Source organism: Brevundimonas sp. AVps31, assembly GCF_058681355.1.
The window spans coordinates 2111457-2337806 of the sequence record NZ_CM178736.1 but is presented as its reverse complement, the minus strand read 5'-3'; the positions used below and the strand labels follow the sequence as shown (position 1 = coordinate 2337806).

At 68.5% G+C, this 226350-nt stretch carries 206 protein-coding genes, 3 tRNA genes and 1 pseudogene (2 of these 210 running past the window's edge); 101 read left to right on the top strand and 109 right to left on the bottom strand.

The window, feature by feature from the left end; all coding sequences use genetic code 11:
* Window positions 1-105, bottom strand: the 5' portion of a protein-coding gene (gene murA / locus ACW174_RS11285; protein WP_492014529.1) for a UDP-N-acetylglucosamine 1-carboxyvinyltransferase. The gene continues 1185 nt to the left of window position 1, outside the view; the window shows 105 of its 1290 coding nt (coding positions 1-105); it begins with the start codon at window positions 103-105; its stop codon lies off the left edge, out of view.
* A gap of 101 nt (window positions 106-206) precedes the next feature.
* Entirely contained in the window at window positions 207-419 is a 213-nt protein-coding gene (locus ACW174_RS11280) for a hypothetical protein (RefSeq protein WP_492014528.1), read from the bottom strand.
* 192 nt (window positions 420-611) lie between these two features.
* Here ACW174_RS11280 and ACW174_RS11275 point away from each other — a divergent pair.
* From ACW174_RS11275 to ACW174_RS11250, 6 genes are all read left to right on the top strand, one after another.
* Window positions 612-686, top strand: a tRNA-Thr gene (locus tag ACW174_RS11275).
* A gap of 150 nt (window positions 687-836) precedes the next feature.
* Window positions 837-1751 (top strand): CPBP family intramembrane glutamic endopeptidase, encoded by a 915-nt coding sequence (locus tag ACW174_RS11270; RefSeq protein WP_492014527.1) that lies wholly within the window; start codon window positions 837-839, stop codon window positions 1749-1751.
* Between the two features lie 53 nt (window positions 1752-1804).
* Entirely contained in the window at window positions 1805-2155 is a 351-nt protein-coding gene (locus tag ACW174_RS11265; RefSeq protein ID WP_492014526.1) for a hypothetical protein, read from the top strand.
* Window positions 2156-2262: 107 nt separating this feature from the next.
* Complete coding sequence (locus ACW174_RS11260; RefSeq protein ID WP_492014525.1) at window positions 2263-3414, top strand: efflux RND transporter periplasmic adaptor subunit; 1152 nt, start codon at window positions 2263-2265, stop codon at window positions 3412-3414.
* 2 nt (window positions 3415-3416) lie between these two features.
* Entirely contained in the window at window positions 3417-6578 is a 3162-nt protein-coding gene (locus ACW174_RS11255; RefSeq protein ID WP_492014524.1) for an efflux RND transporter permease subunit, read from the top strand.
* Between the two features lie 166 nt (window positions 6579-6744).
* The gene (locus ACW174_RS11250; protein WP_492014523.1) at window positions 6745-6945 is read left to right on the top strand and encodes a hypothetical protein; all 201 of its coding nucleotides are present in this window, start codon (window positions 6745-6747) and stop codon (window positions 6943-6945) included.
* 61 nt (window positions 6946-7006) lie between these two features.
* Here the strand turns inward: ACW174_RS11250 and ACW174_RS11245 are convergent, their stop codons facing one another.
* From ACW174_RS11245 to ACW174_RS11235, 3 genes are all read right to left on the bottom strand, one after another.
* Window positions 7007-7594, bottom strand: coding sequence for a hypothetical protein (locus ACW174_RS11245; protein WP_492014522.1), 588 nt, complete (start codon window positions 7592-7594; stop codon window positions 7007-7009).
* Between the two features lie 49 nt (window positions 7595-7643).
* The gene (gene msrB / locus ACW174_RS11240; RefSeq protein ID WP_492014521.1) at window positions 7644-8120 is read right to left on the bottom strand and encodes a peptide-methionine (R)-S-oxide reductase MsrB; all 477 of its coding nucleotides are present in this window, start codon (window positions 8118-8120) and stop codon (window positions 7644-7646) included.
* Between the two features lie 352 nt (window positions 8121-8472).
* Complete coding sequence (locus tag ACW174_RS11235; protein WP_492014520.1) at window positions 8473-9975, bottom strand: hypothetical protein; 1503 nt, start codon at window positions 9973-9975, stop codon at window positions 8473-8475.
* Window positions 9976-10159: 184 nt separating this feature from the next.
* On the opposite strand from ACW174_RS11235, the gene ACW174_RS11230 reads away from it, so the two are divergent.
* Complete coding sequence (locus ACW174_RS11230; RefSeq protein WP_492014519.1) at window positions 10160-12142, top strand: acetyl-CoA carboxylase biotin carboxylase subunit; 1983 nt, start codon at window positions 10160-10162, stop codon at window positions 12140-12142.
* A gap of 3 nt (window positions 12143-12145) precedes the next feature.
* On the opposite strand, the gene ACW174_RS11225 is transcribed toward ACW174_RS11230, so the two are convergent.
* Window positions 12146-12562, bottom strand: a complete 417-nt coding sequence (locus ACW174_RS11225; RefSeq protein ID WP_492014518.1) for a hypothetical protein — start codon at window positions 12560-12562, stop codon at window positions 12146-12148.
* A gap of 5 nt (window positions 12563-12567) precedes the next feature.
* A complete protein-coding gene (locus ACW174_RS11220; protein WP_492014517.1) occupies window positions 12568-12954 on the bottom strand; it encodes a hypothetical protein in 387 nt (128 codons plus the stop codon).
* A 232-nt stretch (window positions 12955-13186) separates the two neighbouring features.
* Here ACW174_RS11220 and ACW174_RS11215 point away from each other — a divergent pair, with 232 nt between their 5' ends.
* Complete coding sequence (locus ACW174_RS11215) at window positions 13187-14167, top strand: sensor histidine kinase (protein ID WP_492014516.1); 981 nt, start codon at window positions 13187-13189, stop codon at window positions 14165-14167.
* Between the two features lie 76 nt (window positions 14168-14243).
* A complete protein-coding gene (locus ACW174_RS11210; RefSeq protein WP_492014515.1) occupies window positions 14244-14414 on the top strand; it encodes a hypothetical protein in 171 nt (56 codons plus the stop codon).
* A gap of 7 nt (window positions 14415-14421) precedes the next feature.
* Here the strand turns inward: ACW174_RS11210 and ACW174_RS11205 are convergent, their stop codons facing one another.
* The gene (locus ACW174_RS11205) at window positions 14422-16434 is read right to left on the bottom strand and encodes a terminase large subunit domain-containing protein (protein WP_492014514.1); all 2013 of its coding nucleotides are present in this window, start codon (window positions 16432-16434) and stop codon (window positions 14422-14424) included.
* 219 nt (window positions 16435-16653) lie between these two features.
* Here ACW174_RS11205 and ACW174_RS11200 point away from each other — a divergent pair, with 219 nt between their 5' ends.
* Window positions 16654-17223, top strand: coding sequence for a hypothetical protein (locus tag ACW174_RS11200; RefSeq protein WP_492014513.1), 570 nt, complete (start codon window positions 16654-16656; stop codon window positions 17221-17223).
* A gap of 84 nt (window positions 17224-17307) precedes the next feature.
* Window positions 17308-18948, top strand: coding sequence for a pectate lyase (locus ACW174_RS11195; RefSeq protein ID WP_492014512.1), 1641 nt, complete (start codon window positions 17308-17310; stop codon window positions 18946-18948).
* A gap of 51 nt (window positions 18949-18999) precedes the next feature.
* Here the strand turns inward: ACW174_RS11195 and ACW174_RS11190 are convergent, their stop codons facing one another.
* The 3 genes from ACW174_RS11190 to ACW174_RS11180 form a co-directional block, all read right to left on the bottom strand.
* The gene (locus ACW174_RS11190) at window positions 19000-19206 is read right to left on the bottom strand and encodes a hypothetical protein (protein WP_492014511.1); all 207 of its coding nucleotides are present in this window, start codon (window positions 19204-19206) and stop codon (window positions 19000-19002) included.
* Between the two features lie 32 nt (window positions 19207-19238).
* Window positions 19239-19421, bottom strand: coding sequence for a hypothetical protein (locus tag ACW174_RS11185; protein ID WP_492014510.1), 183 nt, complete (start codon window positions 19419-19421; stop codon window positions 19239-19241).
* A gap of 61 nt (window positions 19422-19482) precedes the next feature.
* Window positions 19483-19905 (bottom strand): response regulator transcription factor, encoded by a 423-nt coding sequence (locus ACW174_RS11180; protein WP_492014509.1) that lies wholly within the window; start codon window positions 19903-19905, stop codon window positions 19483-19485.
* Between the two features lie 163 nt (window positions 19906-20068).
* Here ACW174_RS11180 and ACW174_RS11175 point away from each other — a divergent pair, with 163 nt between their 5' ends.
* Complete coding sequence (locus ACW174_RS11175) at window positions 20069-20731, top strand: TrmH family RNA methyltransferase (RefSeq protein ID WP_492014508.1); 663 nt, start codon at window positions 20069-20071, stop codon at window positions 20729-20731.
* Between the two features lie 143 nt (window positions 20732-20874).
* Here ACW174_RS11175 and ACW174_RS11170 read toward each other — a convergent pair whose 3' ends face one another.
* Window positions 20875-21858 carry a TerC family protein gene (locus tag ACW174_RS11170; protein WP_492017271.1) on the bottom strand — a complete coding sequence of 328 codons (984 nt, stop codon included), beginning with the start codon at window positions 21856-21858 and terminating at the stop codon, window positions 20875-20877.
* Between the two features lie 247 nt (window positions 21859-22105).
* Window positions 22106-22831, bottom strand: a complete 726-nt coding sequence (gene lipB, locus ACW174_RS11165) for a lipoyl(octanoyl) transferase LipB (protein WP_492014507.1) — start codon at window positions 22829-22831, stop codon at window positions 22106-22108.
* Window positions 22832-22905: 74 nt separating this feature from the next.
* Between lipB and ACW174_RS11160 the strand changes: the two genes are divergently transcribed.
* Complete coding sequence (locus ACW174_RS11160; protein ID WP_291832481.1) at window positions 22906-23157, top strand: FliM/FliN family flagellar motor switch protein; 252 nt, start codon at window positions 22906-22908, stop codon at window positions 23155-23157.
* Window positions 23158-23243: 86 nt separating this feature from the next.
* Window positions 23244-23618 carry a four helix bundle protein gene (locus tag ACW174_RS11155; RefSeq protein WP_492014506.1) on the top strand — a complete coding sequence of 125 codons (375 nt, stop codon included), beginning with the start codon at window positions 23244-23246 and terminating at the stop codon, window positions 23616-23618.
* A 106-nt stretch (window positions 23619-23724) separates the two neighbouring features.
* Here ACW174_RS11155 and ACW174_RS11150 read toward each other — a convergent pair whose 3' ends face one another.
* Both ACW174_RS11150 and ACW174_RS11145 read right to left on the bottom strand, forming a co-directional pair.
* Window positions 23725-24282 carry a fasciclin domain-containing protein gene (locus ACW174_RS11150; protein WP_492014505.1) on the bottom strand — a complete coding sequence of 186 codons (558 nt, stop codon included), beginning with the start codon at window positions 24280-24282 and terminating at the stop codon, window positions 23725-23727.
* 11 nt (window positions 24283-24293) lie between these two features.
* Complete coding sequence (locus ACW174_RS11145; RefSeq protein WP_492014504.1) at window positions 24294-25259, bottom strand: hypothetical protein; 966 nt, start codon at window positions 25257-25259, stop codon at window positions 24294-24296.
* Window positions 25260-25372: 113 nt separating this feature from the next.
* Between ACW174_RS11145 and ACW174_RS11140 the strand changes: the two genes are divergently transcribed.
* The 9 genes from ACW174_RS11140 to ACW174_RS11100 all read left to right on the top strand — a co-directional run bounded on the left by ACW174_RS11140 (window position 25373) and on the right by ACW174_RS11100 (window position 33145).
* Window positions 25373-25457: transfer RNA gene (locus ACW174_RS11140), tRNA-Leu, on the top strand.
* Between the two features lie 129 nt (window positions 25458-25586).
* Complete coding sequence (gene mgtE, locus ACW174_RS11135; RefSeq protein WP_492014503.1) at window positions 25587-27005, top strand: magnesium transporter; 1419 nt, start codon at window positions 25587-25589, stop codon at window positions 27003-27005.
* A 142-nt stretch (window positions 27006-27147) separates the two neighbouring features.
* The gene (locus tag ACW174_RS11130; RefSeq protein ID WP_492014502.1) at window positions 27148-28545 is read left to right on the top strand and encodes a lysozyme; all 1398 of its coding nucleotides are present in this window, start codon (window positions 27148-27150) and stop codon (window positions 28543-28545) included.
* A gap of 37 nt (window positions 28546-28582) precedes the next feature.
* Window positions 28583-29743: an isovaleryl-CoA dehydrogenase gene (locus ACW174_RS11125; protein ID WP_492014501.1), complete on the top strand. Its 1161-nt coding sequence runs from the start codon at window positions 28583-28585 to the stop codon at window positions 29741-29743.
* Between the two features lie 22 nt (window positions 29744-29765).
* Entirely contained in the window at window positions 29766-31133 is a 1368-nt protein-coding gene (locus ACW174_RS11120) for a hypothetical protein (protein WP_492014500.1), read from the top strand.
* 8 nt (window positions 31134-31141) lie between these two features.
* Window positions 31142-31507: a hypothetical protein gene (locus tag ACW174_RS11115; protein WP_492014499.1), complete on the top strand. Its 366-nt coding sequence runs from the start codon at window positions 31142-31144 to the stop codon at window positions 31505-31507.
* Window positions 31508-31542: 35 nt separating this feature from the next.
* On the top strand, window positions 31543-31728 hold the full coding sequence (locus ACW174_RS11110) for a DUF3008 family protein (protein WP_492014498.1): 186 nt from the start codon (window positions 31543-31545) through the stop codon (window positions 31726-31728).
* Between the two features lie 48 nt (window positions 31729-31776).
* A complete protein-coding gene (locus ACW174_RS11105; RefSeq protein ID WP_492014497.1) occupies window positions 31777-32412 on the top strand; it encodes an exopolysaccharide biosynthesis protein in 636 nt (211 codons plus the stop codon).
* 94 nt (window positions 32413-32506) lie between these two features.
* Entirely contained in the window at window positions 32507-33145 is a 639-nt protein-coding gene (locus ACW174_RS11100; RefSeq protein WP_492014496.1) for an exopolysaccharide biosynthesis protein, read from the top strand.
* Between the two features lie 64 nt (window positions 33146-33209).
* On the opposite strand, the gene ACW174_RS11095 is transcribed toward ACW174_RS11100, so the two are convergent.
* The 3 genes from ACW174_RS11095 to flbT all read right to left on the bottom strand — a co-directional run bounded on the left by ACW174_RS11095 (window position 33210) and on the right by flbT (window position 35133).
* On the bottom strand, window positions 33210-34040 hold the full coding sequence (locus tag ACW174_RS11095) for a flagellin (protein ID WP_492014495.1): 831 nt from the start codon (window positions 34038-34040) through the stop codon (window positions 33210-33212).
* Window positions 34041-34385: 345 nt separating this feature from the next.
* On the bottom strand, window positions 34386-34751 hold the full coding sequence (gene flaF, locus ACW174_RS11090; protein WP_492014494.1) for a flagellar biosynthesis regulator FlaF: 366 nt from the start codon (window positions 34749-34751) through the stop codon (window positions 34386-34388).
* Complete coding sequence (flbT, locus tag ACW174_RS11085) at window positions 34711-35133, bottom strand: flagellar biosynthesis repressor FlbT (RefSeq protein ID WP_492014493.1); 423 nt, start codon at window positions 35131-35133, stop codon at window positions 34711-34713. Before flbT ends, flaF begins: the two co-directional genes overlap by 41 nt.
* A 137-nt stretch (window positions 35134-35270) precedes the next feature.
* On the opposite strand from flbT, the gene ACW174_RS11080 reads away from it, so the two are divergent.
* The 3 genes from ACW174_RS11080 to ACW174_RS11070 are packed head-to-tail and all read left to right on the top strand — an operon-like array spanning window position 35271 to window position 37777.
* Window positions 35271-37067 carry a tetratricopeptide repeat protein gene (locus tag ACW174_RS11080; protein ID WP_492014492.1) on the top strand — a complete coding sequence of 599 codons (1797 nt, stop codon included), beginning with the start codon at window positions 35271-35273 and terminating at the stop codon, window positions 37065-37067.
* A gap of 39 nt (window positions 37068-37106) precedes the next feature.
* Window positions 37107-37553 (top strand): hypothetical protein, encoded by a 447-nt coding sequence (locus ACW174_RS11075; RefSeq protein ID WP_492014491.1) that lies wholly within the window; start codon window positions 37107-37109, stop codon window positions 37551-37553.
* Between the two features lie 11 nt (window positions 37554-37564).
* The gene (locus ACW174_RS11070) at window positions 37565-37777 is read left to right on the top strand and encodes a hypothetical protein (RefSeq protein WP_492014490.1); all 213 of its coding nucleotides are present in this window, start codon (window positions 37565-37567) and stop codon (window positions 37775-37777) included.
* A 180-nt stretch (window positions 37778-37957) separates the two neighbouring features.
* Here ACW174_RS11070 and cysS read toward each other — a convergent pair whose 3' ends face one another.
* On the bottom strand, window positions 37958-39367 hold the full coding sequence (gene cysS, locus ACW174_RS11065; RefSeq protein WP_492014489.1) for a cysteine--tRNA ligase: 1410 nt from the start codon (window positions 39365-39367) through the stop codon (window positions 37958-37960).
* A 117-nt stretch (window positions 39368-39484) separates the two neighbouring features.
* On the opposite strand from cysS, the gene folE reads away from it, so the two are divergent.
* Both folE and ACW174_RS11055 read left to right on the top strand, forming a co-directional pair.
* Window positions 39485-40105 (top strand): GTP cyclohydrolase I FolE, encoded by a 621-nt coding sequence (gene folE / locus ACW174_RS11060; protein WP_492014488.1) that lies wholly within the window; start codon window positions 39485-39487, stop codon window positions 40103-40105.
* 172 nt (window positions 40106-40277) lie between these two features.
* Entirely contained in the window at window positions 40278-40718 is a 441-nt protein-coding gene (locus ACW174_RS11055; RefSeq protein WP_492014487.1) for a biopolymer transporter ExbD, read from the top strand.
* An 87-nt stretch (window positions 40719-40805) separates the two neighbouring features.
* Here the strand turns inward: ACW174_RS11055 and ACW174_RS11050 are convergent, their stop codons facing one another.
* The 5 genes from ACW174_RS11050 to ACW174_RS11030 all read right to left on the bottom strand — a co-directional run bounded on the left by ACW174_RS11050 (window position 40806) and on the right by ACW174_RS11030 (window position 44546).
* On the bottom strand, window positions 40806-41183 hold the full coding sequence (locus ACW174_RS11050; RefSeq protein ID WP_492014486.1) for a hypothetical protein: 378 nt from the start codon (window positions 41181-41183) through the stop codon (window positions 40806-40808).
* A gap of 137 nt (window positions 41184-41320) precedes the next feature.
* On the bottom strand, window positions 41321-42235 hold the full coding sequence (locus ACW174_RS11045) for a MotE family protein (RefSeq protein WP_492014485.1): 915 nt from the start codon (window positions 42233-42235) through the stop codon (window positions 41321-41323).
* Window positions 42236-42264: 29 nt separating this feature from the next.
* Entirely contained in the window at window positions 42265-42834 is a 570-nt protein-coding gene (locus tag ACW174_RS11040) for a DUF6468 domain-containing protein (protein WP_492014484.1), read from the bottom strand.
* Window positions 42834-43892 carry a flagellar motor switch protein FliM gene (gene fliM, locus ACW174_RS11035; RefSeq protein ID WP_492014483.1) on the bottom strand — a complete coding sequence of 353 codons (1059 nt, stop codon included), beginning with the start codon at window positions 43890-43892 and terminating at the stop codon, window positions 42834-42836. Before fliM ends, ACW174_RS11040 begins: the two co-directional genes overlap by 1 nt.
* A gap of 3 nt (window positions 43893-43895) precedes the next feature.
* Window positions 43896-44546, bottom strand: a complete 651-nt coding sequence (locus ACW174_RS11030) for a flagellar basal body-associated FliL family protein (RefSeq protein WP_492014482.1) — start codon at window positions 44544-44546, stop codon at window positions 43896-43898.
* A 178-nt stretch (window positions 44547-44724) separates the two neighbouring features.
* Between ACW174_RS11030 and flgF the strand changes: the two genes are divergently transcribed.
* The 8 genes from flgF (at window position 44725) to ACW174_RS10990 (ending at window position 51144) form a co-directional block, all read left to right on the top strand.
* Complete coding sequence (gene flgF / locus ACW174_RS11025; protein ID WP_492014481.1) at window positions 44725-45462, top strand: flagellar basal-body rod protein FlgF; 738 nt, start codon at window positions 44725-44727, stop codon at window positions 45460-45462.
* Between the two features lie 14 nt (window positions 45463-45476).
* Complete coding sequence (gene flgG / locus ACW174_RS11020) at window positions 45477-46265, top strand: flagellar basal-body rod protein FlgG (RefSeq protein ID WP_492014480.1); 789 nt, start codon at window positions 45477-45479, stop codon at window positions 46263-46265.
* Window positions 46262-46876 carry a flagella basal body P-ring formation protein FlgA gene (locus ACW174_RS11015; protein WP_492014479.1) on the top strand — a complete coding sequence of 205 codons (615 nt, stop codon included), beginning with the start codon at window positions 46262-46264 and terminating at the stop codon, window positions 46874-46876. Before flgG ends, ACW174_RS11015 begins: the two co-directional genes overlap by 4 nt.
* Before the next feature lie 11 nt (window positions 46877-46887).
* On the top strand, window positions 46888-47631 hold the full coding sequence (flgH, locus tag ACW174_RS11010; protein WP_492014478.1) for a flagellar basal body L-ring protein FlgH: 744 nt from the start codon (window positions 46888-46890) through the stop codon (window positions 47629-47631).
* A gap of 160 nt (window positions 47632-47791) precedes the next feature.
* Complete coding sequence (locus ACW174_RS11005) at window positions 47792-48262, top strand: hypothetical protein (RefSeq protein WP_492014477.1); 471 nt, start codon at window positions 47792-47794, stop codon at window positions 48260-48262.
* A 41-nt stretch (window positions 48263-48303) separates the two neighbouring features.
* A complete protein-coding gene (locus tag ACW174_RS11000; RefSeq protein ID WP_492014476.1) occupies window positions 48304-48747 on the top strand; it encodes a hypothetical protein in 444 nt (147 codons plus the stop codon).
* A 14-nt stretch (window positions 48748-48761) separates the two neighbouring features.
* Window positions 48762-49271, top strand: coding sequence for a hypothetical protein (locus tag ACW174_RS10995; protein WP_492014475.1), 510 nt, complete (start codon window positions 48762-48764; stop codon window positions 49269-49271).
* 52 nt (window positions 49272-49323) lie between these two features.
* Complete coding sequence (locus ACW174_RS10990; RefSeq protein ID WP_492014474.1) at window positions 49324-51144, top strand: DUF885 domain-containing protein; 1821 nt, start codon at window positions 49324-49326, stop codon at window positions 51142-51144.
* Between the two features lie 6 nt (window positions 51145-51150).
* Here ACW174_RS10990 and ACW174_RS10985 read toward each other — a convergent pair whose 3' ends face one another.
* The 3 genes from ACW174_RS10985 to msrA are packed head-to-tail and all read right to left on the bottom strand — an operon-like array spanning window position 51151 to window position 52739.
* A complete protein-coding gene (locus ACW174_RS10985) occupies window positions 51151-51666 on the bottom strand; it encodes a cytochrome C (protein ID WP_492014473.1) in 516 nt (171 codons plus the stop codon).
* A 60-nt stretch (window positions 51667-51726) separates the two neighbouring features.
* Window positions 51727-52071: an MmcQ/YjbR family DNA-binding protein gene (locus tag ACW174_RS10980; RefSeq protein ID WP_492014472.1), complete on the bottom strand. Its 345-nt coding sequence runs from the start codon at window positions 52069-52071 to the stop codon at window positions 51727-51729.
* A gap of 2 nt (window positions 52072-52073) precedes the next feature.
* The gene (gene msrA / locus ACW174_RS10975; protein WP_492014471.1) at window positions 52074-52739 is read right to left on the bottom strand and encodes a peptide-methionine (S)-S-oxide reductase MsrA; all 666 of its coding nucleotides are present in this window, start codon (window positions 52737-52739) and stop codon (window positions 52074-52076) included.
* A 146-nt stretch (window positions 52740-52885) separates the two neighbouring features.
* Here msrA and ACW174_RS10970 point away from each other — a divergent pair.
* Window positions 52886-52975 (top strand) — tRNA-Ser (locus ACW174_RS10970).
* 734 nt (window positions 52976-53709) lie between these two features.
* Here the strand turns inward: ACW174_RS10970 and ACW174_RS10965 are convergent.
* The 4 genes from ACW174_RS10965 to ACW174_RS10950 form a co-directional block, all read right to left on the bottom strand.
* Window positions 53710-54474 (bottom strand): DNA-processing protein DprA, encoded by a 765-nt coding sequence (locus ACW174_RS10965; protein ID WP_492014470.1) that lies wholly within the window; start codon window positions 54472-54474, stop codon window positions 53710-53712.
* A gap of 1456 nt (window positions 54475-55930) precedes the next feature.
* Window positions 55931-56326, bottom strand: coding sequence for a winged helix domain-containing protein (locus ACW174_RS10960; protein WP_492014469.1), 396 nt, complete (start codon window positions 56324-56326; stop codon window positions 55931-55933).
* Window positions 56323-56520 (bottom strand): helix-turn-helix domain-containing protein, encoded by a 198-nt coding sequence (locus tag ACW174_RS10955; protein WP_492014468.1) that lies wholly within the window; start codon window positions 56518-56520, stop codon window positions 56323-56325. Before ACW174_RS10955 ends, ACW174_RS10960 begins: the two co-directional genes overlap by 4 nt.
* 189 nt (window positions 56521-56709) lie before the next feature.
* Window positions 56710-57927 carry a tyrosine-type recombinase/integrase gene (locus tag ACW174_RS10950; RefSeq protein WP_492014467.1) on the bottom strand — a complete coding sequence of 406 codons (1218 nt, stop codon included), beginning with the start codon at window positions 57925-57927 and terminating at the stop codon, window positions 56710-56712.
* Window positions 57928-58622: 695 nt separating this feature from the next.
* Here ACW174_RS10950 and ACW174_RS10945 point away from each other — a divergent pair.
* A complete protein-coding gene (locus ACW174_RS10945) occupies window positions 58623-59390 on the top strand; it encodes a DUF7847 domain-containing protein (protein ID WP_492014466.1) in 768 nt (255 codons plus the stop codon).
* Window positions 59391-59399: 9 nt separating this feature from the next.
* On the opposite strand, the gene ACW174_RS10940 is transcribed toward ACW174_RS10945, so the two are convergent.
* The 8 genes from ACW174_RS10940 to ACW174_RS10905 all read right to left on the bottom strand — a co-directional run bounded on the left by ACW174_RS10940 (window position 59400) and on the right by ACW174_RS10905 (window position 66982).
* The gene (locus ACW174_RS10940; protein ID WP_492014465.1) at window positions 59400-60266 is read right to left on the bottom strand and encodes an RDD family protein; all 867 of its coding nucleotides are present in this window, start codon (window positions 60264-60266) and stop codon (window positions 59400-59402) included.
* Entirely contained in the window at window positions 60263-61267 is a 1005-nt protein-coding gene (locus tag ACW174_RS10935) for a stage II sporulation protein M (RefSeq protein WP_492014464.1), read from the bottom strand. Before ACW174_RS10935 ends, ACW174_RS10940 begins: the two co-directional genes overlap by 4 nt.
* On the bottom strand, window positions 61264-62580 hold the full coding sequence (locus ACW174_RS10930; RefSeq protein ID WP_492014463.1) for a DUF58 domain-containing protein: 1317 nt from the start codon (window positions 62578-62580) through the stop codon (window positions 61264-61266). The genes ACW174_RS10935 and ACW174_RS10930 overlap by 4 nt, the downstream gene beginning before the upstream one ends.
* Window positions 62577-63533, bottom strand: coding sequence for an AAA family ATPase (locus ACW174_RS10925; protein WP_492014462.1), 957 nt, complete (start codon window positions 63531-63533; stop codon window positions 62577-62579). Before ACW174_RS10925 ends, ACW174_RS10930 begins: the two co-directional genes overlap by 4 nt.
* Window positions 63520-64692, bottom strand: coding sequence for a DUF4350 domain-containing protein (locus tag ACW174_RS10920; protein ID WP_492014461.1), 1173 nt, complete (start codon window positions 64690-64692; stop codon window positions 63520-63522). Before ACW174_RS10920 ends, ACW174_RS10925 begins: the two co-directional genes overlap by 14 nt.
* A gap of 50 nt (window positions 64693-64742) precedes the next feature.
* Window positions 64743-65369, bottom strand: a complete 627-nt coding sequence (locus tag ACW174_RS10915) for a DUF4129 domain-containing protein (protein WP_492014460.1) — start codon at window positions 65367-65369, stop codon at window positions 64743-64745.
* 363 nt (window positions 65370-65732) lie between these two features.
* Complete coding sequence (locus ACW174_RS10910) at window positions 65733-66476, bottom strand: Crp/Fnr family transcriptional regulator (RefSeq protein WP_492014459.1); 744 nt, start codon at window positions 66474-66476, stop codon at window positions 65733-65735.
* A 92-nt stretch (window positions 66477-66568) separates the two neighbouring features.
* Entirely contained in the window at window positions 66569-66982 is a 414-nt protein-coding gene (locus tag ACW174_RS10905) for a hypothetical protein (protein WP_492014458.1), read from the bottom strand.
* A 279-nt stretch (window positions 66983-67261) separates the two neighbouring features.
* Between ACW174_RS10905 and ACW174_RS10900 the strand changes: the two genes are divergently transcribed.
* A complete protein-coding gene (locus ACW174_RS10900) occupies window positions 67262-71359 on the top strand; it encodes a beta strand repeat-containing protein (RefSeq protein ID WP_492014457.1) in 4098 nt (1365 codons plus the stop codon).
* A gap of 203 nt (window positions 71360-71562) precedes the next feature.
* Here the strand turns inward: ACW174_RS10900 and mnhG are convergent, their stop codons facing one another.
* Genes mnhG through ACW174_RS10870 form a run of 6 tightly spaced genes read right to left on the bottom strand, consistent with a single transcriptional unit; the run spans window position 71563 to window position 77524 of the window.
* A complete protein-coding gene (gene mnhG, locus ACW174_RS10895) occupies window positions 71563-71919 on the bottom strand; it encodes a monovalent cation/H(+) antiporter subunit G (protein ID WP_492014456.1) in 357 nt (118 codons plus the stop codon).
* On the bottom strand, window positions 71916-72197 hold the full coding sequence (locus ACW174_RS10890) for a K+/H+ antiporter subunit F (RefSeq protein ID WP_492014455.1): 282 nt from the start codon (window positions 72195-72197) through the stop codon (window positions 71916-71918). The genes mnhG and ACW174_RS10890 overlap by 4 nt, the downstream gene beginning before the upstream one ends.
* Window positions 72194-72679 carry a Na+/H+ antiporter subunit E gene (locus ACW174_RS10885; RefSeq protein ID WP_492014454.1) on the bottom strand — a complete coding sequence of 162 codons (486 nt, stop codon included), beginning with the start codon at window positions 72677-72679 and terminating at the stop codon, window positions 72194-72196. Before ACW174_RS10885 ends, ACW174_RS10890 begins: the two co-directional genes overlap by 4 nt.
* Window positions 72676-74271 carry a monovalent cation/H+ antiporter subunit D gene (locus ACW174_RS10880; protein ID WP_492014453.1) on the bottom strand — a complete coding sequence of 532 codons (1596 nt, stop codon included), beginning with the start codon at window positions 74269-74271 and terminating at the stop codon, window positions 72676-72678. The genes ACW174_RS10885 and ACW174_RS10880 overlap by 4 nt, the downstream gene beginning before the upstream one ends.
* A complete protein-coding gene (locus ACW174_RS10875; protein WP_492014452.1) occupies window positions 74268-74612 on the bottom strand; it encodes a Na+/H+ antiporter subunit C in 345 nt (114 codons plus the stop codon). The genes ACW174_RS10880 and ACW174_RS10875 overlap by 4 nt, the downstream gene beginning before the upstream one ends.
* Window positions 74609-77524, bottom strand: a complete 2916-nt coding sequence (locus tag ACW174_RS10870; RefSeq protein ID WP_492014451.1) for a monovalent cation/H+ antiporter subunit A — start codon at window positions 77522-77524, stop codon at window positions 74609-74611. The genes ACW174_RS10875 and ACW174_RS10870 overlap by 4 nt, the downstream gene beginning before the upstream one ends.
* A 159-nt stretch (window positions 77525-77683) precedes the next feature.
* Here ACW174_RS10870 and ACW174_RS10865 point away from each other — a divergent pair, with 159 nt between their 5' ends.
* On the top strand, window positions 77684-78073 hold the full coding sequence (locus ACW174_RS10865) for a hypothetical protein (RefSeq protein ID WP_492014450.1): 390 nt from the start codon (window positions 77684-77686) through the stop codon (window positions 78071-78073).
* Between the two features lie 93 nt (window positions 78074-78166).
* On the opposite strand, the gene trhA is transcribed toward ACW174_RS10865, so the two are convergent.
* On the bottom strand, window positions 78167-78820 hold the full coding sequence (trhA, locus tag ACW174_RS10860; protein ID WP_492014449.1) for a PAQR family membrane homeostasis protein TrhA: 654 nt from the start codon (window positions 78818-78820) through the stop codon (window positions 78167-78169).
* A 288-nt stretch (window positions 78821-79108) separates the two neighbouring features.
* On the opposite strand from trhA, the gene ACW174_RS10855 reads away from it, so the two are divergent.
* Entirely contained in the window at window positions 79109-85714 is a 6606-nt protein-coding gene (locus ACW174_RS10855; RefSeq protein WP_492014448.1) for a cadherin-like domain-containing protein, read from the top strand.
* A gap of 96 nt (window positions 85715-85810) precedes the next feature.
* Here the strand turns inward: ACW174_RS10855 and ACW174_RS10850 are convergent, their stop codons facing one another.
* The 7 genes from ACW174_RS10850 to ACW174_RS10820 all read right to left on the bottom strand — a co-directional run bounded on the left by ACW174_RS10850 (window position 85811) and on the right by ACW174_RS10820 (window position 94370).
* On the bottom strand, window positions 85811-86614 hold the full coding sequence (locus ACW174_RS10850; RefSeq protein WP_492014447.1) for a GDSL-type esterase/lipase family protein: 804 nt from the start codon (window positions 86612-86614) through the stop codon (window positions 85811-85813).
* A 59-nt stretch (window positions 86615-86673) separates the two neighbouring features.
* The gene (locus ACW174_RS10845) at window positions 86674-87045 is read right to left on the bottom strand and encodes a MerR family transcriptional regulator (RefSeq protein WP_492014446.1); all 372 of its coding nucleotides are present in this window, start codon (window positions 87043-87045) and stop codon (window positions 86674-86676) included.
* Between the two features lie 3 nt (window positions 87046-87048).
* A complete protein-coding gene (locus ACW174_RS10840) occupies window positions 87049-88389 on the bottom strand; it encodes an MFS transporter (protein ID WP_492014445.1) in 1341 nt (446 codons plus the stop codon).
* Between the two features lie 51 nt (window positions 88390-88440).
* The gene (locus tag ACW174_RS10835) at window positions 88441-89694 is read right to left on the bottom strand and encodes a serine hydrolase domain-containing protein (RefSeq protein WP_492014444.1); all 1254 of its coding nucleotides are present in this window, start codon (window positions 89692-89694) and stop codon (window positions 88441-88443) included.
* Window positions 89687-90334: a TetR/AcrR family transcriptional regulator gene (locus ACW174_RS10830; RefSeq protein ID WP_492017270.1), complete on the bottom strand. Its 648-nt coding sequence runs from the start codon at window positions 90332-90334 to the stop codon at window positions 89687-89689. Before ACW174_RS10830 ends, ACW174_RS10835 begins: the two co-directional genes overlap by 8 nt.
* 176 nt (window positions 90335-90510) lie before the next feature.
* The gene (locus tag ACW174_RS10825; RefSeq protein WP_492014443.1) at window positions 90511-92148 is read right to left on the bottom strand and encodes an AMP-binding protein; all 1638 of its coding nucleotides are present in this window, start codon (window positions 92146-92148) and stop codon (window positions 90511-90513) included.
* A gap of 47 nt (window positions 92149-92195) precedes the next feature.
* Window positions 92196-94370, bottom strand: coding sequence for a TonB-dependent receptor (locus ACW174_RS10820; RefSeq protein ID WP_492014442.1), 2175 nt, complete (start codon window positions 94368-94370; stop codon window positions 92196-92198).
* Window positions 94371-94564: 194 nt separating this feature from the next.
* Between ACW174_RS10820 and ACW174_RS10815 the strand changes: the two genes are divergently transcribed.
* Window positions 94565-95377, top strand: coding sequence for an alpha/beta fold hydrolase (locus ACW174_RS10815; protein WP_492014441.1), 813 nt, complete (start codon window positions 94565-94567; stop codon window positions 95375-95377).
* Window positions 95374-97854 carry a glycoside hydrolase family 2 protein gene (locus ACW174_RS10810; RefSeq protein WP_492014440.1) on the top strand — a complete coding sequence of 827 codons (2481 nt, stop codon included), beginning with the start codon at window positions 95374-95376 and terminating at the stop codon, window positions 97852-97854. The genes ACW174_RS10815 and ACW174_RS10810 overlap by 4 nt, the downstream gene beginning before the upstream one ends.
* 33 nt (window positions 97855-97887) lie before the next feature.
* Here the strand turns inward: ACW174_RS10810 and ACW174_RS10805 are convergent, their stop codons facing one another.
* From ACW174_RS10805 to ACW174_RS10795, 3 genes are read right to left on the bottom strand one after another with little or no spacing between them, the layout of a single operon-like run.
* Complete coding sequence (locus ACW174_RS10805) at window positions 97888-98496, bottom strand: class I SAM-dependent methyltransferase (RefSeq protein WP_492014439.1); 609 nt, start codon at window positions 98494-98496, stop codon at window positions 97888-97890.
* Between the two features lie 43 nt (window positions 98497-98539).
* Entirely contained in the window at window positions 98540-99649 is a 1110-nt protein-coding gene (locus ACW174_RS10800) for a glycosyltransferase family 4 protein (RefSeq protein WP_492014438.1), read from the bottom strand.
* Entirely contained in the window at window positions 99649-100563 is a 915-nt protein-coding gene (locus tag ACW174_RS10795; RefSeq protein WP_492014437.1) for a glucosamine inositolphosphorylceramide transferase family protein, read from the bottom strand. The genes ACW174_RS10800 and ACW174_RS10795 overlap by 1 nt, the downstream gene beginning before the upstream one ends.
* A 390-nt stretch (window positions 100564-100953) precedes the next feature.
* On the opposite strand from ACW174_RS10795, the gene ACW174_RS10790 reads away from it, so the two are divergent.
* The 5 genes from ACW174_RS10790 to ACW174_RS10770 all read left to right on the top strand — a co-directional run bounded on the left by ACW174_RS10790 (window position 100954) and on the right by ACW174_RS10770 (window position 107604).
* Entirely contained in the window at window positions 100954-101478 is a 525-nt protein-coding gene (locus ACW174_RS10790) for an RNA polymerase sigma factor (protein ID WP_492014436.1), read from the top strand.
* 110 nt (window positions 101479-101588) lie between these two features.
* On the top strand, window positions 101589-102542 hold the full coding sequence (locus ACW174_RS10785; protein ID WP_492014435.1) for a FecR family protein: 954 nt from the start codon (window positions 101589-101591) through the stop codon (window positions 102540-102542).
* A gap of 115 nt (window positions 102543-102657) precedes the next feature.
* Window positions 102658-105000, top strand: coding sequence for a TonB-dependent receptor (locus ACW174_RS10780; protein ID WP_492014434.1), 2343 nt, complete (start codon window positions 102658-102660; stop codon window positions 104998-105000).
* Window positions 105001-105091: 91 nt separating this feature from the next.
* Entirely contained in the window at window positions 105092-106750 is a 1659-nt protein-coding gene (locus tag ACW174_RS10775) for an MHYT domain-containing protein (protein ID WP_492014433.1), read from the top strand.
* Between the two features lie 155 nt (window positions 106751-106905).
* On the top strand, window positions 106906-107604 hold the full coding sequence (locus ACW174_RS10770; protein WP_492014432.1) for a FadR/GntR family transcriptional regulator: 699 nt from the start codon (window positions 106906-106908) through the stop codon (window positions 107602-107604).
* On the opposite strand, the gene ACW174_RS10765 is transcribed toward ACW174_RS10770, so the two are convergent.
* From ACW174_RS10765 to ACW174_RS10750, 4 genes are all read right to left on the bottom strand, one after another.
* On the bottom strand, window positions 107601-109115 hold the full coding sequence (locus ACW174_RS10765) for a tryptophan halogenase family protein (RefSeq protein WP_492014431.1): 1515 nt from the start codon (window positions 109113-109115) through the stop codon (window positions 107601-107603). The two genes, ACW174_RS10770 and ACW174_RS10765, sit on opposite strands and share 4 nt — an antisense overlap.
* Window positions 109115-110593, bottom strand: coding sequence for a tryptophan 7-halogenase (locus tag ACW174_RS10760; protein ID WP_492014430.1), 1479 nt, complete (start codon window positions 110591-110593; stop codon window positions 109115-109117). Before ACW174_RS10760 ends, ACW174_RS10765 begins: the two co-directional genes overlap by 1 nt.
* On the bottom strand, window positions 110590-112116 hold the full coding sequence (locus ACW174_RS10755; RefSeq protein ID WP_492014429.1) for a tryptophan halogenase family protein: 1527 nt from the start codon (window positions 112114-112116) through the stop codon (window positions 110590-110592). Before ACW174_RS10755 ends, ACW174_RS10760 begins: the two co-directional genes overlap by 4 nt.
* 77 nt (window positions 112117-112193) lie before the next feature.
* Window positions 112194-115454 (bottom strand): TonB-dependent receptor, encoded by a 3261-nt coding sequence (locus ACW174_RS10750; RefSeq protein ID WP_492014428.1) that lies wholly within the window; start codon window positions 115452-115454, stop codon window positions 112194-112196.
* 486 nt (window positions 115455-115940) lie between these two features.
* On the opposite strand from ACW174_RS10750, the gene ACW174_RS10745 reads away from it, so the two are divergent.
* Window positions 115941-116966 (top strand): cupin-like domain-containing protein, encoded by a 1026-nt coding sequence (locus tag ACW174_RS10745; RefSeq protein ID WP_492014427.1) that lies wholly within the window; start codon window positions 115941-115943, stop codon window positions 116964-116966.
* On the top strand, window positions 116963-118639 hold the full coding sequence (locus ACW174_RS10740) for a glycosyl hydrolase family 28-related protein (protein WP_492014426.1): 1677 nt from the start codon (window positions 116963-116965) through the stop codon (window positions 118637-118639). Before ACW174_RS10745 ends, ACW174_RS10740 begins: the two co-directional genes overlap by 4 nt.
* Here the strand turns inward: ACW174_RS10740 and ACW174_RS10735 are convergent.
* On the bottom strand, window positions 118623-120656 hold the full coding sequence (locus ACW174_RS10735) for a glycoside hydrolase family 97 protein (protein ID WP_492014425.1): 2034 nt from the start codon (window positions 120654-120656) through the stop codon (window positions 118623-118625). The genes ACW174_RS10740 and ACW174_RS10735 overlap by 17 nt on opposite strands.
* A gap of 187 nt (window positions 120657-120843) precedes the next feature.
* Here ACW174_RS10735 and ACW174_RS10730 point away from each other — a divergent pair, with 187 nt between their 5' ends.
* Window positions 120844-121806, top strand: a complete 963-nt coding sequence (locus tag ACW174_RS10730) for a glycoside hydrolase family 5 protein (protein ID WP_492014424.1) — start codon at window positions 120844-120846, stop codon at window positions 121804-121806.
* A 24-nt stretch (window positions 121807-121830) separates the two neighbouring features.
* On the opposite strand, the gene ACW174_RS10725 is transcribed toward ACW174_RS10730, so the two are convergent.
* Entirely contained in the window at window positions 121831-124332 is a 2502-nt protein-coding gene (locus ACW174_RS10725) for a glycoside hydrolase family 3 protein (protein WP_492014423.1), read from the bottom strand.
* A 185-nt stretch (window positions 124333-124517) separates the two neighbouring features.
* Between ACW174_RS10725 and ACW174_RS10720 the strand changes: the two genes are divergently transcribed.
* Genes ACW174_RS10720 through ACW174_RS10680 form a run of 9 tightly spaced genes read left to right on the top strand, consistent with a single transcriptional unit; the run spans window position 124518 to window position 132136 of the window.
* Window positions 124518-124802 (top strand): YerC/YecD family TrpR-related protein, encoded by a 285-nt coding sequence (locus ACW174_RS10720; protein WP_492014422.1) that lies wholly within the window; start codon window positions 124518-124520, stop codon window positions 124800-124802.
* A gap of 9 nt (window positions 124803-124811) precedes the next feature.
* Window positions 124812-125693, top strand: a complete 882-nt coding sequence (hisG, locus tag ACW174_RS10715; RefSeq protein WP_492014421.1) for an ATP phosphoribosyltransferase — start codon at window positions 124812-124814, stop codon at window positions 125691-125693.
* Entirely contained in the window at window positions 125693-127015 is a 1323-nt protein-coding gene (gene hisD, locus ACW174_RS10710; RefSeq protein WP_492014420.1) for a histidinol dehydrogenase, read from the top strand. Before hisG ends, hisD begins: the two co-directional genes overlap by 1 nt.
* On the top strand, window positions 127012-128448 hold the full coding sequence (hisB, locus tag ACW174_RS10705) for an imidazoleglycerol-phosphate dehydratase HisB (RefSeq protein WP_492014419.1): 1437 nt from the start codon (window positions 127012-127014) through the stop codon (window positions 128446-128448). Before hisD ends, hisB begins: the two co-directional genes overlap by 4 nt.
* On the top strand, window positions 128445-129047 hold the full coding sequence (gene hisH / locus ACW174_RS10700) for an imidazole glycerol phosphate synthase subunit HisH (RefSeq protein WP_492014418.1): 603 nt from the start codon (window positions 128445-128447) through the stop codon (window positions 129045-129047). Before hisB ends, hisH begins: the two co-directional genes overlap by 4 nt.
* Window positions 129044-129778 (top strand): 1-(5-phosphoribosyl)-5-[(5-phosphoribosylamino)methylideneamino]imidazole-4-carboxamide isomerase, encoded by a 735-nt coding sequence (gene hisA / locus ACW174_RS10695; RefSeq protein ID WP_492014417.1) that lies wholly within the window; start codon window positions 129044-129046, stop codon window positions 129776-129778. Before hisH ends, hisA begins: the two co-directional genes overlap by 4 nt.
* Window positions 129775-130542 carry an imidazole glycerol phosphate synthase subunit HisF gene (gene hisF, locus ACW174_RS10690; RefSeq protein WP_492014416.1) on the top strand — a complete coding sequence of 256 codons (768 nt, stop codon included), beginning with the start codon at window positions 129775-129777 and terminating at the stop codon, window positions 130540-130542. Before hisA ends, hisF begins: the two co-directional genes overlap by 4 nt.
* Entirely contained in the window at window positions 130539-131150 is a 612-nt protein-coding gene (gene hisIE / locus ACW174_RS10685; protein ID WP_492014415.1) for a bifunctional phosphoribosyl-AMP cyclohydrolase/phosphoribosyl-ATP diphosphatase HisIE, read from the top strand. Before hisF ends, hisIE begins: the two co-directional genes overlap by 4 nt.
* Complete coding sequence (locus ACW174_RS10680) at window positions 131147-132136, top strand: NAD-dependent epimerase/dehydratase family protein (protein WP_492014414.1); 990 nt, start codon at window positions 131147-131149, stop codon at window positions 132134-132136. Before hisIE ends, ACW174_RS10680 begins: the two co-directional genes overlap by 4 nt.
* On the opposite strand, the gene ACW174_RS10675 is transcribed toward ACW174_RS10680, so the two are convergent.
* From ACW174_RS10675 to ACW174_RS10665, 3 genes are all read right to left on the bottom strand, one after another.
* Entirely contained in the window at window positions 132133-132753 is a 621-nt protein-coding gene (locus ACW174_RS10675; protein ID WP_492014413.1) for a glutathione S-transferase family protein, read from the bottom strand. The genes ACW174_RS10680 and ACW174_RS10675 overlap by 4 nt on opposite strands.
* Window positions 132754-132766: 13 nt before the next feature.
* A complete protein-coding gene (locus ACW174_RS10670) occupies window positions 132767-134032 on the bottom strand; it encodes a NupC/NupG family nucleoside CNT transporter (RefSeq protein WP_492014412.1) in 1266 nt (421 codons plus the stop codon).
* A 95-nt stretch (window positions 134033-134127) separates the two neighbouring features.
* On the bottom strand, window positions 134128-135006 hold the full coding sequence (locus ACW174_RS10665; RefSeq protein WP_492014411.1) for a branched-chain amino acid aminotransferase: 879 nt from the start codon (window positions 135004-135006) through the stop codon (window positions 134128-134130).
* Window positions 135007-135094: 88 nt separating this feature from the next.
* Between ACW174_RS10665 and ACW174_RS10660 the strand changes: the two genes are divergently transcribed.
* The 3 genes from ACW174_RS10660 (at window position 135095) to ACW174_RS10650 (ending at window position 137870) form a co-directional block, all read left to right on the top strand.
* Window positions 135095-135826 (top strand): response regulator, encoded by a 732-nt coding sequence (locus ACW174_RS10660; RefSeq protein WP_492014410.1) that lies wholly within the window; start codon window positions 135095-135097, stop codon window positions 135824-135826.
* 130 nt (window positions 135827-135956) lie between these two features.
* Entirely contained in the window at window positions 135957-137300 is a 1344-nt protein-coding gene (locus ACW174_RS10655) for an ATP-binding protein (RefSeq protein WP_492014409.1), read from the top strand.
* 78 nt (window positions 137301-137378) lie between these two features.
* Window positions 137379-137870: a hypothetical protein gene (locus ACW174_RS10650; RefSeq protein WP_492014408.1), complete on the top strand. Its 492-nt coding sequence runs from the start codon at window positions 137379-137381 to the stop codon at window positions 137868-137870.
* Here ACW174_RS10650 and ACW174_RS10645 read toward each other — a convergent pair.
* The 3 genes from ACW174_RS10645 to ACW174_RS10635 all read right to left on the bottom strand — a co-directional run bounded on the left by ACW174_RS10645 (window position 137867) and on the right by ACW174_RS10635 (window position 139515).
* Complete coding sequence (locus ACW174_RS10645) at window positions 137867-138667, bottom strand: pyrroline-5-carboxylate reductase family protein (RefSeq protein WP_492014407.1); 801 nt, start codon at window positions 138665-138667, stop codon at window positions 137867-137869. The two genes, ACW174_RS10650 and ACW174_RS10645, sit on opposite strands and share 4 nt — an antisense overlap.
* A gap of 4 nt (window positions 138668-138671) precedes the next feature.
* Window positions 138672-139175: a type III secretion system chaperone family protein gene (locus ACW174_RS10640; protein ID WP_492014406.1), complete on the bottom strand. Its 504-nt coding sequence runs from the start codon at window positions 139173-139175 to the stop codon at window positions 138672-138674.
* 64 nt (window positions 139176-139239) lie between these two features.
* A complete protein-coding gene (locus ACW174_RS10635) occupies window positions 139240-139515 on the bottom strand; it encodes an accessory factor UbiK family protein (protein ID WP_492014405.1) in 276 nt (91 codons plus the stop codon).
* A 180-nt stretch (window positions 139516-139695) separates the two neighbouring features.
* On the opposite strand from ACW174_RS10635, the gene lgt reads away from it, so the two are divergent.
* The 3 genes from lgt to pgeF are packed head-to-tail and all read left to right on the top strand — an operon-like array spanning window position 139696 to window position 142404.
* On the top strand, window positions 139696-140559 hold the full coding sequence (gene lgt, locus ACW174_RS10630; protein ID WP_492014404.1) for a prolipoprotein diacylglyceryl transferase: 864 nt from the start codon (window positions 139696-139698) through the stop codon (window positions 140557-140559).
* Window positions 140560-140563: 4 nt separating this feature from the next.
* Window positions 140564-141637 (top strand): class I SAM-dependent methyltransferase, encoded by a 1074-nt coding sequence (locus tag ACW174_RS10625; RefSeq protein ID WP_492014403.1) that lies wholly within the window; start codon window positions 140564-140566, stop codon window positions 141635-141637.
* On the top strand, window positions 141634-142404 hold the full coding sequence (pgeF, locus tag ACW174_RS10620) for a peptidoglycan editing factor PgeF (RefSeq protein ID WP_492014402.1): 771 nt from the start codon (window positions 141634-141636) through the stop codon (window positions 142402-142404). Before ACW174_RS10625 ends, pgeF begins: the two co-directional genes overlap by 4 nt.
* Before the next feature lie 29 nt (window positions 142405-142433).
* Here the strand turns inward: pgeF and lpxC are convergent, their stop codons facing one another.
* From lpxC to ACW174_RS10555, 13 genes are all read right to left on the bottom strand, one after another.
* Window positions 142434-143333 (bottom strand): UDP-3-O-acyl-N-acetylglucosamine deacetylase, encoded by a 900-nt coding sequence (gene lpxC / locus ACW174_RS10615; RefSeq protein ID WP_492014401.1) that lies wholly within the window; start codon window positions 143331-143333, stop codon window positions 142434-142436.
* A 233-nt stretch (window positions 143334-143566) separates the two neighbouring features.
* Complete coding sequence (ftsZ, locus tag ACW174_RS10610; RefSeq protein ID WP_492014400.1) at window positions 143567-145150, bottom strand: cell division protein FtsZ; 1584 nt, start codon at window positions 145148-145150, stop codon at window positions 143567-143569.
* Between the two features lie 378 nt (window positions 145151-145528).
* On the bottom strand, window positions 145529-148870 hold the full coding sequence (locus ACW174_RS10605; protein WP_492014399.1) for a TonB-dependent receptor domain-containing protein: 3342 nt from the start codon (window positions 148868-148870) through the stop codon (window positions 145529-145531).
* A gap of 260 nt (window positions 148871-149130) precedes the next feature.
* A complete protein-coding gene (ftsA, locus tag ACW174_RS10600; protein WP_492014398.1) occupies window positions 149131-150438 on the bottom strand; it encodes a cell division protein FtsA in 1308 nt (435 codons plus the stop codon).
* 32 nt (window positions 150439-150470) lie between these two features.
* The gene (locus ACW174_RS10595) at window positions 150471-151355 is read right to left on the bottom strand and encodes a cell division protein FtsQ/DivIB (protein ID WP_492014397.1); all 885 of its coding nucleotides are present in this window, start codon (window positions 151353-151355) and stop codon (window positions 150471-150473) included.
* Complete coding sequence (locus ACW174_RS10590) at window positions 151343-152281, bottom strand: D-alanine--D-alanine ligase (RefSeq protein WP_492014396.1); 939 nt, start codon at window positions 152279-152281, stop codon at window positions 151343-151345. The genes ACW174_RS10595 and ACW174_RS10590 overlap by 13 nt, the downstream gene beginning before the upstream one ends.
* Before the next feature lie 107 nt (window positions 152282-152388).
* Window positions 152389-153291: a UDP-N-acetylmuramate dehydrogenase gene (gene murB / locus ACW174_RS10585; RefSeq protein ID WP_492014395.1), complete on the bottom strand. Its 903-nt coding sequence runs from the start codon at window positions 153289-153291 to the stop codon at window positions 152389-152391.
* A complete protein-coding gene (gene murC, locus ACW174_RS10580) occupies window positions 153288-154718 on the bottom strand; it encodes a UDP-N-acetylmuramate--L-alanine ligase (protein WP_492014394.1) in 1431 nt (476 codons plus the stop codon). The genes murB and murC overlap by 4 nt, the downstream gene beginning before the upstream one ends.
* Window positions 154719-154928: 210 nt before the next feature.
* On the bottom strand, window positions 154929-155594 hold the full coding sequence (gene scpB, locus ACW174_RS10575; protein ID WP_492014393.1) for an SMC-Scp complex subunit ScpB: 666 nt from the start codon (window positions 155592-155594) through the stop codon (window positions 154929-154931).
* Window positions 155591-156412 (bottom strand): segregation and condensation protein A, encoded by an 822-nt coding sequence (locus ACW174_RS10570; protein WP_492014392.1) that lies wholly within the window; start codon window positions 156410-156412, stop codon window positions 155591-155593. Before ACW174_RS10570 ends, scpB begins: the two co-directional genes overlap by 4 nt.
* Window positions 156413-156453: 41 nt before the next feature.
* Window positions 156454-157497: a beta-N-acetylhexosaminidase gene (nagZ, locus tag ACW174_RS10565; protein ID WP_492014391.1), complete on the bottom strand. Its 1044-nt coding sequence runs from the start codon at window positions 157495-157497 to the stop codon at window positions 156454-156456.
* A 7-nt stretch (window positions 157498-157504) separates the two neighbouring features.
* Window positions 157505-158248, bottom strand: coding sequence for an SPOR domain-containing protein (locus ACW174_RS10560; RefSeq protein WP_492014390.1), 744 nt, complete (start codon window positions 158246-158248; stop codon window positions 157505-157507).
* 80 nt (window positions 158249-158328) lie between these two features.
* Window positions 158329-159504, bottom strand: a complete 1176-nt coding sequence (locus ACW174_RS10555; protein WP_492014389.1) for a deoxyguanosinetriphosphate triphosphohydrolase — start codon at window positions 159502-159504, stop codon at window positions 158329-158331.
* A 65-nt stretch (window positions 159505-159569) separates the two neighbouring features.
* Between ACW174_RS10555 and erpA the strand changes: the two genes are divergently transcribed.
* On the top strand, window positions 159570-159947 hold the full coding sequence (gene erpA / locus ACW174_RS10550) for an iron-sulfur cluster insertion protein ErpA (protein ID WP_492014388.1): 378 nt from the start codon (window positions 159570-159572) through the stop codon (window positions 159945-159947).
* Window positions 159948-159971: 24 nt separating this feature from the next.
* Here the strand turns inward: erpA and ACW174_RS10545 are convergent, their stop codons facing one another.
* The 3 genes from ACW174_RS10545 to ACW174_RS10535 all read right to left on the bottom strand — a co-directional run bounded on the left by ACW174_RS10545 (window position 159972) and on the right by ACW174_RS10535 (window position 163082).
* Window positions 159972-160730 (bottom strand): 3-oxoacyl-ACP reductase, encoded by a 759-nt coding sequence (locus ACW174_RS10545; protein WP_492014387.1) that lies wholly within the window; start codon window positions 160728-160730, stop codon window positions 159972-159974.
* Window positions 160730-162055: a dihydroorotase gene (locus ACW174_RS10540; RefSeq protein WP_492014386.1), complete on the bottom strand. Its 1326-nt coding sequence runs from the start codon at window positions 162053-162055 to the stop codon at window positions 160730-160732. Before ACW174_RS10540 ends, ACW174_RS10545 begins: the two co-directional genes overlap by 1 nt.
* A gap of 82 nt (window positions 162056-162137) precedes the next feature.
* Window positions 162138-163082, bottom strand: coding sequence for a glycosyltransferase family 9 protein (locus ACW174_RS10535; RefSeq protein WP_492014385.1), 945 nt, complete (start codon window positions 163080-163082; stop codon window positions 162138-162140).
* A 96-nt stretch (window positions 163083-163178) separates the two neighbouring features.
* Here ACW174_RS10535 and ACW174_RS10530 point away from each other — a divergent pair, with 96 nt between their 5' ends.
* The 5 genes from ACW174_RS10530 (at window position 163179) to ACW174_RS10510 (ending at window position 167664) form a co-directional block, all read left to right on the top strand.
* Window positions 163179-163622, top strand: coding sequence for a hypothetical protein (locus tag ACW174_RS10530; RefSeq protein WP_492014384.1), 444 nt, complete (start codon window positions 163179-163181; stop codon window positions 163620-163622).
* A 1-nt stretch (window position 163623) separates the two neighbouring features.
* Window positions 163624-164172 (top strand): CxxCxxCC domain-containing protein, encoded by a 549-nt coding sequence (locus tag ACW174_RS10525; protein ID WP_492014383.1) that lies wholly within the window; start codon window positions 163624-163626, stop codon window positions 164170-164172.
* A gap of 236 nt (window positions 164173-164408) precedes the next feature.
* A complete protein-coding gene (gene ygfZ, locus ACW174_RS10520; RefSeq protein WP_492014382.1) occupies window positions 164409-165215 on the top strand; it encodes a CAF17-like 4Fe-4S cluster assembly/insertion protein YgfZ in 807 nt (268 codons plus the stop codon).
* 74 nt (window positions 165216-165289) lie between these two features.
* Entirely contained in the window at window positions 165290-166480 is a 1191-nt protein-coding gene (locus ACW174_RS10515; RefSeq protein ID WP_492014381.1) for a thiolase family protein, read from the top strand.
* A gap of 206 nt (window positions 166481-166686) precedes the next feature.
* Window positions 166687-167664 carry an alpha/beta hydrolase gene (locus ACW174_RS10510; RefSeq protein ID WP_492014380.1) on the top strand — a complete coding sequence of 326 codons (978 nt, stop codon included), beginning with the start codon at window positions 166687-166689 and terminating at the stop codon, window positions 167662-167664.
* Here ACW174_RS10510 and ACW174_RS10505 read toward each other — a convergent pair.
* Genes ACW174_RS10505 through ACW174_RS10495 form a run of 3 tightly spaced genes read right to left on the bottom strand, consistent with a single transcriptional unit; the run spans window position 167661 to window position 169504 of the window.
* Window positions 167661-168713 (bottom strand): serine hydrolase domain-containing protein, encoded by a 1053-nt coding sequence (locus ACW174_RS10505; RefSeq protein ID WP_492014379.1) that lies wholly within the window; start codon window positions 168711-168713, stop codon window positions 167661-167663. The genes ACW174_RS10510 and ACW174_RS10505 overlap by 4 nt on opposite strands.
* A 54-nt stretch (window positions 168714-168767) precedes the next feature.
* Window positions 168768-169004, bottom strand: a complete 237-nt coding sequence (locus ACW174_RS10500; protein WP_492014378.1) for a helix-turn-helix domain-containing protein — start codon at window positions 169002-169004, stop codon at window positions 168768-168770.
* Entirely contained in the window at window positions 169004-169504 is a 501-nt protein-coding gene (locus tag ACW174_RS10495; protein WP_492014377.1) for a DUF2975 domain-containing protein, read from the bottom strand. Before ACW174_RS10495 ends, ACW174_RS10500 begins: the two co-directional genes overlap by 1 nt.
* 95 nt (window positions 169505-169599) lie before the next feature.
* Between ACW174_RS10495 and ACW174_RS10490 the strand changes: the two genes are divergently transcribed.
* From ACW174_RS10490 to ACW174_RS10480, 3 genes are all read left to right on the top strand, one after another.
* The gene (locus ACW174_RS10490) at window positions 169600-170532 is read left to right on the top strand and encodes an ABC transporter ATP-binding protein (protein WP_492014376.1); all 933 of its coding nucleotides are present in this window, start codon (window positions 169600-169602) and stop codon (window positions 170530-170532) included.
* Window positions 170532-171257, top strand: a complete 726-nt coding sequence (locus ACW174_RS10485) for an ABC transporter permease (RefSeq protein ID WP_492014375.1) — start codon at window positions 170532-170534, stop codon at window positions 171255-171257. The genes ACW174_RS10490 and ACW174_RS10485 overlap by 1 nt, the downstream gene beginning before the upstream one ends.
* Window positions 171258-171477: 220 nt before the next feature.
* On the top strand, window positions 171478-171819 hold the full coding sequence (locus ACW174_RS10480; protein ID WP_492014374.1) for a VOC family protein: 342 nt from the start codon (window positions 171478-171480) through the stop codon (window positions 171817-171819).
* A 4-nt stretch (window positions 171820-171823) separates the two neighbouring features.
* On the opposite strand, the gene ACW174_RS10475 is transcribed toward ACW174_RS10480, so the two are convergent.
* From ACW174_RS10475 to thiE, 3 genes are all read right to left on the bottom strand, one after another.
* Complete coding sequence (locus ACW174_RS10475; RefSeq protein WP_492014373.1) at window positions 171824-172615, bottom strand: hypothetical protein; 792 nt, start codon at window positions 172613-172615, stop codon at window positions 171824-171826.
* A 43-nt stretch (window positions 172616-172658) separates the two neighbouring features.
* Complete coding sequence (locus tag ACW174_RS10470; RefSeq protein ID WP_492014372.1) at window positions 172659-174335, bottom strand: sensor histidine kinase; 1677 nt, start codon at window positions 174333-174335, stop codon at window positions 172659-172661.
* A 72-nt stretch (window positions 174336-174407) separates the two neighbouring features.
* The gene (gene thiE, locus ACW174_RS10465) at window positions 174408-175067 is read right to left on the bottom strand and encodes a thiamine phosphate synthase (protein ID WP_492014371.1); all 660 of its coding nucleotides are present in this window, start codon (window positions 175065-175067) and stop codon (window positions 174408-174410) included.
* Window positions 175068-175184: 117 nt separating this feature from the next.
* Between thiE and ACW174_RS10460 the strand changes: the two genes are divergently transcribed.
* The 5 genes from ACW174_RS10460 to ACW174_RS10440 all read left to right on the top strand — a co-directional run bounded on the left by ACW174_RS10460 (window position 175185) and on the right by ACW174_RS10440 (window position 178523).
* The gene (locus tag ACW174_RS10460) at window positions 175185-175370 is read left to right on the top strand and encodes a (2Fe-2S)-binding protein (RefSeq protein ID WP_492014370.1); all 186 of its coding nucleotides are present in this window, start codon (window positions 175185-175187) and stop codon (window positions 175368-175370) included.
* 156 nt (window positions 175371-175526) lie between these two features.
* Window positions 175527-176027, top strand: a complete 501-nt coding sequence (gene bfr, locus ACW174_RS10455) for a bacterioferritin (protein ID WP_492014369.1) — start codon at window positions 175527-175529, stop codon at window positions 176025-176027.
* A gap of 193 nt (window positions 176028-176220) precedes the next feature.
* Window positions 176221-176775 (top strand): tryptophan-rich sensory protein, encoded by a 555-nt coding sequence (locus ACW174_RS10450; protein WP_492014368.1) that lies wholly within the window; start codon window positions 176221-176223, stop codon window positions 176773-176775.
* 193 nt (window positions 176776-176968) lie between these two features.
* Complete coding sequence (efp, locus tag ACW174_RS10445; RefSeq protein ID WP_492014367.1) at window positions 176969-177538, top strand: elongation factor P; 570 nt, start codon at window positions 176969-176971, stop codon at window positions 177536-177538.
* 181 nt (window positions 177539-177719) lie between these two features.
* A complete protein-coding gene (locus tag ACW174_RS10440) occupies window positions 177720-178523 on the top strand; it encodes an inositol monophosphatase family protein (RefSeq protein WP_492014366.1) in 804 nt (267 codons plus the stop codon).
* Window positions 178524-178566: 43 nt separating this feature from the next.
* Here the strand turns inward: ACW174_RS10440 and chrA are convergent, their stop codons facing one another.
* From chrA to ACW174_RS10425, 3 genes are all read right to left on the bottom strand, one after another.
* Window positions 178567-179766, bottom strand: a complete 1200-nt coding sequence (chrA, locus tag ACW174_RS10435) for a chromate efflux transporter (protein WP_492014365.1) — start codon at window positions 179764-179766, stop codon at window positions 178567-178569.
* Window positions 179767-179909: 143 nt separating this feature from the next.
* Window positions 179910-181610 carry a DNA repair protein RecN gene (recN, locus tag ACW174_RS10430; protein ID WP_492014364.1) on the bottom strand — a complete coding sequence of 567 codons (1701 nt, stop codon included), beginning with the start codon at window positions 181608-181610 and terminating at the stop codon, window positions 179910-179912.
* Window positions 181611-181753: 143 nt separating this feature from the next.
* Window positions 181754-182596, bottom strand: a complete 843-nt coding sequence (locus ACW174_RS10425; protein ID WP_492014363.1) for an outer membrane protein assembly factor BamD — start codon at window positions 182594-182596, stop codon at window positions 181754-181756.
* Window positions 182597-182811: 215 nt separating this feature from the next.
* On the opposite strand from ACW174_RS10425, the gene ACW174_RS10420 reads away from it, so the two are divergent.
* The 5 genes and pseudogenes from ACW174_RS10420 (at window position 182812) to pth (ending at window position 187766) form a co-directional block, all read left to right on the top strand.
* Window positions 182812-183744, top strand: coding sequence for a ribose-phosphate pyrophosphokinase (locus ACW174_RS10420; protein WP_492014362.1), 933 nt, complete (start codon window positions 182812-182814; stop codon window positions 183742-183744).
* Window positions 183745-183822: 78 nt separating this feature from the next.
* Entirely contained in the window at window positions 183823-184998 is a 1176-nt protein-coding gene (locus ACW174_RS10415) for a hypothetical protein (protein ID WP_492014361.1), read from the top strand.
* 134 nt (window positions 184999-185132) lie between these two features.
* A complete protein-coding gene (locus ACW174_RS10410; RefSeq protein ID WP_492014360.1) occupies window positions 185133-186221 on the top strand; it encodes a hypothetical protein in 1089 nt (362 codons plus the stop codon).
* A gap of 142 nt (window positions 186222-186363) precedes the next feature.
* Window positions 186364-186936, top strand: a pseudogene (locus ACW174_RS10405) (50S ribosomal protein L25/general stress protein Ctc); the annotation flags it as partial.
* Window positions 186937-187142: 206 nt separating this feature from the next.
* Window positions 187143-187766, top strand: coding sequence for an aminoacyl-tRNA hydrolase (pth, locus tag ACW174_RS10400; RefSeq protein WP_492014359.1), 624 nt, complete (start codon window positions 187143-187145; stop codon window positions 187764-187766).
* Here pth and ACW174_RS10395 read toward each other — a convergent pair.
* Entirely contained in the window at window positions 187763-189364 is a 1602-nt protein-coding gene (locus tag ACW174_RS10395; protein WP_492014358.1) for a DUF4139 domain-containing protein, read from the bottom strand. The two genes, pth and ACW174_RS10395, sit on opposite strands and share 4 nt — an antisense overlap.
* A 5-nt stretch (window positions 189365-189369) precedes the next feature.
* Entirely contained in the window at window positions 189370-190806 is a 1437-nt protein-coding gene (locus ACW174_RS10390) for a DUF4139 domain-containing protein (protein WP_492014357.1), read from the bottom strand.
* A gap of 116 nt (window positions 190807-190922) precedes the next feature.
* On the opposite strand from ACW174_RS10390, the gene ACW174_RS10385 reads away from it, so the two are divergent.
* From ACW174_RS10385 to ACW174_RS10355, 7 genes are all read left to right on the top strand, one after another.
* Window positions 190923-191309 carry a hypothetical protein gene (locus ACW174_RS10385; RefSeq protein ID WP_492014356.1) on the top strand — a complete coding sequence of 129 codons (387 nt, stop codon included), beginning with the start codon at window positions 190923-190925 and terminating at the stop codon, window positions 191307-191309.
* An 82-nt stretch (window positions 191310-191391) separates the two neighbouring features.
* Window positions 191392-193488: a TonB-dependent receptor family protein gene (locus ACW174_RS10380; protein WP_492014355.1), complete on the top strand. Its 2097-nt coding sequence runs from the start codon at window positions 191392-191394 to the stop codon at window positions 193486-193488.
* An 11-nt stretch (window positions 193489-193499) separates the two neighbouring features.
* Window positions 193500-194879: a PepSY-associated TM helix domain-containing protein gene (locus ACW174_RS10375; RefSeq protein ID WP_492014354.1), complete on the top strand. Its 1380-nt coding sequence runs from the start codon at window positions 193500-193502 to the stop codon at window positions 194877-194879.
* A 14-nt stretch (window positions 194880-194893) separates the two neighbouring features.
* Window positions 194894-195370: a copper chaperone PCu(A)C gene (locus ACW174_RS10370; RefSeq protein WP_492014353.1), complete on the top strand. Its 477-nt coding sequence runs from the start codon at window positions 194894-194896 to the stop codon at window positions 195368-195370.
* Window positions 195371-195431: 61 nt separating this feature from the next.
* A complete protein-coding gene (ychF, locus tag ACW174_RS10365; RefSeq protein WP_492014352.1) occupies window positions 195432-196526 on the top strand; it encodes a redox-regulated ATPase YchF in 1095 nt (364 codons plus the stop codon).
* Between the two features lie 55 nt (window positions 196527-196581).
* Window positions 196582-197430 (top strand): hypothetical protein, encoded by an 849-nt coding sequence (locus ACW174_RS10360; protein WP_492014351.1) that lies wholly within the window; start codon window positions 196582-196584, stop codon window positions 197428-197430.
* Window positions 197430-198416, top strand: coding sequence for a hypothetical protein (locus tag ACW174_RS10355; RefSeq protein ID WP_492014350.1), 987 nt, complete (start codon window positions 197430-197432; stop codon window positions 198414-198416). The genes ACW174_RS10360 and ACW174_RS10355 overlap by 1 nt, the downstream gene beginning before the upstream one ends.
* On the opposite strand, the gene ACW174_RS10350 is transcribed toward ACW174_RS10355, so the two are convergent.
* Window positions 198413-198898 carry a hypothetical protein gene (locus tag ACW174_RS10350; protein ID WP_492014349.1) on the bottom strand — a complete coding sequence of 162 codons (486 nt, stop codon included), beginning with the start codon at window positions 198896-198898 and terminating at the stop codon, window positions 198413-198415. The genes ACW174_RS10355 and ACW174_RS10350 overlap by 4 nt on opposite strands.
* A gap of 128 nt (window positions 198899-199026) precedes the next feature.
* Here ACW174_RS10350 and ACW174_RS10345 point away from each other — a divergent pair, with 128 nt between their 5' ends.
* Entirely contained in the window at window positions 199027-199290 is a 264-nt protein-coding gene (locus ACW174_RS10345; protein WP_492014348.1) for a hypothetical protein, read from the top strand.
* Between the two features lie 73 nt (window positions 199291-199363).
* Here ACW174_RS10345 and ACW174_RS10340 read toward each other — a convergent pair whose 3' ends face one another.
* From ACW174_RS10340 to ACW174_RS10325, 4 genes are all read right to left on the bottom strand, one after another.
* On the bottom strand, window positions 199364-199894 hold the full coding sequence (locus ACW174_RS10340) for an outer membrane beta-barrel protein (protein WP_492014347.1): 531 nt from the start codon (window positions 199892-199894) through the stop codon (window positions 199364-199366).
* Between the two features lie 210 nt (window positions 199895-200104).
* On the bottom strand, window positions 200105-200629 hold the full coding sequence (locus ACW174_RS10335; RefSeq protein ID WP_492014346.1) for a porin family protein: 525 nt from the start codon (window positions 200627-200629) through the stop codon (window positions 200105-200107).
* Window positions 200630-200816: 187 nt separating this feature from the next.
* Window positions 200817-203507 (bottom strand): pyruvate, phosphate dikinase, encoded by a 2691-nt coding sequence (ppdK, locus tag ACW174_RS10330; RefSeq protein WP_492014345.1) that lies wholly within the window; start codon window positions 203505-203507, stop codon window positions 200817-200819.
* Window positions 203508-203679: 172 nt separating this feature from the next.
* On the bottom strand, window positions 203680-205755 hold the full coding sequence (locus ACW174_RS10325; RefSeq protein WP_492014344.1) for a catalase: 2076 nt from the start codon (window positions 205753-205755) through the stop codon (window positions 203680-203682).
* A gap of 218 nt (window positions 205756-205973) precedes the next feature.
* On the opposite strand from ACW174_RS10325, the gene ACW174_RS10320 reads away from it, so the two are divergent.
* The 3 genes from ACW174_RS10320 to ACW174_RS10310 all read left to right on the top strand — a co-directional run bounded on the left by ACW174_RS10320 (window position 205974) and on the right by ACW174_RS10310 (window position 210713).
* The gene (locus tag ACW174_RS10320) at window positions 205974-207053 is read left to right on the top strand and encodes a site-specific DNA-methyltransferase (RefSeq protein ID WP_492014343.1); all 1080 of its coding nucleotides are present in this window, start codon (window positions 205974-205976) and stop codon (window positions 207051-207053) included.
* A 179-nt stretch (window positions 207054-207232) separates the two neighbouring features.
* Entirely contained in the window at window positions 207233-208348 is a 1116-nt protein-coding gene (locus ACW174_RS10315) for a glycosyltransferase family 4 protein (protein ID WP_492014342.1), read from the top strand.
* 217 nt (window positions 208349-208565) lie between these two features.
* Window positions 208566-210713, top strand: coding sequence for an amylo-alpha-1,6-glucosidase (locus ACW174_RS10310; protein ID WP_492014341.1), 2148 nt, complete (start codon window positions 208566-208568; stop codon window positions 210711-210713).
* Between the two features lie 149 nt (window positions 210714-210862).
* On the opposite strand, the gene mutY is transcribed toward ACW174_RS10310, so the two are convergent.
* Window positions 210863-211891 carry an A/G-specific adenine glycosylase gene (mutY, locus tag ACW174_RS10305; protein WP_492014340.1) on the bottom strand — a complete coding sequence of 343 codons (1029 nt, stop codon included), beginning with the start codon at window positions 211889-211891 and terminating at the stop codon, window positions 210863-210865.
* Between the two features lie 21 nt (window positions 211892-211912).
* Here mutY and ACW174_RS10300 point away from each other — a divergent pair, with 21 nt between their 5' ends.
* The 4 genes from ACW174_RS10300 (at window position 211913) to ACW174_RS10285 (ending at window position 217310) form a co-directional block, all read left to right on the top strand.
* A complete protein-coding gene (locus tag ACW174_RS10300; RefSeq protein WP_492014339.1) occupies window positions 211913-212470 on the top strand; it encodes a DUF721 domain-containing protein in 558 nt (185 codons plus the stop codon).
* A gap of 98 nt (window positions 212471-212568) precedes the next feature.
* Window positions 212569-213216 (top strand): thioredoxin domain-containing protein, encoded by a 648-nt coding sequence (locus ACW174_RS10295; RefSeq protein WP_492014338.1) that lies wholly within the window; start codon window positions 212569-212571, stop codon window positions 213214-213216.
* A 9-nt stretch (window positions 213217-213225) separates the two neighbouring features.
* Window positions 213226-213858, top strand: coding sequence for a thioredoxin domain-containing protein (locus ACW174_RS10290; RefSeq protein WP_492014337.1), 633 nt, complete (start codon window positions 213226-213228; stop codon window positions 213856-213858).
* A 14-nt stretch (window positions 213859-213872) separates the two neighbouring features.
* The gene (locus tag ACW174_RS10285; RefSeq protein ID WP_492014336.1) at window positions 213873-217310 is read left to right on the top strand and encodes an AAA family ATPase; all 3438 of its coding nucleotides are present in this window, start codon (window positions 213873-213875) and stop codon (window positions 217308-217310) included.
* A gap of 300 nt (window positions 217311-217610) precedes the next feature.
* On the opposite strand, the gene ACW174_RS10280 is transcribed toward ACW174_RS10285, so the two are convergent.
* Together ACW174_RS10280 and ACW174_RS10275 are read right to left on the bottom strand one after the other, a co-directional pair.
* The gene (locus ACW174_RS10280; protein WP_492014335.1) at window positions 217611-217889 is read right to left on the bottom strand and encodes an endonuclease domain-containing protein; all 279 of its coding nucleotides are present in this window, start codon (window positions 217887-217889) and stop codon (window positions 217611-217613) included.
* A gap of 155 nt (window positions 217890-218044) precedes the next feature.
* On the bottom strand, window positions 218045-218761 hold the full coding sequence (locus tag ACW174_RS10275; protein WP_492014334.1) for a WecB/TagA/CpsF family glycosyltransferase: 717 nt from the start codon (window positions 218759-218761) through the stop codon (window positions 218045-218047).
* A 48-nt stretch (window positions 218762-218809) separates the two neighbouring features.
* Here ACW174_RS10275 and ACW174_RS10270 point away from each other — a divergent pair, with 48 nt between their 5' ends.
* Entirely contained in the window at window positions 218810-219298 is a 489-nt protein-coding gene (locus ACW174_RS10270) for a hypothetical protein (RefSeq protein ID WP_492014333.1), read from the top strand.
* On the opposite strand, the gene ACW174_RS10265 is transcribed toward ACW174_RS10270, so the two are convergent.
* The 6 genes from ACW174_RS10265 to ACW174_RS10240 form a co-directional block, all read right to left on the bottom strand.
* On the bottom strand, window positions 219267-220409 hold the full coding sequence (locus ACW174_RS10265) for a mechanosensitive ion channel family protein (protein WP_492014332.1): 1143 nt from the start codon (window positions 220407-220409) through the stop codon (window positions 219267-219269). The two genes, ACW174_RS10270 and ACW174_RS10265, sit on opposite strands and share 32 nt — an antisense overlap.
* Window positions 220410-220460: 51 nt before the next feature.
* A complete protein-coding gene (murG, locus tag ACW174_RS10260; RefSeq protein WP_492014331.1) occupies window positions 220461-221549 on the bottom strand; it encodes an undecaprenyldiphospho-muramoylpentapeptide beta-N-acetylglucosaminyltransferase in 1089 nt (362 codons plus the stop codon).
* A gap of 106 nt (window positions 221550-221655) precedes the next feature.
* Window positions 221656-222834, bottom strand: a complete 1179-nt coding sequence (locus tag ACW174_RS10255; protein WP_492014330.1) for an FtsW/RodA/SpoVE family cell cycle protein — start codon at window positions 222832-222834, stop codon at window positions 221656-221658.
* Window positions 222831-224198 (bottom strand): UDP-N-acetylmuramoyl-L-alanine--D-glutamate ligase, encoded by a 1368-nt coding sequence (murD, locus tag ACW174_RS10250; RefSeq protein WP_492014329.1) that lies wholly within the window; start codon window positions 224196-224198, stop codon window positions 222831-222833. The genes ACW174_RS10255 and murD overlap by 4 nt, the downstream gene beginning before the upstream one ends.
* A 4-nt stretch (window positions 224199-224202) precedes the next feature.
* The gene (gene mraY / locus ACW174_RS10245) at window positions 224203-225312 is read right to left on the bottom strand and encodes a phospho-N-acetylmuramoyl-pentapeptide-transferase (RefSeq protein WP_492014328.1); all 1110 of its coding nucleotides are present in this window, start codon (window positions 225310-225312) and stop codon (window positions 224203-224205) included.
* Between the two features lie 4 nt (window positions 225313-225316).
* Window positions 225317-226350, bottom strand: partial view of a UDP-N-acetylmuramoyl-tripeptide--D-alanyl-D-alanine ligase gene (locus tag ACW174_RS10240; RefSeq protein WP_492014327.1) — the 3' portion only. It continues 358 nt past the right edge of the window; the window shows 1034 of its 1392 coding nt (coding positions 359-1392); its start codon lies off the right edge, out of view; its stop codon occupies window positions 225317-225319.

The window sequence follows — 226350 nt, the reverse complement described above, 5'->3', positions numbered from 1 at the left end:
CGTCAGGATCGAGGCGGCCATCAGCTTGAGGGCGGAATTCTTGGCGCCGCTGACGGGGATGATCCCGTTCAGCTGGGCGCCGCCGGTGATGGCGATGCTGTCCATGTCGTCTCTTGAGGGCCACGGCGGGGGCCATGGCGGATCGACTATCTAGCGCGGTCCGCCGGTCCTGTGAAAGGCCGCGTGAACCGTACGCCCGATGACATTCAGTTGCTCGGTCTTGCGGCCTTGGTCGCGACCTTGCGCCGGCGCAGGTTGTCGCGCAGCGCCTTGGCCAGCCGCAGCGCCTTTTCCGCCTTCACCCGTGCGACGTCCGGCGCCGGGGCGGGCGTCGCCACCTCGGTCGCGGCGACCTTGGCCGGGGCGGCGGCGGTCGGCGGCGCCTCGGGCGCGGCGGCGGCTTGGGTCGCGGTCGTCACGGGCTTGTCCATGGAATCGATGAGAGCCCGCGCCGCGTCCCGGCGCAAGGCCCCGACACCGTTAACGCGAACCTTGTCCACCGGCCCCCGCCCCCGGACGGGGCGCGCCGCGGACAAACTTTTCACATCGGAACGGAAATAGGACTTGGCCCCCGCCGCGACGTTGGCTATAGGGCCGCTTCCTCAGAACGGGCCGCCGTAGCTCAGTGGTAGAGCGCATCCTTGGTAAGGCTGAGGTCGTGGGTTCGATTCCCCCCGGCGGCACCATCTGAAGACCCCTGCGGGGCCTGACTGCAAAGTCGGGCCCCGTTTGCGTTTCCGCCCCTCCCTCAAGTCCGGACCAATATGGCAAAGCCTGTTGCCGAGATATAACAGCGCTTATACATCGACCTGCGCCCTCGCCGCACCGGAGCCCCCATGGCCATTGTATCCTTACCTGTCGACGTCCGCTCATACGCCGCCGCCAACCCGCTGGCTCTGGGCGAGCGCCGCTTCCTGCATCCGGGGCCTTTGCGCTGGCTGCGGGCGATCGGCTGGGCGGTGGCCCTGGTCTTCCTGGTGTTGATCGCCGGCATGACCACCGCCGAGGGGCTGACCCATCTGCAGCCCGGATCATCCGGCCCGATCCGGCTGGCGGCGCCGCTCGTCGGGGCCGTGGTGGCCCTCGGGGTCTATGCGTTGGCCGTCTGGCTGGCGGAGGGCCGTCTGCCGTCAGAACTGGCCCTGCGTCCGATGGCCCCGGAACTGGTCGGCGGCCTGCTGATCGGCGGACTCATGTTCGCGGCGGTCATGGGGATCATGGCGGCGTTCGGTCTCTACGACCTGCGCATGACAGGACCCGTTCCCGCCTGGATCGCGCTCGGCAACGCGGTCCAGTCCGGCGTGATCGAGGAGCTGATCATCCGCGCCGTCCTGTTGCGGCTGATCTGGCGCGCCTTCGGACCGTGGATCGCCTTCGCCGTCTCGGCCGCCCTGTTCGGCTTCGGCCACATCGCCAATCCCAACGCCACCGTCTTCGCCGCCGTCTGCATCGCGCTGGAAGCCGGGATCATGCTGGGCGCCTTCTACGCCCTCACGGGCCGGATCTGGCTGTCCATCGGCGTCCACGCCGCCTGGAATTTCGTTCAGGGCTATGTCTTCGGCGCGGCGGTCTCGGGCGGCGACTTCGGTCCCTCCCTTGCCGTCAGCACGGCGCGCGACGGCTTCCCCGAATGGCTCACCGGCGGTTCCTTCGGACCGGAAGCGTCCCTGCCCGCCCTGGCGGTCTGTGGCGCGGTCGGCCTGGGCGTCATGATCCTGGCCTGGCGCGCGGGGCGTTTCTCGACGCGCTAGCCCTGCGACATCCCGCCCGCGACTCCTTCGCAAGTCCGTGCTACCCCGGCCCCATGCTCCGGCGCGCGCACCTCCTTCTGAACAAGGTCGGCCTTCTGGCCGCGCTTCTGTTCGCGCTCGTCGCCGTCATGCCCGCCACGGCCGCCGTGGCCTGCGCGGATCAGGCGCCTGCCTCCGCCGCCTCCGCCGCCCCGGCCTCCGCCCCGTGCGAGGATCCGGCCTGCGAGCATTGCGCCATCGTCTGCGGCCATGGCTGCTGCCACGCCCCGCACGCCGCCTCGCCGCACACCGCCGCGCCGACGCTCGGCCTGCCGGGCCAGAGCCATGACGCCGTCCGCTGGGCCTCCTCGCCCGGCGCACCGCGTCAGGCCGCCTTCGGCCTCGAACGCCCTCCACGGGTCTGATCCGGCGCGACGAAACGGTCGCGTCCTCTCCTCATCCTGATCAGACGCCCGGCCCGCGCCGGTTCGCGCCGCCCTGAGCGCGCCCGCGGGTCCATCGAGGACACTTCATGACTTCCCGCAAACACTGGCTGATGACCGGCGCCGCCGTCGTCGCCGCGCTCGGCCTCGGCTTCGGCGCCGCCCGCCTGTTCGACGCCCCCGCCCCCGCCGAGACCCATGCCGAGGGCGAGGAGGGCCACGCCGACGAGGCCGCGCCCGAGGGCTTCGTCGCCCTGACCGACCGGCAGGCGACCGCCGCCGGCGTCTCCGTCACCACGCCCCAACGCGGCGGCGGCTCCGAACTGCGGCTGCCCGGCCACGTCGCCGTCGCCCCGGGGGCCGAAGCCCGCGTCGACAGCCCGCTGGCCGGGACCGTGACCGCCGTCCACGTCGGCCCCGGCGCCCGCGTCCGGCGCGGCGCCGTCCTCGCCACCCTGCGCAGTCCTGAAGGCGCTTCCGCCCGGGCCGACGCGGACGCCGCCGCCGCCGAGGCCGAGGCCGCCGGCGCCGCCCTGACCCGCGACCAGACCCTGTTCGACCGGGGTTACATGCCCCGCGCCCGGCTGGACGCCACCCAGGCCGCCGCCCGCGCCGCCCAGGCCCGGCTGCGCGCCGCCCGCGCCCGCGTCGCCGCCTTCGGCAACCCCGGCAGCGATGGCGTGGTCATCGTGCGCAGCCCGGCCGACGGCGTCGTCACCCGCCTGCTCGCCGCCCCCGGCATGACCCTGCACGAAGAAGCCCTGCAGGTGGCCGAGCTCGCCGACGCGGGCCGCACCGAGCTGGTGTTCGACGCCCCGCCCGCCGCCGCCCGCCTGCTGGCCGTCGGCGGCCGCCTCAGCGCCGAAACCGCCGACGGTCAGGTCCTGCAAGCCACCGTCATCGCCGTCGCCCCCGCCGCCGTGGGCGGCACAGCCACCGTCCGCGCCGCCCCTTCCGGCCCCGCGCCCGCCGCCGGGACCGTGCTGTCCGCCCGCCTGCCCGTGGGCGGCGGAAACGGCCTGACCGTCCCCGCCGACTCCGTCCAGACGGTCGAGGGCGTGACCTCCGTCTTCGTGCGCGAGGGGGCCGGCTTCCGCGCCCGTCCCGTCACCACCGGCGCCACCGCCGGGGGCCGCACCGAGATCCTGACGGGCCTGACCGGGTCCGAGCGCATCGCCGGAACCGGCGCCTTCCTGCTCAAGGCCGAACTGGCCAAGGGCGAGGCGGAGCACGGACACTGACCATGCTGAACCGCATCATCGACGCCGCCGTCCGCCATCGCTGGCTCATCATCGTCCTGGCCGTCCTGTGGGCCGCCGTGGGCGCGCGCGAGCTCCTGCGCCTGCCCATCGACGCCGTGCCGGACATCACCAACCGCCAGGTCCAGATCACCACCGTCGCCCCCGCCCTGGGGCCGGAGGAGGTCGAGCGGCAGGTCACCTTCCCGCTGGAGACCGCGCTCAGCGGCATGCCGGGTCTGGTCGAGACCCGTTCCCTGTCGCGCCACGGCTTCTCCCAGATCACCGCCGTCTTCACCGACCGCACCGACATCTGGTTCGCCCGCACCCTGGTCAACGAACGGATGCAGGACGCCCGCGCGGACCTGCCCGGCGGCCTGACGCCCTCCATGGGTCCGGTCGTCACCGGTCTGGGCGAGGTCTACATCTGGACGCTGGAGCTGACCGGCGCCGCCGCCGCCGAAGGCGCCGTCTATGTCACCCCCGAGGGGGAACGCCTGACCACCGACGCGCAGAAGGCCACCTACCTGCGCACCGTTCAGGACTGGATCGTCGCGCCCCAGCTGCGGGGCGTCAAAGGCGTCGCCGGCATCGATGTGCAGGGCGGCTATGTGAAGGAATACGCCGTCCATCCCGACCCCGCCCGTCTGGCCGCCTACGGCGTCGGTCTGGTGCAACTGGTCGAGGCGCTGGAGCACGCCAACCGCATCGCCGGCGCCGGCTACGTCAACCGCGCGGGCGAGGCCTGGATCGTCCGCGCCGACGCCCGCGTCCGCACCCTGGAGGAGCTGGCCGCCACCCCGATCCTGAACCGCAACGGTCAGGTCGTGCGCGTCTCAGACGTGGCCGTGGTCGAGATGGGCCGCGCCCCCCGCCTCGGCTCCGCCAGTTCGGACGGACACGAAACCGTCCTCGGCGCCGCCCTCATGCTGCAAGGCGAGAACTCGCGCCAAGTCGCTCAACGTGTTGGTGAAAAGCTTGAACAGATCGCCCCCAGCCTGCCGCCCGGCGTCAGGGTCCGCCCGGTGCTGGACCGCACCCAGCTGGTCGAGGCCACCATCGGCACGGTCGAGCACAACCTCGTCCTCGGGGCCGTGCTCGTCATCGCCGTCCTGTTCGTGGCCCTGGGCAATGTGCGGGCCGCGATCATCACGGCCTTGGTCATCCCGCTCAGCTTCCTGTTCGCGGCCACGGCCATGAACCGCTTCGGCATCAGCGCCAATCTGCTCAGTCTCGGGGCCCTCGATTTCGGCCTGATCGTCGACGGCGCCGTGGTGGTGGTCGAGAACACATTGCGCCGCCTTTCACTCAGGAGGCAGGAGGCGAATCAATCATTGACGCTGGCCCAGCGGCTGGACGTCGCCGCCGCCGCCGCGCGCGAAATGGCCCGGCCCGCCGCCTTCGGTCAGGCCATCATCCTGCTGGTCTACGCCCCCCTGCTGATGTTCGAGGGGGTGGAGGGCAAGATGTTCGGCCCCATGGCCGCCACCGTCATGTTGGCGCTGGGCGGCGCCTTCATCCTCAGCTTCACCTTCGTCCCGGCCCTGACCGCCATCTGGGTGCGCGAACCGAAGGCCGGGCATGAGGACGGCGAGACGAAGATCAGCCGCGCCGTCCGCAACCGCTACGAACCCCTGCTGACGAAGGCCATGCGCTACCCCCGCGTGGTCATCGGCGGGGCCGTCGCGGCTCTGGCGGCGGGGGCCATCGCCTTCGCCACCTTGGGCAGCGAGTTCGTCCCCCAGCTGGATGAGGGCGACATCCTCGTCCAGGCCCTGCGCGTCCCCTCCACCTCGCTGGAGCAGTCGCAGGCCATGCAGTTCCGCGTCGAGACGACGCTGAAGGCCCTGCCCGAGGTCGAACGGGTCTTCACCCGCACCGGCACCGCCGAGGTGGCGTCCGACCCCATGCCGCCCTCCATCTCCGACACCTTCGTCATGCTGAAGGACCGCAAGGACTGGCCCGACCCGTCCCTGCCCAAGGCCGAACTGGTGGCGCGGATGGAGGAGGCCCTCTCCCAGCTGCCGGGCAACAGCTACGAGTTCACCCAGCCCATCCAGATGCGCTTCAACGAGCTGATCGCCGGGGTCCGTTCGGATGTGGCGGTCAAGGTCTATGGCGACGATTTCGACGCCATGACGCGCTCGGCCGAACAGGTCGCCGCCGTCCTGCGCCGCATCGACGGCGCCGCCGACGTGCGGGTCGAACAGGTCTCGGGCCAGCCGACCCTGACAGCCCGCGTCGACCGCACCATCGCGGCGGCCCAGGGCATCCACGCCTCCGACGCCGCCGACGCCCTCGCCATCGGTCTGGCCGGTCAGGCGGCGGGTCAGGTGATGGAGGGCGACCGTCGCTTCGACGTGGTCGTCCGCCTCGACGACGCCCTGCGCAACGACCCCGTGGTCATGGCCCAGCTGCCCGTCATGCCCGAGGAGTCCGAGCCCGGCGCGGCGACCGTCCCCCTGTCCTCCGTCGCCCGCTTCGAGATGGGCGAAGGCCCTAACCAGATCAGTCGCGAGAACGGCAAGCGCCGCATCATCGTCCAGGCCAATGTGCGGGGTCGGGATCTGGGCGGCTTCGTCGCCGAGGCCCGTCGCGAGGTGGCGGCCGAGGTCCAGCCCCCGCCCGGCGGCTGGATGGACTGGGGCGGCCAGTTCGAAAACCTCGAACGCGCCTCCGCCCGTCTGGCCCTGATCGTGCCGCTGGTCTTCCTGACCATCGGCGGCCTGCTGTTCCTGGCCCTGCGCTCGGTCCGGGACGCGGCCCTGGTCTTCGCCGGCGTGCCTCTGGCCCTCGTCGGCGGCGCCCTGGCGCTTGCGGCGCGAGGGATGCCGCTGTCGATCTCGGCGGCGGTCGGCTTCATCGCCGTTTCCGGCGTGGCGACCCTCAACGGCCTGGTCCTGATGCAGGCGGTGCTCGAACGCCTGCAGGCCGGGGAGCCCCCGGTTCAGGCCGCGATCAACGGCGCCGTCAGCCGCCTGCGCGCGGTCCTGACCACGGCGCTGGTGGCCGTGCTGGGCTTCATCCCCATGGCCTTCGCCTGGGGCCCCGGCGCGGAGGTCCAGAAGCCGCTGGCCACCGTCGTCATCGGCGGCCTGACCACCGCCACGGTCCTGACCCTCATCGTCCTGCCGGTGCTGGCGGCGCTGGGACGCAGGAAGGCCTGACGCCGCGCGGCCCCGTCATCCCGGAGGCCCGGCGCGGCGTTTCGGGATGACGGGGGCGCCACAGCCGATAGACGACGACCGGTGCGACACACTTTCACGGGCACTAAGTCGGCCACACGGCATTAGACCCGCTCGACGGCCTCTCCAGCGGGCCCGGATGTTGCTTATGGGACACTACACACTCACGGTTTTCCACAAGGGGCGGCCGCTCCCGACCGAGACGATCCACCTGACCCGCGCCGCGCAGGTGCTTCCGGGCATCAGCAGCCTTCTGGCCAAACATGCGGACTGTCACCGCATCCGGGTCGACAGCCCCACCGCCCATCTCTTCACGGTCGACTGCAAGGGCGATGTCGTGGAGGACTAGGGCGACCCCCGCCGCGCCCCGACTCAAAAGGCCCGCTTCATCGAAGCGGGCCTTTCGGGTCTCAGTCGACGGTGGCGTCGTTCTGATAGATCGGTCGCCGGTCGGTCGGCGGACCGCCGGGGCGCGCGGCGCGGTATTCAAATCGGGCGGCGGCGGTCGGGTCGTAGCGACCCGGGAAGACGTAGTTGCTGTCGCTGAAATACCCGGGCCCGCCCAGGGCGCCGTCGCGCGGATAGCCGTAGCCATAGCCCGACGGATAGAAGCCGTTCTCGGTCTGGCGATAGCTCAGGTTGACCCGGCCGTTGTCGCCGACCGGCAGGGACACCGCCATGCCGTAGTCGCGGTAGCCGCCGGTGCCGATGCTGGCCGAGAACTCGCTGTGCATCTTGCGGTCATCGACCGGGCGCTCCCCGCGGCCGCTGGCATAGGGCGTCGCGTCCGGGTCGCGGCTTTCCAGCCAGCGGTCGATCTGCTGGTCGGTGGTCAGGTTGTGCGGTTCCGCCGCCTGAAGGGCCGCGCCCTCGGCCGTCGGTGCGACAGGACGATTCACGGCGGTCAGGTCGACATTGGTCGCGGGCGCGGTCGTCATGACGCCGTCGGGATCGCTCCCGGCCAAAGCCGCCGCCATCAGTAGGGCCGAAATCAGCATGCGCTCACTCCCTGTACTGAACCTACCCTAACCCTGATTGAGGCCAAGGTCAGGCATTTCCGTCGCCGCGATGCAACGGGTCTCGCAACGGCTCGCCTTCCGGCACGAACTCCAGCGCCACCGAGTTGATGCAATACCGCAGCCCCGTCGGCGGCGGCCCGTCGGGGAAGACATGCCCCTGATGCCCGCCACAGCGCGCGCAGACCGTCTCGGTCCGCACCATGCCGTAGCTGCGATCGGTGATGGCGGTGACATGGGCCGCGTCCACCGGCTCTGTGAAGCTGGGCCAGCCGGTGCCGCTCTCGAACTTGGTGCCGGTTTTGAACAGCGGCAGGCCGCATTCACGGCAGCAGAACACTCCGGCCCGCTTCTCGCCCAGCAGCACGCCGCAGAAGGGCGCCTCGGTGCCGTGCGACAGCAGGACCCGGGCCTCCTCGGCCGTCAGGTCCGCCTCCAGCCGCTCGCGCTCGGCCTCGGTCGGCGGCGTCAGGTCATATCCGGAGGGGGAGCGGTGCGTATCGGTCATGACGGGAAAATAGGAACTGGAAGGCGGAGGTTCCAGTCCGGGTGACGAGATGAGGAGCGGTGGGCGTGAAGTGATTAGTGGTTAGTGGCTAGTGGCTGGCCACCCGCGGTGCGGTTGCGCCGCCTGTGCCGCCCTTCCGCTCACGGAGAACCTCACATGGCCGCTCTTGCGTGGGCGGCGGAAGGGCGGCTCAGGGTCGTCCGTCGCACGCCGCTGGCCAGCCACTGGCCACTAACCACTAATCACTTCACGCCCACCGGCCCCCTCGTCCGGCCCGCCGTAAGCCCCCGCCCAAAGAAAAGGGCCGGACGGTTGCCCGTCCGGCCCTCTTTCAATCGACGTTCAGAAGCGATCAGCCGCCGAACAGCGTCCCGACCCAGGCCTGGACGGCGGCTTCATCGGCGGGGTTGCCGGTGTAAACCAGACCGGCGGCCGGGGCGTACGGCGTGTTGTTCGGGCGCGGACGGGCGGTCCAGGCCTTATGGCCGTAGCTGAGGTTGGAGTAGTTCGACGGCGTCCGCTGGGTGGTCTGCTCGATGAAGATCGAGTCGGTCGCGGTGGTCGAACCGGCGATGCGGACGTTGGGCAGCTTGGACACCAGGTCCAGCGTGTCCAGGCACCCGCCCGAGCAGCCGGCGTCGACCAGAACGACGACCGGACCCTGCACCGGGTTCGGCGCGCCCGTGTCGGCGGCGGCGGCGCGGCCTTCCAGCACGAAGGTCGGCTGGCCGGCGGCGATGGCGGCGTCATAGGCGGCCACGATGGCGCGGGTGTTCTCGATCACCGCCGGGGCTTCCGAGACGAAGCGCGGATCGGCTTCCATCCGCGACAGGGTGTCGGCGTACCAGGCGCGGTTGCCGGCGGTGGCGCGGTAGGTGATGGCGCCGGCGGCCGGCTGGCGGCTGACGGTGAACTCCGGCGTCCAGATGCGGTTGGCCAGGCCATAGCCGCGCGTGGTCGAGGTGTAGGCCGAGGCGCCCGAGGCTCCGCGCAGGTCCAGCACGAAGCCTTGCGGGCCGCGCAGCTGGGCGACCTGGCCCTCCACGGCGGCGTTGAAGGCGTCCCAGCCCGCCGAGTCGGCGAACGAGTGGACATTGACCCACGGACGGCCGTTGACGGTCTGGATCGACAGCGGCGTCGCGCCCGGCATGTAGACGGTGGCGCGGTAGGCGGCTTCCAGCTCACCGGCGGCCAGCGGCAGGGCCGGGGCGATGGTCAGGGCGCGCGCCCGGCGGTTGCCGGTCTGGAACTCGCAGGTCGAGGGCACGCCGTTCACGAACGGGTTGTTGCGGTTCCACAGCAGGTAGGGCGCCGAGATGACACGGCCGGCCTCGGTGTTCAGGTCGCCTTCCCAGCGATCCAGCTTGGCGCGGGCGAACTCCTCGATCGGGGTCGCATTGCACGACACCACCGTATCGCCGATGCGCGGGATGTTGGAGCCGCGCAGGCCCGGCTTGACGTAGGTCACGACATATTTGCCGTCGCGCCAGCCGGTCGTGTAGCCCGGCCAGGCGGTGCCGAAATAGGGCCCGAGGCCTTCGAACGACGGGGTCAGCGAGATGTTCGAATCCCGGAACCCGGCGCCGTAGTAGCGCAGCAGATAGGCGTGGCTGTCGCCGCTGTTGACGCGGTTGGCCAGCGCCAGGGATTCCGTCAGGCCGGTGTCCAGCCAGGCGCGGAAATCAGCCGAGGGCTGACCCGGGATGACCGGGGCGGGGTGGTTGGCGGCCAGCTCGTCGTGGGCCATCTGCAGGTCCTGCCGCGCCAGGGCGCGGAAGTCCTGGGCGACGGCGGCCCCGGCGGTCAGGCTCAGGGCGACGGCCGCGACGGCGGCAAGGGAAAGGGTACGGGACATCAACTCGGGCTCCAGCAGTCCGATGGGAAGGCGCGAAGGGTTAAAGCGTATACACAAGGGGTCTGCCAACCCCGTACGCCCGCTCTGTGACGTGGGAGCGACCGGTTTACTCCCCGGCGAGGTCAGCCTAATCGAAACCCGACGCCTCCGCGGGAGGCCCCCTTCGCTTCACAGTCGAGCCTTCATGTTCAAGAAGATCCTGATCGCCAACCGCGGCGAGATCGCCGTCCGCATCATCAAGACCTGCCGCCGTATGGGCATCGCCACGGTGCAGGTCTATTCCGAGGCCGACGCCGGTTCGCTGGCGGTCGAGATGGCGGATGAGGCCGTCCTGATCGGCCCGGCGCCCGCCGCCCAGTCCTATTTGCTGGCGGACAGGATCGTGGACGCCGTGCGTCAAACGGGCGCGGAGGCGGTGCACCCCGGTTTCGGCTTCCTGAGCGAAAACGCCGGCTTCGCCCGACGGCTGAAGGCCGAGGGCATCGCCTTCATCGGTCCGAATCCCGAGGCGATCGACGCCATGGGCGACAAGATCACCTCCAAGAAGTTCGCCGCCGAAGCCGGCGTCTCGACCGTCCCGGGCCATATGGGCCTGATCGAGTCGACGGAGGAAGCGGTCCGGATCGCCAACCAGATCGGCTATCCGGTCATGATCAAGGCCTCGGCCGGCGGCGGCGGCAAGGGCATCCGCGTCGCCCACTCCGATGACGACATGGCCGAGGGCTTCGCCGCCGTGAAGGCCGAGGCCCTGAACGCCTTCGGCGACGACCGGGTCTTCCTCGAGAAATTCATCATCGACCCGCGCCACATCGAGATTCAGGTGATGGGCGACAAGCACGGCAATGTCGTCCACCTGTTCGAGCGCGAATGCTCGATCCAGCGCCGCAACCAGAAGGTCATCGAGGAGGCCCCCTCCCCCCTGCTGGACGAGGCCACCCGCGCCGCCATGGGCGCCCAGGCCGTCGCCCTGGCCAAGGCCGTCAACTATGACAGCGCCGGCACGGTCGAGTTCGTCGCCGGTCAGGACAAGAGCTTCTTCTTCCTGGAGATGAACACCCGCCTTCAGGTCGAACACCCGGTCACCGAACTGATCACCGGCGTCGATCTGGTCGAGCAGATGATCCGTTCGGCCTGGGGAGAGAAGCTGGCCTTCGAGCAGGCCGATCTGAAGATCAACGGCTGGGCGGTCGAGAGCCGCATCTACGCCGAGGATCCCTACCGCGGCTTCCTGCCCTCCATCGGCCGTCTGGTCCGCTACGAGCAGCCGGAAGAGGGTCCGCACGAGGACGGCTATGTCATCCGCAACGACTCGGGCGTCCGCGAGGGCGACGAGATCAGCATGTTCTACGACCCCATGATCGCCAAGCTGTGCGCCTGGGCCCCGACCCGCGCCGAGGCCATCGAGGGCATGGCCCGCGCGCTGGAGGACACCCATCTGGCCGGCGTCGGCCACAATGTGCCCTTCCTGGCCGCCGTCATGGACCAGCCCCGCTTCCGCGGCGGGAACATCTCGACCAGCTACATCAAGGACGAGTTCCCCGAGGGCTTCCACGGCCTGAAGCCTGACCCGCGCCAGACCCACATCCTGATCGCGGCCGCCGTGGCCATGAACGAGATCATCGCCGAACAGGAGGGCGATCCGTCCGACCGCACCGACTGGACCGTGATGATCGACAAGGATCATCACGGCGTCGACCTGTCCTATGACGCCGACGAGGCCCTGCTGCTGGCCTTCACCGGCGGCGGACAGGCCCGGCTGACCGACATCGACTGGCGTCCGGGACAGGCCCAGTTCCGCGCCGAGCTGGACGACGAGCCGTTCACCGCCGAGGTCAGCCGCGTCGCTGACGGCTTCATCATCCGCCACCGCGCCGCCAAGGCCCGCGTCCGCGTCCTGCGCCCCCGCCTGGCCGAGCTCTATGCCCGCCTGCCCGCGAAGGTCGCGGCCGACACCTCCAGGATGGTCCTGAGCCCCATGCCCGGTCTGGTCGTCGCCATCCCGGTGGTCGTCGGTCAGGAGGTCAAGACCGGCGAAACCGTCGCCATCATCGAGGCCATGAAGATGCAGAACATCCTCAAGGCCGAACGCGACGGCGTCGTGAAGGCCGTCGGCGCCAGGGCCGGCGACCCGGTCGCGGCGGATGACGTGCTGGTGGAGTTCGGGTGAGGCTCAGGGGGCTTTCAAACCCCGCCTGATCCTTTCCGCATCGACGGCGTCCCAGGCGGCCTGAAGGGTTCGCAGCCGGATCGTCGCCTCGTGCAGCTCCACCAGATAGGGCCGCAGGAGCTTCGCCCTGGTCCGGTCGGACCACCAGCCGATGCCGTTGGTCATGGCCGGGATCAGGAAGGCGCCCACCAGTCCCAGCGGGCTGAGGGTCAGCGTCAGCACCCCGATCACGAACCCCGTCCCCTCGACCACCTTCAGGGCGGCGCGGTACGGGACCCGGGCCATGTCGGAGACGATCCGGGTCCGCCGCTCGGCGTCTTTCGCCGTGCGCTCAAGCTCCAGAAAGACGGCCGCCGCGTAGTCGGTCAGACCGGCGTCGTCCAGGGCCCGAAGCTGCAGGATCGACAGGCTCGGCCGCATGGCGGTCAGCCGACGCGTCGGCGGGCGATGGCGGCCTGCAGTTCGGGATCGCCCTCGATATCGGCGGCGATCCGGGCTTGCAGCCGGCGCACCGAATCCAGCTCTTCGGACAACAGCGCGACCTCGGCCAACGCCTGATCCTCAAGGGCCTGCGCGCGTCGGCGCTCCGCGAGGCTGAGCAGGTTGGCGACAACCAGCCAGCCGGTCGCCGCCACGATCAGGGCGCCGCTGTGCGACGCAATCGCGGATACCAGGCCCTCCCCGGCGGTCAGGACCTGGACGGCCGCATAGGCCACGACCACGCCCCAGACGAGCCAGGCCGAGATCACCAGCCCACCGACCCGACGGCGGGTTGGTGCAGGCGACAGGTCGGCGTCCAGAGGCGAAGGCATGATCGTCATTCTATCCGCAACGGCCTCCCCGACCAATCCAGATGCGCGATACAACCTTGGATCACAACCTTCACCGCTGCAACGGCCTGATCCTCGCCGCCCGGGGCCCCGGCCGAATAAAGCCGCTCTCGCCCTCCATCCCCTTGCTCTTCTGCGACATTGCGCCTCTGGTCGATGGCCGCGCGTCGGGACGGCCCCTCATCATGAGCGCCGACGGACGCCGCAACCGAGTATGCCCGTGTGGGAAGAGAAGCATCTGCGCCTCGGGGTCGAGGCCGCGGGCATCGCCCTGTGGGCCTGGAACGTCGACAGCGACCGCCTGACGATGGACGACGTCGGCCATGACCTGTGGGCCGTGGCCAAGGGCCGGACCGTGACGTTCGAGGATCTGTCGGCCAACATCCACCCCGCCGACCGCGACCGCGTCCGCGCCGCCTTCAGCGCCACCCGGGGTATCGTCGGCCCCTATGAGATCGATTTCCGCATCCTGATCCAGGACACGGTGCGGTGGATCTCCGCCCGGGGCCGCGGCGACGACGAGGGCATAGTCGGCCGCATGATGTTCGGCGTCTTTCTGGACGTTACGGGACGCAAGCAGGCCGAGGAGGCCAATGAGCTTCTGGCCGGCGAAATGAGCCACCGGGTCAAGAACCTGATCACCATGGCCGGCGCCCTGACCCAGATGACCTCCCGGTCGGCCGAGACCAAGGAGGACATGGCGCGGGAGCTGACCCATCGCCTGACGGCCCTGGGTCGCGCCCACGATCTCGTCCGCCCCGTGCCCGGCCAGATCGAGACCGCGGCGCTTCTGGGCGACCTGCTGTCCGTCCTGCTGACCCCCTACGATGATCTGGGCGCGTTCAGCGGGCGTATCCGGGTCGCCGTCCCCCGCATGGGGATCGCGGAAGCGGCGGCGACCAATCTGGCCCTGGTCCTGCATGAGCTGGCGACCAACTCGGTCAAGCACGGCGCGCTGTCGGTCGACGCCGGGCTGCTGGACGTGGCCTGCCTTGTGGAGGATGGCGCGGCGACGATCGTCTGGACGGAGCGCGGGGGCCCCAGGGTCGAGGCGCCGACGGCGGAGACCGGCTTCGGCAGCCAGCTGCTGAAGCGGATCATGACGCACCATTTTCGAGGCACGGTGGAATACGAATGGGCGCCGGACGGCCTGACCGCGACGTTGTGCATTCCGGTCGAACGTCTCTCCACCTGACGGTCAGCCGACTGAAAAGCCGATAAAATTTGCGGCCTCGCTTGAACCCCGGGTTTTTCGACGTGTTCGCAATGCCATGTCCTTCGCCTCCGATGCCCTGCGTGATGAAGCCGCCCGCTTCCGCCGCATGAAATTCATGATCGACGACGCGCGGACGCTGCGGGTGATCGAGGAATACGCCCTCGAGCTTGAGGCGCGCGCGGCCCTGATCGACCTCCGGAACCGGGAGGATGAAACCGGCGAATGAGCCCTCCTCAAAGTTGCCGGATCCTCGGCCCGCGCTCGCCCTGCCGGTCGATCAGCAGGTCCGTCACCGCCCAGACCAGCGCGTCGGCGCGGTCCAGCGAGCCCTCCCCCAGCTCCGCCCCCAGCATCATCAGCTCCTCCTCCAGGGCGTCGAACAGTCCGGCGTGTTTGACGCGGCCCTGTTCGTAGAGCGCGGCCACGGGTTCGGCGCGCAGCACCTTGCCCCGTGTCGCGCGGACGGTGCGGACCGGCAGAGGGCGGTCGACCGCCTTGAGCACCGCGGTGACCATGTCGCCGCCCTGGTTGACCTCGGCCACGATACAGCCGGCCTTGACCTCGCGCGCGAGGGCGACGGCGCGGCGCGCCCAGTCCTCGGGCGACAGGCCGTGGGCCGAGCGGTCGGCCAGCACCACCGCCTCGCGCACCCCGTCAGCGCGCAGGCGTGAGGCGGCGGCGATGATGCCGCACGCATCCCCGGTCGCCGTGGCGGGCGGGTCGATGGCGACGATGATGCGTTCGTATTTTGGTTCTCCCTCCCCTTCCGGGGAGGGTGGCTGTCGCGTAGCGACAGACGGGTGGGGTACGGCCGCACGGTTTCCCGTCGCGGCGGCGTCACCCTTCCCCACCCTGTCGTCGCTGCGCGCCGCCATCCCTCCCCACAAGGGGGAGGGAGAACGCGCCAAGACCATCATCTCCGCCGTGAACAGGGCGCCGTCGAGGGCGACGATCTTGCCGTCCAGCTCCTGCGCCTCGCGTTTGGTGCCGCCGTACAGCTCCCGCAGGCCCTCGATGAAGCCGGGGGCGAGGTGGGCGGCGTTGTCGGCGCTGGCCGCGTGGGTCAGGGCGCAGGCGGCTTCGTCCTTCAGCCGCACCAGGGCGCGCATCGGGCGCGGCGTGGTGGTGACGAGCAGGCGGGGCGGATGGCGGCGTTCGTTGTTGCCCGCTACCCCGCCCGTGACCCCTCCACCCTCCGTCGCCTGCGGCTCCGGACGGTCCCCCTCCCCACCTTCGGTGGAGAGGTGAGGGTTTGTGCTGATCGGCCCCGGCAGGCGAAGCCCCATCCGCAGCAGGGCCAGCGTTTCGGAGGCCCCGCGGGCGCCCGAGGCGCGCCAGGCGCAGAATTCGTCAGCCCAGGCGGCGCTGAACTGGGGGCCGCGCAGGCTGTCGGGGTCTTCGGCGGAGAAGGCGTAGGCGACGCAGCCGTTGGCGAACTTCAGGCGACGACGCGAGCTTTCGAACACGGGGCGGGTCCGGGCCGTCCAGCGCGGCAGGGACCGCAGGCCGGACGCGCCCTCGATCATCACCTCGCGCACGTCATGCAGGGTCGGGCCGATCAGGGCCAGACGCCCGCCGGCGCCCAGGGCCTCGGCCTGATCGGCCAGCCATTCCGCGCCCGCCTGGGTCTTGCCCGCGCCGCGTCCGCCGAGGAACAGCCAGGTGCGCCAGGGCTCGCCCGACGCCGTCGCCGCCGGGGGCTGCTGCGCCTCGCGCAGGGTGATCGGCGGCGCGGCGGGGTCGCGGTCGGGGTCATCGACCCGGTCCGGCGTTTCCGCCGCGATCCAGCTCTTCATCTCGCGGCAGAGGCGCAACGTGCCCTGCCCCATGCGCAGCAGGCGGGAGTAGTCCGCCTCCCGCCCCGCCGCCGCGGCCTCCGCCATCCGCTCATACAGGGTTCGCACCGTCGCGACCGGATCATCGGCGTGGAAGACGAAGGCCAGCTCTGCGCAGGTCACCTCCACCATCGCGCCGGTCAGCGGCGCCAGCACGACACGCGCCGGCCCCTTGGGCAGACGGACTGCGTCACGATGATCCCCTTTGCGCATCTTCAGCCGTCTCGCGTTGTAGTGCAGCGCCCCGACACTGACGCGGAACTCCGCCGCCAGCGCCTTCGTCGGCTCCCCCGCCAGCCAGCGTCGCAGCAAGCTCCGCCAGCGCGCCGTGCTCATGCCCGACCGGCTCTGGGGATAGGGGCGATCCTCTTCCGCCGCCGCATCCACGATCCGCCTCACCCCGCGCGCCATATCGTCCTGATCCTGTCCGGCCTCTATTATCCCACGCTCCCGACAGGGTGCTGGGAATATGACGCTGGCGAAGGATGAAACCTTTTCAGATCAATCCTGTAGTGGGCGCAGATATGTTAGCTCAGGTCGCGCCCCGTACAGGATGGGGGGTGTTCGGGCGCAAGGCGACGCTTGCCGCCCGATCCGTTCCGCGTAGGGTCGGCCGTCGGAGAATTGAGCATGTCCCACGCCCTTCACCTCTTCGCCGGCGCCTGGCTGGCGGCGGTCGCGCCCCAAGAGGTCCCGGAGATCGACCTGGTCGCGGAGTTCGAAGCCCTCTGCCTGGCCTCGCGCGGAGGCGTGGCCGGTGTCGAGACCACCGCCCGGACGCGCGGTTACGTCCCGCGCGAGGCGACGCAGGAAGAGGAGGCCGGATCGGATCGCGGCGATCCGCCGCCCCGGGTCTGGGCGCGGGGCGAGGATGACGCCGAGGTGCGGGTCGTCGCCGCGCCCGGGCGGATGAAGGGGCCGGGGCCGTGGCTGTCGGTGGACCGCTGCTACATCGCCGGGCCGGGCGACCTGACCGCCGCCCGCGCCGCCGCGGGCCGGCTGACCGGGGTCGACTCCTTCCGCCAGCGCGACACGGCCGTCTTCGCCTGGCGACCGACGCCAGAGGGCCCCCGCGCCATCCGTCAGGCCCAGTTCGAGCGCCACGCCGTGCGGATGCTGCGCGAACAGGGCCTACAGCTGGTGCTGGTCAGCCAGACCACCGATGGCGTGACGATGAGCTATGTGGTCGCGGCGCCCTGAGCCCTCGCGAAGCCAATGACCTTGACACCGGTGTCAGGACCACCCCAACCTGCCTCGCCTTCTGACCGCCGCGAGGATGCCGGCATGACCCGAGACCTGTCCCGTCGCGGCCTGCTGGCGGCTGTGGCCGCCACGCCCCTGCTGACCGCCCTGCCCGCCTTGGCCCAGGTCGCGCCCGCGCCCGACCGCGCCGCCGTGCTGGCCGCGATGAAGCGGGCGACGCGGTTCATGACCGACGAGGCGGCGGTGGACGGCGGCTATGTCTGGTCCGCCCTGCCCGACTTCTCGCGCCGCTGGGGCGAGCTGGAGGCGACGCCGACGATGATCTGGGTCCAGCCGCCCGGCACCGGGACGATGGGCCACCTCTTCCTCGACGCCTGGCACGCCACCGGGGACCAACAGTTCCACGCCGCCGCCGTCAGCGCGGGGCGGGCGCTGGTGCGCGGCCAGCATCCGTCGGGCGGCTGGAACTATGTGATCGACACCGCCGGGCCGGAGAGCCTGCGCCGCTGGTACGACACCTATGGCCGCAACGCCTGGCGGATGGAGGAATTCCACCACGACTACGGCAACGCCACCTTCGACGACGCGGGCACCTCCGAGGCCTCGCAGCTGCTGCTCCGCCTGTACCTCGAGAAGCGCGAGCGCGAGTGGCGGGGGCCGCTGGACAAGGCCATCCGCTTCGTCCTCGACAGCCAGTATCCGAACGGCGGCTGGCCCCAGCGCTGGCCCCGCACCGATGGCGCGGGCCTGCATGGGCGGCCCGACTACACCGGCTACATCACCTTCAATGACGATGTGGCGGGCGAGAACATCAAATTCCTGATCTTCTGCCGCCAGACCCTGAACGCCAGAGAAGGGGGTGCGCGCCTCGACGATCCGATCCGCCGCGCCATGGACTGTTTCCTCGCCTGCCAGCAGCCGGCGCCCCAAGCCGGCTGGGGCCTGCAGCACCACGCCGACACGCTCAAGCCCGCCGCCGCCCGCACCTATGAGCCCGAGGCCTACGCCACCCACACCACGGCGGCCAATATCGAGCAGCTGTTCAGCTTCTACCGCCTGACCGGCGACCGGAAATACCTGGCCCGCGTGCCCGAGGCCCTGGACTGGCTGGACAGCGTCCGCCTGCCCCAGCGGCTGCAGCGCGACGGCCGAACCCATCCGACCTTCATCGAACCGGGCACGAACAGGCCGCTCTACGTCCACCGGCGCGGCTCCAACGTCGTCAACGGGGCCTACTATGTCGATGGCGATCCCAATGACACGGTGATCCACTACAGCTCATTCCGGGCGGTCAACGTCGAGCGGATGCGCGCCGAATACGCGCGCCTCATGACCCTGACGCCCGAACAGGCCTCGGCGGGCTCGCCTCTGCTGGCGCGCCGGGGAACGGTCGCCCTGCCCCGCTACTTCACCCTGCAGGACATCTCGGTCTCGGACATGACCAGCGACGGCCGCCGCCCGCCCGCCGAACCGGCGGTGATCGCGGGGCTGGTCGCCGGGCTCAACGACCGCGGCTACTGGCCGACGCCGCTGAAGGCGGTCAGCAATCCCTACATCGGCGACGGCTCGCCCGAGGTCGCGCCGGGCGAGTTCCGCATCACCCGCGTGGGCGACGCGTCCGACACCTCGCCGTACATCACCGATGATCCGGTGATGGGGATTTCGACCGGCGAATACATCAAGAACATGGGGGTGCTGATCGAGGCGCTGGGTCGGGCCTGAGGGCGCGATCCGCCTGTCGCCCGGCGCATCCGCCTCGGGCGCGCCGTGGTTTCAGGTCCGGCGAACGTCGGAGCCGGTGTCGAACGGCCGACCGCGCGCGCTCATCAGGTTCCAGCCGGCGTTGGTCGGCCAGAAGCCGGCCTTGCCGCGCCGTTCGACCAGTCCCCGGACGGCCAGCTGTTCGCCCGCATCGCCCTGTGGGGTGCGGCTGTCGTCCACGATGTCGAGGAGGGCTTCGATCTGGTCTGCGTCGGTCATGCCATCAGGATAGGGGCAGAAGGGCCGCGTGACTATCCGTAGTGATGGCTATCGCGCACCGGACCCACAGCCTTGCGACGCCGCAGAATGTCGGACCAGTGGTCGGCCAGCACCAGAAGGCCCTGACGCCGCGCGTCGTCCGTCTCGACCACCGCCTCGGCGATAAGCTCGGACAGTTCGGCGCGGACCTGGGTTTGGGATTTCAGCGGCGACATGCAGGGGTAAGACGCGGGCTGTGAGTCGAGTTTCAGCGTCACCGGAAAGAAAAGTCGAAGATTATCCGGCGGTAATGTCGCTGCGGCCCTTGGGGCCGGTCCTTTCCTGCGCCTCGCCGGCGGTCAGCAGCGCGTCCACCGCGGCCCGCAGCCGGTCCTCGGTGAAGGGTTTGAACAGGGTGTCGTCGGCCCCGAACACCCTGGCCGTCTGCAACAGATAGCCGCCGTCCAGCAGGCCGCCCGCCGAGATGGCCAGGACGGGAAACCCGCGCCCGTCGCGCCGCAGCGACAGAAGGGTTTCCAGCCCGTCACGGTGCGGCATCAGGATGTCGAGAATCATCAGATCGGGCGTCCGGGTTTCGATCACCCTCGTGGCGGCCAGGCCGTCGGCGGCGGTCACCACCGAATGCCCGGCCTGACCCAGCACCAGGGCGATGAAGTCGCGAACCTCGGCGTCGTCATCCACCACCGCGATGTGCGCCATGCGCCCCTCTCCTGCGTCTCTCCTGAACCCGGTCTGCACAACGTGGGCATGGCCGTAAGGTTGTCGGAAACCGGAGGTGCGGCGTCAGGGGGTCGCGGGGGACGGTCGTTTCGGCCGTGCGCGGGCTGGCGAGACGTCGCGGGGGCGCGTTAGACTGGCCGTCATGGAAGATCCCGTCACAGACAAGCCCGCCTCGAAAGCCACGGTCCGCGCCCGGGCCGAGGCCATCCGGCCGTTCCGGTGCAAGAACCTGATCGCGGTCATCGAGAATCCGACCGACATCAAGAACATCGGCACGGTGATCCGCAACGCCAACGCGATGGGCGTCGAAAAGGTCTATGTCGTCGATCCGCGCCAGTCCCTGCCCGACGACTGGCAGGACCTGCGCGAGCGCAAGTCGGTCTCCAAGACCTCGGTCTCGGCGGTGAAATGGACCTTCGTGAAGCGCTTCGACAGCACCGACGCCTGCTTCGACGACCTCGAGAGCAAGAACTACACCTCCATCGTCACCTCGCCCCATGTGAAGGGCAAGGCGTCCATCTTCCTCGACGAGGGCGACTACACGACCCAGACCAAGCTGGCCGTGTGGTTCGGCAGCGAGGCCGTCGGCATCAGCGACCGGGCCGTCGAACGGGCGGAACTGTGCGTCAGCATCCCCATGTTCGGCATGATCGAAAGCCTCAACCTGGGCACCAGCTCGGGCATCGTACTGTACGAGGTCGCCAAACAGCGTCGCGCCTACCAGAGCCGCTACCGGATGCGGAACCAGCGCGGCGAGCGGGCCGTGCCCCTGCCGACCGTGATGACGCCGGAAGCGGCGGAGTAGGATGCGCGGGGTCGGGCTGCCTCTGACTCTCGTGGCCCTGCTGACCGGCTGCGCGCCGGGTGAGGCCGCTGAAAGGGCGGCGCGACCGGACGGACGGGCCAGGTCCGGAGACCGCAGGGTATCCGTCCGGTCGCGTCCGCGGATCAGTCGTGGCCGACCGGGGCGGCGCCGCCTCTGGTTTTCCACAACGACCAGCCGACCCCGCCCGCGAGGATCAACCCGGTGATCGCGAGCGACCATTCCGCCGGGAATTTCTCCCACCCCAGCAGGTCGGCCACGAAGATCTTGCCGCCGATGAAGACCAGCAGGACCGCCAAAGCCTGCTTCAGATAGGCGAAGCGGTGGATGATCGCGGCCAGCGCGAAATAGAGGGCGCGCAGGCCCAGGATGGCGAAGATGTTGGAGGTGTAGACGATGTAGGGATCGGTGGTGATCGCGAAGATCGCCGGCACCGAGTCCACGGCGAAGATCACATCGGCGATCTCGATCATGACCAGGGCCAGGAACATCGGCGTGGCCCACAGCACCATTCGGCCCCGGGCGTCCGGCTGGCGGACGAAGAATTTCTGACCGTGCAGCGCGTCGGTGACGCGCAGGCGCCGCCGCATCCATTTGACCAGCGGATTGGCCCCGACATCGCTGTGGCCCTCGCCGGCGAAGAACATCTTGATCCCGGTGAAGATCAGGAAGGCGGCGAAGATGTAGAGCACCCAGCCGTACTGGCTGACCAGGGCCGCGCCGGCGCCGATCATCAGGGCCCGCAGAACGATGACCCCGAGAATGCCCCAGAACAGCACGCGGTGCTGCAGGGCCCGCGGAATGGCGAAATAGCCGAAGATCATTGCGATGACGAAGACGTTGTCCATCGCCAGCGACTTCTCGATCGCGAAGCCGGTCAGGTATTCGATGCCGGACTGACGGCCCAGCTCCCACCAGAGCCAGCCCCCGAAGATCAGTGCGATGGCGATATACATGGCCGACAGCAGCAGGCTCTCGCGAACGCCGATCTCGTGCTGATCCCTGTGCAGGACGCCCAGGTCCAGCACCAGAAGCGCCAGTACCACGCTCATGAAGGCCAGCCACATCCAGGCCGGCTTGCCCAGCCATTCGGCGAGGAAGACACTCATCAGGTCCATAGGACTCCCCATTGTTAAGGAGCGACCTGCGGCGCGCGACAGGAGATGGACCGGCCAGGGTCATCGCGCACCGAGATCACTCGATGCGGTCCGACATCACGTCTGCCATCAGACGTCAGAGGGGCCCGGTCCGCTGTCCGATCTTTTATCCCGGCGGCGCACTCAATTCAACGTTCGACCGGAGGGCTGCGACGCCCTGGGCCGCTGGCAGAGGGCCGGATCGAAAGTCCGAACGCGCTTACAGCGGCGGCGCCGGCGCGCGCGCGCTGGCCACGTCCCCGAACACCCGCCGGAAGCTGACCTTCAGCGCCTCATCCGCCTCGTCCATCGTCGCGGGGACGCCGAGGTCGACCAGGCTGGTGACGCCGTGGTCCTGAATCCCGCACGGGACGATGCCGCCGAAATGGTCGAGGTCGGGTTCGACGTTCAGGCTGATGCCGTGGAAGGTGACCCATTTGCGGACCTTGACGCCGATGGCGGCGATCTTGTCCTCACGGGACCAGCCCGGCCCCTTGCGTTCGACCCAGACGCCGACGCGGCCCTCGCGCACGTCGGCGGGGACATTGAATTCGGCCAGGGCGCCGATGATCCATTGCTCCAGCCCCCGGACCAGGGCGCGGACGTCCTTGCCGCGCGCATTGAGGTCCAGCATCACATAGGCCACGCGCTGGCCGGGGCCATGGTAGGTGAACTGCCCCCCGCGCCCGCTGCGGTGGACAGGGAAGCGACCGGCGTCCAGCAGGTCCTCGTCCTTCGAGGAGACGCCCGCCGTATAGAGGGGCGGATGCTCCAGCAGCCAGATCAGCTCATTCGCCTCCCCCGCCGCGATGGCGGCGGCGCGGGCCTCCATGGCCTCGACCGCGAAGGGATAGTCCACATAGCCGTCGGACCGCGCCCATTCGACGGGCTTTCCGTCGGGACGCAGGAGTTTCGCTGTGGCTTCGCTTAATGTCTGGGAAAGCATGATGACCCAATGTGGGGATCGGTAGCCCCATGCAAGACCACACCGACCACTCCTTTTCAGTATCCGAGTCCCCCGTGAGCCAGATCGAAGCCGTCGATGTCGAGATCTCGGTCGTCCTGGGGCGCTCCGTGCTGCCCATGAGCCAGCTGCTCCGGATGGGCCGCGGGGCGGTGATTCCGCTCGACGCGTCGGAGCATGACGAGGTCTGGATCCTGGCCAACAACCACCCGGTGGCGCGCGGCGAAATCGAAATCCGCGAAGACCGCATCGCCATCACGGTGACGCGCGCGGCGGATGTCTATGACTTCATGGCCGGCGCGGCGTAGGCAGCAGGCAGCAGGCAGCAGGCAGCAGGCAGTAGGCAGTAGGCAGTAGGCAGTAGGGTACAGCGCGTCCGAGGAAGGGAAGCGATTTGTCCGATGTCCGGAGCTACCGCGATCTGATCGTCTGGCAGCGCGCCATGGATGCCGCCGCCGCGACCTACGAACTGACGCGGGCCTACCCTCGTGACGAACTGTTCGGCCTGACGTCGCAAAGCCGCCGCGCCGCGGCTTCGGTCGCCGCCAATATCGCGGAAGGCTACGGCAGGGCCTCCAGACAGGCCTACATCAACTTCCTCCGCATCGCCCAAGGCTCGCTCAAGGAACTTGAGACCCACCTCCTGCTGGCCGAGCGAGTTCGTGTGACGCCGACAGGCTCGGTGCAGCCGATCCTTGAACAGGCTGAAGAAATCGGCCGAATGCTGAAGGCGCTCATCGGAAAGCTCCAGGACCATCCGGGACGCTAGACGCGCCCCAATACCCCTGCTGCCTGCTACCTGCTGCCTCTTCCCTACTGCCTACTGCCTACTGCCTACTGCCTACTGCCTACTGCCTACTGCCTCCCCTCCCCCTTCATCCCGCCTTCACCAGCACCCCGTCGACCGGCTGGATCACGCCGTTTGACGCAGCGGTTTCCGAGCCGGTGAGCGCGGCGGCGGCGCCGTCGTCGGCGGTGACGCGGATGGTCTGGCCCTCGCGGCTGAAGGTCAGGACGCCATCGTTCATCGTGCGCATCTTCACCGTTCCGCTCCCGGCGCGATCCAGGGCGGCGTTGATGTCGGCGCGGGTCACGGCGCCGGGGACGATATGAGCGCGAACCAGGGTGGCGCCCTGGGCCTTTTCGTCGGCGCCCGGCGCGCCGCCGGCGGCGGTGAAGGCCGCGTCGGTGGGAGCGAAGACAGTGTAGGGGCCGACGCCCTCCAGCACGGTCTTCAGGCCCGCGCCCTCGACCACGCCCGCCAGCGCGCCGAGGGCGTCATTGTCGGCGAGGCTGGCGGCCAGGGTGCTGTTGGTGGGCGCGGGCGCACCCGAGGCGTTCACGGCGGGTTCGCCGCGGCCGCAGGCGGCGGTCAGGCCGAGGCTCAGCGTCAGGGCGGCGACAGCCGCCGCCCGGATCAGGGTGTTGCGCATGTCGGGCTCCGTCAGGTCAGCAGCTGGATAACGGACTGGACCAGCTGGGTCTTCGGATCGACCTGGTACACATAGCCGTCGTTGTAGCGATACCAGCGGTCCGACGTGTCGGCGTACCGGTCGCGGTAGGCGTAGGGGACGTTGTAGATGTCGTATCCCGCAGGCATGGCCTGACCGACCGTCCACTGCTGACCCGTCAGCAGGGCCGCGATCTGGCTGATGCCGCTGTCCTGACGATCGACGCCGTACAGGACGCCGTCGGCGTAGCGGTAGTCGTACCGGTCGGGCAGTCGGTAGTAGTCGGTGTAATAGGTCGGGGCGGGTTGATAGCTGTACTGCGTCGGCCAGACCGAGCCCGTCGACAGGGCGCCGCCCAGCACGGGCAGCCAGCCCAGCAGGCCGCCGCTGTTGTTCACCCGGTACAGGTAGCCGTCGTCGTAGCGGTACCGATAGTCGTCGCGCGCCATCCGGTCCCAGACATAGTCGTAGCGGGCCCGGCGTTCAGCCTCGATGCGGCGGGCCTGTCCGGGCGGCAGGCAGCCGTTGCCCTTGCGGGCCAGGCCGGGCGGGCAGCCGGTCAGCAGGACACGGTCCCGCGGGCGCTCGAAGCGCACGATGTCGCGCACCCGCTCCTGCCCGGGCAGGACGACGGGCAGGCGCGCCGGCCCGTCGCGGCGGACGTCGCGATCGCGCCGGTCGTCGCGGCGGTCGTCGCGGCGCTGTTCCACAGCCTCCCGCACCTGCCGCATCTCGCGCGGCTCACGAACCTCGGGACGCTGCCGGGGGCCGGCTTCCGCGCGATTCCCGCGGCCTTCGGCGCGGTCGGGACCACGCTCCGGACGGGCCTGAGGGCGATCAGGGCCACCGCCCCGTTCCGCGCCCTTTTCCGGTCCATGTCCGCGCCCGTGATCCTGCGCCAGCGCCGCCGGCGCAACCGTCATGGCCAGCGCCACGGCCAGTGGAAGAAGTCTGGACATGTTCGATCCTCAACAGCGCCCCGCAGCTGCAAAAAACGCCTTCTTGCAACGCCGGTTCCGGCGCCCCCTTCCCTTTCCCCCCGACCTCCGCTATCAGCCGCCCTCCGATGCGAGCGGTCGTGGCGGAATTGGTAGACGCGCAGCGTTGAGGTCGCTGTGGGGCAACCCGTGGAAGTTCGAGTCTTCTCGACCGCACCATCGATATCTGGCCACATGTCCCCCTACCAAGGGACCGGCCGCCACTTCAGACGGGGATGGTTTTTGAGCCGTCCCCAAGGGCGAATCATCGGCTAGATGCTGATCTGACACATTGAGGGAGGCCGCAGCGTGAGCACCACCGCAACCGCCCCTCGTTCGCCCGCCGAAGACGACGACATCGAACACATCGCCCTGGACGAGGACTATGTCCTGACGCCGGGCTTCGTCGAGAAGGTGGTCGACGCCGCCGACGACGGCGACGGGCTGAAGCTGCGGTCGCTGCTGGAAGACCTGCACCCGGCCGACGTGGCCGACCTGATGGGCTTCCTGACGGAACAGCACCGCGGCGTGGTGGTGGTCTGGCTGCCGCCCGAGCTGCTGGCCGAGACCCTGCCCGAACTGGACGACAGCATCCGCGAGGAGGTGCTGGAACGCGTTCCTCACCTGACCCTGGCCGAGGCGCTGCAGGAGCTGGATTCCGACGACGCCGCGGCGGTGGTCGAGGATCTGGAGGACGATCAGCGCGAGAAGGTGCTGGCCGCCATGCCCGAGGTCGATCGCGCCGCGATCGAAAGCTCGCTCGGCTATGAGGAAGACTCCGCCGGCCGCCTGATGCAGCGCGAGGTGATGGCCGCGCCCCAGTTCTGGAACGTCGGCGACACCATCGACCACATCCGCAAGCAGGGCGAGGAGCTGCCCGAGCTGTTCTTCGACATCTATGTGGTCGATCCGCAAAATCACCCGGTCGGCGGTGTGGCGGTCAGCCAGCTGCTGCGCAGTCCGCGCACGATGGCGCTGCTGGACATCATGGAGCCGGTCAACGTCATCGCCGTTGACCAGGACCAGGAAGAGGTCGCCTACATCTTCGAGAAATACCACCTGATCTCGGCCCCCGTCATCGACGTCGCTGGCCGTCTGGTAGGGCAGATCACCGTCGATGACATCGTCAACATCATCCAGGAAGAGAACCGCGAGGACATCCTGCGTCTGGCCGGCGTGGCCGACGAGGACCGCGGCTCGTCCGTCCCGGAGATCGTGCGCAGCCGCGTGCCCTGGCTGGCGATCAACCTGGCGACGGCGACCATGGGCGCCAGCGTCATCGGCTGGTTCGAGGGCACCATCCAGCACATCGTCGCGCTGGCGGTGCTGATGCCCATCGTCTCGGCCATCGGCGGCAATGCGGGGACCCAGGCCCTGACCGTGACGGTGCGCGCGCTGGCGACCCGCGAGCTGAACAGCTCGAACGCGCCGCGCACCTTCTGGCGCGAACTGGTGGTGGGACTGGCCAACGGCCTTGTCCTGGCGCCGCTGATCGGCATCGCCACGGCCCTGTGGTTCCGGGACGAGGACTGGCGCATCGGACTGGTGATCGCGGCGGCCATGATGCTTAACCTTCTCGTGGCGGCCAGTATCGGGGTGCTCACGCCGCTGACCCTGTCGAAATTCAAATTCGACCCGGCGGTGTCCTCGGCCGTGTTCGTGACGGCGACGACCGACTTCTTCGGCTTCCTGATCTTCCTGGGACTGGCGACGCTTGTCCTGATGTGACGCCCATCCTGTTCTGACGAAGCCGTGAGCGGCGCGGCTCTTGCGGGTTCCCGCCGTAAGCGAAAGCGTTCGTCCCGATCTGGAACACCCACCTGTGCCCGACAGCAACCGGCCCCGTCTGAAGGTCTCCCGAGCGGGGATCGTGCTCATCAAGAGCTTCGAGAGCTTCCGGCCGCGCGCCGTGCAGCGCGCGGATGGCCGCTGGGTGATCGGCTACGGCCACACCGCCTCGGCCCGCGAGGGTCTGACGGTGGGCGAGCAGGACGCCGAATTGTTGCTGCAATACGATCTGTTGCCGGTCGCCAAGGCGCTGAACGAGGATGTCGAGGCGGCGCTGAACCAGCACCAGTTCGACGCCCTGGCCAGTTTCGCCGTGTCGGTGGGCGTGGAGCGCTTTCTGGCGTCCGATGTGCGGGCGCGCCTGAACGCCGGCCATGCGGGCGAGGCGGCGGACGCGCTGATCGGCTGGCCCGAAAGCCTGTCGCCCGAGACGGCCCTGCGCCGCCGCGCCGCCGAGCGCGCCCTGTTCGTGGCCGATCCGGCGTCGCCGGTTCTGCTGTCCGACCTGCTGGCCGCGCCCCTGCCGCCGCCGCCCGTGCCGGTGGCGGAGCCTGCAGCCGAAACTGAGCCCGCGCTGGTGGCCGAGGCCGGATTGAGCCGCGCCGCCGCGGTGGCCTCCCTCCTGGGCGAACCGCATGAGGATGCGCCGGCGACGGCGGAGCCGGTCGAGGAGGCGCCTGTCGCGGCGCAGACGGCGGCGTCTGCCCCCGAAACCGAACCGGTCGCCGTCGAGCCGGAGCCCGCCCCCGTCGCGGAGCCGCCCCGCCCCCTGCCCCTGCCCAGCGTCTGGGTGCCGCAGAGTGGCTGGGACGCTTCCCTGCCCCCGGCGGCGGTCGCCCATGCGCAACGGTACTCGCCCTATTCGAACATCATCGTCGGACCCCTGCCGGGCTTCCCGACCGTCGCGCCGCCCGTCGCGCCCGAACCGGAGCAGGCGCCCGAGCCCGAACCGGTCCCGGCAGCCGTCGAATCGCCGCCCCCGGCGCCGCAGCCCCAGCCGGAGCCCGTCGTCGCGGCCGTCTCCGATGCGCCCATCGTGCCCGTGTTCACGCCGGTCGCGCCCCTGAGCAGCGCCCCGGTTTCGCCGTCGCCCTTCCCGCCGCTGGAGCTGACTCCGGCCGTCGAGGCCGACTTCGCCGAACCCGTTCGCGACGCCTGGGCGGCCGAACAACGCGGCGCGCCGGAAGAGGCCGAGACCGTACTGTTCGAGGACGAGCCGCCGCTGGCCGTGCTGCGCCACGAGGTCGAGCCGACCGCGCCGCGGCGCTTCGACTGGATCGAAACCGGGCCCTATATGATCATGGGCGGGCTGGGCCTGTTCGCCTGCGCCGCCTCGGCCGCGGCCTTCCGCAAGGCGATGACCGACCGGTCGCCGCTGGACGATTATTCCGTCATCGCCTGGGTTCTGGCCCTGATCGGGGTGATCTGTGTCGGGGTGTCGGCATGGAATCTCTACGTGCGGGCCACGAAGCGAGACTGACTTTGCCTGCCCGCGCGGGTGATGCTACGCCCGGCTTATGAGCATTCCCTTCGCGCCCCAATCCATGGAATTCGGCCTCGGCGAAAACGCTGACGCCATCCGCGACACCACCGCCCGCTGGGCCGCCGACCGGCTGGCCCCGCGCGCCGCCGAGATCGACGAAAAGAACGAATTCGCCCGCGACCTGTGGCCCGAGATGGGCGAACTGGGCCTGCACGGCGTCACCGTGCCGGAAGAGGACGGCGGCCTCGGCATGGGTTACCTCGAGCACGTCGTCGCCATGGAGGAGGTCAGCCGCGCCTCCGCCTCGATCGGCCTCAGCTACGGGGCCCACTCCAACCTGTGCGTCAACCAGATCAGCCGTTGGGGGAATGCCGATCAGAAGGCCAGATACCTGCCCAAATTGATCTCGGGCGAGCATCTGGGCTCGCTGGCCATGTCGGAGGCGGGCTCGGGTTCGGACGTCATGTCGATGCGGACCCGCGCCGAGAAGAAGGGCGATCGATACGTCCTGAACGGCACCAAATTCTGGATCACCAACTCCCCGACCGCCGACACCCTGGTCGTCTACGCCCGCACCGGCGAAGGTTCGGGCGGGGTCACCACCTTCCTGATCGAGAAGGGGATGAAGGGGTTCAGCGTCTCGAAGAAGCTGGACAAGATGGGGATGCGCGGATCGGACACCGCCGAGCTGGTGTTCGAGGACTGCGAGGTCCCGGAAGAGAACGTCATGGGCCCCGTCGGCGGCGGCGCCGGGGTGCTGATGAGCGGCCTGGACTATGAGCGCACGGTGCTGTCGGGCGGTCCGCTGGGCATCATGCAGGCGGCGCTGGACGTGGTCCTGCCGTACGTCCGCGACCGCAAGCAGTTCGGCAAGGCCATCGGCAGCTTCCAGCTGATGCAGGCCAAGGTCGCCGACATGTACGTCGCCCTGAACAGCGCCCGCGCCTATGTCTACGCCGTGGCCCGCGCCTGCGATCAGGGCAAGACCACCCGCTACGACGCGGCGGGCGCGATCCTGCTGGCGTCGGAGAATGCGGTGAAGGTGTCGCTGGAGGCCGTGCAAGCGCTGGGCGGCGCCGGCTATACGAAGGAATGGCCGGTCGAACGGCTGGTCCGCGACGCCAAGCTTTACGACATCGGCGCAGGCACCAACGAGATCCGGCGCTTCCTGATCGGGCGCGAGCTGCTGGGGTAGGAGGAGGTTGGCGGGGCGCGGGATGACGATCTGGTCCGGCGCCCTTCTGGCCCTCGCCCTGACGACACCGCAGGTGGCGGCTGATCCGGCGACGGTCCTGCTGGACAGTGCGCGGCGGATCGAGACGCAAGGCGAGGCCCTTTCACGCATCTGGCCCGGTTATTGGCCGGCCGATCAACCGTTCGTCCTCTACCTGCCCGAAAGCGGAGCGGCGTTCGGGGGCCGGGCCTCGACGGACGGCGCGAGTTTCCGTGCGGGTGCGTTGGACGACGTGCGTTTCGCCTTCGTGCTCGACTATCCTTCAGGCGTGGACAACACCGTGCTGCTGCGCCTGAAGACGACGGACGACACCCTGTCGACCCTCTTCCACGAGCAGTTTCACGACTATCAGACGGATGCGTTCCGTTGGCGCAGCGGGGGCCGGGGCGGCGAGTTCGTCGATGTGTCGGCCATTCCCGATCTGGAAGCCTTCACCGTCGCGGCCGAGCAGGAACGCCGGCTGCTGCACGCCGCGCTGGGGCCGGTGACGCCAGGGGCGCGGCGGATGCTGGTTCACCGCTACCTGGCCGCGCGGGAGCGCCGTCTGGCCGACCTGCCCGTCGAGGTCCGTGACACGGAAAATCGGATGGAGTGGAACGAGGGCACGGCGGAATACGCCGCCCTGCGCGCCATGACGGTGACCGAGCCGGACGGGCCATCCACGGCAGACCGCTTGCGCGAGCAACTGGGCCGTCCGATCCTTCATTCCTGGGGATCCTATGTCGGCGACATGTTCCGGGGGCGGGCCTATGGCGTCGGCGCGAGCCTGGCCTGGCTGCTGGAGGACATGGGCCAGCCCGACTGGCGCGGCCGCGTCGAGCGCGGCGAAACCCTTGCGGCGCTGGTGACGGAAGCCGCGGGCGAACGGCCGGTGCTGCCGCCGGAGCCCGTCGACGACTCCCTGCGGGACGATGTCCGACGCCAGATGGCCACGCGCGTCGCCGAGCCGACCGACACTACGACCTTCCTCGCGCGAGAGCCGGACTGGCTGGTGATCATCTTCGATGGACCGGTCCGGCCCGATGCGAACATGGAGCTGAACTTCAGCGCCGGCGTGATGACGCCCCTGCCCGGCGAGGCCATCGCCCTGCAGGAGGTTCGCGAACTGCTGGCGAGCTTTGACGGGGCTCGCGTCGAGGCGCGCGACCGGGCGGTCCTGCTCCTGGGCATGGACGGACCATCGCGGCGGCTGACCCAGACTGTCTATGTCGCCCTCGGCGAGGGCGAGCGGGAGCGGATCATACCGGGTCAGGCGCGGATCGCGTTCGACACCCTGAGCCTCGACCTGCCCCCGCACGCGACGGTCGAGGACATCGACGGCCGCCGGACGATCCGGGTTGTGACGCCATGAGCGGAGCGATGTCGTCGATGGCCCAGTTGCTGATGGTGGCGGGCTTCCTGTGCTTCGCCGCCAGCATGGGTCTGGCCCGTCTGGCGTGGCCGAGGTTGAAGGCGCTGGAGGCGCGGGGAGTCATCCGCCGGCCCGTGCCCGACCTGATGGACGAGCACCGACAGCACCGGGTGTTCAACCTCATCTGGACGACGCCGATCCCCAAAGACCGGACGCGGTTGCGGCGCATGCTGCTGGTGATCCGCCTGCTGTTGCTGACGGCGCCGGTGCTGATGCTGGCCGGCGTATTGGTGATGGCGAACCGGCCGGCGCTGACCGGGGCGTCGAGTCCGACCGTGACCGTCGACGTGCCGGTGGAGGAACCGGCACGCTGACCGCCGGTTTGCTCCCCGCCAGAAGGAGACCCGCCATGCCCGCCGTATCCGCCGCCCAGCAGAAGGCCGCCGGGGCCGCCCTGTCCGCCAAGCGCGGGGAGACGCCGAAGTCGAAGCTGAAGGGCGCGTCGAAGTCGATGGTCGAGTCGATGACTGAAAAACAGTTGGAAGCGTTCGCGCACACAAGGCGCAAGGATAAGCCCGAGCACGTCAAATCCTGACGCGCGAACCGCATCGACGCGGCGCATGACGCCCCCTAGCCTTCTCCCATGTCCCTGACCGAGACCTCGACCGGGCGACCGCTTGCGTTTTCGGACGTGGTGGAGACGCTTGGGAGCCGGCCGGGCGAGCGCCTGTGTCTGGGCGAGGTCGTCGAGGCGTTCGGGGATCGGGCCTTCGGGCCGGTGATGTTCTTCTTCGCCCTCGTGAACATGCTGCCCTGGCCTCCGGGCGGGACGACGCTGACCGGCGCGCCGCTGCTGCTGCTGTCGATGGAGCTGGCGCTGGGTCGCGATACGTTGTGGATCCCGCGCTGGGCCGAGCGGGTCGCGATCAATCGCCAGACCTTCCGCAAGCTGAGTGCCCGGTTCCGGAAGCCGCTGAAGCTGACGGAAAAGCTGTCGCGGCCGCGGGCCGCCTTCATGACGGGCGGTCTGGGTCAGGGGTTGATCGGCCTGGCCTGCGTCTTCCTGTCGGCGGTGCTGGTGCTGCCGATCTGGGGCGGGAACCTGCTGCCGGCGGTGGCCATCGGCTTTTTCGCGCTGGGCGTGATGCAGCGCGACGGTCTGGCCGCCCTGATCGGCTGGGGTCTGACCGCGACGACGGTGGCGGTGCTGTTCCTCGCCTGGGCGCTGATCGTGGCCAGTTTCGAGCATGGCTTGCGCTGGACCGCCCACCTCTTCTGAACCCGCCTTGTCGCATGGACGTTTCTTAAGTGGCGTAACCGTGAGGCCGCGCCTAGATCAGACAACCCTGCCGCCCCCGGAACATTCGTCGCCGATGCCCGACTACGATTATCAGGCCGACACACGCCCGTTCTCGCAGGTGATCGAGGACATCGGCGCCAAGGACGACCCGAAGCTGTATCTCGGGGAGCTGGTCAATGCGTTCGGGGAGCGCGCCTTCGGGGCGATGCTGCTGTTCTTCGGCCTGCTCAACGTGGCCGTGGGCGCCCTGCCCGGCACGACGACGGTGCTGGGCGCGCCCATGCTGCTGATGGGCGTGCAGTTGCTGACGCGCCGCGACCAGCTGTGGATGCCGAGGTGGCTGCTGTCGCGGGCGATCGAGCGGGCGACCTATCGCACGGCCGTCGGTCGGCTGTTGAAGCCGCTGCGCTGGGTCGAACGGCTGGCCAAGCCGCGCCTGTCGGTCATGACCAGCGAGGCGTCGGAGATGCTGATCGGCGCGGCCTGCGTGGTGCTGGCGGCGATCCTGATGCTGCCGATCCCGGGCGGCAATCTGGCGCCGTCGCTGATCATGGCCCTGTTCGGGTTCGGCCTGTTGCAACGGGACGGGTTGATGATCCTGGTGGCCTGGCTGGGCGTGGGCGGACTGGCGACCTTCGTCTGGCTCGCCTGGGAGCTGGTCAGCCACGTGCTGGTGGCGTCATCGTCCTGGCTGTTCGGCCTGTTCAGCTAGAGGCTGAAACGCGAGACGCCGGAGGGGTTTCCCCTTCCGGCGCCTGCGAGAACCTGAGTGTAAATCAGCCCTGGAACAGGGACAGGACCAGCTGCGGAGTCTGGTTGGCGATGCCCAGCGCCTGAACCCCCAACTGCTGCTTCGTCTGCAGGGCCTGGAGCTTTGCGCTTTCCTTCGCCAGATCGGCGTCGACCAGATTGCCCACACCCGCTTCCAGAGCGTCCGACAGCTTGCCGACGAACGTCAGGTGGGTGGTGAGCGCCTTCGACTTGGTGCCCAGACGCGCCAGGGCGCCCGAGACCTTGTCGATGGAGTTGGAGACGGCCGTCAGAGAGGCCGTCGCCTTGGTCAGGGTGTCGATCGATTGCGTCGTCGCGACCGAGACGGTCGTGCTGCCCAGAGCCATGACTTCAGCGCCGACCGTCAGGGTCGCCGTGCCTTGAGCGTTGGCCAGAGCCGAGAAACCGGTCGCGCCGGTCTTCAGCAGGTTGATCCCGTTGAAGTCGGCGTTGCTGGTCACCGAGGCGATCTGGTCGCGCAGGGCCTTGAAGTCCTCGTTCAGAGCGGCGCGTGCCGCAGTCTTGAGCGACGCATCAGTCGCCGCGAGAGCCTTCTCCTTCATCTGCAGCAAGAGGTCGGAGACCGTCTCGCCCGCCGCCAGCGCCACATCCACCGCAGCGACGCCGCGATCGATGGACTGTTTCACCGCGTTCAGCGCCCCGATGTCAGCCCGTTGACCCTGGGCGATCGCCCAGATGGAGCCGTTATCCTTGGCCGTGGCCACGCTCTTGCCGGTGTTGATCCGGTTTTGCGTGATCGCCAGCTGGGCGTTGGTCGCGTTCAGGTTCTGGAGCGCGACTTGCGCGCCCACGTTCGTGTTGACGGACATAACCATCGGATAGTTCCTTCCATTCTGGTCGGTTGTAAAAGGCCTTCTGGCCCTAGAACCGGTTCTGGTTCGCGCACGCCCTCGCAAGGATCGCGCCGAATCAAGTCATTGATTTCATTGGAAGGGTGGCCCGGCTCGGGCTGCCGGTCGGCAGAATTGGCCGGGCGTCGCTTCCCCGCTCGCGAAGGCGACCGGGGCGGACAGATCGGCGCGTCGGCGTCGATCAGGCGGGACCGGACCCGTCAGGACCGGAGATGTCTGGCGGAGGCGTGTCGGAGGGTCCCGGGCAGAGGCCTGCGCCGCCCCCTCCCGATCCCCTCGCAAGGGGTCGAGGGAGAGGTGAACCGGGGCTCAGGCCGCCTGTTGGCCCGGGCCGGCCAGGCCCTGCATGATCATCTTGTTGATCTCGATCAGGGTCTCGAAATCCTCATCGCCCCGCATGACTTCCGACGAATGGCGGCCGACGAACAGGCTGATGGAGATGATCTGGGCGCGCAGGCTCATGGCCATGGCGTTGTCCGGATTTGAGCAGTCTGTGGCGAGCGTGGACCACAGGCGCCGGTTCCAGTCCAGCGCCTCGATCCGGGTCTTGATGTCCGAGGAATCCACGGTCGAGGCGTGCATCAGCGCCCGGGTGACTTGCCCGAACAGCCGATACTCGCTCTCCCGGGGAGTCTCAGACCGCGTCGCTGCGGTCTTGTAAGCCTGAAGCGACATTCGCCAGATTTTCCTCGTAATCGACCAGTTTGCGGGCCGCCATCAGGGCCTTGTAGTACTCGCGCGCCATGACGTGCCGCGAGGCGGCCACGCAGTCGGCGAGGATTTCGGGATTGCGCGTCGCCCCCATGAACTCGGTCAGGCGCAGGGCGAACTCGTCATAGACCTTCGGGGCCGAGGCCTCGTCCAGGTACATCATCATGACGGGGAAATAGATGCGTTTGGCGGGGCTGTTGGCCTCGGCCAGCTGCATGATGTCCTTCTCGCGCAGGACGCTGGCCTTGTTTTGCAGGATCAGCACGCCGCGACGGTCGCCGTTCTGGACCACGGCCCCGTTGAGGACGAATTTTTCGCCCGGCTTGAGCGACAGCTTCAACGGCATATCGGCGTCTTTCCCTTGGGCCCGGCATACGGTTCTAGAAAGCCGGGAACCAACACAGGCTAAACAGGCGTGGTTAACCATCCATTGTGAGCCGGGCGCGTCATATCCCCTATCCGCCCCGGTCCCTGAGTCGATCCATGTCCGCCGTTACCGCCGAAGACACCGCCGCCCACGCGCCCGCCCCGTCGGCACAAGGGATCGCGGGCGACGCCGCCTCGCCCGAGGCCATCAGCCGCCTGTCGAAATCTCTGGCCAGGGGCACGGCCAAGGCGGTCAAGACCGAGCGGAAGACGCTGGAGCTGCTGAAGTCGTCGTTGATGGCGATTCGCGTCGATGATTTCGAGCGCGCGACGAAGAAGGTGCTGGAGGCGTTGAAGGTCGATGAGACCAGCGGTATGGCTTGGCACGTTCTGGCGATCTGTCAGGAAAAACAGAACCGGTTCGGCCCGGCCATCGTGGCCTATGAGGCGGCGCTGAAGCTGCTGCCGGACCACACCGACATCGCCCACGACCTGGGCCGTCTGGCGCAGCGGCTGGGCTATCTGGATATCGCCGAGAAGCTGCTGCTGAAATTCCTGGCGGCCAACCCGGGGCATATCGAGGCGACCAACAACCTGGCCTGCGTGATGCGCGACCAGAACCGCTATGGCGACGCCATCGAGACCCTGCGCCCCTTGCTGCAGATCGAGGCCGACAGCCCGGTGCTGTGGAACACCCTCGGCACGGTGCTGAACGACCAGGGACGGCTGGACGAGGCGCTGACCTTCTTCGAGGAGGCGCTGCGTCTGGACCCGGCCTTCGCCAAGGCCCGCTACAACCGCGCCAATGTGCGCCGCCCGCTGGGCGATGTGGCGGGCGCGATCGAGGACATGGAAGCCGCCCTGCCCGGCGCCGAGAGCCGCTATGAGGTGGCCATGATGAACATGGCCCGCGCCCTGATGCTTATGGGCGAGGCGCGCATCCCCGAGGGCTTCGAGGCCTATGAGGTGCGGATGGATCCCAACCTGCCCGACGCCATGCATGTAGCGGTCGACGCCCCGCGCTGGGACCCGGCGACGGAGAGCGTGGCGGGCAAACGGGTGCTGGTGGTCGGCGAACAGGGCATCGCCGATGAACTGGTCTTCTCCAACTGCGTGCCGGACCTGATCGCGGCGGTGGGCGACCAGGGCCAGGTCTATCTGGCCGTCGAAGCGCGGATGGTCGGTCTGTTCCAGCGCGCCTTCGCCAAGGCCATCGTCGGCGGGCACAAGGCGGTGCGGCTGGAAGGGCGGCTGACCCGCTATGTGCCCTTCACCGAGGACCTGGAGCCCCGACTGGACTGCTGGATCCCGATCGCCAGCCTGATGGCGCCCTACCGCCCGACCGTCGAAAGCTTCCCGCCGCCGCGTCACTACATCGAGGCCGATCCGGCGAAGGTGGACTACTGGAAGGGCGAACTGGCCAAGCTGCCCGAGGGGCTGAAGGTCGGGCTGCACTGGAAGAGCCTGATCATGACCGGGGCGCGGGCGGCCTTCTTCGCCTCCGGCTTCAAGCTGTGGGAGCCCATCCTGACGGCCCCGGGCTGCGTGATGGTCAATCTGCAGTGCGGCGACGTCTCCGCCGATCTGGAGGCGGCCGCGGCGGCCGGGGTGTTCATCTGGACCCCTCCGATCAATCTGAAAGACGATCTGGAGGACGTGGCGGCCCTGTCCGTGGCCTGCGACGTGGTGCTGGGTCCGGGCATCGCCGGGACCAATATCGCCGCCGCCAGCGGGGCGAGGACCTGGATGGTGGCCGCGCCCGACGACTGGCACCTGATGACCACCGACCACTACGTCTTCTATCCGGAGGTGAAGATTTTCGTGCGCGCGGCCGTCAACGGCTGGCCCGAGGTGATCGACCGGATGCGGGCGGCTCTGGATCGGGTCGTCGCGGACGGGTGGAACGCCGCCTGAGCGGGACCGTTGTCTTCCCTGACACTCAGGGAGGCGAAAATGCCCGACATCGACAACACCCATGACGACCAGGAACAGTCTGAAGTTTTTGACGAAACCCATCTGGATGACGAGGGGGACGGCGACTTCCTTCTGGACGAGGCCGATCCCGTTCTGGACGTCACCCAAGCCGACGGCGACGCGGACGAAGAAGAGTTCGACGAGGACGATCTGGACAGTGTCGAGGAGTCGCTAGGCTCCTCCGGCATCGAGGCTGAGGCCGACGCCCTGCTGGGCGTGGACGGCGAGCGGCTGACCGAGATCGACGGCGAGAGTGGCGGACAGCGCGGCGCCGATGAGGTCGAACTGGTCTATTCCGGCCTGATGGAAAACACGCGCGGGGCCCAGGCCAGCGCCGCCCATTGGGAAGCCAAACGCCTGTCCGACGACGACATCGCCGACCTGGGCTACGGCCCGGACGGCGACGAAGACAAGCCCCAAAACTGAGGAGAGAGACGATGACTGCTCAATCCGACCATCTGAACAAGGCGCAGGAAGACTGCGATCCCGAGACGCCGCACGCCAAGCGCGCGGAACGGGAGCATGGCAAGCCCGACCAGCTCAAGGAGGCTGAACGTGGGGCTGAAGACCGGCAGGAAGCGCTGGTGGATGAAGGCGTCGAGGAGACCTTCCCGGCCAGCGACCCGGTCAGCGTGAAGCGGATTACGTGAGTCTGAGCTGAGATAGCCTCACCTCTCCATCGCCCCTTCAAGGCGATGGGGAGGACAGATCGGGCAGCGATCAGGTGGGGGCGGCGCCGGCGGTCGGTGGGTAGCCGCCATCACCTGACCGCCGCTGACGCGTCGGTCTGTCCTCTCCATTCGCCTACGCGAACGGAGAGGTGAACCGGACTACGACTTCACCCGCCAGGTCGCGCCGGTGGGGCCGTCCATGACGACGACGTTCAGGGCGTTGAGACGGTCCCGGATGCGGTCGGCCTCGGGCCAGTCCTTGGCGGCGCGGGCGGTGGCGCGCTGGTCCAGCAAGGCCTCGACCTCAACCCGAAGATCGTCGGAGACCTCGCCCTCCAGCCAAGCCGCGGGATCAGACTGCAACACGCCGAGGATGGCCGCGGCCGCCAGCAGTTTTCCCTTGGCGGCGGAAACGGCCTCGTGGTCGCCCGCCGTCATACCGCGCTCGATCTCGCTCGACAGGGCGAACAGGGCGGCGAAGGCGCCCGGCGTGTTCAGGTCGTCCTCGATCGCCTTGAGGAAGTCCTCGGGCAGCCAGTCGGGCCCGGCCTCGATCCCCGCCGCGCGGTGCAGGGCGCCGTAGAGGCGATCCAGCGATTTGCGGCTCTGCTCCAGCAGGCCCTCGTTCCAGTCCAGAGGCTGGCGATAGTGAGCGCTGAGCAGGGCCCAGCGGATCACCTCGCCGGGTAGCTTCTCCAGCAGGGCGTGGGGCAGCAGGATGTTGCCCAGCGACTTGGACATCTTCTCGCCGTCCAGCGTCAGGAAGCCATTGTGCATCCAGTAGCGGCTGTACTCGGCGTGAGACGCCTCCCCATGGGCGTGGCCGTGGGCGCAGACGCCCTGGGCGATCTCGTTCTCATGGTGCGGGAAGACCAGATCAATGCCGCCGCCATGGATGTCGATCGGCAGGCCGAGGTTGGCCTCGATCATGGCCGAGCATTCGATGTGCCAGCCGGGGCGGCCGTCGCCCCACGGCGAGGGCCAGGACGGCTCGTTCTCCTTCGACGGCTTCCACAGGACGAAGTCGTGCGGGTTCTTCTTGTAGGGGGCGACCTCGACACGGGCGCCGGCGATCATGTCATCCAGATTGCGGCCCGACAGCTTGCCGTAGGTCTCGTAGGACGAGACATCGAACAGGACATGGCCCTCGGCCGCATAGGCGCAGCCGTGGTCGATGATGGCCTCGATCTGGGCGACGATGGCGTCCATGTGGTCGGTGACATGCGGGGCCATATCCGGCGGCGAGACGTTCAGCCGCCCCATGTCTTCCAGATAGGCGGCCTCGTAGCGGGCGGTGATCTCGCTGATCGGAACGCCTTCCTTGAAGGCCTTCTGATTGATCTTGTCGTCCACGTCGGTGACGTTGCGGGCGTAGATGACCTTGTCCGCCCCGTAGTTCCGGCGCAGCAGCCGGACGAGCACGTCGAACACCACCGGCGGACGCGCATTGCCGATGTGGGCGAAGTCATAGACCGTCGGGCCGCAGACGTAGAGCGTCACCCGGTTCTCGTCTCGCGGCGTGAACACGCGCTTCTCGCGGTGCAGGGTGTCGTGGATCGTCAGCGGCATGAGTATGGTCTTTGCGGGAGAGTTTTCTTGCGGCACGGACCGGCGGTCCCATATACGCCGCCAAGCTGATAAACAGTCCCTTGCGACTTACAAAGCCGCGCGTTCGAGAACCTTCTCATGAGCTCTACCCCCGTCAAGCCCGTTCTGGTCGGCGACAACGACCTGGCCCAGCGTCCCAGCCGCGATGAGGCCCTCAAGGCCGTGCGCACCCTGCTGGCCTGGGCCGGCGACAATCCGGACCGTCCGGGCCTGATCGACACGCCTCGCCGCGTGGTCGACGCCTATGGCGAGTGGTTCGACGGCTACGACGCCGACGCCAGCAAGGAACTGGGCCGCATCTTCGAGGACGTGCAGGGCTATGACGACATGGTGCTGCTACGCGACATCGAGGTCGAGAGCCACTGCGAGCACCACATGGCCCCGTTCCTGGGCAAGGCGTATGTCGCCTACATCCCGAACGAGAAGGTGGTCGGCATTTCCAAGCTGGCGCGGGTCGTGGAAATCTATTCGCGCCGTCTGCAGACGCAGGAAGTGCTGACCAACCAGATCGCCGAGGCCATCGAATCAAGTCTGGCGCCGAAGGGCGTGGCGATTCTGATCGACGCTGAACACCAGTGCATGACCACCCGCGGCGTGCATCATCGCCACGTTTCGACCATCACGACGCGGTTCACTGGCGACTTCAAGACCGATGCAGCGCTGAAGGACCGGTTCCTGAAGCTGGCCCAAGGGCGCTAAGTCGGGCTGAATCGGTTCGCCTCACAGGGGTATTCGGCGCAAACGCGATGCTCTGGAACCTCCGGGACGCCGAAGCCGCTTTACAAGCCGGTTGCGGGACGCCAAGAGACGAACCGAAGCTTTCAGTGACGCTCGCCGCACGACGCGCCGGGCCTGATGGAGACACCCACTCATGGGCGCCAAACTTTCCGGTCCGGGCAGCAAAGCCGGCACGATCGAACAGAACGCTGACATCAACGTCACGCCGTTCGTCGACATCATGCTGGTGCTGCTGATCATCTTCATGGTCGCCGCCCCTATGGCCACCGTTTCGATCCGTCTCGACCTGCCGCCGGCGGTTCCGCCGCCCCCGGGCACGGTCCAGAAGGACCCGATCTACATCTCGATCATGGAAGGCGACCGCCTGTTCATCTCGGGTGAGCCGACGACCCTCGAGGCCCTGCCCTCGCAAGTCTGCGCCGCTCTCGGCGGCGGCAACCCGGCCTGTAAGGAAGAGCGCGTGTTCGTCCAGGCCCAGGCCGAAGTGACCTACAACCAGTTCATGGAAGTGGTGAACACCCTGCAAGCCAACGGCTTCTTCAAGGTCGGCCTGCTGAACGAGAACCTCGACTAGGTTTTCACGCCGGTTGGAAAAATCAGGGCCGCCTCCCGATGGAGGCGGCCCTTTTTCATGCCCCCTTTCCCGCCCTGCGGACCGGGGTCAGCGAACCTTCTGATCCGGCAGAAAGCCGTCCGGCAACAGGGCTTCCGGATAGGCGAATCCGCTCTCGTCGTCAGCATTGGTCAGGAAGATGATCCACCGTTCACCGACAGCGGGCGTCGGCACGCGCCAGCAGAGCCCCAAGCCGCCGAGCTCTCCGGCAATGAACGCGTCACTCTTCGGCAATCCCTGAAGGACCGCCCGAGTCGTCAGGGCGGCGCGCCACGACGGCGCAGCGGCGTCCCCCTCCGTTTCAAGCCCGGCTACGGTGACGGCCACAATGGCCTCGTAGGGCGCGTTGAGGCGGCTGGACAGGTGCTCTGCGGATGAGCGGGGAGCGCGGCAGGCCGAGGCGCCCCCGGGCAGGGCGAAGGCCACGAGAGTCGATACTGCCAGAATCCGAAAACGCATGCCGATAGTCTGGCCGCCTCGCGCCGCCGCGCCAGTTTCGGAACCTGACGCAAAACGCCGCGAACGACAGCGGCCTGTCGCCCCTTTCGGGGGGGCTCCTGGACCTACTGAACCGACTGGCGAGGCTGGTTGGAAGCGGCGGCGGGGGCAGCCGGCTGGTAGGGGCGTTCGCCGGCGGGCTCCGGCGCGGGAGCCGGGGTGCGGGCGGCCGGACGCGCCGGAGCCCGGGCCGGCGCGCGCGCGGGGCGCGCCGCCGGGGGACGGTTCGCGGCCGGACGCGGCGTCGGAGCGGCGGCGGCGGGAGCGGCGACGGGTTGGGGCGTCGGCGCCGCTGCTGCGGCGGCGGGCGTGACGGCCGGGGCCGCCTCAGGCGCAGGCTCGGCGGTCGCGGCGGCCACGCGGGCGGCCAGCGCCTGCTGGGCGGCGAAGCGGCGGGCCAGTTTCTCGGTCAGGGTGCGGGCGGCGGCGGGGTCCATCTGGGCCATGATGGCGGCCAGGGTGCGCGGACGCATGGCGGCGGCGACCGGCAGGCGGACATCGTCATCCAGCGTCGAGAAGACGCGGGCGGCCTCGCGCGGGCGCATGGCGGTGTAGACGGCGACCAGACGGTCGTTTTCGGCCTTCTGCTTCTCGTCGACCTGACCCAGCAGGGCGGCGACCTCGGCCTTGACCTGCTCCAGCGCCTGAACGCGGGCGTCCAGCTTCTGTTCGGCGGCGGTCATCAGGGGCAGCATGGAGGCGAAATCGGTGTCGCGGGCGTCCAGCTCGACCCGGCGGGCAGACAGCGACTGGATAATGCGCAGCTCGGCCGGCGAAATGCCTGCCTGCTGGGCCAGTTGCTCCGGCGACAGGGCGCAGACCGCGGCGGGCGGCGCGGCGGCGGCGGCGGGAGCCGCAGCCTCCTCCGCCCAGGCCTTGGCGCCTTCGAACAGGCCCGGCGCCACACCGATGGCGCGGATGATCACCACGCCGCCGATGGCGACGGCGATCAGGGGCAGGAGGCGGGGGATTTTGGCCATGAAGGAACTCGAAACCCGGAGAGGGAAAATCAGGCGGCGAACAGATCGTCGTCCAGACTACGGCGCGCCTGGTTGAGGCTTTGCTTCGCGGACTGGTTAGCGGCCCCGTGCGCGGTCAGGGCGCCGAGGATGGCGTGGACATTGCCGGCGGCCGGGGCGCGGGTCGGAACGGCCATGCCCTGGATGCGCTCGGCCAGCGCCTGCATGCGGGCGGCGCGGGCGTCGTCGTCCGAGACAGGGGCGGCGGCGGCGGGAACCGGACGCGGCGCAGTGGCGCGCGGCTCGGCGCGGGGACCGGGTTCGGCGGCGCGGGCCGGGACGATGTCGCCGCCCCGGGCGATCAGGGTTTCCAGCTGGGCCTTCACCTCCCGCGCCTTGATGATGCGGTCGTGCAGCAGGTCGGTTTCCTGCCCCGAGGCGCGAAGGGAGGCCAGGGCGGCCTCGGCGCGGCCGGCGGCGCTGTTCAGGTCGGTGACGGCCGAGGCGAACGCCAGCTGGCCCGCACGCAGGGCTGTCAGCTTGCGCTCCAGCCGGATGCCGTAGCCGATCGCCGCGACCAGCAGCAGCATCAGGATGCCGTCCAGAATCATGCCGGTCATCAGCGTTTTCCCTTCACCAGACTGGAGGCGGCCTCGACGTTCACCGGGGCCTCGATACGCACGGCGATATGCTGGCCCTTGCGGCCCATGCGGCCGACGGTCAGCGGAATGGAGCCCGCCCGCACCGAGACGTTGGACTCGGGGGTGGCGTTCAGCATCAGGGTGTCGCCGACCTTGAAGTCGAGCACCTGCGACAGGGGCACCTGCTGCTCGTCCAGCACGACGCGGACCTCGGTCTCCGTGGTCCAGAGCTCGGTGGCCAGGTGGCCTTCCCAGATGTTGTCGCGACCGAATTTCTCACCCATGAACTGCTGCAGCAGCATCTTCCGGATGGGTTCGAGCGTGGCGTAGGGCAGCAGCAGCTCGATGCGCCCTCCGCGATCTTCCATGTCGATGCGCAGCTTGACCAGAATCGCCGCGTTCGCAGGACGCGCGATGGCGGCGAAGCGCGGATTGGTCTCCAGCCGGTCGAGGTTGAAGTGGACGGGCGTCAGGGGCTCGAAGGCGGCGCGGGCGTCGGCCAGCACGACCTCGACCATCCGCTGGACCAGAACCCGTTCGATGGTGGTGTAGGGACGCCCCTCGATGCGCAGGGCCGCGGTGCCGCGACGGCCGCCCAGCAGCACGTCCACGATCGAATAGATCAGGTTGGAATCGACCGTCAGCAGGCCGTAGTTGTCCAGCTCCTCGGCCCGGAACACGGCCAGGATGGCCGGCAGCGGGATCGAGTTCAGATAGTCGCCGAAGCGGATCGACGAGATATTGTCCAGCGACACCTCGACGTTGTCGGAGGTGAAGTTGCGCAGGCTGGTCGTCATCAGGCGCACGAGGCGGTCGAAGACGATCTCGAGCATCGGCAGACGCTCGTAAGACACCAGCGCCGAGTTGATGATGGCGCGAATGCCCGATCGCTCGGAGCCGTCGTCGTCGCCCAGATCGAAGCCGAGAAGGCTGTCGATCTCATCCTGATTGAGGACCCGCTCGGACGCGACGGGACGATCGTCGGCCAGGGGCTCGGCGAACGGATCGGCCTCGTCTGCGAAGGCGGCGTCGGTCATGGGCTACTGCACCAGCATTTCTTCGATCAGCACGGCGTCGACCTTGCCGGGGGCGGCGATCAGGTTGACGCGGCGCAGGATCTCCGCACGCAGCTGGAAGCTGCCGGCGGACCCGGCCAGATCTTCGGGACGCAGTTCGCGCAGGAAGCTCTGGAACATATCGTTCATGCGCGGCATCTCGCCCTGGAGGTGCGAGGCCAGTTCGGCGTCCTGCATCTCCAGCGTCAGCTTCAGCTTCAGATAGGTCGGGCGACCGTCGGCGGACTGGATGTTCATCACCATGTCCGGGAGGGTGTAGAAGGTGACGCCGTCGGGGCCTTCGGCGATCGTGCCGAGCGCGGGGTTGGCCTCGCCTTCCGCGCCGCCGCCGTGACCGCCCCCCTTTTTCTCGGCCTTCTTTTCACCGTGGCCGCCGGCCTTCTCCTCGCCGTGACCGCCGCCGGCGTCTTCGGCGGCAGCCGACTTGGGCTGCATCATCATGAAGGCCGCCGCGCCGCCGCCGCCCAGCACGACCGCGGCCGCGGGAATGACGATGAACAGCAGGGGCAGCTTCTTCTTCGCCGGCGCGCCTTCGCCCTCGGCCCCTTCGCCGTCGGTCGTGGCGGGCAGGTTGGCGTCACCGCCCCCGCCCTTTTTCTTGCCCAGTTTCAGCATCCGGCCCGCGCCCCGAGAATCTCAGGCTCCAATTCAGCCGGGTTTGGTTAACGAGCCGTTTACGATCGGCAAATCCTGCCGGGCGCCGAATACGGCTTTGCAGCCCAAAGGCCCGCCACGACTGGATTAACCCTGTTGGCACAACCGTTGCGAGGTGGATGTCCGAAAGGAGCCGCCCGTGGAAAACGCAGCCTACGCCGGATTGTCACGCCAGATGACGCTTCGCCGCGAACTGGATGTCGTGGCGAACAACATCGCCAACGCCAACACGAGCGGCTTCAAGGTCGAGCAACTGCTGGTCGGCACCGAGGTCGGCGAGCGGGCCCGCAACGCCTTTGTGCGGCCGGGCGTCAGCTTCGTGCTGGATAACGGCGTGGGTCGTGACTACGGCCAGGGCGCGATGGAACAGACGGGCCGCTCGCTGGACTTCGCCATCGAGGGCGAGGACGCCTTCTTCAAGGTTCAGGACGGCGCGGGCGAGGCCTATACCCGCGACGGCGCCTTCACCCTGGACCCCACGGGACGCCTGACGACACAGGGCGGCAAGGCCGTGCTGGGCGACGGCGGCGAGATCATCCTGGACACCACCCTGGGCGAGCCCTCGGTCGGCGGCGACGGCACCATCAGCCAGAACGGCGAGGTCGTGGCCCGGCTGTCGCTGGTCCGCTTCGACAGCCTGGGCGCGCTCGAGAAGAGCGGCGACGGCCTGTACCGCAACGCCTCCAACGCCGTCGCCAACGAGGCGACCGACGCCCAGGTGCGTCAGGGCATGCTGGAAGGCTCCAACGTCAATCCGATCCTTGAGATCACCAACCTGATCGAGATCCAGCGCGCCTACGAGAGCGTGACCCGGATGATCGAGAACACCACAGACCTGTCACGCCGCTCGGTCGAGCGGCTGGGCCGGGTTTCGTAAGGGAGCACTGAGACATGCGCGCGCTGAGAACCGCCGCCTCGGGCATGGCCGCCCAACAGCTGAACGTGGAGGTCATCTCCAACAACATCGCGAACATGAACACCATTGGCTACAAGCGCCAACGGGCCGAGTTCCAGGACCTGCTGTACCAGAACGTCGAGCGGATGGGCGCCCAGTCGTCCACCCAGGGCACCGTCGTCCCGACCGGCATCCAGATCGGCGCCGGTGTGAAGGCCGGGGCCGTCTATCGCGTCACCGATCAGGGCACGCCGTCCAACACCGGCGGCCTGTACGACATGGCCATCGACGGCCGCGGCTATTTCCAGATCCTGATGCCCTCGGGCGAGACGGCCTATACCCGCGCCGGCAATTTCGCGATCAACGGCGAGGGCCAGCTGGTCACCGACGACGGCTATGCGGTGCAGCCGAACATCACCATTCCGCAGGACGCGGTCGACGTTCAGATCTCCAAGTCCGGACAGGTGCAGGTCTTCACCCAGGGCAATGTCACGCCGCAGACAGTCGGGCAGATCGAGCTGGCCACCTTCTTCAACGAAGCCGGGCTGGAAGCGATCGGCGACAACCTGCTGCTGGAGACCGCAGCCTCGGGCGCGGCCAACGTCGGCACGCCGGGCGAGGTCGGATACGGCGACATCCTGCACAAGTTCACCGAGTCGTCGAACGTCGACGCGGTGTCGGAAATCTCGGCCCTGATCATCGCCCAGCGGGCGTATGAGATGAACTCCAAGGTCATCACCACCGCCGACCAGATGCTGTCGGTCAGCGCGCAGGTGAAATCATGAGGTCGGTGATCTTCGGCGCCGTCGCCGCCCTGATGCTGGCCGGGCCGGCGCTGGCGGGGCCGGTCACCCTGAAGGCCAATCCGGCGGACGCCGACGGCCAGGTGACCCTGGGCGACATCTTCGACGGCGTGGGCGCAGCGGCCAATGTCGTCGTCGGTCGCCGCGCGGGCCCTTCCATCGTCTTCGAGGCGGGCCAGCTTCAGGGCATGGCGCGTCAGGCCGGGCTGGAGTGGGCAAATCCGACCGGGTTGCGTCGGGTGGTCGTGCGCGACGCCGCCTCGGCGCCGGGCGGCCCTGCCCTGACCGCCTCGCCGGGCGCCGCGGCAGACGTCGCCGCCCCTGCCCCGGCCCACGTCCGCACCGCGCCGGTGCGGGCCGCCGACCGGATCATCAACCGCAACGACATGGTCGAGGTCCTCTACGAGGTCGGCGGCGTGCGCCTGACCATCACGGGGCGGGCCGAAGGCAATGCGGGCGAAGGCCAGCGCCTGGCCATCCGCAACCTGCAATCCAACCGCATCATCGACGCCGTGGCGACCGCGCCGGGACAGGCCATCGCCGGCCCGGCCACCCGCGCGCCCGCCGCCTCCCAACAGTTCGCCGCCCGCTAAGGGGAAGTTCCATGCGTACCGCCATGATCCTGACCACCGCCCTGACCGCCTCGCTGGCGCTGACCGCCTGCTCCACCGCCGTGGAAGCGGTGCGCGGGCCCGAGCTGGCGCCCATCGGCTATCCGGCCGCCCTGGTGCCGACCAGCCAGGTCTATCTGCCGTCGCCCGAAGCCCAGCGCGCCGACCGCGCCGCCAGCGCCAACAGCCTGTGGCGCACCGGCGCCCGCACCTTCTTCGGCGACCAGCGCGCCCGGAACGTCGGCGACATCCTGACGGTCAACATCGACATCGATGACCGCGCCCAGACCAACAACTCGACAAACCGCAGCCGCACCAACGCCGCCTCGGGCGGGGTGACCAACTTCTTCGGTCTGGAAAGCAGCCTGGGGCGCCTGTTCCCGGGCGGGTTCGATGCGGCCAACATGATCGGGATGGAAGGCGAGACCAATGCCGCGGGCTCGGGCTCGGTCAATCGCGCCGAGAAGGTCAGCCTGACCATCGCCGCCGTCGTCACCGACGTGCTGGCGAACGGCAATCTGGTGATCCAGGGGCGGCAGGAAGTGCGCACCAACCGCGAGGTCCGCGAACTGACCGTCGCCGGCATCGTGCGGCCGGAGGATATCTCCTCCGCCAACACCATCCTGCACACCCAGATCGCCGAGGCCCGCATCAGTTACGGCGGCCGTGGCGACATCAGCCGCGTGCAGGCGTCCCCGGCCGCGCAGTCCCTGGTGGAGCGGTTCAGCCCGTTCTGACTCCTCTCCCGGTGTCGCCATCCCGGCGAGGATCGGGCGGCGACGGCGGCGGGCGGAGCGGCATTTCCATCACAGGATGACTTTCGTCAGACGCCGTTCAGCTTGGCCGTGAACTCTTAACGGACATCAACGTTTGCCCCTCAGAGGTGAGTGTCTGTCCATGTTGAAGTTTGCTGTCCCCGCTGTCGCCGCCCTGGGCTTGATCGCTTTCGCCGCGCAATCGAGCGCGTCGAATGGCGACCTCCAGACCGTGCAGACCGGGATGGGCTGGCACCTCAGCCAGGAAGAGGGCATGGCCAAGCTGGCCTACGGCGTCGAGAACTCCGACCAGCTGGCGCTGATGATCACCTGCGAACCGGGTCATGCGCAGGCCGTCGTCTACGGCGACGTGCAGCCCGCCAGCCCGCGCCTGATCCAGGCCGCGATGGCGGAGACCGCCATCGATCCGCTGGACGGGGATCTGGCCGCGGAAAGCCGGATCTCGCTGCGTGACCCGACCATGCAGGACCTGGTGCGTCGCGGGCGACTGGCGGTCGAGGGCGACGCCGGGCGGTTCCAGCTGACGGCCACGCGCGACGAGCGCGTGCTGATCGACCGCTTCTTCTCCTATTGCGGAACCGATCACGCCTGACCACCTGATCAGGACGTCAGGCATCGGCGGGGGCTGAACTCATGAGCATTTTCCTGGTTGCCGCCGCGGCCTTGGCCCTCTGGCCGCAAACCGCCGCCGCCGCACCGCCAGAGGCCGCATGGACCTGGACGCTTTACAGCGACACGCCCGTGGTGCTGGCCAATGAGGTGCCGGACACCGCCAACCTGCGCACCACGCTGGAATGCGACCCGGGCAGCAGCGTCGCGCGTCTGACGTTGTACGGCGGCGAGGGCGGCGCGGGCATGGCCCGGGTGACCGCCGGAGAGGCCACGGCGATGGCCGAGGCGGAAGCCGCGCGGGGCGGTGGGCTGAAGCTGGCCCTGCGCACCGACCATCCAATTTTCGCGGCCTTCGGCGTCACCGGTCGGCTGGGCATCGCGCTCGGCGCGCAGCGCCGCACGGTCGAAGTCCCCGCCGCGCACCTTGCCAAGCTGCGCCGCTTCGCGGAACTGTGCTCCGGCTGAACCGGAGTTCTCCCATGCGCCTTCCCGTCCTGATCGTCGCTTCCGGCCTGACGCTGGCGCTGGCGGCGTGCAACACCACCGGCCAGCCGGGGATGGGACTGGCGGCTGCGGTCTCCAGCGGCTCGCCCGCCCCGGTCGAACACTATGACTGGTTCCTCCATCAGGACGGCAGCGAAGCGCGTCTGGCCTATGGCCTGGAGGAGAGCGACGACCTGCGGATCGGGCTGGACTGCCGCAAGAACTCGGGCCGTCTGGGCCTGAACGCCGTGGCGGCGGCCGATGCGGCCCCTGAAATCCATCTGGAATCCGGCGGCGACACCGAACGCTATCCGGCCCGGGCCGAGCCGTCTGAACTGAACGACGGCGTCTTCCTGAGCGCCGAGGCCAAGGCGGGCGATCCGGTCTTCCTGCGCTTCCGCCGTATCGGCTGGCTGGCTGTCTGGGACGGGGATCAACGCCACGCCTATGCCCCGCATCCCGGATCGCGCGATCGGGTCGAGCAGTTCTTCGCCTTCTGCGGTTGACGCAACGGCCCGGCTCCGGTGCAGTCCGGCCCGGATCCGGGAGGGAGCCCCCATGAACAAGACCATTCTCGCCGCCTCGGCCGCGGCCCTGCTGGCCGCTTGCGCCCAGATGGTCCTCGTCGGGCCCGCTTTCGCCCAGACCGCGCCGCCGGTCGCCGTCACGCGCAACGCCCAAGACCCGGCGCTGGCGGCGGTGCTGCATGACTATGAGGTCTATTTGCGCGCCCTGGATCCCATTACGGCGGGGATGGAGGGCGACCGGGCGGCCCTCGGCCGCCTGCCTGACGCGTCGCGCCAGGCCGAGGTCGCGCAGGAGGAGCCGCTGAAGGCCTTCGCGGACCGGCTGGCGGCGATCGACGCGTCACGGCTGACCGCCGACGACCGGCTGAACCACGCCTTCATGACCTATGTGATCCGCCGGTCGCGCGACCGGATCCCGCTGGACACCGGCCGGATCGACGCCTTCAGCTCCGAAGGCGGACCGGGCCAGATGCTGGGCTATGTCGCCAGCGTGACCCGGATCACCAGCGTCGAGGACGCGGAGCTGTATATCGCCCGGCTGGACGCCATGGCGCAGATCTATGACGACCAGAAGGACAACGCCCGGCGTGGCCTGACCAGCGGACTGGTCCAGCCCCGATCGATCGTCGAGAACGCCCTGAGCCTGATCGAGCCGGAGGCCGCGCTGACGCCGGCGACCGATCCCCTGCTCCAGCCGCTGGCCACCTTGCCCGCCTCGATCCCGGCGGCCCGGCAGGCGGAGCTGAGAGCCCGGGCGCAGGACGTCGTCGCCCGGCAGATCATGCCGCGTCGTCAGGAATGGGTCCGCTTCCTGCGCGAGGACTATCTGCCGAACGCGCCGGAAACCCTGGGTCTGGTGCACCGGCCCGGCGGGCGCGAGGTCTATGCCTATCTGGTGCGCGGCTACACCACGACCGACATGACCCCGGACGACGTGCACGCCCTGGGTCTGCAGGAGGTGGCGCGCATCCGGGCGCGGATGGACACGGAGATGCGGGCGGCGGGATGGACCGACGATTTCGCGGGCTTCCTCAGCTTCCTGCGCACCGATCCGCAGTTCTACGCCACGACGCGCGAGGACCTGATGGAGAAGGCCTCGGAGATGGCCAAGCGCTCCGACGACGGCCTGCCCGCCCTGTTCGGGACCCTGCCCCGCACCCCCTATGGCGTGCGAGAGGTGCCGCGCGAGATCGAGACCAACTACACCACCGGCCGCTACTTCCCCGGCTCGATGGAGAACGGCATCGCCGGCGGCTACATGGTCAACACCGGCAAGCTGGACCAGCGGCCGCTCTACGAACTGCCCGCCCTGACGCTGCACGAGGCCGTGCCCGGCCACCATCTGCAGATCGCCCTGCAGCAGGAGGCCGAGGACGGACCCTATTTCCGGCGCGGCGTCGACGTGACCGCCTTCATCGAGGGCTGGGGCCTGTATTCGGAATTCCTCGGCGAGGAGATGGGCTTCTACCGCACCCCCTATGAGCGGTTCGGGCGGCTGAGCTACGAGATGTGGCGCGCCTGCCGGCTGGTGGCGGACACCGGCATCCACTGGCTGGGCTGGGACATCGAACAGGCCAGGGCCTGTTTCCGCGACAACTCGGCCCTGGCGCCGCACAATATCGAGACCGAGTTGCAGCGCTATATCGGCTGGCCGGGTCAGGCGACGGCCTACAAGGTCGGCGAAATCCGCCTGCGCGCCATCCGCACGCGGGCCGAGACCGAACTGGGCGACCGCTTCGACGTGCGCCGCTTCCACGACGCCCTGCTGGTCGACGGCCCCCTGCCGATGGATCTGCTGGACCAGCGAATGGACCGCTGGATCGCGGAGGAGAAGGGGCGGCCCGCCGGGTGAATTGGCCTAGGCCCCCGGCATCACCGGCATCATGTTCTCATAGGGCGTGGTCGGTTTCTGGCCGGGCGGCAGGGCCGTCGGGGCCGGGTCGCCCTCCAGAGGCAGGGATTTGATGTAGCGATAGACCGCCCGCTTGTCGGCCTCGTCCATGGCCCGGACGCTGGGCCAGGGCATGGGCGGCAGGCCCTCGCGGGTGTTCAGCATCTCGACCCAGGCGTCCTCGGTCATGCCCGCCACGGTGCGGCGCAGGTTGTGCGGATAGGTGACGCCCCACGGCCCCATGAAGCCGGAGCCATTGCCCTTCAGCCACGCGCTTTCAGGCACCTTGCCGCCGCTCTGCGCATAGCCGGGCGTGTGGCAGTCGTTGCAGCCGCCGGTCACGATCAGGTAGCGGCCCGCCTCGATATCGGAGGCGGCGGCCACATGCGGCCCGTCCGACGTCCTGACATTGACCCGCGCCTGATCGCAGGCCGCCAGTCCGACGGCGCAGGCGCCGAGCAACAGAAGGTGTCGGGTGGTCATGATGGTTCTCCCCTGAGCAAACAGAGAACCGCGTTTTTTGGATTCTGGCAAATCGGGCGCTCAGCCCAGTCCCAGTTCCATCCGCTGCTTTTTCGTCAGCTTCGCCGCGATGATGGCGTGGGCGATGGCGAGATGGTCGGCCAGTTCGTCATCGGGCCAGGCGGCGGGGTCCGGCAGGTTCACCCATTTCGCGCGCGCCATATAGGGCGCCGGGCGCGCCCGCCCCTCCTCCGTCAGCACCTCATAGGCGATGTCGGAGACCTTGAACGACACCCCGCCCTCGCCGCCGGCCATGACGAACATCTTGCCGCCGACCTTGTAGACGTCGGGGTCGTCGCCGAACGGATGGTCCAGCGTGGCGCCGGGCAGGGCCAGGCAGACCCTGCCTATCCCTGCCCGGTCCATGATCAGGCGTTTTCGGACGCGGGCGCCGTCACGCCGATGCCGATCGGGCAGACCACGCCCGTGCCGCCGATGCCGCAGTAGCCGGCCGGGTTCTTGGCCAGATAGCCCTGGTGATAGTCCTCGGCGTAATAATAGGGCTGGGCCTCGGTGATCTCGGTAGTGATCCGGCCGCGCCCGGCCTTGTCCAGCGCGGACTGATAGGCGTCGCGCGACGCCTCGGCCTCGGCCTTCTGTTCGTCGTCCAGATAATAGATGGCCGAGCGGTAGGTGGTCCCGATGTCATTGCCCTGACGCATGCCCTGGGTCGGGTCATGGTTCTCCCAGAAGGCCTTCAGCAGTTCGGCGTAGCTGATCTCGGCCGGGTTGAAGACAATCTTGACCACCTCGGTATGGCCCGTGCGGCCCGTGCAGGTCTCTTCATAGGTCGGATTGGGGGTCAGCCCCCCGGTATAGCCGACCGAGGTCACCCAGACGCCCGGCAGGGACCAGAAGATCCGCTCGACGCCCCAGAAGCAGCCCATGCCGAAAACGGCGGTCTGGAAGCCTTCCGGATAGGGCCCTTTCAGCGGGCGCCCGCTGACGAAATGGACCTCGTCGGTGTGCAGGGGCGTGTCGCGCCCCGGCAGGGCGGTGTCGGCGGTGGGCAGGGTGGTTTTCTGCGAGAGCATGGGGGGAAACTCCGGACAATTCGTTCCCCGCCCATATGGGGGCTAATGAGGCGCTTGCCGAGGGGGTCCGACTGTTCTAATCAGCGCCCCTCGCCGGATGGACCGTCCGACGACACACGAAGGCCCTCGGGCGACGTCGTGGAAACGGACAGGTGGCGGAGTGGTCGATCGCGCACGCTTGGAAAGCGTGTGTACGTGAAAGCGTACCGAGGGTTCGAATCCCTCTCTGTCCGCCACGCACCTTCACAGGGTTTTGAAATCCTTTGCTTATCTGGCGCTACGTCGGATTTGCCCTAATATTTGCCCCAATGGTTTGGTCCGGCGGGTCAGTTTTAATCATCTTCTAGGTTCCGGTCCGGGATCGCCCACATGTCGCTGGGGTACTCCCAAACCGTCTGCGCAGCACAAATCGCGTAGTCGACAGTGTGCCCCTGAGCACGCAATGCCCGAGCGCTAGCTAGCAAGTGCCCCCCGGTGGAGCAGACGTCATCTACCAGCACCACACGCGTCGGTGCCGCCGGGCGAACCCTGAGATTCGCTTCTAATATTCTAGGGTCACGAGGGCCGCCATCGGCGGCCTTGGCAAGCCTTTGCCTCCAGCACAGCAAGTCCTCGGCTGTGAAGCCGTCCTGAATACCGCTGATTGCAGTGGCCAATCTTCGACCTTTTTCGTCTTGCCCAAAGGCAAGGCAAGGCGAGGACGGCACGGGAACGAGTATGCCCTCAGCAAACGGAAGCCCCCTCAAACAATGGGCACCCCACTGGCCAAAAATGTCGAAGGCAGGAGCGGGATTTGCTTGATTTATTGTCACCCACTGTTTGTCGAGGCGACGCAACGTAGCGTATCCCTTGATCTCATGCCCCTTGAGGGCCTTGACCAATTTGAATGCGTCAAAGTCCACCTGTCGCCAACCCAGGCCGCGCTCCACGTAGCTCGGATAGGCACCGTGGACCCTCAGCCAAAGAGCCATTAGCCGTAGATCGTCTTCAGGAGGCTCTCGGTAGTTTCGAGGGGCACAAACCGGTCGTAGCTCAAGAAGCTGGCGGGCCAAGTAAGGCGGGAGTCATCCAACACGTTCTTGGCGATCCCCAACCACCGCCCCAAGCGAACGCACTCTACTGCTTGGTGAAGGCTACCGGAGGTATCGGAGGCTTCAACGACAATGCTGGCGTCGGCTACCGCCGCCATAGTCCGATTGCGGGCCGGGAAATTAGACGGGAAGACCCGAGCACCAAACGGAAATTGAGACACCAATAAGTGGTCCCGGTAGATGTCTTCCTGAAGTCGCTTGTTCTTTGCCGGGTAGGCTTGGTCAAGCGGCGTGCCGATGACCGCCACGACGTCGCCCCCCGCTTCAATCGCAGCGGTCAGTGCCGCAGTATCAATTCCTTCGGCCAGCCCGGAGACGATAACGACGCCCTCAGCAACCAGTTGACGCGCCAGCTTCGCCGCCCGCTGCGATCCCGCCTCGCTCGCTTTGCGCGCGCCGATGATTGCGATGCAACGACGCTGGAGTAATTCGGTCCTGCCCGACGCGAAAACGCTACCGCCGTTTCCCCCCGCTCCTTTGGTGACTGAATTTATCCAATCACTCTGCTTCGGAGCGAAGTCCGCTCGACCAGTGCCCTGAAGAAGGTCGTTGAGGGAAATGCGTGTCCACGTCTCCGGTGCCTGATAGGCCAGTCGCGAAGCTCCTCTCCTCATTGAGTTTTCGATTGCTTCCTCTATTTGCATGCCTACCCCCGCTTCTAGCCCAATAGGCGATGCGCACCAATCAAGGCACTCAGGCAGCAGTGCGCAATCTATCGCGTACGCCGACTCGCGCAGACGTCAAAATGGCCTCAAAGCAGTGGCCACAGGGCATACGCAATCATGCGCACGGCGCAGTTATTGACCCCGTCCATTCCAAGCCACAGGCACGGCTCGGAGGGCTAGAATACAGTACCAAATCGTCGAAGCGCTTCACGATCAACCGCCTGCTCAAATGCGATGCTCGCTTCGGTCCAGGACTTCAACATTCGCTCCCGGTTTGCTCCCCGCCGCCGCCGCTTGTGCAGGGCCTCTTCAAGTCGGCATGCCCGCGAGCCTAGCCGTCCCAACCAGTCCTCCGACTGGGTCGCATAGGTAAGCCGGTGGGCCTGACGACAGGCAATCACTCCGCCGACGATTGGGAGAACCTCGCAACGTCGGCCTGACAGCGGACACCGGGCGTAGAGGCGATGACCACCGAAACGCATAGGAACGGCCTCTAGGGGAATGACGGTTCGCCTTGCCTCGCCTCTAAAGGTGAAGCTCACAACGAGCTGCCGGCTGTCGGACGATGTCAGATCGACTGTGTAGCCGACGCTGCCGGTTTCTTCCCCGTAGCGAGACCACCGCAAACTTCCGGCCGAAACGCCGCCGTCCCTGAAAGCGCCCTTGGCCCTCAGAAAGCGCATATCAATGCGGCATGCGCTCTCGACCGTTCCTCGGTTCCGAGTCCGATATCGACCCGAAAGATAGCCGCCCACGGTGGTCTCCGATTTTCCGAACTCTATTGGCTAACGCGTTGGCTTCGGCGTTGGCCCAAGCCAGAACTCCCGCGCCTATGGCTAGATATATATGTGTCCGAAGGCAGGGGACCGATCGAGGTGCCCAAACACCCCCTCGCAGTCCCAATCGAGGGGACAACTGTCAGCATGGCGCGCCCTCTTGTCCGGCTTCAAGGGACCGCCTCGACGCTGGATTGGGACTGCGAATTTCCTTGGCCGGTTTCCATTGAAGGAATGCCTTTGAGGGTGCCGCCCCGGTCAAGTCATTCTTGTGCGAGGTTAGGCTCCACTCTGAACTGTGAGGCAGTTTGTAGCTGAAGGCCCCGACCTGACTGCACTCGATAACCCCGACCTCCATAAGCCTGCGTAGGGCTTTCGCGGCGGTGTCTTTATTGATCCGGCAGGCCGCCGCCGCGCGCCGGACAGACAGGCACAAAAAGCCGTTGTTTGAGCCGTTGTAGAATTCGGCGAGGCAGACGTAGACGGCTCGTTCAACGGGCGTGAGAGAGGTCCAGGCGGCGGATCGCAGCAAGTAGTGATGAAGCTGGACAAACGGCGGCCCCGCAATGGAGCGGCCTTTGATGGTGTGTCTTCTCGGCATGGTATCTGGCCTTACGGGATAGGCGGACGCGGCAACCCGCAATCCGCCCAACCGGTTGTCAGGCTTCCTCCCCAACGAGACGCAGAGGCATCGAAAGCGCATAGCGCCCGACCCTTGACCCGTCTCCGGCGGGCTCGCGTCGGGTCTCAATCCGCACGCCCAACATCCGCAGGCAGTGGACGTAATGCGACGTTCGGCGCGCCCAACCCAAAGGTGATGCTTCGCCTGAGGTAAAGCCTCGCGGGCCTCGCTCCACTAACAGCGATAGCGTTTGAGCCAGTCGCCCCCTGACGGTAACGGGGTCTCGACCTTCAGCAATAAAGGTCACCTCGGGCTTGATACGATGGGGCGGGGTGTTACCTTGCCCCGGCTTTCCTGACGTGGAATGCAGCCTACCAGCCTCCCTTGCCGCGCCAACGGCTTGGGAGGCTTTTTCGTTCTCGGTCTCTGTCATCGAGCACCTCCGGCGGCCTGATGAATGAACCGGTCGACGGTCTCTCTCAGGATCAGTCGCCGCCCGCCAACCCTGAAGCTGGCAAGAGCCCCGGACTGGATAAGCTCGTAGACGCGCGAACGGCTTAGGCCTGAATAGGTAACGACCTTCGGCACGTTCAGGGCAATGGGTTCTGTCAAAGCGGTATCCTTCATCTGCCGCGCGCGAGCACCGGACGAAGTATCCAGAGAATCCGCGAAGCAATATCCAGATAACATGTCTGAGCCGCTAGGGAAGAGGTGCGGACGCTTTGCGCAGCGCATTGGCCGCTCAGTGGACGATCCGTCCACAGCGTTCACGTCCCGTTCGCAGATATCCACCAGTGGATATCGCTACAGCGCAAATCAGGGGTTTTTTCTACCGAACGAGACAATATTCGCCGGACGCGACGAATACATGCAGTGTCGCGCCCAATCCTGCATAAGAGCGCGCCGCTTCTCCAGCGCATCACCTCGGCGGTAGGCTCTCTCGGTAGCGTCCCCCACAACGTGCGCTAACGCCGCCTCGGCGACCTCCCGAGAGTGGATAGAAACCTCGCCAGCCCAATCCCGAAAACTCGACCGGAAGCCGTGGGGTGTGACCTCGGACCCTTTCAAATCCATTCGCAGCAGCAGGGCGCGGAAGGCATTGATCGACAAGGCACCACCGTTCGTGGCCGGGAATACGATGGCGTCCATCTTGCCTTCGGACAGAGCCTGCACGGCGGCCAGGATTTCGACCGCCCGCTCAGTGAGCGGCACCCGATGCTCGCGCTTGGCCTTCATTCGCACCGCCGGGACCGTCCAGACCTTCGCCTTCAGGTCCATCTCGCTCCATTGGGCCTCGCGAACTTCGCCAGACCGGGCGGCGGTCAGGATCAGGAATTCCAGAGCAAGGGCAGCCATCGCCTCGCGTTCGCGCAGGCTGGCCACAAACGTCGGGACTTTGTCGTATGGGAGCGCCGCATGGTGGCCGCGCGTGAGCTTTTGCCGCTTGGGCAACAGGTGACCGAGGTGGCCTCGCCAGCGGGCCGGATTCTCCCCTTTCCGGTGCCCCTTGGCCTTGGCCGCATCCAAGACATTTTCGATCCGCCCGCGCAGGCGCGAAGCCGTTTCCGGTTTCACCAGCCAGATAGGCTGAAGCACCCCGTAAACATCCTCGGTGGTGATTTGATCGACGGGGATCGCTCGGAGCTTGGCGGCGTCGGTGGTGAGGGTGGTGGACCATTGCGCCCGATGCTTTGCGTTGGACCACTTCCGCGACATGGCGGCCACGTACTCGTCGGCAGCTTCCCCAAAAGTGGGGATCGCGCTGGAGGCCTGCCGGGCCGTTAGCGGATTGACGCCTCGCGCGACCGCCTCTCGGGCTTCACCCGCCAGCTTGCGAGCTTCCTTGAGGTCCACGCCCAAGACGCCCCCCAAACCCATCTCGGTGAGTTTGCCCCTCCAACGAAACAGATAAATCCACTGCTTCGACCCCCCGGCCCGCACGGCGAGATACAGACCACCGCCATCGGAGTACCGGCCCGGCTTAACGGCAGCCCGGACCCCTTGCGGCGTCAGTCGATTTATCTCTCTGGCCATTTCCCTGCCCCAACATTTGCCCCAACAATTTGCTCGGATTACACCGGATTGTCTAGGACGGAATGGGACGGTGCCTACTACCTACCTTTATAATAGCAGGGCTTTTCTGGACGCTTTCAGCCGGCTCTCGGATGCTAGTTAGGCGGACTCTCTGTCCGCCACGCACTTCGATGACTGGTCCCGGTACAAAGACGAAGTCAGCGTCTCCAAGAACTCGAAATCAAAACTCAGGCGCCTGCGATATTGACGTCGTGCAGCCTGTGTTCCCGGAAGCGACAGTGCGCTCGTGGCTCGAAGGAGCCGTTGGCGGTGCCGGCGTCCGGTGGCGGCACAATCGCTTTGTTCAGCCCCCCTCCTTCGCCCCGCACCGCCCCGCCCCCCCCGCAAGACAGCGGTTCCGGTCACGAGGGGCGCAACCGGTTGCAGTTGCGGCCCGGAAGTGGCTGGCACGGCCATGCTTCACCCCCTACAACTCGCGAGCGAGGCAAATGAGGGAGAGCGCGTTGCGGGGCGAGGTCTTGAGTTTCAATGCGGGGACGGGGGAGGGATTCATCCTCGCTGAAACCGGGGAACGGTTCAGTTTTACGGCAGCGGATGTGCGCTCCGGGCGCCCTCTCGACCGCGATCAGAAGGTTGAGTTCGCGGCTGACGATGGTCGCAAGGCCCGCAACATCGTCGAGGTCCACCCCGAGGTCATGCGTCGATCCTCTACGGGTTCGGGGCATTTCGACCTCGGCCGGGTGATCCAGCGGACGTTTACGTCGATCGGGCAGAATGCAGCGGTCTTCTTCGGCGCCTCCGTCATTCTGGTCGGCATTCCCAGCACCATCTCCGCCCTCGGCCAGGGATCGCTGACGTCGGCCAACCCCTATTCGGGCTTCGGCTTCGTCATTCTCGGCACGATGCTCTATTTCATCGGCCTCTACCTGCTGCAGGGCATGGTGGTGAAGGCGGCGGTCAACGGCTTCAACGGCAAGAAGACCGCGTTCGGCGATGCCTTCGGGGCCGGCTTGCGGATGTTCTTCCCCCTGCTCGGCCTATCCATAGTCGCCACCCTCGGCGCCCTGCTCGGCTACATCCTGCTGGTTGTCCCGGGGATCCTTCTGTCGGTGATCTGGTCGGTGGCCGCCCCCGCTGTGGTCGTCGAGAAGCGCGGCGTCTTTGAGAGCCTGCAACGTAGCCGGGACCTGACCCGCGGATTCCGCTGGCCGGTGTTCGGGCTGATCGTAATCTATGTGGTGCTGTCATGGATTTTCGGCCTGGCGATGGGCGGTCTCAGCCTGGCCACGGGCGGGACCTTCACCGGCGGTACGCCCAACCTCGCGGTGACCCTGATCTCGGGCCCGCTGACGAACATCGTGGCGGGCGTCGTCGCCTCCGCAGGGGTGGCGTCGCTCTACTACGAACTCCGGATCGCCAAGGAAGGCGTCGGTGCGGAAGACCTGGCGTCAGTCTTCGATTGATCGGCGCGCTCAGACGTCGTGCTTGTCGCGACGTCTGACGCCCATCAGCAACTTCTGTTCGAGACGGCCCCGGAGCGCGGCATAGTAGGCGGCCAGGAAGTCACGGTCGGTGTCGTCCTGGCGGCGCCAGCCGATCTTGCGGGCGATCCGCTCGGCCACCGAAGCCAAGGTCGCGCGATCGGCCTGGCGCAGGACCGATTCCAGGACGTGAAGCTCCTTGGCGCCGTAGGCGTCAAGTTGCCTCGCCGTGAAGTCATAGACGGCGATCCGCTGAACCCCTTCGTCCGCCATATCGCGGGTCAGCTTGTGGCGCGGCGCACGGACGACCCATGTGCCGCCTACAAGATCGCCCAGCCTCAGCCGATCCCGGTTGAACAGCGGGAAGAAGACGAAGACGCCGGCCCAGACGAAGCCGAGGAGGTAGAGCCAGCTATCGACCCCGCCCTGGCTGGCCCGCGCGCCGAGCACTGAAAGCGGCAAAAACACTTCCAGCTCGCGCATCGCATTGCGCGAAAAGACCGCCTCCGCCTTGAGTCTCCCCCCGTCCCGCGAGGCCACGCGCAGGCCCATGATGCGCTTCCCGGGGGTCGCCGCGGCCGCCGACAGCTCGAATGCGGTGAAGTAGAAATTGCGCAGAAGGAAGAAGACGGCCAGCCAGATGACGGCCAGCAGCTCCATGCCCGCGCCCCCCGCGCCGAGCCCGGTCAGGACGACCAGCAGGGTGAAACCGATCAGAACCGCGACGATGATGCAGGCGTCGAGGAGGAAGGCGGCGGCCCGCTGGCCGGCGTCGCCGATGTTCAGCCGCAGATCCACCCCCTCCGGGGTCACGAAGGCGCGCTCCGTCCGGGCGCCCATGTCCGCATCCCCGATCACGACGCTCTCCGACGCGGCGCATAGAAATAGGCGCCCCAGATCCCCGCGCTGGCCGCAGCCACGACGTAGCGAAGGGTCGTGTCGGTGATCAGTTGCCGGCCAAAGCCTTCAAGCAGCCCCGCCAGCAACAGCATGACCACCACACCTCCCATGACGATGCCGGCCAGCCGCCCCGCCTCCATCGCCGCATCGAGTCGGCGTTTTCGCCCCGGGAAGGCGACGGCCCAGCCGATGCGTAAGCCGGCCGCGCCGGCCAGCACGACCGCGAAGAGCTCGGTGACACCGTGGATCAGCAGCCACCCTCCCACCTCGACACCGAGGCCCCGGCTGGCGAACAGGGCGACAAACGCCCCGATAGTCGCACCGTTATAGAGGATCAGCAGGCCGGTCGGCAGACACAGGGCGAAGCCGAGCGCGAAGGCCAACAGGGCCACCTGGGCATTGTGGGTGAACAGGAAGGTTGCGAAGACCGAAAGGCCCCGGGCGTCTTCGGTACCGTCCAGGGTGGCGCGAAGGCTCTCGGTCGACGCAGCCGGGTCACGCCCCCCGCCCAGGTCTCCGGGCACGAAGGCGTAGAACCATTCCGGCTCGATCGTGACCAGCCAGCCGGCCACGAGGGCGCCGAGCAGCATCAGGCCGACCGATACGAGGGTCTCGGGCCACAGGTTCCTGACGGCCGCTGGCCAGTCTGTGCTGAAGAAGCCGGCCAGACGGTCTTGGAGCGTGGATCGCGAGCCGTAGACGAAGAAATAGGCGCGGGCGGCCAGGGTCTCCAGATAGCGGATCAGGTCCTGGTCGAGCGAGGTTTCGCGCGCCACCGACAGCGCCGAAAGCGTCGACCGGTAGAGGGTCGGTATGGCCAAGATCTCCGCGTCCGTAAGGCGCGACATCGACCCCTTCTCCGCCTTGTCCAACAGCCGCTCGAGGCGACGCCAGTCGTCTTCTCGCGCGCGACGGAAGCGCTGGCTCTTGAGCAGACCGGGAACGGGCGTGCTGTTCACAGCAGATCTCTCGCTTTGAGGTCCAGATAGGCGTTGACCACCGCCGGCCCAACGTTGCGCGCCGGCACATCAACGATATGGGCGCCCATGCGCCGGAGCCGCCCGACGACGGTCTCCCGTTCCCGCAACAGGGTCCCGGCGACGACGGCGCGCGAGACGTCCTCGGCGGTGGCCGGCGCGGCGCTCGCAAGGCTTTCCAGCTCTTCGTCACGCAGCACGACGAACAGAAGCAGGTGTCGGCGCTGGAGGCGGCCAAGAGACTCGATCATCAGCTCGGCGGCGGTCGAATCGGTGAAGTCGGTGAAGATGACGATCAACGAGCGCCGCTGGAGTTCACCGGACAGGGTGGCCATCGCCAGGGTGAAGTTCGTCTCATGCGTGGAATAGTCGATGCGACCGGCGACGGTCTGGATCACGCGGAATGCGTCAGCGCCCGAGATTGCGCCCGTTGAAAGACGCGGCTGCGAGTCGAAGGCGAACAGGCCGGCGCGGTCGCCGGACCGCAGGCAGGCGTAGGACAGCAGGAGGGCCGAATGGATGAACCGGTCGATCCTCGGCATTCCGCCGACGGGCTCGCAGGCTGCCCGGCCACAGTCCAGGGCCATGATGACATTGTGGTTGCGCTCGGTCCGGAACTCCTTGGCGAGAAGCGCTGAATGTCGGGCCGACTGCTTCCAGTCGATCGAACGGCGATCCATGCCCGGCTGATAGTCGCGCAGGGCCTGGAACTCGGCCCCTTCTCCGATCTCGATCTGGGTTTTGGCGCCGGACAGGGCGTCGCGGGCGAACATGCGGACCGCTTCGTCCCGCACGCCCTGCAAGTCCGTCCGGACCGGCGCCGGAGCGCCGATGGTGAAGACCTTCTGCTTCCAGGCCAGGCCGAGCGGACCCTGCCATCGCACCCACAGATCATCGATGCTGGCGTTTCCCCGACGCTCGGGCTGGAACGGGAAGGCCAGGCCGACCGTCCGGTCTTCGACGCCGACGCGCTGGACGTCCTCCTCGATACCCAGCCGCGGCTCGCCGGAAAGAGCGCCCTCGACATGGCTTGGCGACGCTCCCTTGGGCGCGAACTGAAGCACCAGTCCGATCAGCCCTGGCCGACCGACCGCCGCTGACACCGCACGCGGTTCAGCAAGCCGCAACCCTGTTCGCGAGCCCGATGCGAGGGCGTCCAGAGCGATCAACAACAGGACCCCCACGATCCACGCCGGGCCGACGAGCCACCCCGCCGGCATGGACACGCCAGCCAGCAATGCGACGGGAACGCCCGCCGCCGCCGCCATCACTGCGCGTCGGGTGGGATAGATCATCGGGGGGCGGCGACCTGATCCACCAGCCCGGCCAGCACCTGCTCAACGCGTCGGCCCTCAATCTCCGCCGCTGGCGAGAGGACGAGACGATGGCGGAGGGCCGGAAGGGCGAGAGCCTTGACATCGTCGGGGATCACATAGTCCCGACCGTCCAGAGCGGCGCGGGCGCGGGACGCGAGGGCCAGCATGGCGCCCGACCGTGGCGACGCACCCGTCTCGACATCGGCTGAATCCCGGGTCGACCGCACCAGTCCGACGATATAGCCGACAACCTCCTCGGTCAGTCTGACGTCCGCGACAGCGCCGATCGCCGCCTCCAGGGTCGCAGGGTCGGCGGCCACCGCGACACCGAGACTTTCCGGCTGCATCTGGCCGACGCGGCCGCCATGGGCGGCAATGATCGCATGCTCCTGTTCGACCGAAGGGTAGTCCACGACATGTTTGAACAGGAACCGGTCAAGCTGCGCCTCCGGCAGCGGATAGGTGCCCTGCTGCTCGATCGGATTTTGCGTGGCGATCACAGTGAAGTGCGGACTTAATGTGTGCGCCTCCCCGTCGATGGTGATCTGGCGTTCCTGCATCGCTTCCAGAAGGGCTGCCTGGGTCTTGGGCGGCGTCCGGTTAATCTCGTCCGCCAGCAACAGTTCGCAGAAGATGGGTCCGCGCGTCAGCGTGAAGCTGGAGGTCTGGAAGTTGAAAAGATTGGTCCCGATGATGTCGCCCGGCATGAGGTCGGGCGTGAACTGGATGCGGCCGTAGTCCAGTCCGATCGCGTGGGCGAAACTGTGGGCCAGCAGGGTCTTGGCCGTTCCCGGCGGTCCCTCCAGCAGAACGTGGCCACCCGCGAACAGGGCCGTCAGCAACAGGTCGACAGCAGCGTCCTGGCCGATCACCGCCTTTGCAATCTCGGCGCGGATGCGCCCTGCGACCGTCTTCACCTCATTGACGTGCACGTGTCAGCTCCTGTTTCCAGCGATGAAGGGCTCCGGCCACCTCCAGCAGGTCGACCGGCGTTTTGGCCGCCGCGGCTCGCTCGGCCAGGGCGGAATAGGTGTCCTGCGCGCCGGAAGCCCGGCTAACGCGGTCGAGGAAATCGTTGAGAGCCGTGTCGCTCAGACCGCGTGGAGCGCCGATGGCTCGCGCGACCAGGCCGCGAACGATGAGGGCGTAGGGCGTCGCCATATGGTGCTCTCGCCGCGCCAGCCGGATCAGACCGGCGGTGTTGTCCGCAAGGCCCCGTTTGCCGAGCGCGATGACGCGGCCATGCGCACGCGCCGGCCCGAACCTCACCGCCGCCTGGAAGCCGGCGAGCGCGGCGAGGCCCACCAGGATCAGGGTCATGCCGAGGAGCGGCGGCTCCAGCATCAGGCGCAGCAAGTTCCGCGGCCTCTGGAAGCCGTGGAGCGTCAGGTCGAAGACGATGGGGGCGTCCCGCGCGCGGACGATGTCGAGAATCGCGACGGCCGTCTGCGCGCCGCCGAGGGTCTTCAGTCCTTGCGTGTTGATCAGGTCGGGGTCGGCAAGCAGATAGGTCCGCGTTTCACGATGCATGCCCAGCACGATCCCGCCCTGGTCATCCACCACCACGGGAATCCATGCCGTGCCCGACAGGGTGCGCAGACCCTCGACCTCGATGGGGGCGCCGAACGCCTGCCCGGCCGGTCGTTGCAACGCCACGCGCGCGGGGCCATCGCGAGCCGTCAGCCGGGTCTGGTCGCGCAACTCGTCCGGCAAGGCTTGCAGGACCGTCGCGTGTGGAAGAGCCCCCGCTGTGGTGACCCAGCCCGGTCGCCCCGGTTCGGCGATGGCAACCCATTTGGGCAGGACGATCAGGGTCGGACCTGGATGGCGAATGTCGTCGATCCTGTCGGGATCCGTCTCCCCGGTGGGCGTGAGGACAAGCAGGCTGTCCTCAGAACCGGCGGAAAGGTCGCCCCGGCTGAGAACCACCGGAACACCGAGACTGCGCATCAGACGCGGCAAGGCGCCGTAGCCGATCGAGGCGCGCGACAGGGCGTGGCTGCCGCCGTCGTTGCCGGATTGGAGCTCCGGCCTGTACGCGGAGAGCACCCCCATGCCGGCGAGGGCGACCACGCTGACCAGTGCGGCCACGATGATCGTGACCGGCGAGAAGGCGCCCGCGCTGGCCCGGGTAGACAGACTCACGCTGTCCAGCCGTCCGGCAGGGCGAAGGCCTCATACGCCCGGCGGCAGCTGGCGAAGTCCGCGGAATCCACAGGCGCGCCGCCGAACAGACTGCGTTCGACAATCCGCCCGATCAGCGTGAAGGCTGGGCGGGCGCTGTCCGGCAAGGCTTTCAGGTTCGCGATTTCGCGGGTCGTGAATGAGACGCGCAACGCTCTCGGATGGCGGCTCTCGATGTCCTGCACACTGCGCAGCAGCAGAAGGTGCGTCGCCTCCGCAAACTGCCCGCGGTTTGCGAGGCCGTCAGCTTCGGACAGCAGATCGCGCGCTGTCTGGGCCTGTGGACGCCACTCGACATCGACGACGGCCTTGGGCTTGTCCGCCTTCGGACGCGGCGCCCTGAGACGCAGGATCTCACGACCGATCGCGTAGAGGACCAGTCCGGCGATGGCCGCCAGGCCGATCCAGAAAACCCATTGCAGCGCGGGCGCGATGAACTGCAGCACCTCGCCGACCCAGCGCAGCCATCCCGGAACCTCCGGCGGCGTCAGCCCGGTGCGATCGAACTGCAGGGACTCGTCACGGATCAGCCGGGCGTGCGCCTCGGCCAAGGCCTCGTAGTTGGGCGCAGCCCGATCCTGCATCAAAAAGCACGCCCCACCACTATCGGCGCATCATGGCCCAATAGAGCGAGCAACCGCAAGTTCGCCGCGGCGCCCACCGCCATTGCGGGCTGCCGTCGGGCCTCGCACCCCCGGAATTTGCCGGACTGGGTCGCATTCAGTCAGCGCATCGACGGTCTCTGGCCTGCGCCGGGGGCCCGATTGTCGCCGAGGATGCAAAGCGAACCTCGAGAGTGGCCGTTACCTACGCCCGCTTCCGGCTGGTCGGTGAAGGTCCGCCCTTGTCGCAGAGCCGCCCTCCCCCGGGACGCGGTCCAGATGCGAAAGCCCAATCCTCAGGTCGGCGGCGTTCGGGCGGCCGCGTCGGCGTGATGCGGGTCCGGGTCAGATCGCGTCCGCGTAGGGCCGGGCCATGGCTTCGAAGCCGGAGAGGGTTCGCAGACCCTCGCGATTGAGAAGACGGGCCTGCCCGCCCGCCAGTTCGACCATGCCGTCGCGTTTGAGGGTCTGAAGCGTTCGGTTCACATGTACGCCGCTCATGCCCAGGACGATCCCGAGCGCGTCCTGGGACAGGGGAAAAGGCATGGCGCCGTCGTCGGCCAGGCCGACGTTGCGAAGTCGCTGATCCAGTTCCAGCAGGAAGCTCGCCATCCGCTCGACCGCATTCTGGCGCCCCAGGCGGACGACGTGATCGAGCACCCGCATCTCATCATGGCGGGAGCTGAGCGTCAGCGCCTCGTGAAGCCCCTGATGATCTTCGCCCGCATCGCGGACCTCCGAGAGAAGGGCGCCCGCATCGCAGGTGGTCACCGGCGTGATCGCGACCGTCGAGGACAGGGCGCGAGGCCGGGGTCGCCAGCACAGGCCGATGAAATCCCCGGGCAGGACCAGGGCGAACACCTGGCGTTGGCCATTGGGCAGGCTGCGCATGCGCCAGGCCCAGCCGGCCACCAGCAGCCGGGGGCCCGCGACCGCCTGCCCCTGTTGCAGAAGGACAGAGCCCGGCGGATGGCTGGAGCCGTCGCGCAGGATCGAGGTGATCAGCGACCGGTCTTTCGGCCCAAGGGTCGCAAGACCGTCAAGGCGATCTATGAGGCGTTCAAGACTGATGGCGCGGCCCGCTGACATGGGTTCTCCCGGCCGCCGCATCGCGACCCACTTCAAGGTTTTCCGAGACTTGTACGGTCGATGGCGGCTGTCGGATCGCCGGGATCACGCCGTCATCGAGAGGACCGAAGCGTGGGAAACCGTCCGACCCTGGTGCCGTCGCGTCCATGCCGCACCATGCGATAGGGGTAGCCCGGATACTGGCGGGCGACATGTCGCACGCCTTGCAACGCCACGGACGGATGCTGTCCCGCCCCCATGGTCAGGACGACGGTGTTCCCGTCCAGGGTTTGCTCATAGGTCGGCGAATAGCCGTCCTCGGTCCATCTGAGAGCGATCTCGGCGGAGGTCACCGCCCACAAGGTGACGCCCACGACGCGCCCGTTCTCGGACGCGAGGGCGTAATGGCCCCGGCTTACGGCGCCCGCGATCGCCTCGACCATCTCCCCGAACGGAAGGGTCCGGAACGGGGCGCGCGCAGCCATGAAGACCACCGCCGCCGCAAAGGCGGCGTCAGGTCGAGGCATCTTTCCGATTTTCAACGCCATAAGGCCCCTTTCGCCGGCCCGGCTACGACGCTCGCCGAGCCCACCGATCCCCCCCCCCGGTTAGCCAACGGATCGGAGACGGAAAACGGCGGCCCAGAGCCGCGATTAACATTTGATACCCTCATTGGAGGGCGTCCCGGACGAAAGTTAACGACGTGCGCACCGCCGCGGCAACCTTGTTACCCGAACCGGCTTGGGGGCTTCGGAGACAAATAGTTGTCATGCAGGACGCTGGTCGTCCGATGGGGAAAACGCACCATGCCTACGATTAACGGAACGGCCGGTAACGACGCGCTGCGCGACACGGCGGAAGACGACATCCTGAACGGCGACGCGGGCAACGACGAAATCTTCGTCAGCCGCGGCCGGGACGTCGTCGACGGCGGCGCGGGGGTCGATCGCATCGGCATCAGCTACGGCGGCCTGACCTCGGGCGTAGTCAACTTCGGCGAGACCGGGTTCGACAACGCCGCGGGCGACGGTACGACCAGCGTCCGGTTCACCGGGATCGAGGCGGTGAACATCACGACCGGCGCCGGCGACGACACCATCCGCACCTTCTTCCGACCGGATGCCAACAGCGACACCATCGTCTCGGGCAGCGACTACATCGCGCTCGGCGCCGGCAATGACCGCGCCCTCGGCGGCGGCGGCAACGACCAGATCTACGGCGGGGCCGGCAACGATGTCCTGGACGGCGACGGCGCCATCCGCGGCAAGTTCGGCGGCGCGCGCAATCTGGGCGACCTCAACTTCACCGGCTCCGACACCCTGTTCGGCGAAGCGGGTGACGACATCCTGCAGGGCGGCGGCGGCGACGACATCCTGGACGGCGGCATCGGCAACGACACCCTGTACGGCGACGGCCAGCTGCTGCGCTACACCGACACCACCGTCAACGGCGGCGGCACGGTCACCCAGATCGACCAGGGCGGCGGCCTTGAATCCGGCAACGACCGCCTGAACGGCGGCGACGGCGACGACATTCTGGTCGGCGGCCAGGGCAATGACGAACTGACCGGCGGCGCGGGCAATGACACCGCCCGCCAGAACCTGATCCAGGACGGCGCCGACAGCGTCAATCTGGGCGAGGGCGAAGACCGGGTGGAGATCACCGCCAACGCCGACGCCGACAACTCGGGCGCCATCCGGCTGACCTTCACCAGCGCCGAAGTCGGCAACGGCTCGGCGTTCGACGGCGGGACCCTGTCCGGTCAGGACGGCGGCCTGGGCGTGCGGATGCAGGGCGAGAACTATGCCGACGGACTGGTCGGCTCGACCAGCCGGTTCGACGACGAAGGCATCACCTTCGTGGCCCAGGGCGCGTCCCGCTTCGACGTCCGCGACCTCGTCTCCGGCGCCCAGCGCGGCAATCTGTTCTCCACGGTCACCCTCGGCACGATCGCGGCGGACACCTACGCCGGCACGGACGCAGCCGACTACATCAACGGCGGCATGGGTGCCGACACCCTGTCGGGCGGACTGGAGGACGACTTCCTGGTCGGCGGCGCCGGCGATGACGTTCTGACCGGCGGCGCGGGCAATGACAGCCTGCTGGGCGGAGCGGGCTCCGACACCGCCAACTTCAACGTCACCACCGACGGCGCGGACATTGTTGATCTGGGCGCCGATCAGGACCGGGTTCTGCTGGCGGGCGCAGCCGGCCAGATCCGCCTGACCTTCACCAGCGGCGAAGTCGGCAACGGCATCGCCAACGACGGCAACACCCTGGCCAACCAGGACGGCGGCCTCGGCGTGCGACTGCAGGCCGAAGACGGCGCGGACGCCCTGACGGGCCCGGTCTCGCGCTTGGATGATGAAGGCGTGACCTTCGTGGCCGGCGAGGGCCAGACCTTCGACGTTCGCGATCTGCCGACCGGCACGCAGCGGGGCAACCAGTTCACCACCGTGACGCTCGGCACGAGCGGCAGCGACGCGGCCTTCGGCGTCTCCGGCGCCACGGCGTTCAACGGCACGGCCGGCGCGGACTACATCAACGCCGGCGGCGGGGACGACACCGCCAATGGCGGCGACGGGGATGACTTCCTGGTCGGCGGCGCGGGCGATGACACGCTGAACGGCGGCGCCGGGCGGGACACCATCCTCGGCGGTGCAGGCAATGATGCGATCGACACCGTCGACCGTCCGTCGAACATCTTCGGCGGCTCCATCGCGCCCGAGAGCGACACCGTGGATGCCGGCGCGGGCGATGACACGGTCACCGCCGGTCGCACCGATATCGTCAACGGCGGCGACGGCATCGACTCCTTGTCGATCAACTTCGGCTTTGACGGCCAGAACCTGGATCCGGCGGGCGTGACCCTGACGCTGGATTCGACCGGCGCCGGCGTCGCCACGGACGGGACCTCGATCTCGAACTTCGAGCGCGTCAACTTCACCCTCACGAACAACGTCGACGTCGTGAACACCGGCAATGTGACCGCCTCGCTGGATGGCCAAGGCGGCAACGACACCCTGACCACCGGTAACGGAGACGATCAGATCTCCGGCGGCGCGGGCGATGACATCATCAACTCGGGCGCCGGCGCGGACACCCTTTCGGGCGGGTCGGGCAATGACATCGTCAACGGCGGCGACGGCGACGACACCTTCAGCCTCGACCTCAGCCAGGACGGCGCGGATCAGGTGAATCTCGGCGCGGGCAACGACACCGTCCGCTTCGACGGCTTCGCCACCGGCCAGTATCGCGTCACCTTCACCAGCGCCGAGGTCGGCAACGGCTCGGCCAATGACGGCGGGACCCTGGCCAATCAGGACGGCGGTCTGGGCGTGCGCATCCAGCGCGAGAACGCTGACGGGACCCTGACGGGCGACATCGCCCGCTTCGACGATGAAGGCATCCAGTTCATCGCCGGCACCCAGGGCATCACCTTCGACGTTCGCGATCTGGTTTCCGGCGCCGAGCGGGGAACGCAGTTCGAGGGCGTGGTGCTGGGCACCAGCGGCGCCGACACCCTGAGCTTCTTCCCGCCGTTCCGGGCCGGGCAGGCGTTCTATTACAACGCGGGCGCCGGCAACGACACGGTGACCGGCGGCGACAGCAACGACTTCCTGGTCGGCGGCGCGGGCGACGACGCCCTCAACGGCGGCGCGGGCAATGACACCTTCATCGGCGGCGCCGGAAATGACGTTTACAACGGCGGCACGGGCATCGACACGGTGACCTACGCCGCCTCGACCGCCGGCGTCTCCATCCGGGGCGACGGCGCCAGCGGATCGGACGGAATGGGCGGCACCGACATCCTGTCGGGCATCGAGAACATCACCGGCTCGGCCTTCAACGACACCATCATCGGCAATGGCGCCGACAACCGGCTGGACGGCGGTCTCGGCCGCGACGTCCTGCTGGGCCTGAACGGCGACGATGTTATCAGCGGCGGAACCGGCGTGGCCAACGAGCTGTACGGCGGCGCCGGCAATGACCTCTATCTCAGCGAGGCTGTCGGCGACACGATCGTCGAACTGGCCGGCGGTGGGATCGACACGGTTCAGACGACCCTCTCCCGCTATACCCTCCAGGCCAATGTCGAGAACCTGACCTACGGCGGGACCGGCGCGTTCGTGGGCATCGGCAACGCCGCCAACAACGTGATCACCGGCGGAACGGCCTATGATGTGCTGCTCGGCGGCGACGGCAACGACACCCTCATCGGCGGCTCCGGCGCGGCCAATGAACTGTACGGCGGCGCGGGCAATGACACCTACATCGTCACCTCGGGCGCCGACACCATCGTCGAGCAGGACGGCGGGGGCGTCGACACGGTGCGGTCGTCGACCTCGTTCACCCTGCGCGGCAATGTCGAGAACCTGACCTACACGGGGACAGGTGATTTCGCCGGCACGGGCAACACCCTGGCCAATGTCATCACCGGCGGCGTCGGCAGCGACACCCTGACCGGCGGTCAAGGCAACGACACCCTGATCGGCGGCGACGGCCTCGACACGGTTGTCCTGGCCGGCAACCGGGCGGACTACAGCTTCACCCGCTCGGGCGACGGCTACCGGTCGGTCGACTCGATCACCGGACGTGACGGAACCGACACCCTTAGCGGCGTGGAACAGATCCGTTTCGCCGACGGCTCGATCGTCCGCCTGACGGACCTGGTCCCGACCGTCTCCACGGCTCTGGCCGCGGACGACTTCCTGCTGACGGACGGTGGTCCCCAGACCCTGCCGCTGCAGAACAAGGCGATCCTGGAAGACGCCTTCAATGCGGGCGAGGGCTTCAATCACGCCGGCGACAGCATGATGATGCTCCCGCCGTCGGATGATTTCGTCCCGACCGTCGTGGCGGATCCCCTGCATCCGGGCGTCGGCCACGACGTCTGGGGCTGACGCCAGGGTCCGGCGCGCGGACGAACGGTCAGGGTCAGGCCGGTATGGGATGTCGTCGCTTTCGGCGGCGCCCTGCCGGCCCCCTCTCCGCCGAAGCGCGCTGAACCCCTACGCCTGCGGCGGCGGTTGATCGGGCGGATCCAGCCCTGTCAGCCGCCGCCGTCGTCGTATCTGCCCCTGCGCAGTCGTCCGCAGGCCTGAGGTCAATCCCCGTCCATCGGCACCGGCTTTTCCTCGGGCGCGGATTGTTCCGTGCGGTCCCGGAAGAGCGCCGCACGGGCGAGCAGGATCAGCGTCACGGGCGTTGTGACGGTCAGGAAGACCGCGATCAGAAGTTCACGCGGCAGCCAGCGCCCCTGCGCCGCGCCGAAATAGAGCCAGGACGCCACCAGGATCAGCGCCATGCCGAGCGTGGCCCCGAGGGTCGGGGCGTGGACGCGGTCGTAGAAGGACCGCAGCCGGACAAGCCCGCTCGCCCCGAGCAGGGACAGGCCGGAGCCCAGAATGACCAGGCCGACGATCACGATCGCCAGCCAATCCGGAAGCGCTGTCTCCGTCACTCGATCACCTCACCGCGCATCAGGAATTTGGCCAGCGCCACGGTTGCGGCGAAGCCCAGCATGGCGATGATCAGGGCCGCCTCGAAATACAGGTCGCTTCCCGTACGGATGCCGACGACCACGGCCACCAGCATGCCGTTCAGATACAGGGTGTCCATGCCAAGCACGCGATCCTGGGCGCGCGGGCCGCGGATGATGCGGAAGGTCGCGCAAACCAGCGCAAGCCCCAGCAGGACCAGGGCGACGGTCAGGCCCAGATCGAGAATCCGCGCACTCATTCGAATATCTCCATCAGAGGCCGTTCGTACCGCTCCTTTACGATCCGGACCCAGGTTTCCTCGTCCACCAGATCAAGGACGTGCATCAGCAGCCGGCCGGTGAAGCGATCATATTCAACCCACAGGGTCCCCGGCGTGCTGGTGATGATGATCGCCAGAACAGCGAGGGCGTAGCGATCCTTCAGGTCCAGCGGAATGTGGATGAAGCCGGACACCCGGTCAGCCCGGCGGCCGGTCAGGATCTGGGCCACGGCGAAATTGGAGCGGACCACGTCCACCGTGACGCGGGCGGCCAGGGTGAGGATCGCACCGGGCGCCCTGACACGGACCGGATCCATCCGCAGGACGCGCATCACCTGCGGCGCCGCCAGCGCCATCAGCAAGGCGAGCGCCAGCGACGGCGGCGCAAGGCTGGAGCTCAGCAGGATGGAGGCGACGAACAGCCCAAGCGACAGCAGGGGGTGTGGCAGCAGCCCTCTCATCGGCCCTCTCCCGTCAGAACCGCCTGGATGTAGGCCGAGGGCTCCGCCAGCCAGACCGCGGTCTGGTTCGCATAGGCCAGAACGGCCTCGCCGAAGAGGGACATCAGGACACAGGCGCCGAGCAGGCCCGCGATGCCGAAGAACTCGCCGGCGCCGACGACCAGGGCCGGCGCGGTCTCGTCCCGCGTCCAGATCGCGCCGACGCCGAGGCGGGTCAGGCTGATCACCGCGCCGAGGCTGGAGACCGCCAGCATGCCGACGATCATCCAGGCGGCGGCGCTGTTCGCCGCGACCAGGGCGCCCATTATGCCCACCTTACCGATGAAGCCGGCCAGAGGCGGCAGACCGGCGATCATCAGGGTGCAGAGGATGACGGCGCCGCCGAGGGCGGCCACGGCCGCCGGGATCACCAAACCCGGCTCGTTGCGCTCCGTATCCTCGAACGGATCCCGGTATTCGTCGTCAAAGACAGCCTTGTCGGCGCCGCCGCCGGGGTCCCGACCGCGCTCCAGGATTTCAGCGACGAGGAACAGCGCCGCGCAGGCCAGGGTCGACCCGGCGAGGTAGTAGAGCGCCGCGCCGAGGCTGCCCGCCCCTCCCCCGCCCACCACCGCCAGCAGCGTGCCGGACGAGACCATCACCGCAAACGCCGCCGCCCGCCCCAGTTCCCGCGCCGCCATCATGCCAAGGGCGCCGAACAGCATCGTGGCCAGGCCGGTCGCCAGCAGCACCTCGTCGCCGAAGCCCGCCGACGCCCCGGCCTGGGCGGAAAACGTCAGCGCGCTGAGCCTCAGGATCACATAGACGCCGACCTTGGACAGGATCGCCAGCATCGCCGCCGCGGGGGCGCTGGCCGCCGAATAGGTGGACGCCAGCCAGAACCCGAGCGGCCAGGCGGCCGACTTGATGAGGAAGGCCACCGCCAGCACCGCGCAGCCCACATGGAACAGGCCGCGGTCCCCCGCGGCGATGTCGGGAACCCGCGTGGCCAGATCCGCCATGTTCAGCGTTCCGGTCAGCCCGTAGATCAGCGCCACGCCCACGAGGAACAGCAGCGAAGCCGTCAGATTGACCGCGATATAGCCGAGCCCCGCGCGAATCCGGGTCTCGCCGGATCCATGCAGCACCAGGCCATAGGACGCGGCCAGCATGATTTCGAAGAAGACGAACAGGTTGAACAGATCGCCCGTCAGCAGGGCTCCGTTGACCCCCATCACCAGCAGCAGGAACAGGGCGTGGAACCGCGGCCCCGCCCGATCCCAGCGCGCCATCGCGAAGATCAGGGCGCAGAAACCCAGCACGGCGGTCAACGCGATCATCAGCGTCGAAAGCCGGTCCGCGACCAGCACGATACCGTACGGGGCCGCCCAGTCCCCCAGACGATAGACCCGCGCGACATCCCCCCCGTCAGCCGCGCCGGTGGCGCTTTCATGGATCAGCACCATCGCCATGACGAGGACGGCGGTCATGGCGGCGAGGCTGAGCGCGCCCTTCAGGATGCGACGGCGCTCGTCGATCAGCAGCATGCCCGCCGCTACGACCAGAGGCAGAACGATGGGGCCGATGATCAGGTGTTCGAGCCAGCCGGTCATGCGCCGGGCTCCCGACCGTCGACGTGGTCGCTGCCCGTCGCGCCGCGCGCGGCCAGAACCACCACCAGGAACAGGGCGGTCAGGGCGAAGCTGATGACGATGGCGGTCAGCACCAGGGCCTGGGGCGTGGGATCATCATAGAGGGCGGGAGTCTCCAGCCCGGAGGCGGTGACCGGCGCGGCGGCGATGCGCAGACGGCCCATGGAGAAGATGAAGATGTTCACCGCATAGGACAGCAGGCACAGCCCCATGATCACCTGGAAGGTGCGCGGGCGCAGCAGCAGCCAGGTGCCGGACGCGCCCAGCACGCCGATGGCCAGGGCGAGGACGATCTCGATCATGCCGGGTCCTCCGCCTTGTCTTCGCCCGTCTGCCTCGCCTTCCGCAGTGACTGGTGGGCGAGCGCCACCAGCATCATGACCGTGGCGCCGACGACAAGCACGACCACGCCCAGGTCAAACACCACGGCGCTGGCGATCGGCACCCGCCCCAGCAGCGGCAGGTCGGCATACTGGAAGGCCGAGGTCAGGAAGGGTCTCCCGAACGCCCAGGCGCCGGCGCCCGCCAGCGTCGCGATCAGCAGACCGGACCCGATCCAGATCGCGGGGCGGATTTCCAGCCGGTCTTCCACCCACCGCGCTCCGGACGCCATGTACTGGAGCACGAAGGCGACCGACAGCGCGACGCCCGCGGCGAAGCCGCCGCCGGGGAGGTCGTGCCCCCGCAGGAATAGGTGGACGGCCAGCAGGATGACGAAGGGGAACATCCAGCGCATGACGACCTGCGGAACCATCAGGGCCTCCTTCAGGGTGTCGCCCTCGGTCCGGTTCTCGCGTCGACGATCGGCGGCGGCCTGCACGCGCTTCTGTTTCGGATCCGGCAAGGTATCGCCATAGGGCCGGAAGCGCCTCAACAGGATGAAGACCGTCAGGCCGACGATGCCCAGCACGGTGATTTCGCCGAAGGTGTCGAAGGCGCGGAAGTCGACGAGGATGACATTGACGAGGTTGCGCCCGCCCGCGAGGTCATAGGCGTGCTCGACATAGTAGCGGGAGACGCCATCCATCAGCGCGGGGCGCGTCATCACCGCATAGGCGGCGACCGACAGTCCCACGCCCACAAAACCGGCGAGCACCAGATCGACCCGACGGCGCAGACGTGAACGTCGCTCGAGGTGGTCCGGGACACGGATCGATTCCAGCCGCTTGGGCAGCCATCGCAGGCCCAGCAGCAACAGCACCGTGGTGACGATCTCGACCAGCAGCTGGGTGATGGCCAGGTCCGGCGCCGACAGCCAGAGGAAGGATAGGCAACTGGCCAGCCCTGCCCCGCCCATCAGCACCACAGCCGCCAGCCGGTGGTATTTCGCCTGCCATGCCGCCGCGACGGCGCAGGTTCCGCCGACGAGCCAGAGCAGGGCGAACGCGACCTCCGAGAGCGCCGGCGCCGCCGGCGCGGGCGCTGCGATCGTGAACCCGCCGGAGCCCAGACCGGCCACGAAGGCGGCCATGACGGCGACCAGAATGATGGCCCGAAGCTGCTGCTGGACGCCCTTGGCGCCGAAGACGGTCTGGCCCGCCTCGGCAGCCCGGAAGGCGCCGGTCATGGCCTTGTCGAACAGGTAGCCGCCATTCAGCCAGCGCACGGTCAACGGACCACCGCCGGCGTTCACGTTGATGCGGCGGCCCAGCAGGATGTAGAGGCCCACGCCGCCGAGCAGGGCGATCATGCTGAGCAGGAGCGGCAGGTTGAATCCGTGCCAGACCTTGAGGCTGTAGTCCGGCAGGTCGACCCCCAGCACCGAGACCGCCGCACTGCGCAGGAACGGCCCGATGGTCAGCGCCGGGAAGACGCCCACCACCAGACAGAGCAGAACGAGAATCTCCACCGGCCGACGCATCCAGACCGGCGGCTCATGCGGTATGCGGTCCAGCGCCGTCGGCGGCGGGCCGAAGAAGGTCGCGTGGATGAACCGCAGGGAATAGAGGACGCTGAACACGCTCGCGAGCGTCGCCAGAACGGGCAAGGCCGTCGCTAGCGGATGGCGCCCGGCGCCGGTCACGGCTTCCGCCAGGAACATCTCCTTGGACAGGAAGCCGTTGAGCAGCGGCACGCCCGCCATGGCGGCGGCGGCCACCATGGCCAGCGTGGCGGTCACCGGCATGAAGCGGAACAGCCCGCTGAGTTTTCGCATGTCCCGGGAGCCGGCCTCGTGATCGATGATGCCGGCCGCCATGAACAGCGACGCCTTGAAGGTCGCGTGATTGACCACATGGAAGATGGCGGCGATCGCGCCCAATTTGGTGCCCAGGCCGAGCAGCAGGACGATCAGGCCGAGGTGACTGATCGTCGAATAGGCCAGCAGCCCCTTCAGATCGTGCTGGAAGATCGCGGTCCACGCCCCGATCAGCAGGGTCAGCAACCCGGCGCCCCCCACCAGCACCAGCCACATCGGGGTCTCCGCGAAGATCGGCCAGAAGCGGATCAACACAAAGATGCCGGCCTTCACCAGGGTGGCGGAATGCAGGTAGGCACTCACCGGAGTCGGCGCGGCCATGGCCCGCGGCAGCCAGAAGTGGAAGGGGAACTGGGCGCTCTTGGTCATGGCGCCGACCAGGATGAAGCCCAGCGCGATCGTGTGTCGCGGGTCCGCGAGGATCAGGGCGCGGGAGTCCAGAACGGTCTGCAGATCATAGCTGCCGACGATCTGGCCCAGCAGCACCATGCCGACCAGCAAGGCCAAACCGCCCGTCGCCGTCACCGTCAGCGCCATCCGCGCGCCTTCACGCGCCAGTCGGTTCTGGGTCCAGTAGCCGATGAGCAGGAAGGAGAAGAGGCTGGTCAGCTCCCAGAAGACCACCATCTGGATCAGGTTGCCGGACAGAACCAGTCCCTGCATCGCCCCCATGAAGGCCAGCAGGAAGGAGAAGAACCGCGGCACGGGGTCCTTCGGCGACATGTAGTAGCGGGCGTACAGCACGACGAGCGCGCCGATGCCGAGAACCAGGGCGCTGAACAGCCAGGACAGGCCATCCAGCCGCAGGACGAGATTCAGGCCCAGCGACGGGATCCAGGGAATGTCCACCCGGAGGACTTCCCCATCCTGGAACTGGGGCCACAACAGCCCCAGGCAGACGACGCAGACGAACGCCACGCTCCAGGACAGCAAGGCCGCAGCCGTTCTCGTATGTTTCGGCAGCCCGGCCGCGACCACAGCCCCGACAAAGGGCAAGGCGACTACGAGAAGCAGCAAGGCTGAAGTCATTCGTCTTTCGAATCTCCGTGGCGTCAGGAGACTGACAGCCTAGCGCAACGCTCCCCGCCTCACATTCGCCGAGTGACCGCGTCGATCCGCCCCATAACCCTGCCGGCGTCCACCCCGTTCCTGAAGGGACGCCAGCAGGAGAACCGGATGTCCCGAACCACCCTTAACTTTCACGATGACCGACGGGACGCCGCCTCGGCCCTGGTCTCTCTTCGCGAAGTCGGGATGAACGCCGGGGACGTCGCCTCGATCTGGGAAATGCCGCCCGCAGGCGAGGCGCTGCGGGATCCGACCGTCGCGCCGTTCGCATTTTACGAGATGGACTTTCGGGGCGGCCCGGCCCTCCAGCTTTCGGGCTGGTTCGCCACCGCCGCCATGGATGCGCTCGCCGAGCACAGGTTGATCGACCTGCCCTCGCTCCTCAGCGCGGCCGGGATCGACGCCGCCGAGGCTGAACGGGTCCGCGCCACGATATCGGCCGGCGGCGGGGTGACGGCGGTGCGCGCCCGCGACAGCCACCTTCAGAACGGCGACTGAGCACGCCTCAAACACTGACGCGCCGCCGATCGCGCTACGCGGAAGGAGCGAGCATGGGGTCGTGCGGGTGGGCCCGTGGGATTGGGCTGCCGATCAGGTGATCACCGCCAGCAGCACCGCGACCCAGTGCACGGCGGCCGCGGCCACGACGTGCCCGTGCCAGATGGCGCGACGAAAGCGGAGCGTCTTGCGCGCATAAAAGCCCACCCCGACCGAATAGAGCAGCCCGCCGACGGCGAGGAGGATCAAGGGCGCGAGGCCGAGGCTCTCCATCAACGGCTGGATCGCGATCACCATCAGCCAGCCGAGAGCGAGATAGACCGCGATCCAGAAGCCGCGTCCCAGCCCCGGCAGCAGCAGCTTCGCCGTGGCCCCGAACAGCGCCGTCGCCCAGACCGCCGCCGTCATGCCCCACGCCCAGGCGCCGCTCAGATGCTGGGTCGTGAAGGGCGTGTAGGATCCGGCGATCATGATGAAGATTCCGGCGTGATCAAACCGCCGCAGCAGAGGCTGAAACCGGGCCGGTGCAAAATTGTAGGCGGTGGACAGGGCCAGCATCGTCAGCAGGCCCGCCGCATAGATCCCCGCCGTCGCCAGGCGCCCGATGTGGCCGAACCCGATCGCCAGCCCCAGCAACATGCCGCCGCCGACCAGCGCCAGCGCCAGTCCCGTCAGGTGGACGATCAGGTCCGCCAGCCGCTCCCGGGGATCCTCATAGTGTTTCGGCGCGGGCGGGAGGTTGCTCAAGGCGGCAGATCCGATGTTGATGGCCACGGGTTATATCGCCAGCCGGTCGCCTGCCAAGCGCTCCTGGACCGACGCCCCGCCTTGTGCGCGGCGCCCGAGGTGAGCCTTGTCGACCGATGACGCCCCGGTTCCCGGGTATCGCCCGGGGACGGACGGACGACACTTTGGGACGCACGGACATGTTTAAGCAGACCTTAAACCGATAGGATCGGGGCAGTTTCCGGTGTTCCTCGGCGCATGCGCGGCTGAGGTCTTGAGCGCCGCGTCGACTATCTTTCGGGGCCCTCCATGACTTCATCGACCACGACCGCGTTCGCGACCTCGCTTGTCCCGACCGTCACCCCCCTGGCCTTCGCCGGGACAGGCGGGCCCTCTGTCGTGATCGCCCCGACGACCCGCGGCCGGACGGGCGGTGAAATCCTGGTCAACACGACGACGGCAGGCGCGCAGATCACACCGCTGATCGTCAACCTGTCGAACGGCGGCTTCGCCGTGGTCTGGCAGGACCGCGGCGCCGACGCGCAGGGCGACATCCGGGCCCAGACCTATTCCGCCGCCGGTCAGCCGGTCGGCGCCGAAATCCTGGTCAGCCTCGCCACCGTCAACGAGCAGAGCGAAGCGACCGTGACCGCCCTGGCCGGCGGCGGCTATGTCGTCGCCTGGCGCGACCTCAGCCAGGGCGTCGGCGGCAACCCCGGTGACAGCAATGGCTGGGCGATCAAGGGCCGGGTGATCGGCAACGACGGCGTGCCGCTGGGCGGCGAACTGGTGCTCAACTCCCATATCGACGGCAGCCAGGTTCAGCCCCAGATCACCAGCCTGCCGACCGGCGGCTTCGTCGCCACATGGCTCGACACCTCCACGACCGGCGGCGATGCGGACGGCAGCTCGATCCGGGCACGGGTGTTCGACGCTTCCGGCGCCCCGCTGGGACCGGATTTCATGGTCAACACCCTCACCGACAGCGCCCAGACCACCCAGTCCGTGACGGTGCTGTCGAACGGCGGCTTCGTCGTCACCTGGCAGAGCTTCAGCACCGCTGGCGGCGACGGCAGCAACTATTCGGTCGCGGCCCAGGTCTTCACCGCCACGGGCGACAAGGTCGGCGGCGAATTCCTGGTCAATACGGCGACGTCAGGATTCCAGCAGAACGCAGAGGTCGTGGCCCTGGCCGGCGGCCGCTTCGCCGTCACCTGGCTGGACAACAGCCAGGGCGTGGGCGGCGCGACCGGCGACAACTCCGGCTTCGCGATCAAGGCCCAGGTCTTTGAAGCCGACGGAACGCGGGTGCTGAGCGAAATCCTGGTCAATACCGCGACCGCCAACGGTCAGACTATCCAGCAGATCGTCACCCTGGCCAACGGCGGTTTCGTGATCACTTGGCAGGACTACAGCGCCGGCGTCGGCGGCGCGACCGGCGACACGGCCGGCACGGCCATCAAGGCCCAGGTGTTCGGCGCCGACGGCGCCAAGGTGGGGACCGAGCTGCTGGTCAACAGCGCCACTGCGGGCGATCAACAGAGCCCGCAGATCACCGCCCTGTCCGATGGCGGCTTCGTCATCGTCTGGTCCGACGGCAGCGTCGGCGTGGGTGGCGCCTTGGGCGACGGTTCAAACTATGCCGTAAAGGCCCAGGTCTATGACGCGTCGGGCGTCCGGTCCGGCGGCGAATTGCTGGTCAACACGGCGATCAGCGGAAACCAGGGCAGCGCCGTCGTCACCGCCCTGCCCGGCGGCGGCTTCGTCGTCAGCTGGGCCGACCCGAGCAGCGGCGTCGGCGGCGCGGGGGGCGACACCAGCGGCACCGCGATCAAGGCCCAGGTCTTCGGCGCGGCTTTCGTCGCCAATGAACAGACCCCGCTCAGCCTTAAGGCGCTGGGTCTCGACGTGTCCGATCCGGACGCGGGCGACATCCTGACCGTGACCCTGTCGGTGACCTCCGGCGTGATCACGGTGGACGCCGGGACCAGCGGCGCGACCGCTTCGGGTTCGGGTACGGCCAGCATCACCCTGACGGGCACGGCGGCCCAGATCAGCGCCCTGCTGAACACCGACGGCGGCAGCGTGCTGAGCTACAGCTCCACCAGCGATGCGCCGCCCGCCAACACGACCCTGACGATGTCGGTCGATGACGGTCAGGGCGGGACGGCGACCACCACGGCCCAGATCGCCAATGTCGCCCTGAACGACGCCCCGGTGCTGAACCACAATCAGGTCGTGACCGTGCTGGAGGGCGCGCAGGTCGTGCTGACCGCCGCTGATCTGGACTTCAACGACGCGGACAACGCCGACGTCAGCGTGACCTATACCATCACCACCCTGCCGACCAACGGCACGGTGTTCAAGAACGGCTCTTCGCTGGGGCTGAACGGAACCTTCACGCAGCAGGACGTGGTCGACGGACGCATCGTCTTCCTCCACGACGGCAGTGAAACCACCTCCGCCGCGTTCGGCTTCTCGGTCAGCGACGGCATCGGCGGCACGGTCACGGGCCAGAGCTTCACCTTCAGCATCACGCCGGTGAATGACGCGCCGACCGTCAACGTCAGCGGAGAGGTCAGCCCGCGCGGAACTGAAATCCTCGTCAACACCCAGACAGGCGGCGCCCAGTCGGCGGCCCAGATCACGACGCTTGGTGACGGCCGGTTTGTCGTGACCTGGACGGACGCCAGCTCCGGCAACACCGACATCAAGGCCCAGGTGTTCGCGGCGTCGGGCGCCAAGCTGGGCGGGGAACTGCCGGTCAACACCGCCGTCGCCGGCGCTCAGTCCGTACCCCAGATCACAGCTCTGGATGGCGGCGGCTTCGTCATCATCTGGCAGGACAGCAGCTTCGGCGTCGGCGGCGCGGCTGGCGACCCATCCGGCCTGGCGACCAAGGCCCGGATTTACGGCTCCGACGGCTTGCCGCTCGGGGCCGAAATCCGGGTCAACACCCAGACCTCTAACGACCAGTCTCAGGCCCAGGTCACGGCCCTGGCCGGGGGAGGGTTCGCCGTCGTCTGGACCGATCTCAGCGCTGTGAAGGACGGTTCCGGCTCCTCCATCAACCTGCAGGTCTTCAACGCGACCGGTGGCGCCGTCGGCGGGGAAACGGTCGTCAACACCGCCGTGCTGAATGGTCAGACCATTCCGCAGATCACGACCCTGGCGGGCGGTGGCTTTGTCGTCACCTGGCTGGACGGCAGCCTCGGCGCCGGCGGCGCGACCGGCGACAACTCGAGCAGTGCGGTCAAGGCGCAGGTGTTCACCGCCGACGGCGTCAGGACCGGCGGGGAAATTCTGGTCAACACGGCGGTTAGCGGCGCGCAGTCGGCCTCCCAGATTACGGCCCTGATGAACGGCGGCTTCGTCGTCACCTGGCAGGACAACAGCCTGGGCGTCGGCGGCGCCGGCGGCGATACGTCGAGCGGCGCGATCAAGGCCCAGATGTTCGGCGCGGATGGATCGAAAGTCGGTGGCGAGTTCCGGGCCAATACCGCCGTGAACGGCGCCCAGAGCGTACCCCAGATCACCACCCTGTCGAACGGCGGCTTCGTCATCACCTGGACGGACAACAGCCTCGGCAGCGGCGGCGCGGGCGGCGACGCGAGCGGCACGGCCATCAAGGCCCAGATGTTCGGCGCGAACGGCGCGGCGGTCGGAAACGAACTGCTGGTCAATACGGCGGTCTCCGGCACCCAGAGCGTCGCACAAATCACCGCCCTGGCGGACGGCGGCTTCGTCATCACTTGGCAGGACGGCAGCTTCGGCGTCGGCGGCGCCACCGGTGACGTCAGCAGCACGGCGATCAAGGCCCAGGCCTACGATGCCCTCGGCGGCAGGGTCGGTGGTGAAATCCTTGTCAACACCGCCACCTTTAATGCGCAAGCCGTCGCTCAGATCACGGCCCTGCCGGACGGCGGCTTCGTCATCACCTGGCAGGACATCAGCCAGGGCAGCGGCGGCGCCGGCGGCGACACCAGCAGCACAGCCGTCAAGGCCCAGGTCTTCAACCTCGGCCTTTCGGCGATCGAACAGACGACCGCCGACTTCAAGGCGCGCGGGCTGTCGGTCACGGATCCGGACAGCAGTGGCGAGCTGACCCTCACCCTGTCGGTCGATCACGGCGCGCTGACCCTCGATGCGGGGACCAGCGGCGCCGTCGTGACGGGCTCCGGCACGGCCTCGGTGACGATCACCGGCACGGCGGCCCAGATCAACGCCCTGCTGAACACCGACCCGACCTCGATCTTCAGCTTCGTGACCACGTCGGACGAGACCCCGGCCACCGCCACCCTGACCTTCGTCGCCAATGACGGCGCGGGCGGCGTGACCACGACCACCGCTCCCATCCGGCTGGTCGCCGTGGTCGACGCCTCGACCGCCGCCGCCGACGCCTTCGCGGCCAATGAGGGCGTCGGAGTGACCGGCAATCTGTTCGCCGACAACGGCGCGGGCGCCGACACCGATCCGGACCACGGCGCTCCCCGGGTGGCCGCCGTCAACGGCGCGCCGGCCTCGGTGGGGACGCAGATCACGCTCGCCTCGGGCGCCCTGCTGACCGTCAACGCGGACGGGACCTTCACCTACGACCAGAACGGCGCCTTCAGCGACCTCAGCGCGCCGGGCTCGGGCGGTGCCAACACCAGCGCGATCGAGACCTTCACCTACACGCTGGAAAGCGGCCAGACGGCCACGGCGACCATCACCATCACCGGCGTGGACGGCGACGACACCATTGTCGGCACGGCGGGCGACGACACCCTGACCGGCGGCGCGGGCATCGACACCGTCGTCTATTCGGGCGCAGCCTCGGCCGTGCGCGTGGACCTGCGTCTGAGCGCGCCGCAGACCACCAACGGCGCCGGGACCGACACCCTGTCGGGCTTCGAGAGCGTCACCGGTTCGGACTTCAACGACACCCTGATCGGCACGGCCGGCGGCAACGTCCTGCGCGGCGGCCTGGGCTCTGACGTCCTGCTGGGTCTGGGCGGAAACGACACCCTGGTCGGCGGCGCGGGCGCGGCCAATACGCTGCAGGGCGGGCTGGGCGACGACGTCTATGTGGTCGAGGCCCAGGACACCGTCGTTGAGCTGGCCGGACAGGGCCGCGACCGGGTCGAGACCACGCGCAACGTCTACACCCTGTCCGCCAACGTCGAGGACCTGACCTTCACCGGGACCGGCGCCTTCACCGGCTACGGCAACGCCTCGGACAACGTCCTCACCGGCGGCGCGGGCGATGACCTGCTGGTCGGCGGCGCGGGCGCCGATACGCTGAACGGCGGTCTGGGCAGCGACACGGCGGTCTATACGGCGGCGGCCGGCGGCGTGAACGCCAACCTGACCACAGGCGCCGCGACCAACGACGGCGATGACGCCGGGGACATCCTGACCAGCATCGAGAACCTGACCGGCTCGGCCTTCGACGACACCCTCACGGGCGCCGCGGGCGTCAACTATCTGATCGGCGGCGCGGGCGACGACGTCATCAACGGCCGCGGCGGCAATGACTGGCTGTACGGCGGCGACGGCGAAGACACCGTCTCCTATGCCGACGCGACCGCCGGCGTGGCGGCGTACCTCTACGCCCGTACGGCCCAGGACGGCGAAGGCGGCGCGGACGTTCTCACCGGCTTCGAGAACGTCACCGGTTCGGCCTTCAACGACCTTCTGGTCGGCGACGAGGGTAACAACGAACTGCGTGGCGGGGCCGGGCGCGACGTCCTGCTGGGACGCGAAGGAACGGACCGGTTGTTCGGCGGTACGGGCGCGGCCAATCAGCTTCAGGGCGGCGCGGGCGATGACGCCTATTACGTCGACGCCGCGGGCGACACGATCGTGGAGCTGGCGGGCGAAGGCCACGACGTCGTCATCACCACGGTGAACGTCTTCAACCTGGCCGCCAATGTCGAAGACCTGTCGTTCGAGGGGACCGGTAACTTCATTGGCTCCGGCAACGCCTCGGACAACGAGATCTATGGCGCGGACGGCGACGACATTCTGAACGGCGGCGGCGGTCACGACAGCCTGAACGGCGGCGTCGGGGCCGACATCCTGCTGGGCGGCGACGGCAACGACTATCTGGACGGCAGCTGGGACACGGTGCGCGACATCCTGATCGGGGGCGCGGGCGACGACACCTACGCCCTTCGCGCCGGAGACGCGGTCGTCGAGGCCATCGGTGGCGGCTACGACACGGCGCAGATTCTGGGCGACTACACCCTGGCCGCCGGGGTCGAGCTGGAAGTCATGACCGCCAACGCAGCCTCCAGCGAATACAACACCACCATCGTCGGCAACGAACTGGCCAACACCATCGTCGGCGGCCTGGGCGACAACGTTCTGCGCGGCATGGCGGGCGACGACCGCCTGAGCGGCGGCGCGGGCCTGGACCGTCTGGAAGGCGGCGACGGCGATGACCTCCTGTTCGGCGGCTATGGCGACGACCTGCTGTTCGGCGGAGCGGGAACCGACACCGCCCGGTTCAGCTATGACCGCAGCCAGTACACGCTCACCGATCTGGGCAACGGCCGCTACAGCATCAGCCACAACAGCGCCGATCAGGAAGGCGTCGATATCCTGGAGGGGATCGAAATGGTCCGCTTCAGCAACGGCACCTTCACCGTGGCCTCGCTGTTCAACGCCGGCGCGCCCGCGGTGGAGGTCAAGGCCGATTTCGGACCGCAGACCCTGCCGATCCTGGACGACGACTTCCTGTCCGTCGGCGGCGACCAGCCGCTGGTGCTTCCGGCCCTCGGGGACTTGGCCAAGGACCTCGATCTGCCGCAGGTCCAGCCGGGCCTGGAGATCGCGCTGGAGGACATGGTGGTTCGCCCGGTCGCCGGCGCCTTTAACGGCATCCTGCACGACACCGACCTGATCGCGCACTACGACAGCTGGCTGATGTAGACCTCCGCGCCATCGACCAGACGGGCCCGAGGGCCCGACGACGGGGGCCTCTTCCGCAAGGAAGGGGTCCTTTTCGCTGCGCGACCGGGGAGAGGCTCAGATGGTGGCGGCCAGGGCCCTGGCCATCGCCGCGTCCGCGATCGGGCGCATCAGGGCATAGCCCGCCAGATTGGGATGGACACCGTCACGGGTCAGGTCGGCCCGCAACGCGCCGTCGGCATCGACCAGAACCGGGCGATAGTCGGCGTGGATCAGGCCGCGCTCGGCGGCGAGCGCCCCCAGCCAGAGATCCAGTTCCCCTGCCCGCCCGCACGGATCCCGCACCTCGGGCGACCACGGCAGGCCGGTGACCGGCGTCAGCCCCGCCAGGATGACGGTGACGCCGTTGGCGCGGGCCAGGTCGAGCATGGCCAGGATGGTGTTGCGATAGTCCTGCGGCGTGGTCGGCCCGGTATTGCCCGCCACATCATTGACCCCGCACATCAGGTGCACGGCGTGGGGCTTCAGTGCGATCACATCGGCCATGAAGCGCAGCAGGATTTGCGGGCTGGTCTGGCCGCTGATGCCCCGGTTGACCACGCCGCCGGTGAACAGGTCCGGCTGGGCGATCCGCCACATCTCGGTGATGGAATCGCCGATGAAGACCACCTTGGTCGTGTGTCCGGCGCGCGCGGCGTTGTCGTCGCGATAGTAGCCGAGGTTGGCCCAGTCGACCTGCCGCTGGGCCGCCTTCTGGCGTTCGCGCTCCGCCAGGAATCCAGGGTCGCCGAGTTTGGCCAGCAGGGTCAGGTCCATCTCGCCCTCGGCCATATAGGCGGTCGCGAAGGCCAGGGCTTCGGGCGTCGGACCGCCGTTGCCGGGCAGATGGTCGACCATGCCCTTGGGCGTTTCAGCGGTCATGAGGAGCCTCTGTATCCGGTGGACGCCCGTATCCGACCGGGCCAGCAACGCTAGACGGATCAGGCGGCGCGCGCGAGGGTGGCGGTCACCACCTCCAGCTTGCGCGCCAGTTCGTCGGCCTTGCGCTGAAGCACGCTGCGCAGACGGGCGCGACGGTCGGCGTCGGAAACCTCCTCGGCCAGCACGGTCCGGATGTCGTCCAGCGACACGTCGCACCGCCGCAGGGACACGATCAGCGAAGCCAGTTCGCACTGATCCGGCGTGAACAGTCGCACGCCGTGGGCCGCGCGATGCGGCCGGATCAGGCCGACGTCCTCATAGTGACGCAAGGCGCGGGGCGTGACCCCGGTCATCGCCGACAGGCGCGAGATGCTGACCACGGCGTGGACGGCCTGCGGACCGCGGGACGAAACCGGGGCGACCGACGACATGGTTCAGGCCGCCTCGACCGGCGGCGTGTCCGGCAGCGCCTCGGCGGCCGGCTGCGGGGCGTTGCGCATGGCCAGCCAGTAGCCGATCAGCGAGATAATGCCGGTGATGACGCCCAGCCAGGTCAGGGTCATGCCCAGCCCCGTCGGCCCCTTGAACAGCAGGGTCATCCACGCGATCACCCCCGCCGTCACCGGACCGCCGACGATCTTGGCGATGATGGCCAGGGCGGCCAGGCTGGTCGCCCGCTCCTCGTTCGGCAGCAGGACGGCGATCGCCGCCGAGTTCACCAGATTGATGATCACCCCGCCCAGCAGCAGGGCGAACAGGACCCAGGCGAACAGGGTGACGTTCGGCATGATCGGATAGGCGCTGGCCGGAATGCTGAGCGCCGTCGCGATCAGGGCGGGCAGAAGGATCGCGCCGCGCATCTTCAGCTTCTGGCTGATGTCCGCGGTGAAGCCGCCGATGATCGAGCCCAGAATGCCCGATCCGAGGATCACCAGCCCGACCCAGCCGCCGAACTCGCCCGGCGACTGGCCATACTGGCGAACCAGCACGGAGCCGATCCACAGCGCCGCGGCGCCTTCCGCAAATCCACCCGCGAAATTCCCGACGTAAAGCCAGCCGAGGAATTTGCGCCGACTCCAGAAGGCGGCCAGGGCGACGCGCAGGGGCGGGTTGGCCCGTTCGACCTCGTGGCGCACGGGCTCCCGGATCAGGAACAGCGGCAGGACGAGAACGGCGGCGGCGACGCCGACCAGAAGATGCAACTCACGCCACGGCGGCATGTCGGCGATGAAGGCCGAGGGATTGGCCTCCAGCCAGCCGAACAGGGTGCCGCCGATGGCGAAGGCGGCGGCGACCCCGGCCCAGGCGCCGATCGAGATCAACAGCATGGAACGCCCCCGACGTTCAGGCATGCAGACGTCCGCCAGAATGGACACGAGAACGGGGAAGGCCGTGGCCGCGCCGATGCCGGACACCAGTCGCGCCGCGAACAGGCCGTAAAAATCCTGCGCAAAGGCCGTACCGATCGTCCCGACCGCCCAGAAGGAGGCGAGGATGATCAGCAGGCGCGTCCGCGTGTGGTGATCGACCATCCAGGCGATGGGCAGGGACAGGATGGCGGCGGGGATGGCCGTGGCGCTGCCGACGATCATGGCCAGCTGGAAGTCACTCAGGCCCAGGTCGATCTTCACCGCCTCCTGGATCGGCGCCAGCAGGCCTCCGACCGTGAGGGCCGAGAAAATGGTCAGGGTCAGCAGCCAGACGACGCTCCATTTGGTCTTCCGGAACGCGCTTGTCGGCGGCGGAGAGGCCGCCGCGGCATCCAGGATGGTCATCGTCGTTTCCTCGGAATGCGGACCTTCAGGTCCGTCTGTCGCTGGTGAAAGTCAGAGCTCGGGCCGCGTCAGGGCCGTGTAGGTGAAGGTGCGGGCCTTGGCCCGGAACTCGCCGGAGATCGGGTCGGCCAGACGCTGGATCAGGCCGACGAAAACGAGGTCGTTCTCGGGGTCGATCCAGAACCAGGTGCCGCCCATGCCGCCCCAGGCCAGGGTGCCCCGCCCCTCGGTCGAGCCCATCCGGCGCGGATCGCTGAACACCGAGAAGCCGAGGCCGAATCCGAAGGCGGGATTAAAAGGCAGCAGGCGAAGCGGGTTGGTCGTCGCCAGAACCGCATCGGGAATGACGTTGGTCGCCATCAGCTCGACCGTGACCGGAGCCAGGATACGCACCCCGTCCAGTTCACCCTTGTTGAGGATCATCTGGGCGAAGCGGGCGTAATCGCTGAGGGTGGACACCAGTCCCCCGCCGCCATCCTCGAACTCGGGCGGGGCGGTGAAGGGATTGATCGGGGCGCCGAGGACCTCCGCGACCTCTTTCAGACCACCCTGACCGTCGTCCTGATAGAAGGTGACCAGACGGTCGGCGTTGTCGGCGCGGGTCTGGAAGCCGGTGTCGACCATGCCGAGCGGCGCGAAGATGCGGTCCTGAAGGAAATCGCCGAACGACTGGCCCGAGATGCGGCTGACGATCACGCCCAGCAGGCCGGAGGCGATGGAGTAGAACCACTCCGTGCCCGGCTGGAACATCAGGGGCTGGGCCGCGAGACGGTCGATGAAGGCCTGGGGGCCCTCGGGACGGGCGATCCGCTCCGCCAGATAGGCCTTCTCAAGGGGATGGAAGTCGGGGAACAGCCCATAGGCGAAGCCGGCGGTATGGCTCATCACCTCGCGCATCGACGGCGGGCGTCTGGCGTCCTCGAGGATCATCTCGCCATCCGGACCGACGCCGGCGAAAACCTTGAGGTCGGCGAACTCCGGGATGAACTTGGTCACCGGATCGTCGAGGGTCCAGCGCCCTTCCTCGAACAGGATCATCATCGCCGTCGCGGCGATCGGCTTGGTCATTGAATAGATGCGGAAGATGGCGTCAGGGCTGAGCGGGGTCTGTCCGCCCAGCACCGCCGAGCCGTGGGTCCGCTGCGCCACCACCTTGCCGTGGCGCAGGATCAGGGTGGCGACACTGGCCACGCGCCCGGTCTCGACCATGTCCGCCATATAGGAATCCAGGCGCGCCAGACGGCCACTGTCGAATCCGAGGTCCTCGGGGCGGTGCGCGAAGGGGAAACCGGCGAAACTATGCATCGGCGACGGCCTTCCGTTCGCTTGCGCGCTGCTGGCAGATGGCGTTGAAGCCGCCCGCCATGAAGCTGGCCATGCGGGCCTTGATGGCCTCGAAATCCTCGGACTGGCACAGGCCGCCGGACAGGTGGTCGATCCGCCCCGTTCGCGCCAGGCTGAGCGTCAGGGCGCCGGTGACGAAGTGGTAGCCCCAGAAGATGTCCTCCTCGGCGGCGTCCGGCATGGCCTTCTTCAGCAGGTCGATCAGCTGCAGCACGACGGGGTCGAAATTCTCCCACATCACCGCCGCGCCCCAGACCGGGGTGTTGTTCAGCTGGCCGCCCAGAGCGCCGTAGTTCCGCCACCCCTCGCCACCCTCGATGTAGAGGTCCAGATCGGTGTCAAGGAAGGCGCGCAGCGCGCCCTCGACCGTCGGATGATCGCCGGTCTCCTCGGCATACCGCTTCATCGCCTCGACCCGACGCCCGATGGTGATCGGCGCGCGGCGTTTCACGACCTGCTCGAACAGGTCCTGCTTGTCCTTGAAATAATAGTGCATCAGCGAGGTGTGCACCCCGACCCTCTGCGCCACATCCTTCAGGGTCACGCCGTACATGCCGTGCCTGGAGAACAGCTCCTCGGCGGCGTCCAGCATCTGTTCCAGGCTGTCGGCGCGCTGTTCGGCCTTGGAGCGGCCGGGCGGCTTGGCGGCGGCCTTGGCCTTTGTCGGGGCCGACGCCGCCTTGCGGCGGGCCGTAGCGGGTTTGGCGGTCACGGGAGCCTCCGGCGGAATCACTTCCGCGGAGGATCGGACGGCAGCGGTGAACTTGGAAGCCGCCATCAGGCCTGACCGTAGGCCGCGCGCAGGCGGGTCTTGTCGATCTTGCCCGTCGCGGCCAGCGGCATGGCGTCGATCCGCTCGATCCGGTCGGGGATCCACCAGTCGGCGACCCGGCTCTTGAGCGCGGCGCGGAAGACCTCGTCGGAGACAGCTTCGCGCAGTTCGACGACCAGGACCGGACGCTCACCCCATTTCGGATCAGGACGCGCCACCACCGCGGCCAGCGAAACGGCGTCCAGCGCGCCGACGATGGCCTCGATCTCGGCCGGGTTGATCCACTCGCCGCCGGACTTGATCAGGTCCTTGGAGCGACCGGCGATGGTCAGGGCCCCGCCCGCGTCGATGGCCGCCAGATCGCCGGTGTCGAACCAGCCGTCGGCGTCCAGGGCGTGGGCGGGGGCGCCGAGATAGCGGTTCACGACGCTGGCCCCGCGCACCTTCAGATGGCCCACACCGCCACGTTGGTCGGGCAGGTCGATGCCCTCGGCGTCGGTCAGCTTCATATCCAGGCCGATCGAGGTGATGCCCGAGACGCGCGCCGGGGCATCGGGCGGCGACAGGGTGCCGGTCGGCGACAGCTCGGTCATGCCCCAGCTGGTCTGGACGCGAACGCCGAGGGTCTGTTCCAGACGGGTCATCAGCGCTTCGGGGCAGCCTGCGCCGCCCAGCACGATGCGCTGCAGCGAGGGCACGCCCTCGCCGCCGGCCTCGACGTGATCCACCAGACCCAGCCAGACGGTCGGCACCCCGGCGGTGACGGTCACGCCCTCGTCGCGGATCAGGCGGGCCAGCCGTGCGCCGTCCGTGACCCGTCCGGGCAGGACCAGCTTGGCTCCGACGGCGGGCGCCGAGAAGGGAAAGCCCCAGGCGTTGGCGTGGAACATGGGCACCGCGACCAGCACGGTGTCCTGTCGCGTCAACCCAAGGGAGTCCGGCAGGATTGACCGCAGGGTGACGAGGTAGTTGGAGCGGTGGGTATAGACGACACCCTTGGGGGCCCCCGTGGTGCCTGAGGTGAAGCACAGCCCGGCGGGCGTGCGTTCGTCGAAACCGCCCCAGGCGACCGGGCGACCGGCCTCGATCAGGGTCTCGACATCCATGGTGTGGGGATTGGTCGGGCGCTCGTCCAGCGCCATCAGGCGCAGGCCGGGACGGCGGGCGGCGATGTCGGCGGCCAGTCCGGCCAGCCCCGCGCCGTAGGCCAGAACCGGCGCGCCCGACTGTTCCAGCATGGACGCCAGCTGGGTCGCGGTCAGGCGGGGGTTCAGGGTATGGCAGACCATGCCGACGCCCATGACGGCGTACCAGATCTCCATATGCGGCCGGGTGTTCCACGCCAGGGTGGCGACGGCCTCGCCCGCTTCCAGCCCGAGGTCCAGCAGGGCGCCCGACAGCATCTGGCTACGCGCCAGCACGGCGCCGTAGCCCATCCGCGTCGTTTCGCCGTCGATATCGCAGGAGACGACCTCGACATCGGGATGCCAGCGGGCGGCATGGGTCAGGAATTTGTCGACCGTCAACTCGTAGGCCTGCATGCCGTCCGCCATCGCTTCCAGCGGACGCACGCGCGGGGCGCCGGCGTCTTTCGACGGACGGTCGAGGGGTTTCGGAACGGTCATCGGCGAATGGGGGGACATGAACTCAAACGATGTGGGGCGGACCCGAAGGCCCGCCCCGATACGGATCAGAAGGTGCGGGTCAGGCGGACGCCGTACTGGCGCGGCGGCCCGGCGTAGCGCTGGCCCGACTTCACCGCCCCGACGTATTCCTCGTCGGTCAGGTTCGTGCCGTAGGCCTGCAGCATCCAGCCGTCGCCCCGGTCATAGGTCAGCTGGGCGTTGAAGATGTCGCGCGCTTCCAGATGGTCGCCGCGGGCCTCGTTGGCGAAGATGGTGCCCCAGACGTCCGAGATGTGGCTGTAGTCCAGACGCGGCGTCAGGACGCCCCCGGCGACACGGAAGTCATATTCGACGCCCGCGCTGAGGGTGAACTCGGGCGCATAGGTCTGGGCGTTGCCGCCGACGTTGACGCAGTTGACGGTGGCCGGCCCCGTTTCCGGGTCACAGGCCCCGGCCAGGGTTCCGCGCGCGTCCAGGGCGAAGAAGTCGCCCAGTTCGGAGTGCGACAGCGAGGCGCCGACATCGAAGCCCAGGGCGCCGAAACGCCCCTGCGCCGAGGCTTCCAGACCGTAGATGGTGGTGTCGCCGCGCACGTTCGAGATCGTTGTGATCGTCGGGGTGACCGGGTCGCCGACGACGACCTGGAAATTCTTGTAGATGTTGTAGTAGGCGCCCAGCTGGGTGCGGACGTGACCGTCGAACAGGGTGGATTTCCAGCCCGCCTCGAAGTCGGTGACCTCTTCGCCCTCGAAGGCGCCCGGCGGCACGCCGAGGATGTTCGGACCGTTCAGGCCGCCCGGCTTGTAGCCCGTGGCGACGAAGCCATACAGGAAGTTGTCGCGGTCCAGCGTCCAGTTCAGGGCGACTTTCCCGGTGACCTTGTCCTCCTCGACCTTGTCGTTCTGGCTGATCGCCAGGCCCAGTTGCGGGATGGCGCTGATGGCGTCGTTCTCGACCGTCGAGCGCGAGTAGCGGGCGCCGACCTGCAGTTCCAGCGAGTCGGTCAGATCATAGCTGACCTGACCGAAGACGGCGGCGGTCGACTTGGGATTGCGGCCTTGCAGGGTCAGATCGACCAGCAGGGGGATCGTCGGAGACAGATACTGGGTGGTCGTGAACTGGCCCGCCGGGAAGTCGATCAGGTCGTCCTGATAGTAGGCCCCGACGATCCAGCTGAAGCGGCCCTCGTCCGGCGAGATCAGGTTGAACTCCTGCGACCAGAGGCGCTGGTCCACCTTGATGTTCGAGGTGAACGGCAGGCTTGCTGTCCCGTCCAGATCGGCCTGCACCGAGGTGGTGCCGTCCTGGTAGCCGGTGATCGACCGCAGGGTGATGCCGTTGTCGAACTGGTAGTTGACGTTCAGGGTCGTGCGGAAAATCTCGTCCACACCCCGCGCAGGCCCGTTCCAGCGAATGTTGAACAGACCGTCCGTGCCGGTAACCGGCGTGGTCGGATAGCCGCCCAGATCGACGTGGCTGTAGTCGGTCTTCAGCAGAACCTTCAGCGCGTCCGACGGCTGCCACAGCAGGCTGGCGCGGTAGCTTTCGATCTCGACCTCACCGGGCGTCCCGCCGGTCGTCGGCGTGCCCTCGATGACGGTGTAGAAGCTGTCGCGCTGCTCGTGGTTGGCGGCCAGACGCAGGGCCAAAGTGTCGCTGAGCGGCACATTGATCGCGCCTTGCAGACGGATGTTGTCGTAGCTGCCGTACTGGCCGGTCACATAGCCGTTCACGCCCGAGAAGTCGGGGTTGCGCTGGGTGATGAAGACCGCGCCGCCGGTGGCGTTCTGGCCGACGAAGGTGCCCTGCGGCCCCCGCAGCAGCTCAAGGCTCTGGATGTCGTAGAGCGGCTCGTTCTGGAAATAGGCCGGGAAGACCGCGACGCCGTCGCGATAGGTGATGACGCCGACGCCGATCGAGGAGCTGTTCTCGGTCTTGCCGATGCCGCGAATGTTGAAGCTGTTGCCCTGACCCGAGTTCTGGACCGTCACCGACGGCATGGCGAACTGCAGGGTCTCGATATTGGTGACGCCCTTGTTCTGCAACTGCTCGCCGCTGAGGACGGCCGCCGCGATCGGGGTCTGTTGCAGGTTGGTCGTGCGGCGCTCGGCGGTGACCACGACCTCGCCCAGCGAGGTGGTCTCCGGCTCCTGCGGGGCGGGCGTGGCGGTCTGCGCCTGAGCGGCACCGCACCAGAGCAGCGCGACGACGGACGTCGAAATCCAGATATTACGGGCCATATCGGTCCCCCTGTCCTGTGTTGTTTCCTCGGCGATCTTGCGTCGCCATGACCGAATGAGTTCCACCGAATCCGGCCCACGTCAACACTCATTCATTCGCGAATGAACATCTTGATTTTGACGTGGGGTCGTTTGAGTGTGTTCCTGAAGCGGTTGTCCCCCGAGACGAAACAAGCCGCACAAGGGAGAGGATCATGCGTTTTCTGGATCGCGGCGGCGTGCGCCTTGCGTGGGACGAACAGGGCGCGGGCGTGCCCATCCTGCTGATCATGGGACACCGCTACAGCTCCGGCATGTGGTATCCCTTGAAGGAGGCGATGGGCGACCGTTACCACCTGATTTCCTTCGACAATCGGGGCACCGGCCAGAGCGGCGCGCCGCGCCGGACCAGCGTCGAGGAGATGACCGCGGACGCACTGGCGGTGCTTGACGCGGCGGGCGTCCAGTCGGCCCACGTCTATGGGGTTTCGATGGGCGGCGGGATCGCGCTGGAGTTCGGCATCCGCCACCCGGAACGGACCCGGTCGCTGATCCTGGGCTGCACGATGGCGAAGACGCCGGATCTCAAGCGCAAGCCCGACTGGCTGATCCGGCTGCTCTACAACGCCATGCCGGTCCTGAAACTGTTGGCCAGACCGAAGTTCAGGAACGGCTACGGCGACGCCGCGCCGGACGACGCCATCGCCCGTGACATGAAAGTGCTGGCGGCGGATCCCTACGATCTGAACGGCGTCATCGCACAGGCGCTGGCCATCTCGCACTACAGCGTGGATCCCGAGGCGGTTCGGGGGGTGAAGCGGCCCACCCTGGTGCTGCACGGCACGCAGGATGTGACGGTGCCCTTTGAGGCGGGCAAGGCGTTGGCGGAGATGATCCCGGGCGCCCGGCTGGTCGCCTTCGAGAACATCGGCCACAACTATTTCGTCGGCGCCGGCGACCGCGCCACCGCTGAGGTCGAGCGCTTTATCGGCGAGGTCGAGGCCGCCCGGGCGGGCGCCGGATCATGACCCTGCTGACCCAATGGGAGCTGCGCGACGCGACGCCGGGCGAAGGCTCCGCGAGCGGCGATGACGGCTGGATCCCGGTTTCCGCCCCCGGCGACGCCTACGTCGCCCTGATCGAGGCCGGACGGCTGTCGCATCCCTTCCAGGGCCGAGGCGAGGCCGACGCCGCCTGGGTGCGTGACCGCGAATGGTGGCAACGCACGACCTTCGTCGCCCCGACCCTCATCCCCGGCGAAACGGCGGAACTGGTGTTCGAGGGGCTGGACACCTTCGCCACGGTCTTTCTCGACGGCGAGGAGATCGGGCGGGCCGACAACATGTTCCGCCGCTGGGTCTTCGACATCAGCGACCGGGTGGAGGCGGGGACGCGGCATAAGCTGACGATCCGTTTCGACCCGCCGGCCCTTGCGGCGCCGGCCGGGACCCTGCCGCCTTGGACCGCCTTCACCGACCGGGTCAGCCGATCGCGGCGCAACCAGATGCGCAAGGCCCAGTTCGGCTGGGGCTGGGACTGGGGTCCGGACCTGCCGACGGTGGGCGTCTGGCGGGAAGCACGGCTGGAAGTGCGCGCGCGCGCCCGCCTCACCGATCTGCGCTTCACCACCTTGACGGTAGGACCGGAAGCGGCTGAGGCGCGGATCGGCATCGGCGTCAGCGGCGCCGGGACCGCCCGTATCAGGTTGACGCTGAGCGCTCCGGACGGGACCACCGCCTTCCGTCATGAAGGCCCGGCAGCGGACCTGTCCTTGCCGGTTCGTATCGACACGCCACAGCTATGGTGGACTGCCGATCTGGGCGGGCAGCCGCTGTACACCCTGACGGCCGCCCTGCTCGCAGACGATGGCCGCGAGGTCGATCAGATCCGCCACGACGTCGGCCTGCGCACCCTTGAACTGGACCAGTCGCCCGATCCCGACGAGCCGGATGCGACCTTCTTCCGCTTCGTGCTGAACGGCGTACCCCTCTTCGCAAAGGGCGCCTGCTGGGTCCCCGCCTCCTCCTTCGTGGGCGAGGTGGATGCGGCGGCTTACGAGCGGCTCATCGACCAGACGGTCGGCGCCCATATGAACATGATCCGCGTCTGGGGCGGCGGCATCTATGAGCCCGACCTCTTCTACGACCTGTGCGATCGCAAGGGCGTTCTGGTGTGGCAGGACTTCATGTTCGCCTGCGCCCAGTACCCGGAGGACGACGCCTTCGCCGCCTCGGTGAAAGCCGAGGCCGAGGACCAGGTTCGCCGGCTCCGCCACCATGCCTGCATGGCCCTGTGGTGCGGCAACAACGAGAGCCAGGCCATGCACCGGATCAACAACGACAAGGCCGGCGAAGACGGCCGGTTGTCCGGGCTGCGCCTCTATGACGAGGTCCTGCCCGAGGTGGTCGAGCGGCTGGATCCCGGCGCGCTCTACTGGCCCGGCAGCCCTTGGGGCGGGCCGAACCCCAACAGCATGAAGGCCGGCGACGTCCACGACTGGACCGTCTGGCACGGGGTGCCGCCCATTCCCGACGACGTGATGATCGGCGACTTCCAGTCATCGCCCGAGGGCGTGGCCTGGACCCGCTATGCGGAGGACACCTCCCGCTTCGTCAGCGAGTTCGGCCTGCAGGCCGCGCCCGCGCTGGAGACGCTGGAGCGCTGGATGGACCCGGCGGACCTGACGCCGGACAGCGAGGGCTTCCTGGCCCGCATCAAGGATGAGGCGCGCAAGGCCGACGCCATGATGACGCCGGTCACGGGCCTGCCGACCACGCTGCGCGAGTATGTCGACTTCACCCAGTGGTGTCAGGCGGAGGGGCTCAAATTCGGCATCGAGCATTTCCGCCGCCGTCGCCCACACTGCTCGGGCGCCCTCCTTTGGCAGCTCAACGACTGCTGGCCCTGCGTGAGTTGGAGCCTGATCGACTACGACGGCGTGGAAAAGGCGTCGTATCACGCGGTGCGCCGCGCCTTCGCGCCGGTGCTGGCCTCGTTCAGGAGCGGTGCGGATGACGCGCTGGACCTGTGGATCAGCAACGATACGCTGAGCCCGTTGGCGGGCGAGGTCCTCGTCACGCTGGAAACGCTGGACGGCGCGGTCGAGCAAGGCTGGACCCTGCCCTTTTCAGCGGCGTGCGGCGGTCATGCCGTTCCGTGGTCAGCGACCCTGCCCGCGCGACCCGATCGCGTGCTGCGAGCGATGTCCACGTCCGGCCAGTTTGAAGCGGCGCGGCATCTGTTTGTCCCGATCTCGGCGCTGGCGCTGGAGAGCGGCGCGCGGCCGGAGGTCGGGATGACCCGGCTGTCACCCACGACACTCCGGGTCAGGCTGACGGCCCGGACCTGGCTGGCTTTCGTGCACCTGACCTCGCGCCGGACGGACCTGCGCTTCAGCGACAACCATTTCGACATGGCCACAGGAGACACGCGCATCGTGACTGTGACCGGCTCAAGCCCCATCGGGCCGGATGACCTGATGGTCCGATGCTGGAACGATCGCTAAGGCGAAATCGGCCGGCTTGGGCGCAGTTCGACCCTACCCCTGGTCGATCAGGCTCTGGCGACGGATCAGGCTGTCGTAGACGTGGGTGACGGTGTCGAAGCGGACGCGGGACGGCTGGTCGGCGAAGGCGGCCGATTCAAACCACGGGTCGGGAAGGCCCGCCGCCAGCGGATCCTCGATCTTGTCGGTGTTCCAGCCCAGCAACAGGCGGCCGCCGGGGCGCAGGATGGCCGCCATGGCCGCCAGCGCCTTGCGCTGTTGCTCGACCGCATCGACGCCGTAGCCGAGCACGCCGTTGCACAGGATGGCGTCGAAGCTCATGTCCGGGAAGACGGTGTCGATCTCGCACACATCGCCCGTGCGGTGACGCTCGCCATGACCGTAGGGGGCGGCGGCGGGGTCGATGTCCGTGGTCCAGACCTGCGCGCCCTGCGTCTCCAGAGCGGCATAGTCCGGAGCCGTATAGACGCGACAGCCGACCCACAGAATGCGCCCGCCTCCGGCCGCGAAGGCAGGGATGAAGGCCTTGGCCATCAGCTGACGATCCGGCAGGTCGCGGATGTGCCGGGTCCGCGCCGCGTGGCGGCGGGCGGCGGCCTCCTTGCCGAAAAACAGATTGGTCAGAAAGGTGCGTCCGCCCATGGCGAGCCTCGATCAAACATGGGTGAAACCGGCGATCCGCCGATCATGCGGCGCTGTGGGCCACAAGACCAGAGCGGGCATTGCGTTCGCTGACCAGCCGGTGCCGCAGATTGTCCAACTGGGCCGCGCGGACGGCGGGCGTATGGGTGGCGGCGACGTAGGCCTGACCGGCGCGGGCCATTCGGCGGCGCAGGTCTTCATCTTCCACCAGACGCAGCAGGGCGGCGGTCAGCCCGGGCGCTTCAGGCGGATCGACATAGAGGGCGTGCTCGCCGCTGGCCTCGCGCAGGCCGCCCCGTCCGGAAGAGACCAGGGCGGCTCCGGCGGCGTGAGCCTCCAGCGCGGTCAGGCCCAGGGCCTCGGCCACCCGCGAAGGCGTGACCGCCACGGCGGCGCGACGGGTCATCTCCACCACCTTGGCGATGGGCGCGGAGCGATGCACCTCGACCCGGTCCCCGAAGCGATCAAGCATGGCGATCTGCGGCGCGGCCCAGGCCGCATGCTTTTCCCAGTCCCCCAACATCAGAGCGCCACGCCACGTCGGGTGCCGATCCAGGATCGCCGCCAACGCCTCGCAGAAGGCATCAAGCCCCTTCTCCGGCAAGGCGCGTCCCACGAACAGGATCAGGGGCTCGCGCGCGTCGGCGTCGCCACGCCAGACCTCGACGTCTACGGGGTTACACACCGACGAGACCGCGCCGCCGAAGCCCGGATAGTCGGTCCGGAACTCGGCGCAGGCCGCTTCGCTCACGAACAGAAGATGGTCGAAGCATTTGAGCCGCCGGCGATAGCGGAAGCGCTCGATCGGATTTCCCGGGGGCTTGATACGGGTGTGTCGGTACAGGACATGGATCGGGCCCGGCAGGCCCCTGGCCAGTTCCGCCGCCGGGCCGAGCTGCTGGTGATATTCGACGATGTCCGGTGCGAAATCGCGCAGCAGGGCCGCGACGGCCTTCATCCGCGCGCGCTTGCCCAGCCCCCGCGGCACGGTGACCAGACCCGGCATGGCGGGATCGTTGGCGCCGCCGTCGCAGATGATGCGGACGTTCGCGCAGCGACTGCGCGCGTTCAATGTCAGCGCGACCGTCTCCATGGAGTTGGTCCGCCCGCGGTCCATTTGACAGCCCCGCGGCATGACGACGGCGATGCGCATCAGGCGGCCCTCAGCCGAGGACCGTTCAGGTGGAACAGGCGCCGCAGCTTGTAGAGGGTGCGGATCAGCCTCTCCTTTGGCGAACGGTGCACCGCCTTGATGTCGATGCAGGTGACATCGCCCATGCCCGACAGGGTGTGCAGGCCATCCGGGTAGCCCTTCAGCATTCCGTCCGGCTCGAACCGGCGGACCACGGTCGCCTCGAAGCGGTTGGGAGTCAGCCCATCAATCCGCAGCAGACGCAGACGACGGCCGTAGGACTCCTCGCAGTCCTGAACCGGCAGGTGCAAAACGCCGTCATGTTCGAACGCCGTGCCGCCGGGGCGAGTGTCGGACAGACCGGCGCGAACCGGATTGTTCGCGTGCTGGACCCACGGCCCCTGCAACCGCTCGGCCCAGGCGACGTGCAGTTCCCGCATGGCCCGGTTCTCCGGCCCCGGCAGCGCGTAGAACATCCACCACCGCCCGCCCGTCCGCGCGACGGTGGCGTCGATGGCCGGCAGGTTCAGCAGTTTGCGCGCCGGCTCCCACCGGTTCGGGAAACTGACACAGCGGTACAGGGTCAGGGCGCCGCTCTTGTGCCCCTCGGGAAGCATGTACAGCTCGCCGTCGTCCTCGATCAGGCTTGGGTAGGAGAGATGGAAGGGCTCGGCCAACGCGATCCCCTGCCCCACCACTCGGTCGTCGGCGTCATACTGGACGTAATGGATTTCGCCCCGGCGCACCCGGTAGTCGAAGGCCTCGACGAAGACGGTCAGGACACCGTCTCGCTCGATCCCGAACGGATCGGCGGCGTACTGGAAAGTGCGCGCGCTCTCGGGCAGCCAGACCACCGCGGCGGGGTCCAGCCCTGCCGGCTCCATAACGTGCGCCAGCGGACGCCGGATGAAGCCCGAACGCCAGAGATCATACATCGGAGAGGGCCTGCACGCGCGGACCGGTCAAGGAGTCAGCGCAGGTTTGAAGGACGAGGCAGCGATCATCGCGACTGATCCGGCGCATCCGTCACGCGCGGCGCGTGGGTGGGGCGCGCAAGCGCGCTGGACAGCCAGCCGGGACGGGCGGATTTCGGCGTCGGGGTCTTCATCGCGTCACCATGTCCAGTATGCCACCCGGCCTCGACTGGAGAGGCGAGACCGGGTGGCGGGGAGACGCACAGGGGGCGTTGCACGCTCTCATGGGTAAGACGCCGCGCACGGTCGCTTGCCTCAAAAGAATCTGCGCGGCATGACGGACCTATCGCCTTGGGGAAGGCGGGGCCTCGCCAAGCCGGGGCCGACCGGGCATCGGAGGGCCACACTCGCTTGACCGCGCCGACCGCGCCTTCTCTGGCGGACGCCTATTTCGAGCAGCGTGACGCGCTGGCGCGGTTCCTGCGCGCGCGTCTGGGGACAGGCGCGGATATCGATGACCTGCTGCAGGACCTGTACCTGAAGGTGTCGCAACTCGATCCGGATATGGAGGTGCGCGAACCCCGCGCCTTCCTGTATCGGCTGACGTCTAACCTGCTGCTGGACCGGAATCGGTCCGCCATCCGCGGGGCGGCGCGGGACGGGGCCTGGCGCGACGCCAACCAGGTCGCAGGCCTGACCGAGGATATCGACGACGCCCCGTCCGCCGAGGCGGTGGTCGCGGGCCGCGAACGTCTGACCGCCCTGATCGCCGCGCTGGAAAGCCTGCCCGGCAAGACCTCGGCAATCTTCCGCATGCACAAGTTCGACGGCCTCAGCTACGCTGAGGTCGCACACCGGCTCGGGATATCACGAAGCTCGGTCGAGAAGCATATGATGGATGCCTTGCGGGTCCTCGCCGTAAAGACGCCGCGATGACGGGCGGCCGTATTTCGGGGAAAGTGCTTTTCGTCGGAGGTGGTGCGCCACCGGCGACGTCTATTCACAAGGGACTGCATTCCGCCGTCCAAGCAGCGGCGCCGGTCTAGATGAACCCAGTCCCCGACATCGACGAACAGGCCCGGGGGTGGTTCGTCCGCCTGAACGGTTCTGACGCGTCCGAGGCGGACTGGCTGGCCTTCGAGGCCTGGCTGGAGGCCGACGCCGTCCATCGCGACGCCTATGACGCCGTCGAATCCCTGTGGGCGTCGCTCGACGCGATTCCAGCCTCCGCCCTGCCCGCCAACGAGGACTTTGGCCTGGCCCCGCTGCCGGTTCGCAAGAGCCGGACGCGCTGGATCTGGCCCGCCGTGGGCATCGCCGCGACGGTGGCGCTGGCGGTCGGCGTGTGGCCGATGATCTTCCCCGGGACGCAGGTCTACCAGACCACGACCCGGCCCGAGACGGTGGAACTGGCCGACGGCTCGGTGATCCGGATGAACCGGCATTCGGACATGAGCGTCCGCCTGCGGTCCGATCGCCGGGAAATTACGCTGAGCGACGGCGAGGCGGCGTTCGACGTGGCCCATGACGCCAGCCGCCCCTTCGTCATCACCGCCGGGGACCACAGCGTCCAGGTGCTGGGCACGGCCTTCAATGTGGTCAACCATGACCAGCGTTTCTCGGTCAGCGTCGAGCGCGGCGTCGTCGCTGTCATCCCGGCGCGCACGACCCGGGCCCTGCGACTGACCGCCGGCCAGCGGGTCGACCAAGTCGGCGCCCGGAGCGCGGTCCTCAGCCGGCTTGACCCCGCCCGCGCCTCTGCCTGGCGTGACGGCGTGCTCGTCTATCACACCGCCCCCCTCGATCTGGTCGCAGACGATCTGTCGCGTTACCTCGACAAACCGGTTACCGTGTCCGCTTCGGGGCGGGACGTGCGGTTCACCGGCGTCCTGCGGGTGGGTGACGAGGCGATCATGCTGGAACAGCTCCGTGAGCTGGCTCCGGTCGAGGTGTCCCGGTCGCCCGACGGGGTGGAATTGACCGGGCTTGGCGGACGCTGATCCTTCTTCGAGGCGCATCACCGAACGGGTCGGCCTCCGGGGCATAAGCGCCCTCGTGGCCGCCGTGACCGCGTTCGCCTGCAGCACGTCCGCGCAGGCTCTGCCGAGCCGGCGGGTGAGTTTTCATATTCCGGCCCAACGCGTCGAGAGCGCACTTCTGGATCTGGCGCTGCAGGGCCGGGTATCGCTGGGTGGCGACCTGTCGGCCTGCCGCGGCACAACGACCACCCTCAGCGGAGTCATGACGCTGGATCGCGCCCTGTCGCGCCTGCTGGCGGGCTCGGGCTGTCGTTATTCAGTCACCGCCAGCGGCGCGGTGATCATCCGGCGGGCCGAACGGGTGCGCCCCCCGGCCCCGCCGCCGCCGCCGCCCGCCCCGCCCCCTCCGCCCGCGCCCATGGCGCTGGACAGCGCCGAACTGAGCGACGTCATCGTCACGGCCGAACGCCGACCGGACTCGCCCCAGAACGCCGCCGTGCCCGTGACCGCCGTCTCCGGCGAGCAGATCCGTCGCGCGGGGGCCGTGGACGCCCATGATCTGAGCGCCCTGATCGCCGGGATGACGGTCACCAACCTGGGCTCCGGGCGGAACAAGATCCTGCTGCGCGGGATGTCCGACGGCGCCTTCACCGGCCAGACCCAGTCAACGGTCGGCCTGTACCTGAACCTTGTCCCGATCACCTACAGCGCGCCCGATCCTGACCTGAAACTGGTTGATATCGACCGGGTCGAGGTGCTGCGGGGGCCGCAAGGCGCCCTCTACGGCACGGGTCCGATCGGCGGCGTTGTGCGGATCCTGACCCGGCGCCCGGAGAGCCTGGCTCCGGGTTTCGACCTGTCCGCGACCCGGTCGGTGACCGAAGGCGGCGGCGCCAACAGCGACTATTCGGCGGTCCTGAACCTGCCCCTGCCGCGCAATCTGGGGGCGGTGCGCGCGGTGCTTTATGAGGAGTCCTTCGACGGCTACATCGACGACGTCAGCCTGAGCCTGCGTCAGGTCAACGCCTCTTCGCGGCGGGGCGGACGGCTGGCCGCAACGGTCGAGATCGCCCCGGGCTGGACCTCGACCGTCGGCTATGTGCACCAGTCGATCGACACCGAGGACACCCACTATGTCTACCGGACGCTCGGCGGACTGAGACGCGCAAACCTCGTTCGGGAGCCGCACGCCAACGACTTCAGCCAGACCTCGATCAACCTGCGGGGACGCGGGGCGTGGGGCCGGTTCGACGGCTCCATCGCCTATCTGGATCACAGCTTCGGCAGCCGTTACGACGCCTCGACAGCCCTGCCGTTGTTCGGCTCGAACGGCCGCATCGGCGCCCTGGACGAAGCCAAGGCCATTGATCTGGTGGTCGGTGAAGCCAGCTTCCGGTCGCGACCGGTCAACGGGCTGGAGTGGCTGGTCGGCGGTTTCTTCTCGACCAGCAAGACGCGGTCGGAGACCCGACTAAGGTCCCTGTGGCCCGCCGTCTGGACCCCCTATGCCGAGGTGCGCGACGACGGGCTTGAGGAAGCGGCGGTGTTCGGCGAAGTGTCGTACGACCTGACGCCGTCCCTGACCCTGACCGCAGGCGGGCGCTTCTACATCTTCGATTATGACGCCGTGTCCGATGTGGCCTTCCGGACCGGTCAGCGACATTTCGAGGGGGCCCGCCGCACGACGGGCTTCTCGCCCAAACTGGGCCTGGACTATCGCGCCGGCGACCACGTCAGCCTCTACGCCCTGATCAGTCAAGGCCACCGGACCGGGGGCTTCAACACGGCCGGTCCGCAGTCGCAGGCCTTCGCCGGCGGCCCCTCGAACCCCGCGCGCGAATACGAGGGCGACACCCTCTGGAACTATGAGGTCGGGGCCAAGGCCCTACTTTGGGACGGACGGGTCCAGGCGCGCGTCGCGGCCTTCGCCGCCGACTGGCGAAACATCCAGAGCGACCAGTTCCTGCGCAATGGACTGTCCTATGCGGTCAACGTCGGCGATGGCGACAATCGGGGCGTCGAGATCGAAGCCAACTGGAAACCGACGATCGACCTGGAAATCCGGGCCAACGCCCTGCTGGCCGACCCGCGCATCACCCGCCCGAGCGCGGCCTTCAACTCGCGCGGCGACGCGGGCCTGCCGGGCGTACCCTCGGTTTCGGCCAATGTGAACATGGCCTGGCGCAAGCCGATCGGTCGGGGGCTGAACGGTTTCGTCGAAGGCAGCTTGGCCTATGTGGGCGCCTCGCGTCTCACCTTCGACGCCGAGCGCCGCTATCGCATGGGCGACTATGTCACCGGACGGATCAGCACCGGGTTCGAGACCGAGCGCTGGGCCGTGATCGCCTTCGTCGAGAACCCCTTCAACACCGCCGCCAACACCTTCTCGTTCGGCGATCCATTCCGTTTGCCGGAGGCCTTGGCCACCACCCCGCTGCGCCCGCGCACGGTTGGGATCACGTTGCGACTGTCGCGGTAGGACCCGCGAACGCCTGCGACGGGGTGTGGCGGGATGGTGGTGCGGCGGCCAAGGTTCGGATAACAGTCGAAATGAGCTGGACCGGACACCCGTGCATCACGACCACCCTCTGATCTATCCCCTGCTCGCGGCGTTGTTGGCGGTCTTCGGTTCGTGGACCGCCCTGGACCTGTTCCGGCGCTCACGGCGTCATGACGGCAGGGCTCAGGCCCAATGGGTCGGGCTGTCCGCCCTGGCGATGGGCGTCAGCATCTGGTCGATGCATTTCGTGGCGATGCTGGGCTTCGATCCCGGCGGGCCGGTGTCGTATGATCTCGTGACGACCCTGGCCTCTCTCGCGCTCGCGGTGGCCGGCACTGCGGTGGCTTTCATCGTCTGCAGCGCGCCCGATCGACCGCTGCCCCGCCTCATCGGCGGCGGCGCGGTGATGGGACTGAGCATCGGCGGCATGCACTACCTCGGCATGTCCGCGCTGCGCAGCACGATGGAGATCGGCTACCGGCCGGAGTGGGTCGTGGCCTCTGTGATCGTCGCCTTCCTGGCCTCGACCGCGGCGCTGGCGACGGCGCGGCGCAACTCCCGATCCGGATGGCAGGCCATGGCCGCCGTCGTTCTGGGGGCCGGGGTGGTGGCGATGCACTACACGGCGATGGTCGCGGTGGTGCTGAGGCCGGGCGCCGCTCACAACGCCCCCGCCGGCGTGCCGCCCCTGTGGCTGGCCTTCGGCATCGCGGGCCTGACCCTGCTGCTGCTGTTTCTGGCTTTGGGCGCCAGCCTGATGGACCAGAAGCAGGTGCTGCAACTGGCCCTGCGGGCCGGTCGCATGGGCTATTGGGAAATGGACATCGCACGGCGACGCCTGTCCCTGTCGGAGCAGGGCCGGGTCCTGCTGGGGTTCGAGCCGGATGCGCCGTTTGATCAGTCGCTGGTCTCCGCCGTGCTCACCCCGGAAAGCGCCGCCCACCGTCAGGCCCTGCTGGAGCGCGCGATCGCCGACGGCAAGGACTATGAGGCGGACTATGAGATGCGCGACGGTCGGTGGCTGGAAGTCCGCGGCCGGATGCTGCTGGACAGCGCGGGCCGGTCCCAGCGGCTGGTCGGCACGATCCAGGACGTCACCGCCCACCGCGCCGCCTTCCAGGCGCTGGCCCGCAGCGAAGCGCGCCAGCGGGTGCTCATCAACGAGCTGAACCATCGGGTGAAGAATACACTGGCGACGGTGCTGTCGATCGCCACCCTGACCGCGCGCCGGTCAGAGGATGTCGAGAGCTTCGCCAAGGGCTTCCAGGCGCGGCTCCTGTCCCTGTCGGCGACCCACAACCTGCTGACCGCCGAGGGCTGGCAGAGGGCGGAGTTGCGCGACATCTTCCGCGCCGAGTTCGGCCACTACAATGACGACCAGGTGGTGCTGACCGGGCCGGAGACCTGGCTGGGCGCCGAAAATGTGCTGACCATCGGACTGATCGTCCACGAGCTGGCGACCAACGCGACCAAATACGGCGCCCTCAGCCGCGCGGAGGGTCGGGTCGAGGTGAGCTGGACCACCGAAGGCGACACGTTGAACATCGCCTGGCGCGAGCGCGGCGGGCCGCCGGTCTCCCAACCCGCGCGGACCGGTTTCGGCTCGCGCCTCATCTCCTCCAGCGCCAGCGACTGCGTCTTCCGCTATCCGCAAACGGGCTTCGAAGCCGACATCCGCATCCAGCTGTTCGCCGCCCCGGTGGACGGCCTGTCCCTCGAAGGCATGTAGCGCCCGCGTCCCGTGGAGCCTCGCCCAGGCGCGGCCCGAACGACGTCCGCGCACCAACTCGCCTGCAGGATGACCGCCGTCGCACAGGGCGGTTCCTGACATGGTCGCAACCCCCGCCGACATGCTAGCTTTGCCGTAACAAACACCGGTCGGCGATGCCTCTCGAACAGCCAGAAGAAACCCGCGTCCAGTACGTCATGCGCCGTGTCGCCGAACACATCGGACACGAAGGCCTGCGCGTGGGCGACGAGTTGCCCGGCGAGACCAGCTTCTGCGAACGGCTCGGCGTCAGCCGCCCCGTGGTGCGCGAGGCGTTCGGCGCCCTGTCGGCCCTGAACATCATAGACATCTGCAACGGCCGTCGTCCGCGCGTCAGCGCCCTGAGCAGCCGGACGCTGTCGATCCCGCTCGATCACGCGGTCCGCACCGAACAGATCAGCCTGTCCCAGGTGTGGGAGACGCGCCGCTGTCTCGAGACGCAGATCATCGTTCTGGCCGCCGAACGCCGGACCGACAGCGAGGCCGCACGCATCCAGGATCTCGCCGAGGCGATGGCGGCGGCGGATCGGGGATCGCTCGAATTGATCCGTCTGGACATCGCCCTGCACACAGCGATCGCCATCGCGGGCCGCAACGCCCTGATGGCCAATCTCCTGGCCTCGCTGGAGCCCCTGCTGGACGCCGCCGTCCCCGCCGCCTGGCTTACCCGCCGCACGGATGAGGAACACGCCGTGGTCATCGCCCGCCACCGCGATCTGGCCGATTGCATCCGGCGCCGCGATCCCGAGGCGTCGCGCCGGGCGATGGAGGCCCATTTCGATCGCGCGATCGACGCCCTGCTGGCCGCCGACTAGCGGGCGGTCCCCGCCACGCATTGCCGCAGATAACTGTCGTGGGACGGAAGGCTATCCACCCGCGCCCTGATGGCCGCGCGGATTTGCGACAGTCTCAGCCGCAGGTCATCGTCAGACAGGACATCGGCCAAGGGGTGATACCCCTCCGGCGTCAGGCCCTGCCCGTACAGGACGGGAAACCAGTTGGTCTCGCGGAACAGTTCGTAGTTCTCGACCATGACCTCGCCCCGCGCCCGGAACAGCTCCAGCTTCGCGGCCAGCGAGTCCGGCACGGCCATGTCACGGCAATGCCGCCAGAACGACGTGTCGTCGCGGGTGGTGACCTTGTAGTGGGCGATGATGAAGTCGCGGACGCCCTCGTACTGCTGATCCATTTCCCGATTGAACTGATCGGCCATGGCGTCGTCCCGTCGCGCGCGCGGGAACAGGGCCAGCAGCTTGGAGATCGCGGTCTGGATCAGGTGGATGCTGGTCGACTCCAGCGGCTCGAGGAAGCCGCTCGACAGGCCGATGGCGACCACATTGCCGATCCAGCCCTTGCGCCGCCGTCCGGTGACGAAGCGCAGGACACGGGGCTCGGCCTGCGGTGCGCCGTCCAGCCGGCTCATCAGGTCGGCAGTGGCCTGATCCTCGCTGATGAAGGCGTCGCTGAAGACATAGCCGTTGCCGGTCCGATGCTGCAGCGGGATGCGCCATTGCCAGCCGCTCTCGCGCGCGGTCGAGCGGGTGTAGGGGACAGGGTCCTCGACCCGGTCACAGGGCACGGCCACCGCGCGGTTGGCGGGCAGCCACTGCGTCCAGTCCTCGTACCCGGCCTGCATCTCCTGCTCGATCAGCAGGCCGCGGAAGCCGGAGCAGTCGATGAACAGATCGCCCTTCACCTCGCGCCCGTCCGCCAGCGTCACCGAACGGATCGTGCCGCTCTCGCCGTCACGCGCGGCGCCGACGATCTTGCCCTCGCGCCGCACCACGCCCCGCTTCTCCGCGTACTTGCGCAGCCAGGCGGCATAGAGGCCGGCGTCAAACTGGAAGGCGTAGTTCACGCGCGGCATCTCGCCCGATCCGCCCGCCGGCGTGCGCGCGAAGCGGTTCAGGCGCATGGCCTCGGCCTCGGCCACGAACCGGTGGTTATCCGCGTCTGCGCCCGCCTGCACGGCGCGCAGCCAGTAGTGGCTGAAGTTGATGCCGTTCATGTCGGCGCCGAACAGGCCGAAGGGGTGGGCATAGGTGTGGCCCAGCTTTCCCCAGTCGACGAACTGGATGCCCAGCTTGAACGTCGCCTGGGTCTCGCGGATGAATTCGTTCTCGTCGATGCCCAGCAATTTGTTGAACAGCAGGATCGGCGGGATGGTCGCCTCCCCCACCCCCACGATGCCGATCTCGTCGGACTCGATCAGGGTGATCGACAGGCTCTGCGTCCCGGCCACCTTGGCCAGGGCTGACGCGGTCATCCAGCCGGCGGTCCCGCCGCCGACGATGACGATGTCGCGGATACGTTCAGGCCGATCCATCAGGCGGTTCCGAACTCGGCGTCCAGCGACGGCATCTGCGCCACCTCCTCGGCGATCTTGCCCAGAAGCCCGCGCACCTTGCCCATCTGCTCCTCCACGGGAACGCCATCGACCATGGGGTCGTAGCTGGCCGGGATCAGGCCGTGGCCGATCAGGATCTGGACCCAGTTCTGCTGCTGGAAGGATTCGTCGTCGTACAACGGCACGCGGCCCCGCGCGGCGAACACCCGCAGCCGGGTCTTCAGCCGCTCAGGCAGGTTCGCCCCCCGGGGCCGATCCCAGACCGGCTCGTCGAACCGCTGGTTCAGGGCGTAGTGGGTCAGCATGAAATCTCGGATATTGCCCACATGCGAGGTCAGGGCGCGGTTGTAGGCCTCGGCCTCCGGCATGGCCGCCGCCTCGGTCGGGAACAGGCCGATCAGGTTCGACAGGCCGGTGTGGATCAGGTGCAGTTGCACCGCGTCCAGCGGCTCCAGCGAGACCGCGGCGGAACCGATGGCCACGCAGTTGCCGGTCCAGGCGGGGCGGACTCCCGCATGGAAATCCTCCACCGCCGCGTCGCCGCTGACGGGCAGGCCGGTCAACACCGGCAGGGCGTCCAGCACCGCCTGATCGCCCATCACCTTCGAATCATAGGCGGCGACGATGGCGGTGCGGTCCTTTAGCGGATGAAGTCCGATCCAGCCCGCCGGGAAGGCGGCGATCTGGGCGAAGGCCGGCAGCGGTTTCAGGCGCGGCGCGGACGCCACCAGAAGGCGGTCGGCGCCGAACCAGTGACGCCAGCTCTCGAACGCCGCGTCCGGCGCGCTCGAGGCCAGCACGGCGGCGGGACCGGAGGCATCGATGAACAGGTCGGCCTGCACCGTCAGACCGTCGGCCAGCGTCACCGAGGCGATGCGGGCGCCGTCTCGCTGGACCGAGCGCACGTCCGCGCCCCGTCCCTCGATTCCCGCCTGAAGCGCTGTGCGCCGCAGCAGATCGACATAGGCGCGGGCGTCCAGATGATAGCCCGGCGACACCGGCAGCTCGGGTCGGTCGCCGTCGCGCGAGACCGGCGAACGGCCCTGTTTGGCGGCGGCGACGGCCAGCGAGAAATCGTCCAGATCAACACCCATCCCCTCGCCCCGGGCCTTCACCCAGAACTGCAGGAAGTCGATGTCGTTGAGGGCGACCCGATGGGTGTCATAGCCGTGGGTGAAGGGCGCCTTGGCCCGGGACCAGTTGGCGAAGCGCTGCCCCAGCACCGGCAGGCCGCGCGTGGCCTCCAGCACGGTCGCCTCTTCGAGACCCAACAGGCTGTGCAGGGCGCCGAGCGAGGGCACGGCGGTATAGGCGTCGGCGGGCGTCAGCAGCGAGGGCATCTCCACCACCCGCACCTTCACCCCGGTCCGTCCCAGCGCCCGGTTCAGCGCCAACGCGGACAGCCAGACCGCGGCGTCGCGCCCGACGACCAGAACCTGTTCGACGCGCCGGCTCATGCCATGCCCCCGGCCTTGAGCGGCGCCGCGCCCGCGCAATAGTCGCGCACGAACTCCGCATGGCCCGGCATCGCATCGACGCGATCGGAGATGCGGCGCCGGATCGCCTCCATCTCTTCCAGTGCGGTCGCCAGCGGCAGGGTGTCGGCCATGGGATGATAACCGGTCGGGACCACGCCCTGTCCCACGAAGACGCTGAGCCAGCTGGGCGGCGAGAACAGACCGTCCTTGTACTGGGCGATGTGCCCACGATGACCGAACAGGGCCATCTTCTCCCTCAGGGTGTCGGGGATCTCCATCTCGCGACAGTGCCGCCACAGCTCGGAATCCGTCCGCGTATTGGCGTGGTAGTGCAGGATCAGGAAGTCGCGGACGCGGTCATATTCGTTGTCCACCACCCGATTGAATTCCTCGGCCAGGACCGGGTCGATCGGACCGCGCGGCAGCAGGTCGAGCAGGGTCAGCACCGCCACCTGCGTCAGGTAGATGGACGTCGACTCTAGCGGCTCCAGGAAGCCGGACGCCAGCCCGACCGCGATGCAGTTCTTCGTCCACGAGGCGGTCCGGCGGCCCGACCGGAAACGGATCGGCTTGGGATCGGCCAAGGGCTTGCCGTCCAGATTGCCCAGCAGCCGCGTCGCGGCCTCGTCATCGCTGATAAAGCTGCTGGAATAGACGTAGCCGTTGCCGGTCCGGTGCTGCAGCGGGATCCGCCACTGCCAGCCGGCCTCCAGCGCGGTGGAGCGGGTATAGGGGGTGAAGTCTTCCGACCGCTCGGTCGGCACGGCCAGCGCGCGGTCGCAGGGCAACCAGCGGGTCCAGTCCTCGAACGGCCCGTTCAGCGCGCCGCCGATGATCAGCCCCCGGAAGCCGGAGCAGTCGATGAACAGATCGCCGGTGATCGCCTCGCCCGATTCCAGCACGATGGCCGCCACATCGCCCGAGTGGGGGTTGAGCCGGACCTCCTTCACCTTGCCCTCGGTGCGCGTCAGCCCTCGGGCCTCGCACCAGTCCCGCAGGTAGCGGGCATAGAGGCCGGCGTCGAAATGATAGGCGTAATCATAGGTCGAGTTGACCGCCGACTTGTCCGCGGCGGGGAAGTCGAAGCGGTTCCGGCGGCTGGCGACGATGGCGTAGGAATAGTCGCCGATGTCATGCGCCTCACCCGCCAGCCGCGCCCGGGTCCACTGGTGATGGAAGCCGACGCCGCCCATCGGATGGCCGTGGGCCCCGAACGGGTGAACGTAGCTGGAGCCTCTGAAGCCCCAGTCCCTGAACTCGATGCCCAGTTTGAAGGTGGCGTTCGTCTTGCGCATCATCTCGGACTCGACGATGCCGATGCGGTCGTTGAACTCGCGCATCTGCGGCAGGGTCGCCTCACCGACGCCGACCGTGCCGATGTCGTCGGACTCCACCAGCCGCACCCTGACCTGATCCGGCTTCAGCACGCCGACCAGTCCGGCCGCGCTCATCCAGCCGGCCGTCCCGCCGCCGACGATGACGACCTCAAGCGGTTTGTTCACGCGCGGCCTTCCCTATGCAGAAACGCGAAACGCGCCGCCCCGTGAGGGACGACGCGCTTCTTGTATCGTCGTTTCGATCAGAACCGGTAGCGCAGGCCGACCACAACGCGACGGTCGGATTTGAGCCAGGCGTTCGGGGTCAGGGTCCCGCCCGCCGTCGAGTCGTTGATCTGCTGGTACAGCTTCGTCTCGGTCGACAGCAGGTTGCTGCCCTGCAGGCTGAGCTCGAGGTTGTCGGTCACGGCGTAGCGCACCGAACCGTCCAGGAAGCCGGCGGCGTCCTGCCAGATCGGCAGGTAGACGCAGCAGTCCACGGCCGTCACGAGATATTCCGACCGCCAGTTGTAGGCCAGACGCGCCGCCCAGGGACCGCGCTCGTACATGCCCACGAGGTTGTACTGATGGTCCGACAGCCCTTCCAGACGATCAACCTGCAGGACGGTGCCGGCGCTGCCCGGCTGGGCCGTCTCGCCGCTGGCGCCGCCCGAAGCGACCTTCAGGTTGGTGTTCGTGACACCCTGGTTGTCGATGTAGGTGTAGTTGGCCTGGATGCCGAACCCGGCCCACGGTCCCGGCAGGAAGTCGAAGAACTGCTGGTAGGCGACTTCCAGACCGCGAACCTTGGCGCCGTCGCCGTTCATCGGGCCGCGCACCTGAACGGTCCGCGTCACGCCGTTGTTCGTCACATCCAGATTGTACGAGCCGTACTGAATGTAGTTGTCGAACGTCTTGTAGAAGGCGGTGACGGTGAACGAACCGGCGTTGGCGAAGTAGTGCTCGATCGCCAGGTCGAACTGATCGGCGGTGACCGGCTCGAGGTAGGGGTTGTAGGCGTTGGCCGTGTAGGTCGGGTTCACGCCGCTGATGGCGCCGCCCGTCGACACGTAGCGAGGATCGGTCGGGTCAGTGCCCGGCAGGCTGGCCGAAACCTCGATGTAGTTCTTCAGCAGGCCGATGTCGGGACGCGACATGGCGCGCGACGCCGCGAAACGCATCACCCAGTCTTCGCGGATGTCGAACTTGATGTTGAAGCTCGGCAGCCAGTGGCTGCTGGACGATTCCGCCGTGCTGATCGTGCCGCCGCCCGAGTTGAAGGCGATTTCATCAGGCGACAGATAGCAGCCGATGGTTTTCGGCACGCTCGGGATGCCCGGCACCGCGACAACGTCGTCACAATCCAGCGTCGATGGGGAGAAGGCGACCGGGTTGGACAGCGAACCGGTGCTGGTCACGTTGGTCTCGACGTAACGCAGGCCGATGTTGCCCGAGAACGGCGTGCCGCCGATGGTCGAGTCGCCGCCGCCGAAGCGCAGCATCGCATAGGCCGCGACGGTCTCTTCCTGGACGTCGTTCAGTTCGTTGGCGCGATAGCAGCCCTCGATTTCACCCGCCCGCTCGCAGATCGGACGCCACTGGTCCTGGCCGGCGCCGATGCGATCGTAGCTCAGCAGGTCCGCGTCGTGATCCGCCAGGCGGTCCATGTTGAAGAACACGTATTCGCCGCTGTTGCCGAAGAAGTCGCTGCCGAAGTTGCGCGTCTCATACAGGCCGGTCGGATAGCCGTTGAACGACCCGTTCGGCGTGGTCCGGTCGATGTTCCAGAACGCGGCCTGCCCGCCACCGAGGTTCCAGTTGTTGGCGACGTTGCCCCAGTTGTAGCCACTGTAGCGGACGTGCTGGTTCCGGTCGGCATAACGGACGCCGACCTTCAGCGAGTCCATCCAGCCCGCGTCGATGTCGTATTCGACGTCCGCGCGCAGGGCCAGTTCGTCACCCTCGCTGTCCTCGCGGTGGTCCATCAGGTGGTTGTAGCGGTAGTTGTTGGCGTTGGTCAGACCACCAGCGGACTGGTTGATATTGGTCGGCGCGCCGAAGCTCATGACCGGGCGGTCACCGGTGTAGTCGAGCGTCAGGTTGGCGAACGTGTACTGACCCACTTCGATGTCATAGTTGCTGACTTCGGAGTTGATGTACTGGACGTCGAAATTGGCGCGCAGACGGTCGCTGATCTCCCATTTCAGGTTGATCGCCGCGTCCTCGGTCAGGTTCGAGGTCTCATTGTAGCGGGTCAGGGCGTTCAGGTCGCCGCCGCGCACCGGGTTGGCGCAGGTCGGCTGCCAGGCGTAGCAGGGCTGCAGCATGTTCTGGCCCTGGTCGTTGACCGCGATGCCCGCCGCGTCAGCGTCGCTGGCGCCCCACCAGAAGGTGTCGGTCTGCTGGATCAGCAGGGTGCCGCTGCGGAAATTGCCCTCGGAGTCGAACACATAGGGCGTTCCGCCGACGCCCGGCGAGGGGTTCCATTGCGAGCGGTTGCCCGGCGTGTAGACGAAGTCTACCGGCAGGGAGAACATGTCGGCGTTGTAGCTGACGATCGCGCGCTCACGCCATTCGTTGGTGAAGTCCGAGCGGTTGTACTGACCGGTGACCGTCAGGTTCCGGTCCGGGCTGCGCCATTGGCCGGCCAGGGCGATCCCGTTCCGGGTCCGCTCGTAGTCGGTCTGACGATTGCCGACGCTGGACGGGATGTAAACGTCGCCAGGCCCGTATTCGGGGACGTCGCGGAACACGCCCATGCGGCCATACTGGATGGTTTCCGACTGGGTGTTGACGTCCGAGTAGGCGATGTTGGCCAGGAAACCGAACTCGCCGATCTCGGTGTCCCAGCGGTTGCTGTAAATGACCGAGGCTTCAGGCGTGTAGTTTTTCGACAGGTCGCCGTAGTTGACGGTGGCAGACGCCTGGATCAGCTCGCCCGGCGCGTCGAACGGCACGCGGGTGCGCAGGTTGATCGTGCCGGCGATGCCGCCCTCGATCATCTCGGCGGTCTGGTTCTTGTAGGTGTCGACGCCCTGCATCAGCTCGGGCGAGATGTCGCCCCAGCTGAGGCCGCGGCCGGAGTTGGCGCTGAAGGTGTCGCGGCCGTTGTACTCGGAACGGACCTGTTGCAGGCCGCGCACCAGGACGCCCGACGGCTCGGCGCCGAAGTGCGAGGTGTCATCGCTGGCGGCGAACCGGTTGACGGTCACGCCCGGAACGCGTTGCAGCGCTTCGGCGACCGACTTGTCCGGGAAAGCCCCGATGTCGGTGGCGGTGATCGAGTCGACGACGGTGTCGGCGTTGCGGCGGATCTGCTGCGACGTCTGGAGCGCGCGGCGCTGGCCGGTGACGATCACTTCGCCCAGTTGAGCCGCGTCCGGATCCTGTGCGGCGTCAGCCGCCGGAGCGTCTTGGGCCATGGCCATCGCCGGAACGACGGCAGCCACAAGGGCGCCGAGCACAAGAGCCGATGCGCCGGTCTTCAGAGCGCGCAGCCGCGCAGTGTTTGTGTTCTGATTCATTCCGTCGCCTCCCATGACGGTTCTCAGACGCGAAGCGCCTGATCGTGAAGTAGCCTCGCCCGCCAGGCCCAACCCCGGCGGAAAAGTTCCACGGATATTCCGTGATCGTATCGGGTTTCTCACACAGCAAAGCCGTGCGGACCGACTGGACCGAGTTGTCTGAATACTTGCGAAAACAGGAGCAATGCTGGCGCTATCTCACAACTTCAGTGTGACCCCGGACCCAACTCCGGATAGCGTCAAACACCACGGAAATCCGTGGCTCCGTTCTGGCCCACTGTCAGTGGACCGGTCCCTCCCCTACGTTCGCAGTTTCTCGAACTTGACCCTTTGTAGGGGGTTCGGACAAAAAAATTCCAATCGCTTTGTGTAACAGCCGAAAAACATTGATTATGCAAACCTTTTTTCGGCAGTAGCGGTTTGAAAGCCGGCACGTGCTAGTTTCGCCCGGTTGAATCGGCTCGAATATTGACGTTAGGGGACCCGGTGACTGACCAACTGCCGCAGACGTTGTCCAGAGTGGCCGAGCGCGTCGGACTGACCTCTGGACAATTCCATGAGCAGGTGCTGGCGGCGGGGCGTCCGGTCGTCTTGCGGGGCCTGGTGAAAAACTGGCCGGTCGTTCGGGCGGGCGCGAGCCCGGCGGCGCTGGCGGCCTATATCAAGCCGCTGGATCGCGGCCACCCGGTCGGGGCCCTGTTCGGCGGGCCGGGCATCGGCGGGCGGTTCCACTACAATGAGGATCTCAGCGGGTTCAACTACCGGCAGGGTCAGATCCAGCTATCCGCCGCCCTTGACCTGCTGGCCGACTATGCCCGGGAGGATCGACCGCCGTCGTTGGCCGTGCAATCGGTTCCGGTGCGTCAGGCCTTGGCCGGGTTCGAAGCCGAGAACCCGATGCCCCTGCTGGGCGATGCGGTTGAGCCGCGGGTCTGGATCGGCAATGCCGTGACCGTCGCCGCCCACCATGATCCGTCCGAGAACATCGCCTGTGTGGTCGCGGGCAAGCGCCGCTTCACCCTGTTCCCCCCGGAGCAGGTCGCCAATCTGTACATGGGGCCGCTGGAGCTGACGCCGGCGGGCGCGGCGATCAGCATGGTCGATTTCGACGCCCCGGACCTGGTGCGTTTCCCCCGCTTCGCCGAAGCGATGAAGCAGGCGCTGGTGGTCGATCTGGAGCCAGGCGACGCGCTCTACATCCCCTATCTGTGGTGGCACCATGTGCGCTCGACCGAGCGACTGAACATGCTGGTCAACTACTGGTGGACGCCGTCAGACCCGGCGCGGGGTCGGCCGATAGAGGCCATGATGCATGCGATGCTGGCCGTTCGCGACCTGCCGCCCGGCCATCGGGCGGCATGGAAGGTGATGTTCGACCATCATGTCTTCCACGCCGACGACGAGACCGCCGCCCACCTGCCGCCGCGCCAGCGAGGCATACTGGGCCGGATGGACGGGCCGATGATCCGGGCTATCCGGGCCGGGATCGCCCGGACGCTGGGCCGCGCATGAAAGTCGCGGGGACGCTGGCCCTCGGCTTGCTTGCCGCGGCCCCGACCGCCGCCCAGACGCCCCGCACGATGGCCGGACTTCCGCTGACCGCGGTCGAAGGCTACGGCGCGACCGTGCCCTTCACCGAGCATGAGGCCGAGGCCGCGACCTTCACCGGGCGCCTGATCGGCCCGGACCGGACCTTCGGCGCCCTGGCCGCCGAAGCGTCAGGACGCCGAGCCGTCCTGCTGGATGCGGCGGACCAGTCCGTGACCTTCGTTCTGGACGCCCCGGCTGACGCCATCACCGTCCGCTATGCCGTGCCGGACGCGATGAACTGCCGGGACGGCGACACACGGATTGGCGTCCATGCGGAGGGGGCGCGGATCGCCGACCTGCCGCTGACGCCCTGCTTCGGCTGGTACTACGGCCCCTATCCCTTCAGCCACGAAGGCGGTGAGGGCGGGCATCACGCCTATGACCACGTCCGCCTGCGGCTTGATCGGCGCCTGCCGGCGGGCGCGACGGTGAGCCTGCGCTTCGAGCGCGAGACCCGGGCGGACTGGGTGGTCATCGACCTGGCCGACTTCGAGACGGTCCCGCCGTCCCCGCCGCCGCCGGAGGAGGCCGTGTCCGTCCTGGATCTGGGCGCCGATCCGACGGGGATGCGGGATTCCCGACACGCCATCCAGGCCGCGCTCGATCAGGGCCGCCGGGAACAGCGCCCGGTCTGGCTGCCGGAAGGCATCTATCGCGTGGACGGCCATCTGACCGTGGATCGGATCCGGCTGATCGGCGCCGGACCCTGGCGGTCGGTGCTGACCGGCGCCGGGGTCGGCGTCTATGGCCACCCTGCGCCGGACGGCAGTTCGGAGGTCGTCCTGAAGGACTTCGCCATCATCGGGCAGGTCATGGACCGGGACGACCATGCCCAGCTCAATGGGGTCGGCGGCGCCCTGAACCGGTCGCGGATCGAGAACCTGTTCATCCAGCACACCAAGGCCGGCGTCTGGCTGGATGGACCGATGGCCGACGTCACGGTGCGGGGCCTGCGCATTCTCGATCAGGCCGCCGACGGGCTGAATTTTCACGGCGGCGCGACCCGGGTGGTGGTCGAGGACACTTTCGTGCGGAACACCGGAGACGACGGTCTGGCCGCCTGGTCGAATCCGACGCCCAACAGCGGGATCATCTTCCGCCGCAACACCGTCGTCGCCCCTGTGCTGGCCAACGGCATCGCCATCTATGGCGGGCGAGATATCGAGGTCGCGGGCAACCTCATCGCCGACACCCTGACGCGCGGCGGCGGACTGCATCTCGGGGCGCGCTTCGATGCGACCCCGGTGGAGGGTGCAGTGCGGTTTCACGGCAACCTGCTGGCCCGCACCGGGTCGCTGGATCCGGTCTGGGGCTTCGGGGTCGGGGCGATCTGGCTCTATGCATTGGATCGCCCGATCGACGCCGATATCCGGATCACCAACACCGTCGTCATGGACAGCACCGATGCGGCCCTGATGACCTTAGGCAAGGCCATTCGCGGCCTGAGTGTCGAGGACATAAGCGTCAGCGGGGGAACCGGCCTGCTGACCGTCCGCTCACCCGGGCAGGCCCGGATGAGCGGCGTCACGGCGGAGACGCCGGGGGTGGAGATCCACGACCCCGGCTTTGTGCTGGACCCTAGTCCAGCGCCTTGAAGCGGATCGCCTGACCACCGCCCGCACCCATCCGGAGCGTCAGGCTTTCGCCCGCCGTCACGACCTGTTTCGCGGTCTCGAAGGCGTACGGATCGGTCAGGTAGCTGGCGCCCGGGCCGTCGCGATAGATCTGCGCCTCATAGCGCTTGCCCGGCTCAAGGAAGTCCAGGCTGACGGTCACGTCGCGGGCCTGTTCGTCCGTCACGGCGCCCAGGAACCAGTCGACCCCGCCGCGCGGCTGACGCGCCACCACCGTGTAGTCGCCGATGACCGAGTTCAGGGTCCGCGACTGCTCCCAGTCGGTCGGAACATCGAGGATGAACTGGAAGGCGTCCGGGTGGCGGGCGTAGTTTTCCGGCAGGTCGGCGGCCATCTGCACCGGGCTGTAGAGAACGACATACAGGGCCAGCTGGGTCGCCAGCGTCGACTGCACCCGTTCGTTTACATCGGTCTTGCCGAAGGTCAGGTCGAAGATGCCCGGCGTATAGTCCATTGGCCCGGCCAGCATCCGCGTGAAGGGCAGGATGGTGACGTGCTCGGGCGGATTGGTCGGACGCCCCCAGGCGTTGAACTCCTGCCCGCGCGCGCCTTCCCGGCTGATCATGTTCGGATAGGTCCGGCGCAGGCCGGTGTCCTTCACCGGCTCGTGGGCGTTCAGCGCGATATCGTGCCCGGCGGCGGCGAGGGCGGCGCGGATTTCATGGTCCACGCGGTACTGGCCGGCGAACCACTCCAGCTGGGGCGTGCCGTCGGGATTGGTCCCGCGCACGATCGTCCCGCTGGGCTTCACATAGCCGGTCTTGATGACGTGGACGCCGACGCGCTGGTACTGCTCAAAGCCCGCCTCCATCTGCTGTTCATAGTTCTCGACCGCGCCGCCCGTCTCGTTGTGGCCGATGATGTTGGTCCCACGCGACTGGGCGTAGGCCGCCAGGGCGGGCAGGTCGAAGTCGGGATAGCTGTCGACGAAGTTGAACTTGTCGCCATTGGCGACCCAGTCCCCGTCCCAGCCCAGGTTCCAGCCCTCGACCAGCACCCCGTTGAAGTCGTTGGCGGCGGCGAAGTCGATATAGCGGCGGACATTGTCGTTGTTCGCGCCGTGGGTCGGGCCACTGCCCCAGGTCGATTTGTTCAGGTGCATTTCCCACCAGACGCCGACGTATTTGCCCGGCTCGAACCAGCTGACGTCGCCCAGCGTATTGGGCTCGTTGAGGTTCAGCTCGATGCGAGAGTCCGCCAGCTGCGCGGGGGTTTCCCCGACCAGAATCGTCCGCCAGGGCGTCGCGAACGGGCCGGTCCGGCGCACCAGAACCCCGTCGGACCACGGCATCAGATCGGCCTTGAAGGCGTTCTCGCCGGTCCGGCGCAGGTTCATGCTGGAATAGCCCGCCAGCGCCGCCTCGTGCATCGACAGCACCAGCCCGTCGCCTTCCAGCGTCAGCGGCGTCTCGGCGAGGGTCACCTCGTTCAGCGGAGCGCGGTGATACAGGTATTCGTCGCGCTCGACGCCCCGCGCCGGATACCACCAGGCGTCCCATCGGCCGGCGAAGTTGAACTGGGTCTTCTCGTCGGTGATCGCCACGGCCTCGTCGGCGCCAAGCCCCTTCACGTCGTAGCGGAAGCCGAAGCCGTCATCGAAGACGCGCACCACCAGATCATAGGGGACCGCATCGCCGTCGCCCGCCAGCGACAGGCGCATTTCATTGTGGTGGTCGCGGATCAGCCGCTGCTCGCCCCACGGCTGTTCCCAGGTGTCGTCGTGCGTCGCGCGCGCCACGGCGGCGATCCGCGACACCGGCGCCTCGGACTTGCCCTGCAGCACCAGACCCAGTTGGGACGCGGTGAGGATCGGACGCCCGCCGCGTGACACGTCATAGGTCGCGCCGGTCGCGCCGACATCGACGCAGAAGGTCAGTTGTTCGTTCGGAGACGACACGCACTCCCGGCTCTCCGCAAAGGCGGGCGCGGCGGCGCCCAGGACAGCGAGCATCGCCGTGGTGGTGAGCCAGTGCTTCATCTTGATTGTCTCCCGGTGAAGCGGTCTTGACCGGAAGCCGGCGCCGCTTTGTCGTCCCTATCCGACGGGATGGCCCCCGACTGTCAAGGCGGGAACCCGTCATCGTAACCGTTGGTGTTCAGCCTGCGCGGCGTGTCATGTTCCCTCGCGCCCGGTCCGCCCCTATCCCTGTCACAGGGAGGACACCATGATCCGCACGCTTCTGTCTTTCGCTTTCGCCGTCTCACTGGGCGGGGCGGCGCTCGCCGAAACCCCGGTCGAACGACATGGCCAGCTCAGGGTCGAGAACGGCCGGGTGGTCGATCAGCACGGTGAGCCGGTGACCCTGCGTGGGATGTCCCTGTTCTGGAGCCAGTGGAAGCCGCAGTTCTACAACGCCGACGCCATCCGCTGGCTGGCCGAGGACTGGCGGGTCACGGTCGTCCGTGCCGCCATCGCCGTGCCGGAGGGCGGATATCTGGAACATCCCGAGCGCGAAACGGCCAAGGCCGAGGCCGTGATCGAGGCGGCCATCGCCCAGGGCCTCTACGTCATCGTCGATTGGCACGCCCATGAGCCGGAGCCGGAGGCCGCGTCCCGCTTCTTCGCCCATATCGCGGCGAAATACGGCGACCATCCCAATGTGATCTATGAAACCTACAACGAGCCCCTGCCCCGGCACGACTGGGCAGGCGTCGTGAAGCCCTACCATCTCGCGGTCATCCCGAGCATTCGCGCGGTCGATCCGGACAACCTGATCGTCGCGGGCACACCGAGTTGGTCGCAGGACGTGGACGTCGCCGCCGCCGATCCCCTGCCCTTCACAAACGTCGCCTACACCCTGCATTTCTACGCGGGAACGCATCGGCAGGACCTGCGCGACAAGGCCTTGCTGGCGATGCAGCGGGGCGCGGCGCTGTTCGTCACGGAGTGGGGAACGACGGAGGCCAGCGGCGACGGGCCGGTCGATGAAGCGGAAACACGGCTCTGGTGGGACTTCATGGAGACGCACGGCATCAGCCACGCCAACTGGGCCCTGAACGACAAGAACGAGACCTCGGCGGCGCTCGCGGCGGGAGCCTCGGGCCGCGGCGGTTGGCGCGACAGCGAGCTGACGGCGTCCGGGCGGCTGGTCCGCGATCGTCTCAGGGAGATGAACGGCGCCCGGTAGACCGGGCGCCGTTCCTCTGGCCGCCTACTGAGCAGCGGGGCAGACCGTGTCGTTCTCGTTGGAGGCCAGACGGACCTCCGACACCGAGACCGTGAAGGCGCTGGACGTCCCCAGCTGGAAGGGCGTTTCGACGCCCGCCAGTTGCGCGCCCGCGTCGCGGAAGCAGGACAGGCGGATCTTCACCGACGTCCACTCGCCCAGCGGGGCGCTGTTGAAGAGCGAGGTCATGTCCACGGCCCCGCCCTGCAGCTTCAGCGACACCGGACCGGCCGGACGCGCATCGACGCGATAGCGGAAGCTGAGCGCGAGCTCGCCGTTGGCCTGACGCGTCAGATCCACGGCGCTGCCCCAGATCTGTGCGTCGCCATGGCCCGAACCATTGTAGCGGAACTGGCGGGCGCTTTCCTGGGCGCGGTCGTCGACCACGACAGCCTCGACGGCGCCACGCGGGCTGACGCCGCCCTGACCGAGGGTCGGCTTGGCCTGCCCCCCGGCGTCGTTCAGCAGCAGGGCCCACGGCGAAACGAATTTGCCGTCGACGAAGTAGCGATCCACCACCGAGGTCTCGCCCGTGACGCCGGACTCCTCCGACAGCATCGGCACCGAGGCGCCCCGGGCGTAGGTCAGGCCGTAGCCATAGGCGAACTGCGGGTCATAACCGGGCTGGCCGCGGTTCAGCGGCGCGCCGGCGGCGTCCTTGGGCCACGAGAACGACAGCGTGCCGCGGAAATCGTGACGGGCCTTGCCGTCGCGGTCGCCGATCAGGACGTCGGCGATCCCGGCGCCCTCGGTGCCCGGCAGCCAGGCGGCGACAAAGGCGTCGGACTGGTTCAGTTCGGGGTTCACCCACATCGGGCGACCGGACAGGAAGACCGACACGGTCGGAATGCCCGCGGCCTTCAGGCGGCGCAGGGTTTCCAGCGGCCCTTCCGGCATGAAGTCCAGCGTGTCCACATCGCCCTGGAACTCGGCATAGGGCGTCTCGCCGAAGACGACGATGGCCACGTCCGGCTTGGTCGTAAACGAGCCGTCGGCGCTCAGAACCGCCGTGCCGCCGCCTTCCGCGACCGCCTCGTTAATGCCGCTCCAGATCGACTGGCCGTTGGGGAAGTCGGCATTGGTGTTGCCCGTCCCCTGCCAGGTCAGCGTCCAGCCGCCAGCGGCCTGACCGATGTCATCGGCGGCGGCTCCGGCTACCAGCACGCGGGCGCCGGCCCGGATCGGCAGCACCGAGCCTTCGTTCTTCAGCAGCACCAGCGACTCGCGGACGGCCTCACGGGCCAGGGCGCGGTGAGCGGGCGAGCCCAGTTCATTGAATCGACCCTCGACCTCATAGATCGAGCCGAACAGACCGGCCTTCACCTTGGCGCGCAGGATGCGGGTCACGGCCTCGTCCAGACGGGCCATGCTGATCTCGCCCGAACGGACCTGGGCCAGGGTGTTGTCGTAGAGCGGCTTCCAGCTGTCCGGAGCCATGAACATGTCGATGCCGGCATTGAAGGCCGCGGCGCAGCTCTCGTTCGAACAGCCCGGCAGCTGGCCGTGGGCGTTCCAGTCGGAGACCACGAAGCCGTCAAAGCCCAGCGGACCGTGCAGCACATCGCGCAGGATGGTCGGGTTGCCGGAATGCTTGAACCCGTTCCAGCTCGAGAAGCTGGCCATCACCGACAGCACGCCCGCATCGATCGCCGCCGGATAGCCGCCGACGTGGATATCGACCAGTTCCTGCTCAGTGCCGATGAAGTCGCCCTGGTCCTTGCCGTCGTGGGTGCCGCCGTCGGCGAGGAAGTGTTTGGCCGAGCCGGCGATCCGGCCGGGCAGCAGCGGGTGATCCGGCGACAGCTCGCCTTGCAGACCCAGGGTCATCGGCCCGGCGTAGGAGCGCTGGACCTCGGGATCCTCGGCATAGCCTTCATAGGCGCGGCCCCAGCGGTCGTCGCGCGGCACGGCCAGCGTCGGGCCGAAGGTCCAGTCGGCGCCGGTGACGGCGACTTCCAGGGCTGTGGCTTCACCGATGCGCTGGATCAGGCCGGGATTGCGCGCCGCGCCCAGGCCGATGTTGTGCGGGAAGATGGTCGCGCCGACGACGTTGTTGTGACCGTGCACGGCGTCGATGCCGTAGATCAGAGGCACGCGTGCGCCCGGACGGGCGGCGGCGGCGGCGCGATAGGCGCGGGCCAGATCGACCCAGGCCTGCGGCGAGGCGCGTTCATCCCCGCCCGGCGAGGAGTTGCCGCCCGCCAGGATCGACCCCAGCGGATAGGTCGCCAGATCCTCGGGCTTCACCGAGGCGATGTCGCCCTGAATGGTCTGACCGACCTTCTCCTCAAGCGTCAGGCGGGACAGCAGGTCGGCGACGAAGGCCTCGGTGCGGGCATCGCTCATAGCGTCGGGCGACGAGGCGCGAGGCCAGAGCTCCGGATGGGCGCGCGCGGCCTCCGGCACGGGCGGCAGATTATCCTGCGCGAAGGCGGGCTGCGCGGCCATGGCGAGCGTCAGCGCGAGCAAGGAAACGGAAAGGCGCATTGTATCCCCCGGGAGTTTCTTTTCGACGCGCTCGCGACCGACCGCGCGGTCCGCGCCGGGATTCGGGCGGACGGTACCGCTATCTATCAGCGACAGCGCAAGCGCTTGGCAAATCACGCTGTCTTTCGAGGCTGCGACAGAATGGAGCTTGCGCGTTCCATCGTTACAGCATAGTGGAACGGCCCATGACGACCGCCAATGCCCGCAACGCGCTGCATGACGCCCTGTTGACGCTGAAAACGCGCGACGAGGTCGACGCCTTCCTGGCCGATTTGTGCACGCCCGCAGAGCTGCGCGCCTTCGCAGAGCGTTGGGAAGTCGCCCGCCTGCTGGACGCCGGCGGCAAGTCGTATCGCGAAATCGCCGCCGAGGCGCAGGCCAGCCCGACCACGGTCGTGCGGGTCGCCCGGTTCCTGAAAGAGATGCCGCATCAGGGCTACCGCCTGGTGCTGGACAGACTGAAAGCCTGAGTTGAGATCATGAGTACTGTTGAAGGGCGACTTCGTATCGCCGTGCAAAAGTCCGGCCGCCTGTCCGAACGCAGCCTTGATCTGGTGCGGGACGCCGGACTGCGCGTGGTCAAGGGCAACAACGACCTGCTGTACAGGGTCGAAAACTACCCGATCGACCTGCTGCGGGTGCGCGACGACGACATCCCGACCTTCGTCGCGGACGGCGTCTGCGATCTCGGCATCGTCGGTGAGAACGTGCTGGAAGAGGGCCGCAACGGCGGTCCGGTCGCCAGCGTGGTCATGCCGCTGGGTTTCGGCAAATGCACCCTCAAGATCGCCGTGCCGCCGACGCTGGACTACGCCGGTCCGGCCTCTCTGGACGGCAAGCGGATCGCGACCTCCTACCCCCGCGTGCTGCGCCGCTATCTTAAAGCGAATGGCGTGGAGGCGGAGATCGTCACCATGCGCGGCGCGGTCGAGGTCGCCCCCCGCCTGAAGCTGGCCCACGCCATCTGTGATCTGGTTTCCACCGGCGCGACCATAGAGGCGAACGGCCTGTCGGCGCGCGACACTGTGCTGGAGTCGCAGGCCGTGCTGATCCGCTCGCCTGTCGCGCCGGAGCCCCAGCTGGCCGAACTGCTGGACAGCATCATCGAGCGGATGAGCGGCGTGGTCGCCTCGCAGGGCGCCAAATACGTGATGCTGAACGCGCCTCGCTCGGCGCTGGACCGGATCACAGCCATCCTGCCGGGCGCGGGCGCGCCGACCGTCATGCCCCTGTCCGGCCGTGACGACGCCGTCGCCGTGCACGCTGTCTGCCAGGAAGCCGTCTTCTGGGAGACGCTGGAGAAGCTGAAGGGCGCGGGGGCTTCGGCCATTCTCGTCCTCCCCATCGAGAAGATGATGTGATGCCCGCACTGTTCGGAAACATTATCGACTGGTCGTCGCTCGACGCCGCCGGTCGCCGCGCTGCGCTGGCCCGCCCGGCCCGGCGCAGCGACGCCCAGGTCATCGACGGCGTGCGCGCCATCTTCGACGACGTGCAGGCCCGGGGCGGCGCCGCCGTCACCGACTGGAGCGTGAAGCTGGACGGCGCCGCGCCGCGCCGGATCGCCATCACCGAGCAACTGGTCGCCGACGCCCGCGCCGACCTGCCGCCCGCCGCCACCCGCGCGCTGAAGATCGCGGCGGAGAATGTCCGCATCTTCCATCAGGCCACGCGTCCGGAGGACAGCGCCTGGATCGAGACCCGCCCCGGCGTTCAGTCGAAGATCGCCTGGCGTCCGCTCGGCTCGGCGGGCCTGTATGTGCCCGGCGGCACCGCGCCCCTTTTCTCGTCCCTGCTGATGCTGGCCATCCCGGCGCAGGTGGCGGGGGTCGAACGGCGCGTAGCCGTCACCCCCCCGTCGAAGGACGGCCGGCCCCACCCCGCCATGATCATCGCCGCCGCCGAAGCGGGTCTGGATGACCTGTGGCTGATCGGCGGGGCGCAGGCCATCGCCGCCCTGACCTTCGGCGCGACTTTTGACGACGGTGAGATCGAACCCGTCGCCAAACTGTTCGGCCCGGGCAATGCCTGGGTCGCCGAGGCCAAGAAACAGGCCGCCGCCCTGCCCGGCGGCCCCGGCGTGGACATGCCCGCCGGCCCCTCCGAACTGCTGGTCATCGCCGACCGGGACGCCGACGCCGTGGTCGCGGCTGCCGACCTGCTCAGCCAGGCGGAGCATGACGTGGATGCGCAGGTGGTTCTGGTGTCCGAAAGCAAGGGCCTGATCGACGCCGTGCTGGCCGAGGTCGAGCGTCAGCTCGAAACCCTGCCCCGCGCCGACATCGCCCGCGCCGCCTTGGCCGAAGGTCGGGTTATCCGGGTGAAAAGCATCGCCGAAGCCTGCGAAGTGTCCAACCTGTATGGTCCCGAACACCTGGCCCTCCAGACGCTGGACGCGGACCAGTGGGTGCCGAAGATCACCGCCGCCGGCGCGGTCTTCGTCGGCCCGAACGCCGCCGAAACCCTGGGCGACTATGCCGCCGGCCCCAGCCACGTCCTGCCGACGGACGGCGGGGCCCGGACCATGGGCGGCGTCACCACCGCCAGCTTCATGACCTCCATGTCGGTCCAGTGCGTGTCCGCCGCCGGCGCCGCGGCCCTGGGTCCCGTCGCGGCTCAGCTGGCGCGCATGGAGGGGCTGGAAGCCCACGCCCGTGCGGCCGATCTGAGGTCCGGCCAATGAAGAACCTGCCCGCCCCCTTCGCCCCGCTCGTCGCGGGCGGCGAGGGTCTGGACCGCTACCCGGTCGAGCCCCGCGCCCTGGCCGCCCGCATGGGCGAGGTCTATGGCCTGCCTGCCGATCAGGTGCTGCCGCTGCGTGGCCTGACGCACGGGCTGGAACTGGTGTTCCGCCTCGCGGCGCTGGACGGTCGGCGCGTGGAGGCGCCGGACGCCGAGCCGTACCGATCGCTGGCCTCCCTCTATCGTCGGCCGATCGCCGGCGCCGACACCGCCGCCGTCATCCTGCGCGCGCTCGGTTCGCCCGAAGCGGTCGCCGAGATGGCCGCGCGGGTCGCCCCGGCCCTGCTGGTCGTGGACGAGGGCATGGCGGAATACGCTGACGCCGCCTCCGCTGTCGAAGCCATCGCAAACCAACCGAACCTGATCGTTCTGCGCAGCCTCTCGATGGCCTATGGACTGGCCGGCGCCCGGATCGGCGCGGCGTTGGGACAGGCCGAAGCGCTCGCCCGGCTGGCAGCGGTGCTGGAGCCCTACGCCCTGCCGGAGGTGTCGGTGCGGCTGGCGCTGCAGGCGCTGGATCCCTCGCGCCTGATCGAGACCCGGGAACGGCTGGGCGCCGTGCGGCGGGAACGCGAACGGCTGGAGAAGGCCCTGTCGCGCGAGATGAGCATCGAACCCGGGTTCGGCCCCGTACTGATGGCGCGCCCTTCCGATCCGGACGGGGTGCTGACCGCCCTGACCCGGTACGGCATCACGGCCGAGCGCGCGGGCGACCGCCTGCGCCTCCCCGTCTCCGCCAAGGCCGAGATCAACGACCGCCTGCTCATCGCACTGGATCTCGCCCCCGCCAAGGCCCGCGCCAATCGCACCGGTCAGGCCGTGCGCGACACGAAGGAAACCCGCATCGTCTGCGCGGTCGATCTCGACGCGACCGGTCCGATCCTGATTTCCACAGGCGTCGGCTTCTTCGATCACATGCTGGAGCAGATCGCGGCCCATGGCGGCTTCTCCCTGTCCCTGTCGTGCGAGGGCGACCTGCACACTGACCCGCACCACACCATCGAGGACTCGGCCATCGCGCTCGGGCAGGCGTTGAAGCAGGCGCTCGGCGAACGGCGCGGCATCGCCCGCTACGGATTTGTCCTGCCGATGGACGAGGCCGAGGCGCAGGTGTCGATCGATCTGTCGGGTCGTCCCTATCCGGTGTTCGAAGGGACCTTCGACACGCCCTTCATTGGCGAGTACCGCACCGACCTGACCGCCCACGTCTTCCGCTCCCTGGCCGAGCACCTCGGCGCGGCGATCCACGTCTCGGTCAAGGGCGAGGACGACCACCACAAGACCGAGGCCGCCTACAAGGCCTTCGGCCGCGCCCTGCGACAGGCCATTCGCATTGAAGGCGATGCGGTGCCCAGCACCAAGGGCGTGCTGTGAAGTCGGTCACGATCCTCACCTATGGCGCGGGCAATGTCGCGTCGGTGCAGTTCGCGCTGGAGCGGCTGGGCGCCGCCGTGCGCCTGACCAGCGATCCGGCCGATGTCGCCGAGGCCGAGCGTCTGATCCTGCCCGGCGTGGGCCAGGCCGGCTATGCGATGTCCCGGCTCGACGAACTCGGCCTGACCGAGGCGATCCGCGCCTTTCCCCGGCCCCTGCTCGGCGTTTGTCTGGGGCAACAGCTTCTGTTCGCCGACAGCGACGAAGGCGGTGGCACGCCCCTGCTGGACCTGATCCCCGGCCGGGTCCGCAAGCTGGAGCCAGGCCCCTCCCGCCCCGTCCCGCACATGGGCTGGTCCCGGCTGGAGACCGTAAGGGCCGACCCGTTGCTGGACGGTCTGGGCGAGGACGAATGGGCCTATTTCGTCCACGGCTTCGTCTGCCCGGACGGCCCCGCAACATTGGCCCGCGCGGAGTATGGCGGGGTGGTCCCCGCGGTCGTCCGCCAAGCCAACCGCTGGGGCTGCCAGTTCCACCCGGAGCGTTCGGCCAAGACCGGCGCCCGCATTCTGAAGAACTTCCTGGAGCTGCCCGCGTGATCGTCTATCCCGCCATCGACCTGAGAAACGGCGCCTGCGTGCGGCTGATGCACGGCAAATTCGATCAGGTGACCCACTATGACGACGCCCCGGCCAAGCGGCTGACGGCGTTCCGGGCGGCGGGCGCGACCTGGGCGCACATCGTCGATCTGGACGGCGCCGAGGCGGGCCGCGCCATGCAGCACGCACTGATCGGCGAACTGGCCGCCGCCATAGACATCCGTATCCAGTCCGGCGGCGGGGTCCGCAGCGCCGACGACGTCTCGCGCCTCCTGGACGCCGGGGTCAACCGGGTCGTGGTCGGTTCTCTGGCCGTGACTCAGCCGGACACGGTTCTGGGGTGGCTCGAGCGTTTCGGCGCCGACTGCATCACCCTGGCCATCGACGTGAAGGCCGACGGTGATCGCTATGTCCCGGCCCTGAAGGGCTGGACCGAGGCGGCTGACGTGGACCTGTGGGCCGCGCTGGACCTCTATCCGGCCGGCGCCGCCCGACACCTGCTGGTCACTGACGTGGGCCGTGACGGCGCCCTGACGGGGCCGAACCTCGACCTGCTGGCCGAGATCCACCAGCGCCGCCCAGACCTGTGGCTCCAGGCCTCGGGCGGCGTCGCAGACCTGACCGACCTGACCGGCGCCCGTTCGGTCGGCTCCTCCGGCGCCATCATCGGCCGCGCGCTGTACGAGGGCCGCTTCACGCTGGAGCAGGCGCTGGAAACCGCACGCGCATGACCGCCAGAAGGATCATCCCCTGCCTCGACGTGAAGGACGGCCGGGTCGTGAAGGGCGTCCGCTTCGAGGGCCACCGCGACATGGGCGACGCTTCCGAACTGGCGGCCCGTTACCGCGACCAGGGCGCCGACGAACTGGTCTTCTATGACATCACCGCCAGCCCCGAAGGCCGCACCCTCGACTACGGCTGGGTGCGCGACATCGCCCGGTTGCTGGACATCCCCTTCTGCGTCGCGGGCGGCATTCGCTCGGTCGAACAGGCGGCGCTCTGCCTCGACCACGGGGCGGACAAGGTGTCGATCAACTCCCCCGCGCTGGAGCGTCCTGAACTGATCGCTGAGATGGCCGAACGGCTGGGCTCGCAGTGCGTGGTGGTCGGCGTGGACTCCAAGCGCGCCGGCGACGACTGGGTGGTGCACCAGTACACCGGCGACGCCGCCGCCAGCCGGGGCTCGGGCCGCCGGACGCTGGACTGGATCGTCGACGCGCAATCCCTCGGCGCCGGCGAGATCGTGCTGAACTGCATGGACGAGGACGGGGTCCGCAAGGGCTATGACATCGCCCAGCTGGCCGCCGCCCGCGCCCGCCTGACCATCCCGCTCGTCGCCTCGGGCGGCGCCGGCTCTGCCGAGCATTTCCGTGATGTGTTCGAGCAGGCTGACGTGTCGGGCGCCCTGGCCGCCAGCGTCTTTCACACCGGAACCCTTCCCATCCCTGAACTGAAGACCTTCCTGACGCGGTCGGGCATCGAGGTGAGACCATGATCGATCCGGACACCCTCGACTTCGCCAAGGGCGGTGGACTGATCCCGGTCGTGGTGCAGGACGCCGCGACGCTGCAGGTGCTGACCCTCGCCTATATGGACCGCGCCGCCTTTGACGAGACGGTAGCCAGCGGCGAGGCGACCTTCTTCTCTCGGTCGCGCGGCGGGCGCTGGCGCAAGGGCGAGACCTCGGGCGACCGGCTGTATGTCGTCTCCCTCACCCCGGACTGCGACAAGGACGCGCTGGTGCTGAAGGTCCGCCCCGTCGGCAACGCCTGTCACCTGAACCGCATCAGCTGTTTCGGTGACGAGGATGCGCCGGGCCTCGGTCGACTGGGACGCCTTGAGCAGACCATCGCCATCCGCGCCGCCGCCGATCCCGCCGAAAGCTGGACCGCCCGCCTGATCGCCGAAGGGCCCAAGCGCGTGGCCCAGAAGGTGGGTGAGGAAGGCGTCGAAACCGCACTGGCCGGCGCCGCCGGGCCGGACGAGGAGGTCGCCTCCGAAGCCGCCGACCTGATCTACCACCTGCTGGTCCTGCTCCACGCCCGCGGGCTGAAGCTGCAGGACGTGCTGGACGTGCTGGCGGCGCGGGCGAAGAAGACGTGACGCGGCGGGCGCTGGTCACCGGCGCGACGGGAGGCCTGGGCCTGTCGCTGGTCCGCGCCCTGCTGGATGCGGGCTATTCGGTTCGCGGATCAGGCCGCAAGCCGGAGGCGCTGGAGCGACTGCGCGCCATGGGCGCCGAGCCGTTCGGCGGCAACCTGATGGACCAGACAGAAGACGCCTGCCGCGACATCGACGTGGTCTTCCACGCCGCGGGCCTGTCCAGCCCGTGGGGCCCTGACGCCGACTTCGACCGGGCCAATGTCGAACTGACCCGCCGCCTGCTGCACGCCGCTCAGGGCGCCGGCGTCGATGGCTTCATCTTCGTCTCGTCGCCCTCCATCTTCGCCCGCTGGGGCGACCAGACCGGCCTGACCGAAACCAGCCCCCCCAACCCGCGCCCGCTGAACGCCTATGCCCGCACCAAGGGCGAGGCCGAGCGGCTGGTGCGCGCCGCCGACGCGCCGGGCTTCCGCACGGTCTCCCTGCGCCCCCGCGCCATCGTGGGGCCGAACGATGCGGTCCTGTTGCCGCGCCTGCTGCGTCTGGTGAAAAAGGGCCGCTTCCCCCTGTTCCGCAACGGCGAGGCCTTGGTCGAAATGACAGACCACCGCGACGCCGCCCGGGCCTTCCTGCTGGCTGACGTCCACCGCGAGGACGCCGGAGGGCAGGTCGTCAACGTCACCTCCGGCCGCGCCATCCCGCTGAACGCGCTCGTCCGAAAGCTGGCGGAGACGCTGGGCGCCGAGGTGAAGATCGTCCCCGTGCCCCTGTTCGTCGGCAAGGCGTTGTCGGTGGTGTCGGAGACCCTGAACCGCCTTCTGCCCGGCAAGCCCGAGCCGGTGCTGACGCCCTACACCCTGGCGACCCTGGCCTGGTCCCAGACCTTCGACCTGTCCGGCGCCAAGCGGCTGATCGGCTATGAGCCGCAGTACGACGCGGTGCAGACGGCGCTGGACGTCGCGCCCCTGCTGGCTGCCAAAGCCTAGACCCCGGCCTTGGCCGCCGGGCGGGCGCGGCTCGCCTCCAGCCAGCGGGCCAGATGAGTGAACTCTTCGGGCGGCCGGTATTTGATCAGGCGCGCGAAATCCAGCCCGACCACCGCGACGATATCCGCGATGGTGAACCGGTCCGAGGCGATGAACTCATGCTCCGCCAGACGCCGGTCCAGGGTGCGCATGAATTTCTCGGCCGAGAGTTTGTTGTACTCCGCCACCTGCGGCAGTTGCGTCGCCTCCAGAGCGGCCAGCGCCGGATGCGAATGGCGCACATTCAGCATGATCGGATTGGCCAGATAGAACTCACAGCGGCGGGTCCACATTTCGATCACCGCCTGCTCCGCCGCGTCACGGCCGAACAGGTTCGGCTCGGGGTAGACGGACTCCAGATAGCGGCAGATGGCGACGGATTCCGAGATCGTCGTCCCGTCCTTCAACTCCAGCGCCGGAACGTGCGGCACACCCACCCTGGCCCGATAGTCCGGCGTCCGGTGCTCGCCGGCCATGATGTCCAGTTCGACCATCGTGACGTCCTCGACGCCCTTTTCGGCCAGAACCCAGCGGACCCGGCGCGGATTGGGCGCGCGGTGCGAGGTGTAGAGTTTCATGTCGGCCTCCGGTTCAACCGAATATGGCGGTCGGCATCACACCGACAATGGCTGAGGTCATCAGGGTGGCGAGGAAACCGGCGAAGAGCGCCTTCCACACCAGTCCCAACACCTCTTCCCGACGCTCGGGCATCAGCACCGACAAACCGGTCACGGTAATGCCGACCGAGCCGATGTTGGCGAAACCGCACAGGGCGTAGGTCATCAGCATGCGCGACCGCTCGGTCAGCTCGCCGGCGGGAACCGCGCCCAGATCCATGAAGGCCTTGAACTCGGTCTGGGTCAGCTTGGTCCCCAGCAGCAGGCCCGCCTCGCGGACGTCCGACGCCTGCACGCCCGTCAGCCAGGCGACGGGGGCGAAGACCCAGCTCAGCAGCCATTCGACACTGATGCCCGGGAAGATCGCCCCGACCATGATGTTGACCAGCGCCACCAGCGCCACGAACACGATCAGCACCGCCGAGATGTTCAGCACCACCATCAGGCCGTCCGACGTGCCCTTCACGATGGCGTCGATGGCGCTGTCGTATTTCAGGGCCGAGTCATACTCGGCGAAGGCCCCGCCCTCGCCCGCCTTTTCCGGAATGATGATCCGCGCCAGCAGGATGCCCGCCGGCGCCGAGATGATCGAGGCCACCAGCACATGCCCGGCCGCGTTCGGCAGGGTCGATTCCAGCATCAGGGCGTAGGCCACCATGGTCGATCCGGCGACCGTCGCCAGACCCACCACCATCATCAGGAACAGCTCCGACCGGGTCAGCTTGTCCAGATAGGCGCGGATCACGATCGGGCTCTCGATCATGCCCAGGAAGATATTGGCCGCCACCGCCAGGGCCGAGGCGCCGCCCAGCCCCATCGTCTTCTGAAACAGGATGCCGAACCCGTAGGTGATCCACTTCAGGATCTTCCAGTGCCACAGCAGCGCCGACAGGGCCGAGATCACAAGAATGAGCGGCAGGACGTTGAAGGCGAAGGTGAACAGGGCGCCGGGCTCCTGCACGGCATAGGGCTGGGCGAAGGCTCCACCCGCCAGATAGCCGAACACGAAATTGGTGCCCACGGCGGTCGCCTGGGCCAACCCGTCGACCGCGCCGTTGATGGCTTCCAGCACGCCGCGCGAGGCCGGGTTGAACAGCACCAGCACCAGGGCGGCCTGAACGAGGATCGCGCCCAGAGCCAGTCGCCACGGGAAGGCCCGCTTGTTTTCAGACAAGCCCCAGCAGGCGGCCACGATGACGAAGAGCCCGAGCAGGCTCTGGAGATTCAGCAGGCTAAACATGGACGTTTCCCCGACCGGCCTGACGAGCCGATGCCATTAGCCCTTGAACGACAGCTTGTCGCATCTGGCAAGCGGCGCCAGACGCGACGATGTCTTCAGAGCTGGCCGCGAACCAGCCGGCCGTAGTCTTCCATCAGGCCGAGGCTCAACGCCGCCGGGGTGAAGCGGTATTCACCGATCTCGCTCACCGGCGTCACTTCGGCGGCCGTGCCCGTCAGGAAGCATTCGCTGAACGTGGCCAGCTCTTCCGGGCGGATGTGGCGCACGACCACCTCGATGCCCTTGGCCTTGGCCATTTCGATCACGGTCTGGCGGGTGATGCCGTCCAGGATCGCGTCGACCGGCGGCGTGTGCAGCACGCCGTCCTGCACGAAGAAGACATTGGCGCCGGTCGCCTCGGCCACATAGCCGCGCCAGTCCAGCATCATCGCGTCCGAATAGCCGCGCTTCTCGGCGGCGGTCTTGGACATGGTGCAGATCATGTACAGGCCCGCAGCCTTGGCCGCCGAAGGGGCGGTCATGGGATCCGGGCGGCGCCACTTGGCCCACTCCAGGCGAATCCCCTTCGCCTTGGTCTCCGGATCGAAATAGCTGGGCCACTCCCACACGGCGATGGCGACGTGGGTCTTGTTGTTGATGGTCGAAACGCTGACCTGTTCAGGGCCCCGATACGCCACCGGACGCACATAACAGTCCGAAAGCCCCATCTTTTCGCAGGTTTCCTTGCAGGCGGCGTCGATCTCGGCCACGCTGTACGGAAGATCAAAATCCAGCAGGTTCGCGGAGCGCTGCAGACGTTCCGAGTGCGGCGTCAGCTTGAAGATTTCGCCGCCATACATACGCTCACCCTCGAAGACCGACGAGCCGTAGTGAAGGGCATGGGTCAGAACGTGCGTTTTCGCTTCCCTCCAGGGTACGAAATCGCCGTCCATCCAGATCCAACCGTCACGATCGTCGAAAGGAACGAAGGCCATTGAAGAACGTCTCCCGCGAAGCTCTTCGGGTTAGACCCGCCGGAATCGCTCAGGTCAACGCCTGTCGCGTCTGTGAAGTCGCATCCGCATGACGGACGTTCGCTCCAGCGGCCGTTCGGGCCCGATCGCGGGCGCGGGCGCGGGCCGGCATCTGCTGGTCGTCGATGACGACGACCGCATCCGCGAACTGCTCAAGGAATTCCTGACCCGCGAGGGCTACCGCGTGACCGGCGCCGCCCACGCGGCCGCCGCCAGACGCTTGGTCGAACTGATCGAGTTCGACCTGATCGTGCTGGACGTGATGATGCCGGGTGAAAGCGGCTTCGACCTGACGACCTGGATCCGGTCCAAGGCCGAGACCTCGAAAACGCCGGTCCTGCTGCTGACCGCCCGCGGCGATCCCGACGATCGGGTCGAGGGCCTGTCGCGCGGCGCCGACGACTATATGTCCAAGCCGTTCGACCCACGCGAACTCGCGCTGCGCATCGACGCCATCCTGCGTCGGACCGGCGGCAAGCCGCTGACGCCGCGCGAGATCAAGCTGGGGCCCGCGATCTTCGACATGGAACGGCTGGAACTGCTTAAGGACGGCAAACCCCAGCGCCTGACCGAGGCCGAGGCCCAGCTTCTGAAGACGCTGGCGATCCACGCCCACGCCCCGGTCGAGCGGATGAGCCTGTCGCCCGACACCGCCGACATCACCGGTCGCGCCGTGGACGTTCAGGTCACCCGCCTGCGCCGCAAGCTGGAAGCCGATCCGAAGAACCCGCGCTACCTGCAGACGGTGCGCGGCATCGGCTACATGCTGGCGCCGGACTGATGCAGCGCGTTCCTCCCCCCTCGGGGGAGGGGGACCGCGAAGCGGTGGAGGGGCGCCTGCCCTGCGCACGCTTCAACACCCCTCCACCATCCTTCGGATGGTCCCCCTCCCCCAAGGGGGAGGAACGGGCGTGAGACTTCTCCCCGCCGCCCTCTGGCCGCGCTTTCTGAAGCGGCGCCTGCCGACCTCGCTGTGGGGCCGGTCGCTGCTGATCATCGTGCTGCCCGTTCTGGTCATGCAGGTGGCCGTGACCTGGGCCTTTTTCGACATGCACTGGCAGACGGTGACCGCGCGCCTGTCCGACGGGCTGGCGGGCGACATCGCCTGGGCCTCCGAGAGCTACGCCGACGAACCGACCCCGCAGAACCTTGAGGTCATCGCCGAACGCGCCCAGCGCTCCATGTCCCTGTCCATCGTCCTGCAGGAGGGCGAGCATCTGCCGCGCGAAACCCGGCGCGGCGCGATCGGCGTCGTCGATCGCACGCTGGAGAAGGCGCTGCGCGCCCGCATCGATCAGCCGGTCTGGTTCGACACCACCCGCTACCCCGCCTACGTCGACATCCGGGTGCAGCAGCCGCAGGGCGTGCTGCGCATCATCGCCCCGCGAGAGCGGGCGGTGGCGACACAGGCCCATATCTTCGTGCTGTGGCTCCTGATCGCGACAGTGCTGCTGATGGGCGTCGCCATCCTGTTCATCCGCAATCAGGTTCGCGCCATCGAGCGGCTGGCCGAGGCCGCCGAGGCCTTCGGCCGGGGCGAAACCCGCGAACGGTTCAAGCCCTCCGGCGCCAAGGAGGTCCGCGCCGCCGCCCAGGCCTTCATGAACATGCGCGACCGGATCCAGCGCTACATCGACCAGCGCACCGCCCTTCTGGCCTCTGTCAGCCACGACCTGCGCACACCCCTGACCCGACTGCGGCTCGAACTCGCCCTCGCCCCGCCGTTCAAGCGCGTCGAGGCCATGCGCGGCGACATGGACGAGATGGAGCATATGATCGACGAGTATCTCGCGTTCGCCCGTGGTGAAGCCGGGGAGACGCCGCAGGAGATTTCACTCGGCGATCTGATCACCGCCGCCGGTGATGACGCGCGACGCGCCGGCGCCGAGGTCGAGGTGATCGCGCCGCAGCCCCTGACCGCCTGGGTGCGGCCACTCGCCTTCAAGCGGGCGATCAGCAATCTGGCGGGCAACGCGGCCGCCCATGGCGAACACGTTCGCCTGACCGCGCGCGCCCTGCCCTCGGGCGGTTTCGAGATCGCCATTGAGGACGACGGCCCCGGCATTCCCGACGATATGCACGAGGAAGCCTTCCGGCCCTTCTCGCGGCTGGATGAAAGCCGGAACCAGAACCACAAGGGCGTCGGTCTGGGCCTCGCCATCGCTCGCGACGTGGCGCGGGGCCACGGCGGCGACATCACGCTGGAGCGCAGCGATCTGGGCGGCTTGCGCGCCCTGATCCGCCTTCCCGGCTGAGCCGCTCACCCCGTTGCCAAGCGGCGGGGGCGGGACCATGTTGAAGGACAGATCGGGGGCGATCTGGAGAACCGTCAAATGCGCATCTTCGCCTTTATCGTGCCGTTCGCCGCCGCCGCCGTCCTCTCTGGCGCCGCCGCCGCCCAACCCGCCACCGTCAACGTGACGCTCGGCGCCGCGCTTCAGAACAGGACCGAGGAACTCGGCTCGCGTGAAGTGCAGGCGCAGGTCGATCGGCTCAGCGAAGCCGTGGTCGGCGCCCTCGCCGACAACGACGCCCTTGAGGGCGCGCGTATCGATCTGGTTCTGACCGAGCTCAAGCCGAACCGCCCGACCTTCCGGCAAACGGTCGATCGACCCGGCCTCGATCCGATTCGCAGCATCTCCATCGGCGGTGCCGCCATCGAGGGTCAGATCACCTTGGCCGACGGCACGGTGCAGCCGGTCCGGTACAACTGGTTTTCGAACAACCTGGCAGAGGTGAACGGCTTCTCGGTCTGGCGGGATGCGGAGCGCGCCTACCGCCGCTTCGGCGCCAACCTGGCCGCCGGTCGCTACGTCTCGCGCTAGAGACGTCTCGCCCGGTCGACGGCGGCCCTGACCGCGGCTTCGGCCGCGCGGGTCAGGTCGCCGCCTCCGGCCATCGCGTCCAGCCCTGCCCGGGTCGTGCCGCCCGGCGAAGCGATCCGGGCGATCAGGGCCTCCAGCTCCTCCCCCGTCTCCAGTCCCGCCCCCGCGGATCGCAGCGCTCCGCGCGCCAGCCGGGCCGCCGACTCGACGGTCAGACCCTCCGCCACGCCGGCCTCCGCCAGCGCCTGCACAAAGGCATAGATGAAGGCCGGGGCCGAGCCGGCCACCGCCGTCGCTGCGTCCATCAGGGCTTCGTCGTCCAGCCCGGTCACATCGGCGACGGGATGGAACAGGGCCTGCGCCGCCCGCAGCGCCCGCCCGTCTTCGGACCAGACCGCCGCCACGCCCTTCGCCTGCGCCACCGCCGTGGTCGGCATGACCCGCGCCACCGGCCGCCCGGCGACCGCGACCAGATCGTCGGCCCGCACGCCCGCCATCACGGACACGAGCACAGCCTCGGGATTCAGATAGGGGACCAGAGGCGTCAGGGCCTCACGCCACATCGCCGGCTTTATGGCCAGCACCACGGTCTTCGCCGGACGCAGGAAATCCAGCGGCGGGTTGATCCGCGCGCCCTTCGCCCGCGCCGCCTCTGCGGCGGGCTTTTCGGACGGGCTGAGAATGATCAGGTCAGAGGCCGCGACCGCGCCGGTCGCCAGCCAGCCTTCCAGCATGGCCGATCCCAGACGGCCGCAGCCCACCAGGACCACGCCGTCACGGGAGATATCGGAGGTCATCGGATCAGGCGTTGCCGACCGTCTCGAACAGGCAGGCGTCGATCGCCTCCTGCGGCTTCTTCGAACCACGGATCATGAAGTCGAAGGCGGGGTAGTAGCGGTCGGCGGCTTCCACGGCGGCGTCGATCATCGACGCAGCCTGGGCCAGCGTGGGACGCTCACCCAGCGGCAGGGCCAGCGAGTGGCGGAAGACGATCTCGCCGTCCTCGGCCCAGACCTCGAAATGGCCCATCCAGGTGCGCTGGTTGATCAGGCCGACCAGTTCATAGGCGGCGGTGCGCTTGGACTTGGAAGCCTGAAGGTCGAGCGCGCAGCAAAGCTGGAGGCAGTCGCCCTCGGGACGCCAGGCGAACCACAGCTCGTAGTCCTTCCAGTCCCCGGCCAGTGAAAAGGCCAGGTCACCTTCATCGGTGCGATCAAACGGAAGATTTTCCGCCACCAGCACATGCTCGACCACGTCCAGGGGATCGTAGGGCGTGTCGATTTCTTCGGGCCGAACGGCGTCCATCAAGTCTTCCTTGGGCGCGACTCACGCCCTGTTAAGGAACCGTAGGCGGGTTCGCAGATTCGGCTCAACCGGCTGCGTCCTCAGGGGGAACCGACGCTGTGGACGTTCCCTTGCGAGGCGTCCTCGCGGCCTTCAGGGTGGCGATTTCCGCCCGCAAAGCCGTGACTTCCGCCTTTAGGGCGTCGAACTCATCGCGGCGGACGAGGTCCATTTCGGCCACGAACCGGTCAGCCTGCGCGCGCATGGCGGTCTTGGCTTCTTCCCCCGCGGCCTGGGCCAGACCCATGGCGCCGGTGGTCAATTTGGCGAACTCGTCGAGGAAGGGATTCCGGGTTTGCATGGCTCTCTGGCGCTCCGACTCACACTGGCGAGCATCGTTAACGAAGGTTGAGCCGATATGGTGAACGAAACCTTGTCATCGGTGCGGCGAAAGCGCCGATGAGGCGTTACCGAAAATACGGGGACGGGATCGGCGACGCTTGCTAAACCACGCTCCGACGAACCGCCTTCAGGAGCGCCCGTGCAATTTCCCGAGTTCAATCCGGTCTGGTTCAGCATCGGTCCGCTGGACATCCGCTGGTACGCCCTCGCCTATGTCGCCGGCATCGTTCTGGGCTGGTGGTATGCCGCCCGGATCATCAAGACCGAGCGCCTGTGGGCGCCCGGCAAGGCGCCGATCAACACGCAGCAGCTGGACGATCTGGTCCTGTGGGTGACGCTGGGCATCATCCTGGGCGGCCGCCTCGGGTTTGCGCTCTTCTACCAGCCGCATCTGTACGGCCAGTTGTTCGGCGGGCCTGACAATTTCGCCCTCTTCCGGCTCTGGGACGGCGGCATGTCCTTCCACGGCGGCCTGATCGGCTGCACCGTGGCGGTGGTGGTCTTCGCCCTGCGCTCGAAGGTGCGCGTCCTGACCGTCGGCGACATCGCCCTGGCCGCCGCTCCGTTCGGCCTGATGTTCGGCCGGCTGGCCAACTTCATCAACGGCGAGCTGTGGGGCCGCGAGACGACCGTCCCGTGGGCCGTCCGCTTCTGCAACGGCCTGATCGAGCGCACCTACGGCTTCTGCCCCGCCGGCAACGAACCCCGCCACCCCAGCCAGCTGTATGAGGCCGGTCTGGAGGGCATCTTCCTGATGGGCATCCTCGCCTTTGCGATCTGGAAGGTCGGTCTGCTGCGCAAGCCGGGCTATGTCACCGGTCTCTTCCTGCTGGGCTACGGCGTCATCCGCGCCTCGCTGGAGAATGTCCGCCAGCCGGACGTCGGTCTGGACCACCTGCCCTTCGGCCTGACCATGGGCATGATCCTGTCGACGCCGATGATGCTGATCGGCGCCTGGCTGATCTGGCGGGCCTGGAGCCGTCCGCCCGTGACGGCCGCCTGATCCGATGAGCCTCAGGGAACGGCTGGCGCGCGAGATCGCCCTGACCGGGCCGATGACGGTCGCCGACTATATGACCCGCTGCCTGCACGATCCGCAGGGCGGCTACTATGCGACACGCCCGGCGCTCGGCGCGACCGGCGACTTCATCACCGCCCCGATGATCAGCCAGATGTTCGGCGAACTGATCGGCCTGTGGGCGATCGAGCTGTGGAATCGTCTGGGCGCGCCAGAGCGGGTGCGGCTGGTCGAGGTCGGACCCGGCGACGGGACCCTGATGGCCGACGCCCTGCGCGCCGCCCGTCTGGCGCCCGACTTCCTGCAGGCCGTCGACCTGATCCTGATCGAACCCAGCGCCCCGCTGCGCGCGGCCCAGGCCCGGATGCTGGCGGACAGTGATGTCCATCCCCGGTGGGTGTCCTCGCTGGACAAGGTCGAGACCGACGCCCCGGTGATCCTGATCGCCAACGAAGTTCTCGACTGCCTGCCCGCCCGCCAGTTCGTGAAGACGGAGGACGGCTGGGCCGAACGGCGCATCGGCGTCACCGACGACGGCGACCTGCAGTTCGGTCTGGTGACCATCACCGGCGGCTTCAAACGCCCCGAATACGATGTCGAGCCCGGGCAGACGGTCGAGATCTCGGAGCAGCAGGCCGCCTTCGGTAGAGATCTGGCCTCCCTGATCAAGGCCGCATCCGGCGCGGCCCTGCTGATCGACTACGGGCGCGCCAGGGCGGAGGCGGGCGACACCCTGCAAGCCCTGCGGCGACACCAGAAGGTCGATCCCCTGGCCGATCCCGGCGAGGCCGACCTGACCCAGTGGGCCGACTTCCCCACCGTGCAGGAGGCCGCCGTCCACGCAGGCGCGGACGTCACCGGCTGTCTGGACCAGGGCGAGTTCCTGCACCTGCTGGGCATCGAGGCCCGCGCTGACAGGCTCAAGGCAGGTCGCCCCGACGCCGCTCCGGTCATCGACCGCCAGCTCGCTCGCCTGACCGCCGACGACCAGATGGGAAGCCTGTTCAAGGCCTGTGCGATCTTCTCTCCGCGCACCCTCGTCGTGCCGGGGTTCGAGGAATGAGCCTTACTCCGATCACCCATCCCCTGCTGGAGCGGGCCGGGGTCCGCCACGGCTTCTTCACGCGTCAGGGCGGCGTCTCGACAGGCCTTTACGAGGGGCTCAACACCGGCGTCGGCTCCAATGACGCCCCTGTCGCCGTGGCCGAGAACCGCGCCCGTGTGGCCCGCTGGTTCGGCCGCGAGGCCGACGACCTGGCCGCCTGCTACCAGATTCATTCCGCCGTCTGCCGGGTGGCCGAGGCCGGCTGGAAGGGCGAGCGGCCCGAGGGCGACGCCACCGTCACCGCGACGACCGGCGTCATCTGCGGCGTCCTCACCGCCGACTGCGCGCCGATCCTTCTGGCCGATGCGGACGCCGGCGTCGTCGGCGCGGCCCACGCGGGCTGGAAGGGCGCCCTGGGCGGCATCGTCCACTCCACCGTCGCCGCCATGCAGGCCCAGGGCGCCGAACCGTCGCGCATCGTCGCGGTCGTCGGCCCCTGCATCGCCCAGGCCTCCTACGAGGTCGGCGCGGACTTCCAGGCGCGGTTCGCCCACCATGACCCGGGCAGCGAGCGCTTCTTCCTCCCCGGCTCCGCCCCCGACAAACGCCTGTTCGACCTGCCCGCCTTCGTCCTGTGGCGACTGGAACAGGCGGGCGTGGGCGAAGCCGTCTGGACCGGCCATGACACCCGCGCGGACGAGGCCCGTTTCTTCTCGAACCGCCGGGCGTATCTGAACGGAGAGCCGGACTTCGGCCGGCTGATGAGCGCGATCGCGCTCAGCTAACCCTCTCCTGATGGGAGAGGCGCGGGGTTTTAGCCCGCCATTGCGAACTGCGGCACGCGCGTCGTCTCGCGCCACGCCTGCGGGTTGGCCAGCAGTTCGCGGACCAGCAGGTTGTTGATCGCGTGGCCGGCCTTCACGCCCTCGTAGCGGCCCAGCAGGGGCGCGCCGAGCACGTACAGGTCGCCGATGGCGTCCAGCGCCTTGTGCTTCACGAACTCGCGCTCCATGCGCAGCCCGCCGGGATTCAGGATCTGGTCGCCGTCGATGACCACGGCGTTTTCCAGCGAACCGCCGCGGGCCAGACCGGCCTTGCGCAGGGCCTCGACCTCATGGGCGAAGCCGAAGGTGCGGGCGGCCATGATCTCCTTGCGGAAGGTTTCCTCGTCGACGACGAAGTCCACGACCTGATTGCCGATGACCGGCGTGGCGAAGTCGATCTCGAACCGCATCTCATAGCGGTCGCAGGGCAGCAGGACGGCGGACTTGTCGCCCTCCTGCACCCGGATCGGTTCAAGGATTTCAATGTAGCGGACCGGGGCTTCCTGTTTGCGGAAACCGGCGCGGTCCAGCAGCTGGACGAATTGCAGCGCCGAACCGTCCAGGATCGGCAGTTCAGGTCCATCCACCTCCACCACGGCGTTCGACACGCCCAGGGCGGCGAAGGCGGCCATCAGGTGTTCGATGGTCGACAGACGCACGCCCGCCGCGTTCTCGATCATGGTGTTCAGGCGCGCGTCAACCACAGCCTCGCCCGAGACGGGGATGCGGTTGTCGCGGTCGGTGATGTCGGTGCGGACGAAGACGATGCCGGTCCCGGTCGGCGCCGGGCGCACGGCCAGGCGTACGCGGTCGCCCGTGTGCACGCCCACGCCGGCGATGATCGCGGGCGCGACGGTCGTCTTCTGGTGATGGTCGTTGCGGACCGACAAGACTCGAACTCTCTGTTTCTGCGCTCCGCCTCTGTGTGCGGAGTTCGCCCCACGTCTTGGTTAGCGATCTCTTCGCAAGCGCGAAATGAAAGTCGGGTTTCGGATTGTTTCGGTCTGAAACAGGGTCCGGCTTCCGGGTCCAGGGCGCGCCCGGTCTCTTTCCCGACCGGAACGAGAAAGGGCGGCCCTTGCGGACCGCCCTCCACTCAAACTTCGACCCTGAAACCTGGTCCCTAGTTCGCCAGCCGGCGCAGGAAGGACGGGATTTCCAGATCGTCCTCGGCGTGGCCCAGTTCGGGCTCGGCGGTCGGCTGGACCTGGCTGGTGTGGCGCATTTCGGTCTGACGACCGTTGGACGACGGATAGCTCGGCTGCGGCTGCTGGCGCTTCTTGCCGAACAGGCTCCAGCCGCTCTTGCGGTGATCCCGGTCGTCGTAGCCGTCGTCATAGGCGGGCTCGGGACGCGGGGCCGGTTGAGCCGCGGCGGCCGCCGCGCGGTCCATGTACAGGTCGCCCTGCGCCTGCGGCGCGGCCTCTGCGGCGGCCGGACGCGGACGGGACTCGAACTCCTCGACCCAGGGGTCGACGATCGGATCCAGCGTGCGCTCTTCAGCGACGTGGATGATCGGCTCGGGAGCGGGCTCGGGCGAACGCGTTACAGACCCCAGCGACGGCTGGGCGGACTGAAAGCTGGGGACGATGGGGGCTTCCTCGGCACGGGCGCGGACCGGATCGGCGGCCCGGGCGGGTTCGGAGCGAACCGGCTCCGACGCGCGCGGCGCAAAGGCCGGGGCCGGACGGCGGCTGTCGAAGGCGCCGCCGGTCGAGGGCGGAGCCTTGGCGACGGCCGAGGTGTCTTCCATGCCGGTCGCGACGACCGAGACGCGGATCTTGCCGTCCAGGGCCGGGTCGAACGCGGCGCCGAAGATGATGTTGGCGTCGGCGTCCACTTCACCGGCGATGGCGTTGGCGGCCTCGTCGACTTCCAGCAGGGTCATGTCCATGCCGCCGGTGATGTTCACCAGCACGGCCTTGGCGCCCTTCAGCGAGGTCTCGTCGAGCAGCGGGTTGGCGATGGCGTTCTGCGCGGCCAGCAGGGCGCGGTCGTCGCCGGTCGCTTCGCCCGTGCCCATCATCGCCTTGCCCATTTCGGACATGACGGCGCGGACGTCGGCGAAGTCGAGGTTGATCAGGCCCGGCAGGATCATCAGGTCGGTGATCGAGCGCACGCCCGAGTGCAGGACCTGGTCGGCCATGCCGAAGGCGTCGGCGAAGGTCGTGCGTTCGTTGGCGACGCGGAACAGGTTCTGGTTCGGAATGACGATCAGGGTGTCGACATAGCGCTGCAGCTCGGCGATGCCGGCCTCGGCGAGACGCATGCGGTGACGCCCCTCGAAGGTGAAGGGCTTGGTCACGACGCCGACGGTCAGGATGCCGCGGTCACGCGCGCATTTGGCGATGACGGGGGCCGCGCCGGTGCCGGTGCCGCCGCCCATGCCGCAGGTGATGAAGACCATATGGGCGCCGTCCAGGTGCCCGAAGATTTCCTCGGCGGATTCCTCGGCGGCGTTCATGCCGACCTCGGGATGGGCGCCGGCGCCCAGGCCTTGCGTGATGGTCTCGCCCAGCTGGATGCGGCGGTCGGTCTTGGCGAACGACAGGTGCTGCGCGTCGGTGTTGGCGACCACGAACTCAACGCCTTCGAGACCGGCGTCGATCATGTTGTTGACGGCATTGCCGCCGGCGCCGCCGACACCGAACACAACGATGCGGGGCTTCAGTTCAGTGGCTTGCGGACGCACCAGCGAGAGAGACATTTGTTCCGACCTTATTCCGACCCTGCCCTTGCAGTCCCGATGCGAAGTCCCCGCCGATTCGCATTGGTTATGAGCGCGTTAAGGAAGCGCCCGAACTGCTTAAGAGAGTGTTACCCGATAGGCTGAGTCGGAGCGCCGGACAGCAAAATCGTTAACCTGGGCCGCAGAAAACCCGGGATTCCCGCGACTTGGAAAGCTTGGCCGTTAACCATGGGGCGGAGCGCGCCCCGCACGCGAACTTCGGGGGACCGGACTTCGGCGACGGCCATGGCGGGCAGCGGACGGCCAGCGGCCTCCATCAGCAGCAGCGCCGGCTGCGGTGCAACGAAAAAGGGCGGCTCTTGCGAGCCGCCCTTTCCGTTCCGGATCAGACCGAACTTACCAGGGACGGTAGTTCAGGCCGACGAAGAAGCGACGACCGAACGGGTCGAAGTTCGAGTAGAGCGTCGTGCCCAGCCACGAAGCCTGTTCGGCATCGAAGGCGTTCACAACACCGGTACGCAGCGTCAGTTGGTCGTTCACGTTGTAGCGGACCGTGAAGTCGTGGCGGGCGTAGTCACCCGTCTCGCGGTACACGGGGTCGTAACGATCCGGGTTCGTGATGAAGTCACGGATGGTCACGATGTCCTGCGACGCCTGCCAGTCCATGGTCCAGTTCACGCTCCAGACGTCGTTCGGCGAGTAGGTCACCTGCGAGGTGAAACGAACGCGCGGGTAGAACAGGGTGGAGCCGATTTCCGTACCGTCGGACGGATCCGCCGGGTTCAGGAAGTTTTCCTGCTCGATCAGCCACAGACCGCTGATCGAGGTATCGATCCGGCCCCAGTTGTGGCCGGTCATTTCTTCCAGGTCCATGCTGTAGCGTGCCGAGAAGTCCAGACCCTTGGTCGAACGCGAAGCGTAGTTCAGCGCCGACTGGAAGAAGGCCGGGTCACCCGACGGCGCACCGACGTGGAAGGCGCGGGCCGGGTTGGCGTCATCACGGATAACCCGCGAGCAGGAGTCCGTGTTCAGGACGGTGCCGCTGACGCAGTTGTCAGCCAGACCGATCAGGCTCGGGAACTCGATCACGTCCTCGATCTCGATCTCGTAGTAGTCGAGAACGATGCTCAGGTTCGGAATCCAGCGGGGCTGGATCACGGTCGAGAAGGTGAAGGATTCCGACTGTTCCGGACGCAGGTCCGGGTTGCCGCCGGTAACGCCCGGAATGCCCGCGGTGTAGGACGGAATGAAGTCATCCGCCGTGGTCGCCGTGGTGCTGCCGAAGTCGAAGGCCAGGCCTTGGTCAGCGGCCAGAGCGGTACAGTTGGCGATCCGGTTGGCGCGGATTTCGGCGCCTTGCAGGGCGATCTGCGCGGTGGCGCAGGGATCGACGAAGCCGTTACCGAAGGTCTGCGAGAAGGGCGAGAAGTTTTCGCCCAGATCCGGAACGCGAACCGAGGTGTTGAACGAGGTCTTGAAGGTGATGTCGCGGACCGGGCGGTAGACCAGGTTCACGCCATAGACGTCGAGGCTTCCGACCGTGGTGTAGTCGGCGTAGCGGTACGAACCGCTCAGTTCGGCGTATTCACCCAGCCAGTTGTCGCGGAACAGCGGCACCGACAGTTCGGCGAAGACTTCTTCGCTTTCGTACTCCGCGCCCGTGAAGTTCGGGCCGGTGTTCAGGAAGAGGTAGCGGCCGGCGGTGTCGAAGTCACGGCCGATGGCGTCGGTATACTCGCGGCGGTATTCACCACCCACGGCCACGCCGATGGCGCCAGCGCCCCAGAAGTCCCACAGCTGACCCGAGATCGAGCCGATCAGTTGCTCTTGCTCGTTGTGTTCGATCGTGCCGACCGAAGCATCGATGTAGGCGAGAGCGGCTTCGCTCTGGTTGCCCTTGCCGAAGATGTTCAGCGGGCGGCAGTCCTGGATGTCCTGGGCGCTGTAGCCGGACAGGTCGGGATCACCGAGGGATTGACCGCCGAAGATGCCGCTGTCGAAGGTCGGGGTTGCGCCCGAGGCCGCGATCAGTTGAGCGCGGCAGACGATCGCGCCGACAGTGCCCAGCGCGCCGGTGGTGTCGACGACGGAGTCCGCGGCGAGCGCCATACGAACGACGTCGATGCCGCCTTCCTTGTTGGTGACTTCAACTTCACCGTAGGTGTAGCCGATGTCCCAGCTGATGTTGCTGACGAAGCCGAGCTGGTCAGCCTGGCCGCGCAGACCGGCCACGAAGCGGCTCAGGGTGCGCTCGTTTTCCTGGAAGCGGTCCGGACCGAACATCGAGTGACGGGCCAGTTGCACCAGCGAGGTGGTCGTGGGCGTGCTCGGCGAGGTCTGGGTCGGAGCGGTGTAGTTCTGGATGCGGTTGGCCGCGATCGCGTCCTTGACGTTTTGCGGCAGGAACGCGTTGTCCGACCAGCGCAGGTCGATCGAGGACGCGCCCCAGATCGAGTTCAGCGAGGTGGCGCCGTACGAGGTGTTGTCCAGGTCGAAGTCGAAGAAGGTCGGCTGCGAGACATCGAAGGTTTGTTCGATGATGTGCTTGGCTTCAGCGTAGAACTGGATGCTGTCGGTGACGTCGAAGTTGGCGCCGACCTGATAGCGTTGCGATTCCGAGTCCGGCAGACGCGACAGGGTCGAGAAGGCGGCGGGGTTGTCGCCGTCACCACCGTAGTTGAACGGACGGCTGATGCCGCTCACGCCGATACGGGTGCCGAAGTTGGCGGGACGGGCGGTCGTGCCGTCGTACCAGAAGGTCTTGCCCGGCTCGACAGCGTAGCAGCTCGCCGCATAGGTGAAGTTACAGCTCGAGCCGGTGAACGCGGCCTGATCGGGGTCGCGGGTCGGGCTCAGGGCCGTCGTGTGGGCCAGGGTCGTCTGACCCCATTGCGGACGGTCCATACGGACCGGGCCGCGGAACAGCATCGCGTCCAGCACGCCGTCACGGTTCGGACCGATCGCGGCGTTGGTCGGATCGGCGTCCATGCCCAGCAGGTAGTAGCCGTCGTTGATCCAGTCGATGTCGAACGACGTGACCTGCTCTTGCTTTTCGTATTCGGCGTGAGCGTAGAGGTTCAGACGGTCGTCGAGGAAGTTGCCGCCGATCAGGGCCGAGGCGCGGTACGAGGCTTGGCCGCCGTCGTTGATCTGGCCGTAGTTGACGTCGAGTTCGAGACCTTCGAAGTCGCGACGCAGGACGAAGTTCAGGACGCCCGAGACGGCGTCAGCGCCGTAAACCGACGACGCGCCGCCGGTGACGATTTCGACATTCTCGATCAGCAGGCGCGGGATGGTGTCGACGTCGACGGCCAGCGAACCACCGTTCGAGCCGACGTGGCGACGGCCGTCAACCAGCGTCAGGGTGCGGTTCGAACCCAGCGAGCGCAGGTTGGCCAGCGACAGACCACCGTCACCCAGGCCCGAGCCCGTGGTGTCCGACGGAACGACCGAGTTCGACAGGGCCGGGATGGTGGCCAGGTAGTCGATGACAGTCGCCTGACCGGTGGTACGCAGGTCTTCACCCGAAACCTGGATCAGCGGGGTCGGCGCGTTCGTCGGGTCACGACGGATACGCGAGCCGGTGACGACGACTTCGCCGATTTCAGTGGCTTGAGCATCTTGCTGGCCCTGAACGGTCACGCCCGGCAGTTGGCTTTGCGCGAAGGCCGGAGCCGCCACAGCCATGACCCCGGCGAGGATCGTAGTTCCAAAGAGGTACTTGCGTTTGATTAGCATGTGTTGGGGCCCCAAACATAATGAATGCAAGACGCAGGGCCCCAACCCGAGGGCGGCGCACTGCTTCGGACTCCACGCTAGCAGCAAAGAGCCTGCGAACAAGGGATTGTGGCCGCTTGGCGACCAATCGAGACCTCAGTTGTTACAATCCGGACACACTCTCGCCACGCAGGAGAGAAAAACGGCGAGATAAGGCGGGATCACGGCAAAGCTCCGCCCCGCGCCCCGTTCAAACGAGGCCCGGCGGCCGTTTCAGCGCCTTAAAGGTTCTCGCGCAGCCAGCCCGCGGCCCGGGCGACCAGACCGCCGGTGTGGGCGCGCGGCGCGTCCGCTGCGGTGATCTGACGCGACATCAGCTTACGGGCCGATACCGCTTCACGCGGGCCATAGGCGGCCCGCAGCAGCACACCCGCCGCCGAGCAGAAGGCCGGGCCCGAGGCGGCGTCGGCGAGGTGGGGCGCGCGCTGGGGCTTGCCCAGCCGGACGCGTCGATCGAACACCCGCATGGCCAGCTCCGCCACGCCGTTCAGCTGGCTGGCCCCGCCGGTCAGCACCAGGCCCGCGCCGGGCTCGAGGCCGACGCCCGCGTTGCGCAGGCGATCCCGCAGCAGCTCCAGCGTCTCCTCGACGCGAGGCGCGATCACAGTCTTCAGCATGGCCCGCGGCACCACCACCGGCTCGGCCGACGGGTCCTCGCCACGCGGCGGAGCCTCCAGCATCTCGCGATCTTCATTGGCGCTGGCCATGGCCGACCCGTGCAGGGTCTTCAGCCGCTCGGCCCCGGCGCGCGAGGTCTGCAGGCCGCGCGCGATATCGGCGGTGACGTGATCGCCACCGACGTTCAGCGATTCGATATGCAGCAGGGAACGCCCGCCCCAGACCGCCGCCGAGGTCGCGCCGCCGCCCATGTCGATGCAGACGCAGCCCAGATCCATCTCGTCGTCTTCAAGCGCCGCCAGCGACGACGCCACCGGGGCGGCCACCACGCCCTGAAGGTCGAGGTGCGCCAGCTCGAGGCAATGGCTGAGCGCCATGAAGGCGCTTTCCGCCATGGAAACGACCAGCAGGTCCAGCCCCAGCGAGTGGCCCCGCATCGACCGGGGATCATGCACGCCGCGCGCGCCGTCCACCGACCAGGCGATGGGCAGGACGTGGATGGGGCGGCGGTTGGGCAGACGAATCTGCGCCAAGGCCATGGCGATGGCGCGGGCCAGATCGGCGTCGCCGACCGGGTTCTGGCTCAGGGAGACGCGGGACTGCACCCGGTGGCTGGCCATCTGGCCGATCGCCGTGGTCACGACGACGCCCGACACCGGCGAGCCGGCGGCGCGCTCGGCGCGCTCGACGGCGTGACCGATGGCCTGGGCGGCCTCGTCCATGCTGATGATGCCGCCGCCCTTGATGCCGCGCGACTGGACGTGGCCCGCCCCCGCGACCCGGATGGTCCGGTCGGCATGGCGCACGCCCTCGGGCTTCATGATGAAGCAGCCGACCTTGGACTGGCCGAGATCGAGCGCGGCCACGACCGGCGCCCGGCTGGCGGCCCGGCCATCAACTGTTTTGTCCATAGACCGTCCGGTCATGCCCTGCCCTCGAGTATTCATGCGTCACCCGACGAGGGCCGGACGGCGACCTCTTCCGGGGTTCTAAGATCGATGCGGGCGAAGCCCAGTTCCAGCAGTCGGCGGCGCTGGTCCATCTCGTCGAGCTGGATCAGGGCGGCGTCCTGATTGGTGGCCGGCAGCTGGATCAGGCTGCCGTCCTTCAGACGCAGGTCCCAGCGGCGGTCGTCGACGCGCACCAGCGCTTCAAGCCGGCTCATCAGGCGCGGACGCTGGGCGACCAGCGGCAGGATTTCGGCGGCGGCCTGCTCGGCCCCCTCCCCCACCACCAGCGGCAGGTTGGGATAACGGCCGGCGTCGGCGCCCGCGATCACCCGGCCGTGGCCGTCGATCACCACATTGCGTCCGCCGGTCTGCCAGACCGCCATGCGGTCATGCTCGGTCACATCGACGATCAGGGTGTTGGGCAGCAGACGCACCACCCGCACCGACTTGACCCAACCCACGGCCTCGACCCGCTGACGAACAGCGTTCAGGTCGATGGAGGTCATGGCCTGGCCGGCGTTCAACTGGACGGCCTGACGGATGGCGGCGTTGGCCTCGGCGCTCTCGCCCTCGATGAAGACCTTCTCCAGCTTCAGACCCATGGCAACCGCCATGCCGTCGAGACCGTCATGCATCGAGGCGCCGATCCGCTCGGCGCGCGCGCCGGTGGCCAGCACGCCGCCCAGCAGGAGCACGCCCGCCGCTATGGAAATCACCACCGCGCGCGGCGACAGATCCAGCTTGCCGATGGCGGCCATCTTGCCGGGCACGGCAGAGGCGTTACGGGGCGCGCGACCGCGTCCCTTGGGAGGAGGCGCGCCGCGTTTTGCGGGCTGGTTCGAACTCTGTCGCCGACCGCCGCGAACTACCGCGGGCATGAGGCGTCCTCCACCATCCACCGGACCAGGTCTTTATACGCCATCCCGCAGTAGGCGGCCTGCTCGGGAACGAGCGAGGTCGGCGTCATGCCGGGCTGGGTGTTGACCTCCAACAGGACCAGAACGTCCTTAACATCGTCATAACGGAAGTCGGACCGGCTAACGCCCCGGCAACCCAATGCCTTGTGCGCCAGCTCGGATTCCCTGAGCGCCGCTTCGAAAACATGGGCGGGCAGTTCGGCCGGAAGCTTGTGGACGGATCCGCCGGGCGCGTACTTGGCCTCGTAATCGTAGAAGCCCTTCACCGGCGTGATGTCGGTCACGGTCAGGGCGCGCGGCCCGGACGCCTCGCCCAGCACGGTGACGCACAGCTCCTTGCCCGGGATGTAGGGCTCGACCATCACCTCTTCGCCATAGGTCCAGTCGGGCGAGCCGACCTCGGTCTGCGGCCCGTTGGCGCCTTCAGGCACCAGATAGACCCCGACGGACGAACCCTCGGCGTTCGGCTTGATCACATAGGGCGGCGGGATGACGTGGCGACGCGCGACCTCGTGCCGGTCGAACAGACCACCGCCCGGCACCTCCACGCCCGCGGCGCGCAGCACGGACTTGGTCTTGTCCTTGTCCATGGTCAGGGCCGAGGCCAGCAGGCCGGAGTGGGTATAGGGAATCTGCAGCGTCTCGAGGATGCCCTGGACGCAGCCGTCCTCGCCCCATTCGCCGTGCAGGGCGTTCAGCACCACGTCCGGCTTCAGCTCGGCCAGCACCTGGGCCAGATCCCGCCCGGCGTCGACGCGGCTGACCTTGGCCACCTGCCCCTCAAGGGCGTCGGCGCAACCTTTGCCGGAACTCAGGGAGACTTCCCGCTCGGACGACAGCCCGCCCATCAGGACGGCGACATGAAGCTCAGCAAGGGGACGGGTCATGGTCGGCTCCGGGCATCTTCAGCGCCCCTCCACCGATTGCCTCGGGGACGGTTAAGAAGCCTTAACCAGATGCCCGTCGTGGCGAGATAAATTGGGAGTGAGCGGGATCAGGCCGCGCGGCCGATCCGCTTGATCTCCCAGTCCAGCTGAACGCCGGTCTTGGCCTTCACGTCGGCCCGGACGGCCTCGCCCAGCCCCTCGATGTCTGCAGCGGTCGCCTCGCCGGGGTTGATCATGAAGTTGGAGTGGAGCTCGCTGAACATGGCCCCGCCGCCCGTGACGGCGTGGAGCTTGCCGCGCCAGCCCGCCTCGTCGACCAGTTTCCAGCTGGAATGCCCCTCGGGGTTCTTGAAGGTCGAGCCGCCGGTCTTCTCGCGGATCGGCTGGGTGGTCTCGCGGCGGCTTGTGATCTCGTTGATCTTCGCCGTGACGGTCTCCGGGTCCGTCGGAACGCCGCGATAGACGGCCTCGATCCAGATGATGTCGGCGGGCGCCTCGCTGTGGCGATAGGTGTAGCCGAAGTCGGCCAGCTCATAGTCCACCCGCTCGCCCTGACGGTTCAGCCCCCAGGCCGACACCAGAACGTCCTTCGTCTCGGAGCCGTAGCAGCCGGCGTTCATGGTCAGGGCGCCGCCGATGGTGCCCGGAATGCCGGCATAGAACTCCAGCCCGCCGATGCCCGCCTTCGCGCTGGCCTTGGCCACCATGCTGTCCAGCGCGCCCGCGCCGGACGTGATGGTGTCGCCCTCGGTCGTGATCTGCGCCCAAGGACGCCCGGCCAGCCGGATCACCACGCCCTCGACCCCGCCGTCGCGCACGATGACGTTCGAGCCGACGCCGAGCACGGTGACGGGCGTGGACGGGTCCAGCGCCTTCAGGAAATCCGCCAGATCGGCCGCGTCCGCCGGAATGAACAGCGCATCCGCCGCCCCGCCCACCCGGAACCAGGTGTAAGGCCCCAGCGGCTCGTTCCGCAGCAGCTTGCCGCGGACGTCGGGATAGCCGCTCAAGACAGCGCCTCCAGCTGCGACGGCAGGGCGTAGGCCCAGCTCGTGATGTCGCCGGCGCCCAGCAGGACGACCAGATCGCCCGGCTTCGCCTCTTCCTTGATGGTGCGCGGCAGAACGGCGGCGTTCTCCAGCGGCTGGACATGGCGATGGCCGAAGCGGCGGATGCCGTCGACCAGCGCATGTTTGTCCACGCCCTCAATGGGGGTTTCACCCGCCGGATAGACGTCGGCCACGATCACCGCGTCGGCGTCCGAGAAGCAGGTCGAGAACTCCTCCATCAGGTCGCGCAGGCGGGTGTAGCGGTGCGGCTGGACCACGGCGATGACGCGGCCCTCGGCGACCTGGCGCGCGGCCTTGAGCACGGCGGCGATCTCGACCGGATGGTGGCCGTAATCGTCGACGACGCGCACGCCGTTGACCACGCCCGTGGTGGTGAAGCGTCGCTTGACCCCGCCGAACCCGGCCAGACCGGCCTTGATGGCCTCGTCCGACACATCCAGCTCGCGCGCCACGGCGATGGCGGCCAGGGCGTTGGAGACGTTGTGCCAGCCGGCCATGGGCAGGTGCAGGCCCTCGATCCGGATCGGCTCGTCCAGCATATGCAGCCCCTGCTGCTGGATCACCACGTCGAAGCGGCACCCGTCGGGGCCCATGTCGCAGTTGTCCGCGCGGACCATGGCCTGCGGATTGATCCCGTAGGTCACCAGTCGCCGGTTATCGATCGAGGCGACCAGCCGCTGCACCTCGGGGTGATCCAGGCAGACGGCGGCGAAGCCGTAGAAGGGGATGTTCTCGACGAAGTCCACGAAGGCTTTCCGCACACCGTCGAAGTCGCCGTAGTGGTCGAGGTGCTCGGGGTCGATGTTGGTGACGATCGCCACAGTCGACTTCAGGCGCAGGAAGCTGCCGTCGCTCTCGTCGGCCTCGACCACGATCCAGTCGCCGTCGCCGACCTTGGCGTTGGTGCCGTAGGCATTGATGATCCCGCCGTTGACCACCGTCGGGTCCAGCCCGCCGGCGTCGAGGATGGCCGCAACCATCGAGGTCGTCGTCGTCTTGCCGTGGGTGCCGCCGACCGCGATCGAGAATTGCAGCCGCATCAGCTCGGCCAGCATTTCGGCCCGACGGACCAGAGGGATGCGGCGCTCGCGGGCGGCCATCATCTCGGGGTTCGAGGCCTTGACCGCGGTCGAATAGACCACCGCCGATACGCCCTCGCCCACATGGGCGGCGTCATGGCCGATGAAGATCTTCGCGCCCAGCTTTTCCAGCCGTTCAGTATTGGCCGACGCCTTGGCGTCCGAGCCCTGAACCGAATAGCCGATCTTGAGCATGATCTCGGCGATGCCGCTCATGCCGATGCCGCCGATGCCGACGAAGTGGACGGGACCGAGGTCAAACGGGACGGGACGAAGGCGAGCGATCATGCCAGCGGACTAGCAGGGGTTTTGGCGGAATGCATCACCTTCGGGCGGCGAGGCGGGAAGTGATTAGTGGTTAGTGATTAGTGGTCCGATGCCGCAGCCGGTTGTGCAGGACGACACCTGCCGGTGAAGCGGCCAGCCACTAATCACTAACCACTAACCACTTGGCCGCTCCGGCGCTCGACGCTCCAGGTGCCGCCGCCCATCCAGCCCTCAGTCCTCCGCCACGAAATCCTGCGCGAACTCCGGCGAGTCTTCCTCCCCCGGCAGCAGCGGCGTTTCGTCGTCGCCGTCGCCGGCGCGGGTCGGGTCCGGCACTTCGAAGCCGACGGGGATGGACAGGTCCAGCAGGCCCGCCGCCTTCATCTCCTGCACGCCCGGCAGGTCATAGAGGCTGGCCAGGCTGAAATGCTCCAGGAATTTGTCGGCGGTCGCATAGGTCACGGGGCGACCCGGCGTGCGCCGCCGGCCCTTCATCTTCACGAACCCCATCTCCAGCAGCAGATCCAGCGTCCCCTTGGACAGGGAGACGCCGCGCACGCTCTCAATCTCGGCCCGGGTGCAGGGCTGGTGGTAGGCGATGATCGCCAAAGTCTCGAGCGCGGCCTTGGACAGGCGACGCGGCTCCTCCCGCTCCTCGGTCATCATGAAACTCAGGTCGGCGGCGGTGCGGAAGCGCCAGCGCTCGGCCACGCACTCCAGCTCCACGCCCCGGTTCTGATACCGCTCGCGCAGGGCCGAAATCGCTCCGCCCACGTCGGCGCCCTCAGGCAGGCGGCGCGCGATCTCGGCGGCCGACAGCGGCCCGGCGGCGGCGAACAGCAACGCCTCGACGCGGCGCTCGATCTCGTCATGGTCCGGGGCGAACTGCAGGCTCATGGGGTCAATTCCAGCGGGAAGCCCTTGCCGCGGCGTTTGAGGAAGATGTCGGCGAAGGCCTCGGCCTGTTTCACATCCATGGTCCCTTCCTTCACCAGCTCGAGGCTGGCCGACAGGGTCGAGGCCGTATAGCTGGCCTGCGACGGTCCCTCTTCTTCATATTTCTCAGGCGCGATCTTCTCCAGCGGCGTCCAGTTCTCCAGCCGGGGCAGGACCTCGCGCAGCCAGTCGCGCGCGGCTTCCAGCTGAAAGGCCTCGACCCGCTGGCCGGGATTGTAGCGCCGCAGTTCCTCACGCCGCCGCTGGGTCACATAGGCGGCCATCAGCTCGTACAGGCTGGCGTCGATGCGATCGGACGGGACGATGACCAGGGCCTCGGGATCGCCGCGCGTGAAGACGTCGCGCTTCAGCTGCGGCCGCGACTGGATCGCCTCGACCGCGCGACGCATGGCTTCCAGCTTTTGCAGGCGGAAGGCCAGCGCCGCCGCCATCTCCTCGGCCGGAACCTCGTCGCCCTTGCCCTTCTCGGTCCGGGGCAGCAGCAGCCGGGACTTCAGATAGGCCAGCCAGGACGCCATCACGAGATAGTCCGCCGCCAGCGCAAAATTCCGCCGCCGCGCCTCGTGCACGAACGACAGGTATTGTTCAGCCAGTTTGGTGATGGACAGCTTCAGCAGGTCGACCTTCTGGGTCCGCGCCAGCGCCAGCAGCACGTGCAGCGGGCCTTCATAGCCTTCCAGATCGACCACGAAGGCGTCGCGCGCATCCGCCTGATCGGCGGCGGCGAAGTCCAGATTGGGCTGAAAGGCGTCGGTCATGCCTTTGACCTGGCGCGCTTCACGCTACTTGAGGTCATGCCCTATGCCTCCGCCACATCCGGCCCCTCCGCCGCGTCCAGCCGACCGGCCAGCACGGCGTCGAAGCGGTCACGAGCCTCGCGGTAGTCCAGCGGTTCGGGCGTGTGGACGATGCGGGCCAGCGCGGCCTCGGCCCGCCGGGCGGCCTTGCCCTTCAGCTTGCCGACCCCCGCCGCGACCTCACGCATCTCGTCCATCACGCCGTTCCAGTGGATGACCAGATCGCAGCCGGCCTTCAGCGAGGCTTCGGCCCGCTCGGTCAGGGTGCCGGACAGGGCGTTCATCACCAGATCGTCCGACAGCAGCAGGCCGGTGAAGCCCAGCCGCTCGCGGATCATGCGGATGGCCTTCTTCGACTGGGTCGCCGGCCGCTTGGCGTCGATGGCGGTGAAGACGATGTGGGCGGTCATGCCGATCGGCATATCCGACAGGGCCTTGAACGGCGCGAAATCCCAGGCGTCCAGCGTGTCCAGATCGGCGTGGACCGTCGGCAGTTCCTTGTGAGTGTCGGCGAAGGCGCGGCCGTGACCGGGCATGTGCTTGATCACCGGCAAAACGCCGCCCGCCAGCAGCCCCTCCGCCGCCGCCCGCCCCAGCTGCGCCACCGTCGCCGGGTCGCGGGCATAGGCGCGGTCGCCGATGATGTCGTGGGCCCCGGGCACCGGCACATCCAGAACCGGCACGCAGTCGACATTGATGCCGACCTCTTTCAGCTCATGCGCCATCAGTCGCGCGCCCAGCCGGACCAGTTCACGCGCCGCCAGCGGGTCATTGGTCGCCTTCAGATAGGCGTCGCCCGGCGGATATTTGGGCCAGTGCGGCGGACCCATCCGCTGCACCCGGCCGCCCTCCTGATCGATCAGGATGGGGGCGTCCGGGTTCTCGATGCTGTCGCGAAGCTCGGCGGTCAGGGCGCGCAGCTGATCGGGGCTCTCCACGTTCCGGCGGAACAGGATGAACCCCCACGGCCGCACCTCGGCGAAGAAGGCCTTCTCCTCCGCCGTCAGCCGATGGCCGCTACAGCCGTAGATCGCCGCCGAGGTCACCGGGCGGTCAGCGGACGATGCAGTCGTCGCCGGCGGCCTTGATCGCACTGCACAGGCTGGTGGCCTGCTCGCGGCTGAGGCCGGTCACGGTCGTGCGGTACAGGGTCGAGCCGCTGGAGGACGTCACCTCCTGCACCCGGCGGCTGGCGCCGCGCGTGAACTGCGGATAGCGGCCCACGATCTGGCCATACTCGCGCTCCGCGATGGCCGGGGTCGAGAAGGCGCCGATCTGCACGCCCGAGGCTCCACCGGTCGCGGGCGCGGGAGTGTCGGTCTTCTCGACCGGAGGCGTCGTGGCGACGGGCGGGGTCGGGCGGGTGGCCGGGGTTTCGATCGGCTGCGGCGCGGGGCGCGGCTGGACCGCTTCGGGCGGCGGCACGAAGGTCGGCGGCGTGGCGGTCGGCTCTGCGCCCGCATAGACGTCGATGCCCGCTTCCGGATCGACGGGCTGGGCGTCCATGGGGGCCGGACCCTTCATTTCGCCCACGGGCGTGCCCACGGCGGGCGGGGCGTCGTTCGAGGACCGCGGGCCGGCGCGGTAATAGACCACCACCGCGATGATCAGCAGCAGCAGGACCACGCCCGAAATAATCAGGGTCAGCGGCGGCGCCTTGGCCCCGCCTCCGGCCGGACCACCGCCCCGGCGCGGATCATAGCCACCGCGATCAAACGGCAGATCGTCGTCCGTCGGTGGCGTATAGGCGCCGCGGTCGCGGCCCGAGTTCGGACGGTAGGGATCTTCGTGGGACATGGCCGCGCCTCAGGAACGTCGCCGACCGCGAATCGCCCGCGTCGGTCAGATAGTTTACCCGTCCCAGCCCGGCTTACGAATCACAGATCCAGTGCGAGGTCGAGGCTGAACAGCTTCTTGTGTTCCTCGATCGCGTAGCGGTCGGTCATTCCCGCGATGTAGTCGCACACGGCGCGGGCGCGTTTGGTCTCGTCGCCGCCCTGGGCCGGCTTCGACCATTCGGGCGGCATCGTCTCGGGCTCGGCCATGAACAGCTGGAACATCTCGGCCAGGATGCGGCGCGCCTGACTGCGCGTCCGGTTGACGCGGTAGTGGCGGTACATCCGCTCGAACAGGAATTTCCGCAACACGCCCAGATCGGCCAGCATGGCCGGCGAGAAGGCGACCAGCGTCCGCGAGGCGGTGCGCACGTCCTCGGTGGAGCGGATGTTGTCCGCCTCCAGCCGCCGCCCGGTCTCGGCCAGCACATCCTCGACCATGACCCCGATCATCCGGCGCACGGCCTCGATCCGCACCATCCGCTCATTGATCGACGGCCAGTCGGCCCGCACGCCGCGCAGGACCGGGCCGATCAGCGGCACCGCCATCAGGTCCTCGAGCGTGAACAGCCCTGCCTGCACCCCGTCGTCGACGTCGTGGTTGTTGTAGGCGATGTCGTCCGCGATGGCCGCGGCCTGCGCCTCCAGCGAGGCGAAACTGTCCAGCCGCAAATCCCAGCCGGGCGCATAGTCGGCGATGGCCTTCCAGGCGGGTTCGTCCAGCCGGTGGCTGACGGGACCGTTGTGCTTGACCACGCCCTCGACCGTTTCCCAGCTCAGGTTCAGGCCGTCGAACTGGGGATAGCGCTCCTCCAGCTTGGTCACGACGCGGAAGGTCTGGACGTTGTGATCGAAGCCGCCCCACGGCGCCATCTGGGCCTGAAGCTCATCCTCGCCCGCGTGGCCGAAGGGCGGATGGCCCAGGTCGTGGGCCAGCGCCACCGTCTCGGCCAGATCCGTATCCAGCCGCAGGGCGTGCGCCAGCGAGCGGGCGATCTGCGCCACTTCCAGGCTGTGCGTCAGGCGGGTGCGATAGTGATCGCCCTCGTGCGCCACGAAGACCTGGGTCTTCTCCTTCAGGCGACGGAAGGCGGTCGCGTGGATGATCCGGTCGCGGTCACGGGCGAAGGCGTTGCGGGTGCGGCTGATCGGCTCCGGCCACAGCCGTCCACGGCTGTGCTCGGGATATTCGGCGTAGGGCGCGCGGTCAGGGATCAAGTTCGTCTGCTCATTCGCAAGGACGGGCCTTTGCGAACGCCCGTGCGCGCCTCATATAGGCCCTTGTGAGCACCGTCCAATCCAGCCCCGCCTTCGCCATCTCCGCCCCCACCGGCGGTCATGGCCTGACCCTGTCCGAAACCGCCGCGCGCCGGCTGGCGGCGCTGGGCGAGGCCGAGGGCCATCCGGTGCTGCTGCGCGTGGCCGTGGACGGCGGCGGCTGCTCGGGTTTCCAGTACCGCTTCGAGCTGATCGAGGCCGGCGACGCCGACGACATCCGCATCGAGACCGACGGCCAGACCGCCGTCGTCGACACCGTCTCCCTGCCCTTCCTCAAGGGCTCCGAGATCGCGTTTGTCGACGATCTGGCCGGCGCCCAGTTCGTGGTGCGCAACCCGAACGCGGCGTCGAGCTGCGGCTGCGGGGTCAGCTTCTCGATCTAGCCTCAGGCCCGCTGCCGCTCGATCTCAGTCCCGCACCAGCCCGCCATCCACCACCAGGTTCTGCCCCGTCACCGCCCGACTCCAGGGCGAGGCGAAGAACAGGACGGCGTCGGCGAACTCTTCCGGCGTCGTCACCGTGCGCAGCGGGGTCATGCCGGCGATCAGGTCGAAGACCGCTTCCGGGGTCGCCTTGCTGGCGTCAGTGGTGCGCAGCAGGCCGCCCGAGACCATGTTGACCGTGATCCCCTGCGGACCGAGGTCACCCGACGCCGTCCGGGTCAGGCTCAGCAGGGCGGCCTTGGCGGCGGTGTAGTCGTGGTAGGGCACCACCGGGTTCTGGAACAGGTTGGTGCCGATGTTGATGATCCGGCCAAAACCGATCCCGGCCATGCCGGGCGCTGTCGCCTGGATGACATTCAGGGCGCCGCGCACGACGGTGGCGAACTGGTCCTCGATCTCCGACCACTCGATATCGTTCAGCTTGGACCGGGCCTCGCCGTTGAAGCTGTAGTCCAGCGCGTTGTTGACCACCGTCGTCACGGGCGAGCCGAACACGTCCTCGGCCAAGGCGACCATCTCGTGCACCGCCTCGCGGTCGGTGACGTCGGCGCGGAAGGCGACGGCCTGTTCGGGGAATTCGTCGACCAGTTCGCGGGCGGCGTCCTCGCTGGCGCGGAAATTGATGACCACGCGCGCACCCTCCCGGGCGAAGGCGCGGATGGTCGCGGCGCCGACGCCGCGCGCCCCGCCGGTGACGAGGACGATCTGGTCTTCGAGTTTCATCAGGCGAGGGTCTCCTGGAAGCGGACGGGACGGCCGTGGGCCGCGCCCTGCAGTTCGCCGTCGCGCATGACGACGCGACCGCGCACGATGGTGGCCTTGACCTGACCGGTGGCTTCGAAGCCGTCGAACGGGGTCCAGCCCGAGCGGGTGGCCATGTCGGCGTGCTTCAGGACGTGCTTCGCCTTCAGGTCGACAATGGTCAGGTCGCCGTCATAGCCCTCGGCCATCCGGCCCTTGCCGGCGATGCCGAAGACGCGATTGGCGCCGTGGCTGCTCAGGTCGATGAAGCGGTCCAGCGTCAGCCGGCCGTTTGCGACGTGGGTCAGCATGACCGGCACCAGGGTCTGCACACCCGGCATGCCCGACGGCGAGGCCGGATACGGCCGCGCCTTCTCTTCCAGCGTATGCGGCGCGTGGTCCGAGCCCAGCACGTCGGCAACGCCCTGCTCCACCCCGCGCCACAGGCCGGCGATGTGATAGTTGTTGCGGATCGGCGGGTTCATCTGGGCCAGACCCTTGAGGCGGTCATAGGCCTCGTCCCCGTCCAGCGTCAGGTGCTGGGGCGTGACCTCGACGGTGGCGACGTCCTTGTTCTTGGCCAGGAACTCGATCTCCTCCGCCGTGGTGACGTGCAGCACGTGGATGCGGGCGCCGGTCTCTCGGGCCAGCCCGACCAGACGGCGGGTGGACATGATGGCGCTCTCGGGGTCGCGGACCTCCGGATGGCTGGTCCAGTCGCCGGTGCGGGCCAGCGGACGACGCTCGACCAGCCGGTATTCATCCTCGGAGTGGAAGGTGGCGCGGCGCTTCACATGGCGCAGCACCTCGCGCACGCCGTCGTCGTCGGCCACCAGCAGGGTGCCGGTCGAGGCGCCCATGAAGACCTTGACCCCGCAGCAGCCCGGCAGGCGCTCCAGCTCCGCCAGGTATTTCGCGTTCTCGTGCGTGCCTCCGATATAGAAGGCGTGGTCGGTCCACATGCGGTCGCGGGCGCGGTCCAGCTTGTCTTCCAGCGTCGCCGGATCGGTGGTGTTGGGTTCGGTGTTCGGCATCTCGAACACGGCGGTGACCCCGCCCAGCGCCGCGGCGCGTGAACCGGTCTCCAGATCCTCTTTCCACTCCAGCCCCGGCTCACGGAAGTGGACCTGGGTGTCGATCACCCCCGGCAGGACCGTCAGCCCCGTGGCGTCGAACACCTCGCCCGCCGAAGCCTGCGACAGGTCCCCGATAAAGGCGATCTTGCCGTCGATGACGCCGACGTCGGCGAGGCCGCGCCCGGCATGGTTGGCGACTTCGCCGCCACGAACGATCAGGTCATAGGTCATGGACGGTCTGAATAGTCTGAAAGCGGGCGGAAGGCAGGGGGCGGGCGGGAAAAAAGCTCTTCTCCCCCCCCGCGACCGCGCTTTAGCGCGCCAGCACCTTCTTCGCCGCCTTCAGCATGCGGTCGGCCGGGACCTCGTTCATGTGCAGGATGGCCTGGTTCAGGCCCGGGTCGATCTTGCGGAACTCGTCCACCGAGCGGGGACCGCGCACCACGACGCCGCCCCAGGGACCGCGCACGGTATCGTCCGACGGGCCGTAGGCGGCCACGACCGGCGCGCCCGCGGCCACGGCCAATTGGGTCCACAGCGAGTCGCCGCCCAGATAGAGTTTCGCCCGCTCCAGCACCGCCAGCGCCTGCACCGGCGTCAGCTTGCCCGGCAGTTCGGTGGTGCGGTTTCGCGGCATGGCCAGGCGGATGGTGTGGCCGGCGTCCTTGTCGGCGGCGGCGCCGATGACGACCACCCGCCCTCCGGCCAGCGGGCCGTCATTGGTCAGGGTCGCAGCCAGACCGGCATAGCGTTCGGACGGCCACTCGCGGCCCATCCAGTCCGCTCCCGGCGCGATGACCAGCAGGGGCGCGCCGTCACCGGGCAGCAGGGCCTCGATCGACGACCGGGTGGCGTCGGAGACGAACAGTCTCGGCGGAGGGACCTCGTCCAGCTGCAGCACGCGGGCGGCCAGCTCGACCTTGTGAAAACCCGCCTCGTCCTTGCCGCGCACGGCCCGCTTCTGGCGGCTGAGCTTGCCCGAGAAGGTGGTGCCGCGCATGTCGACGATCAGGCCCCATTTGATCGCGCGGACCTGGTTCCACAGGCCCAGCCACTCCAGCCGGCCCTCCTTCTCCAGCACGATCAGCTTGTCGAGGCGCGGGGTGTCGGCGAACAGGGGCGCGCTCTGCGGCGAGCCCACAATGGTGAAGCTGGCCTGCGGCATGGCGTCGACCAGATACGCCAGCACGCCCGAGGACATCACGGCGTCGTCGGCGCCGGCCTCGGCGAGGTAGAGAATGGGAAATCGGCCCGCCATGACGCGATTGTACAGGGATTCTCGTCACGTCAGCGGGACATGATGGCTTTCCCGTTGTGAATGCGTAGGTTCGTGTGGACGAAACCGGAGAGACCGATGCGCCGTCCCCTGAGCCTGATCACTCTGGTGATCATCGCCGCCACGGGCCTGACCGCGTTCAGCAGCGCACCGGCCCGGACACAACGCGAAAAGCCGCCGGGCGAAGGCGTGATCTGCGCCTGGGCGATCTACAGCTTCGTCGCGGATGTGGTTGAGCGCTGTCCGACCGGAGCCAGTGTTGAGATGAAAGCCGAACTGGCGCGGTCGGTCGAGCGGCTGGACACCTATGTCAGGGAAAATTCCGACATCACGCAGGCCCAGTTCGAGGCGTTCAAGCGGGAACAGGCCAACGTCGGCCGCCCCGAAGCTGAAGTCTGCGAAGCGAGCGTCGCTGACGGCCTTGTAGAGGGCCTGAGCCAGATGCCGGTGAACGAGCTTCGAACCTTTATCGACGAGACCGTGGCTCGCCCCGGCACGCCGACCTGGGGTACGTGCCTGTAGGATGAGCCTTCCCCTTCTCCCCGGCCGTGAATGCGGCGGTTGCGTCGAATGCTGCCGGGTGATCCCGCTGGACCTGCCCGAACTGGCCAAGCCGACGGGCGAGCTGTGCGGCTATTGCGTCAACGGCGCCGGGTGCAGCGTCCACGCGATCCGGCCGCAGACCTGCCGGATATGGTTCTGCCTGTGGCGGGTGATCGAACTGGACGACGATTGGCGGCCCGACCGCAGCGGCGTGATCGTGCGCCCCGACGGCGTCGATGAGGGGATCATCACCCTGTATGTCATCCGCCGCAGCGACTTCCTGGCGTCGGAGGAATTCTTCGCCGTGATCGCGGGCTGGCTGGCCGAGGGGATCGAGGTCGCGCTGAGCGTGCCGGGGCCGGTGGGCTTCTTCCCGGCGCGGGCGGTGGTGACCGAGTGGCTGCGCCCGGCGGTCGAGGCGGGCGATCCGGCAGCGTTCGTGGATCGGGTCGTGCGATCGCTGGATCGGCTGGAACAGCACGACTGGCAGCCGGACGGGGTGGTGGCGCGGTATGCGGTGGGGGAATGACGCCCCCGCCAGCTGTCGTCATCCTTCGACCAGCGTAGCAAGACCGGAGGACCCAGCGGCGCGCGAGAGCGCGAAGCTGTCGGGAGCGCCATTGCTTCGGCTTCGACTCCAGTGTTTCGCCGCCTTCGCGGCGCCACTGGGTCCTCCGGTCTGCGCCGTTGCGCGGCTTGCCGGAGGATGACGATAGCAAAATGGGGCGCTGGCCCGATGCGCGCACCGCTCCTATCTACCCTCCCATGACCACGCGCATCGCCCGCCTGACGTCCCGCGCCCTCATCCGGGTCAGTGGACCGGACGCCAAACCCTTCCTTCACAATCTCCTGACGCAGGATGTGGAGACGATCACCGAGGGCGAACTGCGGTTCGGCGCCCTGTTGTCGCCCCCGGGCAAGCTCCTGTTCGACCTGTTCATCTTCGGCGAGCCTGAAGCCGTCCTGCTCGACGTCGCCGCCGATCGCCGCGACGCCCTCCTCCAGCGGCTGTCGATGTACAGGCTGCGCGCCGCCGTGACCGTCGAGGCCGATGACCGCCCGGTCTTCGTCGGCTGGAACGGCGCCGTCGAAGGCTTCGCCATCGATCCGCGTGAGCCGGCGCTGGGCGGGCGGCGCTATGGCGGCGCGCTTGAGACCAACGCCTCCGAGGACGACTGGCAGGCGCACCGGCTCATCGTCGGCGCGCCGGACCCCAGCGCGGACGCGCCGCCGGACACCACCTATCCCATCGAGGCCGATTTCGACCTGCTGAACGGCATCGACTTCCAGAAGGGCTGCTTCATCGGCCAGGAGACGACCTCGCGCATGAAACGGCGGGGGACGATCAAGAACCGGATGCTGGCGCTGGAGTTCGACGGCCCGCCTCCGCCCTTCGGAACCGAGGTGCTGAACGGCGAGCTGCGCGCCGGAGAGGTGTTGAGCGGGCGCGACGGCATGGTCATGGCGCTGGTGCGGATGGACCGGCTGGACGGCCAGTTGACCGTGGACGGGCGTCCTGTACGGGTGCGCCGCCCCGACTGGCTGCCGGCGTTCGTCCCGGCCGCCGGCTGATTGTGCACTGCGGCAAAGTCACTTGCGTCGAGGGACGAAAGAGACGATCTAGCCGCCGTAGGTTTTTTTAGAGGATGCTCTCGATGTCTGATCCCGTCGTCATCTGTTCCTTCGCCCGCACCCCCATGGGCGGGTTCCAGGGCGCCCTCTCGGGCGTGAAGGCCACCGAACTGGGCGCCGTCGCGGTCAAGGCCGCGGTCGAGCGCGCGGGCGTCGCGCCCGAGAAGATCGAACAGATCTATATGGGCTGCGTCCTGCCCGCCGGTCTCGGCCAGGCGCCGGCCCGTCAGGCCGCCATCGGCGCGGGCCTCGGCCAGCATGTCGAGGCGACGACGGTGAACAAGATGTGCGGCTCGGGCCTGCAGGCCGTGATGATGGCCGCCGACTCGATCAAGGCCGGCTCGGCCGACATCATCGTGGCGGGCGGCATGGAGTCGATGACCGGCGCCCCCTATCTGATGAACAAGCACCGCGGCGGCGCCCGCATCGGCCACGACGTCATCGTCGACTCGATGATGATGGACGGGCTGGAGGACGCCTATCAGGCCGGCAAGCCCATGGGGTCCTTCGCCCAGGACACGGCCAATGAGTACCAGTTCACCCGCGAGGATCAGGACGCCTACGCCATCGAAAGCCTGAGCCGCGCCAACGCGGCCGTCACCGGCGGCGCCTTCGCGGGCGAAGTGGTTCCGGTCGAGGTCCAGACGCGCAAGGGCCCGGTCACGGTCCGCGAGGACGAACAGCCCGCCAAGGCCGATCCGTCCAAAATCCCCAACCTCAAGCCCGCCTTCGCGAAGGACGGCACCATCACCGCTGCCTCTTCCGCCTCCATCTCGGACGGCGCAGCGGCGCTGGTGGTGACGCGCGAAAGCGTGGCCAAGGCCCTGGGCATGCCCATCCTGGCCCGGATCGTCAGCCACTCGGCCCACGCCCATGAACCGGCCCTCTTCACCACCGCCCCCGTGGCCGCGATCCGCAAGGCGCTGGCCAAGGCCGGCTGGTCGGTCGAGGACGTGGACCTGTGGGAGGTCAACGAGGCCTTCGCCGTGGTGCCGATGATCGCCATGCGCGAACTGGGCATCGACCACGCGAAGCTGAACGTGAACGGCGGCGCCACCGCCTTGGGCCACCCCATCGGCGCCTCGGGCGCGCGGGTCCTGTCCACCCTGCTGGCGGCGCTTCAGGCGCGCGGCGGGACCAAGGGCGTGGCCAGCCTCTGCATCGGCGGCGGTGAGGCCGTGGCGATGGCGGTCGAGCTGGTTTGAGTTTTCCTTCTCCCCTACGGGGGAGAAGGTGGCTCGCGGAGCGAGACGGATGAGGGGGAGGCCGGCGACGGCTTCCCCCTTTCCATTTGCGACGCTGACAAAGCCCCCCTCATCCGAGCGGCTCCGCCGCCCACCTTCTCCCCCGAGGGGAGAAGGACTTGGCGCAAGGACGTCTCCGACCTAGCCTCCCCTCCCGGAGGCCTCCCATGATCACGACCCGTAGAGGCGCGCTCGGCCTGGCCGCAGCCGCCGCCACGCCCCTTCCCGCCCTGGCGATGACACCGGTGTCGCAGGCTGTCGCCCCGCCCGACCCGAGCGAAACGATCCGCCTTTGGCCCTCCGGCGCGCCCGGCGGCGAGCGGGTCACCGTCACCCCGCAAGTGACCGAGCGTTCGACCGACCCGGCCTTCCACGACCGCTTCGCCCGCTACACCACCGACCCGATCCTGACCGTCCTGCGGCCCGAGCGAGCGAACGGAGCCTCCCTGCTGCTGATCCCCGGCGGGGGCTATAAATGGGCGGTGGTGGACAAGGAGGGGCTGGACTGCGCGCGGGTGTTCGCGGCGGCCGGGATCACCTGTTTCGTCCTGCGCTACCGCCTGCCCGGTGACGGCTGGGCGGCGGGGCCGGACGCGCCGCTTCAGGACGCCCAGCGCGCCTTACGGCTGGTGCGGGCGCAGGCGACAGCGCACGGGCTGGACCCGACACGGGTGGCGGTGCTGGGCGCCTCGGCGGGCGGGCATCTGGCCGGGATGCTGACGGCGCGTGCGGATCCGACCTATGCCCCGGTGGACGACGCCGACGCCGCCTCCCTCCGCCCCGACCTGTCGATCCTGCTCTATCCGGTGGCGACCCTGGCCGACCCGTTTGTGCATGCCGGGTCGCGCGCCGAGATGCTGGGACAGACGCCGCCTGCGGAGGCGATCGCCCGCTATTCGCTGGAGCGGATGGACTGGAGCGGTCGCCCGCCGGTCTTCCTGCTGCACGCCATGGATGACGAAGCCGTGCCGGTGGAGAACAGCCTGCAGCTGCTGACCGCGCTGAAGGCCGCGGGCGTGAAGGCGGAGGCGCATCTGTTTCAGGAAGGCGGCCACGGCTTCGGCATCCGCCTGATCGCCGGCAGGCCGGCGGCGGTCTGGCCGGAGCTGGTGCTGCGTTGGAGCGCCCGCCAGGGCTGGGTCTAGGCCGTCGCGGCGCCCGTTTCGGCGGCGGGGATGAAGCCCTGATCCAGCAGGGCGTGCAGGCGATCGACGTGACCGTCGCGCCGCCGGACCGGCGACGGGTCCGAGGTCATGACCACCGTCAGCCGCAGGTCCGGCACGACAAACACCATCTGCCCGCCATACCCCCAGGCGAAGCGGACGTCATGGCCTCCGGATCGCCGCAGCCACCAGCCGTAGCCGTAGGGGTTGCCGCTCCAGCGCGACGTCCCGCGGCCGTTCCACGAGTCCCGCACCCAGGCCTCGGGCAGCACGCGAACACCCTCATGCAGGCCGTCATTCCGGTAGAGTTCACCGAACTTCAGCAGGGCGCGGGGCGACAGCCGCATGTCGTTGCCGCCGAAATAGATGCCCTGCGGGTCGGCGGGCCAGGACGGGATGTCGATGTCCATCGGTTCGCCCAGCCAGTCGCGGGCGTTGGCCAGGGTCGAGCGGTCGCTGGCCCGGGTCAGGGCGGCGGACAGCAGGTGGGAGGTCCCGGTCGAATAGATCATCCGCCCGCCGGGCTCGGCCTCGAACGGCTGGGCCAGGGCGTAGCGAACCCAGTCCCGGCTGGAGACCCATGAGCCGTAGTTGGCCCCGGAGGTGGAACCCAGCCCCGCCTGCATCGACAACAGGTTGCCGATGGTCACGGTCGCCAGCCGCGGGTCCGGGCCGGTCGGGAAGCGGTCGGACAGGAAGGCCGAGATGGGCTGGTCCACGCCGGTAAAGACCCCTTGCCCGATGGCGATCCCGCCCAGCGCCGCCAGCACCGACTTGGACGCCGACTTGATATTGACCGGAGTGTCGAGCCCCGGACCGCGAAAGACCTGTTCCGCCAGCGCCTGCCCATCGCGGGCGACGATGACGCTGTGCAGACGCGGCAGTTGCTCCGCCGCCGCGAGCGCCTGCGCGAGCAGGGCCGGATCGAGACCGGTGGTCGTCCGCTGCGGCAGGAGGGCGGACGCGGTCTCGCCACACGCCGCGACAGGGATCAGGGCGAGGGAGGAGGCCAGAAGGGCGCGACGGTGCATGGAGCTGATACGGTGCGGGCCCCTGAAGGGTTGCCGCGACCGGGCGTCACAGCCCTACTCCTCCTCGTCCCCCAGCAGGTCCGCCGCGTCGAAATCATAGTCCAGCAGGTCGGCCGGCCGGCACTCCAGCGCCGCGCACAGCTTGGCCAGGGTGCGGAAGCGGATGCCCTTCACCTTGCCGGAGCGGAACAGGGACAGCTGGGTCTCGCTGAGGCCCACCTGCTGCGCCAGGTCGCGCGCCTTCAGCCCCTTGCGGACGATCAGCTGGTCGAGGGTCACGCGAATGGGCATCAGATCATGTCATCGAGTTCGGACTGAACCCGCGCCGCCTGTTCCATGACTCGCCCCAGCAGGAACAGGGCCCCGCCGATCATGCCCAGCGTCATGCCCGACACATCGAAATAGGCCCAGCTGCCCCGACCGCCCTCGACCAGCCGCACCAGGTTGGTCACGCCGAACACGCTGAGCAGCCCGCCGAAGCCGAGCGCCAGCCCGACACGGCGCAGGACGCCGGCCAGCACAGGCTGGATCAGCCTCCCCTTTCCCAACTGCCCCAGCGCCGAGCCGATGGACCAGACGGCGAACAGGTAGAAGACGTTCGGCAGGGCCATCACAACGCTGGCCAGCCATGCGCTGAGCAACGGATAGTCGTCGCCCTTGGCCAGAAACACGATCGGGACGATGACATGCATCGCGGCCAACAGCAGCCCGACGCTGCACACCATGAAGACCGCCAGCCAGCGGAACTGACGGCAGCGCGTGCGAAAACGATCGATGTCGGCGGCGGACATAAGAGGCTCCGGAAGATGTCTTGTCTTTAATCTTGACTTAAAGACGCGCCCTTCGCAACTTTATATCTGACTTAAACGGAACCGGAGCGCCGCCCATGCCCGCCGCCATCGAAACCCACGGCCTGACGCGCCGGTTCAAACACCATCTGGCCGTCGACGCCGTGTCGATGACGGTGCCCGACAAGGCCGTCTACGGCTTTCTGGGCCGCAACGGCGCGGGCAAGACGACGACGCTGAAGATGCTGCTGGGCCTGATCGCCCCGACCGGTGGTCAGGCGATGATCGACGGGATCGATGTGGCGCGCGACCGGCTGGGCGCGGCGCGACGCGTCGGGGCGCTGCTGGAGGCGCACGGTTTTTACGGAAACCTGTCGGGCCGCGAAAATCTGGATCTGACCCGCACCCTGCTGGGTCTGCCGAAGACCGAGATCGACCGGGTGCTGGAGGTGGTCGAGATGACCGCGAACGCCAACCGCCGGGTCAGCGACTATTCGCTGGGCATGCGCCAGCGCCTGGGCCTCGCCCGCGCCATGCTGGGCGCGCCGCCGGTGCTGATCCTCGACGAGCCGACCAACGGGCTGGACCCGGACGGCATCGCCGACATGCGCCGCTTCCTCAAGGCCCTGCCCGAACGGACCGGGGCGACGGTGCTGCTGTCCAGCCACCTGCTGGGCGAGATCGAACAGACGGCGACCCACGTCGGCATCCTCAGCGAGGGCCGGCTGGTGCTGGAGGGCGAACTGGACCGGCTGAAGGCCGATCTCGCGCCCGAGATCGCGTTCCAGACGGACGACCTGCCGCGCGCCGCCGCCCTGGCGACCGCGCGCGGCTTTGATCTGACCCTGACCGAGGACGGCGCGGTGGCCCGGCTCAAGCCCGGCGAGGACGCGCGCGCGGCCTCGGCCGCCCTGAACCGCGCCCTTGTCGAGGCCGATCTGGCCGTCTTCTCCATCGGGCCGCGCGCCCGGTCGCTGGAAGGCATCTACCGCGACGTATCCACCCCCAGCCCTGAACCGGAGACCGTCTGATGCTCACCGTTCTGTCCGTCGAGGCCCGCAAGCTGAACCGCTCGCTGGCCGCGGTGCTGGCCATCGCCGCCCCGTCGCTTATCGCCGTCTTCACCTTCTTCAACGTCCTGAGAATGGACGAGGCCCAGCCGTGGCAGATGTGGCTGCAGAGCGCCGCCGCCATCTGGGCCTTCTTCATGCTGCCGATGAGCGTGACCGCCCTGACCGCGCTGGTGGCGCATATGGAGCATGGGCCGAAAAGCTGGGACCATCTGCGCGCCCTGCCCGTCCCGCGCTGGAAACTCTACGCGGCCAAGGCGATCTGCGTGCTGGCGGTGGTGGCGGCGATGAGTGCCGCGGTGCTGGCCCTGACCTGGCTGGCGGTGACGGCCGGCGCGGCGATCCAGCCGAACAAGGCGCCGACCGGGCCGCTGGATCTGGCGGGCCATGCAAAGACCCTGACGATGATGTTCGTGGCGGCGCTGCTGCTGGTCGCGATCCAGCTGTGGACCGCCCTGCGTTACGCCAGCTTCGTGCCCGGCCTCGTGGTCGGGATCGGCGGGACCTTCTTCGCCGTGGTGGCGACCTCCGCCAAACAGGGCGCCTTCCTGCCCTGGCAGATGCCGGTCAACATGCTGTCGTCAGAAGCGTGGCGCCTGACCACGGCGCTGGGGCTGGGCGGCGGGGTCGGCCTGCTGGCGCTCGTCGCCATGGTCCTGCACCTGTCGCGGCGCGAAGTGCTGTAATCGCGGCGCGGCGTCCGCCTGCATCAGACGGGTCAGGGACGCCGGTCCCGTGGTCAGCACGATCATCAGCCCACTCCTGCGATTGATAACGAGTCGCAGATTGGCGTGGATGGCGGCGGCTGGCAAGCGGGACGGTGAACGAGCGTGGACCCCAGCTTGGCCGTTGATCTATCGTTCCCGATATGTTCTGTCGCCATATCCTTCCACTGGACACACCCTGATGCGCGAAGACGGCAAGCTGGATTATCTCGAACTGCCGGGCGGCGACCTGCCGACGGTGAAGACCTTCTACGGCGCGGCCTTCGGCTGGACCTTCGTGGACTACGGGCCGACGTACGCGGCCTTCAACGAAGGACTGGACGGCGGTTTCGACGCCGATGCCGCGGAGGCGACGAAGACGCCCCTGCCCGTCCTGTACGCCCACGACCTCGACGCCATGCTGGCCAGGGTCGAGGCGGCGGGCGGGACCGTGGTGAAGCCGATTTTCGACTTCCCCGGCGGCCGCCGCTTCCACTTCCGCGACCCTGCGGGCAACGAACTGGCGGTCTGGTCGGAGGGCTGACGCCCTAGCGAATATCGACCGATTGGGCGATCTGTTCAGCCAGCGCCCGGTCGGCGCCGTCCAGGCTCATGGTCCAGACGTGGACCTCGCGCGGCGCGTCGGCGCGCTGGAACAGATGCTCCATGGCGTGACGCTGGCCCTCCTCGGTGGCGACGATGCTGGTGCGGCCGCCGGCCTGCACCTGTTCGCCGGTGTAGATCGGGAACTGCGAGGCCGGGCCGGCATAGACCATCGCAAACGAGCGCTCGCCGCGCCGGATCGTATAGATCTTGAAGTCCGGGCCGGGACGGCCCGTCACGATCTGGAAGCCCGCGGGCAGATCGACCGAGAACGGCAGGGCCGCGCGCGCGGTCGCGTCCAGCACGGTCACCGTCGGCACATTGGGCGCGGGCGGCGGCGGGGCCGGCTCCGAGACGGGCGCGGCGGGGGTTGCCGTCGCCGGCGCAGCGGCGGTCGGGGCCGTCGTCGCAGAGGACGGACGCGGCGCTGCGGCTGCCGGGGCGGGCGTCGCCGGACGCGGCGTCGCCGTGACGGGTGCGGGCGTGGACGCGGCCGGACGCGGGATGGTCACCGGAGCCGGGCGCGGCGCCACGGTCGCCGGGGCCGGCGTCACGACGGGCGCAGGAGACGCCGACGGCGCGGGAGACGGCGCCAGATAGGTCGCGGCGGCGGGCGGACCGGCATTCAGGTCGCGGGTGAGATCATTGGCGGGGGCGCCGGCGGGCGCCGTCTGGGCCAGAACGGGCGAGGCTCCGGCGAGAAGCAGGAGGGCGGCGGACGCGACGGTGAGTTTCATGGCCGCGACCTTCGCCCCTGACTGCGGCGACGGCAAGGCCCGATCAGGCAGACGGCAGCTCGACCCAGAAGATCGCGCCCTCGCCCGGCGTCGAAGACACGCCGATCGTTCCGCCCTGCAGTTCGACCAGACGCTTGGCCAGCGCCAGTCCGATGCCGTGTCCCTCGACCGTCGAGCGTTCAAGGCCCAGACGGTTGAACGGCTCGAACAGCTGGGCCTGCTTCTCGGGCGACAGGCCGGGACCGCGGTCGATGATCTCGATCCGGACGCCGTCGTGGATGCGCGTGGCGCGCAGCACGACCACCCCGCCCGAACCGCCGTACTTCACGGCGTTGGAGGTCAGGTTGCTGACGACCTGGGTCAGACGCTGGGAGTCGGCCAGGGCGACCAGGCCATCGCCTTCGCTGATCAGATCGATGCGGATGCCCTGGGCCTCCGGGCGCAGGGCCGTGGCGCGACGCACGTCGTCCAGCACGCCGGGCACGTCGGTGGGACGCAGTTCGACCTTCACGGCGCCGGACTCGGCGCGCGCCACATCCAGCAGATCGTGCGCCAGCGCCTCGACCTGCCGGGCGGTCTTGACCAGCATCTCGGCCATCTCGGTCTGGGTCGGGGTGACCGGACCCAGTTGTCCCGCGCGCCACAGCTCGCCGATGCCGATGATGCCGCCGACGGGGCTCTTGATCTCGTGCGCCACATTGGCGAGCAGGCGCGACTTGGCCGCCGACGCCCGCTCGGCGCGAACCTGACCGGCCTTGGCGCGGTCCGACAGGCGATCGCGCTCCTCCAGCAGGGCGGCGACCAGCATGATCGGCAGATAGCCGAACAGCACCAGCAGCTGGGCCATCATGGCGCGATCGGCGCCCTGGAAGGCGGCCGCGTAGGGGCCGTGGCCCAACATGCTGCCGCCGATGGCCAGTACGCTGATGATGAGCAGCGCCGCCGTCACGCCCAACAGGCGCAGGCGCACCGCGATCAGCAGCAGCAACGGCAGGGTCAGGAAGCTGATCGGCAGCGACTGCATGCCGAAGATCAGCAGATTGGCGACGGTCAGCAGGCTGAGCAGAACCACCGCCTCGGTCGCGCGGACGGGAGACCGCAGCCGCACGATTTCGCGGCGGGTGATCGCCAGACCGAAGCTGGAGACCACGGCGATGCTCAGCGCATGGCCGAACCACCAGGTCTGGGCGGTTTCGAAGAAGTCGGCGCCGTTGATCCAGTACAGGGTGCCGCCGACAAGAGCCGCCGCCGGCAGGGGCGCGATCACGGCGGCGCTGATCAGGAAGCGGGCGCAGCCCTCCACGCTGGCCAGGTTCAGGGTCGGGGCGAAGCGTCGCGCCAGCAGGACGGCGACATAGATGTCCAGCATGTTCGCGAAGGTGAACATGACCGAGGTGCTGGTGGAATTGCCGGCCAGCAGGTTGCCCGCGGCCAGGCCACAGGCCACCAGCGCGCCGAAGCAGAGATCGTACAGCGGCCCGCGCGACGTGCGCAGCCACACCGCCACCGCCACGCCGCCTGCGCCCCACAAGGCGGCGACCATGTCGGCGGTCCGGGCGAAGGTCAGGGCCAGAATGGTCAGGACCATCACCGCCATGGCGGTGAAGATGGGCGCCAGCGGCTGACCGATGCCGCTCGTGGCCCCGGCGCCGGCGGTCAGCGGACGCGCGGGCGCCGCCTTGGTCACGGCGGCAGGCGTGGGCTCGAGCACACGGCTCATGATCATGTTCAGGTCCGGCAGTCGACGAGAGGTCCGCTAGCTAACCGGGGTCTCCCTAACATCCCCTGAAGGTCAGAAGGCCGTCGCAAGCACCTGATCGAGTTCACGAACCGCCGCGGCGGGACCGTCGGGATGACCCCAGACCGCTGCGCTGACGGCCACGAAGTCGGCTCCGGCGCGGGCCAGATCGGCGGCATTGGCCGCGGTGATCCCGCCGATGGCGACGCAGGGCGTCTCGACCGTCTCCTGCCAGATCGTCAGGATTTCCGGCTCGGGCCGGTGTTCCGTGGCCTTGGTCGTGGTCGGGAAGAAGGCCCCGAAGGCGACGTAGTCCGCCCCCGCCTCGGCCGCGTCCATCGCCAGTTCGCGACTGTCGTGACAGGTCACCCCGATCATGGCGTCCGGCCCCATCGTCCGGCGCGCCTCGGCATAGGATGCGTCAGACTGTCCCACATGGACGCCGTCGCAGCCCAATGTCTTCGCCAGGTCGGGCCGGTCGTTCAGGATCACCGCCACGCCGCGCGACTGGGCCACCGGCGCCAGCACCGCCACCGCCGCCAGCACCGCGGCGTCATCCACGTCCTTCAACCGGATCTGCAGCGCCGCCACCGCGCCCGCATCCAGCACCTCGCCCAGCGTCTTCGCAAAGGCGGGCAGGTCCGGGATCGCCGGCGGGGTGATCAGATACAGCGCACAGGGCGGGCGCGGCGGGACGACGGGTTCTCTGGCCATGGGCGGGAAGTGCGATGCCATGAGCCCCGCGTCAATCCGCCCGGCCTGCGAACGACTTGCAGTCGCCTTAATCCGCCTGCTATAGCGAACCATTCGCATCCAGTGGGTTCGCCTTCCGTGTACGTCTGCAACTGTAACGGCCTTCGCAAGCGTGACGTCGCCTCGGCCATCGAGGCCGGCGCCACCCGTCCGCGCGACGTCTTCGCCCGGCACCAGTGCCAGGCCCAGTGCGCCAAATGCGTGTGCGAAATGCGCCAGATGATACAGGACACCCGTCAGGCCTACGCCCTCGCGGCTGAGTAGCGTTCTCAACGCCGCCTGCGGGCGATTTTTACTCGCAATTTCAATGTTGTGAGAAATGTTCGCAAGTGAACATACGGCGTTGGTCCCGTGTTATGAACGGCGGGAAATCAGGCGACTCCGAATGGTGGAGGCGCGGCTACCGCAAGGACGACGACCATGAAGGGCGACCCCGCGATCATCCGGACGCTGAATGCGATCCTCACCAACGAACTGACGGCGGTGAACCAGTATTTCATGCACGCCCGCATGTTCGAAAGCTGGGGCCTGAAGCACCTCGGCCAGATCATCTATGACGAGAGCATCGGCGAGATGAAACACGCCGACATGCTGATCAAGCGCGTGCTCTTCCTCGACGGCCTGCCGAACCTGCAGGACCTGCACAAGCTCAAGATCGGCGAGAACGTCTTCGAATGCCTGGGCGCCGACCTGCAGCTGGAGCTGGGCTCGCGCGACGTGGTCGTCGCCGCCGTCACCCAGTTCGAGGCCGCCCGCGACTATGTCAGCCGCGATCTGGTCATGCGCATTCTCGCCGACACCGAGGAGCACATCGACTTCCTCGAGGCCCAGCACAAGCTGATCGAACAGCTGGGCGAGCAGAACTACCTGCAATCCGCCATGACCGAGATCGCCCCGGACAAGAGCGCGACGGGGAACTGATCGCGACGTCTCCCTCCCCTTCCGGGGAGGGTGGACCGCGAAGCGGGACGGGTGGGGAGCGGCTGCACCGCCGCTCGGTCCCCCACCCTGTCGTCGCTGGGGCGCCGACATCCCTCCCCACATGGGGGAGGGAAAATGAATGGCGGAACCCCGCCCCGTCCGGCTCATTCCCTCCTCAAGCTTGGAGGCTCTGATGACCGATATTGATGATGTGTTCGACGACGTGCAGGACGCCGCGACCGGATTCCTGAATGCCGAAGACCGCAGTCTCGGTCATGTGCTGCTGGGCGTGGCGGTCACCGCCGGCTTCGCGCTGGCGGCGACCCTGCTGGCCCAGAAAGCCCTGAGCCCCCGGCTCTCGGCGGCGGACCTGCGCAACGGCGCGCGTCCGGTGACCGAGCGTCCGCGCGGGGCCATGAGCATGATCGTGCCCGCCGTCTTCTCCGCCACCAGCCTGTCGGCCGTGCGGGTCTGGAACGCCCCGTCCCAGCCGCGACGCAACGCCGCCCTGACCCTGTGGGCCGCGACCCAGGCCGTGAACGCCCTGTGGCTGGCCGCGCGACCGGCCGGACGCATGCTGCAGATCGGCGCGGCCATGGCCTCGGCCGGTCTGGCCGCCGCCTTCGCCCACGAGGCCCGCCGTCTGGACCCCGACGCCGGCAAGCTGGCCGCCCCCATCGGCGGCGGCACCCGGATGCTGAACGCCATCGATCGCAAGGCGGACGAAGCGCGGGCGACGATGCACTGACAGTGGGTGAGTGGTGAAAAGTGACGGGTGAGTCGCGGCGGCGCCTGCCGTCCCACCCAATATTCGCCTCTCACTTCTTACTGCGGCGCCGCCCACCGGCGCGCCCCAGCTTGCCGTAAGCCACGGCTTCCTTTACGGACTGCGCCCGCTCGCGCGCGCCGCAAGGGCTGCGCCTCAACCTTCCGAGACATCCATGGCCAAGATTAACGGCAACACCATCAAGCCCGGCATGGTCCTGCAGCACAACGGCGGCCTGTGGGTCGTCACCAAGGCCAGCCACGTCAAGCCCGGCAAGGGCGGCGCCTTCGCCAACGTCGAGGCCAAGAACCTCGAAACCGGCAACAAGCTGAACGAGCGCTTCCGGTCGGAAGACAAGGTCGAGCGCGTCACCCTGGAACAGAAGGACTTCTCCTACCTGTACGACGGCGGCGACAGCCTGGTCTTCATGAACGCCGAAAACTACGAGCAGATCGAACTGCAGAAGGACTGGGTCGGCGACGAACGCATCCCCTACCTGCAGGAAGGCATGAAGGTCGTCATCGAGATGCACGAGGACCGTCCGATCGGTCTGTCCCTGCCTGACCAGGTCAATCTGGAAGTCGTCGAGACCGAGCCCACCGTGAAGGGCCAGACTGCCTCGTCGTCCTACAAGCCCGCGATCGCCAACAACGGCGTCCGCATCATGATCCCGCCCTACATGGGCGTCGGCGAAAAGATCGTCGTCGACACCGCGACCGGCGAATACGTCCGCCGCGCGGACTGAACGGCTTCGCCGCGTGGTTGGTGATTAGTGGTTGGCAGCGTCTCTGACGACGCCCCTTTCATCCACTCATCACTGTCCACTAATCACTTCACCGGCTCCGTCGGAGCCGGTTAGCGTTTGAACTTCTCCGCATCTCCGGGCCACAGCGCCTTTTCAGGACATGCGGACCAGGAGATTCCCGATGGCCCTCGCCTCCGCCCTGCTCACCGTCATGATGGACGCGGTCCGCAAGACCGCCCGCCCGATGCTGCGCGACTTCGGTGAAGTCGCCGAGCTGCAGACCTCCCGCAAGGGTCCCGGCGACTTCGTCACCGCCGCCGACATCAAGGCCGAAGACACCCTGTATGAACTGCTGATGAAGGCGCGTCCGGGCTATGGCTTCCTCGGCGAGGAACGCGGCCCGATCGAGGGCTCGGACAAGTCGCACCGCTGGATCGTCGATCCCATCGACGGCACCACCAACTTCATCCACGCCATGCCTCACTTCGCCATCACCGTGGCGCTTGAGCGTTTCGCGCCGGACGGCAGCTCGGAAATCGTGGCGGGCGTGACCTACAACCCGGTCATGAACGAGATGTTCTGGGCTGAAAAAGGCAAGGGCTGCTACCTGAACGATGGGCGCATCCGCGTCGCCGGACGTCGCGACCTTGCCGACAGCCTGGTCTCCACCGGCCTGCCCTTCATCGGCAAGACCGGCCACGCCCAGTCGATCAAGGACATCCACGCCGTCGGCCAGCGCGTCGCGGGCATCCGCCGTCTGGGCTCCGCCGCCCTGGACTTCGCCTGGGTCGCCATGGGCCGCTACGACGCCTTCTACGAGCGTAACCTGCAGCCGTGGGACGTCGCGGCGGGCATCCTGTTCGTCACCGAGGCGGGCGGCATCGTCACCACCATCGACGTGGACGGCGATCCGAAAAACGGCAAACAGGTCCTCGCGGCCAACACCGACATCCACACCGCCCTGCGCAAGGTGCTGCAGGGCTAGGTCCGGGACCAGCGGGTTTCGACGGGTGCGATGACAGCGGATCTCAGCGCAGCAGGAACGCCCCGACGGCGGCTCCGGCAGCCAGGACAACCGGCGCGCTGAACCGGCTCTTCCAGGCATAGACGATCGCCAGAGCGGCGATGAACAGGGCTGCGGTGACCGGCAGGCTTGGCGTATCCGCCACGGCGGCCGCTCCAAGCTGGAACGCTGTAACGGCGATGAGGCCCACGACAGCGGCGGCCACTCCGGTCAGAAAGGTGTGAAGCCGCTCGCTCTCGACGACACGCTCCAGTCGTTCATAGAAGATCATCGAAAAGGCGAACGCCGGCAGAAACATGCCGGCGGTGATGGCCAACGCCCCGGGCAACCCCCCGCTCATCCAGCCCACGAAGGTTGCGAATATCACCAGAGGCGCGGGCAGAACGTTCGCAAGTCCAACCCCGTCGAGAAACTGGGCGTCTGTCGCCCAGCCGCGTCCCACCGTGTCCGTCCTGACGAAAGGAATGGCGGTGTAGGCGCCTCCGAACGTAAAAAGCCCGCCCTTCAAGCCGGTCAAGAAGAGCGCAAGCGTCGTCGCCGCCGTGGCTTCCGCCGGAAGCGCTGGCATCCTGATCGCGGTTGCAGGGACCACGAGCGCCGCCGCCAGGGCCGCAGACAGGACGCCGGCGACCAGCCACCACCGACCGGCCCTCGCGCCGGCGCAAGAGAGCCCCGCCGCGGGGAGGACGATCCAGAAGCTGACGCCCGCCAACGTCGCGATCGCCGACGCCGCCATGATGATCCAGAGTGAGGCGGCGGAAAGGATGTGTTCGCCGATCCGATGCACGGCCCGGACGATGACCGCCAGAACGGTGGCCTGAACCCCGAAGAAGAGTGCATCAAGCACCGGGGAACGCCCCGCCAGTTCAGAGTAGCCCCAGGCGGCGAGGAGCATGAGGACGAGGCCGGGCAGCATGAACCCCAGCCCCGCAAGCAGCCCGCCGAGCCGCCCGCGAGCCCTGATCCCCAGATGGACGCAAAGCTCGTGCGCCTCAGGTCCCGGCAAGGCCTGCATCACGGCCAGCAGCCGGTTGAAGCGGCCACTGTCGATCCAGCGTTCCTGATCGACCAGCTCGCGGCGGATCATGGCGATTTGCGCGACCGGCCCCCCGAAGGCGAGAACGCCAAATCGCAGGAAACGGAAGAACAGAGCGGCGAAGCTCAGATGGGGCGGTCGAGCTTCTTCACGGTCCACACCGCTCATGACCTGGCCCTGATGGGACGGGGCGCTGCCCCGGACGGCGCAATCATCAGGGTGATCGCGACCCTCGCCAAGCCAAATGTGGCGCCCCGACGCTGAGCGCCGGCCGGGCAGTCGACGCTACGCGACGTGTCCCGCCGCGTTCGTCAGCCGATCAGCGCACGCGCCGCCGCCCGCGCCTCGTCCGTGATCGTGGCGCCGGAGAGCATGCGGGCGATCTCCTCACGGCGCTCGTCCTCGCTTAGCGCATCGACCGTGGTGGCGGTCTGGCCGCCGACGTCCGACTTGCGCACCTTCCAGTGGGCGTGGCCGCGCGCGGCGACCTGCGGGCTATGGGTGACGACCAGCACCTGGGCGCCCTGCGACAGGCGTTGCAGGCGGGTGCCGACGGCCTCGGCCACAGCGCCCCCGACGCCCTGATCCACCTCGTCGAAGATCATCACCGGCTGGCGCCGATCCTCGCGTCCCGCCAGCGCGGCCTTCATGGCCAGGGCGAAGCGCGCCAGTTCGCCGCCCGACGCGATGGCGTCCAGCGGGCCGAAGGGCGTGCCGGCATTGGTGGCGATCTCGAACCGCACCGTCTCGACGCCCGACGGGCCGCGACGGCCGTCGGCCACCGGCTCGAAGGCGACGCGGAAACGGGCGCGTTCCAGCTTCAACGGGCCCAGCTCCCCCATCACCGACGCGGTCAGCCGGTCTGCGGCGGCCTCCCGGGCCGAGGTCAGGAAGGTCGCCGCCAGATCATAGCTCTCGCGCGCCGCGTCGGCCTCACGCTCGGCGGCGGCGATCGCGTCGGCGCCGTCCTCGATCAGGCGAAGCTGGTCTCGGAAACGCTCGCGCAGCACCGGCAGCATCTCGACCGAGGTGTTCAGCTTGCGGGCCGCCGCGCGCAGGGCGAACAGCCGCTCCTCCGCCTTGTCCAGACGGCCGGGCTCGAAGTCGAAGGCGTTGGCGGCGGCGTCGACACAGGCCAGCGCCTCCTCGGCTTCCACCAGCGTCCGGTCGATGGCCTCGGCCGCGGCGCCCAGCTTGACCAGCAGCGGGTGGTCGCCTTCGGCCCCCGACTGGGCGGCGCGGGTGCGGGCGTGCTCCACCGCGCGCAGGGCGGCGGACAGGTTGCGCGACAGCTTGTCCCCGCCCAGCGAGGCGCGGGCGTCGGTCAGGTCGGCCATGGCCTTTTCGGCGGCGCCCAGCAGGGCGCGCTCTCCGGCCAGTTCGGTCTCCTCGTCCGCGCGGGGGTCCAGCGCGTCGAGGTCGGCGAGGTTGAGGGTCAGTTCCTCGGTGTGGGCGGCGGCGTCGGCGGCGGCGGCCTTCAGATCCGCGACCTTGCGGTCGGCGGTCTTCAGCCCCTCGGCGGCGCGGGCCACGCCCTCCAGCTGGGGCGACAGGCCGCCGTAGTTGTCCAGCAGGGCGCGATGGGTCTTCCAGTCCAGCAGGCCGACCGTCTCGTGCTGGCCATGCACCTCGACCAGGGCCTGGCCGATCTCGCGCAGGGCGGTGACGCCGGCGGGCTGGTCGTTGACGAAGGCGCGGCTGCGGCCGTCGGCGCCCACGATGCGGCGCAGGATCAGCTCCTCGCCCGGCGCGACGTCAAAGCCCTTTTCGGCGATCAGCTCGATCAGGGCCGCGTCGTCGGGGGCGGTGAAGACGGCGGTGGCGCTGGCCTGTTTGGCCCCGCTGCGCACCAGACCGGCGTCGCCGCGCGCGCCCAGCGCCAGTCCCAGCGCATCCAGGATGATCGACTTGCCCGCCCCGGTCTCGCCGGTCAGCACGGTCAGGCCATCCCGAACCTCGAGGTCCAGCACATCGACCAGAACGATGTCGCGGATGGAAAGCGCGGTCAGCACGGCAGGCTCCCTTGCGGGAGCTTCAGGCCGGAAACGCGGTCAGGAATCTGGGACAAGGCGAATCGTTTTCTCGGGCGACGCCGGAGAATGCGGAGCAACCGCCTCCCGGGACAAGACCGGGATAGCGGAACAAATCGAAAACGTCAGCCCGGGATCAGGCGACGCAGCCAGCTTTCGCGCTGGCCGGTCGGCGCGACGGTCGGGGCGGCGTCCTCTTCCGACAGCAGGGCGTAGGCTTCCGAGTACCAGGGGCTGCCCGGATAGTTGTAGCCCAGCACGGAGCCGTTGCGCATGGCCTCGTCCTTCAGACCCAGCGTCAGATTGACCTCGACCAGACGATACAGGGCTTCCGGCGTGTGCGAGGTGCGCTGGTAGGCCGGGTTGTCGAGCACCGCCTTGTAGCGGTTGATCGCGGCCAGCGGCTGGTTGGCGCGCTGGTAGTAACGGCCGATGGCCATTTCCTTGCCGGCCAGCTGGTCGTTGACCATGTCCATCTTCACCGTCGCATCGGTGGCGTAGGGGGTGCCGGGATAGCGGCGCGCCACATCGCGCAGGCCGTCCAGCGCCGCCTGGGCGAAGCCCTGGTCGCGGCCCACGTCGGTGATCTGCTCGAAGTTGCAGATCGCCTTCATGTAGAAGGCGTACGGCGCGCTCGGATTGCCCGGGAACAGGGCGATGAAGCGGTCAGCCGCGGCGATCGCCTCCTGATAGTGGTTGTCCTGATAATAGGCGTAGATCTGCATCAGGATCGCGCGGCGCGACCATTCCGAATACGGATGCTGGCGCTCGACTTCCTGGAAGTAGTCGACGGCGTCACTCCAGCGGCGCGACTGCACGCGCTGGTAGCCGGTGTTGTACAGCGCCTCGACCGGGCGCTCTTCATAGGCCAGACGCGGACGACTGCCGCGGTTACACGCGGTAATGGTCAGGGCCGATAGGGCCACGGCCGTCAGAATGAGGCCGGTGCGGATCTTCGAAGCGGACAAGGACGACCTCAATATAGATGCCGAGGGCCAACTGCCCTTCGGCGCCCCCGGAAACGAGACGCGATCTCTATACCAGTGAACAACGCAGCGCCAATGCGAGAAGAAGCGCCAAAAAGCGTGGATCGCGCCTTGTGGCCCCGGCGTCCCCTGATATGTAGCGCGCCAGCGCCACGGCGATATGCAGCCGGGCGATGACGGCGAAAGGATGACCGGACATGAAGCTGCTCTCTGGCAACTCGAACCGGACGCTATCCGCCGCCATTGCGGCCCACCTCGATATGCCCCTGACCAAGGCCCAGGTGAAGCGGTTCGCCGATAACGAGGTCTTCGCGATGATCGAGGAGAATGTCCGCGGCGAGGACGTCTTCATCATCCAGTCCACCAGCTACCCCGCCAACGACAATCTGATGGAGCTGCTGATCCTGACCGACGCCCTGGTGCGGGCGTCGGCGAAGCGGATCACGGCGGTCGTCCCCTATTTTGGCTACGCCCGACAGGACCGGAAGACCGGCGGCCGCACCCCCATCTCGGCCAAGCTGGTCGCCAATATGATCACCCGCGCGGGCGCCGACCGGGTTCTGACCATGGACCTGCACGCCGGTCAGATTCAGGGGTTTTTCGACATCCCGACCGACAATCTGGTGGCGACCCCGGTCCTGGCCCAGGACATCAAGGATCGCTACACCCGCGGCAATCTGATGATCGTGTCGCCCGATGTGGGCGGCGTGGTCCGGGCCCGGTCGCTGGCCGAGCGGCTGAACGTCGATCTGGCCATCGTCGACAAGCGCCGCCCCAAGGCCGGCGAGAGCGAGGTCATGAACATCATCGGCGACGTGGCGGGGCGCGAATGCATCCTGTTCGATGACATCGTCGATTCGGGCGGCACCCTGGTCAACGCGGCCAAGGCGCTGATCGACAAGGGCGCGACCCAGGTCTCGGCCTATATCAGCCACGGCGTCCTGTCGGGCCCGGCGGTCCAGCGCGTGGCCGACGGCCCGCTGAAGGAACTGGTCATCACCGATTCGATCGAACAGCCGGACGAGGTTCTGGCCTGCTCCAAAATCCGCCGCGTGTCCGTCGCGCCGCTGATCGGCGAAGCCATCCGGCGCATCGCCAATGAGGAATCGGTCTCGAAACTCTTCGATTGATCGAGGGAACGTCCTTGGTCCGGCCTCATTAGGGCCTGAAGATTCGGCGCGGGGGCGTCGGGTATCGAAGGAGTTCTGATGCGTACGGCCAACCGGAGCCGCGGCCTTGCCGTGGCCGCTCTCGCTGTCGCCGCCCTTTTGGCGGGCTGCGCTTCCCAGACCGCCGCTGAAAAGGCCGCGGAGATCGAGGCCGCCCGCGTCGCCGCCGAGATCGCCGCCCGCACCCCGCCCCCCATCGCCTTGAACCAGAGCGTGGGCGAGGCCGCGTCCATCTATGTCGCCTTCACCCGCGACATGGCGGCCCTGCAGGGCGGCTTCAACGATCCCGAATCAATCCAGGTCGCCCTGCGCAAGGGCACGGCCTATGACCCGGCCCAGCTGTCGCGCGGGCTGGTGGCCTATGCCTCCATCGTCGCGCTGCAATCGCCCGAGTTCGTGCAGAGCGTCCGCCGCTACGCCGTGAACCGCACCGCGCGGGAGCAACTGGCCGCCAACATCGTCGCCGACCCCCGCTGGGCCTCGCAACTGCCCGGCGCCGACGCCGCCGCCGGACTGGTCATGTCCGCCCTGCGCACCGACATCGACGCCCTGAGCCGGGCGGCGGGCTCCATCGAGAACGACGCCTATGCGATCCAGGCCGATGGTCGGCGGTCGTGGAGCATCGCCCATGTGACGGACCGCGAAGGCCGTCTGGCCGCGGCCAAGGCCCGGTCCTCCGAGGCCATGCTGCCGTCCGCGCCCGACGCCGTCCGCCTGCTGGCCGCCGCACATGGCGGCACGGGTCTGGGCATCGCCAGCGACCGGCAACGCACGCCGCCCTATCCGCCGGTGGTCGAACGGGCCCTGGCCCTGGCCGCGCTGGCGGCTCTGGGCGAGGCCGGCGAGACTGCGATCACGCGCACCGACGCCCTGCAGAACGACCCGGTCAGTCAGGGCTGCCTGGCGGAGTCCAAGCTGAACCTGTTCCAGTGTCTGGCGGCCTCTCGCCCCAACTACGAGGACATGTTCTGCGTCGGCCGCCACATCGTCCGCGATCTGGCGACCTGCACGCGCGGCGCCGCCATGCCCGCCGGGCGGGTGGTCGCGTCGGAACTGGAGGTGGCCGACACCCCCGCGCCGCGTATCGCGGTCACGCCCGCGCCCGACCTTGCCCCCGCGCCTGCCGCCCGGACACCGGTCGCGACGCCGGCGCCGACGCCGGCCCCTACGCCCACACAGCGGCTCAACTCGGGGCCGGCCGGCGCTCGCGACTGAGGAGAATCATCACCTTGTGATCCGCAACCTCCTGCAACGCTTGGATTAACGCTCGGAGAACCCTTTTCTCCGCGATATAGATGGCAGTCAGTGGTGCGTGCTCCGTCGGAGGAGCGCCGAGGTCGGGGTTATCCATGTTCAAAGGTCAAATGCGCCGCGGGCTCACGCTCGCTGCTGTCGCCGCCGCCGCAATCCTGGCCAGCTGCGCCACGGATGAGGCTCCCGCTCCCGCGCCGCCGCCCCCCCCGCCGCCGCCGCCCGCCGTGTCGATGAACGAGGGCGTGGCCCAGGCCGCCTCCATCTACGTCGCCTTCATGCGCGACGTGGGCACCATCCCGCCCGGCGGCTTCACCGACGCCGAAGCCATCCAGGCCGCCATCCGCAAGGGCGCGGCCTATGAGCCCGCCCAGCTGTCGCGCGGCATGATCGCCTATGGCTCCATCCTGGCGCTGCAATCGCCGGAGTTCGTACAGGGCGTGCGCACCCATGCGGTCGATCCCGCCATCCGTCAGCAACTGATCAACCGCATCATCGCTGACCCGGCCACCGCCGCGACCCTGCCGGGCGCCGACGCCGCCGCGGGCCTGATCGTCGACACCCTGCGTCACGACGTGGCCGCGATGGTCCTCATCGCCGACGGCGTCGAGGGCGACGCCTACACCATCCAGGAGCGCCGCGATCCGCGCCGCCGCTGGGCCACCACCCATATTCCGAACCGCGAGGTTCGCCTGCAGAGCGCCAAGGCCCTGTCGGCGGCGCAGATGCTGCCTTCGGCCGAGGAATCCGCCCGCCTGTTCGCCGCCGCCAACTCGGGCTCGGGCCTCAGCATCGGCCCGTCGCGCTCGGGCCCGCCCTACACCCCCGCCGTGGTCCGTTCGCTGGCCCTGGCCGCCCTGGCCGCGCTCGGCGCCGGCGGCGACGACCATCGCACCCACACCGAAGCCATGACCGTCGAGCAGAACAGCGAGTTCTGCCTGAACATGTCCAAGCTGATGCTCTTCCAGTGCCTGGCGGCCTCGCGCCCCAGCTATGAAGACATGTTCTGCGTGGGCCGCCACATCGCGCGCGACCTGTCGACCTGCACGGCGCAGAACATCACGCCGATCCCGGTCGAGGTCGCTCCGACCGCTGTGGCCGGGACGGAAACGGCCTCCCCGTCCGTCGCGGCGGAAGCTGCGGCGGCCTCGACCGTGGCCACGGCGTCGCTGAACACCAGCCGCTGATCCGACTTTAAGAGTCCGACGGCGGTTGCGTCGTCGGACATGAGCGTGTAATAGCCCGCGCTCCTGATTTCGAGGGTTCATGACCCCCGCCGCGCGGGCCCCGGTTGGCGCGGCGTTTCTGTTGTTATTTGAGGCGAGCCAGATGGCCGAGATCATTCTGAACGTGGATGTCCGCGAGAACACCGGCACCGGCGGCGCGCGCGCGGCCCGTCGCTCGGGCGCAGTTCCCGGCATCCTGTACGGTGGCGACAAGGCCCCCGTCGCCATCTCGGTGAACGAGAAGGACTTCCGCAAGAACCTGTACACCGGCAAGCTGCTGGGCCACCTGGTCACGCTGAAGTACGGTGACGAGACCCAGTCGGTCATCGCCAAGGACGTGCAGTTCGACCCCGTGTCGGACCGTCCGCTGCACTTCGACCTGATGCGCGTCGACGAAAACGCGACCATCAAGATCGAAGTCCAGATCCACTTCATCAACGAAGACCAGTGCAAGGCCTTCCGTCAGGGCGGTTCGCTTGAAGTCGTCCGTCACTCGGTCGAGATCATGGTCCCCGCCAACCACATCCCGGAAGACCTGGTCGTCGACCTGGCCGGCCACAAGCTGGGCGACACCATCCGCTGGTCGGACGTCAAGGTCCCCTCGGACGTGGAAGCCACCATCACCGACCGCGACTTCGTGATCGCCTCGATCAAGACCTCTTCGGCCGCCAAGGCTGCTGACGAGATCGAAGAAGCGATCGCCGAAGAACAGGCCGCCGCCGCTGAAGAAGCCGCGGATGAAGTGCCCGCCACCGAGCAATCGGAAGACGGCGAAGCCGCTGAAGGCGAAAAGACCGAAGGCTAAACCGCCCTCGATCGACTGTTTCTGGAGCGGCCCCTTCCGTTTACGGATGGGGCCGTTTCCTTGTCTGGACCACCGCCATGATCATCATCGCCGGCCTGGGCAATCCCGGCCCGAAATACGAGAAGAACCGCCACAACATCGGCTTCATGGCCGCCGATGAGATCGCGCGCCGCTGGCGCTTCGGACCCGAGCGGGCCAAATTCCAGTCGGTGATCCGCGAGGGCGAGGTCGCCACGCCCGACGGCGCGGTGAAGGTCCTGCTGATGAAGCCCCAGACCTATATGAACGAGAGCGGCCGGGCCGTCGGCGAGGCCGCGCGCTTCTACAAGATCAAGCCGTCCGAGGTGATCGTCTTCCACGACGAGATCGACCTGGCCCCCGGCCGTTTCCGCATGAAGACCGGTGGCGGCGCCGCGGGCCAGAACGGCGTGCGCAGCCTGATCAGCCATCTGGGCGCCGACTTCCGCCGCGCCCGCATGGGCGTGGGCCACCCGGGGGAGAGCCATCTGGTCATGCCCCACGTGCTGGGCGACTTCGCCAAGACCGATCAGGCCTGGCTGCAGGCCCTGCTCGACGCCTGCGCCGACGCCCTGCCCTTCGCCCTGACCGGCGACGACGAACGCTACCAAGGCGAAGTCATGCGCCTCGCCCCCGCCCCGAAGTTCAGCCCCCGCCAGCAGGCGGCCAAGGGCGAGGGTTAGTTTTCGGACTGGATGGTGTAGCGCACGGTTTCGGAGCCATGGGCCGGGACCCGGACGCGCCAGACGGTGTCGCCCGCCTCGTTGATCACGCTGCGACGGCTCTGCTCCAGCACGCGGAACCCAGGCCAACGGGTCCACTCCGGAACGACTTCGATTTCAACCGGCCAATCCTTGTCGTTGGTCAGGATGACCTCGACGGCGGCCTTCTGCATGTCGATGTCGCCGACCCGCCGATCGTCCTCTTCCGTGACCTCGATCCCGGCGGAAAGGCCCATGGCTTCGCCGAACCGCAGCTCCAGCGGCACGCCCTCGCCCCGGTCCATGAACTCGGCCTGGCCGGTCAGGACTGTCCCGCCGTCCTGGGTCTCGATCAGGCTCAGCCCGCCCCCCGGCATGGGCAGGCCCAGACCGTCCTCCGCCTCATTCCGCAGCCTCAGCAGCAGACGGGGAACCTGAGGCTCGTCCTCTTCGTGCCGGGCCTGAAGCTGATAGGTGCGGGTGAAACGGACATCGTGCTGCTCAAAGAAGCGAACCTGCTTGGCCTGACGGGCGTTCAGGTCGGTCGGCTCGGCCAGGGTGTAGAGCTTGTAGTCGCCCAGATCCGACAGGACGGCCCGGATACGACTGCCGGTCACAACGACCTCATCGATCATGGTCCCGTCGCTGACATAGCTGTTCGAGAGCGCTGGCATGGTCGCCAGATAGTCGACGACGGGCGTCCCCACGATGGTCCCTGTCCGCCCGTTGCGGGTCGTGGTGTCGATCGGCCCACAGCGGGGTGTAACCGTGGTGACGACAGGCTCGATCGCTTCGGTCTCATAGTCCCGGGACAGATTGCCGGCCACGACATGAACGGGGGCATCGGTGAAGTCGCCGTCGGTGAAATTCATCAGGGTGATCCACCCCTCGATGTCCATGGACGACCCGTCGGGCGCCAGGCGCGCCACATAGTCGGCCGACCAGTTCAGCCCCTCCGCCAGATAGGCCAACCGGACATTATAGCGCCCGGCGACGGGCGAGCGGGTGCGGATCGACAGGCTGGGTTTGTCGCCCAGCCCTGCCGGAACGCGGTCGAAGATCAGCCGCTGGTTCGTCCCGTCACAGGACAGGGCCTCCAGCCGGCCGTCAATCTCAAGCATCGGGCCATCGGCGCCGGAGCGCACAACGGCGGGCCTGGCGGTCTCGACGCCGGTCCGGGGATCGGCGCGCACGACGCTGACGGTTTCGCCGATCGAATGTTGAAGCAGCGATCCCGGCCCGAGGCCCTCGAAGCTGCTATTTCGCTCCAGCACCGCGCCGGGCAGACCGTCGAGAGCGGCCGTTTCCGGGATGATGGCGTCGGCCACGCCCTCGAACCGGATGATCGCCTCACCGGCGGGGACGTCCACCGTCCGCGTCTCCACGATCATCGCCAGCCCATCCCGGCGCGCATACCGGTCCCCCTCCCGCAGGGCTTTGAGTGAGCGGGAGGTGTTTATCGGGTGAAAGCGATAGATCACCAACGTCGTCCGGTCGGGACGCGCAGACACACTTTCCACCTGGGCCCAAGCGGGCGTGGCCAGCCCCGTGATCAGGGCCAGGACGAGCGACACCCGCATGGCGATCAGTCGCCGGTGACGACGGTGGCGGTCAGCTTCGCCTCACCGTTGGCCGGAACGGGGACCAGCCAGATCAGGCTGTCGCCCCGGCGTTCGGCCTCGATGGACGGGTCAGACACCTCGGCCGAGGGGCTGAGCTCCGTCTGGCGGACCTCGACCATCACCGGCTGCGCGCGGGCGTTCCGGATGGTGTACTCCATCTGGTAGCGGGTCCACGGCGACTGGCCCCTGCGGCGCTGAACGGCCTCCTGCAGCACGATGCGGGGCTGAACGGTCACGTCGAAGGCCGCGCCCGTCGTGATCACGATGTCCGACCCCGCCGGGGTATGGCCGACGCGATCCTCGCCGATGAAGCGCGGCTCGCCCGCCGCGTCGTTGACGTAGACCCGGATGACCCCCGCAGGCAGCGGCGCGCCGACGCCCGAGGCGGCGCTGTTCGAGAAGGCCATGGCGACCTCGGCGCCCAAGGGCTCCCGCGCGGTCTCGAACCGGTCCGTCTCGAAGACGTAGCGTTTGGTCGCAGGCACGCCGGCGACGTCCAGCAGGCCGACCTGCTTGGTCTGGTTGTTGGCGACCGTGACCGGCTCGGGCAGCGGATAGATGTAGACGTCGGCCAGCCCACGCGCGCCTCCCGGCTGGGTCCCCGCGCCGCGCGGCGCGGGCGGGGAGGCATAGGTCCCGCTGCGCGAATCATAGGGCGCGTTCAGCACCGACACGTCACCCGCCACCACCCGCGTCCGCGCATCGGTGAAGGTCACGCCCGACCGGTTGGTCAGGGTCACCCAGCCGGTCAGGTCCAGCGTCCCGGCCATCTCGTCATAGCGGGCGACATAGTCCGCCTTCCACGCCAGTCCCGTGGTCAGATAGTTCAGCGTCACGTCCCGGCGTCCCGCGCCCTCGGCGTCAAGGGTGACGCTCAGGGTCGGGCGGGGCCGCAGATTGGTCGGCACCTCGTCGAAGATCACACGCGTCGGCAGGCCGTCGTCGCGCAGCACCTCGATCTTGCCGCCGACCTCCAGCACCACGCCTTCATTGGCCGCCAGCACGCGGGCCCGGTCGGTCTGCTGGGCCCCGGTGCCGGGATTGGTGCGAACGATGCCGATCTCGCCGCCGACCGCCGCCTGCATCAGCCGATCCGGGGTCAGCAGATCGTAGTCGAAATTCTGCTCCACCACCGACAGGCCGCGCCCGGACAGGCCGACGGTCTCGGGCCGGATGCTGGCGGAGACGCCGGGGAACTCCCGCCGCGAGCGACCGGCAGGAATGTCGAGGCTGCGCGTATCCTCCACCAGGGCGACGTTCTGGTTATAGACGGTCAGGGATACCGAATCCGGCCCGCCCGCCCCGGTCTGGGCCTGTTGCGCGACGGCGGCGCCGGCTCCCAGTACGGTCAGCGCGCTTCCCACCAGCAAGGTCAGTCGAACGGAATGGCGAGCGGACATTCGGATACTTCCCCGGTTGCAGCCTCAGGCTCGCACGCGTTTCAGGAGGTTGTCGAGCCGAAGCGTGACAGCGCGCCGCTCTTCCGGTTAGGGCCGCGTCAGGCTACAGCCCGCACGTGACCCGTCCGCAGACCGAGTCCTGGTCGATCTGGCGTTCGCTGGCCCTGATGGCCGCGACGTTCGCCATCGTGCTCGGAAGCCTGCTGCCCTATGCCGCCATGGCGGCGGCCCGGCCGGGACAGACGCTGGTGCTCTGCTCCAGCGACGGCCCCCAGACCATCAGGCTGGACGCCGACGGCAAGCCGGACCGTTCGGTCCCGCCGCCCAGATGCGCCGCCTGCGTGATGGCGGTGGCTGCGGTCCTCCCGACCCCGCCGCGGGTCCAGCCCTGCACCCCGCCGACGGTCACGCCCGCGGCGACCTTCACCGCCCTGATCGCCGCCCCGCCGCCGCCCGCGCGCGCACCGCCGCGACCGCCGTCCACCGCACCCCCCCGGATCTGAAGCAGACCCCGGCGCGTCCCCGCGCCTGATCCCGCGCGCCGTCCGGCGACGCGGCGTTTTTCTGTTTCAGGATTGATCCCTCATGTCCCTTCGGACCACTGCGGCGCCCTGCGCCCTGCTGCTGGCGGCCATCGCCACGCCCGCCTTCGCCCATGCCTCCGAGCCCGCCGCCGGGCCGGACGACCCCACGACCCTGGACACCGTCATCGTCACCGCGCGGCGCAATGCCGAAGACCCCGCCGTGGTCGCCGACGCCCGCGACCGCCTGTCCCGCACCCCGGGCGCGGTGGCTGTGGTCTCGGCCGAAAGCTACGCCAACCGCTTCGCCCAGACCTTCGCCGACACCCTGCGCAACGTGCCCGGCGTGCTGGCCCAGAAGCGCTATGGCGAGGAAGCCCGCCTGTCGATCCGCGGCTCGGGCCTGGCCCAGGGCTTCCACCAGCGCGGCGTGCTGTTCGCCCAGGACGGCGTGCCCTTCGCCGACGCCGACGGCTTCTCGGATTTCCAGGGCGTCGATCCGCTGAGCGCCCGCTACATCGAGATCTACAAGGGGGCCAATACCCTGCGCTTCGGCGGCGCCCAGCTGGGCGGCGCGATCAATCAGGTCACCCCGACCGGCCGCACCGCCATAGACGACACGGTGCTGCAGCTGGAGGGCGGATCGTTCAACAGCCAGAGGGCCAGCGTCCAGCTGGCGCGCCAGTCCGGCGATTGGGACCTGTTCGCGGCCGTCTCGGCCCTGCAGTCGGACGGCTATCGCGACCACAGCGAACAGAGCCAGGCGCGCCTGACCCTCAACCTCGGCCGCTCGTTCGGCGAGGACCGCGAGGTGCGACTGATCTATCAGGCCGCCGACATCAAACAGGACATCCCGGGGTCGCTGTCGCTGACCGACGCCCTGAACACCCCCGAAATCGCCAACCCCGGTGCGATCAGCGGCGATCAGGCTCGCGACCTGACGCTGAAACGGTTGACGCTGCAGACCCGGTGGCGGCTGAACGGGTCGACGGTCTTCGAGGGCGCGGTCTGGGGCTGGGAGAAGGAGCTGTGGCACCCGATCTTCCAGGTGCTGAACACCAACAGCGAGACCGCCGGCCTGTTCGGTCGCTTCGACTGGACCGGTCAGGTGGCCGGCATGCGGGCCGACCTCTTCTATGGCCTCAGCTATCGCGACGGGCAGATCGACAGTCAGCGCTACATCAACACCGCCGGCCAGGCGGGCGCCCTGACCGCAGACAATCTGCAGAAGGCGACGGGTCTGGATGTGTTCGCTGAAGGCCGGCTGTTCGTGACCGACCGGCTGGCGCTGGTGGCGGGCGGCTCGTTCGGCCGGGCCACGCGCGACTATGCCGACCGGGTCAATGCGGCCAACGACGACGCGATCGACTACGAGTGGGTCTCGCCCCGTCTGGGCCTGTTGTGGGAGGCGGAGGACGGCGCCCAGGTGTTCGCCAATGTCACCCGGTCGGTGGAACCGCCGACCTATGGCGCTCTGGTTCAAACCACGGTGGTCGGCTTCACCCCGCTGGAGGTGCAGGACGCCTGGACGGCCGAGATCGGCACACGGGGGCGTCGCGGCGCCCTGGCGTGGGATGTGACCGCCTACCGAAGCGAGATCGACGGTGAGTTGCTGAACTTCATCACCGGCCCGGGAATTCCGGCCGCCACCTTCAACGCCGGAGAGACGGTGCACCAGGGGATCGAGGCCGGGCTGGACTGGCGTCTGCCGACCGGGGTGCTCGACGGTTCGCTGCTGCTGCGCCAGACCTATGCCTGGAACGACTTCCGCTTCGTCGATGACGCGCGCTGGGGCGACAACCGCCTGCCCGTCGCGCCGGAGCACGCCTGGCGCGCCGAGCTGGCCTGGCGGCATCCGTCGGGCCTGACCCTGACCCCGTCGGTGGAGTGGCGGATCAGCGACGTCTGGGTCGACTACGCCAACACGCTGAAGGCGCCCGGCTATACCCTGCTGGGGCTGAACGCGAGCTGGGAGGTCAGGCACGGGCTGACCCTGTTCGTGGACGGCCGGAACCTGACCGACGAGCGGCACGTAAACGAGTTCTCGGCCATCACGGACGCCCGTCCCAATCCTCCGGCTCCCCAGACGCCGGTCTCGACGGTCGTGTTCAATCCGGGCGAGGGACGCGCTGTCTTCCTCGGCCTGCGGCTGGCCCTGTGAGGGTGACGAGGATGACCGAGATGCCGAACCCGTCCGCCCCGCCCCCCGCCACGCCCCCTAGCACGCCCCTCTCCGGCGCCTATCGCGCCGTCTGGCGCTGGCATTTCTACGCCGGCCTGCTGGTCATGCCCTTCCTGATGCTTCTGGCCCTGACCGGCGGGGCCTATCTGTTCAGGGACGAGATCGACCATGCCGTCTACCGGCGCATGATCGAGGTTCCGGTCGCGACGCAGACGGCCTCGCCCGATGACTGGATCGGCGCGGCGGCCCAGGCGGGACGCGGACGCGCCGCCGCTGTCCTGATGCCGGAACGACCCGATCAGGCCGTCCGCTTCCGCATCGACCGCCCGGACGGAACGCGCCGCACCGTCTTCGTCGATCCCCATACCGCCCGCGTCACCGGCGTGACCGACTTCGGCGGGGTGATTGAGCTCATCAAATCCCTGCACTCCCTCACCTTCTTCGGGCCGGTGATGAACATTCTGGTGGAGATCGTGGCGGGCTGGACCATCGTCCTGTTCGCCACAGGTCTGTACCTGTGGTGGCCACGCAGGCGGCAGGCGGGCGTCGTGGCCCTGAGCACGACCGACGTGCGCCGCCGTCCCTTCTGGCGCGACCTGCACGCCCTGACCGGCCTGTATGTCGGCGGCGTGATCCTGTTCCTCGCCGTCACCGGCATGCCCTGGTCCGCGGTCTGGGGCGATCGGATCATGGACGTGGTGAAGACCAGCGGTCTGGGCCGCCCCGCCGCCCCCGTCGCGGGCGCCTGGCAGCGCGCCGGACACGCCGACCACCCGGACGGCGCGGGCTGGACGATGGAGGGCATGGTCCTGCCCGCCCATGACCACGCCGCCATGGCCGGTCCGCTGTCGGGCATGGTCGAGCGGGCCGACGCCGCCCGCCTGCCGCGCCCCTATATGATCGCCATCCCCGCCGCGTCCGACACGACCTGGACCGTCACCGCCCAGGTGAAGCGGGTGCAGGACAGTCGGGCCCTCTACATCGACCCGTCCGATCACCGCATCGTCGCCGACATCGGCTTCAGCCAGTTCGGCGCGGGCGCCAAGGCCATCGAATGGGGCATCTACACCCATCAGGGCACCCAGTTCGGCGCGATCAATCGCTGGATCATGCTGGCGGGCTGTATCGGCATCTGGCTGCTGGCGATCAGCGGCATGGTCATGTGGTGGACGCGCCGTCCGCCCAGCCTGTCCGCCCGCCGCCTCGGCGCTCCGGCCGCGCCGGACGGCCTGCGCCTGCGGGCTGCGGTGCTGGGGATCGTCGTGCCGCTGGGCCTGATCTACCCCCTGACCGGCCTAAGCCTGATCGCCGCCCTGCTCGCCGACCGGTTGCTCCGCGTCGCTTTCCGTTCCAGACCTGCCACACGCTGAAAGACACCCGGACCATGATGACCCGCACCCTGTTTCCTCTCGCCGCCCTCGCCCTGCTGGCCGCCTGTTCGAACCCGTCCTCGGGCGGCGGAACGCCCAACACCGTGGCCGCGGCCGACGCCATCTGCCGCCCGACGCCGGTCGGCCGCCAGATGACCGGCTGCTATCTGACCCTGACCTCCGCCGCCGACGATCGTCTGATGAGCGTGGCCACCCCGGTCGCCGGGCGGGTGCAGATCCACGAGAGCCGGATCGAGAGCAATATGATGATGATGCACGAGCTGAAGGACGGCCTGCCCCTCCCGGCCGGGCAGAAGGTCGAGCTGAAGCCCGGCGGCAACCACATCATGCTGCTGTCGGTCGAGACGCCGATCACGATGGGCCAGACCGTGCCCCTGACCCTGACCTTCGCCTCCGCCGCCCCGGTCGAGGTGACGGCGGTCGTCGGCCAGCCTCAGATCACCGAGGCGGACGCCTACGCGGGTCACTAGAGCCTGACAAACCGGCCCGGACCGGTTAAAGGCTCGCGCTCATTGAAAGCTCCTGAGACCCATGGCCCTTAAAGTCGCGATCGTCGGCCTGCCCAACGTCGGCAAGTCCACCCTGTTCAACGCCCTGACCAAGACGGCGGCGGCCCAGGCGGCCAACTATCCGTTCTGCACCATCGAGCCGAACACCGGCGACGTGGCCGTGCCGGAGCCGCGTCTGGACGCACTGGCCGCCATCGCGGGCTCCAAGGAGATCATTCCGTCGCGGATCACCTTCGTGGACATCGCCGGTCTGGTCCGCGGCGCCTCCAAGGGCGAGGGTCTGGGCAACCAGTTCCTGGCCAACATCCGCGACTGTGACGCCGTGGCCTTCGTGGCCCGCTGCTTCATCGACGACGACATCACCCACGTCGAGAACCGCATCGACCCGATCTCGGACCTCGACATCATCGAGACCGAGCTGATGCTGGCCGACCTCGAAAGCCTCGAGAAGCGGTACGCCAACGTCGAGAAGCGCGCCAAGGGCGGCGACAAGGAGATGCAGACCACCCTGCGCCTGATCAACATGGCGCTGGAGCCCCTGCGCGCCGGCAAGCCCGCCCGCGTGGTCAAGGTCGACAAGGAGGACGAGAAGGCGTGGCACATGCTGCAGCTGCTGACCTCCCTGCCCGCCCTCTACGTCTCCAACGTGGACGAAGGCTCGGCCGACAAGGGCAATGAACTGTCCGACCTGGTCGCCAAACGCGCCGCCGAGGACAACGCCAACGCCGTCGTCATCTCGGCCAAGATCGATTCCGAACTGGCCGTGCTGGACGCCGAGGAACAGGCCGAGTTTCTGGAGAGCCTGGGTCTGGCCGAGCCGGGCCTGAACCGCCTGATCCGCGAGGCCTACAAGCTGCTGGGCCTGCAGTCCTACTTCACCGTGGGCCCCAAGGAAGCGCGCGCCTGGACCATCCCGGTCGGCGCCACCGCCCCGCAGGCCGCCGGCGTGATCCACACGGATTTCGAAAAGGGCTTCATCCGCGCCGAAACCATCGCCTTCGACGACTTCGTCGCCCTGAAGGGCGAGGCCAAGGCCCGCGAAGCCGGCAAGCTGCGCGCCGAAGGCAAGGCCTATGTCGTCAAGGACGGCGACGTGATGAACTTCCTCTTCAACTGAGTTGAAGCGCTGCCGTACCGCCGCTATGGACCGATAGGGTTCGGGGGGATTGCAGTTGAACTACAAAGACGGAACGGCGCTGGTTCTCGGCGCCTGTCTGGCTGCGCTGGTGGGCGCGGGTTCGCCCGCGTCGGCCCAGTCGAGGCCTTCCACCCCCTTCGTAATTCACGGCGTCGCGGCGAACCCCGCAGAGCAGGCGGGCCGGGAAGGCCGCCCTCTGGTGACGCATCGCGTGACCTCGGTCCGGTCGGCCCGACTAGACGCCGTCGCCCCCGCCGAAGGCACAGGCTGGTTCAAGGACAAGTCGTTCCCCGCAGGCACGCTGATGTTCGGCGCCTATACCGATGACGCCTGGTCCTACTGCGCGATCGCCGAGTCGCGGAGCTGGTTCAACGAGGATCAGTTCATCTGCTACGTGGATCGCGACGATGACGGTCGCTTCGATGAGGCCATCGACTCCGGCGTACCGTTCAACGGCGTTCCGCTGCTGGTGTTTGGTTCGGGCGCGGCGCGCCCCCTGCCCGCGCCGGTGCCCTACAGCCGCATCCCACTCGCCGACGGCCCTTCGGTCGACTACGAGATCACCTATCAGATCGTGCGTCCCGTCGGACGGGCGATGCGCGCCGGACGCAACGTGCCGCGCACGGCCACCCACATCATCCCCGCCGTCGGCTTCCGCATCCCGGGCCAGCACCTCGTCACGCTCAGCGGGGCCGGCGGCGAGCGCCGCATCCCGCTTGAGGGGGGCCAAAGGGCCACCATCCGCATCAAGGACACCGTCATAGAGGTCCTCGGCGTCAACGACGACGACACCATCCGCTACCGGGTGGTCGAGACCATGCAGCCTCACGTCGACCAGATCATGCTTCAGATCGTCACCACGACCCGCTGGGTGGTTTACTGATGCGCTACGCCCTCCGCCTGTCCGCCGCCGCGATCTTCAGCCTTGCCGCCTTCACCGCCGTCGCGCAGGAGCCCGCCTCGACGCCCGCTCCGATCCCTGCCGCGCCCGACGGTGCGGTGGAGGATGTCCTGACCTGGGAAGAGTTGCCGGAGGCGATCCGCCGCCGCGCCACGCCCATGATCGGCCGCCCCGCCGCCCAGGCCGTCCTGAACGTCGAGACCACGATCCAGCCCGACGCCGACTTCCGCGAGGTCGACCATGGCGATGTCCTGTTTGAACAGTGGGTCCGTCCCGCCGCCGTCGCGCGCATCACCCGCTCGGTGCGCAATGGCGAGAAATACGGCCCCGTCGGCGCCGCCCTATGGCCCGGGGTCGGCCCGGACGGGGACTACTGGTGCTGGCGCCGCTTCAACCCGGAGAACGCCTTCGCGCGCGGCAACATCTATTGCTACCTCGACAAGAACGGCGACGGCGTCTCCGAACAGTTGATGGAGAACAACATCTGGCAGGGCGGCATTCCCGCCAGCCGGTTCCAGTTCCTGACCTTCGGACACGACGAAGGCGTTGAAGAAAGCGCCGCCTTCGCGGTTGAGCCGGATACGCGCGGCGAGTTCCGGGAACTGGTCGTTCTCCGCTACTACGGCGCGACCCGCGGGCTTTTGAAAGCCGATGGAACCCTCGGACCGGCGATCGTCGAGTTCGAACTCCTGACCGGCCTCGCCCATGACAGCCTGAACGTCGCCAGCCGCATCCGCATCCGGACCGACGTCAACGGACGCGGTCAGTACCACGGCCTGAACGGCATCCGGCTGATGGTCGACGGCGTCAACGTCGACGGGTCGGTCCGCGCCCGCTTGCTGGGCGCCCTGCCCCCCGGCCGGGGCCTGCTGTTCCCCGCCACCACCCGGGAGCTGGTGGTCGAACGGATGTCCGAGTTCTACAACCCCGACGGAACGCCGAAGGCTGCGCCGGCTTCAGCCGACTAACGACCGGGCGTGGGGGCCCTCACCGCCGCCGGGCAGCGTTTCAGCAGCACCACCGCGTCGTTCCGGTTCAGCCAGGTCAGGCGCAGCACCTCGTCCTGCACCGACAGGCGCACCCGTTCGCCGGTCGCGGCCCCTTCTGCCTGGCAGGCCAGGGCGACCTCATAGCCGTCGACCACCTCATCCAGAGTGGTGATGGCGCAGCTGTTCTCATAGCCCTCGACCCGCAACGGGGTGATTGTGATCGGGCGCTGGGGGCCGGTTGTGTTGTTGCACCACGCCGCTTCAGCGGCCCAGCGTCCGACGAAGCTTTGCGGCCCCGCGCCCGGCAGCGAAGGCCCGACGCCCGGCGGGCTCGGCGCGGGCGGTGCGACCTCGCTCGTGGCGATGGCTTCGGCGGGCTCGGTCGGCGGGTTGACCGTCTGCCGGTCACACGCTCCCAGCATCAGGATCGTGGTCAGGGCGAGGGCGCGGGAACAGGTCATCCTGTCCGAACGCCGTTCATCCCCAAGAGGTCCACACTCGCCTCGATCACGAAATCGCGGTGACGCTTGCATCCGGCCCGCGATTTTGCGACCGGTTCGCCAGTGTCGAGAACAAGGGGGCGTCCCGCATGACTCAGAACACCAATCCCTGGAGCAAGGCCATCGATCCGTTGGCCGAGGACATCACGACCGTGCTCAAGAGCATGGGCGGTTCCGCGCATCAAAGGGACGTGGTCCAATGTATCGCGGCGATGAAACGCCAGCGCGGTGAAACCGTGGCCCAGGACCTGGCCTCGAAGATCATCGAGGTCTTCGAACGCTACCGTGACCTTTTCTTCCGCCCCTTCGGCGAAGGCTCGATGCGCTGGGCCCTGCAACCCGGCGTCGTCTGACGACAGCACGATCCCACGCAAAAGGCCCGCGGTCTTCACCGCGGGCCTTCGTCGTTTCGCCTGACCGTAAGGATCAGAAGCGGCGCACGTAGGAGAAGGACACGGCGTCGAAGCCGCCGTCCAGTTCGTCATACTCGTGACGCGTCACGTCCATGCGGACGCCGTTGTCCGAGCCGTCGAAGAAGTATTGGCCGCCGATGCCGAGGGCCAGGCCGTCGTAGCTGTCGGTGAATTTGGCGCCGCCGAATTCGACTTCGAACTCGGTCGAGCCGTAGCCCGCGCGGGCGTACAGGTCGACGTTCTCGGACAGCGGCAGATAGGCCACCACATAGCCGGCGATGGTGTGGTTCATCGACAGGTCGACGCCGTCGATCTCCGACGAGCCGAGACCCAGGTTGCCTTCGGCTTCAACGCCGAAATAGCGGTGCAGGCGGGCGGCGCCGCGGACGGCGACGGCGTGACCGTCCCAGTCCTCGCTGCCGTCAGCGAAGCGGGCGTAGCCGACCGAGGCCGTGAATTCCGGCTTGGTCAGCGATTGCGCGGCGGCCGGAGCGGCCACGGCGGCAGCCGCGGCCAGGGCGGCCGCGAGAACGAGAAGACGCATGGTTATTTCCCCCGAAATAAGCCGCCAGAAGTGGCGGGCCCGCTCTTTGGCCGATCCCGAGGCAAAAGCGTAGCCATATGCGTAAAGGTGGCGCGGCGTTCGCGCGACTGTCGTTATGAGTGTGCTGCGTATGCCACAAGATCCTCACGCATAACGAGAAAAGGCCCGCCGGGGGAGCGGCGGGCCTCCTCATCTGAACCTCGAAGCCGCTTAGAAGCGACGCACGAAGCTCAGGCCGTAGGTGTCGGCTTCACCGGCGTCGCCGCGGAAGTCGCGGCGGGTCCAGTCGGCGCGCACGCCGTTCTGGCCGTCGATGAAGTAGTTGGCGCCGACGCCGTAGTTGATGCTTTCGGTGCTGTCCGACGACTGGATGCCGGCGACCTCGGCCTTCACCCGCGTGGTGCCGTAGCCGAGACGGCCGAACAGCTCGAAGTTTTCATTGATCGGCAGCTTGGCAACGCCATAGGCGGCGGCGTCATACTTGTGCTCGATCGAGCCCGGGACGCCGGCGACGGTGAAGTCGTCATCGCTCACGCCGATGGAGGCTTCGCCTTCGACCCCGAAATTGCGGGTGAAGTCATAACCGGCGCGGCCGGTCACGGCGCCGAGATCGCCACCGTCGGTGTCCAGTTGCGTGTAACCGATCGAGCCGGTGACGCGGGAGCCCGGATCTTGCGCCAGAGCCGGCGCGGCGATCAGAGTAAGAGCAGCAGTCGCGAGAAGAACGTTACGCATTGTTTCTGTATCCTCTAGATGCGGTGACTTCTGTGGTCACCGGCCCCATCCAGCGGGATACAAATGGGCCCAGAAGTCAGCGGTTCCAGACCCGGATTCCGACTTCCCGTCGACTGTGCGCGAACAGGCACAGACGACGATACGTCAACCGTGACCTTATCATGGTGTTATTCTGGCGACGCGAAACCTAGCGGTCTTTTTCGCGCTCCGTCCCCGCCCGCGCGTGCAGCGCGGCCTGGGCGGCGGCCAGACGGGCGATCGGCACGCGGTAGGGCGAGCAGCTCACGTAATCCAGACCGACCTCTTCGCAGAAGGCGATCGACGACGGATCGCCGCCATGCTCGCCGCAGATGCCCATCTTGATGTCGGGACGCACCGCCCCACTGCGCTCGGCGGCGATGCGGATCAGATCGCCGACGCCGTCCCGGTCCAGCCGGACGAAGGGGTCGGTCTCGAAGATGCCCTTGTCCATATAGGCCTGCAGGAAGCGGCCGGAGTCGTCGCGGCTGATGCCGAACGTCGTCTGGGTCAGGTCATTGGTGCCGAAGCTGAAGAACTGGGCGTGCTCGGCCAGATCCCCGGCCCGCAGGGCGGCGCGGGGCAGTTCGATCATGGTCCCGACCAGATACTCGACCGTATCGCCCGCTTCCTCGAAGACGGTCTTCGCCGTCCGGTCTGTCAGCTCGCGCAGGTATTTCATCTCGAGGCCCAGGGCGACCAGCGGGTGCATGATCTCCGGGATCGGGGCCAGACCCGTCGCCTGCTTCACCTCCAGCGCGGCCTCCAGCACGGCCCGGACCTGCATCTCGTAGATTTCGGGATAGGCGACGCCGAGGCGGCAGCCGCGGTGGCCCAGCATCGGATTGGTCTCGTGCAGTTCCTTGGCCCGGCGCTTCAGTTTGGCGGCGTCCAGACCGGACCCTGCGGCCAAGGCGTCGATGTCCTCGTCCGTGTGCGGAATGAACTCGTGCAGCGGCGGGTCCAGCAGGCGCACCGTCACCGGCAGCCCGACCATGATCTGGAACAGCTCGACGAAGTCCGACTTCTGGAACGGCGCGATCTTGGCCAGCGCCAGACGGCGACCGGCCTCGTCATCGGCGAGGATCATCTCGCGCACGGCGGCGATCCGGGTGTCGTCGAAGAACATATGCTCGGTCCGGCACAGGCCGATGCCCTCGGCGCCGAAGCCGCGCGCGGTGCGGGCGTCCAGCGGCGTCTCGGCATTGGCGCGCACGGCCAGACGACGAACCTTGTCGGCCCAGGCCATCAGGGTCTGGAAATCGCCCGTCAACTCCGGCTCGATCATGGCCACGGCGCCGTCCAGCACCTCGCCCTTGCCGCCGTCGATGGTGACGATCTCGCCCGCGTGGAAGGTGCGGCCGCGCGCCGTGAAGGTCTGCGCCTTGTCGTCGATGTGGATTTCGCCCGCGCCCGAGACGCAGGGACGCCCCATGCCGCGCGCGACGACCGCCGCGTGGCTGGTCATGCCGCCGCGCGCCGTGACGATGCCGCGCGCCGCGTGCATGCCGTGGATGTCTTCCGGGCTGGTTTCCTCACGCACCAGAATGACGGCCTCGCCCAGCTGGGCCAGACGTTCGGCCTCGTCGGCGTCGAACACGATCTTGCCGGTCGCCGCGCCGGGCGAGGCGGGCAGGCCTTGGGCCACCACGCTGCGCGCGGCGTTCGGGTCCAGCGTCGGGTGCAGCAGCTGATCCAGCGCGGCCGGCTCGACCCGGCTGACGGCCTCTTCTTCCGAGATCACGCCCTCGGCGGCCAGCTCGACCGCGATCTTCAGCGCCGACTTGGCCGTGCGCTTGCCGTTACGGGTCTGCAGCATCCACAGCCGGCCCTGTTCGACCGTGAACTCGATGTCCTGCATGTCGCGGTAGTGGGTTTCCAGCCGGCCGACGACGTCGACGAACTGGCCGAAGACGTCCGGCATCGCCTCTTCCATCGACAGCGCCGTCTCGCCCATCTCCTCGCGACCGGCCCTGGTCAGCGACTGCGGCGTGCGGATGCCCGCGACCACATCCTCGCCCTGGGCGTTGATCAGGAACTCGCCGTAAAGCTTCGCCTCGCCGGTCGACGGATTGCGGGTGAAGGCCACGCCGGTCGCCGAGGTCTCACCCATATTGCCGAACACCATCGACTGGATGTTCACAGCCGTGCCCCAGCTCTCGGGGATGTCGTGCATGCGGCGATAGAATTTCGCCCGGTCGTTCATCCAGCTTGCGAAGACGGCGCCCACGGCGCCCCACAGCTGATCCTTCGGATCCTGCGGGAAGGCGTGTCCCAGATTGCGCTCGACCACCTGCTTGTAGTCGGCGACGACCTTTTCCCAGTCCTTGGCGCTCAGATCGGTGTCGACCGTGACGCCCAGCCGGTCCTTGTGGTCGTCCAGCACTTCCTCAAAGTGGTCGTGGCCCAGACCCAGCACCACGTTCGAATACATGGTGATGAAGCGGCGATAGCTGTCGAAGGCGAAGCGGCGGTCGCCCGACAGGGCCGCCAGCCCCTCCACCGTCTCGTCGTTCAGGCCCAGGTTCAGGACCGTGTCCATCATCCCCGGCATCGACGCGCGGGCGCCCGAACGGACCGAGACCAGCAGCGGGTTCGAGGCGTCACCGAACGTCTTGCCGACAATGCCCTCGACCTTGGCCAGCCCGGCCTGCACCTGCTCGGCCAGTTCGCCGGGGTAGGTCTGTCCCTGCGCATAGTAGTGGTTGCAGGCCTCGGTCGTCACCGTAAAGCCCGGCGGGACCGGCAGCCCCAGCGACGACATCTCGGCCAGGTTCGCGCCCTTGCCGCCGAGAAGGTTCTTCATCGAAGCATCGCCGTCAGCCGAGCCGCCGCCGAAACTGTACACCCACTGAGTCATAGACTGCCCCTGAACCGTGGCCGTTTACGCGGCGGATTCGCTCCGCTCGCTGTGCATCCGCCCCGCTTACCGCGCTCGACGCGGCAAGGCGACCCTGAGCGCGTAACAAAACGTGAGCGCCTGTGACGGTTCCCTCGACAGGGGACCGTCACAGCCGCCGGAGCGCCCGGCTTCAGGCCAGCATGCGGACCTTGGGCTCACGGTCCCACTGACGCGTCCGCGCCGGTTCGATCCAGGCCTCCGCGCCGGCCGTCAGGTCGATGACGCCGGCATCAGCGACGACCCCCGCCTTGTCGAGCAACGGCTGGGCTTCCGGCGTAAAGCCGATCGCCTTCAGGTGGCCGAAGGCGTGGGACGCGAAATCGACCGCAGCGCCCTCGCCCAGCAGTTCGGCGCAACCGGCTTCGGACAGCACCAGCGCCACGGCGTCAAACACCACCGACGGCGTCCCGGCCAGTTGTCCGTCGGCCTTCAGCTTCTTGCCGCCCTTCAGCTTCACGCCGCCGATCTTCGGCGCGACGATCTTGACCGTCGCCCCCTCCGCTTCGGCCGCGGCCTTCACCGCCTCGACCACGGCGCCGTCGGCGCCGTCGGTGACCAGGATCCCCACGGCGCGCCCCTTCAGGGTGTCGGGATATTTGCCGACGATGCGCAGCGCGGGCGAGGCGTCCATGTCGAACGGCGCGCTGGCCGCCTCATTGGCGGCCGGAAGCGGCACGTTCAGACCGTCGGCCACCCGCTGCGCCAGCGTCTCGTCGATATTGCGCAGGTTGCCCAGCACCCGGTTGCGCACGTGATCCAGCGTCACCTTGGACAGTTCGAACACCAGGGCGCTGGCGAGGTGGGCCTGTTCGATCTCCGTCTGGGACGCGAAGAACAGCCGCGCCTGGCTGTAGTGGTCGGCGAAGGTTTCCGCCCGGATGCGGACCTTGGTCTCCTCGACCGGCTGGGCGAAGCTGCGGAAGCCACCCTTGGGGTCCTCGCGCGGACCACCGTCCTCACCCGCCTCTGACAGGCTGTTCGGCTCATAGTTGGCCCGCCCCTTGGGCACGAAGGTCTGCATCTGGCCGTCGCGCTGCAGGTTCTGGAACGGGCAGCCCCGCGCCTGATTGATCGGGATCTGGTGGAAGTTCGGCGTGCCCAGCCGCGACAGCTGGGTGTCCTGATAGGAGAACAGCCTCCCCTGCAGCAGCGGATCCTCGGAGAAGTCGATGCCCGGCACGATATTGGTCGGCAGGAAGGCCACCTGCTCGGTCTCGGCGAAGAAATTGTCCGGGTTCCGGTCCAGCACCATCCGTCCGACGACCCGGATCGGGTGAAGCTCCTCGGGGATCAGCTTGGTCGCGTCCAGCACGTCGAACGGCAGGGCGTCGGCCTCCGCCTGCGTCAGCAGCTGGACCCCGAACTCCCATTCGGGGAAGTCGCCGCTGTCGATCGCCTCGAACAGGTCACGACGGTGGAAGTCGGGATCGGCGCCGGCGATCTTCACCGCCTCGTCCCAGCAGGTCGACTGCGTGCCCAACTTCGGACGCCAGTGGAACTTCACCAGCGTCGCCTCGCCCGCCGCATTGATCAGGCGGAAGGTGTTGACCCCGAAGCCCTCCATCATGCGGAGCGAGCGCGGGATCGTCCGGTCCGACATGGCCCACATGATCATGTGGCTGCTCTCCGGCATCAGGCCGATGAAGTCCCAGAAGGTGTCGTGCGCGCTGGCCGCCTGCGGATAGCCGCGGTCGGCCTCCATCTTCACGGCATGGATCAGGTCCGGGAATTTGATGGCGTCCTGGATGAAGAAGACCGGAATGTTGTTGCCGACCAGGTCCCAGTTGCCCTCGACCGTGTACATCTTGACCGCGAAGCCGCGCACATCGCGCTGGGTATCGACGGACCCCGCCCCGCCTGCGACCGTCGAGAACCGGGTGAACAGCTCGGTCTTCTTGCCGACCTCGGTCAGGATTTTCGCGGTGGTGTAGTCGGCCAGGCTGTCGGTCAGTTCGAAGAAGCCGTGGGCGGCCGAACCGCGGGCGTGGACGATCCGCTCCGGAATCCGCTCGTGGTCGAAATGCTGGATCTTCTCGCGCAGGACGAAGTCTTCCAGCAGCGAGGGACCACGCGGACCGGCCTTCAGGGAGTTCTGGTTGTCGCTGACCGGCACGCCGTGATTGGTGGTCAGGCGGGTCTCGGGCGTGGAGGCGGTCTGGTGCGTCTCGCCCCCGTTTCCAGGCGTGAGGGTTTTCGAAGCGGCCATGTCGGAAGGTCCTGAGGGTGACGATGAGTTGACACCCCAACGCTCCCGGCCGCCCGAAGCCCCAGCTTGGCCGCAGCTTATTTATATGTCGAAAACCGTCCCAAGCCCGCCCCCAACTGCGCGCCGACCGATCTTTCGACCGTCTGTCGCTCCGGTTACGCCGCCTTAACCGTAAGGATTCACCATGCCCGCTCAATCCTGTGCGGGGCCGCGTTTCCATGTCCGAACTGAAGACCGACATCGTCCATCGGGGCGACTGCATCGAGGTGCTGCGTTCGCTGCCCACGGCCTCGGTCGACATGGTCTTCGCCGACCCGCCCTATAACCTTCAGCTCGGCGGCGACCTGCTGCGTCCCGACAACTCCAAGGTCGATGCGGTCGACGACGACTGGGACAAGTTCGACAGCTTCGCCGAGTACGACGCCTTCACCCGCGCCTGGCTGAAGGAATGCCGCCGCGTTCTGAAGCCCGAAGGCTCCATCTGGGTGATCGGCAGCTATCACAACGTCTTCCGCCTCGGCACGGCGATCCAGGACCTGGGCTTCTGGGTGCTGAACGACATCATCTGGCGCAAGTCCAACCCGATGCCGAACTTCAAGGGCACCCGGTTCACCAATGCCCACGAAACCCTGATCTGGGCCGCCCGCTCGCGTGAGCAGAAGCGCTACACCTTCAACTACGACGCCCTGAAGGCCTTCAACGAAGACACCCAGATGCGCTCCGACTGGACCTTCGCCCTGTGCACCGGCGAGGAGCGGATCAAGGACGCCGACGGCAAGAAGGCCCATCCGACCCAGAAGCCCGAGGCCCTGCTGCACCGCGTCCTGCTGTCCGCCACCAAACCGGGCGACGTCGTGCTGGATCCCTTCTTCGGCACCGGCACCACCGGCGCCGCCGCCAAGCGTCTGGGCCGCCACTACATCGGCATCGAGCGTGACGAGACCTACGCAAAAGTTGCCGAAAAACGCATCAAGGCGGTGCTGCCCGCCGCCCCGGAAGACCTCGCCGTCATGGGCTCCAAGCGCAACGAGCCGAAGGTGCCGTTCGGCGCCCTGGTCGAAGCGGGCCTGCTGCGTCCGGGCGACCGCCTGTATTGCCCCAAGGGCGAACGCGAAGCCCGTGTCCGCGCCGACGGTTCGCTGGTCGCCGGCTCGCTCACCGGTTCGATCCACAAGATGGGCGCCCTGTTCGAAAACGCCCCCGCCTGCAACGGCTGGACCTACTGGCGCTTCAAGTCGGATCAGGGCCTGCGCAGCATCGACGCCCTGCGCGCCGAAATCCGCGCCGGGATGCAATAGGCCCGATTAATCTTTTCAACGACTTGATTGCCGGACAGGCGCGTTAAGTTCGCTAACCGACACATTGTAACGCTGTAAGTCACCGGTTTCACGAAAGAAATTCCGCATTTTGCGGAACTTCGCACCTGCAGCATTGTTAGTGATCCCGGCGCCGCGGAAGGGCGTCGGGAGCGCATGCCATGAAGATCGCCCAGATCACCCCGCTGTACGAAGCCGTTCCGCCCCGGCTGTATGGAGGGACCGAACGGGTGGTCGCGCACCTGACCGATGCGCTGGTCGACCTGGGCCATGACGTGACCCTGTTCGCCTCCGCCGAGGCCGAGACCCGGGCCCGGTTGATCCCGGTGCGGGATCAGGCGATCCGGCTGGATCCGGCTCCCCTGAAGTCCGACCTGGCGGCCCATATGTCGATGCTGTCGGAGGTGCTGAAGCGCGCCGACGATTTCGACATCATCCATTTCCACACCGACATGATCCACTTCCCCTTCTTCGAGCGGTGCGCGGACAAGACCCTGACCACCCTGCACGGGCGGCTGGACCTGAAGGACCTGCCCGGCGTCTACGAGCGCTGGCCCCAGTTCGGCATGGTGTCGATCTCCGACGACCAGCGCCGCCCCCTGCCCTTCGCCAACTGGAAGGCGACCGTCCATCACGGCATGCCGTCCGAGCTCTATACGTTCAGTCCGAAATCGGACGGCTACCTCGCGTTCCTCGGCCGCATCTCGCCCGAGAAGCGCCCGGACCGCGCCATCCAGATCGCCACCGCCCTGAACAAGCCGCTGAAGATGGCGGCCAAGGTCGATGCGGCGGACAAGGCCTATTGGGAGACCGTCATCAAGCCGATGGTCGAGAACAATCCGCTGATCGAGTTCGTCGGCGAGATCGGCGACCATCAGAAGTCCGCCTTCCTCGGCGGCGCCGAGGCCCTGCTCTTCCCCATCGACTGGCCCGAGCCCTTCGGCCTGGTGATGATCGAGGCCATGGCCTGCGGCACGCCGGTCGTCGCCTTCAAATGCGGCTCGACCACCGAGATCATCGAGGACGGCGAGACCGGCTTCCTGGTCGACACCATGGAACAGGCCATCGCCGCCGCCGGCCGGGCCCATCTGCTGGACCGCGAGGCGATCCGCGCCCGGTTCGAGCTGCGCTTCTCCGCCACCGCCATGGCCCGGCGCTATCTGGACGTCTACGGCGACCTGCTGGCGCGCCGCCCCTTCGCCGAGGCGCCGCTGACCGACGTGGTCACCGCCCTGCGTCCACTGGACGAAGCCCGGACTTTCGCGGCCATCGCCTGAACCCCGGGCGGGTTTGTCCGTTATCGTACCGTGAGATCGGTTGAGAGGGATCGCGTCGCGATCCACCGATGCCTTGAATACGGCTCTGGCTTGAGGCTGCAGTGAAATCCGGGTCCGGATGCCCGCGCATCCGAGCTCATTTCAGTCTGGCGGCCATTAAGCGTCCGCATTCGGGTGGGAGGCTGGGAACCGACCTGAACCGCCGTCAAGGAACCTCATGGACGACGCCTATTCGGTGCAGACCACCGCCGCGAACAGCGGAGAAGTGGATGGCCTTGAACAGCTGATGGCGCTCAAGGACGCCGACACCTTCTGTGTCGCCGACCATTGGGGCGACCTGAAGGGCGGGGCCGACGGTCTGTTCGACCACGACACCCGCCTGCTGTCCCGCTTCGTGATGACCGTCGGCGGCGCGCGCCCCTCGCGGCTCAGCTCGGGCGTCAGTCAGGACAACGTCTTCTTCATCTGCCACACGACCAATCGCCCCCTGCCCCCGATGGGCGGGCGATCCGCGCCGGCCGGCGTGCTGCATATCGAGCGTCGCCGCTTCATCCGCGACCGGCGGATGTTCGAGCGGGTCCGGATGGTCAATCACGGCGTGGAGGACGTCCTGCTGCCGCTGTCGTTCGAGTTCGGCGCGGACTTCGCCGACATCTTCCAGGTCCGGGGCACGCCCCGGCTCAAGCACGGGACCCGCACGTCCCCGACCCACGACGGTCGACGGGTCAGCTTTGGCTACCTCGGTCTGGATAATGTCGAGCGCAACAGCTGCCTCGCCTTCTCCGAGCCGCCCGCCCGGCTGACGGGCGCCAAGGCCGACTTCATGTTCAGCCTGCCCATGGGCAAGCGGGTCGATCTGTATATCGAATGCGGTCCCGACCGCTGCGAGACGCCGGACGAGGCGCGCTTCCGCCGCAACGCCATCGAGGCGCGGCTGTCGATGCGCCGTCGCCGTCGCCGCGGCGCCTCCCTGCGCGGCCCGCGCAGCCCGCGCTTCAACGACTGGCTGGACCAGAGCCGCGCCGACGTGGCCCTGCTGACCACCGACCTGCCGACCGGCCCCTACCCCTATGCGGGGGTGCCGTGGTTCTCGACCCCGTTCGGCCGCGACGGCATCATCACCGCCTGGCAGATGCTGTGGCTCGACCCGTCGCTGGCCAAGGGCGTCCTGACCTATCTCGCCAAACGTCAGGCCACCGAGGTGTCAGCCTTCCAGGACTCGGCCCCCGGCAAGATCATGCACGAGACTCGCGGCGGCGAGATGAGCGCCCTCGGCGAGGTGCCGTTCGGCCTCTATTACGGCGGAGTCGACACCACCTGCCTGTTCGTGGCCCTGGCCGGCGCCTATGCGCGTCGCACCGGCGACTTCGACCTGATCCGTCAGCTCTGGCCCAATCTGATCGCCGCCACCGGCTGGATGACCGACTACGGCGATATCCGTGGCGACGGCCTGATCAGCTACCAGCGCGGCGCCGACACCGGCCTGTCCAACCAGGGCTGGAAGGACTCGGAAGATTCCATCTTCCACGCCGACGGCCGCTTCCCGAAAGGGCCCGTCGCCCTGCTGGAGGTTCAGGGCTACGCCTTCGCCGCCTGGCAGGCGATGGCCGAGCTCGCGAAGACGCTGGGCGATGACCGTCAGCCCGAATGGGCCGCCCGGGCCGAAGCGACCCGCGCCCTGGTCGAGGAGAAGTTCTGGATGGAGGACGAGGGCTTCTACGCCATCGCCCTGGACGGCGACGGCGAGCCCTGCCGCGCCATCGGCTCCAACGCGGGCCATCTGCTGTTCACCGGCCTGCCGTCGCGTGAGCGGGCGCTGAAGGTGACGAAGCGGATGCTGTCGGCCGAGTTCCGCTCCGGCTGGGGCGTGCGGACGCTGGCGACCGGTCAGGCCCGGTTCAATCCCATGAGCTACCACGACGGCTCCGTCTGGCCCCATGACACGGCCATGGCCGCGGCGGGCATGGCCAAATACGGCGAGCGCCGCGCGGTCGCCCTCCTGCTCGGCGAGATCTACGCCGCGGCGACGCATTTCCACCTGCGCCTGCCCGAACTGTTCTGCGGGTTCGAGCGCGCGACCGGCGAGCCGCCGATCGCCTACCCCGTCGCCTGCCTGCCCCAGGCCTGGGCCGCCGGATCGGTCTTCCTGATGCTTCAGGCGGCGCTGGGCGTGAACATCGACGCGGTCGCGGGCGTGGTCGAGATCGACGACCCCGTCCTGCCCGCCGGCATCGACCGCCTGAACGTCACCGACCTTCAGGTCGGCGACGGCCTGGTCGACCTGACCTTCCAGCAACTGGGCGACCGCACCGTCGCCATGCCCCGCCGCCGGGGCGGCGCGGTCAAGGTCAGGACACTGGGGTAGCAACCCCACTCACCTCTCCATCGAAGATGGGGAGGGGGACCACGCGCAGCGTGGTGGAGGGGTCGGCCATCCGCGCCCGTATCGACCCCTCCACCATGCTTCGCCCAAGGCTTCGCATGGTCCCCCCCCACTGCGTGGAGAGGTGAAGGTCAGCCCAGCCCGCGCTCCAGCGCCTTCCTGAACACTGTCGGCAGCGCGCCCAGCGCCTCCTCGACCTCCGTCCAGACGAAGTCTCCCCCGCCCTCTCCTGCGCGCACCTCCAGCGTCAGCGAGAAATGGGTGAAGACGTGCTCCACGAACCCGGCCTCGCGCCAGTCGGCCGCCACCGGCGGGGCGCTGTCCGGCGTCGCGCTCCAGTCCGAGGTCGGCAGGCCCAGCATGCCGCCCAGCAGCCCCTTGTCCGGCCGCCGCACCAGCGCCACCCGACCGGCCGCGTCGCGCAGCACCCAGACGATGCCCGTCCGGTGCGGCCGCTCGGCCTTCTTCAGCTTCAGCGGATAACGCTCCGGCTGGCCGCTTGCGTATCCCGCGCACCACGCCGTCAGCGGACAATCCCCGCACAGGGGCGATTTCGGACGACAGACGGTCGCGCCCAGATCCATCAGCGCCTGGGCCCAGTCGCCCGGCCGCTCGTCCCGCACCAGCGATCCCGCCAGCGCCCGCAATTCCGGCCGCGCCGTCGGCACGGGCGTCTCGACCGCGAACAGACGCGACATCACCCGCTCGACATTGCCGTCGACCACATTGGCGGCCTCGCCGAAGGCGATGCTGGCCACGGCGGCGGCGGTATAGGCGCCCACCCCCGGCAGGGCCAACAGGCCCGCCTCGGTGTCCGGGAACACCCCGCCATACGCCCCCGCCACCGCCCGCGCGCAGGCCAGCAGGTTGCGGGCGCGGGCGTAGTAGCCGAGGCCCGCCCAGGCGGCCATGACATCCCCATCCTCCGCCGCCGCCAGATCGGACACGGTCGGCCAGCGCGCGGTGAAGGTCAGAAAATACGGCGTCGCATGCGGGGTGGTGGTCTGCTGCAGCATGACCTCCGACAGCCATACCCGGTAGGGGTCCGGCCGCCCCTTCGTCCCCGGCGGCGCGCGCCACACCAGCGTGCGCGCGTGCGCATCGTACCAGCCCAGCAGGGCGGCGCGGAGGGCGGGCACGTCGGCGGGGACGGAAGGCATCCGTCGCGCTATAACCCGGAAATGCGCCGCACGCTGCCAACAGACGCCGAAGTCCGGGAAATCCTGTCCCGCCGCCGCACCCGCCCGGCCCCGCGCCCGGCGCCCAAGGCCGGTCGCGCGCTCCAGGGCCTGATCAAGGATCTGGACGGCAAGCTGGGACGCGGCGCCGGCGCCCTGGAGCCCCGCTGGCGCGAGATCGTCGGCGAACGGCTGGCCCGCGTCACCCGCCCGCAGAAGCTGACCAAGGGCCGGGGCGAGAATGGCGGCACCCTCGAACTGCGCGTCGCCGGCCCTGCCGCCCTTCTGGTTCAGCACCAGTCCGAGGACATCCTGCAACGGGTGAACCTGTTCCTCGGCCCGGGCGCCGTGACCAAACTCCGCATCGCCCAGGGACCTGTGAAGCCCCTCACCGACGCCCCCGTCCCCGCCGCCCGCAGGGCCGCCGTCGCCGCCCCCCTGCCCGCCCATCAGGAAGCCGAACTCAAGGCCTCCATCGCCGACGCGCCCGAGGGGCTGCAAAAGTCGCTGGAGAAGCTGGGCCGCGCCGTTCTTGGGGACCGCGACCACCGGCGGCGTTGACAAAACTTCGCCGCACCTGTTCTCGAAAACCATGGCTGCGCGACTTTGCGGGGAATCGCGCGATGATCCGAAAATCCCGTCGAGGTGAGGAAGACCCCATGAAGTTCCGTTATGCCGACATGAGCCGCCGCGCGGCCCTGTCCGCCGCCACCCTCGCCGCGCTCGCGGCCCTCGCCGGCTGCGGCGGCAGCTCCGGCGCTCCGGCCGCCGGCGACATGGCGCTGGGCGCCCCGGAAGGCGCCAAGGTCACCGTCATCGAATACGCCTCGGTCACCTGCGTTCACTGCGCCGCCTGGCAGGAAGAGACCTGGCCGGGCTTCAAGGCCAAATACGTCGACACCAACAAGGTGCGCTACGTGTTCCGCGAACTGCCGACCGGCCCGATCAACGTCGCCGTCGCCGGCTTCGCCATCGCCCGCTGCGCCGGCGGGGACAAGTATTTCGATGTCGTCCATGAACTGATGGCCAGCCAGCAGGAAATGCTGTCGCCGGGCGCCGATCCCCGCCAGACCCTGTTCCGGGTCGGCAACGGCGTCGGACTCAGCAATGAGCAGATCCAGACCTGCATCACCGATCCGGAGGCGCTGAAGGCCGCCGACGAGCGGGCCCGCGCCGCCGTAAGCAACGGCGTCACCGGCACGCCTACCTTCATGGTCAATGGCGAGACCATCGTCACCCCGGGCTCGAACAGCGGCGCGACCCTCGCCGACCTGTCCACCGCCATCGACGCCGCCCTGGCCAAGTAGGAGGCGACCGTGAAGGCGTTCCTGCGACCGTTCCTGATCCTGACGCTGGCCCTTCTGGCGCCGCTCGCGACGGCCTCCGCGCCGTCGCGGGCGGTCGCCGTCGAGCCGGTCGCGCCCGTCACGGCGGCCGACCGCGTGCTCGGCAGGGCCGACGCCCCGGTGACGGTCATCGAATACGCCTCCTTCTCCTGCCACCACTGCGCCGACTGGCACAACATGGTCTTCCCGCTGTTCAAGCAGCGGCTGATCGACACCGGTCAGGTGCGCTACGTCTTCCGGGACCTGCCGACCAACCCGCCGGAGCTTTCGGGCCCGGCGGCCGCCTTGGCGCGCTGCGCCGCCCCCGGCAAATTCTTCGACGTCGCCTCTGTCCTGATGCACGGCCAGTCCGCGGTCCTGAACGGCGGCGATCAGCAGGACTGGTACGCCCCGGCCATCACCGCCAGCGGACGCACCAAGCCCCAGATCGACGCCTGTATCGCCCTGCCCGCCACCCGCGCGGCGATCCAGCGTGACATCCAGACCGCCGTCGACGCCGGCGTGACCGGCACTCCGGCCTTCTTCGTCAATGGCCGCCTCGTGGCAGACCGCTCGCTGGGCGGTCTGGAGGTCGCTGTCCGCGCGGCCGCCGCGGCCCGCTAGACGGCCCGCCGCAGGTGCAGTTCCAGCGCCTCAGGCTTGTCGGCTTCAAATCCTTCGTCGACGCGTCGGAGTTCCATATCGAACCCGGCCTGACCGGCATCGTCGGCCCCAACGGCTGCGGCAAATCGAACGTGCTCGAAAGCCTGCGCTGGGTCATGGGCGCCAACTCGGCCAAGGCCATGCGCGGTCAGGGCATGGACGACGTCATCTTCGCTGGCGCCGCCAATCGCCCGCCGCGCAGCCATGCCGAAGTCCAGCTGACCATCGACAACGCCCAGCGCCGCGCGCCCCAGCCCTTCACCGACAGCCCGATCCTCGAGGTCTCGCGCCGCATCGACCGGGGCCAGGGCTCGACCTACCGCATCAACGGCAAGGAGGTGCGCGCCCGCGACGTCCAGCTGCTGTTCGCCGACGCCTCCACCGGCGCCAACTCCCCGGCCCTCGTCCGTCAGGGCCAGATCAGCGAGCTGATCGCCGCCAAGCCGCAGAACCGCCGCCGCATCCTCGAGGAGGCGGGCGGCGTCGCCGGCCTGCACACCCGCCGTCACGAGGCCGAGCTGCGCCTGAAGGCGGCCGAGACCAATCTCGAACGGCTGGACGACATCGGTCGCGAGCTGGAAACCACCCTGACCCGGCTGAAGCGCGAGGCGCGGCAGGCCGAGAAATACAAGAAGATCTCCGCCGAGATCCGCGCCCTGCAGGCCTCCCTGCTCTATGTGCGCTGGAACGACGCCCGCCTCGCCGCCGAGGTCGCGGCGCAGGAGCTGGCCGAGGCCGACCGCGCCGTGCTGGAAGCGACCACCGCCTCGGGCCGGGCCCAGACGGCCGCGCTGAACGCCCAGGACGCCCTCAAGCCCGCCCGCGAGGAGGACGCCGTCGCCGGCGCCCTGCTGCACCGCGCCAGTCTGGAGCGCGACCGGCTCGACATGGCCGAACAGGCCGCCCGCGCCGAGGTCGATCGCCTCAAGGCCGAGGGCCTGCGCATCGCCGCCGACATCGAGCGCGAAACCGGCATGGCCGGGGACGCCGAAAGCGAACTGGCCCGGCTGACCGAGGCGTTCGAGCGTGTCTCCGCCGAGATCGCCGCCGCCCCCGCGCGCGGGCCGGAGCTGGACGCCGCCCTGCTGGCCGCCGATGACGCCCGCCGCGCCGCCGACGCCGAGGTCGAGCGTGTGGCCGGGGCCGTCGCCGCCGTCGAGGCCCGGGTCTCCGCCGAAAACGCCCGTAAGCGCGACGCCGAAGCCCGCGTCGAACGCGCCCGGGTCCAGCTCGCCTCCGCCCAACGCGAGCGCGAGGCGCTCGGCCCGCTGCAAACGCCCGAGATCGAGGCCGCCCGGGCCGCGCTGGAACAGGCGCAGGCCGCGCTCACCGCCGCCCGCGCCGCCGTCGAGACCGCCGAGGCCGATCGCGGCGACAAGGCCCGCGCCGAACAGGAGGCCCGTCAGACCTCCCGCGCCGCCGAGGACCGACTGGGCCGTCTCCAGACCGAGGCCCGCGGCCTCGCCCAGCTGCTGGTCCAGGGCAAGCGCGAGCACGCCCCGGCGCTGGACAGGGTTCAGGCCGACAAGGGCTATGAAGCCGCCCTCGCCGCCGCGCTCGGCGATGATCTGGACGCCGCGCTGGACGCCCGCGCCGCCGCCTACTGGGCCGGGGCAGAGGTCCCGACGCCAGTCTGGCCAGGCGGCGTCGCCCCGCTGGCCGCCCACGTCTCCGCCCCCGACCAGTTGAAAGCCCGTCTGGCCCTGTGCGGCGTGGCGGCCAGGGATCAGGTGGCGACGCTGGCGAAGAGCCTGCCCGTCGGCGCCCGTCTGGTCACCACCGACGGCGACCTGTGGCGCTGGGACGGCTTCGTCCAGCGCGCCGAAGCCCCGCGCCCCGCCGCCGTCCGTCTGGCCCAACGCACCCGCCTGTCGGAGCTGGAAACCGAGATCGACGCCGGCAAGCCCGCGCTGGAGGCCGCGCAAGCCGCCCTGAAATCCGCGACCGACGCCTTCCGCGCCGCCGAGGAGACGGTGAAGATCGCCCGCGCCGCCCCCTTCCCGCTCGACAAGGCCGTGACCGCCGCCCGCGACCGCGTCGAAGCCTTGGGTCGTGAACAGGCGCGCAAGGAAGCCCGGGCCCAGGCGCTGGACGAAACCCTGACCCGCCTGTCCGCCGAGGTCGAGGCCGCCGAAGCCGCCCTGATCGAGGCGCAGGGAACCGAGGCCCCGTCCGAAACCCTCGCCGCCCTGCGCGAGGAGCTGACCGCCGCCCGCGCCGCCGCCGACACCGCCCGCGCCGCCGCCTCCACCGCCCGCGTCGAGCGCGACGCCGAGGCGCGCGAGGTCGCCGGTCGTCAGGCCCGGGTGGAAGGCATCAAGCGCGAGCGCGAAGGCTGGGCCGGGCGCGCCAAAGACGCCAAGGCCCGCGTCTCCGCCCTGGAGAAGGACGCCGAAAAGACCGCCGCCAAACTGAAACAGGCCTCCGACGCGCCTGAGCAACTGGCCGCCCAGCGCAACGCCCTGCTGGACGCCCTGACCGTGGCCGAGACGCGCCGCAAGGCCGCCGCCGACGCCCTGTCCGTGGCCGAGGGCGCCGCCGGGGACGCCGACCGCGCCTCCCGCGCCGCCGATGCCGCCGCCTCACAGGCCCGCGAAGCCCGCGCCGGTCTGGCCGCCCGCGCCGAGGCCGCCGCCGAGAAGCTGGCCGACGCGACCCGCAACGTCGAGGAGACGGCGCAGATGTCGCCGGAGGAGCTGGGCCAGAAGCTGACCGACGACGCCGTCGCCCGTCCGCCCGACGCCGCCGGCGCCGAAAGCCTGCTGTACGGGCTCGAACGCGAGCGCGAGCAGCTGGGCGCGGTCAACCTGCTGGCCGAGGAGGAGGCCAACGAATACGGCGACCGTCTGCAGACCATGAAGGTCGAGCGCTCGGACCTGACCACCGCCATCTCCCGGCTGCGAGACGGCATCGACGAACTGAACGCCGAGGGCCGCGAGCGTCTGATCGCCGCCTTCGACGTCATCAACGAGAACTTCAAGGCCCTGTTCGAGGCCCTGTTCGGCGGCGGTCAGGCCGAGCTGAAACTGGTCGAGAGCGACGATCCGCTGGAAGCCGGTCTGGAAATCTTCGCCTGTCCGCCCGGCAAGCGTCTGGCGGTCATGAGCCTGATGTCCGGCGGCGAGCAGGCCCTGACGGCGGCCGCCCTGATCTTCGCCGTCTTCCTCGCCAACCCCGCGCCCGTCTGCGTGCTGGACGAGGTCGACGCCCCGCTGGACGATGCCAACGTCGACCGCTTCTGCCGCATGCTCAACGAGATGCGCAACCGCACCGAAACCCGCTTCATCGTCATCACCCACAACCCGGTGACCATGAGCCGCATGGACCGCCTCTACGGCGTTACCATGCCCGAGCGCGGCGTGTCGCAACTGGTCAGCGTGGACCTGACGGTGGCGGAGACGCTGGTGGCTTAGCGCCGCCCCTCGGGGGAGGGGGACCGCAGTTCCTCCCCCTTGGGGGAGGGGGACCGCCGAAGGCGGTGGAGGGGCGCCTGACCCACGCGCCTCAGTTCCTCCCCCTTCAGGGGAGGGGGACCGCGCGAAGCGTGGTGGAGGGGCGCCTGCCCCCGCGCCGCAGTTCCTCCCCTTCAGGGGAGGGGGACCGCGCGAAGCGTGGTGGAGGGGCGCCTGCCCCACGCGCCTCAGTTCCTCCCCCCTGGGTGAGGGGGACCGCGCGAAGCGTGATGGAGGGGCGCCAGACACGGACGCGGGGCCTTACCGGCCCGCTGATCTCCGGATGAAACCCAGCGCCGCATCCAGATCATCCAGCACATCACGCGCGGCGATGCGGATCACCCGGATGCCCTGCTGATTCAGCCAATCCGTTCGCCGTCGGTCATGAGCCAGACGATCAGGATGCTCGTGAACCTGTCCATCGACTTCCACCGCCAGCTTCAGCTCGTGACAGTAGAAGTCGAGAATGTAGGGTCCGATCGGATGCTGTCTGCGGAAGCGAAGGTCCGCCAGCGCCCTGCCCCGCAAAGCGCGCCACATCAGCCCCTCAGGCAGCGTCAGTCGCCGCCTGAGGCGTCGGGCACGACGGGTCGTTTCCGTAATGGCGACCATGCTTGCAACTTAACATGGAATCGAGAGAGCGTCAGGCGCCCCTCCACCGCCTTCGGCGGTCCCCCTCCCCTGACGGGGAGGAACTACGGCCGCATAACTTCGTGCTTGAGAAACAGCCCGACAATCGCCGGCCCCTCGATCACATAGCGGCGGAACATCCGCCTCGGCTGGCTCAGCAGCCGGTGCAGCCATTCCAGCGACAGCTGTTGGAACACCTTCGGCGCCCGGTGCTGCCGCCCGGTCAGGAAGTCCACCGACGCCCCGACGCACAGGGTCACGCCGAACGGACGGCCCGCCGCGCGCAGGGCATGGGCGAACCGCTCCTGTTTGGGGAAGGAGACGCAGGCCAGCAGCACGTCCCAGTCCGCCTCGGCGGCGGCCTTCACCGTGGCGTCCCACTCGGGCGTGCCGGGCGTCAGCATCGGCGCCGCGATGAAGGTGAACCGCCGGTCCGGATACAGGGCGGTCAGCTCGTTGAAGGCCACGCGATCCGGTCCGAACACGCCGAAGGTCAGGTCATGCCCGGACGCCAGCAGGTCCGCGGTCAGGTCCGAGCCCGGATAGACCGACAGCCGCTTGCCGCGTAGCCGGGCCAGATGCGCCAGAATGCGGCTGTCGCAGATCATCAGGGCGGCGCCGCGATAGACGTCCTCGGCCACCCGCCCGTCCATCAGCTTGATCACATGGTCCACGTTCGGCGTGACCACATAGCCGTAGGCGCCGCGCGCCATCGCGGCCACCTGACCGAGCAGTTCGGTCCGGTCCCCGTCGGCGAAATCCAGCGTCATGAAGCGCGTCATGGCCCCAGCCTACTCGCGGCGCGGTCAACGTCCGGTTACGATCAGCGGATGAAACGCCCCCCGCTGAAGTCCGTCCTGTTCGCCGCCCTGCTCACCGCCCTCGCCGCGCCCGCGACGGCGGCCCGGGACGACAACCCTGCGGGCGAGCATCGCTTCGTCCTCACCGGCGTCGGCCGCTTCGCCGTCTTCGCCGACATGGTCTCGATCCAGCGTGACGGCGACGGGCTGAAGATGCGCGCCTTCCAGGTCGCCGAAGCCGACTTCCACGTCGGCGATCAGGCCTACTGGGGCGGCTGGTCGTGGTGGCGCTTCGACTGCGCCGCCCGGTCCGCCGACCGGCTCGACTTCGCCGCCGTGAAATCCGGCGGCGCCGAAGGCCCGGCCACGCCCGATCCGGCCCCGCCCTACGAAGCCGTCGAGGGCGGCGACGCCGCGGAACTCCTCGCCGCGGCCTGCAATCCGGACTCGGTCGGTCCCTATGGCGTCGGCACGCTGGACGACGCCGTCAGGGTCGGGCGGGAGGCGCTGAGCCAGTAGACAGTCCGCTTTCGTCCTCCCCCAACCCCGCATTCAGCTGCCTCTGCCGCGGCAAGGCCTCCGGGCAATGGTCCCGCATGAAGGCCAGCATCCCCTCGCGGATCTCGCAGCGCAGGTCGAAGGCCGTCGGCGCATTCCTCGCGCTGGCCAGACAGCGGATCTGCGCCGTCCGGTCGGTGATGTCCGTCACCTGCAGATTGACCACATCCCCGTCCCAGCGCGGACTGGCCTTGCAGATCCGCTCCAGCTCGGCCCGCAGCCGGTCCATCGGCGCCTCATAGTCGACGTACAGGAAGGCCGTGCCGATCAGGCGCGACGTCTCGCGCGTCCAGTTCTGGAACGGCGTGGTGATGAAATAGCTCAGCGGCAGGATCATCCGCCGCCAGTCCCACAGCTTGACCACCACATAGGTCGAGGTGATCTCCTCCACCTGCCCCCACTCGCCCTCGACGATGACGGCGTCGTCCAGCCGGATCGGCTGGGCCGTGGCGATCTGCACCCCCGCGATCAGATTGGTCAGCAGCGGTTGCAGCGCCAGACCGGCGATGATCCCGACCACCCCGGCCGAGGCCAGCAGGCTCATCCCCCACTGCCGCACCGCCCCGATGGTCATCAGCGCCAGCCCGAGGGTGATCAGCGCGATCAGCAGGGCCGCGACCCGCTGCAGGATGCGGGTCTGGGTCACGTGCTTGCGGGCGACGAGGTTGTCTTCCTCGGCCATGTTGAAGCGGCGCATGTAGACGATGGCCCACATGTCGGTCGCCCCGATCGCCATCCAGCCGAGCGTCAGCACGAAGAGGAAGCCCAGCAACTGGCGCACCGCCATCGACGGGCCGGGGTCCAGCGGCGACACGGTCACCGCCAGGGCCAGGGCGATGATCATCACCATGATCCGCACCTTCAGCCGAGCGCGGCCCACCACGCCGCGCCAGAACAGCTCGCGCTTGCGCACCGCCAGTTGCAGCAACCAGAACACCAGCTGGTTCGCCGCCCAGCCGATGAAGACGAAGGCGACGACGATCAGCGCCACCACCGCCCATTCCGGCAGCCAGTTGAACTCGCGCCAGAGGCGGGACACCTCGCGGGTCAGGTCAAGAATGAAATCCGGCATGGCCAAGCTAACGCGCGAAGTCACGATCAGAGCCCCCAAAAGCCTGCGGCCTCAGGTCGCCGCCGCCTCGACCAGGTCGGCGAGGTCGCCGGTCGCGTCCGGCAGGGCCGCTGACCGGGCGCCCGCGCTCATGGCGGTCAGGCGCGCGGGGTCGGACAGGATGCCGGCGAGCGCCGCCGTCATCGCCTGCACCGTCACCGCGTCCTCCAGCATCACCTCGGCCCCGCCCGCCTCGGTCAGGCTGGCGGCGTTGAAGCGCTGGTGGTCGTCCATGGCGATCTTCAGCGGGATCAGCAGCGACGGCAGGGCCGCCACCGCCAGTTCCGAACAGGTCGAGGCCCCGGCCCGGCCGATGACCAGATGCGCCGTCGACAGGCGGGCGGCCATGTCGCGGAAGAAGGGCGCCACCTCGGCCTCGATCCCGGCCTCCAGATAGATCTGCCGCGCGGCCTCCAGCGTCTCGGGCCGCGACTGCTGCTGCACCTTCAGCCGGGCCCGGATCGCGTCCGGCAGGGCCGCCAAGGCGCGCGGCGCGGTCTCCGACAGGATGCGCGCGCCCTGACTTCCGCCCGTGACCAGCACATGGATCGGCCCGCCGTCGACCGGCGCCGCGAACGGGCGGTCGAACAGGGCGCGGATGTCCGGCCGCACCGGATTGCCGATCAGCGTCACCCGGTCCCGCACGCCGTCCGGGACCTTCTGCAGGTTGGGGAAGGACGAGGCGATGGCGCCCACATAGGGCGCCAACCAGCGGTTGGTGCGGCCCAGCACCGCATTCTGTTCATGCAGCAGGGTCGGCCGCTTCTGGCTCAGCGCCGCCAGCAGGGCGGGCGCCGACGGATAGCCGCCGAAGCCGACCACCACCGCCGCGTCCAGCCGCGTCAGGGCGGCGCGCGCCTGAACGACGCCCTTGAGGATGGCGACACCGGCCTTGGCCATGCCGATCGGACCGCTGCCCGTCGCCGCATCCAGCGCCAGCCGCTCCTCGGCCGGGAAGCCGTGCGCGTACTGCTCGCCGCGATGATCGGTGGCCAGCACGATGCGCCAGCCCCGCCCGGCCAGCTCGCGCGACAGGGCCTCGGCGGGGAACATATGCCCGCCGGTGCCCCCGGCGGCGACGACACAGACTTTGGCGTTCATGGGCGGTCTTTGGCTGGAGGCGGAGGACGGGTGAAACGTGCGCGTGAGGAGTGAGCGGCGACCGCGCACATCGCCCTGCTCACTAATCACTACTCACCCATCACTTCTAGGGCAGGATGCGGCGGCGTTGGCCGAGGGTCGCGCCCGGCTCATAGGCGCCCGGGCGGCGGCGGGTCAGGCTCAGGGCGAAGCCCATGGTCAGCCCCATCGCCAGCATCGACGACCCGCCATAGCTGATGAAGGGCAGGGTCATCCCCTTGGTCGGGATCAGGTTCAGGTTCACGGCGATATTGATGCTGGCCTGCAGCCCGATCAGCATGAACAGCCCCGCCGCCGCCACCTGCTCGAACGGGTCGGTCAGCTTCATCGCCAGCCGCATCCCCCGGATCACCACGAAGGCGTACAGGGCGATCATGATCAGGCTCAGCACCAGGCCGAACTCCTCGGCGCCGACCGAATAGATGAAGTCGGTGTGCAGGTCGGGGACCGAACGCTTCATCACGCCCTCGCCCACCCCGCGCCCGACCAGTCCACCCGCGCGAATGGCCTCTGACGCCCGGTCGATCTGATAGGTCGCGCCCGCGTCGTCCGAGCCGAAACGGCTCAGGCGGTCGCGCATGTGGCTGAAGGTGAAGAACAGGCCGACGACCCCCGCGCCGCCCGCGGCGGCCAGCGCCATCACCCATTTCAGCGGCACCCCCGCCATGAAGAAGACGGCCATGAAGGTGGTGGTGATCAGCAGGGTCTGGCCGATGTCTGGCTGGATCAGCAGCAGGCCGACCACGATCGCCCAGGCCCCGAAGGCGATGCTGACGCCCGGCACCCCCTGCCCCTTCTGCGCCTCGGCGAACATCCAGGCGGCGAAGACGATCAGGCTGGGCTTCACGAACTCGGACGGCTGCAGGCTGAACGGCCCCAGATTGATCCACCGCGCCGCCCCCTTAACCGTGTCCCCGATGAAGGGCAGCAGGGCCATCACGAAGATCGCGCCCAGCAGGACCAGCACCGCGATCCGCCGCACCCCGCGCGGCGACAGCAGCGACATCGTCAGCATCCCCGCCAGCCCGGCGCTGGCGAAGACGATCATCCGCCACGAATAGTGGAAGGGGTCCGAAATCGACTGGTCGGCCAGGATGGCGGCGGGCGAGGACGCAAAGCTCAGCGCCACCCCCAGCCCCATCAGGGTCAGGGCGGCGGCCAGCAGGCCGCGATCCACCGTCCAGAACCACTGGGCCAGCATGCCCGGGTCATTGCGGGAAAACGGAGGGACATAGCTCTGGCTCATGCGGCGCTCGCCGGTTGCGCGCCGAGGGCCAGGACGGCGGCGCGGAACGCCTCCCCCCTCGCCTCGAAGTCGGGATACTGGTCAAAGCTGGCGGCGGCGGGGCTCAGCAGGACGACCTCGTCCCGGCCCGTCGCGGCGGCGGCCTCATAGGCGGCGTTCACCGCGCTCGCCATGTCGCCGCTGATCCGGTGCGGGGTCTCCCCCAGCCGCGCCGCGAACGGCCCGGCCGCCTCGCCGATCAGGAAGGCCTCGACAACCCGGGGGAACAGGTCCTCCAGATCGTCGATCCCGCCCGCCTTGGCCCGCCCCCCGGCGATCCAGAAGCTGCGCTCATAGCTGGCCAGCGCCTGCCGCGCCGCATCGGCGTTGGTGGCCTTGGAGTCGTTGACGAAGCGGACCCTTCCCAGTTGGCCCACGGTCTCCATCCGATGCGCGAGACCGGGGAAGGACAGCAGCCCCTCCACCGCCGCCTCGTGCGACACCCCCACCGCCCGGGCGGCGGCATGGGCGAAGGCGGCGTTCTGGGCGTTGTGGCGGCCCAGCAGAGAGCGGGCGGCGGTCAGGTCAACGTCGCCATCCGTCCCGGTGACCAGGCGTCCGTCCGTCGCGCGAATGTCGGCGGGGGTTCCTGCCGTGGAGACGGTGTGCGCGCCCGGAACCGTCGCGGCGATACCCTGCCCCCAGGCCTCATCCACCCCCACCAGCGCCAGGCCGGCATGGGCGAAGATGCGGGCCTTCGCCGCCACATACCCCTCCATCCCGCCGTGGCGGTCCAGATGGTCCGGCGAGATGTTGGTCAGGATCGCCACGTCCGGCGCGAAGCTCGTCGTCAGGTCCAGCTGATAGCTCGACACCTCGATCACATAGACGGCGTCCTTCGTGGGCGCCGGCAACGCCAGCACCCCGATGCCGATATTGCCGCCGACGTGCACCGTCAGCCCGGCCTGCTTCAGCACCCAGCCGATCAGGGCCGTCGTCGTCGACTTGCCGTTGGTGCCGGTGATGGCCACCACGCGGGGCCGCTCGCCCTCCAGCAGCGCCGCCAGGGCCCGGGCGAACAGCTCGATATCGCCGAGAACCGGCACGCCCGCCGCCTTCGCCTTCTCGACCGTCCAGTGCGGCTTGGGATGGGTCAGCGGCGCGCCCGGCGACAGCACCAGCGCCGCGAACCCCGACCAGTCGGCCACCGTCAGATCCTCGACCGCGAAGCCCTCAGCCTCCGCCTGCATCCGGCTGGAGACGCTGTCGTCCCACAGCACCGGCAGGCCCCCGCCCGCCTTCAGCGCGCGCGCCGCCGTCAGCCCCGACCGTCCAAGGCCGAAGACCGCGATACGCCGCCCTTCAAAGCCGGGAGCGGGGATCATCGGACTATCGCAGCTTCAACGTCGCCAGACCGGCCAGCGCCAGCATGGCGGCGACGATCCAGAAGCGGATCACCACGGTCGATTCCGGCCAGCCCATCTTCTCGAAATGGTGATGGATCGGCGCCATCAGGAAGATGCGCTTTCCGGTGGCCTTGAAATAGGCGACCTGGATCATGACCGAGGCGGCCTCGATGACGAACAGGCCGCCGACGATGCCCAGCACCAGCTCGTGCTTGGTGGCCACGGCGATCGAGCCCAGGGCGCCGCCCAGGGCCAGCGACCCGGTGTCGCCCATGAAGATCTTGGCCGGCGGGGCGTTGTACCAGAGGAAGCCCACGCCCCCGCCGATGATGGCCGCGCAGAAGATCGACAGCTCGCCCGAGCCCGGCACGTGGTGCACGCCCAGATACTGGGAGAAGATGAAGTTGCCGACCAGATAGGCGATCAGGCCGAAGGCCGCGGCCGCCATCATCACCGGCACGATGGCCAGCCCGTCCAGACCGTCCGTCAGGTTCACGGCGTTGGAGAAGCCCACGATCGTGAAGGCGGCGAAGATCACATAGAACCAGCCGATGTTCAGCAGCACCGCCTTGAAGAAGGGGAAGGCGATGGAGGTCTGGAGGCCCGGGGAGGTCGGCGACGCCGTCATCCACAGCACGGTCAGCACGCCCGCGATCACCGCGATGATCGTCTGGGCCAGCAGCTTCTGCTTCGAGGTCAGGCCGGCCGAAGTCTGTTTGGTCACCTTGGCGTAGTCGTCGATGAAGCCCAGCACCCCGAAGGCCGCCGTCACGAACGACACGATCCAGATATAGGGGTTGGTCAGGTCGCCCCACAGCAGCACCGCCACCGCGATCCCCGCCAGGATCATCAGCCCGCCCATGGTCGGGGTCCCGACCTTGCTCAGGTGGGACACCGGGCCGTCGTCGCGGATCGGCTGGCCCCGCCCCTGCTTGGTGCGGATCCAGCGGATGAAGCGGCTGCCCATGGCCACGGCCACGATCATCGCCGTCGCCATCGCCAGCGCCACCCGCACCGTCTGGTACTGGATCAGGTGCAGCAGCGGATAATCCTGCGCCACGTCCTGGAAGTAGAGATACAGCAGGTAAAACAAGCTCTTATTCCCCCAGCGCGGCCAGAGCTTTCGCCACCAGCGAAGCCTTCGATCCGTTCGAACCCTTGACCATGATGATGTCGCCCGGCCCGGCCAGCGTCGCCGCGTCGGCGGCCAGTTCGGCGGCGGTCTCGCGCCATTCGCCGCGACGGGCGGCGGGCAGGACGTCATACAGCCGCTTCATCTCGGGCCCCGCGGCGTGGACCAGGTCCAGCCCGGCGGCCTCGATCGGGGCGGCCAGCCCCTCGTGCAGGGCGCGCGACTGCTCGCCCAGCTCCAGCATGTCGGTCAGCACCACGACCCGGCGTGCGCCCGCCGTGACCGGCTTCACGCCCAGACTGCGGAAGCCCGCCGCCATCGACAGCGGATTGGCGTTGTAGCTCTCGTCGATCAGGGTGAAGGCGCCCCCCGGCGCCCGCACGGCGGTCGTCTCGCCCCGCCCGGCCAGCGGACGGAAATGGGCCAGCGCCTCCAGCCCGGTGTCCAGCGGCACGTCCAGCGCCTCCAGCATCAGCAGCACGCACAGGCTGTTCAGCCCCCAGTGGAAGCCCGACTGCGCCAGTTCATAGTCCAGCAGCTTGCCGTACAGTTCGGCCTTCACCCGCGCCCCGCCCTCGAAGGGCTGGAAGTCCAGCAGGCGGGCGTCGTGCCCGGCGTCACTGCCAAACGTCGCCAGCCGCGCGCCCACAGCCCTGGCCCGGTCGCACAGCACGGCGGCAAAGGCCACATCGCCGTTGGCCACGGCCACCCCGCCGGGGACCAGCCCGTCGAAGATTGACGCCTTCTCGGCCGCCACCCCGGCCTCGCCGTCCGCGAAGGCCTCGATATGCACCGGCCCGACGGTGGTCACGCAGGCGGCGTGGGGCCGGACGAATTTCGACAGCGGCGCGATCTCGCCCGGCGCGTTCATGCCGATCTCGAACACGGCCCGCTCGACCCCGCGCGGCATGCGGGCGAGGGTCAGCGGCACGCCGATATGATTGTTGTAGCTCTTGATCGAGGCATGGGCCGGGCCGGCCAGATCGAGACCCGCCTTGA

What these genes read in the sequence shown, in the direction of transcription:
- ACW174_RS10645 (WP_492014407.1), bottom strand. Translation starts at nt 138,667, where the DNA reads ATGACCTCCGATATCTCCCGTGACGGCGTGGTCCTGGTGGGCTGCGGC.
- thiE (WP_492014371.1), bottom strand. Translation starts at nt 175,067, where the DNA reads ATGGCCAGAGAACCCGTCGTCCCGCCGCGCCCGCCCTGTGCGCTGTAT.
- ACW174_RS10995 (WP_492014475.1), top strand. Translation starts at nt 48,762, where the DNA reads ATGCGCCTTCCCGTCCTGATCGTCGCTTCCGGCCTGACGCTGGCGCTG.
- ACW174_RS10815 (WP_492014441.1), top strand. Translation starts at nt 94,565, where the DNA reads ATGCGTTTTCTGGATCGCGGCGGCGTGCGCCTTGCGTGGGACGAACAG.
- ftsA (WP_492014398.1), bottom strand. Translation starts at nt 150,438, where the DNA reads ATGGACAAAACAGTTGATGGCCGGGCCGCCAGCCGGGCGCCGGTCGTG.
- ACW174_RS11125 (WP_492014501.1), top strand. Translation starts at nt 28,583, where the DNA reads ATGAGCATTCCCTTCGCGCCCCAATCCATGGAATTCGGCCTCGGCGAA.
- ACW174_RS11045 (WP_492014485.1), bottom strand. Translation starts at nt 42,235, where the DNA reads ATGGCCAAAATCCCCCGCCTCCTGCCCCTGATCGCCGTCGCCATCGGC.
- ACW174_RS11205 (WP_492014514.1), bottom strand. Translation starts at nt 16,434, where the DNA reads ATGGCGCGCGGGGTGAGGCGGATCGTGGATGCGGCGGCGGAAGAGGAT.
- ACW174_RS10375 (WP_492014354.1), top strand. Translation starts at nt 193,500, where the DNA reads ATGACCGAGATGCCGAACCCGTCCGCCCCGCCCCCCGCCACGCCCCCT.
- ACW174_RS11120 (WP_492014500.1), top strand. Translation starts at nt 29,766, where the DNA reads ATGACGATCTGGTCCGGCGCCCTTCTGGCCCTCGCCCTGACGACACCG.
- ACW174_RS10945 (WP_492014466.1), top strand. Translation starts at nt 58,623, where the DNA reads ATGCGTCGATCCTCTACGGGTTCGGGGCATTTCGACCTCGGCCGGGTG.
- msrB (WP_492014521.1), bottom strand. Translation starts at nt 8,120, where the DNA reads ATGACCGATACGCACCGCTCCCCCTCCGGATATGACCTGACGCCGCCG.
- cysS (WP_492014489.1), bottom strand. Translation starts at nt 39,367, where the DNA reads ATGCCGCTGACGATCCACGACACCCTGCACCGCGAGAAGCGCGTGTTC.
- ACW174_RS10810 (WP_492014440.1), top strand. Translation starts at nt 95,374, where the DNA reads ATGACCCTGCTGACCCAATGGGAGCTGCGCGACGCGACGCCGGGCGAA.
- ACW174_RS10880 (WP_492014453.1), bottom strand. Translation starts at nt 74,271, where the DNA reads ATGACCGGCTGGCTCGAACACCTGATCATCGGCCCCATCGTTCTGCCT.
- ACW174_RS10540 (WP_492014386.1), bottom strand. Translation starts at nt 162,055, where the DNA reads ATGACCTATGACCTGATCGTTCGTGGCGGCGAAGTCGCCAACCATGCC.
- ACW174_RS10310 (WP_492014341.1), top strand. Translation starts at nt 208,566, where the DNA reads ATGGACGACGCCTATTCGGTGCAGACCACCGCCGCGAACAGCGGAGAA.
- ACW174_RS10370 (WP_492014353.1), top strand. Translation starts at nt 194,894, where the DNA reads ATGATGACCCGCACCCTGTTTCCTCTCGCCGCCCTCGCCCTGCTGGCC.
- ACW174_RS11175 (WP_492014508.1), top strand. Translation starts at nt 20,069, where the DNA reads ATGGAAGATCCCGTCACAGACAAGCCCGCCTCGAAAGCCACGGTCCGC.
- ACW174_RS10990 (WP_492014474.1), top strand. Translation starts at nt 49,324, where the DNA reads ATGAACAAGACCATTCTCGCCGCCTCGGCCGCGGCCCTGCTGGCCGCT.
- ACW174_RS11225 (WP_492014518.1), bottom strand. Translation starts at nt 12,562, where the DNA reads ATGCGGCCGAGCCTGTCGATCCTGCAGCTTCGGGCCCTGGACGACGCC.
- ACW174_RS11055 (WP_492014487.1), top strand. Translation starts at nt 40,278, where the DNA reads ATGGGCGCCAAACTTTCCGGTCCGGGCAGCAAAGCCGGCACGATCGAA.
- ACW174_RS11170 (WP_492017271.1), bottom strand. Translation starts at nt 21,858, where the DNA reads ATGAGTGTCTTCCTCGCCGAATGGCTGGGCAAGCCGGCCTGGATGTGG.
- chrA (WP_492014365.1), bottom strand. Translation starts at nt 179,766, where the DNA reads ATGAGCGGTGTGGACCGTGAAGAAGCTCGACCGCCCCATCTGAGCTTC.
- ACW174_RS10635 (WP_492014405.1), bottom strand. Translation starts at nt 139,515, where the DNA reads ATGCAAACCCGGAATCCCTTCCTCGACGAGTTCGCCAAATTGACCACC.
- ACW174_RS10660 (WP_492014410.1), top strand. Translation starts at nt 135,095, where the DNA reads ATGACGGACGTTCGCTCCAGCGGCCGTTCGGGCCCGATCGCGGGCGCG.
- ACW174_RS10930 (WP_492014463.1), bottom strand. Translation starts at nt 62,580, where the DNA reads ATGATCTATCCCACCCGACGCGCAGTGATGGCGGCGGCGGCGGGCGTT.
- ACW174_RS10530 (WP_492014384.1), top strand. Translation starts at nt 163,179, where the DNA reads ATGCGCCGTCCCCTGAGCCTGATCACTCTGGTGATCATCGCCGCCACG.
- ftsZ (WP_492014400.1), bottom strand. Translation starts at nt 145,150, where the DNA reads ATGTCTCTCTCGCTGGTGCGTCCGCAAGCCACTGAACTGAAGCCCCGC.
- ACW174_RS10450 (WP_492014368.1), top strand. Translation starts at nt 176,221, where the DNA reads ATGACCGATATTGATGATGTGTTCGACGACGTGCAGGACGCCGCGACC.
- ACW174_RS10275 (WP_492014334.1), bottom strand. Translation starts at nt 218,761, where the DNA reads ATGACGCGCTTCATGACGCTGGATTTCGCCGACGGGGACCGGACCGAA.
- pgeF (WP_492014402.1), top strand. Translation starts at nt 141,634, where the DNA reads ATGAGCCTTACTCCGATCACCCATCCCCTGCTGGAGCGGGCCGGGGTC.
- ACW174_RS11195 (WP_492014512.1), top strand. Translation starts at nt 17,308, where the DNA reads ATGACCCGAGACCTGTCCCGTCGCGGCCTGCTGGCGGCTGTGGCCGCC.
- ACW174_RS10510 (WP_492014380.1), top strand. Translation starts at nt 166,687, where the DNA reads ATGATCACGACCCGTAGAGGCGCGCTCGGCCTGGCCGCAGCCGCCGCC.
- ACW174_RS10280 (WP_492014335.1), bottom strand. Translation starts at nt 217,889, where the DNA reads ATGTGGCGCGCTTTGCGGGGCAGGGCGCTGGCGGACCTTCGCTTCCGC.
- ACW174_RS10485 (WP_492014375.1), top strand. Translation starts at nt 170,532, where the DNA reads ATGCTCACCGTTCTGTCCGTCGAGGCCCGCAAGCTGAACCGCTCGCTG.
- ACW174_RS10760 (WP_492014430.1), bottom strand. Translation starts at nt 110,593, where the DNA reads ATGAGCCGGCGCGTCGAACAGGTTCTGGTCGTCGGGCGCGACGCCGCG.
- ACW174_RS10640 (WP_492014406.1), bottom strand. Translation starts at nt 139,175, where the DNA reads ATGGACGCCGTTCGGCCCGAAGAAATCGACACGCCCTACGATCCCCTG.
- ACW174_RS10900 (WP_492014457.1), top strand. Translation starts at nt 67,262, where the DNA reads ATGCCTACGATTAACGGAACGGCCGGTAACGACGCGCTGCGCGACACG.
- flbT (WP_492014493.1), bottom strand. Translation starts at nt 35,133, where the DNA reads ATGCCGTTGAAGCTGTCGCTCAAGCCGGGCGAAAAATTCGTCCTCAAC.
- ACW174_RS10590 (WP_492014396.1), bottom strand. Translation starts at nt 152,281, where the DNA reads ATGACCCGTCCCCTTGCTGAGCTTCATGTCGCCGTCCTGATGGGCGGG.
- ACW174_RS10750 (WP_492014428.1), bottom strand. Translation starts at nt 115,454, where the DNA reads ATGAATCAGAACACAAACACTGCGCGGCTGCGCGCTCTGAAGACCGGC.
- msrA (WP_492014471.1), bottom strand. Translation starts at nt 52,739, where the DNA reads ATGCTCTCGCAGAAAACCACCCTGCCCACCGCCGACACCGCCCTGCCG.
- ACW174_RS10320 (WP_492014343.1), top strand. Translation starts at nt 205,974, where the DNA reads ATGTCCGAACTGAAGACCGACATCGTCCATCGGGGCGACTGCATCGAG.
- ACW174_RS10440 (WP_492014366.1), top strand. Translation starts at nt 177,720, where the DNA reads ATGGCCCTCGCCTCCGCCCTGCTCACCGTCATGATGGACGCGGTCCGC.
- flgG (WP_492014480.1), top strand. Translation starts at nt 45,477, where the DNA reads ATGCGCGCGCTGAGAACCGCCGCCTCGGGCATGGCCGCCCAACAGCTG.
- ACW174_RS10525 (WP_492014383.1), top strand. Translation starts at nt 163,624, where the DNA reads ATGAGCCTTCCCCTTCTCCCCGGCCGTGAATGCGGCGGTTGCGTCGAA.
- ACW174_RS10495 (WP_492014377.1), bottom strand. Translation starts at nt 169,504, where the DNA reads ATGTCCGCCGCCGACATCGATCGTTTTCGCACGCGCTGCCGTCAGTTC.
- scpB (WP_492014393.1), bottom strand. Translation starts at nt 155,594, where the DNA reads ATGAGCCTGCAGTTCGCCCCGGACCATGACGAGATCGAGCGCCGCGTC.
- ACW174_RS10350 (WP_492014349.1), bottom strand. Translation starts at nt 198,898, where the DNA reads ATGACCTGTTCCCGCGCCCTCGCCCTGACCACGATCCTGATGCTGGGA.
- ACW174_RS11265 (WP_492014526.1), top strand. Translation starts at nt 1,805, where the DNA reads ATGCTCCGGCGCGCGCACCTCCTTCTGAACAAGGTCGGCCTTCTGGCC.
- ACW174_RS11100 (WP_492014496.1), top strand. Translation starts at nt 32,507, where the DNA reads ATGCCCGACTACGATTATCAGGCCGACACACGCCCGTTCTCGCAGGTG.
- ACW174_RS10955 (WP_492014468.1), bottom strand. Translation starts at nt 56,520, where the DNA reads ATGAAGGATACCGCTTTGACAGAACCCATTGCCCTGAACGTGCCGAAG.
- ACW174_RS11180 (WP_492014509.1), bottom strand. Translation starts at nt 19,905, where the DNA reads ATGGCGCACATCGCGGTGGTGGATGACGACGCCGAGGTTCGCGACTTC.
- ACW174_RS10835 (WP_492014444.1), bottom strand. Translation starts at nt 89,694, where the DNA reads ATGCATAGTTTCGCCGGTTTCCCCTTCGCGCACCGCCCCGAGGACCTC.
- ACW174_RS11095 (WP_492014495.1), bottom strand. Translation starts at nt 34,040, where the DNA reads ATGGTTATGTCCGTCAACACGAACGTGGGCGCGCAAGTCGCGCTCCAG.
- ACW174_RS11190 (WP_492014511.1), bottom strand. Translation starts at nt 19,206, where the DNA reads ATGACCGACGCAGACCAGATCGAAGCCCTCCTCGACATCGTGGACGAC.
- bfr (WP_492014369.1), top strand. Translation starts at nt 175,527, where the DNA reads ATGAAGGGCGACCCCGCGATCATCCGGACGCTGAATGCGATCCTCACC.
- ACW174_RS11145 (WP_492014504.1), bottom strand. Translation starts at nt 25,259, where the DNA reads ATGTCCAGACTTCTTCCACTGGCCGTGGCGCTGGCCATGACGGTTGCG.
- ACW174_RS10985 (WP_492014473.1), bottom strand. Translation starts at nt 51,666, where the DNA reads ATGACCACCCGACACCTTCTGTTGCTCGGCGCCTGCGCCGTCGGACTG.
- ACW174_RS10355 (WP_492014350.1), top strand. Translation starts at nt 197,430, where the DNA reads ATGCGCTACGCCCTCCGCCTGTCCGCCGCCGCGATCTTCAGCCTTGCC.
- ACW174_RS10855 (WP_492014448.1), top strand. Translation starts at nt 79,109, where the DNA reads ATGACTTCATCGACCACGACCGCGTTCGCGACCTCGCTTGTCCCGACC.
- ACW174_RS10335 (WP_492014346.1), bottom strand. Translation starts at nt 200,629, where the DNA reads ATGCGTAACGTTCTTCTCGCGACTGCTGCTCTTACTCTGATCGCCGCG.
- ACW174_RS10730 (WP_492014424.1), top strand. Translation starts at nt 120,844, where the DNA reads ATGATCCGCACGCTTCTGTCTTTCGCTTTCGCCGTCTCACTGGGCGGG.
- ACW174_RS10470 (WP_492014372.1), bottom strand. Translation starts at nt 174,335, where the DNA reads ATGAGCCGTGTGCTCGAGCCCACGCCTGCCGCCGTGACCAAGGCGGCG.
- ACW174_RS10605 (WP_492014399.1), bottom strand. Translation starts at nt 148,870, where the DNA reads ATGCTAATCAAACGCAAGTACCTCTTTGGAACTACGATCCTCGCCGGG.
- ACW174_RS10665 (WP_492014411.1), bottom strand. Translation starts at nt 135,006, where the DNA reads ATGGCCTTCGTTCCTTTCGACGATCGTGACGGTTGGATCTGGATGGAC.
- ACW174_RS10325 (WP_492014344.1), bottom strand. Translation starts at nt 205,755, where the DNA reads ATGGCCGCTTCGAAAACCCTCACGCCTGGAAACGGGGGCGAGACGCAC.
- ACW174_RS11030 (WP_492014482.1), bottom strand. Translation starts at nt 44,546, where the DNA reads ATGCTGAAACTGGGCAAGAAAAAGGGCGGGGGCGGTGACGCCAACCTG.
- ACW174_RS11000 (WP_492014476.1), top strand. Translation starts at nt 48,304, where the DNA reads ATGAGCATTTTCCTGGTTGCCGCCGCGGCCTTGGCCCTCTGGCCGCAA.
- ACW174_RS10725 (WP_492014423.1), bottom strand. Translation starts at nt 124,332, where the DNA reads ATGCGCCTTTCCGTTTCCTTGCTCGCGCTGACGCTCGCCATGGCCGCG.
- ACW174_RS11200 (WP_492014513.1), top strand. Translation starts at nt 16,654, where the DNA reads ATGTCCCACGCCCTTCACCTCTTCGCCGGCGCCTGGCTGGCGGCGGTC.
- murD (WP_492014329.1), bottom strand. Translation starts at nt 224,198, where the DNA reads ATGATCCCCGCTCCCGGCTTTGAAGGGCGGCGTATCGCGGTCTTCGGC.
- ACW174_RS10415 (WP_492014361.1), top strand. Translation starts at nt 183,823, where the DNA reads ATGCGTACGGCCAACCGGAGCCGCGGCCTTGCCGTGGCCGCTCTCGCT.
- ACW174_RS10915 (WP_492014460.1), bottom strand. Translation starts at nt 65,369, where the DNA reads ATGCAGGATCGGGCTGCGCCCAACTACGAGGCCTTGGCCGAGGCGCAC.
- ACW174_RS11115 (WP_492014499.1), top strand. Translation starts at nt 31,142, where the DNA reads ATGTCGTCGATGGCCCAGTTGCTGATGGTGGCGGGCTTCCTGTGCTTC.
- ACW174_RS10980 (WP_492014472.1), bottom strand. Translation starts at nt 52,071, where the DNA reads ATGGACCGGGCAGGGATAGGCAGGGTCTGCCTGGCCCTGCCCGGCGCC.
- ACW174_RS10765 (WP_492014431.1), bottom strand. Translation starts at nt 109,115, where the DNA reads ATGGATCGGCCTGAACGTATCCGCGACATCGTCATCGTCGGCGGCGGG.
- ppdK (WP_492014345.1), bottom strand. Translation starts at nt 203,507, where the DNA reads ATGACTCAGTGGGTGTACAGTTTCGGCGGCGGCTCGGCTGACGGCGAT.
- ACW174_RS10650 (WP_492014408.1), top strand. Translation starts at nt 137,379, where the DNA reads ATGCGCATCTTCGCCTTTATCGTGCCGTTCGCCGCCGCCGCCGTCCTC.
- pth (WP_492014359.1), top strand. Translation starts at nt 187,143, where the DNA reads ATGATCATCATCGCCGGCCTGGGCAATCCCGGCCCGAAATACGAGAAG.
- hisIE (WP_492014415.1), top strand. Translation starts at nt 130,539, where the DNA reads ATGATCGATCCGGACACCCTCGACTTCGCCAAGGGCGGTGGACTGATC.
- ACW174_RS10595 (WP_492014397.1), bottom strand. Translation starts at nt 151,355, where the DNA reads ATGCCCGCGGTAGTTCGCGGCGGTCGGCGACAGAGTTCGAACCAGCCC.
- hisF (WP_492014416.1), top strand. Translation starts at nt 129,775, where the DNA reads ATGACCGCCAGAAGGATCATCCCCTGCCTCGACGTGAAGGACGGCCGG.
- ACW174_RS10560 (WP_492014390.1), bottom strand. Translation starts at nt 158,248, where the DNA reads ATGTCCCACGAAGATCCCTACCGTCCGAACTCGGGCCGCGACCGCGGC.
- folE (WP_492014488.1), top strand. Translation starts at nt 39,485, where the DNA reads ATGAGCTCTACCCCCGTCAAGCCCGTTCTGGTCGGCGACAACGACCTG.
- efp (WP_492014367.1), top strand. Translation starts at nt 176,969, where the DNA reads ATGGCCAAGATTAACGGCAACACCATCAAGCCCGGCATGGTCCTGCAG.
- hisG (WP_492014421.1), top strand. Translation starts at nt 124,812, where the DNA reads ATGAGTACTGTTGAAGGGCGACTTCGTATCGCCGTGCAAAAGTCCGGC.
- murC (WP_492014394.1), bottom strand. Translation starts at nt 154,718, where the DNA reads ATGATCGCTCGCCTTCGTCCCGTCCCGTTTGACCTCGGTCCCGTCCAC.
- fliM (WP_492014483.1), bottom strand. Translation starts at nt 43,892, where the DNA reads ATGACCGACGCCGCCTTCGCAGACGAGGCCGATCCGTTCGCCGAGCCC.
- ACW174_RS10390 (WP_492014357.1), bottom strand. Translation starts at nt 190,806, where the DNA reads ATGTCCGCTCGCCATTCCGTTCGACTGACCTTGCTGGTGGGAAGCGCG.
- ACW174_RS10410 (WP_492014360.1), top strand. Translation starts at nt 185,133, where the DNA reads ATGTTCAAAGGTCAAATGCGCCGCGGGCTCACGCTCGCTGCTGTCGCC.
- ACW174_RS10535 (WP_492014385.1), bottom strand. Translation starts at nt 163,082, where the DNA reads ATGGCGGGCCGATTTCCCATTCTCTACCTCGCCGAGGCCGGCGCCGAC.
- ACW174_RS10805 (WP_492014439.1), bottom strand. Translation starts at nt 98,496, where the DNA reads ATGGGCGGACGCACCTTTCTGACCAATCTGTTTTTCGGCAAGGAGGCC.
- ACW174_RS11220 (WP_492014517.1), bottom strand. Translation starts at nt 12,954, where the DNA reads ATGCCTTCGCCTCTGGACGCCGACCTGTCGCCTGCACCAACCCGCCGT.
- ACW174_RS10675 (WP_492014413.1), bottom strand. Translation starts at nt 132,753, where the DNA reads ATGAAACTCTACACCTCGCACCGCGCGCCCAATCCGCGCCGGGTCCGC.
- ACW174_RS10625 (WP_492014403.1), top strand. Translation starts at nt 140,564, where the DNA reads ATGAGCCTCAGGGAACGGCTGGCGCGCGAGATCGCCCTGACCGGGCCG.
- mutY (WP_492014340.1), bottom strand. Translation starts at nt 211,891, where the DNA reads ATGCCTTCCGTCCCCGCCGACGTGCCCGCCCTCCGCGCCGCCCTGCTG.
- ACW174_RS11250 (WP_492014523.1), top strand. Translation starts at nt 6,745, where the DNA reads ATGGGACACTACACACTCACGGTTTTCCACAAGGGGCGGCCGCTCCCG.
- lipB (WP_492014507.1), bottom strand. Translation starts at nt 22,831, where the DNA reads ATGCTTTCCCAGACATTAAGCGAAGCCACAGCGAAACTCCTGCGTCCC.
- ACW174_RS10875 (WP_492014452.1), bottom strand. Translation starts at nt 74,612, where the DNA reads ATGATCGAGATCGTCCTCGCCCTGGCCATCGGCGTGCTGGGCGCGTCC.
- ACW174_RS11210 (WP_492014515.1), top strand. Translation starts at nt 14,244, where the DNA reads ATGTCCTTCGCCTCCGATGCCCTGCGTGATGAAGCCGCCCGCTTCCGC.
- ACW174_RS10720 (WP_492014422.1), top strand. Translation starts at nt 124,518, where the DNA reads ATGACGACCGCCAATGCCCGCAACGCGCTGCATGACGCCCTGTTGACG.
- ACW174_RS10960 (WP_492014469.1), bottom strand. Translation starts at nt 56,326, where the DNA reads ATGACAGAGACCGAGAACGAAAAAGCCTCCCAAGCCGTTGGCGCGGCA.
- ACW174_RS10570 (WP_492014392.1), bottom strand. Translation starts at nt 156,412, where the DNA reads ATGACCGACGCCTTTCAGCCCAATCTGGACTTCGCCGCCGCCGATCAG.
- ACW174_RS10265 (WP_492014332.1), bottom strand. Translation starts at nt 220,409, where the DNA reads ATGCCGGATTTCATTCTTGACCTGACCCGCGAGGTGTCCCGCCTCTGG.
- ACW174_RS11110 (WP_492014498.1), top strand. Translation starts at nt 31,543, where the DNA reads ATGCCCGCCGTATCCGCCGCCCAGCAGAAGGCCGCCGGGGCCGCCCTG.
- ACW174_RS11230 (WP_492014519.1), top strand. Translation starts at nt 10,160, where the DNA reads ATGTTCAAGAAGATCCTGATCGCCAACCGCGGCGAGATCGCCGTCCGC.
- ACW174_RS10490 (WP_492014376.1), top strand. Translation starts at nt 169,600, where the DNA reads ATGCCCGCCGCCATCGAAACCCACGGCCTGACGCGCCGGTTCAAACAC.
- ACW174_RS10295 (WP_492014338.1), top strand. Translation starts at nt 212,569, where the DNA reads ATGAAGTTCCGTTATGCCGACATGAGCCGCCGCGCGGCCCTGTCCGCC.
- ACW174_RS10825 (WP_492014443.1), bottom strand. Translation starts at nt 92,148, where the DNA reads ATGTCCCCCCATTCGCCGATGACCGTTCCGAAACCCCTCGACCGTCCG.
- ACW174_RS10795 (WP_492014437.1), bottom strand. Translation starts at nt 100,563, where the DNA reads ATGTATGATCTCTGGCGTTCGGGCTTCATCCGGCGTCCGCTGGCGCAC.
- murG (WP_492014331.1), bottom strand. Translation starts at nt 221,549, where the DNA reads ATGAACGCCAAAGTCTGTGTCGTCGCCGCCGGGGGCACCGGCGGGCAT.
- ACW174_RS11040 (WP_492014484.1), bottom strand. Translation starts at nt 42,834, where the DNA reads ATGACCGGCATGATTCTGGACGGCATCCTGATGCTGCTGCTGGTCGCG.
- ACW174_RS10740 (WP_492014426.1), top strand. Translation starts at nt 116,963, where the DNA reads ATGAAAGTCGCGGGGACGCTGGCCCTCGGCTTGCTTGCCGCGGCCCCG.
- ACW174_RS10670 (WP_492014412.1), bottom strand. Translation starts at nt 134,032, where the DNA reads ATGTTTAGCCTGCTGAATCTCCAGAGCCTGCTCGGGCTCTTCGTCATC.
- ACW174_RS10735 (WP_492014425.1), bottom strand. Translation starts at nt 120,656, where the DNA reads ATGAAGCACTGGCTCACCACCACGGCGATGCTCGCTGTCCTGGGCGCC.
- ACW174_RS11260 (WP_492014525.1), top strand. Translation starts at nt 2,263, where the DNA reads ATGACTTCCCGCAAACACTGGCTGATGACCGGCGCCGCCGTCGTCGCC.
- ACW174_RS10845 (WP_492014446.1), bottom strand. Translation starts at nt 87,045, where the DNA reads ATGTCGTCGGTCGCCCCGGTTTCGTCCCGCGGTCCGCAGGCCGTCCAC.
- ACW174_RS11235 (WP_492014520.1), bottom strand. Translation starts at nt 9,975, where the DNA reads ATGTCCCGTACCCTTTCCCTTGCCGCCGTCGCGGCCGTCGCCCTGAGC.
- ACW174_RS11215 (WP_492014516.1), top strand. Translation starts at nt 13,187, where the DNA reads ATGCCCGTGTGGGAAGAGAAGCATCTGCGCCTCGGGGTCGAGGCCGCG.
- ACW174_RS10800 (WP_492014438.1), bottom strand. Translation starts at nt 99,649, where the DNA reads ATGCGCATCGCCGTCGTCATGCCGCGGGGCTGTCAAATGGACCGCGGG.
- ACW174_RS10515 (WP_492014381.1), top strand. Translation starts at nt 165,290, where the DNA reads ATGCTCTCGATGTCTGATCCCGTCGTCATCTGTTCCTTCGCCCGCACC.
- flaF (WP_492014494.1), bottom strand. Translation starts at nt 34,751, where the DNA reads ATGTCGCTTCAGGCTTACAAGACCGCAGCGACGCGGTCTGAGACTCCC.
- ACW174_RS10890 (WP_492014455.1), bottom strand. Translation starts at nt 72,197, where the DNA reads ATGAGTGCGCGGATTCTCGATCTGGGCCTGACCGTCGCCCTGGTCCTG.
- ACW174_RS10300 (WP_492014339.1), top strand. Translation starts at nt 211,913, where the DNA reads ATGCGCCGCACGCTGCCAACAGACGCCGAAGTCCGGGAAATCCTGTCC.
- ACW174_RS11185 (WP_492014510.1), bottom strand. Translation starts at nt 19,421, where the DNA reads ATGTCGCCGCTGAAATCCCAAACCCAGGTCCGCGCCGAACTGTCCGAG.
- ACW174_RS11080 (WP_492014492.1), top strand. Translation starts at nt 35,271, where the DNA reads ATGTCCGCCGTTACCGCCGAAGACACCGCCGCCCACGCGCCCGCCCCG.
- ACW174_RS10885 (WP_492014454.1), bottom strand. Translation starts at nt 72,679, where the DNA reads ATGAGAGGGCTGCTGCCACACCCCCTGCTGTCGCTTGGGCTGTTCGTC.
- ACW174_RS11150 (WP_492014505.1), bottom strand. Translation starts at nt 24,282, where the DNA reads ATGCGCAACACCCTGATCCGGGCGGCGGCTGTCGCCGCCCTGACGCTG.
- hisD (WP_492014420.1), top strand. Translation starts at nt 125,693, where the DNA reads ATGCCCGCACTGTTCGGAAACATTATCGACTGGTCGTCGCTCGACGCC.
- ACW174_RS11245 (WP_492014522.1), bottom strand. Translation starts at nt 7,594, where the DNA reads ATGCTGATTTCGGCCCTACTGATGGCGGCGGCTTTGGCCGGGAGCGAT.
- ACW174_RS10505 (WP_492014379.1), bottom strand. Translation starts at nt 168,713, where the DNA reads ATGCACCGTCGCGCCCTTCTGGCCTCCTCCCTCGCCCTGATCCCTGTC.
- ACW174_RS10380 (WP_492014355.1), top strand. Translation starts at nt 191,392, where the DNA reads ATGTCCCTTCGGACCACTGCGGCGCCCTGCGCCCTGCTGCTGGCGGCC.
- ACW174_RS11255 (WP_492014524.1), top strand. Translation starts at nt 3,417, where the DNA reads ATGCTGAACCGCATCATCGACGCCGCCGTCCGCCATCGCTGGCTCATC.
- ygfZ (WP_492014382.1), top strand. Translation starts at nt 164,409, where the DNA reads ATGACCACGCGCATCGCCCGCCTGACGTCCCGCGCCCTCATCCGGGTC.
- ACW174_RS11070 (WP_492014490.1), top strand. Translation starts at nt 37,565, where the DNA reads ATGACTGCTCAATCCGACCATCTGAACAAGGCGCAGGAAGACTGCGAT.
- ACW174_RS10500 (WP_492014378.1), bottom strand. Translation starts at nt 169,004, where the DNA reads ATGCCCATTCGCGTGACCCTCGACCAGCTGATCGTCCGCAAGGGGCTG.
- ACW174_RS10840 (WP_492014445.1), bottom strand. Translation starts at nt 88,389, where the DNA reads ATGACCATCCTGGATGCCGCGGCGGCCTCTCCGCCGCCGACAAGCGCG.
- ACW174_RS10545 (WP_492014387.1), bottom strand. Translation starts at nt 160,730, where the DNA reads ATGAAACTCGAAGACCAGATCGTCCTCGTCACCGGCGGGGCGCGCGGC.
- ACW174_RS10475 (WP_492014373.1), bottom strand. Translation starts at nt 172,615, where the DNA reads ATGAAACTCACCGTCGCGTCCGCCGCCCTCCTGCTTCTCGCCGGAGCC.
- ACW174_RS10910 (WP_492014459.1), bottom strand. Translation starts at nt 66,476, where the DNA reads ATGTCAGCGGGCCGCGCCATCAGTCTTGAACGCCTCATAGATCGCCTT.
- ACW174_RS10770 (WP_492014432.1), top strand. Translation starts at nt 106,906, where the DNA reads ATGCCTCTCGAACAGCCAGAAGAAACCCGCGTCCAGTACGTCATGCGC.
- ACW174_RS10395 (WP_492014358.1), bottom strand. Translation starts at nt 189,364, where the DNA reads ATGCGGGTGTCGCTCGTCCTGGCCCTGATCACGGGGCTGGCCACGCCC.
- ACW174_RS11015 (WP_492014479.1), top strand. Translation starts at nt 46,262, where the DNA reads ATGAGGTCGGTGATCTTCGGCGCCGTCGCCGCCCTGATGCTGGCCGGG.
- ACW174_RS10850 (WP_492014447.1), bottom strand. Translation starts at nt 86,614, where the DNA reads ATGACCGCTGAAACGCCCAAGGGCATGGTCGACCATCTGCCCGGCAAC.
- ACW174_RS10255 (WP_492014330.1), bottom strand. Translation starts at nt 222,834, where the DNA reads ATGAGCCAGAGCTATGTCCCTCCGTTTTCCCGCAATGACCCGGGCATG.
- ACW174_RS11270 (WP_492014527.1), top strand. Translation starts at nt 837, where the DNA reads ATGGCCATTGTATCCTTACCTGTCGACGTCCGCTCATACGCCGCCGCC.
- ACW174_RS10820 (WP_492014442.1), bottom strand. Translation starts at nt 94,370, where the DNA reads ATGGCCCGTAATATCTGGATTTCGACGTCCGTCGTCGCGCTGCTCTGG.
- hisB (WP_492014419.1), top strand. Translation starts at nt 127,012, where the DNA reads ATGAAGAACCTGCCCGCCCCCTTCGCCCCGCTCGTCGCGGGCGGCGAG.
- ACW174_RS10345 (WP_492014348.1), top strand. Translation starts at nt 199,027, where the DNA reads ATGACTCAGAACACCAATCCCTGGAGCAAGGCCATCGATCCGTTGGCC.
- ACW174_RS10480 (WP_492014374.1), top strand. Translation starts at nt 171,478, where the DNA reads ATGCGCGAAGACGGCAAGCTGGATTATCTCGAACTGCCGGGCGGCGAC.
- flgH (WP_492014478.1), top strand. Translation starts at nt 46,888, where the DNA reads ATGCGTACCGCCATGATCCTGACCACCGCCCTGACCGCCTCGCTGGCG.
- ACW174_RS10965 (WP_492014470.1), bottom strand. Translation starts at nt 54,474, where the DNA reads ATGCAAATAGAGGAAGCAATCGAAAACTCAATGAGGAGAGGAGCTTCG.
- ACW174_RS10865 (WP_492014450.1), top strand. Translation starts at nt 77,684, where the DNA reads ATGTCCCGAACCACCCTTAACTTTCACGATGACCGACGGGACGCCGCC.
- ACW174_RS11105 (WP_492014497.1), top strand. Translation starts at nt 31,777, where the DNA reads ATGTCCCTGACCGAGACCTCGACCGGGCGACCGCTTGCGTTTTCGGAC.
- ACW174_RS11075 (WP_492014491.1), top strand. Translation starts at nt 37,107, where the DNA reads ATGCCCGACATCGACAACACCCATGACGACCAGGAACAGTCTGAAGTT.
- ychF (WP_492014352.1), top strand. Translation starts at nt 195,432, where the DNA reads ATGGCCCTTAAAGTCGCGATCGTCGGCCTGCCCAACGTCGGCAAGTCC.
- ACW174_RS10905 (WP_492014458.1), bottom strand. Translation starts at nt 66,982, where the DNA reads ATGCCTCGACCTGACGCCGCCTTTGCGGCGGCGGTGGTCTTCATGGCT.
- ACW174_RS10270 (WP_492014333.1), top strand. Translation starts at nt 218,810, where the DNA reads ATGAAACGCCCCCCGCTGAAGTCCGTCCTGTTCGCCGCCCTGCTCACC.
- ACW174_RS10785 (WP_492014435.1), top strand. Translation starts at nt 101,589, where the DNA reads ATGAACCCAGTCCCCGACATCGACGAACAGGCCCGGGGGTGGTTCGTC.
- ACW174_RS10420 (WP_492014362.1), top strand. Translation starts at nt 182,812, where the DNA reads ATGAAGCTGCTCTCTGGCAACTCGAACCGGACGCTATCCGCCGCCATT.
- ACW174_RS10950 (WP_492014467.1), bottom strand. Translation starts at nt 57,927, where the DNA reads ATGGCCAGAGAGATAAATCGACTGACGCCGCAAGGGGTCCGGGCTGCC.
- ACW174_RS10340 (WP_492014347.1), bottom strand. Translation starts at nt 199,894, where the DNA reads ATGCGTCTTCTCGTTCTCGCGGCCGCCCTGGCCGCGGCTGCCGCCGTG.
- ACW174_RS11005 (WP_492014477.1), top strand. Translation starts at nt 47,792, where the DNA reads ATGTTGAAGTTTGCTGTCCCCGCTGTCGCCGCCCTGGGCTTGATCGCT.
- ACW174_RS10315 (WP_492014342.1), top strand. Translation starts at nt 207,233, where the DNA reads ATGAAGATCGCCCAGATCACCCCGCTGTACGAAGCCGTTCCGCCCCGG.